Below are 229495 nucleotides of genomic sequence, written 5' to 3'. Positions count from 1 at the left end.
AGTACTTCTTTTTGCAACCATGCGGCCATGTCTGCGAACTTCTCGCTCGTCTGGCGCTTGATCTCAGGTTGGGCCGTCATGAATTCAATGTAGTCATGAATCGGCTGCGGATAGCGCGATACAAGGATGTCCTTGAGCAACTCATTGGTATCGAGGGTCTGACTGGTTGCGTGGCGAAACAACGCAGCCCGGCGCGAATTCAGCTCCCTGAAAAACAGGTTGATGCCGCTGCGCTCTGCGGGCAGCAGCAGGGCGCGGCCCTGACGGATCGGGCAATACAGCTCCATCAAGAAGTTGTTAAATGCGCGCTCGACCTGGGCTGCGCTGGTCCAGTCTCCCTCTAGGCTGATCCCGACACGTTGACCGTCCTCTGAGAGCTTGCAAGACAGATCCAACAAACCCTTTTGCGGCGTGTTAGACCGCTCCCAGTGCTGGAACTCAAAGTTGGCCAGATGCGCCTCGATCTCAGGCAAAGACAGGGTGATGTCGATCACAGTTTCTGCGGTCAAATCGCCGTCGGCTACAAAGAACCGAGGCAATCCGTCCTTAAGGTCGCGCGCGATGCTGTGCTGCGCGTGTCTGATGGCTTCCGGCCCAAGCAACGATGACCGATCCACCATCAGCCGCCGTGTCTCCAGCAAAGCCTTGGCCTGTTGCCTTGCCCAATCGAAAGACGCGACGAATCGCGAATCCATCAGTGCGTTGAGCACATACAGACCGTAAGTCTTACCCGTGTTGTTGCTGCCGCAAAAAATGGTCAGCGCCCTGGGTTCGATTTCGATGCGCTTTTTGATCGCGCCGAAGTTCTCAATGGCAATTTTCATGGTGCACCTCGTGTGGTGTGGCTGTCCGCGCCGCTGTTCACAGAACTCAGCCCCGCAGCCGCAGCTTGTCTTCCGACAGGCCCAGCGACTCCAGCAGCGTCTTGGTGCCCAGCAGGAAGTTGTTGTCGTCTACCCAGGGCGCATACACGCTCAGGTGTTGGATGGGGGCGCCTTCGGCCTTGCATAGTGCCAGCAGCGAACGCAGGTCCTCGGTGTCCACGGCCTCGAGGATGAACAGCACGTCAGCCGCGCGGTACAGCGCCTGCTCGCGCAGCAGCTCGATGCGGGTGGACAGGGGCAGCCCTTCGGCCAGCAGCAGGTTGTAGAGGATGCGGGGCAACTGGCTGGGTTGCGGCGTGGCAATGGTGGCTTGCAGGGCGGCAATGTCGTCCTGCGTGGCATCGACCAGGGGTTTTTGCAGGATCAGCGCATCGGGGTCGTTGGCCAGCTCGAACACGCGAAAGCCGGTGTCCAGCGTGGGGTGTTGCGCCTTGAGGCTGGCCCCGGCGCGGCGGATGCGTTCGGCGGTGATCTCGAAGATCGTGGCCTCGGGCTTGCCCAGGGTTTCGGTCACGAAGGCGTGGGCTTCCTTTTGTTTTTTGGCGTCGATGGGCTGGGGAATCTGCACCAGGATGAACTTGCGGTTGCCGCCGTCTTCGGCGTTCTTCGTAAGAACCGCGTGCCCAGTCGTGCCAGAGCCTGCAAAAAAATCAAGTACGATTGACTGATCGTTTGGTCGGGTCGAGACAGTGAGCAAACGGTTGATCAGTCGCAAGGGTTTGGGCGTATCAAAAACATCAGCCCGTTCCATGAGATTGTTAACTTCCTTTTTTGCTTCATCATTGCTACCGCACTCTGTCATGTCCCAAAATGTTGGAACCACTTGACCAGTGGATTCGTTAAGAAATTTTTTGATTCGAGGTATGTTGTTGCCCGACTGCCCGAACCAGATTCTGTTATCTGTTTTGAGGTTTAGAAAAGTCTGTTCAATGACTCCCCAGCTTCGGCCCGCTGGCGGTTTTATCTTTCTGCCGCTTGGCAAAGTAATCGTGAAGAACTGATCCTTCGTTGCGCGGCCTGTCATTCCTGTCATGTCAACCGATGCCCAGGGGCCACGAGGATCATTGTCTGGGTTGTTAAATGAGTCAATCCGATCTGTACTAAGGGGTATCTTCCCAATGGCCATTTTGATCGCTGCCGGTTCTTTGATGTAGCAAAGTAGCCAATCGTGTACCGATCCGATTGTGTCCCTCGCATCTGGTGAAGATCTCTTTTTCCAAGCGATGGAGCTTACGAAACTGTCCTGCCCAAACACCTCGTCGCACAACAGCTTCAACTGCGCCTGCTCGTGGTCGTCGATGGAGATGAAGATCACGCCGTCGTCGCGCAGCAGGTCTTTGGCCAGCAGCAGGCGCGGGTACATGAAGCTCAGCCAGCCGCTGTGCGTGCGCGCGCCGTAGATGTTCTTGATGTAGTCGATGTTTTCGGCGCTGTAGCCCAGTTGCGCCAGCACTTGGCTTTGCTTGGCGCTGAAGTCGTCGCGGTAGATGAAGGCGTCGCTCTGGGTGTTGTAGGGCGGGTCGATGTAGATCAGCTTGACCTGGCCAAAGTAGCTGTGGCGCAGCAGGCGCAGCGCGTCCAGGTTGTCGCCCTTGATGAGCAGGTGGCCGGTGTGCTCCCAGTCCACGCTGTCGGCGGGGCAGGGCTGCACGATTTTTTGCGCTGGCACGAAGGCGCTGTGGTAGGCCTCGCGCTTGCCGACCCAGCGCAGTTCGTAACCGTCTTCTTCCACGCGGATGCCGGCCGGGTTGGCCGGGTCGAGTGCTTGCTGCATGGCGGCGGCGTTGACGCGCACGCTGCCGTCGGGGTTGACCTCGATGGCTTGGGGGAACAGCTCACGCAGCAGTTCCAGCTTTTGGGCGGCTGGGCTGGGCATGTGGAGAATGGGTTTTTGAGGCATGAGGTCAATGGCCGCGTGAGGCGGTGGGTGACATTTTCGGTGAATAGGCCAGATGGAATTCGGTGGCCAGGGCCTGCAGGCGCTTGTCGAGCGTCCAAAGTTGGGTGGCAGGGCGCATCAGGGTGCTGGCCAGCAGGCCCAGCTCCATCAGGCCGCAGCCCTTGCCATACAGTTGGTGGGCTGCGAGCAGGTGCAGCATTTCCTCGGTGCTGGCGGTGGGGGCTGGTTCCAGTTCGCGCAGCAGGTCAATGACCTCGGTGCGGTCTGGCGGTGTGGCACAGGCCACCTCCAGTATCACATAGGGATGGCAGACGACCCGGCCTTGCAGCAGCAGGTCAACCAGTGCGGCGTTGCGCTGCTTGAAGTGGGCCACCCAGACCGAGGTGTCAACCAGAATTTTCACGGCTGCTTGGACCCGGCGGGTTCACGGCGGCGCGGCGTTTGCTGGATGTTGGGCAGCGTGCCGCCCAGCGCGGCCAGGCGTTGCGCGCTTTGTTCGCGAATGAAGGCTTTGACGCACTCGCGGATAAGGTCGGCCTTGTCCATGCCGGCGGGCGCCAGTGCCATGGCTTTGTTGAACAGGTCGTCGCTGATGGTCAGGGTGGTCCGCATGGTGGCCTCCTGTATGGGTAGGAGGTCATCATTTTGCATCAACTCGGATGCTTTTCGAGGGTGTGAGTGATGGGTTGATCAGACAAACACAATGGTGTCGCTGTATCGGGCCACGTGGGTGTCGTGGGTGAGCAGGCGCATGGGCTCGGTGAGAGCCTGTGCCACCAGCAGACGGTCGAAAGGGTCTTGGTGGTGAGGCGGGAGTGTGTCCAGCGCAACGGTGTGTTCGGGCTCTATGGGCAACAAGCGGTAGCCAGAACGTTGAAAGTAGTCCAGCGCTTCACGGGCTGAAACCGGCATGTCGCCCCGGCCCAGACTGTATTTGATGGCAATTTCCCACAGGCTGGCGGTGCTGACCCACACGGTGTTGCGTGGATGGCTGATCCATTCGCGTGCCAAGCTGGGAAGTTTTGGGTCGTCTGTAATGGCCCACAGGGCGATGTGGGTGTCGAGCAGCAGATTCATGCTTGGCCCAGGAACAGGCGGGCCACTTCTGGGTTGTGCGTGTCGATGCTGTCAGGCACTTGAAAGGCGCCTTTGGCAACACCCAAACGTTGAGCGACCGCTGCCGTGTCTATGGGCACCAGTTTGGCCGCAGGGCGGCCATTGCGGGCGATGATGATTTCGCGCTCGGTGCCCAACTCAAGAGACTCCACCAGACGCGACAGGTTGGACTTGGCTTCTAACATGTTGACAGTGTGCATGGCTAACTCCTTGGTTTGGCTAAGTCTAGCTAATTTATTGTGAGTTGTCCAGCTTTCGACTGAGGAACATTTGCTTCGCATCGGGTGTGCCGCTATGCGGTGGCTGCAGCGACAGGTTGCCCCAGCGAGCGCAGCACGTCGCGCACCATCTGCGCCCGGTCCTTGGCTTCGGGCAGGGCACGCTCGATGCGCAGCTTGTCGTTGCCGGCCAGCTTGATGTGCTTGTGCTTCTGCACCAGCTCGATGATGCGCATCGGGTCCAGCGGCGGGTTGGGCCGGAAGGTGATGAGGATGACGCCGGGTGTGGCGTCCACCTTCAGCACGCCGTAGGGCGCGCACAGCACGCGCAGGCGGTGCACGTCGATCAGCGTTTGCGCCTGCGGCGGCAGCTTGCCAAAGCGATCGACGATCTCTTCGAGCAAGGTGTCGATCTGCGCGCTGTGGTGGGCGCTGGCGAGCTTTTTGTACAGGCTCAGGCGCAGGTGCACGTCGCCGCAGTAGTCGCTGGGCAGCAGGGCCGGGGCGTGCAGGTTGATGTCGGTGGTCACGCCCAAGGGGCTGAGCAGATCGGGTTCGCGCCCGGCCTTGAGGGCATCGACCGCTTCGGCCAGCATCTCGTGGTAGAGCTGAAAACCGACCTCGAGCATGTTGCCGCTCTGGTTTTCGCCCAGCACCTCGCCCGCGCCCCGGATTTCGAGGTCGTGCATGGCGAGGTAGAAGCCGCTGCCCAGGGCCTCCATCTGCCCGATGGCTTCGAGACGCTGCTGCGCCGTCTTGCTCAGGCCGTCGATCTCGGGCACCATCAGGTAGGCGTAGGCCTGGTGGTGGCTGCGCCCGACGCGGCCGCGCAACTGGTGCAGCTGCGCCAGCCCAAACTTGTCAGCGCGGCTGATGAGGATGGTGTTGGCGCTGGGCACGTCGATGCCGGTTTCGATGATGGTCGAGCACAGCAGCAGGTTGTGGCGCTGGGCCACGAAGTCGCGCATCACGCGCTCGAGCTCGCGCTCGGGCATCTGGCCGTGGGCGACGGCGATGCGCGCCTCGGGCAGCAACTGTTCGAGCTTTTGCTTGCGGTTCTCGATGGTATCCACCTCGTTGTGCAGGAAGTACACCTGCCCGCCGCGCTTGAGTTCGCGCAGCACGGCCTCGCGGATCACGCCGTTGCCTTCGTTGCGCACGAAGGTCTTGATGGCCAGGCGGCGCTGCGGCGCGGTGGCGATCACGCTCAGGTCGCGCAGCCCTTCGAGCGCCAGCCCGAGGGTGCGCGGAATGGGGGTGGCGGTGAGGGTGAGCACGTCGACTTCGGCGCGCAGCGCCTTCATGGCCTCTTTGTGGCGCACGCCGAAGCGGTGCTCTTCATCGATGATGAGCAGCCCGAGGTTTTTGAATTTCGTCTTTTCGCTCAGCAGCTTGTGGGTGCCCACCACGATGTCCACGGTGCCGGCGGCGGTGCCTTGCAGGGCGGCGGTGATTTCGCGCGCGCTGCGAAAGCGGCTCATCTCGGCGATCTTCACCGGCCAGTTGGCAAAGCGGTCCTGCAGGGTCTGGTAGTGCTGCTCGGCGAGCAAGGTGGTGGGGGCCAGAAAGGCCACTTGCTTGCCGCCGCTGACCGCCACGAAGGCGGCGCGCAGCGCCACTTCGGTCTTGCCAAAGCCGACGTCGCCGCACACCAGCCGGTCCATCGGGCGCGGGCTGATGAGGTCCTGGATCACGGCGTGGATGGCGGCTTTCTGGTCGGGCGTTTCTTCAAAGCCAAAGTCGTTGGCGAAGGCTTCGTAGTCTTTGGCCGGGAAGCGAAAGGCGTGGCCCTCGCGCGCGGCGCGGCGGGCGTAGAGGTTGAGCAGTTCGGCGGCGGCGTCGCGCACCTGTTCGGCGGCCTTGCGCCGCGCTTTGTCCCACTGGCCCGAGCCCAGCCGGTGCAGCGGCGCTTCGTCGGCGCTCACGCCGGTGTAGCGGCTGATCAGGTGCAGCTGGCTCACGGGCACGTAGAGCACGGCGGCCTGGGCGTACTCCAGGTGCAAGAACTCTTGCAGCACGGGGCTGCCGTCGGCATTTTTTTCACCCAGATCGAGGTTGAGCAAGCCCCGGTAGCGGCCGATGCCGTGCTGGCTGTGCACCACCGGGTCGCCCAGCTGCAGCTCGCTCAGGTCTTTGATCAGCGCTTCGACGTCGCTGACCTGCTCTTGCTTTTTGCGCCGCCGGGTGCCGGGCTGGCTGGCAAAGAGCTCGGTTTCGGTGACGAAGTCGATGCCGCTGGGGGCGCTGTCGTGCGGCACCCAGGCAAAGCCGCTGGCCAGGGCCGCCGTGGCCAGGCCGACGGGGGCCGGGCTGGCCTGGAAGTCGGCCAGGGATTCGAACAGCGGCGGGTTGAGGCCGCTGGCGCGCAAAAAGTCGAGCAAGGTGGCGCGGCGGCCCTCGCTCTCGGCCAGCAGCAGCGCGCGCCGGGGGCTGCGCGCCAGGTGCGCTTTCAGGCGCTCGAGCGGGTCGTCGGCGGCGCGCTGGGCGGCCAGGTCGGGCAGCGGCGCGAAGGCGCCCAATCCGCTCGGGCTGGTGCCGGCGGTGGGGCTGGCGGGGGCTGGCGCCGGGTGGGGGGCGGGCGAGCCGGCCGGTTCCTTGGGCGCGCGCAGCGCCACCTGGGGCAGCGCCTTGGCGGCGAGGTAGAAGCCTTCGGCATCCAGAAACAGGGTCTCGGGCGGCAGCGGCGGGCGCTCGGGGTCGCCTTGGGCCAGGCGGTGGCGTTCGGCGGTGTCCAGCGCAAAGCGCTGGAAGGACGGTTCGAGCTCGCCGTGCAGCACCAGCGTGGTGGCGCTGCCGAGGTAGTCGAACACGGTCGCGGTCTGGTCAAAGAACAGCGGCAGGTAGTACTCGATGCCGGCGCTGGCCACGCCCGCGCCCATGTCTTTGTACAGGCGGCTGCGGCTCGGGTCGCCTTCGAGCAGTTCGCGCCAGCGGGCGCGGAACTTGGCGCGGCCGCTTTCGTCGAGCGGAAACTCGCGCCCAGGCAGCAGCCGCACCTCGGGCACCGGGTACAGGCTGCGCTGGGTGTCGGGGTCGAAGGTGCGGATCGAGTCGATCTCGTCGTCGTACAGGTCGATGCGGTAGGGCACCGCAGAGCCCATGGGGTAGAGGTCGATCAGGCTGCCGCGCACCGCGTATTCGCCCGGGCCCACCACTTGGCTCACGTGCTGGTAGCCGGCGAGCGTGAGCTGGGCCTTGAGGCGGGCCGCATCGAGCCGTTGCTGCTGTTTGAACTCGAAGCTGTAGGCGGCCAGAAAGGCCGGCGGCGCCAGCCGGTAGAGCGCGGTGGTGGCGGGCACCAGCACCAGGTCGGCGCCCTGGGCGCGGTCGCGCTGCACGATGCGCCAGAGCGTGGCCAGGCGCTCCGAGATCAGGTCCTGGTGCGGCGAAAAGCTGTCGTAAGGCAGCGTTTCCCAGTCTGGGAACAGGGCGCAGCGCAGCGCGGGCGCGAAAAACGGGATTTCTTCCAGCAGGCGCTGGGCGTCGGCGGCGTCGGCGCAGACCACGGCGGTGAGCCGGCCGGTGCCGCGTTCGCGTTCGGCCAGTTGCGCCAGCCACAAGGCGTCGGCGCTGCTGGGGGGGCGGGGCAGGTGCAAGCGCTTGCCGGGGCTGAGTGGGGGCAGGGTCATCGGGGGGTCTGGCGGGGGGCAGTGGCGCAGCCGCTGATTCTAAAATGAGGCACCGTGACCGACCACCCCGCGCCCACCCTGCCCGCTTGCCCGCCGCCCGCCGAAGCCGGGGCCGGTGACGGCCCGCCGCGCTGCTACGCCCTGATCACCAGCGCCGGCAACGGCAGCCGGGCCGTGCGCGCGGATCAAGCCACCCCCAAGCAATACCAGTTGCTCGCTGGCCAGCGCGTGATCGACCACACGCTGGCGGCTTTTCTGGCGCTGCCGCACTGGGCCGGGGTGGCGGTGGTGGTGGCGCCCGGAGACACCGCCTACCAGGCGCCGGATGCGCGGGTGCGCGTCTGGCCCGTGGGTGGCGCGGTGCGCGCCCAGACCGTGCTCAACGGCTTGCAGCAACTGGCAGCCGCCGGGGCGTGCGACGCCGACTGGGTGCTGGTACACGACGCCGCGCGCTGCCTGATCGAGCCGGCGCAGATCGAGCGCCTGATTGCGGCCTGCTGGCCCGATCCGGTGGGCGGCCTGCTGGCGCTGCCGCTGCCCGATACGCTCAAGGCGGCCGCGCCAGCAGCCCCGGTTGCGCCATCGGCCGCCCCCGCGCCCTTGCCCCGCGTGGCGGCCACGCTGGAGCGCGCCGACAAGTGGCTGGCACAAACGCCGCAGATGTTCAGGCTGGGCGCTTTGCGCGCGGCGCTGGCGGCGCACCAAGGCAGCGGCTTTGCCGGCATCACCGACGAGGCCAGCGCCATCGAGCGCAGCGGCGCCCAGCCGCTGCTGGTGCCGGGCAGCGCGAGCAACTTCAAGATCACCTACCCGGCCGATTTCGCCTTGGCCGAGGCGCTGCTGGCGCAGCGGCAGGCGCAGCACCCAGCGCAGCGCAGCGCGTCGCCATGCGGCCCGGCCGCCCCATCCACGCCCCAGGCCCCCGCCGCCATGAACCCAGTCCACCCGGTGCCAACCCCCGCCCCCACCCCCCCCTTGGGCCTGCGCATCGGCGAAGGCTGGGACATCCACGCGCTGGTGCCGGGGCGGCCGCTGATCTTGGGCGGCATCCACATTCCGCACCCCAGTGGCCTGCTCGGGCATTCCGATGCCGATGCGCTGCTGCACGCCATCACCGACGCGCTGCTGGGTGCGGCGGCGCTGGGCGACATCGGCACCCTGTACCCCGACACCGACGCGCGCTTTGCCGGCGCCGATTCGGCCCAGTTGCTGGCGCAGGCGATGCAGCGCGTGACGGCGCAGGGCTATCTGCTGCTCAACCTCGACACCACCGTGATCGCCCAGGCCCCCAAGCTGGCCCCCTACAAGGCGGCGATGCAGGCGCGCATCGAGGCCGTGCTGGGGCTGCAACCGGGCCAAGTCAATGTCAAGGCCAAGACCGCCGAAAAAATGGGGCCGGTCGGGCAGGGCTTGGCGATCGAATGCCGGGCCGTGGCGCTGTTGCAGCGCGTGGGTTGAGGCGCTGGCGGGCGCGTTCGTGCTCTGCACAGCGCCGCAACCGCCCAGGGCCGCAGCCGCCCCTTGTCAAAGCGGCGCAACCCTGGGTGCAGCCGCCGCAGCCGCCGGCAAACGCAGCCGCGCCAGCAGGCCGCCGGCGACGCCGTTGCGCAGCTCGAGTGCGCCGCCCATGAGCTGCAGCGTCTTGTCGGCGATCGCCAGCCCCAGGCCGCTGCCGTTGGCGGCGGTGCGGGCGCTGTCGGCGCGAAAGAAGGGCTCGGTCAGGCGCGCCAGCAGTTGCGGCGGCACGCCCGGGCCTTGGTCGGCCAGTTGCAGCGTCACGGCGTGGTCTGGCCCCGCGGCCGCGCTGATCTGCAGCCGCAGCAGGCCGTCGGGGCTGCGGCCGTAGCGCGAGGCGTTTTGCAGCAGGTTGTCGAGCACGCGGCGCAGCTCCACCGGCTCGGCCAGCACCCGCAGGCCGGGGGGCAAATCGAGCGCCACCGCGCAGTCTGGCGCGCCCTGGTAGGGCAGCAAGGCGGTGGCGACCAGCTCGGCCAAGGCCACCGGCTGCAGCTGCGGCGTGTGCTCGACGCGGGCGTAATCTAGGAACTTGTCGATGATGGCGTTGGCCTGCTCGATGTCGGCGGCCATCAGCTGCCGGGTGGCGTCGTCGGGCACGCTGAGCTCGATTTCCAGCCGCAGCCGCGCCAGCGGCGTGCGCAGATCGTGCGAAATGCCGGCCAGCATCAGCGTGCGGTCGGCCTCGGCCTTGGCCAGTTGCTCGGCCATGCGGTTGAAGCCGATGTTGACGGCGCGAATCTCGTGCGTGGCCTCGGTTTCATCCAGCCGCGGCCCCGTGAAGTCGCCCGCGCGCACGCGCGCCGTGGCGGCGCTGAGCTGCAGCAGCGGCCGATTGATCAGGCGCGCAAACAGCGCCGCTCCAAGCAAGGACAAGGCCGCCGCAATGCCGAGCCAGACCAGCCACGTGGCGCCGCCGACTTGGCCCACCCGCGCCGGATCGGCCAGCAGCCAGAAATTGTCGCCCCCGATTTCAAAGCCGATCCACAGGCCGTCAAAGCCGTTGACTTGGCGCGCCACCAGCGTCTGCGGCCCGAGCATGTGGGCCAATTCGGCGCTGATGCGCCGGCTCAGGCGGTCTTGGTCGTAGGGCAGGTGGGTGTCGGCGCGCTCGCGCACCGCGATGCGCAGGTTTTCCTGCTGCAACAAGGTGGTGACGAGCGAGATGCGCGCGATCGGGTCGGCGTGCGCGAGCGCGGCGCGCGTCAGGTTGACGAGCGAGGCCAGCTGCTGCGCACTTTGCACCGCGCGCGGCTCTTCCTCGAGCGTGCGCAGGGTTTGAAACCAGGCCAGCACCGAACCCAGCAACAAGACGCCGAGCAGCAAAAAAGTGCGGCCAAACAGGCTCAGGCCCACGCCACTGGGTGGGCGGCTGGCCTCGGGTGCGGGGGGCAGCGGATCAGCCGTGGCCATCGGGGATAAAAACATAGCCCACCCCCCAGACGGTTTGCAGGTAGCGCGGCGCGCCGGGGTCGGTTTCGATGAGTTTGCGCAGGCGCGAGACTTGCACATCGAGGCTGCGGTCAAAGGGCTCGAACTCGCGCCCGCGCGCCAGTTGCGCCAGCTTGTCGCGCGACAGCGGCTGGCGCGGATGCCGCACCAAGGCTTTGAGCATGGCGAATTCGCCGCTGGTCAGGCTGATGTCGGTGCCGTTTTTTTGCAGCGTGCGCTGCCCAAGGTCGAGCACGAAGGGGCCGAAGCGCACCACTTCGTGCGCGCTCGATGGGGCGCTGGGCACTTCCGGCGGGGGGCGACGGCGCAGCACGGCGTGAATGCGCGCCAGCAGTTCGCGCGGGTTGAAGGGCTTGCCCAGGTAATCGTCGGCCCCGATCTCCAGCCCGACGATGCGGTCCACGTCCTCGCCCTTGGCGGTGAGCATGATGATGGGCGTGCGTAGCCGGCCCGCGCGCAGGCGCCGGCAGATGCTCAAGCCGTCTTCGCCGGGCAGCATGAGGTCGAGCACGATCAGGTCGAAGGTCTCGCGTTGCAGCAGCCTGTCGAGCGCGCGCGCATCGGCCGCCAGCAAGACCTCGAAGCCCTGCTGGCTCAGGTAGCGGTTGAGCAGCTCGCGGATGCGGGCGTCGTCGTCCACCACCACGATGCGGTCGGCACGGGCGGGGGGCGGTTCTGGGGTGGCGTATTGCATGGCAGGCTTGGGTGCGTGAGCTTGGGCGGCAAAGGCAATTGTGACACCGGGCAGCCCAGGTTGGGTGCGTGATCGGCTTGGGGGATACGCGCCGTTACAGTTGTTGCGCTTGTGTGCTGCCTCGAGGGGGGCGGCCGTGAGCGCTTGGTGGCACACTGGGGGGTGTGCCGGGGCTGGCAGATGAGCCTGTGCTCGGTCTGCAGCCGGATTTCCAGGAGCCTATCGATGATTCTGAACGACGTTTCACAACCTCGCCGCCTCAAGCACGCCGTGGCGGTTGCGGCATTGGGGCTGAGCCTGGGCTTGGGTTTGCTGGGCGCGGGCACGGCCCTGGCGCAAGCCCAGCCCGGCCAAGCGGGCATGCAGCCGCTGCCCCACAACGTGGTGCAACTGAGCGCCACGGCGCGGCAGCAAGCGCGCCAAGACTGGCTCACCCTGACACTGGCCCAGCGCGTGCAGGGCACCGACCCGGTGGCCTTGCAGCGCCAGCTCAGCCGCAGCGTCGAGGCGGCGCTGCAACAGCTGCGGCCCCAGGTACGCAGCGGCGAATTCGAGCTCAGCTCGGGCGGCTTCACCTTGCAGCCGCGCCACAACGCCGAGGGCCAGATCGTGGGCTGGCTGGGTGCCGCCGAGGTGCTGGTGCAGGGGCGCGATCTGGCGGCGCTGGCGGCGGTGCCGGCACAGGTGCGTGGCCTGAGCGTGTCGCAGCTGCAGTTCACGCTCAGCCCGCAAGCGCGCCAGCAGCTCGAGGCCGGGGTGCGCAGCGCCGCCATCGAGCGCTTTCGCGCCAGTGCCCAGCTGGTGGCGCGCGACTTCGGTTTCAGCGGTTACACCTTGCGCGAAGTCGTCATCAGCGCGGCGGAGCCCGAGTGGGTCGGGCGTCCGCGCCTACTGATGGCGGCGCCGGCCCGCCTGGATACGGCCGAGGTGGCGCTGCCCGCCGAGCCCGGCTCGGAATGGGTGCACATCACGGTGTCCGGGGCGGTGCAGTTGCACTGAGCCGGCCTTGCGCTCGAGGCGCGGGCGCTGTCATCGTGGTGTCCCAAAACGCTGCCAGCATGGCGCTTGGGGCTTGGTCCGAGTGGGCCGCGCTCATCTTCAAATTTTTGCACCCTTCGCATGAAACGCACTTTCACATTGCTGGCGCTGGCAAGCGTCGGCCTTTTCTCGGCTTTTTTCGCAGCTCTCACATGGGCGCCATGGGTTGTGGCGGCGCCGCTTGTTCCAGGCCAGCCGACCGTGACCGTGCGCGTGCTCAGCATCAGCGACTTTCACGGCGCTCTCATCGGGCCGACCGGCAGCATCGATGGCCGCCCAGTGGGGGGCGCAGAGCTTGTGGCCGGGCATGTGCAGCAGTTGCGTGCCGCGAACCCGAACACGATCTTCATCTCGACCGGCGACTTGGTCGGGGCCTCGCAACTGGTGTCGTCGCTGTTCCACGACGAGCCAACCGTGGAGGTGATGAACGCCATTGGGCTGGACATCAACGCCATTGGCAACCACGAGCTCAACCGCGGCCAGCACGAGGCCATGCGCCTGCAGCGCGGCGGCTGCCACCCGGTGCGCGGCTGCACCGAGGGCCGGCCCTTCACCGGCGCGCGCTACACCAGCCTGGCCGCCAACATGATCCAAAGCGCCACCGGCCAGCCCTTCTTCCCGGCCCAGCGCGTGTTCGAGTTTCAGGGCCAGCGTGTGGGCGTGATCGGCACCATCCTCGAAACCACGCCCAGCGCGGTGTCGGCGGCGGGCATTGCCGGGCTTGAGTTTCGCAACGAAGCCGCCAGCACCAACGCCCTGGTGCCCGAGCTGCGGCGCCAAGGGGTGCGCACCCTGATTGCCGCCATCCACGCTGGCGGGCGCGAAACCCCGCCCACCCCGGCCTTCAACGACTGCAACAACCTGCAGGGGCGCATCGTGGAGCTGGTGTCGCGCCTGGACGACGAGATCGATCTGGTCCTGACCGCCGACACCCACGTGCCCTACATCTGCCACCTGCCCAATGCCGCTGGGCGCCGCGTGCCGGTGACCAACGCCGGCTTCAACGGCCGCTTCGTCACCGTGGCCGACCTGACGTTGGACGCGCGCACCGGGGCCATGCTGCAGACCTCGGTTTTCAAGGTGCCCACGCACCACGACGCTGCGCCCGCCCACGCCGGCGTGCGCGCGATCGTGGAGCGCTACGCGGCCTTGTCGGCCCCGTTGCGCGACCGGGTCATCGGCCAGCACAGCGCCGACCTCACGCGCAGCGCCAGCGCAGCGGGCGAGTCGTTCCTGGGCAACCTGATCGCCGACGCGCAGTACCATGCCACCCGCGCCCCCGAGCACGGCGCCGCCGTGGCGGCGTTCATGAACCCGGGCGGTATCCGCGCCGACCTGGCCCACGCCGCCAGCGGCAACGAGGGGGCAGGGCGCATCACCTTTGGCGAGATGTTCACGGTGCAGCCCTTCTCCAACGACCTGGTGACCCTGACCCTGACCGGACGCCAGATCGAAATTCTGCTCGAGCAGCAGTTCACCGGCTGCACGGCGGCGCTGGCCCCCGCCGACTTCGACTTGCCCGCGGGCTTTGCCGGCCAACCCATGAACCGCGTCCTGCAAGTCTCGCAGGGCGTGAGCTACACCTGGCGCGCCAGCGGCGCGGCCTGCGACCGGGTGGACCCGGCAAGCATCCGCATTGGCGGCCAGCCAGTCAGCCCAGAGGCGCGTTTTCGCGTCACGGTAAACAGCTTTTTGGCCGACGGCGGCGACCACTTCACCATTCTGCGCCGGGGTACCGAGCGCGTGGTCGGGGCGGTGGACCTGGCGGCGACCGAGGCGCATTTGCAGCGCGTAGGCCTGATCGACCCGGCCACCTACCCGCGCGCCCAGGGTCGCATCCTGCACCAGCCCTGAGCAAGGGTAGAGCGGCCGGGTAGCGCTGACGGGCTTACTGCGCCGCCCAGCCGCCGTCCATGTTCCAGGCCGCACCGCGCACGTTGTCGGCGGCGCTGGAGCAGAAAAACACCGCCAGCGCGCCCAGCTCTGCGGGCGTGGTGAACTGCAGCGAAGGCTCCTTCTCGCACAGCAGGTGTTTGGTCGCTTCCTCGTTGCTCAGGCCCAGCGCGGCGGCGCGCTCATCCACTTGCTTTTGCACCAGCGGCGTCAGCACCCAGCCGGGGCAGATGGCGTTGCAGGTCACGCCCGTGGTGGCGGTCTCGAGCGCCACCACCTTGGTCAGGCCCACCAGCCCGTGCTTGGCCGCCACATAGGCCGACTTATTGGCCGAGGCCACCAGCCCATGCACCGAAGCCACGTTGATGATGCGGCCCCAGTTGGCCGCCTTCATGGCCGGCAACGCCAGCCGGGTGGTGTGAAAGGCGCTGCTGAGGTTGATCGCCAGCACCGCGTCCCAGCGCTCGGGCGGGAAGTCTTCGGTCGCGGCCACGTGCTGGATGCCGGCGTTGTTGACCAGAATGTCGACGCGGCCAAACTCGGCTGCGGCGGCGCGCAGCATGGCCTCGATCTGCTGCGGCTGGCTCATGTCGGCCCCTTGGTAGCTCACCCGGGCCCCCGGTGCGGCCACCGCCGCCACTTCGGCGCAGGCCGCTTGCGCGTCGCCAAAGCCGTTGAGCACCAGGTGCGCGCCCTGTTGCGCCAGCGCCTTGGCGATCCCGAGGCCAATGCCACTGGTGGAACCCGTGACCAAAGCCGTCTTGTTTGCGAGCATGAACCGTCTCCATTTGATTTACGATAGGTGCCATTATCCAATGGCGCTGGGCGGTCGCCGGTGCCCTGCGCCGCTCGCCTGGGGAGACAAGGCTACGACATGGAACCTGTATTGCATCATCTGGCCGTACCCGGCCCGCTGGCCACGCACGGCGAACCGCGCCGCATCGCCTGGTGGGAGTGGGGCAGCGAGGCTGCGGCAGCCAAAGGCCCGGCGCAGGTGGTGCTGTGCGTGCATGGCCTGACGCGCCAGGGGCGCGACTTCGACGTGCTGGCGCAAGCGTTGCTGGCGCAGGCGCAGCGGCCGCTGCGCGTGCTGTGCGTCGACGTGGCCGGGCGCGGCCACAGCGACTGGCTGGCCGACCCGGCCGCCTATGGCGTGCCCACCTACGCCGCCGATCTGGCGCTGCTGCTGGCGCACCTGCGCGCCAGCCACGCCGCAGCCACCGGCAGTGCCGAGCCCGCCGAGCTGGCCATCGACTGGGTGGGCACCAGCATGGGCGGCCTGATCGGCATGGCGCTGGCGGCCCAGCCTGGGTTGGGCTTGCGCCGGCTGGTGCTCAACGACGTCGGGCCGGTGATCGAGGCCGCCGCGCTGCGCCGCATCGCCACCTATGTGGGCACGCAAGCGGTCTATGCCAGCGAGCAAGACGCGGTGCAGGCGCTGGCGCAGCTGCATCGGGGCTTTGGCCCGCACAGCCCCGAGCAGTGGCTGGCCCTGTCGCGCCCGATGCTGCGGCCGGTGCAAGGCGGCTGGGCGCTGCACTACGACCCGGCGATCGCGCAACCGCTGCGTGCCTTGGTGGCGGCGGGTGAGTTCGTGGGCGGCGCTCCAGACCCCAGCGCGGGCGCCGCCATCCACGCCGGCGAGGCGCTGCTGTGGCAGATGTACGAGGCCATCACGGCCCCGGTGCTGCTGTTGCGTGGCGCCGATTCCGACCTGCTCAGCCATGCCACGGCGCTGGCCATGACGCAGCGCGGCCCGCGCGCGCGCCTGCTCGAGTTTGCGGGCGTGGGCCACGCGCCCACGCTGGTGGCCCCCGAACAGGTGGCGCCGGTGTGCGAATTTCTGTTGGCGCCATGAGATCGGCTCCTCCCGCGCCCGATCCGCCTGTCGCCACCGCCGCCCCCGCCGACGACGCTGCGGCGGCGCAGTGGCAGGCCCGCGCCGCCGACGAGCAGGCCGCCGTGCTGCGCGCGCGTGCCTTTGCCGAGCCGCTGCTGGCCAGCGAAACCCTCGACAGCGGCGAGAACACGCTGGCCCATGCCGACGGCGTGGCTGCGGTGCTCGACCTCATCGGCGGCGGGGCCGAGCTCAAGGTCTGCACCTACTTGGTCTATGCCTGTGAGCACCTGAACCGCCCGCGCGAGCTCATCACCAAAGCCTTCGGCAGCGATCTGGCGGCGGTGGCGCTGGAAACCACCAAGCTGGTGCAGTTGCAGCGCCAGACGCGAATCAAGGCGGCGCAGGTGCGGCTGGAACGCGCCAGCGCGGCCGACCCCGGCAGCGCCCAGCGTGCCGTCCCCAGCGAGCTCGAAGCCAGCCAGCACGAAAACATCCGCAAAATGCTGCTGGCGTTTTCGCGCGATCTGCGCGTGGTGCTGCTGCGCCTGGCCTCGCGCCTGCAAACGCTGCGCTACATCGCCGCCGCCAAAATCTCCCCCGACCCCGCCCTGGCCAGCGAATCGCTGCACGTGTTTGCGCCCTTGGCCAACCGCTTGGGCATCTGGCCGATCAAGTGGGAGATCGAAGACCTGGCCTTTCGCTTTCTCGAGCCACAGACCTACAAAGAGATCGCGCGCCGGATCGACGAAAAACGGATCGAGCGCGAGAGCCACGTCGAACAGGTGCGCCAGCACCTGCAACGGGCGCTGCGCGCCCAGGGCATCGACGCCGAGGTGCAGGGGCGGCCCAAGCACATCTACAGCATCGTCAAGAAAATGCACGGCAAGGCGCTCGATTTCGAGCAGGTGTTCGACCTGCGCGCGCTGCGCGTGGTGGTGCCGCAGATCGAGGACTGCTACCGCGTGCTGGCCTACGCGCACGCCCACTACAGCCCGTTGCCCGAGGAGTTTGACGACTACATCGGCAAGCCCAAGCCCAACGGCTACCAGTCGCTGCACACCGTGATCCGCGACGCGCAAGGCCGCGCCTTCGAGTTGCAGATTCGCACGCAAGCCATGCACGACCACGCCGAGCACGGGGTGGCGGCGCACTGGGCCTACAAAGAGGCCGGCAGCAAAGGCTACGCGGGCGTGCACGCCGATTCCGACTACGACGCCAAGATCGCCGTGCTGCGCCAGCTGCTGGCCTGGCAGAGCGACGTCGAGAGCGAGCGCCGCAAGCAAGCCACGCAGCCGCTGTTTGACGACGCCATCTACGTGCTCACGCCGCACGCGGCCATCGTCGAGCTGCCCAAGGGGGCCACGGCGCTCGATTTTGCCTACACCGTGCACACCGATCTGGGGCACCGCTGCCGTGGCGCGCGCGTCGATGGCGCCATGCTCGCCCTCAACACACCGCTGCAAACGGGTCAGACGGTGGAGATCATCGTCAGCAAAGACGGTGGCCCTTCACGCGACTGGCTCAACCCAGAGCAGGGCTACCTGGTGAGCCACCGCGCCAAAAGCAAGGTGCGGGCCTGGTTCAATGCCCAAGCGGTGCACAGCACCATCCAACGCGGCCGCGAGCTGCTCGACAAGTGGTTGCAGCGCGAGGGCAAGACCGCGCTCAACCTCGACGAACTGGCCAACCGCATCGGCTACGACCACGCCGCCGGCCTGTGCGAGGCGCTGGGCAAAGAGGAAATCACGCTGCGCACGGTCGAGCAGCTGCTCAACCCCGCCCCGGCGCTGCAAGCCCCGGACGAGGTGCAACTGCGCAAGGCACGCCACAGCCCGGCCCGCGCCCCGCAGGGCAGCGTGTTGGTGGTGGGGTTGGACTCGGTGCTGACGCAGCTGGCGCGCTGCTGCAAACCGGCGCCGCCCGACGACATCCGGGGCTACATCACGCGCGGCAAGGGCGTGGGCGTGCACCGGGCCGACTGCCCCGACTACGCCACGCTGGCGCAGCGCCACCCGGGCCGGGTGATCGAAGTGCAGTGGAATGGTGTCGCCGCCAAAGGCGATGTCGCCACCCACTACGCTGTCGACGTGGCGATCGAGGCGCAAGACCGCCAAGGCCTGCTGCGCGACATTTCTGACGCCTTTGCCAGCCAGAAAATCAACGTCATCGGCGTGCAGACGCAAAGCGTGAAAGGGGTGGCCTGGATGACCTTCACGATCGAGGTCAGCGACGCCAGCCGGGTGCAGCGCGTCATGGCGGCGCTGCAAGACGTGGCCGGGGTGCGCAGCGTGCGCCGGCGCTAGAAAGCTGTGCTAGAATCGCAGGCTTGCAACCGACCTCAGGCGCGTAGCTCAGCTGGTTAGAGCACCACCTTGACATGGTGGGGGTCGTTGGTTCGAGTCCAATCGCGCCTACCAACCGTGGTATTTCAAGCACCCCAGCAGCCTTGGGCTCCTGGGGTTTTTGTGGTGCGCCCAGCATGGGCGCCCACCTGCGGGTGCAAGTTTTCCCTGCCCCATCCAAGCGGCCTTCCAGTGTCTATCTCCCCGACCTGGGCTCGAACCCAGGACCTACGGATTGACGCCGCAGCCGGTTCAGTCGCGCCGCCCCATGCCTTTGCGGTCCAGCACGGCGCGCTGTTGCGGCGTCAGGGTCTGGTACAGGTTGAGCAGGGCTTGCTGCACCTGTTGCTGGCCTTGCGTGCGCGCTGCAGCCAGGCGCTGGCCTTGTTCGATGCGCTCGGGCAGGGTGGCGGCGGGTGCGCCAAGCTGCTGACGCGCTTGCTGCATGGCCTGGGTTTGCGCTTGCGCGGCGCTGGCAAAGGCGCTCCAGGCCGCTTCTTGCGCCGGTTGGAGCTGCAATTCGGTGCGCATGCGGTTGAGCTTGCGCTCGACGCGCGCCTGCGGGTTGCGTTTGCCGGCCATGGGGCCTGCGCCGTGTTCCCAACCCAGGGCGTGGCCCCAGGGCGACAGGCCGCCGTGGCTTTCGCCGCCCCAGTGCGGGCCAGCGTGCAGCGCGGGGGCGGCCAGCAGCGCCGCTCCCAGGGTGGCGGCCAGCAGCAGGCCGCGGGCGCTTTGGGTGGAGGTGAGGATGGGTTTCATGGGCTTTACTCCGGTAGCTGGTGACGCCAAATGGCAGGGCGATCTTCGCCCGGCGCTGGGCGGCGCGTGTTGCGCCAGTGTGGGCAAAAGGTAAACCGGGCTTGCAGGCCTGGGCTTTGCAATCTTGCGTTACAAATAAGCCTGCGGCCAGGGCAGCGGCCAGGCCTTACCATGGCGCCATGTCTGCAAGCCCCGAACATGTGCTGATCGTCGACGACGACCGCGAAATCCGCAGCCTGCTGAGCCAGTACCTGGAACAGGCCGGCTACCGCGTCACGACCGTGGCCGATGGCCGCGCCATGCTGCAGGCGCTGGAGCACTTGCGCATCGACCTGGTGGTGCTGGACTTGATGCTGCCCGGCAGCGACGGCCTGACGCTGTGCCGCAACCTGCGCGCGCGCTCGCAGCGCCTGCCGATTCTGATCCTGACCGCGCGCGGCGACGCGGTGGACCGCATCCTGGGGCTGGAGATGGGGGCCGACGACTACCTGCCCAAGCCCTTCAACCCGCGCGAGCTGCTGGCGCGCATCAAGACCATTCTGCGTCGCTCCCAGGCCCTGCCGCCGAACCTGGAGCCGCAGCCGGTGCAAAGTTACACCTTTGGCCCGGGTTGGCGCCTGAGCACCGCGACCCTGGCCCTGACCGCCCCCGACGGGCAGATCGTGCCGCTGTCGGGGGCCGAGTTCCGGCTGCTGCGCGCTTTTCTGCAGCATCCGCAGCGCGTGCTCAGCCGCGACCAACTGCTGGAGTGGGTGAGCAAGCGCGAGGCGCTGGCCTACGACCGCAGCATCGACGTGCAAGTGGCGCGCTTGCGCAAGCGCCTGCGCGACGACGGCAGCGAACCAGCGCTGATCCGCACCCTGCGCGGCCAGGGCTATCTGCTCGCCTGCGAGGTGCAATGCGACACCTGAGCCTGTGGCCGCAGACGCTGTTCGGGCGCTTGCTGCTGCTGCTGGTGGCGGCCTTGCTGCTGTTGCAGTTGCTGGCGGTGGCGCTGTTCTTGAGCGAGCGCCAGGCGGCGCTGCGCGAGCACGTCGGGCGCCAGTTCGTGCAGCGCATCGCCTCGGTGCATCGGGCGCTGGACAACCAAACCGACGCTGGCGCGCGCCAGCGCCTGGCGCAGGACTTGAGCACGCCACGGCACCGGCTCGCCGTGCTGGCCACGGCACCGCTGCCCGAGGCGGGCCAGGGCGCGCCGTTCATGCGCCGCTTGCAAGCGGCGGTCGGGCCCGAGCGCGCCATCGTGGCGCGCCGCCTGCCCGGGCCGCGCGGATTCGACTTCGAGCTTTATCTGCAACTGCACGACGGTCACTGGCTGCAGGTGCAGGCCAATGCGCCCGAAGACCGCATCGCCTGGCCCGAGCGCCTGTTGCTGCACCTGGGCCTGTTGCTGGCGCTGGTGCTGGCGCTGACCTGGTTCATGGCGCGCATGACGGTGCGCCCGCTGAGCCGTCTGGCGCAAGCCGCAGCCGCCCTGGGGCAGGACTTGCGCCAGCCGCCCCTGCCCGAAAACGGCCCGAGCGAAGTGCGCAGCGCCGCGCGCGCCTTCAACGCCATGCAGCAGCGCATCCGCGCGCAGATCGAGGAGCGCGAGCGCTTTTTGGCCGCCGTGTCGCACGACTTGCACACCCCGGTCACCCGGCTGCGCTTGCGCGCCGAACTGCTGCGCGACGCCGATTTGCGCCAGCGCATGCTGCGCGACCTCGACGAGATGCAGGACATGCTCGGCGGCGCGCTCGACTTCCTGCACGGCCAGGCCAACCCCGAGCCGCGCGCCAGCATCGACATGGTGGCCCTGCTCGAAAGCCTGGTGGAAGACCTGCGCGAGCAGGGGGCCGAGCTGGAACTGAGCACACCGACGCAGCTGGCCTGCGTGGGCCAAGCGCAGGCGCTGCGCCGCGCCTTGGGCAACCTGATCGACAACGCGCTCAAGTACGGCCAGCGCGCCCAAGTGCGCCTGTTCGAGCGCGCCGACCGGTCGCTGTGCGTGCAGATCGACGACTTCGGCCCCGGTTTGCCCGCGGCCGAGCTGGAGCGCGTGTTCGAGCCCTTTTACCGCGTCGAAGGCTCGCGCAGCCGCGAAACCGGCGGCGTCGGCCTAGGGCTGGCGATCGTGCGCCAGATCGTGCGCCAGCACGGCGGCAGCGTCAGCTTGAGCAACCGCCACGGCGGCGGCCTGCGCGCCGAGTTGGTCTTGCCCGCAGGCGGCGCTGCACTGGCCGCATGAGCCCCGTCTGGATCGAGACCCAGATCTCGCGCGTGCTGCTGCACGGCGCGCGCGCGTACAAGGTCAAGAAGCCGCTGCGGCTGCTGCAGCGGGCCGGTGTCCTGCGCTGTGCAGCCCTGGCGCTGGCTGGGTCTGGGCACACTGGCGGCAGATGCAGGCGGCCTGCTGCTGCTGCGGCGCCACCTGCGCCAGCAGTTCAGCGCTGAAGCTGACGCCGGTGCACCAGCACGGGCCGTCAAAGCTGCCGCTGGCCGAGGCCGCGCATTCGTTGGCTTGGCCACACAGCGGGCACAGTGGGGCGTGCAGAGGAGCCGGTGGCGGGGCCTCTGGGGCGGGGTTTGGTGCCGGGTTTCGGGTTGTGGGCGACACGGTGTAGGCTGCGCGGGTTGGTGCATGGGGGGTCAGCCTGGGCGCCATGCCCAAGCCGAGGTTGTGCTCTACTGTAGCCGAGCCTGGGCGTGCCGCAAAGGCTGCTACCATGCCCACTTCTTCAGTTCATCCTACCTGCCTTGAGCCTGCAAGCGACCGAGTCTTCGGCCTCCGGAAACCCTCTCGAGCTCAGCCCGGCCGCGCCCCCAGCCGCTGGCCCATGCCTGCGCTTCCCCGACTCGCCCTTCGAGCTGTTCCAGCCCTTTGAGCCGGCGGGCGATCAGCCGGCGGCGATCGAGCAGCTGGTGCAGGGCGTGCGCGCCGGCGAGGTCTATCAGACCCTGCTGGGCGTGACCGGCTCGGGCAAGACCTACACCATGGCCCACGTGATCGCGCGGCTGGGGCGCCCGGCGATCGTCTTTGCGCCCAACAAAACGCTGGCGGCGCAGCTCTACAGCGAGTTTCGCGAGTTCTTTCCCCACAACGCGGTCGAGTACTTCGTCAGCTACTACGACTACTACCAGCCCGAGGCCTACGTGCCGCAGCGCGACCTGTTCATCGAAAAGGACAGCGCCATCAACGAGCACATCGAGCAGATGCGCCTGTCGTGCACCAAAAGCCTGCTCGAGCGCCGCGACGTGGTGATCGTGGCCAGCGTGTCGGCCATTTACGGCATCGGCCAGCCCGAGAGCTACCACCGCATGATCATGACGCTGCGCGTGGGTGACCGCCTGGGCCAGCGCGAGGCCATCGCGCAGCTGGTGCGCATGCAGTACGAGCGCAACGAGCAAGATTTTGCGCGCGGCCTGTTTCGGGTGCGCGGCGACACCATCGACGTCTTTCCGGCCGAGCACTCGGAGCTGGCGCTGCGCATCGAGCTGTTTGACGACGAAGTCGAATCGTTGCACCTGTTCGACCCGCTCACCGGGCGCATCCGCCAGCGCATCCCGCGTTTCACCGTCTATCCCAGCAGCCACTACGTGACGCCGCGCGAGCAGGTGCTCGACGCCGTGGAAGGCATCAAGCTCGAGCTGGCGCAGCGCCTGCAAGAGCTGCTGGCAGCGGGCAAGCTGGTCGAGGCGCAGCGGCTGGAGCAGCGCACGCGCTTCGACCTCGAGATGCTGGTCGAGGTCGGGCACTGCAAGGGCATCGAGAACTACTCGCGCCACCTCTCGGGCACGGCGCCGGGCGAGCCGCCCGCGACCCTGCTCGACTACCTGCCGCCGGATGCGCTCATGTTCCTCGACGAGAGCCACGTGATGATCGGCCAGCTCGGCGGCATGTACCACGGCGACCGCTCGCGCAAGCAGACGCTGGTGGAGTACGGCTTCAGGCTGCCCAGCGCGCTCGACAACCGGCCGCTCAAGTTTGACGAGTTCCAGGCCCGCATGCGCCAGTGCGTGTTCGTTTCGGCCACCCCGGCCGACTTTGAGCGCCAGCACGCCAGCAGCGTGGTCGAGCAGGTGGTGCGCCCCACCGGCCTGGTGGACCCCGTGCTCGAGGTGCGCCCAGCCACGCATCAGGTCGATGACGTGCTGCAGGAAATCCGCCTGCGCGTGCAGCGCAGCGAGCGCGTGCTGATCACCGTGCTGACCAAGCGCATGGCCGAGCAGCTCACCGAATACCTGGGCGAAAACGGCGTGCGCGTGCGCTACCTGCATTCCGACGTGGATACGGTGGAGCGGGTCGAGATCATCCGCGACCTGCGCCTGGGGGTGTTCGACGTGCTGGTGGGCATCAACCTGCTGCGCGAGGGGCTGGACATCCCGGAAGTGAGCCTGGTGGCGATACTCGACGCCGACAAGGAGGGCTTTCTGCGCTCCGAGCGCAGCCTGATCCAGACCATAGGGCGCGCCGCGCGCCACCTCCATGGCACGGCGATCCTGTATGCCGACCGCGTCACCGATTCGATGCGCCGCGCCCTCGATGAAACCGAGCGCCGCCGCCACAAGCAGCTGGCCTTCAACGCCGCGCACGGCATTACGCCGGCCGGGGTGGTCAAGCGCATCAAGGACTTGATCGACGGGGTGCAGAGCGACAAGGCGAGCGAGCAGGCGCAGCGCACCGAGCTGGCCCGGGTGCAACAGGTCGAAATCGAGGAGATGAGCGCCAAAGACCTGGCGCGCGAGCTCAAGCGACTGGAAAAGCTGATGCTCGAGCACGCGCGCAAGCTCGAATTCGAGCAAGCGGCGCAAGCGCGCGACCGGCTGGCGCAGCTCAAGGACCGGGTGCTGGGCGCGCACGGCCTGCAGTAGCGGCTCCCCTGTTTGGGGGAGGGGAGTGGTTCCAGCTTGGCCCACAATCGCGGCATGCCCAGCTGCACGCGCATCTACCTGATCGAAGACGACCGCACCGTGTTGCAGTTCGTGCAGCACGCCTTGGCGCTGCGGCCCGACTGGCGCCTGGTGGGGCATTCCGCGACCTACTCGCACGCCCGCGTCATGGCCCCCAACAGCTTGGCCGATGTCTATCTGGTCGATCTGGGCCTGCCCGATGGCCGCGGCGAAGACATGCTGCGCCTGCTCACGCTCACCAAGCCCGAGGCCGAGCTGCTGGTGTTCACCGTGTTTGGCGACGAATCGCGCCTCGTGCATGCCTTGCAATCGGGGGCCACCGGCTACGTGCTCAAGGGCTGCAACGACGCCGAACTGATCGAGGCGATCGAACAGATCTGCGCCGGCGGCGCCCCCATTTCGCCGCTGCTGGCACGCCTGTTGCTCAAGCAGTTGCGCAACCACGCCCCGGCGCAGGCGGCCGACAGCGACACCGCAGACCCGGCGCTGTCGGAGCGCGAAACCGCGGTGCTCAAGCTGGTGGCGCAAGGCTACGTGAACAAGGAGATCGCCAGCCGGCTCGGCATCGGCACCGCCACCGTGAGCACGCACATCAAGAACCTGTACCGCAAGCTGGCGGTGCACACCCGCGTGCAGGTGGTGCGTGCGGCACAGGACCGGGGCCTGTTGTGAGGGCTGGTTTGCCTCCTGCGCCACCACCACCCCCAGGGCAGAGCGCCAGGCGGGTGCCGCATTACCTCTGGGTCGGGCTGCTGCTGCTGGGTCTGTTGTGGGCGCTGCACAGCGTGTCGCGACCCGCGGGGCTCGAAGGCGCCGTGACCCTGCGCGAGGCGCAAGCGAGCCTGCCGCAGCACCCGCAGGAGCCGCCGCAGCGGGTGAGCCTGCCCCACATTCTGGACGATCAGCCCGCCGCTTGGTCGGGCTGGGTGGACTACCGGCTCGATTGGCCGGCAGCGCTGCACTACGACGACCCGGCCCAAACCCGGCTGGCGCTGCTGTTGCCGCGCGTCGGCACCCGCTTTCGGGTGCTGCTCAACGGCCACGAGATCTACCAGGTCGGCTGGTATGCCGCACCCGAGCGCAACATACTGAGCGCCTGGTTCCCCTATCTGGTGAACCTGCCCCCGCAGCTGCTGCAGCCACAACCGCAGCAAAACCGGATACACATCCAGGTGCAGGGCCAGTTGCTCGAGCGCAGCGGTTTGTGGCCGTTGCAGATCGGCTACTACGGCAGCCTGTTCGAGCGCCACCAGGTGCTCGAAGTCTGGCAGGTCAAGGGCACCTGGATGATGCTCATCAGCTCGCTGCTGATGGGCTTGCTCTCGCTGCACCTGTGGCGCACCTTGAATGAGCGCCTGTTTTTGCTCATGGCGCTGGCGGCGCTGGCGCATTCGGTGCGGTTGGTCCTGTCGGTTTCGCTCGAGCCGCCCTTGAGCTTTGGCTGGTACTTTTATCTGCACCGCCTGGCCTTCACCTGGTACGTGGGGTTTTTTCTGTTGTTCGTGGCCGAGTTGTTGGGGTTTCGTGATCGCCTGGTGCACGGGTTGGCCTGGTTTTTGATCGCCGTGGGTCCGTTCTGGCTGGCTTGGACGCTGCATGCGCAAGACTATGATCTGTATCGAATCTGGGCTGGCGCCATGGCTGTCTTCGGGGCGCTGTCGCTGCTCAGGCTGCTGCTGTTCAAAGCGCGCCAGCGCGACACACCGGACGGCGACCAGATTCTGGTGCTGGTGGTGGCGGCCTTCACCCTGGCTACGGGCGTGCGCGATTTTTTGGTGGTGCAGCTCAACTTCCCCGGCGACGCCGACCTGCGCTGGACTTCGCTGGGCAGCCTGGCCTTGCTCTTTACCCTCAGCTGGGTGCTGGCGCAGCGCGCCACCGCGTCCACGCGCGAGGTGCACCGGCTCAACCAGTCTTTGGCCGGGATTCTGGCCAGGCGCGAGGCCGAACTGCGCCGGGCCTTTGACCAGTTGCGCGCCTCCGAGCAGCAACGTGCCATCGAGGGCGAGCGCCGGCGCCTGATGCGCGACATGCACGACGGCCTGGGCAGCCAACTGGTGCAGACGCTCAACATGGTGCGCAGCCAGAAGGACACGCTGGACGCGGGTTCGGTCGAATCCATGATCCACCACGCGCTCGAAGAGCTGCGTCTGATGCTCGATTCGCTCGAACCCATGGAGGGCGATCTGGCCACCATTTTGGGCACCTTCAGGCAACGCGTCGAGCCGGCGCTGGTGGCCGCCGGGATCGAGCTCGACTGGCAGGTGCAAGACGTGCCGGCCTTGCCCAGCCTGGACGCGCAGGGCGTGATGCACCTGTTTCGCTGCATGCAGGAGATTTTTGCCAACGTCGTCAAGCACGCCCAGGCGCGACGCGTGTGCGTGCGCACGCGCAGCGACGCAGCCCACGTGTACCTGACGGTGACCGATGACGGCGTGGGCATGCAGCGCCCCCACACCAAGCCCCAGGCCCAAAGGGGTTTGGGCAATTTGCGCGCCCGCGCGGGCAAGCTCGGGGCCCAGGTGCGTTTTTTCGATGCCCGCCCAGGAACCGGGGTCGAATTTGCCTTTCCAATCCAACGCACCTTCACGCCGGAGGCAGGCGACACCGTGCCCTCGGTCGATTGAACAGCCCAAATCCCCTGCGCAACGCAAGACCAAGCAAAAAGCTCGGATATTGGGTATACTTCGGTTCAACGAACGGTTGTCGATGCGTGCTGGGCGCACCGGTTCTCACACCCCGCCAAGGGTGGCGAACACCGAGCCTGCAGGCCCGACCGCCGGCCACGAGAGGGTGTACTCAATCAAAAAACGCCAAGGAAAGCACCATGCGCCTCACCACCAAAGGGCGGTTCGCCGTCACCGCCATGATCGACTTGGCCTTGCGTCAGGCTGGCGGCCCCGTCACGCTGGCGGCCATCAGCCAGCGCCAGCAGATTTCGCTTTCGTACCTGGAGCAGTTGTTTGGCAAGCTGCGCCGGCACGATCTGGTCGAATCCACCCGCGGCCCTGGCGGCGGTTACATGCTCGGACGCAAGGCCAGCGACATCACGGTGGCCGACATCATCGTCTCGGTCGATGAACCGATCGACGCCACCCAATGCGCCGGCAAGGAAAACTGCCACGGCGAGGGCGAGCGCTGCATGACGCACGAGCTGTGGACGGCGCTGAATGCGAAAATGGTGGACTTTCTGGATTCGGTTACCTTGCAAAAATTGGTCGATGACCAGCTCGCCAAGGGCGTGGTGATCGAGGCCACGCCCTCGGTCAAGCGCGCCATTTCGAGCGCGCCGGTGCTCAAGCCCATCCGCGTCAACGCACCCAACTCGGTTTTTGCACTGGGTACGGCAGCAGGAAAATGAACATGACCCCGCACTTCCCCATCTACCTCGACTACAGCGCCACCAACCCTTGCGACCCGCGGGTCGTGGACCTGATGGTGCCGTGGCTTTACGAGCACTTTGGCAACCCGGCCTCGCGCAGCCACGCCTGGGGCTGGGAGGCCGAGCGCGCAGTGGAGCAGGCGCGCGAGCAAGTCGCTGCCCTGATCGGTGCCGACCCGCGTGAAATCGTCTGGACCAGCGGCGCCACCGAATCCAACAACCTCGCGCTCAAGGGCGCGGCCCATTTTTACCGCGACAAGGGTCGGCACCTGGTGACCGTCAAGACCGAGCACAAGGCCGTGCTCGACACCTGCCGCCAGCTCGAGCGCGAGGGCTTTGAAGTCAGCTACCTCGACGTGCAGCCCGACGGCCTGCTCGACCTCGATGCCTTCGCCGCCGCCCTGCGCCCCGACACCGTGCTGGCCTCGGTGATGTACGTCAACAACGAGATCGGCGTGGTGCAAGACATTGCCGCCATCGGCGCCCTGTGCCGCGAGCGCGGCGTGCTGCTGCACGTGGACGCGGCGCAGGCCACCGGCCGCATCGAGGTCAACCTGCAGCAGCTGCCGGTCGATCTGATGAGCCTGACGGCGCACAAGACCTATGGCCCCAAAGGCGTGGGCGCGCTCTACGTGCGGCGCAAACCGCGCGTGCGGCTGGAAGCGCAGATGCACGGCGGCGGGCACGAGCGCGGCATGCGCTCGGGCACCTTGCCCACGCACCAGATCGTCGGCATGGGCGCGGCCTATGCCTTGGCGCAAGCCGAAATGGCGACCGAGCTGCCGCGCATCCGCGCCTTGCACCAGCGCCTGCTCGCTGGCCTGTCGGGCATCGAACAGGTCTTCCTCAACGGCCACCCGACCCAGCGCGTGCCGCACAATCTGAACATGAGCTTCAATTACGTCGAGGGCGAATCGCTGATCATGGGCGTCAAGGGGCTGGCGGTGTCCAGCGGCTCGGCCTGCACCTCGGCCAGCCTCGAGCCCAGCTACGTGCTGCGCGCCCTCGGCCGCTCCGACGAACTGGCCCACAGCAGCCTGCGCATGACCATCGGGCGCTGGACCACCGAGGCCGAGATCGACTACGCCGTGCAGAGCATCCGCGACAACGTGGCCAAGCTGCGCGAGCTCTCGCCGCTGTGGGAGATGTACCAGGACGGCGTCGATCTGTCCACCATCCAGTGGGCCGCGCACTGACGGCATCCGGCGGCAAATCGTCTCATCTGACAGGAGTACACCATGGCATACAGCGACAAGGTCATCGACCACTACGAACACCCGCGCAACGTCGGCGGTTTTGACAAGGGCGACGACACGGTCGGCACCGGCATGGTCGGGGCGCCGGCCTGCGGCGACGTGATGAAGCTGCAGATCAAGGTCAACCCGGCCACCGGCCTGATCGAGGACGCGCGCTTCAAGACCTACGGCTGCGGCTCGGCCATCGCCTCGAGCTCGCTCATCACCGAATGGGTCAAGGGCAAATCGCTCGAGCAGGCGACGCAGATCAAGAACAGCCAGATCGCCGAAGAACTGGCGCTGCCGCCGGTGAAAATCCACTGCTCCATCCTGGCCGAAGACGCCATCAAGGCCGCAGTCGAAGATTACCGGCAAAAGCACGCCGCTGCAGCCCCGGCTGCTGCGGCGGCCCAGCCAGCGTCCCTGGCCCACTGACACCACCATTTTTTAGGGTTTGAGTCCATGTCCGTCACGGTAACCGAAGCCGCTGCCAAACACGTGCGCAAATACCTGGCCCGGCGCGGCAAGGGGGTGGGGGTGCGGCTGGGCGTCAAGACCACCGGTTGCTCGGGCTTGGCCTACAAGCTTGAGTACGCCGATGCGCCGGCCCCCGACGACGTGGTGTTCGAGAGCGCCGGCGTGCAGGTGCTGATCGACCCCAAAAGCCTGCCCTACCTCGACGGCACCGTGCTCGATTTCGTGCGCGAGGGCCTCAACGAGGGCTTCAGGTTCAGCAACCCCAACGAACGCGACCGCTGCGGCTGTGGTGAATCGTTCCGGGTCTGAGGTGCAGGCGGGCGCGCTGCCCGGGGCCGGGGCGGTGCCGGCCGATGCCGACGCAGCCTCGGGTGCGGTGGCGCTGGGCGACGAGATCAACCTGCGCGCCGACGACTACACCCTGTTTGCCTTGCAGCCCGGTTTTGCACTCGACCGCGCCGCGCTCGAGCAGCGCTGGAAGCAGTTGCAGCGCCTCGCCCACCCAGACCGCCACGCCACCCAAGGCACGGCAGCGCAGCGGCTGGCGTTGCAGTGGTCGGTGCGCATCAACGAAGCCTACCAGCGCCTCAAAGACCCGCTCAGGCGCGGCGCCTACTGGTGCGAGCTGCAGGGGCAGAGCGTGGGGGCGCACGACAACACCGCCATGCCGACCGATTTTTTGCTGCAGCAGATGCAATGGCGCGAGGCCATGGCCGAAGCCCGCAGCGCCGCCGATCTGGGCCCGCTGCAAGCTGAACTCGAGGCCGAGCGGGCGCAGCGGCTGGCGGCCCTGCAGGCCGCCATCGACGTGCAGCGCGACCCCCGCGCCGCCGCGCAGCAGGTGCGCGCGCTGCTGTTCCTCGAGCGCTTCGAGCAACAATTGCACGAGCGCCTAGACCGTTACTGATCCCCATTCATGGCTTTGTTGCAAATCTCCGAGCCCGGTCAAGCGCCGGACCCGCACCAGCGGCGCATCGCCGTCGGCATCGACCTGGGCACCACCCACTCGCTGGTGGCGGCGCTGCGCCACGGCCAAAGCGTCTGCCTGCCCGATGCCCAGGGCCGGGTGCTGCTGCCCAGCGTGCTGCGCTACCTGCCCGCCGCTGCACCCAACCAAAGCCCGGGCCGCCAGATCGGCTGGGAGGCGCTGCAGGCGCAAACGCAAGATCCGGCCAACACCATCAGCTCGGTCAAGCGGCTGATGGGCCGCACCCGCGCCGACCTGCAAGCCAGCGGCGTGCTCGAGCGCCTGCCCTATACCGTGGTGGATGGCGTGGGCATGGCGGCGGTGCGCACCGTGGCCGGCGACAAGAGCCCGGTGGAGGTGAGCGCCGAGATTTTGGCCGCCTTGCGCCAGCGCGCCGAAGACAGTTTCGACGCCGATCTGTACGGCGCCGTGATCACCGTGCCGGCCTATTTTGACGACGCCCAGCGCCAGGCCACCAAAGACGCGGCGCAACTGGCCGGGCTCCAGGTGCTGCGCCTGCTCAACGAACCCACCGCTGCGGCGCTGGCCTACGGACTCGACCAGGCGGCCGAAGGGCTGTACGCGGTGTTCGACCTGGGCGGCGGCACCTTCGATGTGTCGCTGTTGCGCCTCAGCCGCGGCGTGTTCGAGGTGCTGGCCACCGGCGGCGACTCGGCCCTGGGCGGCGACGACTACGACCGCGCCTTTGCCGACGCCTTGCTGCAGCGCTGCGGCCACCGCGGCCACGCCAGCGACCTGCCGCTGGCCGAGCGCGCGGCGCTGCTGGCCGAGGCGCGGCGCCTCAAAGAGGCGCTGTGCAACCTGGGCGATGCGGCACAGACCTTGCCTTTTGCCGCCACCCTGCACGGGCAGGCGCTGCAGTGCCCGGTGAGCCGCGCCGAGTTCGATGCCGCCACCGCCGCGCTCACCGAGCGCACCGTGGCCGCGCTGCGGCGCGTGCTGCGTGACGCGCGCGTCACGCCCGAGCAGGTGCAAGGGGTGGTGCTGGTGGGAGGGGCCACGCGCATGCCGGCGCTGCGCCAGGCGGTGGCCACGTACTTCGGCCGCGCCCCACTCACCGACCTCGATCCCGACGAGGTGGTGGCCCTGGGTGCGGCGCTGCAAGCGCAGCAACTGGCCGGCAACCCAGACAGCGGCGAGGGCTGGTTGCTGCTCGACGTGACGCCGCTCTCGCTCGGCCTCGAGACCATGGGTGGACTGGTCGAGCGCATCGTGCCGCGCAACACGCCGCTGCCGGCGGCGCTGGCGCAGGACTTCACCACCTACCAAGACGGCCAGACCGCGCTGGCCTTGCATGTGTTGCAAGGCGAGCGCGACCTGGTGCCGGACTGCCGCAGCCTGGCGCGATTCGAGCTGCGCGGCATCCCGCCCATGGTGGCCGGGGCGGCGCGCATCCGCGTCACCTTCCACCTCGACGCCGACGGGCTGCTGAGCGTGAGCGCGCGCGAGCAAAGCAGCGGCGTCGAGGCGCACATCGAGGTCAAGCCCTCGTATGGTTTGAGCGACGAACAGATTGCCACCATGCTGCAGGAAGGCAACGCCAGCGCCGCGCAAGACATGCGCGCGCGCGCCCTGCGTCAGGCGCAGGTGGAGGCCGATCGCATGGCCGCCGCCACCCGCAGCGCACTGGCCGCCGACGGCGAGCTGCTGCAGCCCGAGGAGCGCGCCGCCATCGAGGCCTTGCTGCAGACGCTGGCGCAAACCCGGCTGCTGGACGATGCCGCGGCGATCGACGCCGCCACCGAGGCACTGGCCCAGGGCTGCGAAGAATTTGCTGCCCGGCGCATGAACCGCAGCATCGCCACCGCTCTGGCCGGGCAAAATATCGACCAGTTCTGAACTTCGACCCGTTTCAAGGCCACCCTGCTCGCCATGCCGACCCTTACCGTTTTGCCACACCCCGAACTCTGCCCCGAAGGGCGCCGGATCGAGGGCCTGAGCGGCAGCACCCTGTGCGAAGCCTTGCTCGACCACGGCGTGGCCATCGAGCACGCCTGCGACATGAGCTGCGCCTGCACCACCTGCCACGTGATCGTGCGCCAGGGCTTTGCCACCCTCGAGCCCGCCAGCGAAGAAGAAGAAGACCTGCTCGATAAAGCCTGGGGGCTGCAACCGCAGTCGCGTCTGAGCTGCCAGGTGCGGCTCGGGCGTCAGGACTTGACGGTGGAAATCCCGCGCTACACCATCAACCACGCGCGCGAAAACCACTGAACCCGCCATGCGCCAAATCGTCCTCGACACCGAGACCACCGGGCTGTCGCCGGCCAACGGCGACCGCATCATCGAAATCGGCTGCATCGAGTTGCTGGGGCGCAAGCCCAGCGGCAACAACCGCCACTACTACCTCAACCCCGAGTGCGAGATCCACGCCGAGGCGCAGCGCGTGCACGGCCTGACGCTCGACTTCCTGGCCGACAAGCCCAAGTTTGCCGAGGTCGCCGCCGAGCTGCTCGACTACCTCGCCGGGGCCGAGCTGATCATCCACAACGCCCCCTTCGACCTCGGTTTTCTCGACGCCGAATGGCAGCGCCTGGGCCACGGCCCCACGCGCCAGCTGGCCGGCGGCGTGATCGACACCCTGCTCATGGCCAAGGAGATCTATCCCGGCAAGCGCAACGGGCTCGATGCCCTGTGCGAGCGGCTCGGCGTCGACAACTCGGGCCGCAAACTGCACGGCGCGCTGCTCGACGCCGAGCTGCTGGCCGAGGTCTACATCTGCCTCACGCGCGGTCAGGATTCGCTGCTGATGGAGCTCGACCTGGGCGCAGCGGCTGCGGGCATGAATGGTGGCCCGAACGGCAGCGCGCACGGCAACCCGAGCGCTCAACCGAACGGCGGCGGCCACGCGGCAGGCGCAGTTGCACCCAGCGCGCAGGCCGACGCCGCAGCGGCCCACGATTGGGCGGCGCATCTGGAGCTGCCGTTGCTGCGCGCCAACGCGCTCGAACTGCAAGCCCACGAGGCCTTGCTGCTCGAGCTGGACCGGGCCAGCAAAGGCAAAACCGTGTGGCGCCGCAGCCTGGCGCCGCAGGCCGCGTAGCGCCAGGGCGGGGACGTGCCCTCGATTCCTCAGAGGTCCAACTCCGAGTGCGAGCCAAGCCGCGCCAACAGGAGCAGGTCGGGATTCGCCTCGGTGCCGTCGCCGTCGATGAGGCGGTAAATCAGCACCAGGTCAGGCCGCACATGGCAATCCCGGTAGTGCTTCCAGTCGCCAGTCAGCGCATGGTCGCGGTGCTTTGCTGCAAGCGGCTCATCGTTCGCCAAAGACGCGATGATCTGCTTCAGATCGGTGTCCAGCACTGCGCGGTGCGGCCCCTTGCCTTCGCGTTTGAAGTCCCGCTTGAACGCAGTTGTCCGCTCAATCTTGCGCATGAAGATCGGCGAACAAGTCATCGACCGAATCAAACCGCTTGAGCCCACCGCGCTCAATCTCGGCGAAGGCCGCCAGCGTTTCGGCGTTGGGCTGGAACAGGCCGGGCGGGATGGCCTTGTCGCGCGCAATGCGGGTCATGAGCACGCGCACCACATCGCTCACCGTCAGGCCGGCGGCCTCGATGACTTCCTTTGCCATGTCCTGAATGTCGCCCGGAACGCGGGCTTGAACCATGCGGCTAGCGGCCATGATGGATCTCCTTTGTATTTCACTGTAACACAAAGTCCAGGGCTGGTCATCAGTCCCTAAAATAGGGGATGGTCGGAGCGGCGGGATTCGAACTCGCGACCCTCTGCTCCCAAAGCAGATGCGCTACCAGGCTGCGCTACGCTCCGACTGAGCCTCTGATTGTAAGGCCCGTCAGTGCCGTTGCTGGCAGGGCACGCGAAAATATTTGCTTTTTCCAGCCTCGGGTGCTACAATGCGAGGCTTCACGACCGATTGGGCGGGTTTTTACCGGCCCTTTTTTTTTGGCTCGGTCGTAGGCCGCAAGGCAGCGCAAGCAACCCCACGATTTTTGGCAACCTCGCTCATCAGCCGCCCTGTGGCGGCTGGGGCACACCCGACACGCATGAACTGGCAGCACACCGTAGAGCAAACCGTCACCGGGATGGGTTTCGATCTGGTGGATCTGGAACGATCCGCCGGCGGGCTGCTGCGCGTCACCATCGACTGGCCGTGGGCGGCGGCCGGCGCACAGGCGGCCGCCGGGGCTGAAGGGGTGGGCGGCAGCCTGGAGCGCGCCATCACCGTGGAAGACTGCGAGCGCGTGACGCGCCAGTTGCAGCTGCTGCTCGAAGTCGAGGCGGTGGACTACAAGCGGCTCGAGGTGGGCTCGCCCGGCATCGACCGGCCGCTGCGCCACGCCGCCGATTTTGAGCGCTTTGTGGGTTCGGTGATCGATGTCACGCTCAAACAGCCCATAGGCGCGGCGGTGGCCGCAGGTGGGGTGGCCGTGGCCGCCAACCGCAAGAAATTCCGTGGCACGCTCGAGCGCGCGACGGCGCCCGAGGCGGCGCCCGAATCCGCCCCTGGGTCCGGTGCCGCGCCCGCCAGCCGCTGGCAGATCGTTTGGCGCGAGGAGCCGGTGCGCAAACCGGGCCAGCGCCCGAGCAAAAAATCCCAGCCCCTGCCGTTGCAGGTGCTGGGTTTCGAATTGTCCGAGCTGCGCGAGGCGCGGCTGGCACCGATCGTCAACTTCAAGGGCCGCAGCGCAACCGCGCCGGCCGCACCCACCGCCGCAGCCGGTGGCAGCCATACTGGAAAGGCAGACCCCAAATGAACCGCGAAATGTTGATGCTCATCGACGCCATTTCACGCGAAAAGAACGTCGAACGCAGCGTGGTCCTGAGCGCAGTCGAGTTTGCGCTGGCCTCGGCCACCAAGAAGCTCTACAAGGGCGAGGTCGATATACGCGTCAGCGTCAACCCCGACACCGGCGCCTACGACACCTACCGCCGCTGGCTGGTGGTGCCCGACGAGGCCGGGCTGCAAAACCCGGACGCCGAAGAGATGTACTCCGACGTGGCCGACGAACACCCCGGCATCGAGGTGGGCGAGTACATCGAGGTGCCGATCGAATCGGTGCCGATCGGGCGCATCGGCGCCATGGCCGCCAAGCAGGTGATTCTGCAGCGCATCCGCGACGCCGAGCGCGAAATGCTGCTCAACGACTTCATGAGCCGCGGCGACAAGATCTTTGTCGGCTCCGTCAAGCGGCTCGACAAGGGCGACCTGATCGTGGAGAGCGGGCGCGTCGAGGGGCGGCTCAAGCGCTCCGAAATGATCCCCAAGGAAAACCTGCGCAGCGCCGACCGCGTGCGCGCCATGATCATGGAAGTGGACCTGAGCCTGCGCGGCGCCCCGATCCTGTTGTCGCGCGCCGCACCCGAGTTCATGATCGAACTCTTTCGCCAAGAGGTGCCCGAGATCGAGCAGGGGCTGCTGGAGATCAAATCCTGCGCCCGCGACCCCGGCTCGCGCGCCAAGATCGCCGTCAAATCCTACGACAAGCGCATCGACCCGATCGGCACCTGCGTCGGCATGCGTGGCTCGCGCGTCAACGCCGTGACCAACGAACTGGCCGGTGAGCGTGTCGATATCGTGCTCTGGAGCGAAGACCCGGCGCAGTTTGTGATCGGCGCGCTGGCGCCGGCCAACGTGCAATCGATCGTCGTCGATGAAGAGCGGCACGCCATGGACGTGGTGGTCGATGAGGAAAACCTGGCGATCGCCATCGGCCGTGGCGGCCAGAACGTGCGCCTGGCCGCCGACCTGACGGGCTGGAAGATCAACATCATGACCGCCGACGAATCGTCGGCCAAGCAGGCACAAGAGACCGACGCCATCCGCACGCTGTTCATGAGCAAGCTCGACGTCGATCAAGAGATGGCCGACATCCTGATCGGCGAAGGCTTTACCAGCCTCGAAGAAGTGGCCTACGTGCCGCTGCAGGAGATGCTGGAGATCGAAGCCTTCGACGAAGACACCGTGACCGAACTGCGCGCCCGCGCCAAGGCGGCCTTGCTCACGCTGGCCATCGCCAAGGAAGAGAGCGTGGAAGACGCAGCGCGCGAACTGCGCGACCTCGAGGGCCTCAATGCCGAGTTGCTGGCCCAACTGGCCGCGGCCGGCGTCCACACCCTCGACGAACTGGCCGATCTGGCCAGCGACGAATTGATCGAAATCACCGGGCTCAGTGCCGACGAAGCGACGGCGCTGATCCTGCGCGCGCGCCAACACTGGTTTGCCGCCGAGCAGGCCCCCGAGCAATCCTCGCCACCCTCGCAGTCCTGAACCGAGCGGCGACACGGAGAACCGTACACATGTCAAGCAACACCGTCGCAGAATTTGCCGCTGAATTGAACCGGCCCACCCACGTCGTGCTGGAGCAGTTGGCTGCGGCCGGGGTGCGCAAGCTGTCCGGCAGCGATGCGTTGGCAGAGTCCGACAAGCAACGGCTGCTGAGCTTTTTGCAGGCCAGCCATGGCACGGCCAGCGCCGAACGCAACAAAATCACCTTGACCAAAAAATCGACCAGCGAGATCAAGCAGGCCGATTCATCCGGGCGCGCGCGCACGATCCAGGTCGAGGTGCGCAAGAAACGCACCTTCGTGCGCCGCGACGACGAGCCACTCGCCGTCCCCGGCGCCGCCGAGAGCGCGCTCGCCGAGGCCGCGGCGGTGGCAGCGGCCGCCGAAGCCGAGGCCGCCGAGGCCCGCGCGCAGCAGGCGCAGCAGGCCGAGCTCGAGCGGCGCGAAGAGCAAGCGCGCCAGCAGGCCGAGCAGATTCGGCTCCAGGAAGAAGAGCTGGCGCAGCAGCGCCAGGCGCGCCAACAAAGCGAGGAGCGCGAGGCGCGCGAGGCGCAAGAGCGCGCCGCCACCCTCGACCAGGAGCGCCAGCAGCAGTTGCTGCAGCAGCGCGCCCGCGCCGATCTGGAGGTGCAGCAAAGCCGCCAGCGCGCGGTCAAGCCGCCCAGGCCCGTGCCGACCGAAGCGGCGGCCGCTGCGGCCAGCCCACCTGGCGTGGCGGCGGCCGAGCAGGCCGCCCAAGCGCCGCAGGCCGCCGAGCAGGCCACGCACAAGGCCGCGCAACAGGCCGCGCAACAAGCCGCCGAGTTGGCGCAGCGCCAGGCGGCGCAGCGGCTGGCCGACGAGCAGCGCGCGAGCGACCTCGATGAACGCCGGCGCAAGGCGCTGGCCGAGGCGCAGGCGATCCGCGACATGATGGCCGCCCCCAAAAAGGTGTTGCTGGCCAAAAAACCCGAAGAACCCAAGCCGGCCCCGGTGGCCGAGGCCAAGCCCGGAATCAAGGGCACCTTGCACAAACCGGCCGGCACGCCTGCACCTGCCAAGGCCGGTGCCGCCAAACCGGCCGCGCCGGGAGCTGCGGCTGCCGGGGCGGGCAAGAAAGAAGTCAAATCCGAAGCCTTGTCGTCCACCTGGAAAGACGAGGCAGCCAAGAAAGTCAAAGGCCGTGGTGGCAACACCAGCGCCGTGCGTTCCAGCGGCACTGCGTGGCGCTCCAACGCCAAAGGGGGCCGCGGGGGCCGCGGGGGCCGCGACGAGCGCGCGCACGGCTACGAACCGGCGCAGCAGCCTGAGGCCAAGGTGCTCGAGGTGCACGTGCCCGAGACCATCACCGTGGCCGAGCTGGCGCACAAGATGGCGCTCAAATCGAGCGAGGTCATCAAGCAGCTCATGAAGCTGGGGCAGATGGTGACCATCAACCAGTCGCTGGACCAGGACACGGCGATGATCGTGGTCGAAGAACTCGGGCACCAGGCGGTGGCGGCAGCGCTCGACGACCCGGAAGCCTTCACCGAAGAAGAAACCGCGCTGCAAAGCGCCGAATCGCTGCCGCGTGCGCCGGTGGTCACGGTCATGGGCCACGTCGATCACGGCAAGACCTCGCTGCTCGACTACATCCGCCGCACCAAGGTGGCGGCGGGCGAGGCCGGCGGCATCACGCAGCACATCGGCGCCTACCACGTCGAGACGCCACGCGGCATGGTCACCTTCCTCGACACGCCCGGCCACGAAGCCTTTACCGCCATGCGCGCCCGCGGCGCCCAGGCCACCGACGTGGTGATTCTGGTCTGCGCCGCCGACGACGGCGTGATGCCGCAGACCAAGGAAGCCATCAAGCACGCCAAGGCGGCCAATGTGCCGATCGTGGTTGCCCTGACCAAGGCCGACAAGCCCGACGCCAACTTCGAGCGCGTGCGCTCCGAGCTGATCGCCGAGCAGGTGGTGCCCGAAGAGTTCGGCGGCGAATCGCCCTTCGTGGCGGTGTCGTCGAAAACCGGCCTGGGCATCGACAGCCTGCTGGAAAACGTGTTGCTGCAAGCCGAGGTGCTCGAGCTCAAGGCCCCGGTGCAGGCCAACGCCAAGGGGCTGGTGATCGAAGCCCGGCTCGACAAAGGGCGCGGTGCCGTGGCCACGGTGCTGGTGCAATCGGGCACGCTCAAGGTCGGCGACGTGGTGCTGGCGGGCCAGACCTCGGGTCGGGTACGTGCCATGCTGGATGAAAACGGCCGCGCGGCCAAAGAGGCCGGGCCGTCGATCCCGGTCGAAATCCAGGGCTTGTCCGAAGTGCCACGGGCGGGCGACGATTTCATGGTGCTGGCCGACGAGCGCCGGGCGCGCGAAATCGCCACCTACCGCGCCGGCAAGTTCCGCTCCACCAAGCTGGCCAAGCAGCAAGCCGCCAAGCTCGAAAACATGTTTGCCGACATGCAGGCCGGCGAGGTGCAGACGCTGCCGATCATCGTCAAGTCCGACGTGCAGGGCTCGCAGGAAGCGCTCACTGCCTCGCTGCTCAAGCTCTCGACCGACGAGATTCGGGTGCAGCTGGTCTATGCCGGTGTGGGTGGCATCAGCGAGAGCGACGTCAACCTGGCGATCGCCTCCAAGGCGATCGTGATCGGCTTCAACGTGCGCGCCGACGTCGGGGCGCGCAAGCTGGCCGAGTCCAACGACGTCGAACTGCACTACTACAACATCATCTACGATGCCGTCGATGAGATCAAGGCGGCGATGTCGGGCATGCTGGCGCCCGAAAAGCGCGAAGAGGTGATCGGCGCGGCGCAGATCCGCACCGTGTTCGTGGCCTCCAAGATCGGCACCGTGGCCGGTTGCATGGTCACCGAAGGCCACGTTACGCGCAACGCGCACTTCCGCCTGCTGCGCGACAACGTGGTGATCTACACCGGCGAGCTCGAGTCGCTCAAGCGCATGAAGGACGACGTGCGCGAGGTCAAGGAAGGCTTCGAGTGCGGCATCAAGCTCAAGAACTACAACGACATCAAGGAAGGCGACATCCTGGAGTTGTTTGAGATCAAGGAAGTGGCCCGTACACTCTGATCGGCGCACCCTGACCAGCACGCCGCCCCACCATGACGAGCAAAAAAGCCCCCTCCAACCGCAGCTTCAAGGTCGCCGATCAGATTCAGCGCGACCTCAGCGAGCTCATCGCGCGCGAGCTCAAAGACCCGCGCGTGGGGCTGGTGACGCTGCAAGCGGTCGAGCTCACGCCCGACTACGCGCACGCCAAGGTCTATTTCAGCGTGCTCACGGGCGACGCCCAGCTCGCGTCCGAGGCGCTGAACCAAGCCGCCGGCTTTTTGCGCAACGGTTTGTTCAAGCGCCTGCACATCCACACCGTGCCGACGCTGCACTTCGTGTTCGACCGCACCCCCGAGCGCGCCGCCGACATGAACGCCCTGATCGCGCAGGCGGTGGCTTCGCGTTCCAAAGAAAGCGACTGAATTGAGCGCCGTCGGGTTCACCTTGGGTGCCGACGCCGCCCAGGGGGGCGGTGCCGTGCCAGACCGCGCGCTTGCAGCAGCGGCACCGCGGCAGCGCCTTCAGCGCCGGCCGGTGCACGGCCTGCTGCTGCTCGACAAGGCGCTGGGCGTCAGCAGCAACCAGGCGCTGCAGCGCGCCAAGTGGCTGCTGCGCGCCGACAAGGCCGGCCACACCGGCACCCTGGACCCGCTGGCCACCGGGCTGCTGCCGCTGTGCTTTGGCGCGGCGACCAAGTTCAGCCAGTTGCAGCTCGACGCCGACAAGGTCTATGAAGCCACGCTGCGCCTGGGCGTGCGCACCCATGGCGGCGACGCCGAAGGCGAGGTGCTCGAGCGCCGCCCGGTGGCTTGCAGCCCCGAGCAGGTGCAGCAGGTGCTGGCGCGCTTCAGGGGCGCCATCGAGCAGCTGCCGCCCATGCACAGCGCGCTCAAGCACCAGGGCCGGGCCCTGTACGAATACGCCCGCGCCGGGCTGGAGGTGGAGCGCGCGCCGCGCCGCGTCAGCATTCACGCGCTGGAGCTGCTCGCCCTCGAGCTCGAGGGCCCCGAACCGGCGCTGCGCGTGCGCGTGCACTGCAGCAAGGGCACCTACATCCGCAGCCTGGCCGAGGACATCGGCGCCGCGTTGGGCTGTGGGGCCCATCTGAGCGCCTTGCGCCGCCTGCGCAGCGGCGGTCTGGGGGTGGAGCGCAGCCTGACGCTCGAACAGCTCGAGGCGCTGCCTGAGGGCGAGCGTCTGCACGCCTTGCTGCCCGTGGATGTGCTGCTGGCCGGACACGAGCGCGTCACGCTCGACGACGACAATGCAGCCCGCTTCCTCACCGGCTTGCGCCGCCGCGGCCCCTGGCCCGATTGCGAGCGCGTGGCCGTGTATGCCGCTGCTGCCGCGGCTGGCCCACACGCCTTGCTGGGCAGCGCCCACATCGTGGGCGGCGAACTCATTCCCGGGCGGCTGTTGAGCCCGATCGAAATCCAACACATCACCCTGCAAACCCAGTCATGAGCACTCCGATACGCAACATCGCCATCATCGCCCACGTTGACCACGGCAAAACCACCATGGTCGATCAGTTGCTGCGCCAAAGCGGCACCTTTGCCGAGCACGAAAAGGTCGTGGACACGGTGATGGACAGCAACGCCATCGAGCGCGAGCGCGGCATCACCATCCTGGCCAAGAACTGCGCCGTGAGCTGGAAGGGCACGCACATCAACATCGTCGACACCCCTGGCCACGCCGACTTTGGCGGCGAGGTCGAGCGCGCGCTGTCGATGGTCGACGGCGTGCTGCTGCTCATCGACGCCCAGGAAGGCCCGATGCCGCAGACGCGCTTCGTCACCAAGAAGGCGCTGGCGCTGGGCCTGCGTCCGATCGTGGTGGTCAACAAGGTGGACAAACCCGGCGCCAATTGCGACAAGGTGGTCAACGCCGCCTTCGACCTGTTCGACAAGCTTGGCGCCAACGACGAGCAGCTCGATTTCCCCGTGGTCTATGCCAGCGGCATCAACGGCTGGTCGTCGCTGACCGAAGGCGAGTCGGGCACGCAGTGGGGGCCCGACATGTCGGCGCTGTTCGACACCGTGCTGCAGCACGTGCCGGCGCACCAGGGCGACCCTGGGGCGCCGCTGCAGTTGCAGATTTCGGCGCTCGACTACTCCAGCTTTGTGGGGCGCATCGGCGTCGGGCGCATCAGCGCCGGCCGCATCCGCCCCGGCATGGACGTGCTGGTGTGCGAAGGCCCCGAGGGCAAGCGCGCCAAGGGCCGCGTCAACCAGGTACTCACCTTTCAGGGGCTGGACCGGGTGCAAACCGCCGAGGCCGGGCCGGGCCACATCGTGCTCATCAACGGCCTGGAGAGCATCGGCATCGGCGTCACCGTGACCGACCCGGCCGACCCGCGCCCGCTGCCCATGCTCAGGGTCGATGAGCCCACGCTGACCATGAACTTTTGCGTCAACACCAGCCCGCTGGCCGGGCGCGAGGGCAAGTTTGTCACCAGCCGCCAGATCTGGGACCGGCTGCAAAAGGAGCTGCAAAGCAACGTCGCGCTGCGCGTGCGCGAAACCTCGGAAGACGGCATCTTTGAGGTCTCGGGGCGCGGCGAGCTGCACCTGACCATTCTGCTCGAGAACATGCGGCGCGAGGGCTACGAGCTGGCGGTGAGCAAGCCGCGCGTGGTGTTTCGCGAGGTCAACGGCGAGCGCCACGAGCCGATCGAGCTGGTCACCGCCGACATCGAGGAGCAGCACCAGGGCGGCGTGATGCAGGCACTGGGCGAGCGCAAGGGCGATCTGGTGAACATGGAGCCCGACGGCCGTGGGCGCGTGCGGCTCGAATACCGGATTCCGGCGCGCGGGTTGATCGGTTTTTCCAACGAGTTCCTCAACCTCACGCGCGGTTCGGGCCTGATCAGCAACATCTTCGACGGCTACGAAGCGCACAAGGGCGAGATTGCCAGCCGCAAGAACGGCGTGCTGATCAGCATGGACGACGGCGAGATTTTTACCTACGCGCTGGGCAAGCTCGACGACCGCGGGCGCATGTTCGTCAAGGCCAACGACCCGGTCTACGAGGGCATGATCGTGGGCATCCACAGCCGCGACAACGACCTCGTGGTCAACGCCACGCGCACCAAGCAGCTTACCAACTTCCGCGTCAGCGGCAAGGAGGACGCGATCAAGATCACGCCGCCGATCGAGCTCACGCTCGAGTACGGAGTCGAGTTCATCGAGGACGACGAACTGGTCGAGATCACGCCCAAGAGCATTCGGCTGCGCAAGCGCCACCTGAAAGAGCACGAGCGCAAACGCGCCAGCCGCGAGGCTTGAAGCGCTGGCGGGGCGGGTTTAGCAGCCGCAGCCGGTTGGCAGCGCGCGTCATGGCCTGCCCGCTGCTGAGCCGGCGGGCGCGTTTGCCGGGGGCAGGGGGCTTAAGCCGGCGGCGCTGCCAGCCAGCGCGCTTCGAGTTCCAGCAAGCGCTGTTTGCGCTCCAGCCCGCCGGTGTAGCCGGTCAGGCCCCCAGCGTGCCCGAGCACGCGGTGGCAGGGCAGCACGATGCCCAGCGGGTTGCGCCCGAGCGCGCCGCCCACGGCCCGCGCCGCTGAGGGCCTGCCGATGGCGGCGGCGAGCGCGCCGTAGCTGCAGCACTGGCCGGGCTCGAGGCGCGCCAACGCCGCCCACACCTGCTGCTGGAACGGCGTGCCGCAGCTCCAGTCCAAAGGTAGGTCGAAGCGCTGGCGCTGCCCGGCAAAGTACTGGTCGAGTTGCGTGCGCGCCTGCGCCAGCACGGCTTGCGCGCTGGCGGCAGCGGCAGCGCTGGGGCTGCCAGAACCAGGCGCAGCGCCAGCCACACCCGTTGCATCCGCCGCCTGCCGGGCCCAAGCCGGCAGGGCCTGCTCGTCGGCAAACCACAGGCCGCACAAGTGGCTGGCGCTGGCCAGCAGCAGCAAGTCGCCCAAGGGGCTGGTGTGCAGGGCGCGCAGCAGGGTGGGGGCGGAGGTGACCATGGCGGCATCATACGCCGTGCCTACAATCGGGTGCGCTGGCTCTGCGTGGGTCAGTCCGATAAACATACACCTGTTGCGTCCGATCACCGCATGACCGCCTACGCTCCCACTTGCCCTGCACCCGTCTGCCCCGCCCCCGCCTTTGCGGCCAGCGCCTTCAAGGCTTACGACATCCGTGGCCTGGTGCCGGATGCGCTGAACCCGGCGTTCGCGCACGCGCTCGGGCGCGCCTTTGGTGCGCGCGCGCTGGCGCTGGGTGAGCGCACGGTGGCCGTGGGGCGCGACGGGCGCCTGAGCAGCCCGGCCTTGGCGGCGGCCCTGATCGCGGGTTTGCGCCGCAGCGGTGTCGAGGCGCTCGACTTGGGGCTGGTGACCACGCCCATGCTCTACTTTGCTGCCAGCACGCAGTGCCGCAGCGGCATCCAGATCACCGGCAGCCACAACCCCAAGGACTACAACGGCTTCAAGATGGTGCTGGGCGGGCGCGCCATTTACGGTGACGAAATCCAGTCGCTGCGCACGGCGATGGCGGCGCTGGATGGGGCGGGGGGCGAGCTGCCACCAGGGCTGGACAGCGCTGAAAGCGGGGCCGCAAACGGGGCCGACAGAGCGCAAGCCGAAGCCCCAGGCGCGCTGCGCACGCTGCGCATCGACGACGAATACATCGCGCGCATCGTGGCCGACGTGCGCCTGGCGCGCCCGCTCAAGATCGTGATCGACTGCGGCAACGGCGTGGCCGGCGCGAGTGCGCCGCGCCTGTTTCGCGCGCTCGGCTGCGAGGTGCTGGATCTGTACAGCGAAGTCGACGGCAACTTTCCGAACCATCACCCAGACCCGTCCAAGCCCGAGAACCTGCGCGAGCTGATCGCCAGCGTGCAGGCGCACGGGGCCGAACTCGGGCTGGCCTTCGACGGCGACGGCGACCGCCTGGGCATCGTCACGCGCAGCGGCCAGAACATCTTCCCGGACCGGCAGTTGCACCTGTTCGCGCACGACGTGCTGGCGCGCGTGCCGGGCGCTACCATTGTCTACGACGTGAAATGCAGCCAGCGCCTGGCCGCGTCCATCCGCGCGGCGGGCGGCGTGCCGCTGATGTACAAGACCGGGCACTCGCTCATCAAGGCCAAGATGCGCGAAATCGGCGCGCCGCTGGGCGGCGAGATGAGCGGGCACATCTTCTTTCAGGAGCGCTGGTACGGCTTCGACGACGGCAGCTACGCCGGCGCGCGCCTGCTCGAAATCCTCAGCCGCCACCCGGACCCGAGCGCCGTGCTCGAGGCGCTGCCGGGCAGCTTTGCCACACCCGAGCTCAACGTCGCCTGCGCCGAGGGCGAGCCGCACCGCCTGGTGGCCGAACTGCAGGCGCTGGCCGACTTTGCCGCCCCGGCCGAAGTCAACACCATCGACGGCTTGCGCGTCGACTGGCCCGACGGCTTTGGCCTGATCCGCGCCTCCAACACCACGCCGGTGCTGGTGCTGCGCTTCGAAGGCCAGACCGCAGCCGCCGCACAGCGGATTGAGGCCGAGATGTTGGCGCTGCTGCGCCGCGTCAAGCCCGACGCCGCCATTGGTGCGGCGGCGCATTGAGGGGATCGTGCCTGCGGTGTGTGCGCCGGGGTCGTGTGCGCGGGCCCATGCGCGACGGCAAGCTCGAGGCCACAAGGGGAAAGGCCGAGCCACGTTTGCAGGTGGGTGCTGCTCACGGACCCCACAAGCGAGCGCTGGGGTGGGTTGCGTCTGCAGCAGCAGACGGCCCCATTACATGTCCAGGCTGCGACAGCATTTGACCAACCCAAACCCGATGCAGGGTTTGCAGCGCCGATGCGCCATAATGGGCCGCAGCTTTAGGCACCGAACCGATGAAAAACTTCAACACCGCTGGCCCCTCGGTGGTGGGTGATCACTACCTGATCGACCCGCTGGCGCGCGTCGATTTGGCCGATGTCGAGGCGCTCATCGCCGCCAAGCGCTACTTCGTCCTGCACGCGCCGCGCCAGACCGGCAAGACCACGGCCCTGCTGGCGCTCATGGCGCACCTGAACGCGCAGGGGCGCTACCGTGCGCTGTACGTGAACATCGAAACCGCGCAGACCGCGCGCTCCGACGTCGAACGCGGCCTGACCTCCATCACCCAATCGGTGGCCGAAGCGGCGGCCCTGTACCTGCACGATACGCGCCTGCGCCAATGGCGCGAAGAACTGCGCCGCGACGGTGCCCACGACTGGCTGCGCGGCTTGCTCGCACGCTGGAGCGAAGCCGAGCCCGACCGCCCCTGCGTCCTCCTGCTCGACGAAGTCGACGCCCTGGTCGGCGACACGCTGATCTCGCTGCTGCGCCAGATCCGTGCCGGCTACGCGCAGCGCCCGGGGGCCTTTCCGCAGTCGGTAATCCTGTGCGGCGTGCGCGACGTGCGCGACTACCGCATCCACACCGCGCACCACGAGATCATCACGGGGGGGAGTGCCTTCAACATCAAGGCCACCTCCATCCGCCTGGGCAACTTCAGCCAGAGCGAAACCATCGCCCTGTGGCAGCAGCACCAAGCCGAGACCGGGCAACCCATCGATGCCGCCATCTACCCCGAACTCTGGGAAGACACACGCGGCCAGCCTTGGCTGGTCAACGCCCTGGGTTACGAATGCGTCTACAACGACCGCGAACTGCGCCACAACCGTGGCCTGCCCGTGACGCTGGAGCGCTACAAAGCCGCGCGCGAGCGCCTGATCCAGAGCCGCGCCACGCACCTGGACCAACTCACCGACAAGCTGCAAGAAGCGCGCGTGCGCGGCGTGGTCAGCGCCCTGCTGGCCGGGGAAGATGCGCTGCTGCTCAACGTCTCGCCCGACGACAAACAGTACGTCGAAGACCTCGGGCTGGTGCTGGGTAGGCCGCAGTTGGCGATCGCCAACCGCATCTACCAGGAAGTGATTCCGCGCGAACTCACCTGGGTGGTGCAGTCCAGCATCGCGCACCAGCAAGAGTGGTACCTCACACCCGAGCGCAAGCTCGACCTCCCGAAGCTGCTCGCCGCCTTCCAGCAGTTCTTCCGCGAGCATTCGGAAGCGTGGTTGAACAGCGTCCACTACCCCGAAGCCGGGCCGCAGTTGCTGCTGCAAGCCTTCCTGCAGCGCATTGTCAACGGCGGCGGGCGCATCAGCCGCGAATACGGGCTGGCGCGCAAGCGCACCGATCTGTTCCTGGAGTGGCCCACCAGCGAAGCCCAAGGCTTTCTCGGCCCGGTGCAGCGCGTGGTGCTGGAGCTTAAACTGGTGCGCCAAGCGCCGGAAACTGCATTGCAACAAGGCCTGCAGCAAACCGACGACTACGCGCAGCGCGTCGGTGCCGACGAAGCGCACCTGCTGCTGTTCGACCGCCGCACCGACCAGAGCTGGGAGGCGCGCATCTGGCAGCGGCAGGAAAGTGCGCCCAGCGGCAGGGTGGTGGGGGTGTGGGGATTGTGAGGCCTGCACCCATGCCCGCCGCCGCTGCCGCCGGATCTGACTCGGCCCAGCCCAGCCAGCCCAGCCGCGACCCCGAGGTGATCGTCTTCAACCTCAAGCAGCGCTACACCGGTGTGTCGGCGACGGTGAACGCGCTCGTGCCGCTGCAGTTGCGCCAGTGGCCGCTGGCCTATTGCGGCACGCCGCTGTCCAACGGGGTGCCGGGCATGAGCCTGCGCCAGGCGATTGCGCTCTCGCGTCGGCCGGCGCCGGGGCGGTGCTTTCGCATCTGGCACGTGCGCCGCGACCCGGAAATGATGGCCGGCCTGTGGGCGCGCGACGTGCTGCGCTTGCCGATCAAGCTCGTGTTCACTTCGGCGGCGCAGCACCGGCACGGCCCGATTCCGCGCTGGCTCATCAGCCGCATGGACGCGGTCATCAGCACCACGCCGCTGGCGGCGAGCTTTGTGCCCAACACCACGGCGGTGGTGCCGCACGGCATCGATCTGGCGCGCTTTAGCCCGCCACCCAACAAGCTCAGCGCCTGGGCCGAAAGCGGCCTGCCGGGGCGCTACGGCGTGGGCGTGTTTGGCCGCGTGCGCCCAGACAAAGGCAGCGACATCTTTGTCGACGCCATGATCGCCGCGCTGCCGCATCTGCCCGAGGTCACGGCGGTGATCGCCGGGCTGGCGCTGCCCCAACACCAGGCTTACCAGCAGGATTTGCAGCGCCGTATTGCAGCCGCCGGCCTGAGCACGCGCATCGTCTTTTTGGGCGAGGTGCCTGCCGGCGAGGTACACCGCTGGTACCAGCGCTGCCTGCTGTGCGTGGCCTGCCCGCGCTACGAGCCCTTTGGCCTGACGCCCTTTGAAGCCGCTGCCACCGGCTGCGCGCTGGTGTGCTCGCGCACCGGTGCTTTCGAGCAACTGGTGCAGCCGGGCCAGAGCGGTTACTTGGTCGACACCGGCGACGCGCCCGGCCTGGCGCAAGCGGTGCGCGCCGTGTTGCAAGACCCGCAGCAGGCGCTGCGCATGGGGCAGGCGGCGCGTGCGCGCGTGCTGGAGCAGTTCACGCTCGAGCGCGAGGCCGCTGGCATAGGGCGCGTCTATCAGGCCCTGTTCGATGGCGCCTGAGGCAGCACCCCAGCCCGCGCCCCAGCCCGCCCCGGCAGCGGTGCAATCTGCGGCGGGTTCTGCCTCTGCGGCTGCTGCGCCCCCACCCCTGAGCCGCTGGGAGCGTTTGGCGCTCGCTCTCTACGGCCGGCTGCAGCGGTTGCTGTGGCCTTTGGTGCGGCTCAAGCTGCACTGGCGCGGCCGGGCCGAGCCTGGCTATTTGGAGCAGGTCGAGCAGCGCCTGGGCCACTACCCCGGTCTGGCGCCCTCGAGCGGCTGGCTCTGGGTGCACGCGGTGTCGCTGGGCGAAACCCACGCCGCCGCGCTGCTGCTGGCCGCGCTGCGTGCGCAAAGGCCGGGGCTGCGCCTGCTGCTCACCCACGGCACCGCCACCGGGCGCGCCCAAGGGGCGCAGCTGCTGCGCCCCGGCGACCTGCAAGTCTGGCAGCCGTGGGACACACCGGCCGCAGTGGCGCGTTTTCTGGCGCACTTCAGGCCCGCCGTGGGGCTGTTGATCGAGACCGAGGTCTGGCCGCACTGGGTGCAGGGCTGCCGCGCCCAGGGCGTGCCGCTGTGGCTGGTCAATGCGCGCCTGAGCGCACGCTCGGCTCGTGGCGCCCAGCGCCTGCGCCTGCTGCTGCGCCCCGCCTACGCGGGCTTGAGCGCGGTGCTGGCGCAAACCGAGGCCGATGCGCAGCGCCTGCGCCAAGCCGGGGCGGCTGCGGTGCAGGTCATGGGCAACCTCAAGTTCGACCTGCAAACCGACGCCGCGCTGATCGAGCGCGGCCGCCACTGGAAGCAGGCCCTGGGCGGGCGGCGCGTGCTCATGCTCGCCAGCAGCCGCGCCGGCGAAGAGGCGCTGTGGCTGCAGACCGTGCGCGAGGCACAGCGGCACGGGCAGGAGCCGGGCCGGGCGCTTACCCCCCCAGCCGCCCCCCAGGCCCCTGTGCCCGCTGCTCCCCCAGCCTTGCCGCCCGATGCGCTCTGGCTGCTGGTGCCGCGCCATCCGCAGCGTTTCGACGCCGTGGCCGCGCTGCTGCACGAAGCCGGCCTGCGCGTCTGGCGCCGCAGCCAGTGGCAGGGCACCGAGCTGCCGCCCGAGGCGCGCGCGGCCCAGGTCTGGCTCGGCGACAGCTTGGGCGAGATGCAGGCTTACTACACGCTGGCCGATCTGGCCTGGCTGGGGGGCAGTTTTTTGCCGCTGGGCGGGCAAAACCTGATCGAAGCTGCGGCCTGCGGCTGCCCCATCGTCATGGGCCCGCACACCTACAACTTTCATGATGCCGCCACCCAGGCCGAACAGCTCGGCGCCGCTCAGCGCGTGCCCGACATGGGCGCCGCCCTGCAAGCCAGCGCCCAGCTGCTGCACGACGCCAGTGCCCACCGCGCCGCACAAAGCGGCTGCGCCGCCTTGTGGCAGCAGGGCCAAGGCGCCGCCCGGCGCTGCGCCGCCGCCGTGCTGGGTGTGTGGGCGCGCCCAGGCCCATGATGTTGCCATAGGCCGCCGGCAAGAAAACAGGCATGCAACCGAACCCTGCGGCTCACGAACAGGGCGCACGGATTCGGGGCTAAGATAGCGCCAGTGCCCTGAGCGCCCCAGCCCGCCCCGGCGCCCGCCGGCTTGTATGCTTGCCCCCACGAGACGCACGCCATGAACCCCTCCTTGCTCGCGCAGCGCTTGCTGGCCCTGTTTGTGGCCGCTGCGCTGGTGTTCAACTTTCCGCTCATCGCCTTGTGGGACAGCAGCGTCAAGTGGTGGGGCATTCCGCTGTTTGCGCTTGCCATGTTCACGCTCTGGGCGCTGCTGATCGCGTTGCTGGCCTGGCTGGTCGAGCGCAGCCCCGACTAGGCGGCTGGCCCGCAGCCACACGCCAGCCCCAGCGCCAGCCGCTCCACCCAGCCCCAGCGCCCAGGCCCCGCCTACCTCCTCAGAACTGGCCCAAGCCCCATGTCGCCCCTGCTGGTCATCGCGGTTGCCACGGCGTATATGTTGCTGCTGTTTGCGCTGGCGTTTTACGGCGACCGGCGCGCCGCGCAGGGGCGTTCGCTGGTGGGCAGCGCCTGGGTCTATGCGCTGTCGCTGGCGGTGTACTGCACCGCCTGGACTTACTTTGGCAGCATCGGCCGCGCCGCCACCGACGGGCTGTGGTTTTTGCCGATCTACCTTGGGCCGACGCTGGCCATGATTCTGGGCTGGGTGGTGGTGCGCAAGATGATCCGCATCGCCAAGACCTACCGCATCACCTCGATTGCCGACTTCATTTCCAGCCGCTACGGCAAGAGCCCGGGGCTGGCGACGGTGGTGACGCTGATCATGGTGGTCGGCATCGTGCCCTACATCGCCTTGCAGCTCAAGGGCATTTCGGTCGCCTACGCGGTGCTGACGACGCCGCTGGGCCAGCCGCTGGAGCAGGCGCAGACCTGGTGGCAGGACGGCACCTTCTACCTCGCGCTGGCGCTGGCGGGGTTTACCATCGTCTTTGGCGTGCGCCAGATCGACGCCAGCGAGCGCCACGAGGGCATGGTGGCAGCGATTGCGCTCGAGTCGCTGGTCAAGCTGCTGGCCTTCGTGGCCGTGGGCCTGTTCGTCAGCTTCGTGCTGTTCAACGGCGTGGGCGACATCTTTGCCCGCGCTGCCGCCGTGCCCGAAATGGTCGGCTTGCTCGAGCTGGGCGACGTGGGCGACTTTGCCTACGCGCAGTGGTTCACACTCACGCTGCTGGCGCTGCTGTCGGTGCTGCTGCTGCCGCGCCAGTTTCAGGTCATGGTGGTGGAAAACGTGGATGAGCGGCACCTCAAGCGCGCGGTCTGGGTGTTTCCGCTCTACCTGCTGCTGATCAACCTGTTTGTGCTGCCCATCGCCCTGGGCGGGATGCTGTACTTTGGCACCCAACCCGGCATGGCGGTCAACCCGGAGACCTTCGTGCTCGCGCTGCCGCTGGCCGAGGGCTGGCTGTGGCTGGTGCTGCTGGCCTTCATCGGCGGCTTTTCGGCCGCCACCGGCATGGTGATTGTGGACGGCATTGCGGTCTCGACCATGATCAGCAACAACCTGGCTGCGCCGCTGCTGCTGCGGCTGCAGGCGCGCCTGGGGTTGGCGCTGGACTTCAAGCGCTGGCTGCTCAACATCCGGCGCGGCGCGATCGTGCTGATTTTGCTGCTCGGTTACCTCTACTTCTACCTCGCCGGCGACGCCTACGCGCTGATGGGCATAGGGCTGATCAGCTTTGCCGCCGTGGCCCAGTTTGCGCCGGCGCTGTTTGGCGGCATGTACTGGAAGGGCGGCACGCGGCACGGCGCGCTGGCCGGGCTGCTGCTGGGGTTTGCGCTCTGGTGCTACACGCTGATGCTGCCTTCGCTGGCCAAATCGGGCTGGCTCGACGACGGCTTTTTGCTCCACGGCCCCTGGGGGCTGGCCTGGCTCAAGCCCGAAGCGCTGTTTGGCCTCAGCGGGCTGGACCACCTCACGCACGCGGTGTTCTGGAGCCTGCTGGCGAATGTAGGGGCTTATGTGCTGGTCTCGCTCTGGCGCAGCCCGTCGGCGCAAGAGACCAGCCAGGCGCTGCTGTTTGTCGATGTGTTCGAGCGCAGCAACAGCGCGGCGCAGCCGGTGTTCTGGCGCGGGCAGGCGCGGCTGGCCGATCTGTTGGCGCTGCTGGAGCGCATCCTGGGCCCCGAGCGCGCCCGCAGCGGCTTGGCCGAATACGCGCAGCAGCGCGGCGTGGCCCGCATTGAGCAGTTGCCGGCCGATGCGCTGCTGGTGCAGCAGGTGGAAACCCTGCTCGCCGGTGCCATCGGCAGCGCCTCGGCGCACGCCATGGTGGCCTCGGTGGTGCAGGCCGAAGCGCTCGAGGTCGCCGACGTGCTCGACATTCTGGAGGAATCCAACCGGCTGCGCCTGCACTCGCAGGAGCTGGAGCAAAAGTCGCTCTCGCTCGAGCGCGCCACGGCCGAGCTGCGCGCCGCCAACGAGCAGCTGCAGGGGCTGGACCGGATGAAGGACGAGTTCATGTCGGCCGTCACGCACGAGCTGCGCACGCCCCTGACCGCCATCCGCACCCTGTCGGAGCTGATGCGCGACGACCCGGACCTGGCGCCCGAGCAGCGCCAGCAGTTCATCGGAATCATCGTGGCCGAGACCGAGCGCCTGAGCCGCTTGGTCAACCAGGTACTCGACATGGCCAAGATCGAAGCCGGCCACGCCGACTGGCGGCACTGCGCCGTGGAGCTGGCGCCACTGCTGCGCCAGTCGTGCCAGACCACGGCCGAGCTGCTGCGCGACAAGGGCACCGAACTGTTGCTGGAGCTGCCCGCAGCGGGCACGCCGCCGCTGTGGGTGCAGGCCGACCCCGACCGGCTGACGCAAGTCATGCTCAACCTGATCAGCAACGCGGCCAAGTTTGTGCCCACACCCGGCGGGCGCATCGTGGTGCGGCTGGAGCAGCGCGGCAGCACGGCGGTGGTCACGGTGCAGGACAACGGCCCCGGCGTGCCGCTGGCCGACCAGCAGCGCGTGTTCGAGCGCTTCCGCCAGGGCAGCGACGGCCAGGGGCGGCTGCGCGGCACCGGGCTGGGGCTGCCCATCAGCCGCCAGATCATCGAACACTGCGGCGGCCGCCTGTGGCTGCGCAGCACGCCCGGGCAAGGGGCGTGTTTTGGCTTCGATTTGCCGCTGCGCCCGAGCTGAAGCTGCAGCGCGCCCGGCGGCCAGCAGCCAGCGCGGCGCAACGGTGCGCGTGCAAAGCAGCTGCAAAACCGGCCAATTCGGCGGCACAATGGCGTCGAGGAGACTACCACCATGGCGCACACCCTGCTGCTCGTCGATGACGAGCCCAACATTCTGATTTCACTCGAGTTCCTCATGAAGCGCGAGGGCTACCAGGTGCTGCTGGCGCGCGACGGCGTCGAGGCGCTGGAGCTGCTGGCGCAGCATCGGCCCGACCTGATTGTGCTCGACGTGATGATGCCGCGCAAAAACGGCTTCGAAGTCTGCCAGGAGCTGCGCGCCAACGACGCCTTCAAATCCATCCGCATCCTCATGCTCACTGCCAAGGGCCGCGACACCGACGTCGCCAAAGGGCTGGCGCTGGGGGCCGACGCCTACATGACCAAACCCTTTTCCACCCGCGAGCTGGTGGAAAAAGTGCGCTCCCTGCTGCCGGCGGGCTGAACATGGCCAGCCCCAAACCGACCGACAAGCGCTTGTGGTGGCTGCTGGGCGTGGCGGCGGCCGTTTCGGTGCTCTGGTTGCTGTTTACGCTCTGGCTCATCGGTGCCAGCCTCGGGGCCGCCGAGCGCGCCACGGTCTGGGCGCTGGTGGGCGAGCGCCTGCTGCTGGTCTGCCTGACCTGGGGCGCCGGCATGGGTGTGATCGCCTGGGGCCTCAAGCGCTGGTTCGAGCACTGGATCACGCCCTCGGTGCAACTGGCCGAAGAAGCGCAGGTGCTGCTGCGCACCGACGTGGTGCGCGAGCTGCGCCCCAAGGGCAACATCGAGACCAAGGAACTGGCCAAGCTGTTCAACCAGTTGGTGGCGCAGCGCGAGGACTTGCGCCACCAGATGCAGGCCAAGGTGCAGGCCGCCGCGCGCGACATCGAACAGGAAAAATCGCGTCTGGCCGCGCTCATGTCCGAACTCACCCAAAGCGTGGTGGTGTGCAACCTCGACGGCCGCATCCTGCTCTACAACCAGCGCGCCCGGATGCAGTTTCGCGCCCTCTCGCCCACACCGCAACTTGCAGGCGGCGCCGAGCTGATCGGTCTGGGGCGCTCGATCTACGCCGTGTTCGACCGCAAGCTGGTGGCGCACGCGCTCGAGAGCGTGCAGCAGCGCCTGCAGCGCGGGGCCGCGCAGCCCACGGCGCAGTTCGTCACCAGCACCCGCGCCGGGCAGCTGTTGCGCGTGCAGATGACGCCGGTGCGCAGCGTGGCCGATGCCGCAGCCCCGGTCGGGGGCGAGCCCGGTGCCGCGGCCGTGCCTGGGCCCCAGTCTGCCACCAGGTCGGCGCCACACGAGGCGCCCGCCCTGCAACTGGCCGGTTTCGTGCTCATGCTCGACAACATCACGCGCGAGTTCGAGGCCGAGGACGTGCGCGAGCGCCTGGTGCTGGGTCTGACCGAAGGCAGCCGCGCGGCGCTGGCCAATATGCGCGCGGCGGTCGAAATGCTCGACTACCCCGACCTCGAACCCGCGCTGCGCGAGCGCTTTCTGGCCGTGGTGCGCGACGAGGTGCAAAACCTGAGCGCGCGCGTGCAGCGCAGCAGCAGCGAGGCGGCCGCGGTTTTCCAGAGCCGCTGGCCGCTCGAAGACATGCTCGGCAGCGACCTGATCAGCGCCGCCGGGCGGCGCATCGAAGAAACGCTGGGCATCGCGCTCAACCAGAGCGAGGCCGACCCGAACCTGTGGCTGCGCATCGAGAGCTTCTCGATCATGCAGGCGCTGCTGTTTTTGGCCGCGCGCCTGCGCGACGAATTCGCCATCCGCCACTTCAGCCTGCGCCTGCGCCCCTCGAGCCAAGGGGCCGACAAGGCCGAGCTCGACCTGATCTGGAGCGGCGCCACGCTGAGCACCGAGACCGTGATGAGCTGGGAGATCGACCCGATGCGCATCGGCGCCGAGGCCAGTGCGCTATCGGTGCGCGAGGTGGTCGATCGCCACGGCGGCGCCTTCTGGCTGGAGCGCGACCGGGCCCGCAACCAGGCCTGGTTTCGCTTCTTGCTGCCCACTGCGGTGGCTCAGGAGCAACTCGACGGCGCCCACTACGTGCGCAGCGACAGCCGGCCCGAGTTCTACGATTTCGACCTCTTTCGCGTCAGCCCGCGCAGCCAGGCGCTCGACGACGTGGCGCTGGCCGATCTGTCCTTTACCGTGTTCGACACCGAAACCACCGGCCTCAACCCGGCCGAGGGCGACGAGATCATCCAGGTCGGTGCGGTGCGCGTGCTCAACGGCAAGTTGCTCCGGCACGAATGCATCGACCAGTTGGTGGATCCGCGGCGCGAGATACCGCCGGCCTCGATCCCCATCCACGGCATCACCCCGGACATGGTGGCGGGTCAGCCCGACATTTTTGCCGTGCTGCCGGCCTTTCACGCCTTTGCCCACGACACCGTGCTGGTGGCGCACAACGCCGCCTTCGACATGCGCTTCCTGCAGCTCAAGGAGCAGCCAACCGGGCTGGTGTTCGACCACCCGGTGCTCGATACGCTGCTGCTTTCGGCCGTGGTGCACCCAGGGCAGGACACGCACCGGCTCGAGGCCATCGCCGAGCGCTTTGGCGTGCACGTCATTGGCCGCCACACGGCGCTGGGCGACGCCATCGTAACGGCCGAAATCTTTGTGCGCCTGATCCCGCTGCTGGCCGAAAAAGGCATTCACACCCTGGGCCAGGCGCGCGCGGCGGCGCAGCGCACCTACTATGCGCGCATCAGGTACTGAAACGCTGGCGTCCGATGTGCGGCCCCAGGGCTGGCAGGCGGCCGATGCGCCGTGGCCGCCCGGCGTGGTGGCCGGCATCAGCGAGCGCGCGGGCGGCGTGTCGGCCGCGCCTTGGGACAGCTTCAACCTCGGCGACCACGTGGGCGACGCACGCGCCCACGTGCAAGCCAACCGCCAGCGCTTGGCCGCTGCCATCGGTTTGCGCCCGGTGTTCATGCGCCAGGTACACGGCAGCGCGGTGTTGCAGCTGCACCGCGACACCCCGGATGGCCTCACGGCCGACGCCTGCTGGACCGAGCAGCCGGGCTTGGCCTGCACCGTGCTGGTGGCCGATTGCCTGCCGCTGCTGCTGGCCGCGCCCGATGGCACCAGCGTGGCGGCGGTGCATGCCGGTTGGCGCGGCTTGGCCGGCGGGGCGGCGCATGGGACGCATGGGATGGGCGTGCTGGAGGCCCTGTGTGAGGCGTGGCCGGCGGCGCAGCAGCCCAGGCAGCGTGCTGCGATTCAGGTCTGGCTGGGGCCGTGCATCGGGCCGCAGCGCTTCGAGGTCGGGCCCGAGGTGCGGCAGGCTTTTGTGGCGCACGACCCGGCCGCCGCCGCCTGCTTCACGCCCTTGCCGCCTGCCACGGGCGCAGCGGTGGCGGCAGTGGAGGCTGAAGCTGAGCAGGCACAGGCACCCAAATACCTGGCCGACTTGCCCGCCTTGGCGCACCAGCGCCTGGTCGCGCTGGGTTTCGAGCGCGTCGCGGGCAACGACGGCAGCGCCCAGTGGTGCACCGCCAGCCAGCGCTCACGGTTCTTTTCGCACCGGCGCGATGGGGCTGTGCTCGGCGCCAGCGGGCGCATGGCGGCCTGCATCGGTCGCCGGGTCTGAATCGGGGCTGGATGCCAGGCCCAGCGACGGACTGCCGTGCGCGGGCGGCGGGCCCGCGCCAGGCTCGGTCGGGCCCGAGTCGGAGGTGGCGCTTGCGCAGGCTTGAGCCGCCAGGCGCGCTTTGCGCCGCAGCTTGCCCGTCATCAGGTAAACCATGAGGGCCATTGGCAGCAATCCGTAAAAAAACAGCGTCATAATGGCTGCAAGCACCGAACCCGTGGGGCTGGTGGCCACCGAAGCCGCCATCAGCACCACCACATAGAGCCAAGCGATGACGATCAGGTACAGAAACAACATATCGATTCCGAAGGGTTGGGGGTTCGAGGCAGACCTTGCCACGCCAACTGTAGCGCCTAGCGGCCTGGTGCCAGCGCTCGGGGCGCAGCGGATCGAAACCAGGAGCGTTACATGAACACCCCCCAAAACCCTTGGCTGCAAACCGCGCAGCAACTCCAGCAGTCGGCGCTGCAATACTGGGCTCAGATGCTGCAGCCCAGCCCCACCGCCGCCGCTCCAGTGCCCGGAGCGGCCCCGAATGCCGCTCCCTTTGCGCCTGCGGGCGGGGTCGATCTGAGCGAAATGCTCGCCAAAGTGGCGGGGCACCCGGTGCAGATCGAACCCACGCGGTTGCTGCAAATTCAGAGCGCATACCTCCAAGACTTGGCGCAGCTCTGGAGCCAAGGCTTGCAGGTCAAGCCGCCCCAGGACAAACGCTTTGCCGCCCCAGCCTGGAGCAGCAACCCGCTGTCGGCCTACGCCGCCGCGGCCTACCAGCTCAACGCCCGCACCCTGATGGCGCTGGCCGATGCCGTGCAGGCCGACGCCAAAACGCGTGCGCGCATCCAGTTTGCGGTGTTGCAGTGGATCGAAGCCAGCGCGCCCAGCAACTTTCTGGCCTTCAACGCCGAGGCGCAGCAAAAAGCCCTCGAAACCCAAGGCGAGAGCCTGAGCAAGGGCATACAGAACCTGCTGCACGACCTCGAGCAGGGCCACGTTTCGATGACCGACGAGAGCGCTTTCGAGGTCGGCAAAAACGTCGCCACCACCGAGGGCCAGGTGGTGTTCGAGAACGAGCTGTTCCAGCTCATCCAGTACAAGCCCCTGACCGCCAAGGTGCACCGGCGCCCCTTCCTGCTGGTACCCCCGTGCATCAACAAGTACTACATCCTCGACTTGCAACCCAGCAATTCGCTGGTGCGCTACGCCGTCGAGCAGGGCATGAGCACCTTCGTCTTGAGCTGGTGCAACCCCGACGCGGCGCTGGCCCACAAGACCTGGGACGACTACATCGAGGACGCGATCATCAAGGCCATCGCCGTGGTGCGCGAGATCACGCGCGCCGAACAGATCAACGCGCTCGGTTTTTGCGTCGGCGGCACCATGCTGGGCACGGCGCTGGCGGTGTTGGCGGCGCGCGGTGAGCAGCCGGTGGCCAGCGCCACTTTCCTGACCGCCTTCCTCGACTTCACCGACACCGGCGTGCTCGATGTGTTCATCGACGAAAACTTTGTCAGCCTGCGCGAGCAGCAGTTTGCCCAGGGTGGCCTGCTGCCGGGGCGCGATCTGGCCACCACCTTCAGCTTTCTGCGCCCCACCGATCTGGTCTGGAACTACGTCGTGGGCAACTACCTCAAGGGCGAAACCCCGCCGCCCTTTGACCTGCTGTACTGGAACTCCGACAGCACCAACCTGCCCGGCCCCTACTACGCCTGGTACCTGCGCCACACTTACCTGGAAAACCGCCTCTGCAAGCCGGGCTCGGTCACGGTCTGTGGCCAGCCCATCGACCTGGGGCGCATCGACATCCCGGTCTATATCTACGGCTCGCGCGAAGACCACATCGTGCCCATCGGCGGCGCCTACGCCAGCACCCAGCACCTGCCCGGCCCCAAGCGCTTCGTGATGGGGGCCTCGGGCCACATCGCTGGCGTCATCAACCCGGCCAGCAAGGGCAAGCGCAGCCACTGGGTGGGCTCATCCGAGCACTTTCCGCCCCGGCTCGATGACTGGCTGGCCAGCGCCACCGAGCGCCCCGGCAGCTGGTGGACGGACTGGGCCGAGTGGCTCAAGGGCCATGCCGGCGAACTGGTGGCCGCGCCCAAGGGCTACGGCAGCCGCAAATACAAAGCCATCGAGCCGGCGCCGGGCCGTTACGTCAAGGTCAAGGCCTGAAGCCACAGATTTTTCACTTCAACCGCAACAGGAGAGCAAACATGCAAGACATCGTCATCGTTGCCGCCGCCCGCACCGCCGTGGGCAAGTTTGGCGGCAGCCTGGCCAAGGTGAGCGCGCCCGAGCTCGGCGCTGCTGTGATCAAGGGGCTGTTGCAGCGCACCGGGCTGGCACCCGAGCAGGTCGGGGAAGTGATTCTGGGCCAGGTGCTGGCCGCTGGCGTGGGCCAAAACCCGGCGCGCCAGGCCATGCTCAAGGCCGGTCTGGCCAAAGAGACCCCGGCCATGACCATCAACGCCGTTTGCGGCTCGGGCCTGAAGGCGGTGATGCTGGCGGCGCAAGCCGTCGCCACCGGCGACAGCGAGATCGTGATCGCTGGTGGCCAGGAAAACATGAGCGCCAGCCCCCACCTGCTGCCCGCCAGCCGCGATGGCCAGCGCATGGGCGACTGGAAGCTGGTCGATTCGATGATCGTCGATGGCCTGTGGGACGTGTATAACCAATACCACATGGGCATCACGGCCGAAAACGTGGCCAAGGCGCACGGCATCACACGCGAGATGCAGGACGCGCTGGCCTTGGGCAGCCAGCAAAAGGCCGCTGCCGCCCAAGACGCCGGCAAGTTCAAGGACGAGATCGTGCCGGTGCTGATCCCACAGAAAAAAGGCGATCCGCTGGTCTTTGACAGCGACGAATACCTGAACCGCAAGAGCAACCAGGAGGCGCTGGCCGGCCTGCGCCCGGCCTTTGACAAGGCCGGCACCGTCACGGCAGGCAACGCCTCGGGCATCAACGACGGCGCTGCCGCAGTGCTGGTGATGTCGGCGGCCAAGGCGGCGGCGCTGGGGCTGACGCCGCTGGCCACCCTGCGCAGCTACGCCACCACCGGGCTGGACCCGAGCGTGATGGGCATGGGGCCGGTGTCGGCTTCGCAAAAAGCGCTGGCGCGCGCCGGCTGGGGCGTGGGCGACGTCGATCTGTTCGAACTAAACGAAGCCTTTGCGGCGCAAGCCTGTGCGGTCAACCTCGGGCTCGGGGTCGATCCGGCCAAGGTCAACGTCAACGGCGGCGCCATCGCCATCGGCCACCCGATCGGAGCCTCGGGCTGCCGCGTGCTGGTCACGCTGCTGCACGAAATGCAGCGCCGTGGCGCCAAAAAAGGCCTGGCCGCGCTGTGCATCGGCGGCGGCATGGGCGTGGCGCTCACCGTCGAGCGCTGAAACGCGTTTTTTCACCAATCAAACAGAGGAGCCTGAAATGAATCAAAGAGTCGCATACGTCACCGGCGGCATGGGCGGCATCGGCACCGCGATCTGCCAGCGCCTGGCCAAGGCGGGCTTCAAGGTCATCGCCGGCTGCGGCCCAACGCGCGACCACCAGAAGTGGATCGACGAACAGGCTGCGCTGGGCTACACCTTCCACGCCAGCGTGGGCAATGTGGGCGAGTGGGACTCCACCGTCGAGGCCTTCACCAAGGCCAAGGCCGAGCACGGCCCCATCGACGTGCTGGTCAACAACGCCGGCATCACGCGCGACCGCATGTTCCTGAAAATGAGCAAAGAAGACTGGGACGCGGTGATCACCACCAACCTCACTTCCATGTTCAACGTCACCAAGCAGGTGCTGCCCGATATGGTCGAGCGCGGCTGGGGCCGCATCATCCAGATTTCGTCGGTCAACGGCGAGAAGGGCCAGGCCGGGCAGACCAACTATTCGGCCGCCAAGGCCGGGATGCACGGCTTCACCATGGCGCTGGCGCAGGAAGTGGCGGCCAAGGGCGTGACGGTGAACACCGTCAGCCCAGGCTACATCGGCACCGACATGGTGCGCGCCATCCGCCCCGACGTGCTGGAAAAGATCGTTGCCACGATTCCGGTCAAGCGCCTGGGCACGCCGGAGGAAATCGGCTCCATCGTCACCTGGCTGGCGGGCGAAGACTCGGGCTTCACCACTGGCGCCGACTTCAGCTGCAACGGCGGCCTGCACATGGGCTGAAGCGCCCGCGTCCGCGGGCCGCTGCGGGTGCGGCGGCGCTCGCGGGTTCGGGTCAGTCGCTGGCTGGGTGCGCCTGCGCTGCCCGCACGCTGGCGGCCTGTTGCGCGGCCCCTTCCGCCGCCTGCTCGCCGCTGCGCACCGCGCCTTCGAGGGTGGCCGGGTAGGGGCCGCTCACATAGTCGCCCGCTGCCCACAGCCCGGGCCCGAGGGCGGCGGCGGGGCGCGTCAGGCCAGGCGTGCTGGCAAAGGTGGCGCGGCGCTCGATCACGCACTGGCGCACCTGCGCCTGCTCTAGGCCGAGCGCGTGCTGCGCTTGCTGCAGCAGCACGGTTTGCAGTTCGCTCTGGCTGCCGTCACAGGCGCTGGCGACCAGCGCCAGTTCAACCCAACCCTGGGGGCAGCCGCTGGCGCTGCCGGGCGCGCCCAGCAGCCGGTCGCGCCGAAACGCGTACTGCGCCGGAGCCTGCGCGCTGCTGCGCAAGGCCAGCATGGGGTGGGCGCTGGGCCAGGGGCGGCTCAGCACGCCGCCCACGTACAGGGTGGCAATGGCCTGGTGCTGCAGCGCTTGTGCAGTCTGTCGCCAGGCGTGCAGCTGGGCGCTTGCTTGGTCGGGCGGCAGCGTGCCGAGCAGGCGCGTGGCGGCGCTGGCCGGGGTGGCCAGGATCACGTGTTCGGCCTCGAAAACCTGGCCGCTGCTGCACGTCAGCCGCCAACCGCCAGCCGCAACACTTGGGGTGGCGGCTGCTGTTGCGCCATTCACGCCCCCAACCATGCCCGCAGCCACGCGCTCCAGGCTGAGCACGCGCTGGCCCGCCAAGGCCACCGCGCCGCGCTGTTGCAACCAGCGCACGGCGGGGCCGGGCAGCAGCGCGCCCAGGTCGCTGCGCGGCAGCAGCAGTTGCGCCGCGCGCCAAGGCGGGTGGCCGCGGCCGAGCAGGGCGTCGCGCAGCACGATCAGGAACACCTGGGCGCTGGCGGTTTGCGCCGGGGTGTTGAGCGCGGCCACGCACAAGGGTTCGATCAGCTCGTGCCAGACGCGCTCGGGCAACTCGGCGCACAAGTCGGCGACGCTGAGCTGCGGCGCGCACACAAATCCGGCGCGCTGCCAGTGCGCTGCCCAGCGCAGCAGGGCCAGACGCTCGGCCCAACTCCAGCCGCGCACGCTCAGCAGCGCGGCCAGGGTGTCGAACGGGGCCGGCCAGCGCAGCGCCCAGTCGGGTGTGGCCAGCCCGCCGCCTTCGGCAAAGCGCAGATCGAGCGGCATGGCGTGCAGGTGCGCGCCCAGGTCCAGCCCCAGGCGCTGCATCAGCCCCAGGGTGGCGGTGTAGGCCCCGATCAGGATGTGCTGGCCGTTGTCGAGCCGCGCGCCGTTCGGGCTTGCGCAAGCGCCATCGGTGTCCGGCTCAGCGCCAGGGCCAGATGGCGCACTCGAGGCGTTGGCGGCGTCGCCATGGCGCGCCAGCGTGCGCGCGCGCCCACCCCAGGTGCGCGTGGCTTCCAGCAGCGTGACGGCAAAACCCAATTCGCAGCCGCGCACCGCCGCTGCCAAGCCGGCCCAGCCGCCGCCGACGATCAGCATGCGCGCCCTCATGGCCGCTGGCCCAAGGGGGTGCGGTTGCGGCCTGGCCTCACAGCCGCCCCAGTGCCTGCACCTTCCAGGCAAGCCAAAACTTGGTCAGTGGCGTCAGGCGCACGCGCTGCGTGAGCACGCGCAGCGGATCGGTGGCGATCTGCTGCAGCAGCCGGCGGTAGATGCTGGCCATCATCAGCCCGGGTTTTTGGGCGCGCCGGTCGGCAGCGGGCAGCAGCGCCAGCGCTTCGTCATAAACGCCGAGCGCGCGCGCTATCTGGAATTGCAGCAGCGCCGTGCAGCGTGCCTCAAAACCGGGTTCGGCCCCTTGGCCGCGCTTGAGCAGCTCGTGCGCCTTCACCTCGAAACGCTGCAACTCGTTGACCGGCAAGTAGATGCGCCCGCGCAGCGCGTCTTCGCCGACGTCGCGGATGATGTTGGTCAGCTGCAGCGCCAGCCCCAGGCGGTGCGCGTAGGCCGTGGTCTGGGCCGCGCTCTGGCCAAAGATGCGCGCCGCCACCTCGCCCACCACGCCCGCCACCAGGTGGCAGTAGCGCTGCAGGCCGGGGTAGTCGAGGTAGCGCGACTGCTCCAGATCCATCTGGCAGCCGTCGATGATCTGCAGCAGGTGCTCGGCCTCGATGCCGTAGGTCGCCAAGTGCGGTTGCAGCGCCTGCAGCGCCGGGTGTTCGGGCACGCCGTGGCCGGTGTCGAAGCAGCGCGCCACCTGCAGCCGCCACCAGTGCAGCTTGAGCTGCGCCACCGCCGGGTCGTGGACCTTGTCCACCACGTCGTCGATTTCTCGGCAGCAGGCGTAAAAGGCGGTGATGGCGGCGCGCTGGGACGGCGGCAAGAACAAAAAGGCGTAGTAAAAACTGCTGCCCGAGGCGGCGGCTTTCTGCTGAGCGTAGGCTTGCGGCGTCATGGTCGGGGGCGGCTGGCTGGCGGGGGCTGGCGACGTGGGGCTGCTAGGCCTGAGCAGGGTCAGCCGCGCCTGCCCGGCTCAGGTGCGAGTGGCGCATGAAGGCGTGGTAGAGCAAGGGCACCACGAACAGCGTGAGCACGGTCGAAAATGCCAACCCATAGACGATGCTGGCCGCCACCGGCCCCCACAGCAGGCTCTCGCCGCCCAAGCCCAAAGCCAACGAGGCCAGCCCGCCGATGGTCGTGCTGCTGGTGATGAGCACCGGCACCACGCGCCGCCGCGCCGCGTACAGGGTGGCGTGCAACACGCTCATGCCGGCGCGCAGTCGCTCGTTGGCGGCATCGATCAGCACGATGGCCGAATTGACCGCGATGCCGCCCAGCGCAATCACGCCGTACAGGGTGTAGAGCGAGAGCGGATTGCCTGAGAGCGCCAGCCCAAAAGCCACCCCGGCAAAGGCCAGCGGCACCGCCACCAGCACCATCAGCGGCTGGAAGTAGCTGCGAAACTGCGCTGCCAGAATCAGGTAGATCAGGCCGATGCCGAACAGGAACAGCACCCCCATCGCGTCCAGGCTTTCTTCGATGTCTTCGAGCTCGCCGGTGAAGTCGAGGTCGATGCCCGGGTGCTGGGCGCGGATGCGTTCCCAACCCGCCTTCACCTGCAGGTTGGCCTCACGGGTGTCGGTCAGTTCGCGGTCCAGGTTGGCCTGCACGGTGATGGTGCGACGCAGGTTGTAGTGCCGGATGGCCCCGCGTCCCGGCAGCACCTGCACCTCGACCAGGGTTCCCAGGCGCGCGATCTGGCCGTTGGGCAGCGCCACCGGTTCGTTGAGCAGCGCGTCCGGGTCGGGCCGCAGCCCCAGCGCCGAGCTGCTGCGCACCTTGAGCTCGATGCGGTCGCCCTGCAGCCGGGTAAAGGCCACCGTTTCGCCATCCACCGCCAGCCGCACCAGCCGCGTCACCTGCTGTGCGTTGAGGCCGAGCTCGCGCATGGCCTCGTGGTTCAGGCGCAGTTGCAGCAGCGGCCGGCCGGGCAGGTTGTCGTCTTGCACGTCTTGGGTGCCGGGGATGGCGCGCACCAGTTCCTTGATGGCTTCGGCGGCGCGTTGAATCTCGTCGAAATCGTCGCCGCGCACCCGGATGTTGATCGGCATGCCCGTAGGCGGGCCGCCGGTGAAGATGAAGAAGCTCTGCTCGCCCGGCGTGTCCAGGCCCTCGATGTCGGCGCGCATGGCCTCGACCACCTCCTGCACCTCGCGCGCGTCGCCCGTGCGCGGGTTGAGCGAGACAAAAATCTGGCCGAAGTTGTCGCCATACACCGGCTCGGTGTCGGTGAACATCAGCCCCGCCGTGCTCGAGACCGAGCGCGCCTCGTGCCCTTGTGCGGCCGGCCCCACGCCTTGCAGGCGCGCACGCACCGCCTGCTCCACCTGTTCGGTCACGGCCATGGTCTGCTCCAGCGTGGCGTCGGCGGGCATGTCCACGTTGACGTAGAAAGCGCGGATCGGGTCGAAGGCAAAGAACTGCACCCGCACCACCCCGACGGCGTACAACAGCCCCGCCAGCCCGATCACCGCCAGGGCCAGCGCCGAAAAGCGCTTGGGGCGGCGCAGCACGAAGGCCAGCCACTGCGTGTAGCGCAGCCGCAGGCCGCGGTTGAAGGCGTTGCGCCAGCGCTGCACGCGCGAGGGCGGCCGCTCGAAGCGCCCGCCCACCAGTTGCACGTGCACCGGCAGCATCCAGAACGCTTCGATGAGCGAGATCGCCAGCGCCAGCGTGACCACGAACGGGATGATGAACATGAAGTCGCCCACGATGCCGGGCAGCAGCATCAGCGGCATGAAAGCGGCCATGGTGGTGGCCACCGAGGCCAGCACCGGCTTCCAGACTTCGGTGATGCCATCGAGGCTGGCCTGCAAGGCCTTGTGCCCGCGCTCCATGCGGTAGTAGATCGATTCGGCCACCACCACCGCGTCATCGACCAGCATGCCAAGCGCGATCACCACCCCCAGCAGCACCGAGATGTTGACCGTATGGCCCAGCGGCGCCAGCAGGGCAAAGGTGCCCATGAGCGAAAACGGAATGCCCAGCGCCACCAGCGCGCCGATGCGCGAGCCCAGAAACAGCCAGCACACCGCCAGCACCATCAACATGCCGTAGAGCGCGTTGGTCTGCATGATGCCGATGGCCTCGCGCGTGGGCACAGTCTGGTCGTCGCTCAGTTCAAGCCGCAGGCCGTAGAGCGCCAGCGTCGGGTTTTGTGCCGCGATGTAGGCGTGCACCCGATCCACCAGTTCCAGGGTATTGGTGCCGGCGGTTTTGGTGAAGGGCATCGAAATCGACGGCTGGCCGTTGACCGAGGCCAGTTGCGCGGCCAGGGCGCGGTCGCGTTCGATGCGCGCCACGTCGCCCAGGCGCACCGACACGCCAGGGCGGCCGGCAGCGGCCACCGGCAAGCTGGCGAGCTCGGAGGGGTCGAGCACCACCCCGCGCACGCTCACCGACCAGGCGCCGCCTTCGGTCTTGAGGGTGCCGGCGGCGCTGTCGCGCCACCAGAGGCGCAGCGCGTCGGCCACGTCGGTGGCGGTGAGTTGGTGTGCGGCCAGCGCCATCGGGTCGGGGCTGACGCGGATCACCGGGTCGCGCAACCCCGAGGCAAAGACCTGGTCGATGCCGGTGATGCGTTCCATGTCGGACCGGATGCGGCGGGCGTTGAGGCGCAGCGTTTCGTCGTTGGCCAAGCCGATGAGTTGCACGGTGGCGGTGGGGAAGCCGCTCGAGGAGGTGATCTCCATCACGCGCGGGTCGTTGGCTTCGGGGGGCAGTTCGGCGGTGGCGGCGTTTTGAATCTCGCGCCGCAAATCGTTCATGCGCTGGCTGAACACGCGCGGGCTGATCTCGTGAAAACGCACCAAGATGCTGGATACGGTCTCGCGCGAGGTCGAGGTGACGAAGCGCACGTCCGGGACGCCGGCGATGGCGTCCTCGAGCGGGTTGGTGACCAGCTGCTCGATGTCTTCGGCGCTGGCGCCGGGCAGCGTGGTGGTGATGGTGACCCAGTTGAAGTTGATTTCCGGGTCTTGCTCGCGCGGCATGCTCAGGTAGCTGAGCAGGCCGAGCAGAATCACCACCACGAAGGCGATGTTGGCCAGCGGGTGGTTGGTGAGCAGGGAGCGCAAGAAGTTCATGGGCTGCAGGCGGGGGTGCGCTTCAGTTCAGGGCCTGGCCGTCGGTGAGCGCTGCCTGCCCGCGCACCACCACTTGGGTGTCGGGGGGCAAGGTGGTGGCCGCAGCGCGCCCTTCCTGTGCCCCGGGCAGGCTGATGAAGCGCGCCTGCTGGCCCTGGCGCACGAAGATGCCCAGCGCTTCGCCCCGGCGCACCATCAGGGCCGCCGGGATGTGGGGCTGTGGGTCGCGCCAGCGCAGCACGCCGCTGCTGCCCGGCGGCGCAGTGCCTGTGGCCGCGCCAGGGTCGGTGCCCAGGGCGTCATGGGCCCAGCCCAGGCGCACGGCCTGGGTGCGGTTGGCGGCCTGCACGGTGGCGCTCACGCGCAGCAAGCGCAGCGGGTGCACGAATGCGCTGCCCTGGGGCTGGAACTGCCACGCCCCGGCACGGCGCAAGCCCGGCACCTCGGCCGGCGGCACGTGGGCCTGCACCTCGGCGGCGCCGCTTTCGGCGAGCACGAACAGCGGCGTGCCGGGTGCCACCGTTTCGCCCACTTGCGCCGTGCGTTGCACCACGGTGCCGGCAAAAGGGGCCAGCACGCGGGTGCGCTCGAGCTGGCGCCGGGCGCTGCGCAGCTGCGCTTCGGCGCTGGCCAGATCGGCCTGCTGCAGCGCCACCTCGGTTTCGCGCTGCGTCAGCGCTTCCTTGGAGAAAAAGCCTTGCGCCACCAGGTCGCGGGCGCGTTGCAACTGCGCCAGCCCCAGCTGCAAGCGCGACACGGCGGCGTCGCGTCCAGCCTGGGCGCGTTGCAGCGCCAGTTCGTGGTCGGTGGGGTCGATTTGCAGCAGCAGATCGCCGCGCCGCACCGTGGCGCCCACATCGGCGCCCCAGCTCAGCACCCGCCCGCCCACTTCGGCGCTCAGGCGCGACTCGTTGCGCGCCAACACGGTGGCGGCGGCGCTGCGCTCGGGCTGCAGCCAGACGCTGTCGAGGCGCGCGGTTTGCACGCTGGCGGCCGCGGCGGGGGCTGTTTGGGGGCTTGGGCTGCCTGCGGTTTGGCCCAGGGCCGGGCTGGCGCTCAGAAGTGCAAACCCAAGGACCGCAGCCAGCGTGGTGGCGGCCATGGGCCAGGCAGCCCGCGTGGGCAGGGTCGCCTGCATGCGCGGGGCGATTGGGCGGCGGTTCATGGGGCGTTTTCCTGATGGGGCGCAAAAGGCGGGGGCGGGGGCAGGGCGGCGGCGGGCCGCCACAGCGCACGCCACAGCAGCAACGGGGCGTCGGGGGCGCGCAGACGCGGTCGCTGGCACCAGGTGCGGCCCCCCAAGGCTTCTATTTTGTCCAAAATCCGCAACCCCCCTTGCACCACCAGGCGCAGTTCCCAGCCGACGCGGCCGGGCAGGCGCCACGCCAGCGGGGCGCCCTGGCCCATCAGGGCGCGGGCGTGCGCGCACAGTTCCAGCACCATGGCTTGCGCCTGCGGCTGGGCAGCGGCGCCGGGGTGCAGGTTGGCCAGTGCCACCCCGTGGCGTTGCAGGGCAGCCAAGGGCAGGTAGTGGCGCTGGCGCGGCAGGTCGAGGCTCAGATCCTGCCAGAAGTTGATCAGTTGCAGCGCGCTGCAGATGGCGTCGCTCTGCTGCAGCGAGCGCTCGTCGCGCACGCCATAGAGGTGCAGCAGCAAGCGCCCGACCGGGTTGGCCGAGCGGCTGCAGTAGCCCAGCAGCTCGGGCAAGTCGGCGTACCACTGGCCGTTGGCGGTGCGGCGCACGTCTTGCTCAAAGGCATCGAGCAGGTGCAGCAGCGGTTCTTGCGGCAGCTGCCAGGCGTGCACCTGCTGCGCCAGCGCCGGCATGATGTGCGGCCAGCGCCAGCCGCCCGCAGCCGGCGTTGCAGCCGGTGCCACCGCGGCCAGCAACTCGGCGCGGTAAGCCTGCAACTCGAGCAGGCGCTGCGCTGCGCTGGCGTTGCCCTCGTCGGCAATGTCGTCGGCGCAGCGCGCAAAGGCGTAGATGGCCCGCACCGGCGCACGCAAGGCCGGCGGACACAACCACGACGCCACCGGAAAGTTTTCGTAGTGCGCCACACCATGCACAGGGTTTGCCATCGGATCGATTATGCCGCGCCCGGATGCTCGGTGCGTGTCATGCACGGTGCGTGTCTTGGGCCCAGCTGTCGCGGGCCAAGCGTGGGCGGCCTTACAATCTCGCTTTTTCCCGCGTCCACCCAAGGTCAACCTTGCCAGGGCGCGGTCGGGCGCGCGGGTGGCGAAATTGGTAGACGCACCAGGTTTAGGTCCTGACGGTGGCAACACTGTGGGGGTTCGAGTCCCCCCCCGCGCACCACGAAAAAGAATATCCTCATCCCGAACACCGGGGGCCCTGGGCTTGCAGCCCGGCCCTTCACAGGAGTAATCAGCATGGCCGTCACCGTTGAAACACTGGACAAGCTCGAACGCAAGATCACGCTCGAGCTGTCGCTGGAGCAGATCAACCAGGAGGTGCAAAACCGCCTCAAGCGCATGCAGCGCCAAGTCAAGCTCGACGGCTTCAGGCCCGGCAAGGTGCCGCTGAGCGTGGTGCAAAAGCGCTACGGGGGCTCGGTGCACTACGAGGTGATGAACGACCAGCTCGGCCAGGCCTTCCAGTCCGCAACCCAGGAAGCGCAGTTGCGCGTCGCCGGCACCCCGAGCCTCAACGCAAAAGAAGGGGCGCCAGAAGGCGCGGTGGCCTTTGAGGCGGTGTTTGAGGTCTATCCAGAAGTCAAGATCGGCGACCTGGGCGCGGCCACGATCGAAAAGTTCAGCGCCACGGTGGACGAGGCGGCCATCGAGCGCACGCTCGAGATCCTGCGCAAGCAGCGCCGCACCTTTGTGGCCCGCGCCGCCGACGAGCCGGCGCAGGAAGGCGACCAGGTTCGCATCGACTTCGAAGGCAAGATCGACGGCGAGCCCTTCGAGGGCGGCAAGGCCGAGGGCTTCCAGTTCGTGCTCGGTGAAGGCCAGATGCTCAAAGAGTTCGAAGAGGCCGTGCGCGGCATGCGCGTGGGCGAGTCCAAAACCTTCCCGCTCAACTTCCCGGCCGAGTACCACGGCAAAGACGTGGCGGGCAAGCAGGCCGATTTTCTGGTGACGCTGCAGCAGCTCGAAGCGGCGCAATTGCCCGCGGTGGACGACGAGCTGGCCAGCGCCCTCGGCGTGCCCGGGGGCAGTGTGGAGGCGCTGCGCGCCGACATCCGCAAAAACCTCGAGCGCGAAGTCAAGTTCCGCCTGCAGATGCGCAACAAGTCGGCGGTGATGGACGCGCTGCTGGCGCAGTGCGAGCTCGATGTGCCAAAATCCAGCGTCGCGGCCGAGGTCGAGCGCCTGATCGAGGGCGCGCGCGCCAACCTCAAGGAGCGTGGCGTCCAGGGTGCCGATCAGGCCCCGATCCCGGCCGAGCTGTTCCAGGCCCAGGCCGAGCGCCGCGTGCGCCTGGGGCTGGTGGTGGCCGAACTGGTCAACGCCAACCGCCTGCACGCCACGCCGGAGCAGGTCGATGCCCACATCCAGGAGCTGGCCAGCTCGTACGAGAGCCCGGCCGATGTGGTGCGCTGGTACCAGAGCGACCGCCAGCGCCTGGCCGAAGTGGAGGCCATTGTGCTGGAAAACAACGTCACCGAGTTCGTGCTGGCGCGCGCGCAGGTGAGCGACAAGGCGATTGCTTTCGACGAACTGATGGGTAAGGGCTGAAACCATGAGCGCACTTCACACACAAGCCCTGGGCATGGTGCCCATGGTGATCGAGCAGTCGGGCCGCGGCGAGCGCGCCTACGACATCTATTCGCGCCTGCTCAAGGAGCGCGTGGTGTTTCTGGTGGGTGAAGTCAACGACCACACCGCCAACCTGGTGGTGGCGCAGCTGCTGTTCCTCGAGAGCGAAAACCCGGACAAGGACATTTCGCTCTACATCAATTCACCCGGTGGCAGCGTGAGTGCGGGCATGTCGATTTTCGACACCATGAACTTCATCAAGCCCGAAGTGTCCACGCTGTGCATCGGCATGGCCGCCAGCATGGGGGCTTTTCTGCTCGCGGCCGGGGCCAAGGGCAAGCGTTTTTCGCTGCCCAACTCGCGCGTCATGATCCACCAGCCGCTGGGCGGCGCACGTGGGCAGGCGACCGACATCGAGATTCATGCGCGCGAGATCCTGCGCTTGCGCGCCGAGCTCAACCGCATCCTGTCCGAGCGCACCGGGCAGGCGCTGGAAAAAATCGAGCGCGACACCGAGCGCGACTACTTCATGTCGGCAGCCGAAGCGGCCGAATACGGTCTGATCGACAAAGTGATCGACAAGCGCGGGTCTTGACCAGCCCTGCACGGCCCATCCCTGTCTTGCAGCAGGGTGGCCGCGAAGGCGCTATGATGGCGCGCAACCCATCCCTTGATGCCACGAGAACCCAACCCAGGCGCGCCCCCATGCCCGAACGCAAAGGCCCCACCAGCCCGAAAAACCTGTTCTGCTCTTTTTGCGGCAAGAGCCAGCACGAGGTCAAGAAACTCATTTCCGGCCCTTCGGTGTTCATCTGCGACGAGTGCATCGCGCTGTGTGCCGACATCATGCGCGACGAACTGCCGCAGACTGCCATGGGCAAGGGCGGCTCTGGCGCCGACGCGCTGCCGACGCCGCTGCAAATCAAGCACCACCTCGATCAATACGTGATCGGCCAGGAGGCGGCCAAGAAAACCCTGTCGGTGGCGGTTTACAACCACTACAAGCGCCTGCGCCATCGCGATCATTCGGGCAAGGACGACGTCGAGCTGGCCAAAAGCAACATCCTGCTCATCGGCCCCACCGGTTCGGGTAAAACGCTGCTGGCCGCCACCATGGCGCGCATGCTCAACGTGCCCTTCGTCATGGCCGACGCCACCACGCTCACCGAGGCCGGCTACGTGGGCGAGGACGTGGAAAACATCATCGCCAAACTGCTGCAAACCTGCAATTACGACCCCGAAAAAGCGCAGCGCGGCATCGTTTTCATCGACGAAATCGACAAGATCACGCGCAAGTCCGAAAACCCCTCCATCACTCGCGACGTCTCGGGCGAAGGCGTGCAGCAGGCGCTGCTCAAGCTGGTCGAAGGCACGGTGGCCTCGGTGCCGCCACAAGGCGGGCGCAAGCACCCGAATCAGGACATGATTCAGGTCGACACCTCCAACATTCTGTTCATCTGCGGCGGCGCCTTTTCGGGCTTGGAAAAGGTCATCGATGCGCGCACCGAAAGCGGGGGCATCGGCTTTGGCGCCACGGTCAAAAGCAAGCAGCAGCGCAGCCTGAGCGAGGTCTTTGCCGAAGTCGAACCCGACGACCTGGTGCGCTTTGGTCTGATCCCCGAGCTGGTCGGGCGCCTGCCCGTGGTCACGGCGCTCGACGAACTGGGCGAGGAAGCCCTGATCGACATCCTGACCGAGCCCAAAAACGCCGTGGTCAAGCAGTTTGCGCAGCTGCTGCACATGGAGGGCGTGGAGCTCGAGGTGCGGCCGGCGGCGCTCAAGGCGATTGCGCGCCACGCCATGAAGCGCAAAACCGGCGCCCGTGGCCTGCGCTCCATCCTCGAACAGGCGCTGCTCCAGACCATGTTTGAACTCCCGAGCCTGAGCAACGTCGAAAAGGTGGTGGTCGATGAAACCACCATCGAAGACGGCAAACCGCCGCTGCTGGTCTACCGCGAGGCTGCGCGCCAGGCCTGAGCCTGCGCCTGGGCCGTGGTGCGCCCGCTGCGCACGATCAGGCCTGGGCAAATTTGCTGCGGCAGGCGCCTTGTTTCGCGCCTGCGCGCCCCCACATGGCAGCCATAGATTGAGGTACAAAGATGTCTGGACACCCCACCCTGCCCAACCAGCCCCTGACGCTGCCGCTGTTGCCCCTGCGCGACGTGGTGGTGTTTCCGCACATGGTGATCCCGCTTTTTGTCGGCCGGCCCAAGAGCATCAAGGCGCTGGAAGCGGCGATGGAGTTTGACCGGCGCATCGTGCTGGTGGCGCAGAAAACCGCCACCAAAGACGACCCGACGCCGCAAGACCTGTTCGAAGTCGGCTGCGTCGCCAGCATCCTGCAGATGCTCAAGCTGCCCGACGGCACCGTCAAGGTGCTGGTCGAAGGGGTGCAGCGCGCGGTCGTGCAGCGGCTGCACGAAAGCGAGTCGCACTTCGAGGCCGAGGTGCTGCCGGTCAGCACCGACGACGAGTTCGCACAGGTCGATGCCACCGAACTCGAGGCGCTGCGCCGCGCGGTGATGCAGCAGTTTGACCAATACGTCAAGCTCAACAAGAAGATCCCGTCCGAGATCCTCACCTCGATTGCCAGCATCGACCACCCCGGCCGACTGGCCGACACCATCGCCGCGCACCTGCCCTTGCAGCTCGAGGCCAAGCAAAAGGTGCTCGACCTCAACCCCATCGTGGCGCGGCTCGACAACCTGTTTGAGCAGCTCGAGCGCGAGGTCGATATCCTCAACGTCGATAAGCGCATCCGCGGCCGCGTCAAGCGCCAGATGGAGAAAAACCAGCGCGACTTCTACCTCAACGAGCAGGTCAAGGCGATCCAGAAAGAGCTCGGTGAAGGCGAGGAGGGCGCCGACATCGAAGAGATCGATCGCAAGATCAAGGCCGCCAAAATGCCGCCCGAGGCGCGCAAAAAGGCCGAAGCCGAGCTCAAGAAACTCAAGCTGATGTCGCCCATGTCGGCCGAGGCCACGGTGGTGCGCAACTACATCGACGTCCTGAGCAACCTGCCGTGGAGCAAAAAAACCAAGATCAAGCACGATCTGGGCTTTGCCGACCAGGTGCTCAACGAAGACCACTACGGCCTGGACAAGGTCAAGGACCGCATCCTCGAATACCTGGCGGTGCAGCAGCGCGTGGACAAGGTCAAGGCGCCGATCCTGTGCCTGGTCGGGCCACCGGGGGTGGGCAAGACCTCGCTCGGGCAGTCGGTGGCGCGCGCCACCGGGCGCAAGTACGTGCGCATGGCGCTGGGCGGGATGCGCGACGAGGCCGAAATCCGTGGCCACCGGCGCACCTACATCGGCGCGCTACCGGGCAAGGTGCTGCAAAACCTGAGCAAGATCGGCACCCGCAACCCACTGTTTTTGCTCGACGAGATCGATAAGCTCGGGATGGACTTCCGGGGCGACCCGTCGTCGGCGCTGCTCGAGGTGCTGGACCCAGAGCAGAACCACACCTTCAGCGACCATTACGTCGAAGTCGATTTCGATCTTTCCGACGTGATGTTCGTGGCCACCTCGAACACGCTCAACATCCCACCGGCGCTGCTGGACCGCATGGAGGTGATCCGCCTGTCGGGCTACACCGAAGACGAAAAAGCCCACATCGCGCTCAAGTACCTGCTGCCCAAGCAGCTCAAGAACAACGGCATCCGCGCGGGCGAGCTCGATCTGAGCGAGGCGGCGGTGCGCGATGTGGTGCGCTACTACACCCGCGAGGCCGGCGTGCGCGCGCTGGAGCGCGAGCTGTCCAAAATCTGCCGCAAGGTGGTCAAGGGGCTGCTGCTCAAAAAATACACCGCTCCGGTGCAGGTCACCCCCGACAACCTGGCCGATTTTCTGGGGGTGCGCAAATACACCTTCGGCCGCGCCGAACAGAACAACCAGGTCGGGCAGGTGGTCGGGCTGGCGTGGACCGAAGTCGGCGGCGATTTGCTCACCATCGAGGCCGCGCTCATGCCCGGCAAGGGCAATGTCACGCGCACCGGCCAGTTGGGTGAGGTGATGAAAGAGTCGGTCGAGGCCGCGCGCACGGTGGTGCGCAGCCGCGCGCGGGTGCTGGGCATCAAGACCGAAGCCTTCGAGAAGAACGACATCCACATCCACGTGCCCGACGGCGCCACGCCCAAAGACGGCCCCAGCGCCGGCGCCGCCATGACCACGGCCATCGTCTCGGCCCTGACCGGCATCCCGGTGCGCGCCGACGTGGCCATGACGGGCGAGATCACGCTGCGCGGCGAAGTGACCGAAATCGGCGGCCTCAAAGAAAAACTGCTGGCGGCGCTGCGTGGCGGCATCAAAACGGTGCTGATCCCACAAGCCAACCTCAAGGACCTGAGCGAAATCCCCGACAACGTCAAGGCCGGGCTGGAGATCGTGCCGGTGCAGTGGATCGACCGCGTGCTGGAGCTGGCGCTGGAGCGCCTGCCGCTGCCTTTGACGGCCGAGGAGGAGGCGGCGGCTGCGGCCCCCACCGTCACCCCGGCGGCGGTGGCGGTTGCCGATCCCGCAGGCGCCGCGTCCCTGAAGCACTGAGTGCGGCGCCGGTGCTTCCGGCCAGCGCTGCGGCCATTTTTGTGGCTGGCGTGTGTGAAGGGGCCGAATTTCGGTATACAATAGCGGTTCTGCAGTCGGGCGGCGTCAATGGTGCCGCAACAGGCTGCAAGATGCGGGAATAGCTCAGTTGGTAGAGCGCAACCTTGCCAAGGTTGAGGTCGCGAGTTCGAATCTCGTTTCCCGCTCCAGTGGTTTTGGTGGCAAACAACCTGCCGTGGCGGCTCGGGTTTGCACCGTGCGGTGCAGCGCTCAGCGCTTTTCCGGGTTTGTGAATACAAAGGCGCGGTAGCAAAGCGGTTATGCACCGGATTGCAAATCCGTGTAGGTCGGTTCGACTCCGGCCCGCGCCTCCAACAAATCCAAATAAATCAGCAGCTTACAGGGTTGCATCGACGCAGCAAGGGCCATTTCTGGCCCTTTTTTGCTTCCAGGTGCCCAGTTTTGTCCCCGTCGTGCCGGCGCGATACCAGCGCGCTGGCGCTGCTGCTCAATCCTTGACCCCCAAAAAGATCGATTAACCTCCAACCAGGACTTCCAGCTTTCGATTGGTACGGCGCAAGGGGGGCAGGTCACACGTTCAGGCTCAAGCGTCACTGGAATGACGGAGCCGGCTCCAGGCTCATACCTCGTTGGACCAGACCATGCCTTGCCAAACATTGAATTAAGGCGTATAAACACCGGTACACACAAACACCGTGCTGGAGGGTTTTATGAACACCACCGTTCGCTGGAACGTCGCTGTGTCGCCGGAGGTGGATCAGTCCGTGCGCATGTTCATGGCCGCGCAGGGCCGTGGCCGCAAGGGCGACCTGTCGCGCTTCATCGAAGAAGCGGTGCGTGCCTACCTGCTGGAGCGCGCCGTGGAGCAGGCCAAGGCTGCCGCTGCTGGTGTGAGCGAGTCGGAGCTGGATGATCTCATCGACGAGGCGGTGCAATGGGCGCGTGAACACTGATGCGCGTCATACTCGACACCAACGTGCTGCTCGGCGCGTTGATTTCGCCCCACGGGCCGCCCGATGCCATTTACCGTGCCTGGCGCGCGGCGCGGTTTGAGCTGGTGACTGCGGCCGAGCAGCTCGACGAGCTGCGGCGGGCCAGCCGTTACCCCAAGCTCAAGGCCCTATTGCCCGCGCACCGTGTCGGGGCGATGGTCAACAACCTGCAGCGCGCCATCGTTGTGCAGGCACTGCCGCCGCTGCCGGTGGGCGTGGGCACCAACGACCCCCACGACGCCTTCCTGCTGGCGCTGGCCTGGGCTGGTGCAGCCGACTTTCTGGTGACCGGCGACCGCCGCGCCGGGCTGCTTGAGCGTGGCAGCTTTGGGCGCACACGCATCGTGACGCCAGCCACCTTTTGCGCGGAGGTGCTTTGAGCCCCAAAACATGCCGATGGTGGGCATGGGGCGCGTTCGCTGGCGGGTGTGGGGTGAAGGCCAAAACCGGCGCACAAACACCGCGCTGGAGGACTGCATGTACACCGTTGGCGCTTTCTAACGCACCGCCACTTTGGATTGGTTGGCTTGGGCTTGGGCGCTGCGGACTGCCGCGGCTGCCGTTGGGCGCTGGGCGGCTTGCTGCGCCGACCTGGGGGCAGCGGCGCGGGTCGCTGGGCTGCTGCGGGCCGGGGCACTGGCGGCGCGGCTGGCGGCCGGGGCGCGCTGCTGGACGAGCAGCACCTGTCCGGTGCGCAAGGTGGCGTTGGGGCGCAGGTTGTTCCAGCTGCGCAGGTTGGCCACGCTCACGTTGTGGCGGCGCGCCAGCGCCGAGAGGGTGTCGCCGGCGCGCACGGTGACGCGGCTTTGACGCGTCGGGGGTGCCGCGCCGGATGCAGGGCGGGTGTCGCGCCCAAGCAGAATCTGGCCACCGTCGGCGATGTGTGCGGGCACGTCGGCGTTGTGGCTGCCCTGGCGCGGCACCAGCAGGGTGGTGCCGGCGCGCAACTGGCTGGCGCGGCGCGGGATGTCGTTGACCGCGCGCAGACGTGCCTCGCTCAGATCGTGGCGCTGTGCGGCCTGGGCCACACTCATGCCTTCGGGCACGCGCCAGGCAGTCCAGGTGGCCCACGGGCCCTGGTGCGCGCGCAGGCGCTGTTGAAACAGCAGCGCGTTGTCCCACGGCAGCAGGATGGTGGGGGTGCCCGCGGCCATGATCAACGGTTTGTCGTGCGCCGGGTTGAGCTGGCGAAAGTTTTCGACGCTCACATCGGCCAGCTCGGCCACCAGCGCCACGTCGATGTCGCGCTCCAGGGTGACGCTGTCGAAGAAGGGGTGGTTGCCGATCAGCGGCAATTCGATGCCCAAACGCTGCGGATCGCGGATCAGGTTTTCGATGGCCTGCAGCTTGGGCACGTAGTTGCGCGTTTCGTTGGGCATGCGCAGGTCGAGGTAGCCGGTGCCCAAGCCAGCGGCGCGGTTGGCGCGGATGGCGCGCTGCACGTTGCCGTTGCCCCAGTTGTAGGCCGCCAGCGCCAGCTGCCAGTCGCCAAACATGCGGTGCAAGCGCTCCAGGTAGTCGAGCGCGGCGTGGGTGGAGGCGAGCACGTCGCGGCGGTCGTCGCGAAAGGCGTTTTGCATCAGGTCGAAGGAGCGCCCGGTGGCGGGCATGAACTGCCACAGCCCGGCCGCCTTGACCGGCGAGACCGCCCGCGGGTTGAAGGCGCTCTCGATGAAGGGCACGAGCGCGAGTTCCATCGGCAGGCCGCGGCGCTCCACTTCTTCGACGATGTGAAACAGGTATTTGCTGCTGCGCAACACCATGCGCTCGAGGTTTTGTGGCCGTTCGGCGTGCCAGCGCTCGTGCCGCTCGACGAGGTCGGTTTCCAGGTCGGGCATGGCAAAGCTGCGCCGCATGCGCTCCCATAGGTCGCGCGGGGCTTCCAGGGGGGTCACCGCCACCGCCGTGCTGGCGGCGTCGCTGCTGCCCAGTGCGAGCAAGGGGCCGCTGGGAATGATCGGGCGCAAACCGAGGCTGCCGCCCGATTGGGCCAAGCCCAGCGGAGGGGGATGATCGGCCGCGCCTTGAAGCATGGCGGCGGTGCCGAAGGGGGCGGTGCCGAAGGGGGCCGATTGGGCGGACTGGAGGGTGTGCTGGCCACCGCCAGTGCCGCCAGTGCCGCCGGGGGTGGCGCAGGCACCCAGCACCAGGGCGGCTGCCAGGGGCAGCACCAGGCGCAGGGTGTGGCGGGCTATGTTTGGGGTAATGGTTGTCATCAGCTGGTTATCTGTCGCAAATGGTGGCGATTATCGGGCTGGTTGCAAAGCGTTGGCAAGCGCGCCACGGCCCGCTCGGGCGCGCAGGCGCTTGGGTCGGGGGCGCTGGGCTCAAGCAAAACCGTCCTTGTAGCGCCGCAGGGCGGCAAAGGCGCGCACATCGGCAAGGTGGCTGGCAAGCGGTGCGCCCAGGGCCGCATCCGCATCGAGGCCAGCCAGTGCGAGCTTGGGGGCCAGCCGTTGGAGGGCCTGGCGCAGCGCGGGTTCCCGGCTGCGCAGAAAGGGGTTGAGTGCGCGCTCGATCCCGATGCGGCTGGGCAGGGTGGGGCGGCCGGCCTGGCGCTGGCGCTCGCACCAGCGCTGGTGGTCGGCCAAGCCCGGGTGTTCGGGCTCGAGGGCGCGCGCAAAGCGCAGGTTGGCGAGGGTGTATTCGTGGCTGCAGCAGACCAGGGTGCCGTCGGGCAAGGCGGCCAACCGATCCAGGCTGGCCAACATCTGCGCCGGGCTGCCCTCGAACAGGCGGCCGCAGCCGAGGGAAAACAGGGTGTCGCCGCAAAACAGCAGGCCCTCGGAGCCGAGCGGCTGGCCGCGCGCCGAGGCGGGTGCGGGCGCGCTGGCGGGTGCGGGAGGGCTGGCGGAGTGGGGCGCGCCCTGCGCTGGGCTGGAGCGGCTGGCCAAAGCAAGGCCCGCGCAGTACCAGGCGATGTGGCCAGCGGTGTGGCCAGGCACCTCGATGACCTCAAAGGAGCGGCCGAGCAGCGCCAGGCGCTCACCGCCGCGCACGCGCTGCACGCCATCGGGCAAAGGCTCGCCGGCTGGCCCCCAGGCCGGCGCTGCCGTGGCCGCACGCAGGGCGGTCACGCCGCCGGTGTGGTCGCCGTGGTGGTGGGTGAGCAAAATGCCCGCCAGTTGCAGGCGCTGCGCCGCCAGCCAAGCCAGCACCGGTTCGGCCTGTCCGGGGTCTGCGACCCAAGCCTGGGCGCCGTCGTGCAGGGCCCAGATGTAGTTGTCGGTCAGGGCCGGGATGGGGTGCAGCAGGTGCGTCGTCATGGCCACGATTGTCGGTCAGGCGCGGCGTTGCCGCGCTGCTTGCCCCGGCGCGCTGGTGGACAATCGTGGCTCAGGCTCAACCCCACTCCCGAACTCAAAGGTGCGCGCGTGCTGGACCGTTTCTTGGATGCGCTGTGGCTGGAAGATGGGCTGGCGCCGCTGACGCTGGCCGCCTACCGCAGCGATTTGCAGCAGTTGGCCGACTGGCTGGCGCAGCGCCGCGCGCAGCCACCTGCATCGGCCGCATCGCCTGCATCGGCTGCATCGGCCGCCCCTGCGCAGTCCGGCCGCGCTGCCGACCCGCAACCGGCCCCGGCCACCACGCTCGAGCAGGCGCAAGAGGCCGATTTGCTGGCTTATCTGGCCGCTTGCCACGGCAGCAGCCGCGCCAGTACCGCCAACCGGCGCCTGAGTGTGATCAAGCGCTACTACCGCTGGGCGCTGCGCGAAGGGCTGCGGGAGGCTGACCCGACGCTCGGGCTGCTCAGCGCCCAGCGCGCGCTGCGCGTGCCCAAAACGCTGAGCGAGGCGCAGGTGGAGCGGTTGCTGCAAGCGCCGGATACGGCCGAGCCGCTGGGCTTGCGCGACCGCGCCATGCTCGAGCTGATGTACGCCAGCGGCTTGCGCGTGAGCGAATTGGTGGGCTTGCAACTGCACCAGCTCAGTCTGCCCGATCAGGTGCTGCGGGTGTTGGGCAAGGGCGCCAAGGAGCGTCTGCTGCCCTTTGGCGACGAGGCGCTGCACTGGTTGCGCCGCTACCTGAGCGAGGCCCGGCCCGCCATCCTGGCCGGGCAGGTCAGCCACGATCTGTACGTCACCGCGCGTGGCGCGGCCATGACGCGCGTCATGTTCTGGCTGCTGGTGAAAAAATACGCCCGGCTGGCGGGCATCGACACGCCCTTGTCGCCGCACACGCTGCGCCACGCCTTTGCCACCCATCTGCTCAACCACGGGGCCGATTTGCGCGCCGTGCAACTGCTGCTGGGCCATGCCGACATTTCCACCACCACCATCTACACCCACGTGGCGCGGGCGCGGCTCAAGCAACTGCACGCGCTGCATCATCCGCGGGGCTGATGGGGCCAGCCGGTGCCGGTGCCCAGGCGCAGGCGGCGCCAGCCCATTGGCGGCAGGCCAGCGCCGCAGTCCTTACAATGGCACCCCATGAGCATCTACCAACTGGACCAGTGGCGCCCCGAGGTGCATCCGAGCGCCTTCGTCGCCGATGGCGCGCAAGTGATCGGGCAAGTCAGCCTGGGGGCGCAGGCCAGCGTCTGGTTTGGCTGTGTGATTCGGGGCGACACCGAGCGCATCGCCATCGGCGCCGGCAGCAACATCCAGGACGCCAGCGTGCTGCACGCCGATCACGGCTTTCCGCTGCAGGTGGGCGAGCGCGTGACGGTGGGGCATCAGGTGATGCTGCATGGCTGCCGCATCGGCGACGAATCGCTGATCGGCATCGGGGCCGTGGTGCTCAACGGCGCGCGCATCGGCAAACACTGCCTGGTGGGTGCCGGCGCGCTGGTGACCGAGGGCAAGGAGTTCCCCGACGGCTCGCTGATCCTGGGCAGCCCGGCCAAGGTGGTGCGCATGCTCACGCCCGAACAGATCGAGGGCCTGCGCGCCAGCGCCCAGCACTACATCGAGAACGCGCGCCGCTACCGCAGCAGCCTGCAGCGGCTGGGGTGAGTGGCGGTGTCTGAGATCCAGCGCTTCATGTTCGAAGGCCTGCCGGTGCGCGGGCTGTGGGTGCGCCTGGACAGCGCCTGGCAAGAGCTGCTGCAGCGCCAGGCGCAAAGCGCCGCCTACCCACGACCGGTGCGCGAGCTGCTGGGGCAGATGTGCGCCGCCGCGCTGTTGCTGCAAGCCAGCATCAAGTTCAGCGGTGCGCTGCAGTTGCAACTGGTGGGCGAGGGACCGGTGCGGCTGGCGGTGGCCGAAACGCGGCCCGACGGCAGCTTTCGCGCCACGGCCCAGCTCGCCGGCAGCCTGCCCGAGGCGGCGGCGCCGCCGTTGCGCGCCGACGGCTCGTCGGCCTGGTCGCTGGCCGATTGGGTCAACCGCCACGGCGGTGGGCGCTGCGCCCTGACGCTCGAGCCGCAGGAGCGCAGCAGCGGCCAGCAAAGCTACCAGGGCGTGGTGCCCCTGAGCCCGGGGGACGGTGCGGCGCCGTTCGAGCACCTGAGCCAGGCGCTCGAGCACTACATGCAGCAAAGCGAGCAGATCGACACCCGGCTGGTGCTGGCGGCCAACGACCAGGTCGCCGCCGGCCTGCTGATCCAGCGCGTGCCCGCCAGCAGCGAGGCGGCCCTGAGCGGTGCCGCCGCCGCGCTGGCGCGCCGCGAGGCGCTCGAGTGCAGCGACGACTACCCGCGCATCGCCCTGCTGGCCGCAAGCCTGCAGCGCGACGAGCTGCTCACGCTCGATGCCGACACCGTGCTGCGGCGCTTGTTCTGGCAAGAGCCCTTGCAGCGCCTGCAGGCCGAGGCGGCGCCGAGCGCCCCCCGGTTTGCCTGCCGCTGCAGCCGCACCAAGGTGGCGGCCATGCTGCACGGGTTGGGGGCGGCAGAGGTCGAGTCGATTCTGGCCGAGCGTGCCCAGATCGAGGTCGGCTGCGAGTTTTGCGGCGCGCAGTACCGCTTCGATGCCGTGGATGCGGCGCAGCTGTTTGCCCAAACGCCGCCGCTGGCCGCGCCTACGGGCGTACACTGAGCGGCCCATCAGACCCTGCGACCAAGGCCCACACCATGCAACGCCGTTCCCTCATCGCTTGGGGCGCCGGCGCGGCGCTGCTGGCCGCCAGCGGCCCGTCTTGGGCGGGCAATTTCCCGACGCGACCGGTGCGCCTGATCGTGCCGTTTCCGCCCGGCGGCATGACCGACATCCTCGCGCGTCTGCTGGCGCCGGCGCTGGCCTCGGAGCTGGGCCAACCGGTGGTGCCAGACAACCGGCCCGGCGCCGCCGGCACCATCGGCACCAGCGAAGTGGCCCGCGCCACCCCAGACGGTTACACCCTGGGTCTGGTGACCGCCGGCTTGTTGTCGGCCACGCCAGCCTTCAACCCGCGCACGCCCTACCATCCGCTCACCGATTTCACGCCCATCACCAACGTGGTCGCGACCGCGCACGTGATCGCGGTGCACCCATCGTTTCCGGGGCATGATTTTGCGTCCTTTCTGAACGAGATTCGGCGCGCCCCAGGGCGTTTTTCCTATGCCACGGCAGGTGCGGGCACGATCCTGCACCTGCAGTTCGAGCTGCTCGAGTCCTTGACCCGAACGTTTGTGGTGCACATCCCGTACCGGGGTTCTGCGCCGGCGCTGGCCGATGCGGTGGCCGGGCACGTGCCGATCGTCATCGACGTCTACTCTACGGCGTTGCCGCACATCCAGGCCGGGCGGCTGATCCCCATCGTGGTCGCCGCGCCGCAGCGCATGCCACAGCTGCCGCACGTGCCGACCTTGGCCGAAGTCGGCTTCGAGCCGGTCAACCGCACCGGGTTTTTTGGTTTGCACGGCCCACGGGGCCTGGAGCGCGCAGTGGTGGAGCGCATCCACGCGGCCATGATGCGCATTTTGGCCGAACCGGCGCTGCACCGGCGCCTGGAAGAGCTCGGTGCCACCGTGGTCGGCAACACGCCCGAGCAGTTTGCCGAGCAGATCCGGCTCGAGTTCGAGCTCTACCGCCACCTAGTGCAGCGCGCCGGCTTGCGGCCGGATTGAGCCGCGCCCGAGCCCGTGCCCGCGCCTCGAGGCAAGGGTAAATCCGGGGCTGTCGGGGCCTGTGGCAAGTGGCGCGCCTGGGGCTGCGGTGCCTACAATCGTGCACGTTTCAACCTACACAGGAGACCCACACCATGCAACGCCGTTCCATCATCGGTTGGGGAGCCAGCGCCGCGCTGCTGGCCGCCAGTGGCCCGTCTTGGGCGCGCACGTACCCGACGCGACCGGTGCGCCTGATCGTGCCCTTCGCGCCCGGTGGGCCCACCGACATCGTGGCGCGCATGGTGTCCGAGCCCTTGGGCACGCTGCTGGGGCAGCCGCTGGTGGTGGAAAACCGCGCCGGTGCGGGCGGCTCGATCGGGGCGGCCGAGATCGCGCGCGCCGCCCCCGACGGCTACACGCTGGGCGTGGCCACGGTCTCCACGGTGGCCGCCAACCCGGCCTTCAACCCGCGCACGCCCTACAACCCGCTGACCGACTTCACCCCCATCACCAACATCGCTGCGGCGCCCAGCGTGTTTGCGGTACACCCCTCGTTTCCGGGGCGCGATTTCGAATCCTTCATGCGCGAGGTCCGACGCACCCCCGGCCGCTTGTCCTACGCCACTTCGGGCACGGGCAGCATCAACCACATTCTGGTCGAGCTGTTCGAGTTCGAAACCCGCACCTTCCTGGTGCACATCCCCTACCGCGGCACCGGCCCGGCGCTGGTGGATGTGGTGGCCGGCCATGTGCCGATGATTTTCAGCGACCTGCCTTCGGCGCTGCCGCACATACAGGGGGGCAGGCTGGTGCCGATCGTGGTCGGGGCGCCGCAGCGCGTGGCGCAGCTGCCCAACGTGCCGACCTTTGCCGAAGTCGGGTTGCCTCGCGTCAACCGCATGGCTTTCTTTGGTCTGCACGGCCCACGGGCTTTGCCGCGCGAGGTGGTCGAGCGCGTGCACGGCGCCACCCTGCGCGCGCTGGCCGACCCGGCGCTGCGCCGGCGCCTCGAGGACGCTGCCCTGGTGATCGTGGGCAACACGCCGGAGCAGTTTGCCGAACAAACCCGGCTCGAGTTCGAGCTCTACCAAGGCGTGGTGCAGCGCGCCGGTTTGCGGCCGGATTGAGGCAAGCGCGGTTGATGGGGGGGCGGCAGACAGGCGAAGCTTTGGAGCGCCGCCGTTCGCGCTGCCCTCTGCCCCCTACTCGGGGCGCCGGATCTGCACAAAGATCTCGTTGGGGCGCACCATGCCGAGCTGGTGCCGCGCCACTTCTTCGACCCCCTCGAGCCCATCCTGCAGGTCGCGCACCTCGCTCGCCAGTTCGGCGTTGCGCTGGCGCGACTGCTCATTGGCCGCTTCCTGCACCTGCAGGCGCTCGCGCAGCTCGCGCACCTGCGGCACACCGCCGCGCCCGAACCAAAGCTGCGCCTGCACCCCCAGCAGCAAAACCACCAGCAGCAGGGCCACGGCGCGGGCGTCGAAGCTCAGGCCAGACATGGGAGAACCCAATTCAACCGGATGGTGCGGCCGGTTATGGGCTCAACGCAGGTTGTAAAACGCCGCCCGGCCGGGGTAGCGCGCCACGTCGCCCAGGTCTTCTTCGATGCGCAGCAGCTGGTTGTACTTGGCCATGCGGTCGGAGCGGCTGAGCGAGCCGGTCTTGATCTGGCCGGCGTTGAGGCCCACGGCAATGTCGGCGATGGTCGAGTCTTCGGTCTCGCCCGAGCGGTGGCTGATGACCGCCGTGTAGCCGGCGCGCTTGGCCATCTCGATGGCTTCGAAGGTCTCGGTCAGGGTGCCGATCTGGTTGATCTTGATCAGGATCGAGTTGGCCACGCCTTGCTCGATCCCCTGTTTCAGGATCTGGGTGTTGGTGACGAACAGGTCGTCGCCCACCAGCTGCACGCTTTTGCCCAGGCGCTCGGTCAGGTGCTTCCAGCCATTCCAGTCGCCTTCGGCCATGCCGTCTTCGATGCTGATGATCGGGTATTTGTCGCACCAGGTGGCCAGTATGTGCGTCCATTCCTCGGCGCTCAGCACCAGCCCTTCGCCCTCGAGGTGGTATTTGCCGTCGCGGTAGAACTCGCTGGCGGCGCAGTCGAGCGCGAGCGCGATCTGCTCACCGGCGCTGTAGCCGGCGTCGCCGATGGCCTGCAGGATCATCTGCAGCGCCGCTTCGTGGCTGGGCACGTTGGGGGCAAAGCCGCCTTCGTCGCCCACGGCCACGCTCATGCCCTTGTCGTGCAGGATTTTCTTGAGGGCGTGAAAGACTTCGGCACCCCAGCGCAGGGCTTCGCGAAAGCTCGGTGCGCCCAAGGGCACGATCATCAGCTCTTGCAGGTCGAGGTTGTTGTTGGCGTGCGCGCCGCCGTTGACCACGTTCATCATCGGCACCGGCATCTGCATGCGGCTGCTGCCGCCAAAGTAGCGGTACAGCGGCAGGCCGGCTTCTTCGGCCGCGGCGCGCGCCACCGCCATGCTCACTGCCAGCGTGGCGTTGGCGCCCAGGCGCGCCTTGTTCGGGGTGCCGTCGAGGTCGATCAGGGCCTGATCGAGAAAGGCTTGCTCGCTGGCGTCGAGCCCGAGCACGGCTTCGCTGATTTCGGTGTTGATGTGGCCGACGGCTTTGAGCACGCCCTTGCCGAGGTAGCGCTTGGGGTCGCCGTCGCGCAGCTCGATGGCTTCGCGGCTGCCGGTGGAGGCGCCCGAGGGCACGGCGGCGCGGCCCATGACGCCGCTTTCCAGCAGCACGTCGCACTCGACGGTGGGGTTGCCGCGGCTGTCGAGGATTTCACGGCCGACGATGTCAACGATGGCGCTCATGGGGTGTACCTTTGAAGTGAGAAAAATCTGAACGGGGTCACACGCCTTCGACGGCGATCATGCGGATGGAACCGGCGCCGGCGCGCGCCTGGCGCGCCTGGGTGTAGGTGGCGCTGTCGTAGTAGGCGCGCGCGGCGGCCAGGCTGGCAAAGCGCAGCACCACGATGCGCTGCGGCTGCCAGTCGCCCTCGAGGGGTTCGATGCGGCCGCCGCGCACCAGCACCTCGGCGCCGTGCTCTTGCATGGCGCGCGTGCTCCACTCGCGATAGACTTTCATCTGCTCTTCGTTGGTGATGGTGACGTCGGCGATCAGGTAGGCGTGTGGCATGGTGGGCAGCAGAATATCAGGAGTTGAAATCGGCTTCGAGAAAGCCGTGGCGCTTGGTCACGCGGTCGAGTTCGAGCAGGCTCTCGAGCAGCGCCGGCATGTGTTTGAGCGGCACCGCGTTGGGGCCGTCGGACAGGGCTTGGGCCGGGTTCGGGTGCGTTTCCATGAACAGGCCGGCCACGCCCACGGCCACGGCGGCGCGCGCCAGCACCGGCACCATCTCGCGCTGGCCACCGCTGGACTGGCCCAGGCCGCCGGGCAACTGCACGCTGTGGGTGGCGTCGAACACCACCGGGGCCCCGGTCTGGCGCATGATGGCCAGTGCGCGCATGTCGCTCACCAGGTTGTTGTAACCAAAGCTCACGCCGCGCTCGCAGGCCAAAAAGTTGTCCGTGGGCAGACCGACCTCGCGCGCGGCGGCGCGCGCCTTGTCGATCACGTTGAGCATGTCGTGCGGGGCCAGGAACTGCCCCTTTTTGATGTTCACCGGCTTGCCCGACTGCGCCACGGCGCGGATGAAATCGGTCTGGCGACACAGGAAGGCCGGGGTTTGCAGCACATCGACCACCGCCGCGACCTCGGCGATTTCGGCCTCGGTGTGCACGTCGGTGAGCACCGGCAGGCCGAGCTCGCGCCGCACCTGGGCCAGAATCTCGAGCCCGCGCTCGCGCCCTGGGCCGCGAAAGCTGCTGCCGCTGGAGCGGTTGGCCTTGTCGTAGCTGCTCTTGAAGATCAGGGGGATGCCGAGCGCGCTGGTGATGTCCTTCAGGCGCCCAGCGACTTCGAGTTGCAGCGCTTCGCTTTCGACCACGCAGGGCCCGGCGATGAGAAAAAAGGGCCGGTGCAGACCGACTTCGAAGCCACAGAGTTGCATGGGGGATCAGCCTTTGCGCGCTTGTTGTTGCTGCAGCGCCGCGCGGATGAAGGCGCTGAACAGCGGGTGCCCGCCCCAAGGGGTGGATTTGAACTCGGGGTGAAACTGCACGCCCATGAACCAGGGGTGGACGGCGGCCGGCAGCTCGACGATTTCGGTGAGCTGCTCGCGCTGCGTGAGCGCCGAAATCAGCAGCCCGGCCTGGCGCAGGCGCTCGAGGTAATGCGTGTTGGCCTCGTAGCGGTGGCGGTGGCGCTCGCTCACCACCGGGCCGTAGATGGCATGCGCCAGCGTGCCGGGTTGCACGTCGGCGCTTTGCGTGCCCAGGCGCATGGTGCCGCCCAGGTCGCTGCTGCCGTCGCGCTGCTGGATCGAGCCGTCGGCGTCTTGCCACTCGTCGATGAGCGCGATCACGGGGTGCGGCGTGGCGGGGTCGAACTCGGTGCTGTTGGCGCCGGCAAGCCCGGCGACATGGCGCGCAAACTCGATCGTCGCCACCTGCATGCCGAGGCAGATGCCCAGATAGGGCACGCGCTGCTCGCGGGCGTAGCGGGCGGCGGCGATCTTGCCTTCGGTGCCGCGCTTGCCAAAGCCGCCCGGAACCAAAATGGCGTCGAACGGGCCCAGCACCTGCGCCACGTCCTGCTGTTCGAGCGCTTCGGAGTCGATGTAGCCGATTTCCACGTGCACCTGGTTTTTCAGGCCGGCGTGGCGCAGCGCCTCGTTGAGCGATTTGTAGCTGTCGGACAGATCGACGTATTTGCCCACCATGGCGATGCGCACCGCGCCCTGCGGGTGTTGCAGCGCGTGCACCAGATCGTCCCAACGCTGCAGCCGCGCCGGCGGGGTGTTGAGGCGCAGCTTGTCGCAGATCAGGCCATCCAGCCCCTGCTCGTGCAGCAGGCGCGGCACCTGGTAGATGCTGGGCAGGTCGGGCAGCGAGATCACGCCCCACAGCGGCACGTTGGTAAAGAGGCTGATCTTTTCGCGCTCGTCGTCGGGGATGGGCCGGTCGGCGCGGCACAGCAGGGCGTCGGGCTGGATGCCGATTTCGCGCATCTTTTGTACCGTGTGCTGGGTCGGCTTGGTCTTGAGCTCGCCGGCGGCGGCGATCCAGGGCACGTAGCTCAGGTGCACGAAGGCGCACATATTGGGCCCGAGGCGCAGGCTCATCTGGCGCACCGCTTCCAGAAAGGGCAGCGATTCGATGTCGCCCACGGTGCCGCCGATTTCGACGATCGCCACGTCCACCGCCTGCGCCGTGCCGAGGCCGGCGCCGCGTTTGACGAACTCCTGGATTTCGTTGGTCACGTGCGGGATCACCTGCACGGTTTTGCCCAGGTAGTCGCCACGGCGCTCTTTTTCGAGCACGCTCTTGTAGATCTGGCCGGTGGTGAAGTTGTTGGCGCGCCGCATGCGGGTTTCGATGAAGCGCTCGTAGTGGCCAAGGTCGAGGTCGGTTTCGGCCCCGTCCTCGGTGACGAAGACCTCGCCGTGCTGAAACGGGCTCATGGTGCCCGGATCGACGTTGAGGTAGGGGTCGAGCTTGATCAGGGTGACGTTGAGGCCGCGCGATTCGAGCAGCGCCGCCAGCGAAGCGGAGGCGATGCCCTTGCCGAGTGAGGACACCACACCGCCGGTCACGAATACGAATTTGGTCATGTCGCGGGCGAGCCGGTCAGGGCTCGCGGCTAAGGAAAGGCCGATTATAAAAGCGCGCCCTGCTCCAGCGCCTCGATCTGCTGCGCGACCTCGAGCCACTGCTCCTCGGCGGCTTCAATGGCTTGCTCCACGGCGCCCAGGCGCTGGCTGGCGGCGGCGAGCGCGGGGGCGGGCTGGTCGGGGCGCTGCAGCTGCGCCTGCAGGGCCTGTTGCTCGGCTTGCAACTGGGCCAGTTGCTGCTCCAGTGCCTCGCGCTGTTTTTTGTGCGGCTGCAGGCGCGCGGAGCGCTGCTGGCGGCGCTGCGCCTCGAGGCGGCGCTGCTCGGCGTCGGAGCGGGCCGGTTTTTGCGCCGGCGCCGGTTTGGTCAAGGCCTCGCGGCGCAGCTTGGCCTGCTCGAGCAGGTGGCGCTGGTAGTCGTCGAGGTCGCCGGCGAAGGCTTCGATGCCGCCGTGGCTGACGAGCCAGAACTCGTCGCAGACGGCGCGCAGCAGGGCGCGGTCGTGGCTGACCAGCAGCACCGTGCCCTCAAAGCCGTTGAGCGCCAGCGCCAGCGCCTCGCGCGTGCTCAGGTCGAGGTGGTTGGTGGGTTCGTCGAGCAGCAGCAGGTTGGGCCGTTGCCAGACGATCAGGCACAGCACCAGGCGCGCCTTTTCGCCGCCGCTCAGGCTGCCCACGCGCTGCTGCGCCAGCTCGGCGCCAAACTGGAAACGCCCCAGAAAGTTGCGCAAATCCTGCTCGCGCGTGGCTTGGCCGGCGAGCGCGCCGGCGGCTTCGGTCTCGCGTGCCAGCCGCACCATGTGCATCAAGGCGGTGTCGTCGGCGCGCAGCAGGTCCATCTCTTGCTGCGCAAAGTAGCCGATGCGCAGCCCCTTGCCGTCGCTGCGCTGGCCGTCGAGCAGGTCGAGCGTGCGCGCCACGGTCTTGATGAAGGTCGATTTGCCCTGCCCGTTGGCCCCCAGGATGCCGATGCGCTGCCCAGCCATGACCGAGCGCGTGACGCCGCGCACGATGGCGCTCGCACTGCCGTCGGGGCGGCGGTAGCCAAAGCTGGCTGCGCGCAGGCTGAGCATGGGGTTGGGCAGGGTGCCGGCGTCGTCGAATTCGAAGTCGAACTCGGCTTCGGCCAGCACCGGGGCCAGTTTTTCCATGCGCTGCAAGGCCTTGACGCGGCTTTGCGCCTGCCGCGCCTTGCTCGCTTTGGCCTTGAAGCGGTCGATGAAGCGTTGCAGGTGCGCGATGCGCTCTTGCTGGCGCTCGAAGCTGCTTTGCTGCAGCGTGAGCTGCTCGGCGCGCATGAGCTCGAAACGGCTGTAATGGGCGCCATAGCGCTTGAGCTGGCCGGCCTCGAGGTGCAGCGTGACGCCGGTGACGGCATCGAGGAACTCGCGGTCGTGGCTGATGACCAGCAGCGTGCCGGCGTAGCGCTTGAGCGAGCTCTCGAGCCAGACGAGGGCGTCGAGGTCGAGGTGGTTGGTGGGTTCGTCGAGCAGCAGCAGGTCGCTGGGGCAGATGAGCGCCCGCGCCAGCTGCAGCCGCATGCGCCAGCCGCCCGAAAAGCTATTGACTGGGCGCTCGAGTTGTGGCACCTCGAAGCCCAGGCCCAGCAGCAGCGCCTGGGCGCGTGCGTGCGCGTCGTGGCTGCCGGCATCGAGACAGGCGCTGTGCGCTTCGGCCAGCGCCAGGCCGTCGCCGCTGGCCTCGGCGGCGGCGAGCGCGGCGCGGGCGGCGGCGAGCCGGGTGTCGCCGTCGATGACGAAGGCGGTCGCGTCCTGCTCGGTTTCGGGCATGTCCTGGGCCACGGCGGCGCTGCGCCAGTGGCGTGGCAGTTGCAGCTCGCCGCTGTCTTCGTGCAGCTGGCCCTGCAGCAGCGCAAACAGGCTCGATTTGCCGGCGCCGTTGCGCCCCACGAGGCCGATTTTTTCGCCCGGGTTGAGCACCGCGCTGGCGCCATCGAGCACCACCTTGGGGCCGCGGCGCAGCGTGATCTGTCGCAGGGTGATCATGGTGGGGGCCCGCCGCACGCGGCCGGGGTTGCGGCTTGCCAGCCGTCCAGCGCTTCGTGCGTGAGCAGCAGCACCGGCGTCAGCGGCCAGGCCGAGGTGCGCAGCCACTGCACGCACAGGCCAGGGAAGGCGCGCTCGAAGTGGGCGCGTTCGTGCCCAATCTCCAGCACCAGCACGCCCTCGGGCTCGAGGTGTTCCAGCGCGTGCGCGAGCAGGTGGCGCACGAAGTCCATGCCGTCGGCGCTGCCCAGGTGGCCGCCGTCGAGCGCCAGCGCCGGCTCGGCCCGGTATTCTGGTGGCAGCGCCTGCATGGCGGCGCGGCTGACATAGGGCGGGTTGCACAGAATCAGGTCGTAGCGGTCGGCGATGCCGCTCCAGCCGTCGCTTTGCAGCAGGCGCACGCGCTGCTGCAGGCCGTGGCGCTCCAGGTTGCGCTGCGCCAGTTGCAGCGCCGGCGCGCTGATGTCGCTGCCATCGAGCGTCACTTCGGGCCAGGCCAGCGCCGCCAGCACCGCCAGGCTGCCGTTGCCGGTGCACATATCGAGCACGCGCTGCGTGTGCACGCCCAGCCAGTCGTCGAGGCAGTCGGCCGCAGGGTGCGCCACCAGCAGCTCGGCGATGAAGCTGCGCGGCACGATGGCGCGCGCGTCGGCATCGAAAGCCATGCCGTGCAGCCAGGCCTCGCCAGTCAGGTAAGCCGCAGGCTGGCGCGTGGCAATGCGGCGCTCGATCAGCTCCCGCACGGCGGCGGCTTCGGTGTCGGATACCGGGCGCGCGCCTTCGGCCTCGAGGTCGGTGTCGAGCGGCAAGCCCAGGCGCCAGAGCAGCAGCCAGGCGGCTTCGTCGCGCGCGTTCTGGGTGCCGTGGCCGTAGCTCAGGGCTGCGCCCTGCAGGCGCGTGTGCGCCTGCTGCAGCAGGTCGTTCAGGGTGGTGGGCATACGCAAGACGTGGCGGCAGCGGCCCATGCCGCTGGCGGCCGCCATTGTGCCACCCAGTCGGGCACGCGCTCGGCCGCCATGGGTTTGGCAATGGCGTAGCCTTGGCCATAGGCGCAGCCCAGGCGCAGCAGCAGTTCGCCGTGCGCCTCGGTCTCGACGCCTTCGGCCACCACGCGCCGCTTGAGCGCCTGCGCCAGGCTGAACACGCCTTGCAGAATTGCCAGGTCCACCGGGTCGTCGAGCAGGCCGCGCACGAAGCTCTGGTCGATTTTCAATTCCTGCGTCGGCAGGTGCTTGAGGTAGGTGAGCGACGAATAGCCGGTGCCAAAGTCGTCGAGCGAGGTCAGCACGCCCAGCTCGTGGCACTGGTGCAGCAAGTCGGTGACGGTGGCCAAGTCGCCCAGGGCGCTGGTTTCCAGCACCTCGAGCGTGAGCGACTGCGGTGGCAATTGCGGGTGGCGTTGCAAGGCAGCGCGCAGTTTGGGCGTGAAGTCGGCTTGCGCGAGTTGCAGCGCGTCGACGTTGACGCTCACCTCCAGAGCCAAGCCTTGTTGGCGCCAAGCCGCCATTTGCGCCAGCGCGGCGTCGATCACCCAGTCGCCCAGCGCCACCATCAGCGGCTGCTGCTCCAGCGCGGGCAAAAAGGCGTAGGGTGCCAGCAGGCCGCGCTGCGGGTGTTGCCAGCGCACCAGCGCTTCGAGCCCAAGCACCGCGCCATTGCACAGGTTCACCTTGGGCTGGTAGTGCAGCACGAACTCGCCCTGGTGCAGCGCCAGCGCGATGGCTTCGAGTTCGGCGTGGCGGCTGCGCAGGTCGCGGTCGCCCTCGGCATCAAAGACGTGGTAGCGGTTCTTGCCGCTTTGCTTGGCCTGGAACATGGCCTGATCCGCCTGGCGCAGCAGTTGGTCGGCGTCCACGGCATCGGGCTGCGGGTAGAAGCTCACGCCCAGGCTGGCGCTCAGGGGCAGGGCGGGGTCGGTGGCGCAACTGCGCGCAGCCGCCAGCATGGCCTGCAAGATGGGCGTGGCGGCAGCGGCGTCGGGCAGGCCCGCGAGCACGGCCACGAACTCGTCGCCGCCCAGGCGCGAGAGCGTGTCGCCCACGCGCAGCACCTGCTGCAGGCGGTGTGCCAGTGCAATCAGCAGGCGGTCGCCAGCCTCGTTGCCGAGCGCGTCGTTGAGGGCCTTGAAGCCGTCCAGGTCGCAGTAGACCAGCGCCAGCCCTTGCTGCTGCTGGCGCGCCAGGGCCATGGCCTGGCTGAGCCGGTCGGCCAGCAGGTGGCGGTTCGGTAAGCCGGTGAGGGCGTCGTACTGGCTCAGGCGCTCGACCTGGCGCTGCTGCTCGCGCAGGGCGCTCAAGTCGGTGGCGATGCCGGTGTAGCCCTGCAACTGGCCGTCGGCACCGCGTACCGGGCTGATGGTGACCAGCGCCGGGTACACCTCGCCGCACTTGCGCCGGTTCCAGAGTTCGCCGCGCCACAGGCCTTGCTCGCGCAACGCCAGCCACATCTGGCGGTAAAAATCGGCATCGTGTCGGCCCGAGGCCCAGATGCGCGGGTTTTGCCCCAGCAGTTCGGCGCGCTCGTAGCCTGTGCTGCGACACAGCGCGGCGTTGACGTCGATGATGGTGCCGCGCGCGTCGGTGATCACGATGGCGTCGTTCGAGTGCTCGAACACGCTGGCGGCGCGGCGCAAGGCCTGCTCGGCCTGTCGGCGTTCGGTCACGTCTTGCGCCGTGCCGACCGACGCGACCACCTGCCCGCTGGCATCGCGCTCGTGTTGGCACTGCTCGTAGATGTAGCGCACGGCGCCGTCGCTAGGGCGCACGATGCGGTAACTGAATTGAAACTGGGTCTGGTCGCTCAGCAGCGATGCACTGTAAGCGCTGTCCACGCCCTGTCTGTCATCCGGGTGTACGATGGCCAGAAAGGCTTCAAGGGTGCCAGCGAAACCTTCCGGGGCTATGCCAAAAATCCGGCACAGCTCGGCGCTCCAGCGCAGCCGGTTCTTGCGCGGATCCAGATACCAGCAACCGATGTGCGCAATGCGTTCCAGGTCGGCCAACTGGCGCTCGCTGGCGCGCAGGCGCTCGGCATTGCGGCTGGCCCCGATCCAGAGCCCGACGCGGTCCAGCAGCGGCTGCAGGAAGTCGATCAAGGCATGGGCGTAGCCGCCGGGCCGGTTCCCCAGCCCCACCAGCCCGACCATTTCGCTGCCCTGGTAGAGCGGTATGCCCAGAAAAGCCGTCAATTCCGGGTGCCCAGGCGGCAGGCCGCCGCGGCGCGGGTCGTGCGCCGGGTCGTTGCTCAGCACCACCTGGCCGCTGGTGATGGCGGCACCAAACAAGGTATCGAGGCGGCGGAACTCGAAACCCTGCGCCGCCTCGCGCGCGTACAGGGCGCGGCTGGCATCGTCCCAGGCAATGTCGCTGATGGCGTAAATCTTGAGGTAGGGCGCGCCCTCGTCGTGCAGCACTTCGCCGATGAAGCCAAACGCGCTGTCGCTCAAGTGCAACAGGCGTTCCAGCAAGGAGGTAAAGCCCGAGCGCCGGTCGTTCGTGTTCAGCAGCGGCAGCGTCAGGTCGGCGGCTTCGGTCAACTGGCGGCGCAAGGCCAGCAGTTCGTTTTGCGCGCAGTCGGCCAAGTCGCGCAATGATTGTCGCTGCTGCGGGCTGAGCTGGCGTGGGCGCAAGTCCTTGATGCAGAACACGCCGACGCAGTAGCCGTCGTCGCTGAACAGCGGCGCGCCAGCGTAGAAGCGGATGCGGTTGAGCGCGCCCGTGACCAGCGGGTTGTGGGCAAAACGGGCGTCCAGCGTGGCGTCGGGCACTTCGAGGATTTCGCGCCCGAGTATGGCGTGGCCGCAAAAAGAGATGTCGCGCCCGGTTTCGCACTCAACCACGCCCAGGCGTGCCTTGAACCACTGGCGTTCGGCATCGACCAGCGACACCAGCGCAACGGGGACGTCGAACAACTGCTGCGCCAGCCGCGTCAGGCGGTTGAAACGCTCCTCGGCGGCAGAGTCGAGGATGCCGAGCGCACGCAAGGCCTGAAGCCGCTCGGCTTCGTCGGCAGGCAAGGGGGCGGGTACGGGGCAGCTAAGGTTCATGGGCCAATCTTTGCCCACGATGGTAGCAGAATGCTAACGGCGCTTCAGTTGGCCGCGCTCTGGCCTGGGGCGCTGGCCCAGGCCGCTGGGGCTTGCCATTGTGCCACCCAATCCCGCACCTGGCGCGCTGGCATGGGTTTGGCAATCGCGTAGCCTTGGCCGTGTTCGCAGCCCAGGCGCAGCAGCAGCTCGCCGTGCGCCAGCGTCTCCACGCCTTCGGCGATGGCCAGGCGGCCAAAGGCGGCGGCCAAGTCGAGCACGCTGCGCAAAATCGGCACATTGTCGGCGTTGTCTAGCAGGTCGCGCACAAAGCTCTGGTCGATCTTGATCGTCTGCACCGGCAGGTGCTTGAAGTGCGTCAGCGACGAGTAGCCGGTGCCAAAGTCGTCGAGCGAGGCCTGCACGCCCAGGTCCTGGCAGGCGCGCAGCAGCGCGCACACCTGGCGCAAATCGCCCAGGGCGCTGGTTTCAAGGATTTCGATCTCCAGGTCGGACGGCGGCACGCTGGGGTGGCGATCGAGCGCGGCTTGAAGGCGCGCCACAAAGTCGCTCTGCGCCAGTTGCAGCGCGTCCACGTTGACGCTCACCGGCAGGTGCAGGCCAGCGGCGCGCCAGCATTCGATTTGCGCCAGCGCCGCGTCGATGACCCAATGCCCGAGTTCGACCATCAGGCCCTGGCCTTCGAGCGCGGGCAAGAACACGCCCGGCGGCAGCAGACCGCGCTCCGGGTGCTGCCAGCGCACCAGCGCTTCCACGCCGAGCACGGCGCCGCTGCGCAAATGCACCTTGGGCTGGTAATGGAGCACGAACTCGCCCCGCTGCAGCGCCAGCTTGAGGCGCTCCAGCGTGAGGTTGCGCTGGCGCAGCGCCTGGTCTTGCTCGGCGTCAAACATCTGGGCCCGGTTCTTGCCACCTTGTTTGGCTTCGAACAGCGCCTGCTGCGCCTGGCGCAGCAACTGGTCGGCGTCCACCGCCAGCGCTTGCGGGTAGAAGGTAACGCCGTAGCTGGCCGTCAGCGCCACTTCAGTGCCCAGCTCGGACACACTGCAGCTGCATGCGTTGAGCAAGCGCTCCAGGGGCTGGCGCACGGCGGCGCGCTCGCTGAGAGAGCCTAGCACGAGCACGAACTCGTCGCCTCCCAGGCGCGCCAGCACATTGCCCGGGCGCAAAGTGGCCTTGAGGCGTTGGGCAAAAGCCATCAACAAGCGGTCCCCCATGACAGGTCCGTGTGCTTCGTTGACGGCTTTGAAGTCGTCCAGGTCCAGGCAGACCACGGCCAGGTTGGCACCCGTGCGCGTGCTGTCGGCCATGGCCGTTTCCAACAACTGATGCAGTTGCTGCCGGTTTGGTAGGCCGGTGAGGGCGTCGAACTGGGTCAGGCGCTCAAGTTGCTTTTTCTGCGCTTGTTCCAGGCTCATGTCGATGCCGTGCGAGCAGTAGTTCAAGACATTGCCCTGGCTGTCGCGCATCGTCTGAATCACCTTCCACTCGGGGTACATCTCACCGTTCTTGCGCCGGTTCCAGATTTCGCCGCTCCAACTGCCGTGCTCGTGCAATTGCTTCCAGAGGTGACGGTAAAAAACAGCGTCGTGCAAGCCTGAGGCCAGCAGGCCTGGGTCGCGCCCGCGCACTTCGTCCAGCGTGTATCCGGTCATGGCGCTGAAGGCGGGGTTGGCTTCCAGGATGCGGCCATCGGCGTCGGTAATGAGGATGGATTCGATCGAGGTATCGAAAACATTGGCTGCGAGCCTCAAGCGCTCCTCGGCTTGCCTTTGTTCGGTAATGTCCTGGATATTGCCCACCGACAGCAGCACCGTGCCGCTGGCGTCGCGCTCGTGCTCGCATTGTTCGCGTACCCACCGCACCGCGCCGGTGTCGGCGCGGACGATGCGGTGCACGAAGTCGTAGGCCGGGCCGCCTGGGGATAGGGAGGCTTGGTAGGCCGCCTCGAGCGCAGCGCGGTCGTCGGGGTGGACGAAGCTGAGAAAGGCCGGGTAACTGGCGCCAAAGCTGCGCGGCTCGGTGCCAAAGATGCGATAGACCTCGTCCGACCATTCCAGCTCAAAGCTGTGTAAGTCCAAGCGCCAGGAGCCGATGTGCGCGATCTGCTGCGAGCGCGCCAGCAGCGTTTCGCTGGCGCGCAGCGCCGCTTCGGCTTGCTTGCGCGCCTGGATGTCGATCCAGCCGCCGCACATGAGCAGGGGCGCAGCGTTCTGGTCGCGCTGCACCACCTGGCCGTAATCCTGAATCCAGAACCAATGCCCGGCCTGGTGGCGCAGGCGCAGCTCGCAGGTGTAACGCTGGCTTTCCCCGCGCAGGTGCGCATCGAGGGCGGACTGCGCACGCGGCAAATCGTCGGGGTGCACGCGGCTGCTCCAGCTTTGAAGCGAGCAAGGTTGCGGCTCCTGCGGGTTCAGCACCAGCAGGGCCGCCCAATGTTCATTGACGCGCAAGCGCCCGGACGGAATGTGCCACTCCCAGGTGGCCAAGTGGGCGGCCTGAATGAAGGCGTTCAAGCCCTGGTTGCTGATTTGCATTCCCTATCCCCTTCCCTCTAAGAAATGGGGGATATGCTGCAATCAGTGCCCGCAGCGTGGTTGTCGCTGGTTTCAAAGCTCGCAAATACATGCAGGTTGGGGTTCATGTTGCCAGTCTAGCACGGCTAGCAATTGGAAGGCGTAGGCCATGGGCAAACTCTCCCCATAATCGTAACAGAATGTCAGTTGCGGTTCATATTGTGCGGTGCAAGGCTCGCGCTGGCCCAAGGCGCATCGGGGGCGGTCAAGCGCCGGTGCCCGATCCGGCCTGCGCCAGCTCGGCCAGCACGCGGGCGTAAATTGCCGTCAGCGGCTCCAGCTCGGCCAGGGCGATGCACTCGTTGACCTGGTGGATGGTGGCATTCGGCGGCCCCAGCTCCACGACTTGCGGGCAGACCTGGGCGATGAAGCGCCCGTCGCTGGTGCCGCCGCTGGTGGAAAGCTCCGCCTCCAGCCCGGTGACGGCGTGCACGGCGCGGCGCAGCGCCTGCAGCAGCGTGCCCTCGGGGGTGAGGAAGGGCAGGCCGCTCAGGCTCCACGCCAGCGTGTAGTCGCGCTCGGGCTGCAGGCCGTGGCGCGCCAGCACTTGCTCGAAGCGCGCTTGCAGGTGCTCGGGCGTGCTTGCGGTGCCAAAGCGCCAGTTGAAGTCCAGCACCGCCGTGCCCGGTATCACGTTGCTGGCCCCGGTGCCGGCGTGCAGGTTGCTGCACTGCCAGGTGGTGGGCGGAAAGTGCGCGTTGCCTTCGTCCCATTGCGTGGCGGCCAGTTCGGCCAAGGCCGGCGCCAGCATGTGAATGGGGTTGCGTGCCCACTGCGGGTAGGCAATGTGGCCCTGCTTGCCGTGTACGCTCAAGCGGCCGCTCAGGCTGCCGCGGCGGCCGTTCTTGATTGTGTCGCCGGTGCGCGCCTGCGCCGTGGGTTCGCCGACGATGCACCAGTCCAGGCGCTGGCCGCGCCGCTGCAGCTCGCGGCAGACGACCACGGTGCCGTCGCGCGCCGGGCCTTCTTCGTCGCTGGTGAGCAAGAAGCCGATGTTGATCGGCGCTTGCGGCTGCGCGGCCAGAAAACGCTCGCACGCCACCACCATCGCCGCCAGCGAGGCCTTCATGTCGCTGGCGCCGCGGCCGTAGAGCCGGCCGTCGCGCACGCTGGGGGCAAAGGGCGGGCTGTGCCAGCGCTCCGGCGGCCCAGGCGGCACCACGTCGGTGTGGCCGGCAAAGACCAGCACCGGCGCGTCGCCCGCCACCTGGCGCAGCGCCCACAGGTTGTGCACGCGCGCATCGGGCGGGCCGCTGTCCAGGCGCTCGCAGGCAAAACCGAGCGCGGCCAGGCGCGTGCCGATCAGCTCCAGGCAACCGGCGTCGGCCGGGGTGACGGAGGCGCGCGCGATCAGCGCCTCGGCCAAGGCTAGTGTGGGGTGGGGCGTGGCCTGGGCGCTGGAATCAGGGGCGGGCAGGGGGCTGGAAGGCAAGGGGTTGACGCGGTTCAAGGCGGGGCTTTCGGGTGGCGATCGATCGGGCCGATATTTTCGCCCAGGCGCCAGAACGCGGTGCGGGGTGCGGGTTTGCGCAGGTTTCGTGCCCCGTGCCCGAGGCGTTGCACTAGCCGTCGAGCGTGAAGTCGGCAAACGAGGGGCCGCTGGGCGAGGGCGTTTGGGGCGAGGCGGCGGGCGGGTCGCTGGGGTTTGGCGTGCGCGATTGAATCGACTGGTTTTGCAGCCGCCACATCAGGTTGGTGGGCGAGTCGGCGTATGCCAAGCCTTCCTGGCGTTCGATTTTGCCGCTCAGGATCAGGCGCGCGATGTCGGATTCGAAGGTTTGCGATTCTTCGGCCATGGATTTTTCCAGTGCCTCGCGCACGCCAAAAAAATTGCCTTTTTCGATCATTTCACTCATCAGGCGCGAGTTGATCATCACTTCCACCGCCGGCACGCGGGTGCCATCGACCGTGCGCAGCAAGCGCTGCGACACGATCGCCTTGAGCGCCGAGGCCAGGTCGTTGAGCATGGTCGGGCGCACTTCGACCGGGAAGAAGTTGAGGATGCGGTTGAGCGCCTGGTAGCTGTTGTTGGCGTGCAGCGTGGCCAGCACCAGGTGCCCGGACTGCGCGTAGGCGATGGCCAGCGACATGGTGTCGCGGTCGCGGATTTCGCCGATCAGGATCACGTCCGGGGCCTGGCGCAGGGCGTTCTTGAGCGCGACGTAGAGCGAGGCGGTGTCGGTGCCGACTTCGCGCTGGTTGACGATCGATTGCTGGTTGCGAAACAGGTACTCGACCGGGTCTTCGATGGTCAGGATGTGGCCGCTGCTGTGGGCGTTGCGGTGGTCCAGCAGGGCGGCCAGGGTGGTGCTCTTGCCCGAGCCGGTGGCGCCGACCACCAGCATCAGGCCGCGCTTGGCCATGATCATTTTTGCCAGCACCGGCGGCAGCTGCAGCGACTCGAAGGCCGGGATTTCGCTGCTGATGAAGCGCACCACCATGGCGCAGTTGCCGCGCTGCTTCATGGCGCTGAGGCGAAAACGCCCAACCCCCACCAGCGGAATGGCGATGTTGAGCTCGCCGCTGGCGTGAAATTCACGCAGTTGCTCGGCACTCACCACTTCGGCCAGTAGCTGCAGCGGCCCATCGACCGGCAGCGGCTGCGGCGTGACCGGGGCGCAGACGCCGTTGACCTTCATCAGCACCGGCGAGGCCGCCGACAAATAGACGTCGGAGGCACGCTTTTCGCTCATCAGGCGCAGGATTTTTTCCATCGGGCCCATCGGTGTGCCTCCTGTTGTGTGTTCGTTGCCCTAGTGCAGTGTCTCGCAAATGGCTTGACAGGATGAAGCCGATGGATTCTTGCGCCAGGCAAGGCGCAAGCCCGCAGCCATATTGTGCATATGGCAAGGGCTTGCAACGCGGCATGGCGCAAGAAGACGCGGTTTCATGTCGAGGTATTTGCGAGACACTGCACTATGCCTGGAGCTGCGGCGCGCGCGCTTCAGTCGCGCAGCAGCTCGTTGATGCTGGTCTTGGAGCGCGTCTGCGCATCCACCTGCTTGACGATCACCGCCGCGTACAGGCTGTAGGGGGCGCCGTTGGCGGCGGTCTTGGGCAGGTTGCCGCTCACCACCACCGAGCCCGCCGGCACCCGGCCGTAGCTGACCTCGCCCGTGGCGCGGTTGAAGATCGGCGTGCTCTGGCCGATGTAGACGCCCATGCCGAGCACGGCGTTTTCTTCCACGATCACGCCCTCGACCACCTCGGAGCGCGCGCCGATGAAGCAGTTGTCCTCGATGATGGTCGGGTTGGCCTGCAGCGGCTCGAGCACGCCGCCGATGCCCACGCCACCCGAGAGGTGCACGTGCTTGCCGATCTGGGCGCACGAGCCCACCGTGGCCCAGGTGTCCACCATGCTGCCCTCATCGACGTAGGCGCCGATGTTGACGTAGCTGGGCATGAGCACGGCGCCGCGGGCGACGAAGCTGCCGCGCCGCGCCACCGCCGGCGGCACCACGCGCACGCCCGTGGCGGCCAGTTCCTGCGGGCTCAAGTTGGCGAATTTGGTCGGTACCTTGTCGTAAAAAGCCAGCTCGCCGGCGCGGATGATGGCGTTGTCGTTGAGCCTGAAGCTCAGCAGCACGGCTTTTTTGAGCCACTGGTGCACCGTCCACTGGCCCACACCCGAGCGGGTGGCGACGCGCAGCTGGCCGCTGTTGAGCTGCTCGAGCACCTGCTCGACGGCGTCTTGCACCTCGCGCGGGGCGTTGCTGGGGTTGAGCTGGGCGCGCTGTTCCCAGGCTTGGTCGATCAGGGTTTGCAAGGATGGGCTCATGGTCGGGCGGTGGGTTGCGAAAGCGGGGGCCGGGTTGGACGGTAGGGGCCGGATGCAAGCTCGCATTGTATGTTTGGCCCCGGTTCGGTGCGCGCGCCTTAAACTAGCGCCTCCCCTCTTTCATGGCCTGGCACTGCGGCGCAGGGCCGTGCAGGGCCGTATCGGGTATCCAGCGAAGCAGCGAGCGTGCGCCTACAGACCATCAAGTTGTCGGGCTTCAAGTCCTTTGCCGAAGCCACCACCTTTGGCCTGCCGGGCCAGCTGGTGGGGGTGGTCGGCCCCAATGGTTGCGGCAAATCCAACCTCATGGACGCCGTGCGCTGGGTGCTGGGCGAGAGCAAGGCCAGCGAGCTGCGCGGCGAGTCGATGCAGGACGTGATCTTCAACGGCAGCGCGCAGCGCAAGCCCGCCAGCCGCGCCAGCGTGGAACTGGTGTTTGACAACGCCAGCCAGCGCGTGCCCGGACCGTGGGGCCGTTATGCCGAGCTGTCGGTGCGCCGGGTGCTCACGCGCGATGGCACCAGCAGCTACCACATCAACCAGCAGCCGGTGCGCCGGCGCGACGTGCACGATCTGTTTTTGGGCACCGGGCTGGGGCCGCGCGCCTACGCCATCATCGGCCAAGGCACCATCGGCCGCATCATCGAGAGCCGCCCCGAAGACTTGCGCTTGTTTCTCGAGGAAGCGGGCGGGGTGTCCAAATACAAAGAGCGCCGCCGCGAGACCGCCGCGCGGCTGCTCGATGCGCGCACCCACCTGAGCCGGGTGCAAGACATTCTGACCGAGCTCGACCAGCAGCGCAGCAAGCTGGAGCAGCAGGCCGCGCTGGCGCAGCGCTACCGCGATCTGCAAAGCCGGGTGCAGCGCGGCCAGCAGCAACTGAGCTGGCTGAAGCATTGCCAGGCCGAGGCCGACGCGGCCCAGGCGCAGACCCAGGGGCAGCAGGTGCAGCTCGAGCTCGATGAGCACACGGCGGCCTTGCGCAAGCTGGAGGCCGAACTGGAGGCGGCGCGGCAGGCGCACTACGCCGCCGGCGAGGCGCTCAACCAGGCCCAAGGGGCGCTGTACGCCGCCGCCGCCGAGGTGGCGCGGCTCGAGACCGAGATCCGCCACGTGCGCGACCAGCGCCAGCGCTTGCAGCAGCGCCTGCAGCAGCTGCAGCAGCAGCGTGCGCAGTGGGACGAGCGCGCCCGCGCCGCCGCCGACGAGCGCGAGCACCTGGGTCAGCAACAGCAAGCCGCGGCCCTGCAGGCGGCGGCGCTGGCGGCGCAGTGCCAGCAGCAAGCCGCTGCGCTGCCCGCTGCCCAGGCCCAGCTGCAGGCAGCGCAGCAGGGGCTGCAGCGCTGTCGCCGTGTGCTGGCCGAGAGCCAGCAGGCGCTGGGCGTGCTGGGGGCGCAACAGCGCGCCCTCGAGCAGCAGCGCCAGCAGTGGCAGCAGCGGGCGCAGCGCCTGCACGGCCAAGCCCAGGCGCTGGCGGCGCAGGCCAGCGACGAGGCGCGGCTGGCGGGCTTGCAGGCCGAGTTTGAACGCGCGCAGCAGCGCCACGCCCAGGCGCAGGAGGCGGTGCAGCGGTTGCAGCTCGAGCAGGCCCAGTGCGAGCAGCGCCGCAGCCGGTGCCAGCAGCAGGCGCAGGTGCAGGCCCAGGCGCTGGCCCAGTGTCAAGCCCGGCACGACGCCTTGCAGGCCTTGCAGACCCGGCAGCAGCAGGCCGGCCAGCTGCCGCAATGGCTGGAGCGGCAAGGCTTGCAGGGGCGCGCGCCGCTGTGGCAGCGGGTGCAGCCGGCGGCCGGCTGGGCCACGGCGATCGAGGCCGCCTTGCGCGAGCGGCTGCAGGCGCTGGAGCTGCCCGAGCTGGAGGCCTGGGCCGAGGCGGCGCCACCGGGGGCGCTGGTGCTGTATGCGCTCGAGGAGCGCGCTGCAGACGCAGAGCAGGGCGCTGCGGGCCCGGGGCCGGGCGCGCCCCCTTTGCCGCCGCTGGTGCAGCACCTGCGCTGCCCCGAGCCGGCCTTGCAGGCCTTGCTGGCGCGCTGGCTAAGCCCTTGTTACGCCGCCGCCAGCCTGCCCGAGGCGCTGGCGGCGCGCGCCGCGCTGGGCCGCGCCGAGCTCATCTACACGCCGCAGGGGCACTGCGTGGGCGCGCAGCACCTCGGTTTTTATGCCGCGGCGCCCGAGCAGTCGGGCTGGCTGGTGCGCGCGCAGGAGATCGAGCAGCTGCAGCAGCAGTTGCTCGAGCTGCAAGGCCAGGCCGAGCAAGCGCGGCTGGCGCAGGCGCAGGCCGAAGCCGCGTGCGCCCAAGCCAGCGCGGCCTTGCAGCAAAGCCGCGCCGTGGCCCACGGCGCCCAGACGCAAGCCCATGCGCTGCAGGTCGAGCTGCTGCGCCTGAGCCAGCAAGCCGCGCACCGCCAGCAGCGCGCCGCCCAATTGGCGCAGGAGCAAGCCGAAGCCGCGCAGCACCTGCAGCAGCTGCAGGCGCAACAGCAGCAGCTGCAAGCGCAGCAGCAGCGGCTGCAAAGCGAGCTGCAAGCGCAGCAGCAGGCGCTGCAGCAGGCCGAGCGCGAGCAGGGGCAGGCCGAGCAGGCGCTGCAGCAGGCCAGCACCCAAGCGAGGGCGCTCGAGCGCCAGGCGCAAGAGGCCGACTTTGCCCAGCGCAGCCTGCAAGCGCGCGCCGACGAACTGCAGCGCAACCAGGCCGCCGGGCAGCAGCACAGCGCCGAACTGGCCGAGCAAATGCAGCAGATACTGGCCGAACTCGAGGCCCTGTGCGACACCGCCACCCAGGCGGCCCTGCAAGCGGCGCTGGCGCTCAAGCACGAGCGCGAGCAGGAGCTCGGGGCGCAGCGCAGCGCCCACGACCATTTGAGCGCCGAGCTGCGCGCCAGCGACGCGCGCCGCCTGCGGCTCGAGCACGCGCTCGAACCCTTGCGCACGCGCCTGGGCGAGCTGCAGTTGCGCCTGCAGGCGGCGCAGCTGGTGCAGCTGCAGCAGCGCCAGAGCCTCGAGGAGGCCGGCGTGGTCGAGCCGCAGCAGCTGCAGGCGCTGGCCCGCAGCGTGGCCGCCGAGGGCGCGCAGCTGGCCACCTTGCCGGCGCAGGTGCAGCGCGGCCAGCGCGAGCTCGAAGCCTTGGGCGACGTGAACCTGGCGGCGCTGCAGGAGCTGGCCGTGGCGCAGCAGCGCGGGCAGTTCCTGAGCGAACAAAGCCGCGATTTGCAGCAGGCCATCGCCACCCTCGAGGAGGCCATCCGCACCATCGACGGCCAGACCCGCGCCCTGCTGGGCCAGACCTTCGCGTCGGTGAATCAGCAATTTGGGCGTATATTCCCCGAATTGTTTGGCGGCGGGCAAGCGCGGCTGCAGTGGAGCGAGGGCGAAATCCTCGACGCCGGGGTGCAGGTGCTGGCGCAGCCGCCGGGCAAGCGCAACCAGACCATCCACCTGCTGTCGGGCGGCGAAAAGGCGCTGACCGCAATCGCCTTGGTGTTTGCCATTTTTCAACTCAACCCGGCGCCGTTTTGCTTGCTCGACGAGGTCGATGCCCCGCTGGACGACGCCAACACCGAACGTTTTGCCCAACTGGTGACTCGTATGAGCCTCGAGACCCAGTTTCTTTTCATCAGCCACAACAAAATCACCATGGAAATGGCGCACCAACTCGTCGGCGTCACGATGCAAGAGCAAGGCGTCTCGCGCATCGTGGCCGTGGATCTGCAATCGGCCCAGCATCTGCTGGCGGAGCCGCAGCCATGACGCCGCTGCAATGGGGGCTGCTGCTGCTCGGGCTGGCGCTGCTGCTGGCGCTGCTGCTCTACAACGTCTGGAGCACCCGGCGCCAGCGCCCGCGCCGCGCCCAAGGCGCCGCTGCGGCACCCGCTGTGCCGGGGGCCGAACCCGATGCGCGCCTCGACCCGGTGCTGGGCCAGCTTGCGCAGGCACAGCCCACGGCCGCCGCCAGCCTCGAGGGTGTGCCGGAGCTGCCCAAGGCGGTGCAGGCGCAGCAGGTGCTCGACCAGCGCATCGACGCCATCGCCTTGCTGCACAGCGACCAGCTGCTGTCGGGTGATGCCGTGCTGGCGGCACTGCCCACCAGCCGGCGCATCGACGGCAAGCCGTTCTATGTCGAGGCGCAAAACCTGCAGACGCAGCAGTGGGAGCTGCCGCGTGCGGGCGAGCGCTACCAGAGCTTGCGCGCCGGCATCCAGCTGGTGAATCGGGCCGGTGCGCTCAACGAGATCGGTTTTTCGCAATTCATCCAGCGCCTCGACGAGCTGGCCGACAGCCTGCAGCTGCGCCCCGAATACCCGGACATGATGCACGAGGTGGCGCGCGCGCGTGCGCTCGACCAGTTTGCGCTGGCCCACGATGCGCAGTTGTCGTTTTATGTGCGCGCCCAGCGTGCCGCCTGGAGCACGGGCTACCTGGCGCAGCACGCGGCGCGGGCCGGTTTTGTGGCCGGAGCGCTGCCGGGCCGCATGGTGCTGCCGGCGCAAGCCAGCGGCGCGGCGGCGGTGCTGGTGTTGCAGTACGAGACCCAGGCCGCCTTGGCCGACAACCCCGAGCAAGCGGTGCTCAACCAGTTTGGCGTCACGCTCGATGTGCCACACGTGGCACGCAGCGAGCGCCCTTATGTGCGGCTGCGCCAGACGGTGCAGCAGCTGGCACAGAGCATGGAAGGCGTGGTCTGCGACGGCGCCGGCACGCCGCTGCACAGCGACGCGATGGACCAGATCGGGGCCGAACTCGAGGCGCTGTGCGAGGCCCTGCAGGCGCGCGAACTGGCGCCCGGATCGGTGCTGGCGCGGCGTTTGTTTGCCTGAGCGCGGGGTTGGGCGCGCCTGGCGGCAGAGCCCTACGCCAGAGCCCTAGCTCAGCTCGCCGTTGTGCACCTCGAACTGGCCCCGGCGCCGGTCTTCGAAGTAGTGCTCCAGCGTCACCTTGACGGTGCGAAACGCCAGCTCGTCCCAGGGGATTTCATGCTCGTGGAACAGCCGCGCTTCCACGGTTTCGTAGCCGGGCGCAAAGCGGTCGCTCAGCAGCCGGGCGCGGTAGTACAGGTGCACCTGCCCGACGCGCACCACGCTGAGCACGGTGAACAGCCCCTGCAGCTCGATCTGTGCCCCGGCCTCTTCGACCGTTTCGCGCACCGCGCCGGCCGCCGTGCTCTCGCCCAGCTCCATGAAGCCGGCCGGCAGCGTCCACTTGCCGCGCCGCGGCTCGATGTTGCGCAGACACAAAAGCACCTGCTCGCCCTGGGCGCCCCAGACCGGCACCGTGCCGACGACGTTGAGCGGGTTTTCGTAGTGCACGGTGCCGCAGGCCGGGCAGATGGCGCGCACCCGGCTGTCGCCGTCGTCGGGCAGGCGGTGCTCCACGGCGCTGCCACAGTGGCGGCAATGGTTGATTTGTGAGCGCGTCATGGCTGCCAAGTGTAGTGCGAGCCGCGCCCGCAGGCCGGACCTGGGGCGGATTCAGGGCCGATAATCGCTGCACTTACAGCCGCATCTGGAGCCGCCCATGAACCCGCAACCCCAACGCGCCCTGCTCACCATTTTGGTGCAGGCCGCCATGGCCGATGGCCAAAAGGCCGACAGCGAACGCCAGTTCATCCGCGAGTTGGCGCAGCAGCTCGACGCCGACGCCGGTGGCGCGCACCTGGCGCTGGCGTTGCAGGACGCGCTGCTCAAGCGCGTCACGCTGGCGCAGGCGGTGGCGCAGCTCGAAGACGCCGAGCAGCGCCAGCTGGCTTATGAGTGGGCGCTGGCGGTGTGCGATGCCGACGGCGTGGCCAGCACGGCCGAGCAAGCCTTCTTGTCGCAACTGCGCGCCGAGCTGGGGCTGACGGGCGGCGCCGCAGCGCAGGAGCTCGAGCAACTGGAGCGGCAAACGCATTCGGTGGCCGCGGCCGCCTATGCCGATGAGGTGCTGCAAGCCGACGAGCGTGCGCCTGCCGCTGCCCCGGCCGCCAGCCCCCCGGAGCTGGACAGGATGATCCTGAATTACGCCATCCTCAACGGCGCGCTGGAGTTGCTGCCGCAGTCGTGGGCCACGGTGGCGATCATTCCGCTGCAGATCAAGATGGTCTATCGCATCGGCAAGGCGCATGGGGTGGCGCTGGATCAGGGGCACATCCGCGAATTCATCGCCGCCGCCGGGGTCGGGCTGGGCTCGCAGTACCTGGAGCAGTTTGGCCGCCGCCTGCTCGGCGGCTTGGTGGGCAAGGCGGCAGGGCGCATGGCGGGGGGCTTGGCCGGGCGCGCCACCGGGGTGGCGTTCTCGTTTGCCACCACCTATGCGCTGGGCCAGTTGGCCAAGCGCTACTACGCCGGCGGGCGCGTCATGTCCACCGACGTGCTGCGCCAGACCTTTCAGGGCTTGCTGGGGCCGGCCAAAAACCTGCAGCAACAGCACCTGCCCGAGATGCAAGCGCGGGCGCGCACCCTGAACGCAGGCGAGGTGCTGCGCTTGGTCAAGGGCGGCATTTGACCGGCCGCCTGAGCAGGGCCAGGCTTGGCGTCCCGGTCTGCAGCCGTGGGTGCGCACATCGCCCAGGGTCGGCCCCAGTTGCAGCGCCGCCAAGGCAATCAGCCCGCCATTCAGTCAGCCACAGTTGCGCCCCATGTTGCTGCTCGCCTCTGCCCTCAAACTGATCGCCGAGTTGGCCTTGCTGGCGCTGCTCGGGCGCTGGTTGCTGGCGGCGTGGTTGCGCCGTCTGGCGCCGCAGGCGCTCGAATCCAACCTGTTTCTGTGGCTGCTCGACACCCTGTGTCGTCCGTTCGTGACCGCAGCCGGGTGGCTGGCGCCGCGCTGGGTGCTGCGCGAGCACTGGCCGCTGTTGGCTTTTTGCCTGCTGCTGGGGCTGTGGCTGGCGGCCACTTGGCTCAAGCTCCAGGTCTGTCTGGAAGTGGGGATGGAGCAATGCCGCTGAAGGGCGCACAGCCTGCGGGCCCTTGGTGGCAGGGGCTGGGGCCGGCCCTGGCCGGGGTGGCCACGTTGCTGGGCGGGCAGCGCCTGGGTGCGTGGGTGTGGTGGCGCATCTGGCGCCAGCGCCGGCACGACGCCGCCGCGCTGGCCGCGCTGGCCTACAGCCGCGCCCGCAGCGGCCAGCCCAAGGCGGCGCTGCGCTGGCAGCGGCGTTGCCTGCTCCAGCGGCCCCTGTGTGCCCAAGCCCATTTCAACCATGGCTTCTTGCTCGAGCAGGTGCGGCAAGACGAGGCGGCGCGGCAGGCGTTCGAGCGCGCCACCGAGCTGGCGCCGCAGCTCGATCTGGCTTGGTTTGGCCTGGCGCGCTGCCTCGAGCGCCTGGGGCAGCTCGAAGCGGCCGTGCAGGCCTATCAGCGCAACGCTGCGCTGCAGCCGTGGAGCCCGCATGCCCACGCGGCCATGGCGCGGCTGCAGCAGCGGCTGGGGCGGCCCGAACAGGCGCAGGCCCTGATCGCGCACCTGCGCGGCTTCGAACCCCGGGTGGCGGCCGCCTTGCAGCGCGAATTGCAGGGGGCCGCGCAGGCCCGAGCGCAGCCCAGCGGACAGCCAGCGCCCGCCGTGGCGCCGCACCCAGGCGCACGTGCCACGCAGGAGGGGGTCTGATGCGCGACCGGCCCCTGTACTGGCGCCGCATCCAGCGGCTCACGCTGCTGCTGCTGCTGCTCTGGCTGGGCGTGACCTTCGGGGCCAGTTTTTACGCGCGCGAGTTGGATTTCCATTTTTTTGGTTGGCCCTTTGGCTTTTGGGTCGCGGCGCAAGGCGCGATCGTGGTCTATGGCCTGTTGATCGCGCTTTACGCCTGGGCCACCAACCGGCTCGATGAGCGGCATGGGGTCAGCGAGCCGCCCGACCGCATCGAACCCCGGCGGCACTGACCGTGGCACCCAAACCCGCCCCCGTGCGCCGCTTCGAGCGCCAGCTGCACAAGGTTTTTCTGCTCTACACCGCGGCTTTTTTGCTGTTCGTGTTGTGTTTGGCACTGCTCGAGCAGATGGGGCTGCCGCGTCACTGGATCGGGATGAGCTTTTTGCTCGGCAACATCGTGGTCTATGCGGCCATCGGCATCATGAGCCGCACCGTCGATCCGGTCGAGTATTACGTGGCCGGGCGGCGCGTGCCGGCCATGTACAACGGCATGGCCACCAGCGCCGACTGGATGTCGGCGGCCTCGTTCATCGGCCTGGCCGGCACCCTGTACATGCACGGCTACAGCGGGCTGGCGTTCGTGCTGGGCTGGACCGGCGGCTACTGCCTGGTGGCCTTTTTCATGGCGCCCTATCTGCGCCGCTTCGGGCAGTTCACCATCCCCGATTTCCTGGCCGAGCGCTACGGCGGCCACTTGCCGCGCCTGCTGGGCATTGCTGCCGCCATTTTGTGCTCTTTTGTCTATATCGTGGCGCAAATCTACGGTGTCGGGCTGATCACGGCGCGCCTGACCGGGGTTGCCTTCGAGGTCGGCGTGTTCCTGGGGCTGGGCGGGATCCTGGTCTGTTCTTTTCTGGGCGGCATGCGCGCCGTCACCTGGACCCAGGTGGCGCAGTACATCGTGCTGATCATCGCCTACATGGTGCCGGTGGTGTGGCTGTCGGTGCAGCAGACCGGCTCGCCGCTGCCGCAGCTGGTCTATGGGCAGCAGCTGCAGCAAATCAGCGAGCGCGAGCAAGAGCTGATGCGCGACCCGGCCGAGCTGCAAGTGCGGGCCATCTACCAGCAGCGCGCCTTGTTGCTGCAAGAGCGGCTGCAAGACCCGCAAGCGGCGCTCGAGCGCCTGCGCGTGCTGGCCCGTGAACGCGTGCAGGTGCTGCGCGCGGCCAATGCATCGCCTTCGGTCATCGCCCAGGCCGAGCAGGATCTGGCGGCGCTGCCGCGAGACCCGCACAGCGCGCGCCTGCTGTGGGAGCAGCAGCTTGCCGAGGCGCAGCAAAAATCGCTGCCGCTGGGCGGCATGTTGCCGCACGCGCAGGCTTTTGCCGGCGACCCGCACGGCAGCCCGGCCGAGCAGCAGGCCTTTCACGAATCGCGGCTCAATTTTCTGGCGCTGGTGTTTTGCCTCGTGGTCGGCACCGCCGCCTTGCCGCACATCCTGATGCGCTACTACACCGTGCCCGACGCCCGGGCGGCGCGCCAATCGGTGGCCTGGTCGCTGCTGTTCATCGGGCTGCTCTACCTGAGCGCGCCGGCGCTGGCGGTGATGGTCAAGTTTGAGGTCTTTCACGTGCTGGTCGGCACCCCCTTCGACCGGCTGCCCGACTGGGTGGCGGAATGGAGCCGCATCGATGCCGAGCTGCTGCGCGTGAGCGACGTGAACCTCGACGGCCTGCTGCAGCTCAACGAAATCAGCATTGGCTCCGACATCATCGTGCTGGCTGCGCCCGAGATCGCCGGCCTGCCCTACGTGATCGCGGCGCTGGTGGCCGCTGGCGGACTGGCGGCGGCGCTGTCCACCGCCGACGGGCTGCTGCTGACCATGGCCAACGCGCTCAGCCACGACCTGTACTACAAGATGATCGACCCGCACGCCGCCACCGCGCGCCGGGTCACGGTGTCCAAGGTGGTGCTGCTGGTGGTGGCGCTGGCGGCGGCCTACGTGGCGGCGCAAAAACCGGCCGACATCCTGTTCATGGTGTCGGCGGCGTTTTCGATTGCCGGTGCCGCGTTTTTCCCGGCGCTGGTGCTGGGCATCTTCTGGAAGCGCACCACCGGCAGCGCGGCCGTGCTCGGCATGCTCAGCGGTCTGGGCATCACGCTGTACTACATGATCACCACCCAGCCGTGGCTGCGCTCGGTCTTTGGCGTCGATGCGCCAGTGGTCTTGTGGTGGGGGATCGAGCCGATTTCGGCCGGGGTGTTTGGGGTGCCGGTGGGCTTTGCGGTCATGGTCGCCGTGAGTCTGGTCACCAGGCGGCCGCCGCAGCGCGTGCAAGACCTTGTGGAGCAGGTGCGAAGCGGGTTATAATCCCGCGCTTACCTTGCCGCACCCTAGACTGACGCTTCGGGGCGGCTTCATCCTGGCAACAGGAAAACCCACAAGGAGTGTCTATGCGTCATTTTGAAATCGTCATGCTGATCCACCCGGATCAGAGTGAGCAAGTGCCGGCCATGCTGGAGCGCTACAAGGGCATGATCGCCGCTGGCGGCGGGGTGATCCACCGCATCGAAGACTGGGGCCGGCGCCAGATGGCCTACCAGATCAACAAGTTGTCCAAGGTGCATTATCTGTGCCTGAACATCGAGGCCAGCCAAGCCGTGATGGCCGAACTGGACCACGCGTTTCGCTTCAACGACGCCGTGTTGCGCCACCTCGTGGTGCAGCGCAAGCAGGCCGACACCGGCCCGTCGCCCATGATGCGCTCGGTCGAGCGCGAAGAGGCACGCAAGTCCAGCCAGCAAGAAGCGGCCTGACCGGCGGCGCCAGCATCCGCCCGTGGCCAACCCGCCGACCGAAGCCCCACAGCCCCCTGCCTGCCCGCACAACCGCCTGCACCTCACAGCCACCTTGGTCGGCGCCCAGCCGCTGCGCTACACGCCGGCAGCGGTTCCGGTCCTCGATGTGCTGCTCGAGCACCAGTCGGTGCAGACCGAGTCGGGGCAGCAGCGTCAGGTGGCGCTGCAGTTGAAGGCGGTGGGCTTTGGGCTCATGGCCGAGGCGCTGGCCAGGCTGCCGCTGGGGACGCCGCTCGACGCCCACGGCTTCATGGCCCACGCCCGCAACGGCAAGGGCTTTGTGCTGCACATTCAAGAATTCAAGCTCATTTAAGGAAGCCATACCATGCCTGCTCCGAAACGTTTCAATAAAGACAAGCGCCCCAAGCGCAACACCCAGTCGCTGTTGTTCAAGCGCAAGAAGTTCTGCCGCTTCACCGTCGCCGGTGTGGTCGAGGTGGACTACAAGGACGTGGACGTGCTGCGCGACTTCATTGCCGAAAACGGCAAGATCATTCCGGCCCGCCTCACCGGCACCCGCGCCATTTACCAGCGTCAGGTGACCACGGCGATCAAGCGCGCGCGCTTTCTTGCCCTGCTGCCGTACTCCGACCAGCACCGCGTCTAATCGCCAAGAGTTCCAAATCATGCAAATCATCCTGCTCGACAAAGTCATCAACCTCGGCAACCTGGGCGATGTGGTCAAGGTCAAAGACGGGTACGCCCGCAACTTTCTCATCCCCACCGGCCGCGCCCGCCGCGCCACCCAGGCCGCTGTGGCCGAGTTCCAGGCGCGCCGCGTCGAGCTCGAAAAAGCCGCCGAGGCCAAACTCGCTGCCGCCCAAGAGCTGGCAGCCAAGCTGGGCGGTGTGGGCCTGAAGCTGTCGCAAAAAGCCGGTGTCGATGGCCGCCTGTTTGGCTCCGTCACCCACCACGACATCTCCGACGAGCTCAACCGCCAGGGCTTCGCCGTGCACAAGGCCCAAGTGCGCATGCCCAACGGCCTGCTCAAGAACGTGGGCGACTACACGGTGCAGGTGGCCTTGCACACCGACGTGGTGGTCGATGTCAACGTCAGCGTGCTGGGCGAGACCGCTTGAGGCCGATCGGCACGGCCACGGCGTGATACAAACCGGCTGCGGCCGGTTTTTTTGTACCCGAGGCGCAGCGGCTTGCCATGCGCCACGGTGCGTTGGCCGCCGTTTGTGCCTCGACCCTTGCCTCGTCTGCCCGCTTTGGAACACCTGCTCGCCATCGACAACGGCACGCAAAGCGTGCGTGCCCTGCTCTTTGATCTGCAGGGCCGCTTGGTTGCCAAGGCGCAAGAACCCTTGCCGGCCGGGTTTTCGGCGCAGCCGGGCTGGGCAGAATATCCGGTCGACGATTATTGGCGCGCGCTGTGCAGCGCCTGCCAGCGGCTGTGGCTGCACTGCCCGGTGCCCAAAGACTCGATCAAGGGGGTGGCGGTCACCACCCAGCGCGGCACCGTCATCAACCTCGATCGGCACGGCCAGCCGCTGCGCGCCGCCATGCTCTGGCTGGACCAGCGCCGCACCGAGCAGGTGCCCAGCCTGAGCTGGTGGTGGCGCGCCGGTTTTGGCTTGCTCGGGGTCAACGACACCATCGATTATTTTCTGGGCCAGGCCGAGGCCAACTGGATCGCCGCCCACGAACCCGAGGTCTGGCAGCGCACGCACAAGTATCTGCTGCTCTCGGGCTACCTGAACTACCGCCTGTGTGGCGATTTCGTCGACTCCAGCGGCTCCCAGGTCGGCTATCTGCCCTTTGACTACAGGCGCCAGCGCTGGGCTGGGGCGCTGGACTGGAAGTGGCAGGCGCTGGCCCCGATCCGCCAGCGCATGCTGCCCAGGCTGCTGCCGCCGGGCGCGGTGCTGGGGTCGATCAGCGCCGCCGCCGCACACGACACCGGCATCCCGGTCGGCCTGCCGCTGCTGGCCGCCGCCGCCGACAAGGCCTGCGAGGTGCTCGGCGCCGGCTGTCTGGAGCCAGACATCGGCTGCCTGTCGTATGGCACCACCGCCACCATCAACGCCACCAGCCGGCGCTACGTCGAGGTCACTGCGTTCATCCCCCCGTACCCGGCGGCCTTGCCCGGCTACTACAGCACCGAGGTGCAGATCTTCCGCGGCTACTGGATGGTGAACTGGTTCAAGGAAGAGTTCGGCTTGGCCGAGCAGTTGCGCGCCGCTGAGCAGGGGGTGTTGCCCGAGGCTTTGTTTGACCAGCTGGTGGAGGCGGTGCCCCCCGGCTCCATGGGGCTGCTGCTGCAGCCCTACTGGTCGCCGGGCCTCAAGCACCCAGGGCCCGAAGCCAAGGGCGCCGTGATCGGTTTTGGCGACGTGCACAACCGCGCCCATTTTTACCGCGCCATCCTGGAGGGCCTGGCCTATGCCTTACGCCAGGGCAAGGAGCGCATCGAGCAGCGCAGCGGCGTGCCGATCACGGCCCTGCGGGTCGCGGGCGGGGGCTCGCAGAGCGACGCCGCCATGCAGCTCACCGCCGACGTGTTTGGGCTGCAGACCGCGCGCCCGCACGTCTATGAGGCCTCGGGCCTGGGCGCAGCGATCGACGCCGCCGTGGGCCTGGGGCTGCACCGCGATTTCCCCACGGCCGTGGCCAGCATGACGCGCCTTGGCCGCACCTTCGAGCCCAACGCCCAAAACCGGCAGATCTACGACGAACTCTACGCCAGCGTGTACTGCCAGATGTACGAACGCCTGCTGCCGCTGTACCGCGAGATACAGCGCATCACCCGGCCGAAGCCGGCGGGGCGGGGGTGAGCTGGTTGGGCGGCGCTGGGGCAGGGGCTGGTGGCGCGGTCGATGCACCGCAGGGCGCGTGTGCCGCCCTGTGTCTCACCAGAAGCGCCACCAGGACGCAGCGCGTGCGGGTGCCGGGCCTTGGCCCAGGAAGGCGCTCTGGGGAAAGTTGAGCGTGAGCACGCGGCGCGCGTCGGCGGCCAGGTCGGTCATGCCCAGGGCCTGGTAGGCGCGGTATTTGATGAACAGCGCCTCTTCGGCGGCGGGCACGCCCTGGAAGTCGGTCACTGCCACCTGGGCGCGGTTGATGGCTGCCACGTAGGCACCGCGGCTCAGGTAGAAGCGGGCCACGTTGACTTCGGCCTGAGCCAGCGAATTGACGATGTGCGCCAGGCGCAGCTGGGCATCGGGGGCGTAGCGCGACTGGGGGAAGCGATCGACCAGTTCGCGAAAGGCCTCGAACGACTGGCGCGCGGCGCGCTGGTCGCGCTCCGACAGGTCGACGCGGGCCAAGGCACCCAGAAAGCCAAGGTTGTCCTGGAAGTTGACCAGCCCCTTGAGGTAGAGCGCGTAGTCCAGCGCCGGGCTGGTCGGATGCAGGCGCATGAAGCGGTCCAGCGTGGCGATGGCTTGCGCCTGTTCGCCGGCGCGGTAGTGGGCAAAGGCTTTCTCGAGCTGGGCCTGTTGCGCCAGAATGGTGCCGGCAGCGCGGCCTTCGAGCCGCTCGAAGAGCGTGATCGCGCGTTCGAAGTTGCCGCGGTCGCGCTCGGCCACGGCCTCGGCGTGCAGGCGGTTGGGGCTCCAGTCGGCGGTCGGGTCGGCGGTGGGGCCGCTGGCGCAGGCGCTCAGCAGGCTGACCGCAACGGCCAGCGCCGCCAGGGATCGGCCTGCACGGGCCCGCGCCGGAGCGAAAGCGGATAATCGGCTCGAAAACATCGTGTGCATACCTTCGCGTGGCGGAACCAAAGATTGACGAAACCCATTATATCGACGCCGCCGCTCGACGACGAGGCCGACGAAGCCCCCGAGGCGCTCGCGCCCGAATGCCGCCACTGGCTGGCGCAGGCGGGCGAACACGGCCAGCGCATCGACCGGGTGCTGGCGGCGCGCCTGCCCGCGTTTTCGCGCGCGTGGCTGCAAAACCTGATCGGGCAAGGGGCGCTGCAGCTCAATGGCAGCCGGTGCGCCAAGCCGGCGCACAAGGTGCGCGTGGGCGACCGCATCGCGATCGAGCTGCGCCCCACTGCCCAAGCCAGCGCCTTTGTGCCCGAGCCCATGGCGCTGCAGCCGGTGTACGAGGACGCGCACCTGCTGGTGCTCGACAAGCCGGCGGGTTTGGTGGTGCATCCGGCGGCCGGTCACTGGAGCGGCACCTTGCTCAATGGCTTGCTGGCGCACCATGCGGGCGCGGCCACCTTGCCGCGCGCAGGCATCGTGCACCGGCTCGACAAAGACACCAGCGGCCTGATGGTGGTGGCCAAAACGCAGCCCTGCTTCGATGCCTTGGTGCGCCAGATCGCGCTGCGCCAGGTGCACCGGGTCTATCTGGCGCTGGTGCACGGGGCCTGGCGGCACGGGCCGCAACACACGATCGAACAGCCGATCGGGCGCGATCCGCGCCAGCGTCTGCGCATGGCCGTGCTCGGGCCCGAGCATTCGGGCGCCAAGCCGGCCTTGACCCATGTGCGGCCGCTGGCCTTGGGCCGCCAGTGCAGCTTGCTGGGCTGCAAGCTGCACACCGGTCGCACGCATCAGATTCGGGTGCATCTGGCGTGGGCCGGGCACGCGCTGGTGGCCGACACCCTGTATGGCGGCCCGCCGGCGCTGGGTTTGCAGCGCCAGGCTTTGCACGCGCATCAGCTGGCCTTGCGCCACCCGGCGAGCGGGCAGTGGATGTGCTGGCGCAGCGAGGCCCCGCCGGACCTGGTGCAGGCGCTGGTGGCGGCGCAGCTGCAATACAATGACGAATCCTTGTGGTCGCTCGACAGCGAGCCCGCCACCCCATGAACCCTGCCGACCTGCCGCTGTACCTGGAAGCCGTGCTGTTGTGCGCCCTAGAGCCGCTTTCAGAGCCCGAGCTCTGCGCCGCTTTTGAGGGCGAGGTGCAGCCGGCGCAGCTGCAAGCGGCGCTGGCTGATGTGCAGCAGCAGTGGGCGCCGCGTGGTCTCGAGCTGGTGCAGGTGGCCGCCGGCTGGTGTTTCCGCAGTCGCGCCCAAGTGCGGCCCTACCTCGAGCGCCTGCGCCCCGAAAAGCCCCCCAGGTACAGCCGCGCCGTGCTCGAAACGCTGGCGATCGTGGCCTACCGGCAACCGGTTACGCGCGGCGAAATGGAAGACCTGCGCGGCGTGAGCATCCACAGCGGGATCTTGAAGCAGCTCGAAGCGCGCGGCTGGATCGAGGTCGTGGGGCAGCGCCCGAGCGCCGGCCGGCCGGCCTTGTACGCCACCACGCGCCAGTTCTTGCGCGACCTCGCGCTGCCCTCGCTGGCCGCTCTGCCCACGGTGCCAGCGGCCGCCGAGCCGCCGCCCGCTGCCGCGCCCCTACACTTGACCTCACAACCCCAATGAACCCAGCACCCAAACGCCAAGCCCCCTCCGCCCGCCCAGCAGGCCCCAGGGCGCCCGCAGGGCCGCCGCGCCAGCGCGCGGCCGCCGCCGCCGCCCCCCGGCCGGCACGCTCGGGGCCGCCGCGCGCGGTGGCGCCCCTGCCTGAGGCCCAAGTGGCCACGCCAGCCGACGCCGTGGGCTTCGAAGCCGTGGTGTCGGGGGCTTTCGATGCCGACTTGTCCGCTGTGCCCGAGCAGCCCGCGGCGCAGTCCAAGCGGGTGCTCGAGCCCGAGGCCGAAGCGCCCAAGCTGCACAAGGTGCTGGCGCAGGCCGGGCTGGGTTCGCGGCTCGAGATGGAGCGCCTGATCGCCCAAGGCCAGATCTCGGTCAACGGGGAGCCGGCCCACGTCGGGCAGCGCATCCAGATCGGCGACGCGATCCGCGTCAACGGCCGCCTGATCAAGGTGCGCATCGCCCCGCTGCCGCCGCGCGTGCTGGTCTATCACAAACCGGCGGGCGAGGTGGTGACGCACGACGACCCGCAAAACCGCCCCACGGTGTTTCGCCGCCTGCCCCGGCTCTACAGCGGCAAGTGGCAGTCGGTCGGGCGGCTCGACATCAGCACCGAGGGCCTGCTGCTGCTGACCAACTCGGGCGAACTGGCGCACCTGCTGATGCACCCCAGCTTTGGCTTGCAGCGCGAATACGCGGTGCGCGTGCTGGGTGCGCTCAGCCTCGAGGAAAAGCAAAAGCTGCTCGATGGCGTGCTGCTCGACGACGGCCCAGCGCAGTTCCAGACGCTCGAAGACGGCGGCGGCGAAGGGGCCAACTGCTGGTACCGGGTGACGATAGCCGAAGGCCGCAACCGCGAGGTGCGGCGCATGTTCGAGTCGCTCGGGCACGCGGTCAGCCGCCTGATCCGCATCCGCTACGGCGCCGTGACCCTGCCGCGCGGCCTGCGCCGCGGCGTCTGGATGGAGCTCGACGCGCGCGACGTGGCGCGCCTGACCGAGGCCACGGGCATGGACCGCACACTGGAGTCGCGCGCGCGCCAGTTTCAGCCGCCTGCGCCACCCAAGCGCCAGCCGTCGCGGGGCCGCAGCCAGGGGCCGCGCCCGAGTGCGCCCAAATGGGTCGATGGCGCGCCCATGCCGCCCAACACCGGTCGCACCGGGCGCACGGGGCGCCACACCGACCGCAGCAGCGCGCGCGGTGGCCCCAGCCCCGGTGCCGGTCCAAGACCCAGCCCCGGCCTCGGCTCCTCAGGCCCCAGGCGCGGTGCCGCGCGCGGCCCCAAAGCCGGCCCAACGCGCTGAGAGCGGGTTAAAATCCCGCGCTTGCCCCATTTTCACTTCCAAGATTTCATTCAGGACACCCCATGGCCCTCGAGCGCACCCTCTCCATCATCAAACCCGACGCCGTTGCCAAAAACGTGATCGGCCAGATCACCAGCCGCTTCGAAGCCGCTGGGCTCAAGGTCGTGGCGGCCAGGCTGGTGCAGCTTTCGCGCGCCGAGGCCGAGCAGTTCTACGCCGTGCACCGCGCACGCCCGTTCTTCAAGGACCTGGTGGACTTCATGGTCTCCGGCCCGGTGATGATCCAGGTGCTCGAGGGCGAGGGCGCGATCGCCAAAAACCGCGACCTGATGGGCGCCACCGACCCCAAGAAAGCCGCTGCGGGCACCATCCGCGCCGACTTTGCCGACAGCATCGACGCCAACGCCGTGCACGGCTCCGACGGCCCCGAGACCGCCGCCGCCGAAGTGGCGTTCTTCTTCGCTGGCCTCAACGTCTATACCCGCTGACCATGCAATGACGGCCAATTTGCTCGGTTTCGACCTCGACGGGTTGGCCGCCTTTTGCGAGCGGCTGGGGGAAAAGCGCTTTCGCGCCGTGCAACTGCTGCGCTGGATCCATCAGCGCGGCGAGGCGCGCTTTGCCGAGATGAGCGACCTGGCGCGCAGCCTGCGCGACAAGCTGCCCGGGCTGTGCGAAGTGCGTGCGCTGCCGGTGCTGGCGCAGCACGAATCCGCCGACGGCACCATCAAGTGGTTGTTCGACGTCGGCGACGGCAACGCCGTCGAGACCGTTTTCATCCCCGAAGACGGGCGCGGCACGCTGTGCATCTCGAGCCAGGCCGGCTGCGCCGTCGGCTGCCGCTTTTGCAGCACTGGCGCCCAAGGCTTCAGCCGCAACCTGAGCACGGCCGAAATCGTGGCCCAGCTCTGGTTTGCCGAGCATGTTTTGCGCCGCCAATTGGGCCACCAGGGGCACGGTTCGAGCGAGCGCGTGATCAGCAACGTGGTGCTCATGGGCATGGGCGAGCCGCTGCAAAACTACGCCGCGCTGCTGCCGGCGCTGCGCCTGATGCTCGACGACCACGCCTACGGCCTGTCGCGCCGGCGCGTCACGGTCTCGACCTCGGGCGTGGTGCCGATGATCGAGCGCCTGGCCGCCGACTGCCCGGTGGCGCTGGCGGTGTCGCTGCACGCGCCCAGCGACGCACTGCGCGACGATCTGGTGCCGCTGAACCGCAAGTACCCGATCGCCGAACTGCTCGACGCCTGCCTGGCATACCTGCCCCGGGCGCCGCGCGACTTCATCACCTTTGAATACTGCCTGCTCGACGGCGTCAACGACCAGGACGCGCACGCCGAGCAGTTGCTCGCCCTGCTGCAAGGGCACCGCGGGCAAGGCGTGCCGAGCAAGGTCAACCTGATTCCCTTCAATCCCTTCCCCGGCTCTGGCCTGCGCTGCTCCAGCCGGGCCCGGGTGCAGGCGTTTGCGCAGCGGCTCAACGCCGCTGGGCTGGTGACCACGGTGCGCAAGACCCGCGGCGACGACATCGACGCCGCCTGTGGCCAACTGGCCGGCGAGGTGCAAGACCGCACCGGGGCGGCCGAGCGGCTGGCGCGTCCGCGACCAGCCGACGCAGGGCAGGCCGGGCGGGTGCAGACCGACTCGGTCCAGCCCATCGTCTGGCAGCCGCGCAGCGAGGCCCTGCCATGAGCCGCGCCCAGCCCCTGGCGCCTTTGTGGCGTGCCGCGGCCCTGCTGCTGCTGGCGTTCGGCTTGGGCTTGGGTTTGACGGCCTGCGCCAGCCCGGGCGGCACCAACCAGCCGACGGCGCTCACCGTGGGCACCACCGAGCCCACCGAGGCCCAGCGCCGGGCCCAGATCCGGCTCGAGCTGGCCGCCGCCTTTCTGGCAAACAACCAGCCCGCCGTGGCGCTCGAAGAAGCCAACCGCGCCGTGCAAGCCGACCCGAGCCTGGCAGCGGCGCACAACCTGCGCGCGCTGGCGCTGATGCAGCTCAACGAGCCGGTGCTGGCCGAGCAGAGTTTGCAGCAGGCGCTGCGGCTGGCCCCGCGCGACGGCGACAGCTGGCACAACCTGGGCTGGCTGCAGTGCCAGCAGCAGCGCTTTGCCGAGGCCGAGCAATCGTTTGCGCAAGCCCTGCGCGCGCCGGCCTATGCCTCGCCGGGGCGCACCTGGATGGTGCAGGGCATCTGCCAAGCGCGTGCGGGTCAGGCCGCTGTGGCCATCCAGAGCCTGACGCGCGCCTTTGAGCTCGACCCCGCGCAACCGGTCACGCTCTACAACCTGGCGCTGCTGCACCACCAGCGCAACGAGAGCGAGCGCGCCCGCTTCTATCTGCGTCGCTTGAACCAGACCGAGTTTGCCAATGCCGAATCGCTCTGGCTGGCGATCCGCGTCGAAAACCGCCTGCAAAACCGCGAGGCAGCGCAGCAGCTCGCGCGCCAGTTGCTGCGTCGCTTCCCCGATTCGCGGCAGGCCAATGCCTACGAGCGAGGGGCCTTCGATGAGTAGCGAGCCACGCCCGCAGCCATTGCCTGGCTCTGCAGACGCGCACCCGGGGGGTGCAGCGCCCGATCGAGCGGCGCTGACCGTGCGCCAGGTGCGCGAGCGCGCCGGCCTGCGTGTGGAGGCCTTGGCGGCCATGCTCAAGGTGCCGGTGCGCCAGCTCGAAGCGCTCGAGGCCGGGCGCTACGACGAGCTGCCCGACCCTACCTTTGCGCGCGCGCTGGCCGCGAGCGTGTGCCGGGTGCTCAAGGCCGACCCCGGCCCCATTCTGGCCTCCTTGCCTGCCTTGACCCGGGTGCGCCTGGGCGAACCCGAGAACGCCCTGCACACGCCCTTGCCCGGTGCAACGGCCAGCACGGTGCTGGCGCGTGCCGCCAGCGCTCCGATGCAGCGTGTGAGCGCACCCGTGGCGGTGGCCTTGTTCTTGCTCGTGGCAGCGCTCACCCTCTGGTTCCTGCTGCCCCAGCCGGCGCCCGGGCCGGCACGGCCCGGCGCCGAGCCGCAACTGGCTGCTCAGGCCCCTGAAGCGGCCCAGCCCGATGTGCCGGCTGCCACCCCGACGCCTGCGCCTGCGCCAGCGGCCCCACCGGTGCCGCGTCTATCGCCTGTGCCTGTGCCCACACCCACCACCACCCCTGCCCCCACACCCGTCCCCGCAGCCGTCCCCGCAGCCGTCCCCGCAGCCGTCCCCGCAGACCCCACGGCTGCCAGCGCCCCGCTGGCCGCACCGGCCGCCGCGCAGCCCGAGGTCTTGCGCCTGAGCGCCGACCAGACCACCTGGGTGCAAGTCACCGGCGCCTCGGGTCAGGTGCTGTTGCAGCGCAGCCTGCAGCCGGGCGAGTCGGTGGTTTTCAACCACGACCTGCCGCTGCAACTGGTCATCGGCCGCGCCGACGCCGTGCGCGTGAGCGTGCGCGGTGCCCCCGCCGACCTGAACACCGTCAGCCGCAACAACGTCGCGCGCCTGCAAGTGAGGTAAAGCCCTGTGAACCCGAACACCGACCGGCTCTGTGCCGACGTTCCCCCGCCGCTGCCCGAAATCCCGCGCCGCAAAACCCACCAGGGCATCGTGCGCTGGGGCGCGCACCGGGTGGCGCTGGGTGGCGACGCGCCCGTGCGCGTGCAGTCGATGACCAACACCGACACCGCCGACGCCATCGCCACCGCGATCCAGGTCAAGGAACTGGCGCAGGCCGGCTCGGAACTGGTGCGCATCACGGTCAACAACGACGAGGCCGCGCGCGCCGTGCCGCACATCCGCGAGCATCTGGACCGCATGGGCGTGGTGGTGCCGCTGATCGGCGACTTCCACTACAACGGCCACCGCCTGCTGCAAGACTACCCGGACATGGCGCAGGCGCTGTCCAAATTCCGCATCAACCCCGGCAACGTCGGCAAGGGCGACAAAAAAGACAGGCAGTTTGCGCAGATGGTCGAGGCTGCGCTGCGCTGGGACAAGCACATCCGCATCGGCGTCAACTGGGGCAGCCTGGACCAAGAGCTGCTGGCCGATCTGATGGACCAGAACGCGCGCCGTGCCCAACCCTGGTTGCCGCGTCAGGTGATGATCGAAGCGCTCATCAGCTCGGCCCTGCAGTCGGCGCAGCAGGCGCAGGCCATGGGCATGGCGCCGGGCGACATCGTGCTCTCGTGCAAGGTCAGCGGCGTGCAAGACCTGATCGCGGTCTATCAGGAGCTGCATCGGCGCTGCGACTACCCGCTGCACCTGGGCCTGACCGAGGCCGGCATGGGCGTGCGCGGCACCGTGGCCTCGACCGCGGCGCTGGCGGTGTTGCTGCAGCAGGGCATCGGCGACACCATCCGGGTTTCGCTCACGCCGCAGCCGGGCGAGTCGCGCACCCAAGAGGTGGTGGTGGCGCTCGAGATCGTGCAGGCGCTGGGCCTGCGCAACTTCGTCCCCAGCGTCACCGCCTGCCCCGGCTGCGGCCGCACCACCAGCACCGTGTTCCTCGATCTGGCCAAGCAGATCGATGATTACCTGCGCAGCTCCATGCCGCAGTGGCGCGAGCGCTACCCCGGCGTGGAAAACCTCAAGGTGGCGGTGATGGGCTGCATCGTCAACGGCCCCGGCGAGAGCAAGCACGCCGACATCGGCATCAGCCTGCCCGGCACCGGCGAAGCGCCGGCGGCGCCGGTGTACATCGACGGCGAAAAACGCCTGACGCTGCGCGGCGACGGCATCGCGGCCGAGTTTCAGCAGATCGTACAACACTACATCGAACAGCGTTTTTCCTCCCATGCCTGAACTTTTGCGTGCCGTCAAAGGCATGAACGATATTTTTGCGCCCGCTTCCGGCCACTGGGAGTGGCTCGAAGCCCGGGTGCGCGAGCTGATGGCGCGCTACGCCTACCGCAACGTGCGCACGCCGATCGTCGAACCCACGGCGCTGTTCGTGCGCGGCCTGGGCGAAGTCACCGACATCGTCGAAAAAGAGATGTACTCGTTCGAGGACCGGCTCAACGGCGAGCAGCTCACGCTGCGCCCCGAGGCCACCGCCGGCGTGGTGCGCGCGGTGCTGGAGCACAACCAGCTCTACGACGGCCCCAAGCGCCTGTACTACCTCGGGCCGATGTTCAGGCACGAGCGCCCGCAGCGCGGCCGCTACCGCCAGTTTCACCAGGTGGGGGCCGAGGCGCTGGGCTTTGCCGGCCCCGACGTCGATGCCGAGCTCATTGCCATGGCGGCCGACTTGTGGGCCGAGCTGGGCCTGAGCGACATCCGGCTCGAGCTCAACAGCCTGGGCCAGCCGCCCGAGCGCTTGGCACACCGCCAGGCGCTGATCGCCTATCTCGAGCAGCACGCGGCGCAGCTCGACGACGACGCGCGCCGGCGCCTGCACAGCAACCCGTTGCGCGTGCTCGACAGCAAAAACCCAGACCTGCAGGCGCTGATCGAGGCGGCCCCGAAGCTGATCGACTACCTGGGCGCGCAGTCGCTGGCGCACTTCGAGGCCTTGCGCGCGCTGCTCGACGCACTGGGCATCGGCTACCGCATCAACCCGCGCCTGGTGCGCGGGCTCGATTACTACAACCTGAGCGTGTTCGAGTTTGTCACCGACACCCTGGGGGCGCAGGGCACGGTGTGCGCGGGCGGGCGCTACGACGGCCTGCTGGAGCAGATCGGCGGCAAGCCGGCACCCGCCGTGGGCTGGGCGCTGGGCATGGAGCGCATCCTCGAGCTGCTCAAGCTCCAGGGCAAGCTGCCGCCGCCAGCGCGGCCCGACTGCTACGCCGTGGTGCCGCAGCCCGAGGCCATGGCGCAGGTGCTGCCCCTGCTGCGCCAACTGCGCGCGGCCGGGCTGGCGGTGCAGATGCACGCTGCCGGGCCCGAGGGCCTGAGCGGCATGAAGGCGCAGTTCAAGAAAGCCGATGCCAGCGGCGCGCGCTACGCGCTGGTGTTTGGTGCCGCCGAACTCGCCGCCGGCCAGGTGGCGGTCAAGCCGCTGCGCGCCGACGCCCCGGGTGCCCTCACCGAGCAGACCCTGCTGCCGCTGGCCGCAGCCGGGCAGTGGGCGGCGCGCTTGCGCGCCTAGCTGGCAGGCGGGGGCGGGGGCGGGGCGGCAACTGCTGCAGCCAGGTGCGCGCCTGTCGCCTTGTCTGCAGCCCATCTGGAGTGCTGTGCCCGCTGATTGGGCCAGCGCCTACAATCGGCACCCAACAGGGTCGCAAGCCGGCCCAGCCCCGCCGCACCTCAGCGTGCGGCACCGATTTTTTTGCTCGCGCAATTTTTGCAAGCTCACCGCCATGGCGAAAACCTTTGACCCGCACGAAGAAGAACAACTCGACCAGCTCAAGCGCTTCTGGGGCCGGTACGGCAGCCTGATCACCTGGCTGCTGGTGGCCGTGCTGCTGGCCTTTGCCGGCTGGAACGGCTGGAACTACTGGCAGCGCCAGCAGGCCGTGGAGGCGGCGGTGCTGTACCAAACCCTGGATGAAGCCGCCGGTGCCAACGACACCGAGCGCGTGCGCCAGGTCTGGGCCGACATCCAGCAACAGGTGCCGCGCACCGCGCAGGCCCACCACGCCGGCCTGCTGGCCGCCCGCGCCCTGCAGCAAGCCGATGCGCTCGACGACGCGCGCCTGGCGCTGCATTTCGTGCGCGACCACGCCAGCGACCCCGCAGTGGTGGCGGCAGCCCGCCTGCGCTTGGCGGCGCTGGAGCTGCAAGCCGGGCAGCACGAGGCCGCGCTGCAAGCCCTGGGCGCCGACATGCCGCCCGAGTTTGCCGCCCTGGTCGCCGACCGGCGCGGCGACGTGCTGCTGGCCCAAGGCCAAACCGACGCCGCCCGGCAGGCTTATCAGCAGGCCTGGGCAGCGATGGACGAGGCCGTGGATTATCGGCGCGTGATCGAGGCCAAGCTCAATGCCCTGGGCGTCGATCCCACCGCCCCGGCCACGCCGGCTGCCCCGGCGACGCCAGCCGCCCCCCAGTGACGGAGACACCGCAGTGAACCCAAGCACCCCGCTCAAGCCGCAAAACGTCGTGCCCAGCGCCCTCTCTCACCCCCTCGCTCGCCCTTTGGCGGCGGTTGCGCTGGCTGCCGCCCTGGCGCTGAGCCTGGCGGCCTGCTCCTCGGCCCCAGAGCGCCCGACGCCCACGCCGCTGGCCCCGCTGGTGGCGTTGCAGCCCGCCACCCAGGTCTGGAACACGGCCATCGGTGCCGTCGATCCGCTGCTCACCCCGGCCGTGCACGGCCAGACGCTGCTGCTGGCCAACGCCGCCGGCGCCGTGCTGGCGCTCGACGGCGCCAACGGCCAGCTGCGCTGGCGGGTCGAATTGGGGCAACCCCTGTCGGCCGCCGTGGGCTTCGACGGCCAGACGGCGGCGGTGGTGACGCAGGACAACGAGCTGCTGGTGCTCGACAGCCGCGGCGTGCAGTGGCGCGCGCGTCTGCCGGCGCGGGTGCTCACGGCCCCGCTGGTGGCCGGGCAGCGCGTGTTCGTGCTCGCCAACGACCGCAGCGTGCACGCCTTCGACGCCCGCAACGGCGCCCCGCTGTGGCAGCACCGCGGCCGCACCGCCGACGCGCTGGTGCTGCAACAAAGCGGCGTGCTGCTGCCGGTGGGCGACACCTTGGTCGCCGGCCTGGGCGGGCGGCTGGTCGGTTTTGATCCGCTCAATGGCCGCATCCGCTGGGACGCGGCCATCGCCACCCCGCGCGGCGTGAACGAAATCGAGCGCTTGGTCGATCTGGTCGGGCGCAGCGGCCGTGTGGGCGATCAGCTGTGCGTGCGCGCCTTCCAGGCGGCGGTGGGTTGCGTCGATGCCGCCAGCGGCCGCCTGGTCTGGACCCAGCCCGCCGACGGCGCCGTGGGCCTGAGCGCCGACGCCGAGCGTGTCTATGGCGTCGAGCGCAACGGCCGTGTGCTGGCCTGGCGCCGCGACGGCGGTGCGCGCGCCTGGAGCACCGACGCTTTGTTGCACCGCGGCCTCAGCGCCCCCCTGGCCGCAGGGCGCTCGATCGCCGTCGGCGACGCGCAGGGCTTCGTGCACCTGCTGGCGCGCGACGACGGCACCCTGCTCAACCGCCTGAGCACCGACGGTTCGGCCATCGTCGCCGGGCCGCTGCTGCTGGGCAACACCTTGGTGGCGGTGACGCGCAACGGCGGCGTCTACGCCTGGCGGCCCCAATGAAGCCGGTGCTGGCGCTGGTCGGGCGGCCCAATGTCGGCAAGTCCACCCTCTACAACCGCCTGACCAAGACGCGCGACGCCATCGTCGCCGACCTGCCCGGCCTGACGCGCGACCGCCACTACGGCAGCGCGCGGCTGGGCAAGCGCGAGTTCATCGTCATCGACACCGGCGGCTTCGAGCCCCGGGCCGAGGCCGGCATCTACCGCGAAATGGCCAAGCAGACGCGGCAGGCGGTGGCCGAAGCCGACGTGGTGCTGTTCGTGCTCGATGCCCGCGCCGGCCTGAGCGCCCAAGACCACGACATCGCCGACTACCTGCGCAAGCTCGCCAAACCCTGCCTGCTGGTGGCCAACAAGGCCGAAGGCATGCAAGGGCAGGCGCAGTGGAGCGAGTTCTACGAGCTCGGCCTGGGCGAGGTGCTGCCGGTTTCGGCGGCGCACGGGCAGGGCGTGCGCGACATGGTCGAGGCGGCGCTCGACCGGCTGGCCGCAGCCACCCCGGCCGCGCCTGGCGCCGCAGCGCAAGCCGACGCCGACGCCGACGGCGTGATCCGGCTGGCCGTGGCCGGGCGTCCCAACGTCGGCAAATCCACCCTCATCAACGCCTGGCTGGGCGAGGAGCGGCTGGTGGCCTTCGACCAGCCCGGCACCACGCGCGACGCGATCGCGGTGCCGTTCGAGCGCAACGGGCAAAAGTTCGAGCTCATCGACACCGCCGGGCTGCGCCGCAAGGGCCGGGTGTTCGAGGCCGTGGAAAAATTCTCGGTCGTCAAGACGCTGCAGGCGATCGAAGGCGCGCACGTGGTGCTGCTGCTGCTCGACGCCAGCCAGGGCGTGACCGAACAGGACGCGCACATCGCCGGTTTCGCGCTCGACTGTGGCCGTGCGGTGGTGGTGGCGCTCAACAAATGGGACGCCCTCGACAGCTACCAGCGCCAGCAGTTGCAGCGCTCGATCGAGAGCCGCCTGGCTTTCCTGAAGTTTGCCTCGATGCACACCATTTCGGCGCTCAAGCGCCAAGGGCTGGCGCCGCTGTGGCCGGCGATCGCACAGGCCCACGCATCGGCCCACAAAAAAATGCCGACGCCGCTGCTCACACGCATCTTGCAGGAATCGGTGGCCCTGCAAGCGCCCAAGCGCAGTGGCATCTACCGGCCCAAGATGCGCTACGCGCACCAAGGCGGCATGAACCCGCCGGTGGTGGTGATCCACGGCAATTCGCTCGAAGGCGTGTCCGAGAGCTACCGGCGCTTTCTGGAAGGGCGCTTTCGCAAGGCCTTCGACCTGGTCGGCACGCCGCTGCGCATCGAGTTCAAAACCGCGGCCAACCCCTATGCCGAGCAATAAAAACCCCGCGCACACCCCAAGCGCCGTCGGCTGTGGTATCTTCCACGGTTCCGAAACTCTACATTGAACACGGAACATATCGTGAGCAACAACAAAGGCCAACTCTTGCAGGACCCATTTCTGAACCAGCTCCGCCGCGAGCACGTTCCAGTGTCCATCTACCTCATCAACGGCATCAAGCTGCAGGGGCAGATCGAATCCTTTGACCAGTACGTGGTGCTGCTGCGCAACACCGTGACGCAGATGGTCTACAAGCACGCCATTTCCACCATCGTGCCGGGGCGTCCGGTGCAGTTCTCGGCCAGTGCGCCGACCGATGAGGCCTGAAGACCTGGAACCTGTTTCGTTCCTGCCTGCGCCTGCGGCGGCCCCTTCGGGGCCACCCCGCCTGCGCGCTCCTGCCGCCTCCCACCCAAACCAAACCGGCCCCGCCAGCACCCAGCCTGGGGTGATTCTGGTGGGCGTGGACATGGGGCAGCCCCACTTCGACGCCGAACTGCTCGAGCTCAGCGAACTGGCGCGCACGGCTGGCTACCGCGTGCTGGACCGGGTGGTGTGCAAACGCCGCGCCCCAGACCCGGCGCTGTACGTCGGCTCGGGCAAGGCCGACGAGATCAAGGCCTTGGCGCTGGCCCATGGGGCCCAGGAAATCCTGTTCGACCAGGCCCTGAGCCCGGCGCAGCAGCGCAACCTCGAGCGCCACCTCGAACGGGCCGTCAACGACCGCGTGCTGCTGATCCTCGAGATCTTCGCCCAACGCGCGCGCAGCCACGAAGGCAAGTTGCAGGTCGAGCTGGCGCGGCTGCAGTACCTCAGCACCCGGCTGGTGCGGCGCTGGTCGCACCTCGAGCGCCAAAGCGGCGGCATCGGGCTGCGCGGCGGCCCGGGCGAGACCCAGATCGAGCTCGATCGGCGCATGATCGGCGAGGCCATCAAGCGCACGCGCGAGCGCCTCGAGCGCGTCAAGCGCCAGCGCAACACCCAGCGCCGCCAGCGCGACCGCAGCGGCACCTTCAAGGTCTCGCTGGTGGGCTACACCAACGCCGGCAAATCGTCGCTCTTCAATGCGCTGGTCAAGGCGCGCGCCTACGCCGCCGACCAGCTCTTTGCCACCCTCGACACCACCACGCGCCAGCTCTACCTGAGCGAGGCCGGGCGCAGCCTGTCGCTGTCCGACACCGTGGGCTTCATCCGCGACCTGCCGCACGCGCTGGTCAATGCCTTTGCCGCCACCCTGCAAGAGGCCTGCGAAGCCGACCTGCTGCTGCACGTGGTGGATTGCGCCAACCCGGCCCACCTCGAGCAGATCGCCAATGTGCAACAGGTGCTGCACGAGATCGGGGCCGATGGCATCGAGCAGGTGCTGGTCTACAACAAGATCGACGCCTTGGCCCCCGAGCTTTTGCCGCAGCGCAGCGTCGATGCCATGGAACTAGACGGCGTGACCGTGGCTCGAATCTTCCTCAGTGCCCAAACCGGCCAGGGGTTGGACGCCTTGCGCAGCCTGCTGGCGCAGCGCCTGCAGGCGGTCTTGCCGGCCGCTGCGCCGGAAGTGGTTTAATGCGGTGCCCACGCGCAGCGTGTGGCCCGGTTTGGGCACAATAGCGTTTCGTTCGACTCATCAACAGCCACCATCCATGAACAGCCATCCCTTGCCCCTGCGCTCTCCCTGGTGGAGCCGCGTGCGGGGCATGTTCAACCTCAACGACCCGCGTTGGGGCCGCGACGACGACGCCAGACCCGGTGCAGCCGATGGCTCGCGTGACTCCTCCCACCGGCCCGACCCCAACCACGACGACCGCCCCGACGACCGCCGTGGCGACGAGCAGCAGCCCGATCCGCGCCCGTGGCAAGGCCGGCCCAGAGGCCCCAACCAAGGCCCGCCCGACCTGGACGAAATCTGGCGCGACTTCAACCGCAAGCTCAACGGGCTCTTTGGCGGCGGCAAACGCCCTGGCGGCGGTGGCATGGGCTCGGGTGGCGACGGCGGTGGCATGCCGGGTTTCAAGGCCCCCACCCCCAAGGGTGCAGGCGTGGTCGCCGGCATGGTGGGCGGCGTGTTGCTGGTGCTCTGGCTCGGTTCGGGTTTCTTCATCGTGCAAGAGGGCCAGCAAGCCGTGGTGACCCAGTTCGGGCGCTACCACAGCACCGTGGGCGCGGGCTTCAACTGGCGCCTGCCGGCGCCGATCCAGCGCCACGAAACCGTGTTCGTCACCACCATTCGCTCGGTCGATGTCGGGCGCGAGGACATCGTGCCGGCCACCGGCCTGCGCGATTCGGGCATGCTCACGCTCGACGAGAACATCGTCGAGATCCGCTTTGCGGTGCAGTACCGCCTCAACGACGCGCGCGCCTTCCTGTTCAACAGCCGCGACCCCGACAACGCCGTGCTGCGCGCCGCCGAAACCTCGGTGCGCGAAGTGGTCGGCAGCATGACCATGGACCAGGCCCTGGTCGAGGAGCGCGACCAGATCGCGCCGCGCGTGCGCGCCCTGATGCAAAGCCTGCTCGACCGCGCCCAGGTCGGGGTCGAGGTGGTGGCGGTCAACCTGCAACAGGGCGGGGTGCGCCCGCCCGAGCAGGTGCAGGCCGCTTTCGACGACGTGCTGGTGGCTGGCCAGGAGCGCGAACGCGCCCGCAACGAGGCCCAGGCCTACGCCAACGACGTGATCCCACGCGCCCGTGGTGCCGCCGCGCGCCTGATGGAAGAAGCCCAGGGCCACAAGGTGCGCGTGGTGGCACGCGCCAACGGTGATGCCGAACGCTTCCGCCTGGTGCAGGCCGAGCACGCGCGTGCGCCCCAGGTCACGCGCGACCGGCTCTATCTCGAGACCATGCAGGAGGTGTTCAGCAACGTCACCAAGGTGCTGATCGACTCGCGCAACAACAACAACCTGCTGCACCTGCCGCTCGATCGGCTGATCCAGCAAGCCGCTGTGGCGGCCCCGCTGGGCGGTGCGGCGGCGGCGCTGCCCGCTGCCCCGGCTCCGGCACCCGCCGCACCAGCGCCCGACCCGCGCGCCCGTGACGCCCAGCGCGCCCGCTAAAGCGACGACACACTGCCATGATGAACAAAATTGGTCTGATTCTGGTCTCCTTCCTCGTGTTGATCGGGGTGGGGAGTTCGATGCTGTTCGTGGTCGATCAGCGCCAGTTTGGCGTGGTCTATCAGCTCGGTCAAATCCAGCGCGTGGTGGTCGAGCCGGGGCTCAACTTCAAGCTGCCGCCGCCGTTTCAAAACGTGGTCTATATCGACCGGCGCCTGCTCACACTCGAGAGCATCGATACCGAACCCATGCTCACCGCCGAGCGCCAACGGGTGGTGATCGACTGGTTCGTGCGCTGGCGCATCTCCGACCCGTCGGCCTTCATCCGCAACGTCGGCCTCGACGAGCGCGCCGGCGCGGCCCAGCTCAACCGCGTGGTGCGCAACGCCTTCCAGGAGCAGGTGAACCGGCGCACGGTGCGCGAACTGCTCTCGACCCGGCGCGAAGAGGTGATGGCCGACGTCAAGCGCGACGTGCTGGAAGCGGTGCGCGGCGCCGAAAGGCCTTGGGGCATGGACGTGATCGACGTGCGCATCACGCGCGTGGACTACGCCGAGACCATCACGCGCTCGGTGTTCGACCGCATGATCGCCGAGCGCCGCCGCGTGGCCAACGAGCTGCGCGCCACCGGTTTTGCCGAGGGCGAACAGATCCGCGCCGACGCCGACCGCCAGCGCGAGGTGTTGCTGGCCGAGGCCTTCCGCGATGCGCAAAAGCTCAAGGGCCAGGGCGATGCCCAGGCCTCGCGCATCTACAGCGACGCCTTCGGCCGCGACCCGGCCTTCGCCCAGTTCTACCGCAGCCTGGAGGCCTACCGCGCCAGCTTCAGAAACCGCACCGACCTGATGGTGCTGGATCCGAGTTCGGAGTTCTTCCGCGTCATGCGCGGCAACGTGCCGGCGGCTGGGCGCTGAAGCGCGGGCCTGGGCGCAGCTCGAAACACGGGCTTTCGGGCAGCACGCTCGGGCCCTGTTGCTAGAATCCGCTCATGCGTCGCAAACTGGTGCTGTTGGTGGCTGTGTGGGCCTTGCTCTGGCAAGGCGTGGCGGGGGCTGGCTTGCCCGCGCTGGCCAAGGTGTCGGCTGACGCCGTCCACGCCGCCCTGCACTGGAAAGACGTGGGCCACCACCACCACGCCGACGGCAGCATCCACGCCGATGCCAGCCAGGCCTCCTTCGAGCACGTGGCGCTGGACGGTTCGCACGTGGTCGCCACCCCTGTGGCCGCGCCCCAGCTCGCCTTCCCCTTGCCCCTCACCGGGCTGCCGCACTACTGGGCCGATGCCCTGCCCAGCCCCTATTCCGACCCTCTGCGACGACCTCCGCGCAGCCTGAGCTGAGCCGTGCCCGCCAGCGCCTGAGGGCGCGCGGCTGCGCACGCTTCGTCTGGCGCTGTATGCCCCATTCGCCTCCAGGCCCCTTTGCGGGCGTGGGGCCTGCGTGGGCCCAGCCCAGTCCGTTTCAGGCTGTAGTACGCAGAGGTTTTTCATGTTTTGCACGTTCCGCTTGCGGGCGCTCGGTGTGGCCGTCGCCCTGGGTGTGGGTGCGCCGGGGTTGTGGGCGCAGACCGCGACCCTGCCCGCGCCCGCACCCTCTCACCATCCCTCGGGCGCGCCGCTTGCGCGCCATTCCGCCCCACTTGGTGTGGCACCCGTTGCGGCTGCCACCGCTGCGGCGCCCCGCCAGGGCGCAGCCGGTGGGGTCTCCAATCAGGGCGCAGCCGGCGCGGCGCAGGCACCCAGTTGGGCGCAGGCGCTCGAAGCGGCGTGGGCGCGCAGCGCCGAATCAGCCGCTGCTGCCGCTGCCGCGCAGGTGGCCGGGGCCGAGCAAGCGGCCGCCCAGGCGTGGCTGCCGGGCGCGCCGGTGTTCGAAGCCGGTTGGCGCAGCGAGCAGTGGCAGCGCCACGCCGGCGCGCGCGAAACCGAGCTGGGGCTGGCGCTGCCGCTGTGGTTGCCGGGCCAGCGCCAAGCCAGTGTGCAGCAAGCCGCTGCCGCTGCTGCCGTGGCCCAGGCCAGTGCCAGCGCCCAGCGCCTGCAGTTGGCGCAGACGCTGCTCGACGCCGCCGCCGCCGTGCAGCAGCAGCGCCTGGCGCTGGCGTGGCAGGCCAGCGAGGTGCAGACGCTGCGCCTGCTGGCCGCCGATGTGCAGCGGCTGCTGGCAGCGGGTGAGCGCGCGCGCACCGACAGCCTGGCGGCGCAGGCCGAGCTGCTGCAAGCGCAGGCGCTGTTGCAGCACAGCCGCAGCGAGCTGCAGCGGGCCGAGCTGCACTGGCAAAGCCTGACCGGTTTGCACGCCGTTGCGCCGATTGTCGCGCTGGGTGTTCCAGGCGAGGCCACAGACCCAGCCGCTGCCCGCATGGATCCAGCAATCGGTGTGGCAGATGCCGGGGCAGTGACAGGCTCTGGGGCCGCCTTGGCTCCCCCAGCCGCCTTGGCCCAGCACCCGCTGCTGCTCGAAGCCGATGCGCGCAGCCAGTGGGCGCTGCGCCAACTGGCGCTGATCGAGCGCAGCCGCCGCGACGCGCCCGAGCTGCAGGCGCGCTGGGTGCAGCAGACCGAGGCCCGCGGCGCCACGGCCACGCAGAGCCTGGGCCTGACGCTGCGCCTGCCTTTGCACAGCGCCGCCCAGCACCCCCCGCGCCTGCATGCGGCCCAAGGCGCCTACGCCCACGCGCAGGCGCTGCAGCAGCAGCTGGAGCGCCAACTGCAGGCCCAGTGGGCGCAGCAGCAGGCGGCGCTGACCGGCCTGCAAGCGCAGATCGTGCACCAGGCGCAGCGCGCCGAGCAACTGCGCGAGCGCGCCGCCCTGATCGAACAATCCTTTCGCAGCGGCGAAACCGCGCTCGCCGACTGGCTGCGCACCCGCGCCGGTGCTGCCCAAGCCGCAGCCGAGCTGCAAACGCTGCGCCTGCAGCAGCAGGTCGCGCAGGCGCGGCTGCAACTCACTCTAGGAATCCTGCCATGACCCCGATGCACCCACCCACCTCGAGCCGGCACCTGAAACACCGCCTGCTGGCTGCGGCCCTGTGCGCGCTGGCGCTGGGCAGCCACGCCGCCCCCGGTGCCCACGGCCCCGATGGCGAGCACCTCGACGCCCCCGCCGCCGCACTGGCCGGCGCCGCTGCGCGGCCGCGCTTCGAGGCCGCGTCGGAATGGTTTGAAATCGTCGGCCGCCTGAAGGCCGAGGGACTGAGCCTGTACCTGAACCAGTTCCAGAGCAGCGAGCCGGTGTTGCAGGCGCAGTTGCACCTGGAATCGGGGGCGCTGCAAGCCACGGCGGCTTTCAGGCCCGAGCAGGGCGACTACCTGGTGAGCGACGCGGCGCTGCTGCAACTGCTGCGCCAACCGGGCCAGCACGCGCTGGTGCTGACGGTGATCGCCGGCGCGCAGTCCGATCTGCTCGAGGGCAGCCTCAACGTGGCGGCGCCAGCTGCCGGCGGCCACGGCCACGAACACGGCTGGCTGCAAGAGCTGGAACTGCCGCTGGCGCTGGTAGGTGGGGGGCTGCTGCTGGCAAGTGGCGGGATTTGGTTTTTGCGCCGCGGCAAGGCCGTGCGTGCGCGCAAGGGAGGGTGATCATGAACGCATTTTTTCGTGCTGGGATGCACCCACGCGCAGTTGTTGCGCTGTGGCGGTGGGCGCTGGCCTTGGCCTTCCTGGCCGCGGGCAGCGCCTGGGCCGCACCGGGCGCCCATGGCCCCGACGGCGAACACCTCGACGCCCCGGGCGCGGCTGCGCGCACCGACGGCCTGCTGCGCCTGCCCGATGGCAGTGTGCAGGTGCCCATGGCGTCGCAGCGCCTGATGGGCTTGCGCACCGTGCTGGCGCAGCCGACGCAAGTGCCGCAGACCACCGAGCTGCCAGGCCGGGTGGTGCAAGACCCCAACGCCGGCGCGCGTGTGCAAAGCCCGCTGGCCGGGCAGGTCGAAGCCGGGCCGCGCGGTTTTCCGTTGCCCGGCCAGCGCGTGCGCGCCGGCGAGGTGCTGGCCTATGTGCGCCATCTGCCCGACCCGCTGGCGGGCGCCAGCCTGCAGGCGCAACTGGCCGAGCTGCGCGCGGCCCAAAGCGTGGCCGAGCAGCGCTGGCAGCGCCTGAGCCGCCTCGAAGGCTCGGTGCCGCGGCGCGAGATCGAAGCCGCGCAGGCCGAGTGGCACAGCCTGCAGGCGCGACTGCAGGCGCTGAGCGCCGGGCAGCGTGCGCGCGTGGCGTTGCGCGCCCCCGTGGGCGGCGTGATCGCGCGCGCCGAGGCGCTGGCCGGACAGGTGGTGGAGGGGCGCGAGGTGCTGTTCGAGATCGTCGATCCGAGGCGTTTGCTGGTCGAGGCCAGCACGGCCGAGGTGGCGCTGGGTCAGCGCATCGCCGCCGCCACGCTGGCCGGCGTGCCCGGTGTGCGCCTCGAGCCGCTGGGCAGTGGCGCCGCGCTGCGCGACGGCCTTCTGCCGCTGCTGTTTCGCGCCCGCCTGAGCCCGACCGGTGCCGGCACGGCGCCAGCCGCCACCACAGCCGCCGCGCACCTGCCGCTGGCGCTGGGCCAGCCGGTGACCGTGATCGTGCAGCGCACCGACACCCTGCAAGGCTTTGTGCTGCCGGCCGAGGCGATCGTGCGCAACCCGGCCAACCAGCCGGTGCTGTGGATCAAGTCGGGCGCCGAGCGCTACATCCCGCAGCCGGTGCAGTTCCGTGCGCTCGACGCCGGCACCGTGGTGGTGCACGCCGGGTTGGGCGCCGACAACCGGGTGGTGGTGCGTGGCGCGGCGCTGCTGGCGCAAATCCGCTGACGCCACGCAAAGGACTGTCATGTTCAATTGGATCGTACGCCACAGCCTGAACAACCGGCTGTTTGTGCTGGTTTTTGCAGCCATTTTGCTGGTCTATGGGGCCCTCACCGCCTGGCGCATGCCGGTCGATGTGTTCCCGGACCTGAACAAGCCGCAGGTCACGGTGCTCACCGAAGCCGGCGGCATGGCGCCGGAGGAGGTCGAGCAACTGGTCACGGTGCCGATCGAAACCGCGCTCAACGGCATGCCCGGCGTGACGCGGGTGCGCTCGGTCTCGGGCATCGGCCTGTCGATCGTCTATGCCGAGTTTGACTGGGGTACCGACGTGTTTCGCAACCGCCAGCAGGTCGCCGAGCGGCTGGCGTGGGTGCGCGCGCAACTGCCAGCCGGGATCAGCCCGACCATGGGGCCGGTGTCGTCGATCATGGGCGAGGTCATGCTGCTGGCGCTGCCCTTGCAAGCGCAGGCCGCAGGCAGCGCCGATGCCGCAGCGCTGGCGGCCATGGAGGCGCGCGCATACGCCGACACCGTGCTGCGCCCGCGCCTGCTGTCGATCGCCGGCGTGTCGCAGGTGATCCCCATCGGCGGCGAAGTGCGCCAGTTGCGCGTCGAGCCCGACCCGCAGCGCATGGCGCAGTTTGGTGTCACGCTGACGCAAATCGAGGCCGCGCTGGCCGGCTTTGCCAGCAACGCCGGCGGCGGTTTCATCGACCGCAACAGCCGCGAGTACATGATCCGCCACATCGGACGCACCAGCCGCATCCAGGATTTGCAGGGGCTGGCGGTGGCCTGGCGCGAGGGGCGCCCGATCCTGCTGCAGCAAGTGGCCAAGGTGCGCTTTGCCGCCGGCATGAAGCGCGGCGACGCCGGCTTCAACGGCGCCCCGGCGGTGGTGTTGAGCATCCAGAAACAGCCCGGCGCCGACACGCTGCGCCTGAACGCGCAGATCGAGGCCGCGCTGCACGAGCTCGAGGCCGGACGCCCGGCCGGGCTGGCCGCGCCGCAGGTGCTGTTCAGGCAGGCCGACTTCATCCAGGCGGCCACCGGCAACGTGGCCGAGGCGCTGCGCGACGGCGCCATCATGGTGGCGATCGTGCTCTTTGCCTTTTTGCTCTCGGCGCGCACGACGCTGATCTCGCTTACCGCCATACCGCTGTCGCTGGCGGCCACGGCGCTGGTGTTTCACTGGCTCGGGCAGACCATCAACGTGATGACGCTGGGCGGCATCGCCATCGCCATCGGCGAACTGGTCGATGACGCGGTGGTGGATGTGGAAAACACCTTGCGCCGCCTGAAGCAAAACCGCTTGCTGGCGCAGCCGCAGCCGGTGATCGAGGTCGTGCGCCAGGCCAGCATCGAGGTGCGCACCGGCATCGTCTATGCCACGCTGATCGTGGTGCTGGTGTTCGTGCCGCTGTTTGCGCTGCCGGGCATCGAGGGGCGGCTGTTTGCGCCGCTGGGTGTCGCGTACATCGTCTCGATTCTGGCTTCGATGGCGGTGGCCATGACCGTCACGCCGGTGCTGTGCCACTGCCTGCTGCCGCGCATGAAGCGGCTGACGCACGGCGACAGCCCGCTGGTGGCGCGCCTCAAGCGCGGGGACGAGCGCTTGCTGCGCTGGTCTTTTGGGCGCACGCGCCTGCTGCTGGGGGCGGCCTTGGTGGCGGTGGCGCTGGCGGCGGCGAGCGTGCCGTTTTTTCCGCGCGCCTTCCTGCCGGCCTTCAACGAGGGCTCGCTGACGCTGGGGCTGCTGATGCAGCCCGGCACCTCGCTCGAGGAATCGAACCGCATCGGGGCGCTGGCCGAGACCCTGATCCTGCAGGTGCCCGAGGTCACGCACGTGGGGCGGCGCACTGGCCGCGCCGAGCTCGACGAGCACGCCGAGGGGGTGCACGCGGCCGAGATCGACGTCGGGCTGGCGGCCAGCGCGCGCGACCGCGAGGCCGTGATGGCCGACCTCCGCGAGCGCCTGGCGCAGCTGCCGGTGCAGGTGGCGGTGGGGCAGCCGATCTCGCACCGGCTCGACCACCTGCTGGCCGGGGTGCGGGCGCAGATCGCGATCAAGGTCTTTGGCGACGACACCGACACCCTGCGCGGCCTGGCGGCGCAACTGCGTCAGGAGCTGGAGGCGGTGCCGGGGCTGGTGGATCTGAGCGTCGAAAAACAGGTGCTGATCCCGCAGATCACGCTGCGCATCGACCACCAGCGGCTGGCGCAGACCGGCCTGTCGCCGGGTGAGGCGGTGCGCGTGCTGCAAGCGCTCACCGACGGCGCGCACGGGGCCGTGATCGTCGATGGGCCGCGGCGCTTCGAGCTGGTGCTGCGCCTGCCCGACGGCGCGCGCAGCCCGCAAGACCTCGAGCGCCTGCTGATCGACACGCCCGCGGGCAGCGTGCCGGTGTCGGCCTTTGCCACAGTGGAGGTGGGCGACGGCCCGAACCAGATCGGGCGCGAGAACGGCCAGCGGCGCATCGTGGTCTATGCCAACACCGACGGCTCCGACATGGCGCGCATCATCGCCGACGTGCGCGGCGTGATCGCGGGCAGTGCGCTGCCGCCGGGGGCCTTCATCACGCTCGAGGGCCAGTTCCAGGCGCAGGAGCAGGCCACGCGGCTGATCGCCGGTTTGTCGCTGCTGTCGCTGCTGCTGGTTTTCATGGTGCTGTACTCGCGCTACCAATCGGCCCTGCTCACCGGCATCATCATGCTCAACATCCCGCTGGCCCTGATCGGTTCGGTGCTGGCGATGTGGATCGCGGGCGTGGCGCTCTCGGTGGCGTCGATGGTGGGCTTCATCACCCTGGCCGGCATCGCCAGCCGCAACGGCGTGCTCAAGATCAGCCACTACATCAACCTGTGCAAGTTCGAGGGCGAACGCTTTGGGCCCGAGATGGTGGTGCGCGGCTCGCTCGAGCGCCTCACGCCGGTGCTGATGACGGCGCTGGTGGCGGCCTTTGCGCTCACGCCCCTGCTGCTGGCGGCCGATGCGCCGGGCAAGGAGATCCTGCACCCGGTGGCGGTGGTGATCTTTGGCGGGCTGGTGAGTTCGACCCTGCTCGACACCCTGCTCACGCCGGTGCTGTACCTGCGCTACGGGCGCGAAGCCACCGAGCGCCTGGTCAACGAGACCGACACCAGCCGCGCCGATGCGGCGGTGCAGGAGTCGTATTGAACCCAGGCCCGGCCGCAGCCTGCCTTGATTCACAATCGCGTCGTGAGTCGGTGCTCGATGCGGCCAACCCCCCCTTTTTTTGGAGAATGAGATGCAAAAACGCCATGCGATCGCGGCCCTGCTGGGCCTGTCGATGATCGGGATCAATGCCCACGCCCATGGCGCGCCCAAGCCGCAGCACGGCGGCGTGGTGCAGGTGGCGGCCGATCTGGGCTTTGAGCTCGTCGGGCGCGGCGCGCAGGCGCAGATTTTTGTCGATGACCACGGCAAGCCGTTCAACGTCAGCCAGATGACGGGCCAGCTCACGGTGCTGCAAGGCGCCACGCGCACCCAGGCCGCCCTGAGCCCAGCCGGGCCCAACATGCTGCAAGCCAATGTGCAACTGGCAGCCGGCGCACGCGCCGTGGCGACCCTGAATCGGCCGAATCAGCCGGCGATCACGGTGCGCTTCGTGCTGCCCTGAAGCGCGCTCAGCCCTTCAGCCCGCCGCCTGGCGCCCAGGCGTGCTCCATGCGCGCTTGGGCCGTTGGCTTGGCTACTTACTTGTCGCCGTTGCCGTTCACCGCTTCGCTGTCGCGGCTCAGGCCCGCGGTCTGGTTGAAGCCGGCGTCGACGTAGGTGATTTCGGCCGTCACACCGGCGGCCAGGTCGCTGAGCAGGAAGGCGGCGACGTTGCCTACGTCGTCGATGGTGACGTTGCGGCGCAGCGGCGCGGCGCTGGCGGCAATGCCGAGCAGTTTGGAAAAGTCCTTGATGCCGCTGGCGGCCAGGGTCTTGATCGGGCCGGCGCTGATGCCGTTGACGCGCACGCTGCGCCCGTCGGGCAAGCGCCCCACGGCTTCGGCCAGGTAACGCACGCTGGCTTCCAGGCTGGCCTTGGCCAGGCCCATGGTGTTGTAGTGCGGCACGGTGCGCAGGGCACCGAGGTAGCTCAGCGTCAGCAGGGCGGAGCGGTCGTTCAGGTAGGGCAGGGCGGCCTTGGCCAGCGCCGGGAAGCTGTAGGCGCTGATGTCGTGCGCCACGCGAAAGGCCTCGCGGCTCAGGCCGTCGAGCAGGTTGCCGGCGATGGCTTCGCGCGGGGCAAAGCCGATGCTGTGCACGAAGCCGTCGAAGCGCGGCCAGTGTTGGCTCAGGTCGGCAAACAGGCGCTCGATTTGCGCGTCGTCGCCCACGTCGCAGTCGAACACCAGGCTGGAGCCGAACTCGGCCGCAAATTCGGTGATGCGCTCCTTGAAGCGCTCCCCAACGTAGCTGAACGCCAGCTCGGCCCCCTGGGCGTGGCAGGCGCGCGCAATGCCGTAGGCAATCGAGCGGTTCGACAGCAAACCCGTGATCAACAACTTTTTACCGACCAAAAAACCCATGGGTGTAAACTCCTGTAAATGTCGGGCAGAATTGTCGCATGAGCCCGTTGCCCTTGTGTCTGCCATTGCGCGCGTGCGCCGCCTGCCACCAGGGCTGGGGGCGCGCGTCTGCAGGCCGCTGGGCCTTGCGGCTGGCGCTGGCTGATCGGGCGCGGTTCGCTTTGCGCGTGTACGCCTTGCCGTCTCAAACCCTGCTGGCGCTTTTGGCCTTGCTTCTGGCCCTGACGCTGTGGCTGGCCGCCGCGCCCGCTGCGGCGGCCAACACGCGCGCCCACGGCGGGCAGGCGGCGCAGGCAGTGTTGCAGCCCCATGCAGCCAGCCATGCCTGGGCGCAGTTTGGCGACGTCGCCCTGCCGCCTGGCTTTGCCCACTTCCCCTACGTGAACCCGAACGCGCCGCGCGGCGGCTCGATCACGCTGGTCTCACCCACGCGCATCACCACCTTCGACAAGTTCAACCCTTTCACGCTCAAGGGCACGGCACCGCCGGGCATGGGGCTGCTGATGTTCGAGTCGCTGCTCACCCCGACGCTGAACGAGCCCACCACCGCTTACGGCTTGCTGGCCGAGTCGGTGCAGGTGGCGGCCGACGGGCGCTCGGCCACCTTCCGCTTGCGGCCGCAAGCGCGCTTTCACGACGGCTCCCCGGTGCTGGCCGAAGACGTGCGCCACTCCTTCGAAACCCTGACCAGCCCTCAGGCAGCGCCGCAGTTGCGCAGTTTCTTTCGCGAAATCAGCGCCGTGCGCGTGCTCGGCGAGCGCCTGGTGCGTTTCGAGTTCGCGCGCGCCAACGCCGAACTGCCGCTCATCGCCGGCTCCATCCCCATCTTCAGCCGCGCCTGGGGGCTGGAAAACGGCCAGCGCATCCCGTTCGATCAAGTCATCCTGCAGCACCCCATCGCTTCCGGGCCGTACCGCATCGCGCGTGTCAACTTCGGGCGCGACATCACCTACGAGCGCGACCCGAACTGGTGGGCGGCCGACTTGAACGTGCGCCGCGGCATGTTCAACTTCGACCGCATCACCTACACCCTTTACCGCGACCCGACGGCGCAGGTGCAGGCCTTCAAGGCCGGGGAGTTCGATTATTTGCAGTCTTTCATCTCGCGCGAGTGGGCGCGCACCCTGATCGGCCCGCCGTTCGACCGCGGCGAGCTGATCAAGCGCGAGCTCGAGCACCACAACGCCGGCGACTTTCAAGGTTTTCTGATCAACACCCGGCGAGCCCACCTGCAAGACGCGCGCGTGCGCGAAGCCCTCACGCTGGCGATGGACTTCGAGTGGATGAACCGGCAGTTGTTCTTTCGCTCCTTCGAGCGCGTGCGCGGCTTCTTTGTCGGCAGCGACTTCGAGGCCCAAGGCCTGCCGCCGCCCGACGAGCTGGCGCTGCTCGAGCCGCTGCGCGCGCAACTGCCTGCTGCGGTTTTCGCGCAGCCGGTGCCGCTGCCGCCGGTGATGCGGCTCGAACTCGACTCTGGCCAGACCCTGCGCGACCGCCTGCGCCGGGCACGCGACTTGCTGGCCGAAGCCGGCTGGCGCTACCGCAACGGTGCGCTGCGCAACGCCCAGGGCGAGCCGTTCGTGATCGAGTTCCTCGACAGCGGCGGCGGTATGGGCCGGGTGGTGACGCCGCTGCAAAACAACCTGCGCCGCCTTGGCATCCGGGCCGAGTACCGGGTGGTGGACTTTGCCCTGCTGCAGCGCCGCCTCGACGCCTTCGACTTCGACCTCACCAGCGTGCGCTGGCTCGGCAGCCAAGCCCCCGGGGCCGAGCTGCTGGACCGCTTTGGCTCGGCGGCGGCGCGCACCCCGGGCGCGGGCAACCTGATCGGCGTGCAAGACCCGGCGGTGGACGCCTTGCTCGAACACGCGCTGGCGGCGCGCACCCGGCCCGAACTGAGCGCCGCGCTGCGCGCGCTGGACCGCGTGCTGCGCCACCAGCACCTGGTGATTCCGCATTGGTACTCGAACCGGCACCGCATCGCCTGGCGCGCCGGCCGCTTCGAGCAACCCGTCACGCTGCCGCGCTACTTCCAGGCCGAAAGCTGGGTGCTGGCTACCTGGTGGGCCAGCGCCGAAAACCGGGCGCAGGCGCAGCGGGGCCGGTAGGGGGAAGTGATGCCAAGAATTTTCGACAACATAGAAAAAACATTGCTACCTGCTCTGCAGGAAACGCTCAAGGTGGCCGAAAGGGCTGACTTTTGTGTCGGCTACTTCAACCTGCGCGGCTGGCGGCACTTGGCCGGTCACGTTGACCGGTGGGCGGGCGGAGCAGGCCAATGCTGCCGCTTGTTGGTGGGTATGCATGTCACCCCCAGCGATGAACTTCGGCAAGCCCTGCGAACGCGCGACGGTGACGATGGGCTCGATAATCAGACCGCGCTGCGCGAGAAACGACGCATTGCGGAGGAATTTCGCCAGCAATTGACTTTTGGCTCACCAAGCAATGAAGACGAAGCCGCACTGCAACAACTTTCGCTGCAGATTCGTACCCAGAAGCTGGTCGTCAAAGTCTATCTGCGCCACCCGCTGCACGCCAAGTTGTACCTGCTGCACCGGCAAGATGTCAACAACCCGGTCACCGGTTTTCTGGGTAGCTCCAACCTTACGCTGGCTGGCCTTGCCAAGCAGGGGGAATTGAACGTCGACGTGCTGGAGCACGATGCCTGCAACAAGCTGGTGCTTTGGTTTGAAGATCGCTGGCGCGACCGCTGGTGCATCGACATCTCGAAAGAGCTGGCCGACATCATCGACGAAAGCTGGGCCGGCGAGCGGCTGGTGCCGCCTTACCACGTCTACCTCAAAATGGCCTTTCACTTGGCCCAGGAGGCTCGCGCCGGCTTGTCCGAGTTTCGCATCCCAGCCATTTTTGGTGCCACGCTGTTCGACTTTCAAGTTGCTGCGGTCAAGATTGCTGCGCACCATCTGAACAAGCGCGGCGGCGTCTTGATCGGCGACGTAGTGGGTTTGGGCAAGTCGATGATGGCCACCGCACTGGCCAAGGTATTCGAGGACGATTACCACACCGAAACCCTCATCATCTGCCCCAGGAACTTGGTGTCGATGTGGGAAGACTACGCCCACCGCTATCGCTTGCACGCCAAGGTGTTGCCGCTGTCCAAGGTGCTGACCGAACTGCCGGAGAAAACCCGGCGTTACCGCTTGCTGCTCATTGATGAATCACACAACCTGCGCAACAAGGAGAGCAGGCGCTGGAAAGTCATCCGCGAATACATCGAGCGCAACGAAAGCCTGACCGTGCTGCTGTCGGCCACACCCTACAACAAGACCTACCTTGACCTTTCTGCGCAACTGGCTTTGTTTTTGAATCAAGATGCAGACATCGGCATCCGCCCGGAAAAGCTGCTGGCCGAGTTGGGTGGCGAGCACGAATTTGTCCGTCGCCATCAATGCGGCGTACACTCGCTGGCTGCCTTCGAGAAAAGCGACATTCCCGACGACTGGCGCGACCTCATGCGTCTGTACATGGTGCGCCGCACGCGCGGCTTCATCATGCAGCACTACACGCGTGTTGACGCGCGCGGCAAATACCTGCGGTTCGCGGATGGCCGCAAATCCTACTTTCCCAAGCGTCTGCCCAAGAACCTGAGCTTCACGATAGACGACGCGAACCCTTCCGACCCCTACGCAAGCCTGTACAGCGAGCCGGTGCTGCAAGCGGTGAATGCGCTCATTCTGCCACGCTACGGATTGGGCAACTACATCACCCCCTTGCCGAAGACGCCACCGACGGCGCAGCAAGCGAAAATCATCGAGGGGCTTTCGCGTGCCGGTACGCGCCTGATGGGCTTTTGCCGCACCAATCTGTTCAAACGCCTGGAAAGTGCCGGCCCGGCGTTCATTTTATCCATCGAGCGCCATATTTTGCGCAACCTCATCGTGTTGCATGCCATCGAGAACGGCCTGGATATACCCCTGGGCACGCAGGGCGCAGAACTGCTGGATACACGCAACTTCGACGAAGACCCCGACAGCTTGCTGGCGCAAGACAACGAAGACGATGAGTCAACAGACCCCACAAGCAGCATTGGTTTTCGCAACGAGGCCGACTACCGCGCGCACGCCGCCCAAGCCTACCAAGCCTACAGCAGTGCGCTGAAAAGCCGCTTCAAATGGCTCCCGGCTGCGTTGTTCATCGCCGAGTTGGCGCAAGACCTGCGTTCCGATGCGCTATCCTTGCTGGCGCTGTTGCGCAGGTGCGGCGAGTGGAGGGCCGAAGCCGACACCAAACTGGCAGCGCTGGTCGACCTCATCACGCAGCGCCACCCGAAGGAAAAATTGCTCGTCTTCACCCAGTTTGCCGACAGCGCCCGCTACCTCTATGCACAATTGGCTGCGCGGGGCATTGAACAAGTGGCGCAAGCCACCGGGCAGATCACAGACCCGACTTCTTTGGTCTGGCGTTTTTCACCGCAATCGAACGGCAAGCGCGAGCAGATCAAAGAAGCTGACGAACTTCGGGTGCTGATTGCCACCGATGTCCTCTCAGAAGGCCAGAACCTGCAAGACGCGCACATCATAGTCAACTACGATCTGCCTTGGGCCATTATCCGCCTGATTCAGCGTGCCGGTCGTGTTGACCGTATTGGCCAGCAGGCCGACGCCATCCTGTGCTACTCCTTTGTGCCTGCCGACGGCGTGGAGCGGCTCATCAAACTGCGCGCTCGGGTCAAGCAAAGGTTGATCGAAAATGCCGAGGTGGTAGGCTCTGACGAAAGCTTCTTCGATGACGACACCGAAACGCAACTGATTCGCGATCTTTACACCGAAAAGAACGGCATCCTCGACGACGACGGCGACTACGAGGTTGACTTGGCTTCCTACGCCTATCAAATATGGAAAAATGCCACGGAAGCTGACCCCGCACTGGCCGCCAAGATCGAGGCCATGCCCAATGTGGTGTATGCCACCAAGGCCTACGCGCCACACCCGGCAGCGCCACGAGGCGCTCTGATTTATATGCGCAGCGCGAATGGCAACGACGCACTGGCCTGGATGGACGAGACCGGTAGGCCGGTCACGCAATCGCAGCTCACCATACTCAAGGCAGCCGCCTGCGCGGCAGATACCCCGGCTCTGCCACGCACCGAGCAGCACCACGCGCTTACCCAAAAAGGGCTGGAGCATATCGCGCAAGAAGAAAAGTCATTTGGCGGTGCCCTGGGTCGCCCCACGGGTGCGCGCTTCAAGGCCTTCGAGCGCCTCAAACGTTACCGCGCAGGGCTGGGCGAGGGCAGCGCGCAGCGGCGCGATATGTTCATCACCGACGAATACGTGCGCCGCATCGACCGGGTGCTGGAGGAAATCTACCGCTACCCTCTGTACCAGTCGGCCAGCGACACGCTGAAGCGCCAATTGAAATCCGGCATCGACGACCACCAGCTCGCCGAACTGGCCTTGGCCTTGCGTGAAGACGGGCGCTTGTGTCTTGTGGATGAGCTTGAGCAAGAACGTGAACCACGGCTCATTTGCTCGATGGGGCTGGCTTGATTATGGACAATTTACAAATCTCGCGCTTACGTGAATGTATCCAGGCTTTTGATTTCAAAAACCTGTTTATCAACGAACTGGGCTGGTCGCAGGCAAAGAGTGCAAAAACCATTGCACTGACTGCTGCCAGCGGCCAAGCGTCTACTGCCTGGCAGGCAACGCCGATTGCCGAATTGTCCGGGATTGTGGTTTTTCTGGTTGCCGCTGCTGGCAACTGCCCGGGTCTGCCTGATCGGGCAACGCGCGCAGATATTCATGCCCGCTTATCTGAAATTGCCCACGAAAACCTGATTATCTTTATCGACCAGGTGCGGGAGCCGAGACAGAGTTTGTGGTTGTGGGTCAAGCGCGATGGTACCAAGCGATACCCGCGCGAGCATATTTACGTCAAGGGGCAGCCAGGCGATTTGTTTGTATCGAAAATCTCGGGCATTGTCGTTGATATCAGCGAATTCGACGAACGCGGACAGTTCCCGCTGGCGCAGCTTGCCGCTCGAATGAAAGCGGCGCTCGATGTTGAGCGTGTAACGAAGAAATTTTTTCATGAATTCGAAACCGCGCACCTCGATTTTCTTGAACGCATTCAAGGTATACCGGCAGAGCGCGACCGGCGCTGGTATGCCTCAGTGCTGCTGCACCGCCTGATGTTCATCTGGTTTCTGCAAAGAAAGCACTTTCTCGATGGGGGAAATGTAAATTACCTGATCGACAAGCTCGCCCACACCCGGCAACAGGGCAGCAACCGCTATTACGATGACTTTCTGAAGCCGTTGTTTTTCGAGGGCTTTGCCAAGCCGAAGCACGAGCGCACAGCGCAAGCGTGCAACTTGCTCGGTGAAATCAAGTACCTCAACGGCGGCTTGTTCCTGCCGCACCGCATCGAACAAGATTACCCCGGCATACAGGTTGATGATCAGGCCTTCGAGAACCTGTACCAACTGTTTGGGCGTTATTCGTGGAACCTCGACGACAGCCCGGGCGGCAAGGACGACGAGATCAACCCGGACGTGCTGGGATACATCTTCGAGAAATACATCAACCAAAAGGCATTCGGTGCCTACTACACGCGCCCGGAAATCACCGAGTACTTGTGTGAACACACCATTTATGCCTTGATCTTGCAAAAGATCAACCAGCCCGCGCTACCTGAACTCAATCTGCCCGCGCGCCAGTTCGACAGCGTGCCCGACCTGCTGGTGAAGCTCGACGCTGAATTGTGCCGGGATTTGCTGTTCAAGGTGCTGCCCACACTGACCCTGCTTGATCCAGCCTGCGGTTCGGGTGCGTTTTTGGTGGCGGCCATGAAAACGCTCATCAACCTGTATGCTGCCATCGTTGGGCGTATCAAGTTCCTGAACGACCCGGTGCTCACGGCCTGGCTCAAGCAAACCGAAGCCGAGCATACGAGCATACACTATTACATCAAGAAGAGCATCATCACCGACAACCTGTACGGTGTTGACATCATGGAGGAAGCGACCGAGATTGCCAAGCTGCGCCTGTTTCTGACCCTGGTGGCGTCTGCCCGGTCGGTGGACGATCTGGAGCCGCTACCGAACATCGACTTCAACATACTGGTCGGCAACTCGCTGGTCGGTTTGACGCACGTGAACCCCGAGGATTATGAAAAAGGCCAGACGCAAGACTTGTTTCGGCAAAGCTACCAGCAGATATTGGAAGAGAAAAACCGCCTGATCGACCAATACCGCCACGGAGCAGAGGTTTACGGCGAAGACCTGCGCTTGTTGCGCGACAGCATCGACGAGCGCAAGCGCGAAGCGCAAGCGCGCCTGAACGATCTGCTGCTGCTGGAGTTCGTACAATGTGGCATCAAGTTCGAGCAGGCCACCTGGGATGCCGCCAAGAAAAAGCCAGGCAAAGCGGTCAAGCGCGCGCTCAAAATTGCAGACATCGAAGCCCTGCACCCATTGCACTGGGGCTATGAGTTCGACCAGATCATCCAGCAGCGCGGAGGCTTCGACGCCATCCTCACCAACCCGCCCTGGGAAGTTCTCAAGCCGCAGGCCAAGGAGTTTTTCGCCGAACACTCCGATTTGGTCACGAAAAACAAGATGTCCATCAAGGACTTTGAGAAGGAGCAAGCCAAACTGCTGCGCGCGCCAGAAGTCCGCAGCGCCTGGCTGGAGTACCTTTCCCGCTTTCCGCACCTTTCTGCATGGTTTCGCGCTGCTCCACAATTCAAGCACCAGTCAGCCATGGTGGGCGGCAAGAAGACCGGCAGCGACATCAACCTCTACAAGCTGTTTACCGAACAGTGCTTCAGGCTGCTGCGCGCGGGTGGCAAGTGCGGCATCGTCATACCCTCTGGCATCTACACCGACCTCGGCGCCAAGGGCTTGCGGGACATGCTGTTCGACCATAACCAGATTACCGGTTTGTTCTGTTTCGAGAACCGCAAGGAAATTTTTGAAGGTGTTCACCGCAGTTTTAAATTCGTCGTTTTGACCTTCGAGAAAGGCGGCAACACCCTGCGCTTTCCGGCTGCTTTCATGCGCCACGATGTGGCCGAGTTGGCGGGTTTCCCGCGCGAACTGGGCCTGCCCTTGGCGGTAGACCTCGTTCGTCGGCTGTCGCCCGACTCCGCTTCGGTGATGGAGTTCAAGTGCGAAACGGACATTCGCATTGCTGAAAAGATGCTCAAGTTCCCCTTGCTGGGTGCAGCCATTGCAGGAACCTGGAACCTGCGCCTGAGCCATGAGTTTCACATGACCAACGACAGCCACTTGTTCAAGAGCGTGCCGGGGGCAGGGCGGCTGCCCTTGTTCGAGGGCAAGATGATCTGGCAGTTCCAGGCGGATTATGATAATCCGCGCTATTGGGTGGATGAGGCGCAAGGGCGCTTGGCAGTTTTGGGGCGGCGCCAGGATGATGGGCAGGCAATGGACTACCAAACCTACCGGCTAGGGTTTCGCGACATTGCTGCAAACACGAACGAACGCACGATGGTCGCAGCCATGATTCCTCCCGCCTTTCATGGCAACAAGCTGCCGACCGTCAAGGTTTTTGATGACACTGGAAATCGAGCAATTGACAGTCCAACCCTGTTATTCATTTGCGCCATCTGGAACAGCTTCATTCTTGACTGGATGCTGCGCCAAAAAGTAAGCACCACGCTGAATTTCTTTTACATCTACCAGTTGCCTGTGCCTCGTTATGGTCCGAATCATGCCCAATTTGCTCCCATTGTTGACCGCTCAGCACGCCTTACTTGCACCTCGCCCGATTTCGAGGGTCTTGCCCAAGAGCTGGGCTTGAGCCCGCAATTTTGCGGCGTGACCGCGCCCGCAGAGCGCGCTCGTTTGCGCGCCGAACTCGATGGCCTTATCGCCCACCTCTATGGTTTGAGCGAAGCAGAGTTCGCGCATGTGCTGTCCACTTTTCCGCTGGTCGCTGAACCGGTTAAAATCGCTGCACTCAACGCCTACCGCGATGCTGCCCAAGGCATAATCTCATGACCAAGCCCGCCCAAGCGCTGCTGCACCGTTTGCGCGTGCGCAATTTCAAGGCTATCACCGACAGTCGGGTGCTCAAGCTCGGCGCGCTTACCGTATTCATCGGCCACAACGGCGCGGGCAAATCCAGCCTGATCGAAGCGCTGGAAACCTGGCAGGCCATCGTTCGCAACGGTCTGGATGTGGCCATGCAACGCTGGTTTGGCATCGAACATGCGCGCCACAAGGGCCAGCAGGCCAAGCTGCGTTTGGGCGCTCCCCTCAACCCTATCGCTTTTGAACTTGCGCTGGGCACTGCGCCGCACAAGGCTATCCGGTTAAGCCTGGTGGTGAACAGCGACCCTGCCGCCAACCAGATGTTCATCGCCGATGAGCAGATCACCTTCCCCGACAAGACCTCCATGGAGCGCGACCTGCTGGGGGCTGGGCAGACCTACGGCAAGGGCCGCTCAATACTGAGCGCGCCTGATGCTGAATTGGCAGAAGTTGCTGACCATATTCGAGATTGGCAATTCCTCAGCCTGGTGCCGGATCGCATGGGCTTGCCTGTCCCCCAGCAACGCACCGTTGGCGGTGTACGCTTGGCGCGCGACGGCTCGAATGTGGCCGACTTTCTGCTCGACCTGCGGCGGCAGAGCCAGCAAGCATTCGACGGCATCGTGGAAACCATGGCCTACGTGCTACCCTACGCCAAGGACATACAGCCCGCTCTCACATCTTCCGAAATCGAGCGCAAAGCGTGGCTGCAATTGACCGAAGCGGACTATAAAGTACCGGGCTGGATGCTCTCCAGTGGCACGCTGCGTCTGTTGGCCTTGCTGGCCCTGTTGCGCCACCCCAAGCCGCCGCCGCTGATCGTGGTGGAAGAAATTGAAAACGGCCTCGACCCGCGCAGCATTCATCTGATGGTGGAAGAAATCCGCAACGCGGTACTCAACGGTACGACCCAGGTGCTGCTGAGCACCCACTCGCCCTACCTGCTCGACCTGCTGACCCTGGAGCATCTGGTTATGGTGGAGCGCGACGCGAACGGAGAACCCGTTTTCCGCCGCCCCGCTGACGACAAGGCACTGGCGCAATGGGCTCAGGATTTTGCCCCCGGCAAGCTCTACACCATGGGCAACCTGACGAGATGCCGCCCATGAAAATCGGCTTCATCTTTGAGTGCGGCCCGGAGGGCGCTGACAAACAGGTGTGCGAATATCTTGCGCGTGCGATACGTCCTGGAATCACGCCCGTATCGCGCACGCTGGACAACAAGCCCAGGCTGTTTCAGGACTGTGGTCTGGTGGCTGCCAAACTGCTGCAAGAAGGGTGTGAGCGGGTGTTGATCGTCTGGGACTTGCGCCCGGCCTGGCCCGACAAGCAGCGCAAGCCCTGTCGCAAGCTTGAGCGCGAGGCTATTCTTGCGGCGGTTGAGCAAGCGAAAATTGCTGGTTTGCCAGTATTTCTCGTGTGCATTGAACAGGAGCTGGAAAGCTGGCTCCTTGCCGACGAGGCCAAGCTGTCTGTCTACCTCTCAACCCAGTCGCACCGTTACGCGCCCAAGCGGGTGCGCAGGCCGGATCACATAGTCAACCCGAAGGCGGTGATGATGAACCATTTCAGAACAGCGCGCGGTTGGCTGTACGAGGATCGCACGCACGCAGTCAAAATCTTGCAGTCTGGCGTTCTCGACTTGCGCAAACTGCGGCGCTCGCCTACTTTTTCGCGCTTTGAAGCCAAGCTGCTGGCGGCTATTGCTTGACGGGCTGATTTTGTCCGGCCAGCGAAACCGGTACTTCTTTATCCCTGGCGCTGGATAATGGGCTTGAGGAAGCAAAATAGTCAAAATAAATCATGGAGTTGGCGATTTTCTTATTATCCTGCAGCCCGTTCCCGCCGCCTTGCCGACTCGCTGCACCCGGCGCGTCGGCGCTGCAGTCGCCGTGCGCACGGTAGGCGCTGCTGTGCTAAGCCGCCACACGAACCGGTTCCACTAGGTTGCGGGCTGTTCCATCCAAGAAGTGCCGCTTGCTCAAAAAGTGTGTAGCTTGACCTGCTGTGCAGGGCTCTGAGGGCTGCATGACCGTGCCGCTTGTCCTTGCAGGAGAGGGCAGGATGAGGGCACGGATTCGGGGTTGAGACTGGCGCATGGTATCAGTAGATGATATAGTTCGGCATGAAGCGCGATGCCGCCATCGATACCCTGCTTGATCTGAACGGGTCCATCCTCGACCAGGGAAACGGCTATTGGATCAAGCTGGAGGCGTGGCGCGTCGAGGCATCCGACCAGATTCCGCACGGCATCCGCTATGCGCTGACGCTGCATGAACCGTATGGCAAGCGCATCCTGGGTTACGACAACGCCCATGCCGTCAAGCCGCCCAAGAAGTTCAAGTACGCCGGACGCATCTTGGCGTTCGACCACAAGCACCGGCACGCATCGGACAAGGGCGTGCCCTACGAGTTCAAGGATGCCCAGCAGTTGCTGTAAGATTTTTTCGCAGACGTAGATCGCGTCCTGTTGGAGGTAAGCAAGCCATGAAATCCATCGTCATCGGCATCATGCCCCAAGACCAGATTCGCCAGCGCGTGCTGGCCATTGCGCGCGGTGACTACAAGCCCAAGCCGAGTGAGCCAAAGATCTGGTTCACCTCGATGAAGTCCTTGGCCGAGGTGTTGAGCGACGACAACCGCGCCTTGCTGCGCATCATCGCCGCGACCGAACCCGAATCGATCTCGGCCTTGGCCCAAACCACCGGCCGCAAGCCGGGCAATCTGTCGCGCACGCTCAAGACCATGTCCAACTACGGCATCGTCGATCTCAAGCGCGAGCGCAACCTCGTGCGCCCCGTCGCCAAGGCCACCGAGTTCCGGATTGTGGCGGCGTAGTGTTTAGACTGAAATGCGCCCCCGCAGCGCCAATTTTTCCCGCAAGCGCACGAGCGGCATGGGCCACACACGAGGCCACGCGCATGGCAGGCCGCTGTGCTAAGCTGCGGCACGAAGTCGCTCCCCCAGGGCGCAGGCCACGCACCTTGTTTTGACCATGTGGAGCTACATCCTCAAGCGCTTGCTGCTCATGATCCCGACCCTGTTCGGGATTTTGCTGCTCACCTTCGTTATCATCCAGTTCGTGCCCGGCGGGCCGGTGGAGCAGATGGTGGCGCAGATGCAGGGGCGCGAGCTCGGTGGCGAGGTCGGCGCGGGTGGCGGCGCGGGGCTGGGCGGGCGCCAGGGGCTGGACGAGGCGCAACTGGCGCAAATCCGCGCCCTGTACGGCTTCGACTTGCCGGCACACGAGCGCTTCATCCAGATGGTGGGGCAGTTTCTGCGCTTCGACCTTGGGCAGAGCTTTTTTCATCACCGTTCGGTCTGGGAGCTGATCGTCGAGCGCTTGCCGGTGTCGATCAGCCTGGGGCTGTGGACCTTCCTGATCAGCTACGCGGTTTCGATTCCGCTCGGCATCGCCAAGGCGGTGCGCGCCGGCAGCCGTTTTGACACCGTCACCAGCATCGTCGTGCTGGTCGGTTTTGCCATACCCGGCTTTGTGCTGGGCGTGGCGCTGCTGGTGATTTTTGGCGGCCAGTTGCAATGGTTTCCGCTGCGCGGCCTGACCTCGGCCAATTGGCACGAGCTCAGCCTGGGGGCGCAGATCGTCGATTACCTCTGGCACATCACCCTGCCGGTGACGGCCAGCGTGGTGGGCGCCTTTGCCATCACGACCATGCTGACCAAGAACGCGCTGCTGGAGGAAATTCGCAAACAATACGTGCTCACCGCGCGCGCCAAGGGCCTGAGCGAGCGCCGTGTGCTATACAAGCACGTGTTTCGCAACGCGCTCATTCCCATCGTCACCGCCTTCCCGGCCGCCTTCGTGGGCGCCTTTTTTGCCAGCGCGCTGCTGATCGAAACCCTGTTCTCGCTCGAAGGGCTGGGGCTGCTGGGCTTCGAGAGCGTGCTGCGGCGCGATTTTCCGGTCGTCATGGGCACGTTGTACCTGTTTGCGCTGATTGCGCTGGTCACGCGCCTGATCAGCGACTTGTGCTATGTGTGGGTAGACCCGCGTGTCCGTTTTGATTGAAGCCCCCGCAGCAGCCCCTGCTGCTGCCACCGCCTTGCCGCCGGCGGTGAGCCCTGGGCGGCTGGCGTGGTGCCGCTTTCGCCGCCACAAGCTGGGCTTTTACAGCCTGATCCTGTTTTTGCTGCTGTTCGTGCTCAGCCTGGGCGCGGAGCTGATCGCCAACGACAAGCCGCTGCTGGCGCGCTACGAGGGGCGGCTGCACGCGCCCTTGCTGCACAACCCGCCCGAGACCGCCTTTGGCGGCGACTTTGAAACCCCGACCGACTTTCACGACCCCTTCATCCAGCGCCAGTTCGAGCAGCCCGGCAACTGGGCCATCTTCCCGCCGATCCGCTTTCACCACAGCTCGATCAACTACTTCGCACCCGAGCCGCACCCCTCGGCGCCGAGTGCGAGCAACTGGCTCGGCACCGACGACCGCGGGCGCGACGTGGCGGCGCGGCTGCTGTACGGCTTTCGGCTCTCGGTGCTGTTTGCGCTTGCGCTCACGGCGGTGGGCGTGCTGCTGGGTGTGCTGGCTGGTGCCATCCAGGGCTACTACGGCGGGCGCGTGGACTTGGTCGGGCAGCGTTTCATCGAGGTCTGGGGCTCGATGCCGGAGCTGTATTTGCTGATCATCTTTTCGGCCCTGTTCGAGCCCGGCTTGCTGCTGCTGCTGGTGCTGCTGAGCCTGTTTGGCTGGATGGGCCTGAGCGACTACGTGCGCGCCGAGTTCTTGCGCAATCGCCAGCTCGACTACGTGCGCGCCGCGCGCGCGCTGGGCTTGAGCGACTGGCAGATCATGCGCCGCCACATCTTGCCCAACAGCCTGACGCCGGTGGTCACGTTCCTGCCCTTTCGCATGAGCGCGGCCATTCTGGCGCTGACCGCGCTCGACTTCCTGGGCCTCGGGGTGCCGCCGGGCACGCCCTCGCTGGGCGAGTTGCTGGCGCAGGGCAAGAACAACCTCGATGCGTGGTGGATTTCGCTCTCCACCTTCGCGGTGCTGGTCATCACGCTGCTGCTGCTGACCTTCATGGGCGACGGTCTGCGCGACGCGCTCGACCCGCGCAAGGCGCAGCGCTGATCCGAGACACCCAAATGCAGCCCCAGCCCCAGCCCGCCATCCCCTTGCGCAAGCCCGAGGCGCAGCCTACCGAGCCGACCGGCCCGGACGCGTTGCTGCGCGTGCGCGACTTGCGCGTGGCCTTTGGCGGTGTCGAGGTGGTGCATGGCATGGCTTTTGCGCTGCACGCGGGCGAAAAGCTGGCGCTGGTGGGCGAGTCGGGCTCGGGCAAAACCGTCTCGGCGCTGAGCCTGCTGCGCCTGTTGCCCGAAGCGCAGGTGAGCGGCAGCGCCGTGCTGCACGGGCGCGACTTGCTCACCTTGAGCGAGCGTGAGCTGCGCGGCGTGCGCGGCGACGAGGTGGCTTGCATCTTTCAGGAGCCGATGACGGCGCTGAATCCGCTCTACACCATAGGCAACCAGATCGCCGAAATCCTGACCCTGAAAAAGGGCCTGAGCGAGCGCGCCGCGAGCGCGCGCGTGCTCGAGCTGCTCGATGCAACCGGCATGCCCGAACCCGCGCGCCGCGCCGCCGCCTACCCGCACCAGCTCAGCGGCGGGCAGCGCCAGCGCGCCATGATCGCCATGGCCATGGCGAGCGAGCCGCAGTTGCTGATTGCCGACGAACCGACCACCGCGCTCGACGCCAGCCTGCGCCTGCAGATGCTGGAGCTGCTGGGCGCGCTGCAGCAGCGCTGTGGCATGGCGCTGCTGCTGATCACGCACGACCTGCACCTGGTGCGCCAGTTCGCCGACCGCGTGCTGGTACTGGAGCGCGGCCATCTGGTAGAGCAGGCCAGCAGCAGCGCCTTGTTCGCGCAGCCGCAACACCCCTACACCCAGCGCCTGCTCAACAGCCGGGCGCAGCGCAGCGCGCAGCTCGACGCCGAGGCCCAAGAAAGTGCAGCGGTGCTGGAGGGGCCAGGGGCTGGCCCCGCACCGGTGCTGCAGGCGCGCGCGCTCAGCGTGGCCTACGAGGTGCCGCGCCCGGGGCTGGCGGGTTGGTTCAAGCGTGGCCGCTTCGAGGCCGTGCGCGCCGTCGACTGCGTGCTCGCCCCTGGGCGCACCCTGGGCGTGCTGGGCGAGTCGGGTTCGGGCAAATCGACCCTGGCGCTGGCGGCGCTGGGCCTGCAGCCGCATTCGGGCCAGTTGCAGATTCTGGGCCAGAGCTGGCCGCAAGGGCGCCGTGGCCGCAGCGCGCCGACCGTGCGTGCGCTGCGCCAGCGCGTGCAAGTGGTGTTCCAGGACCCGTTCTCCAGCCTGTCGCCGCGCCTGAACGTGGAGCAGATCGTGGGCGAGGGCCTGAGCATCCACGCGCCGCAGCTCGACGCCGCGCAGCGCCGCGCGCGCGTGCTGCAGGCGCTGCGCGAAGTGGCGCTGCTGCCCGAGGCACCGCAAGCCGAGCTGCAGCGCTGGTTGCAGCGCTACCCGCACGAGTTTTCCGGTGGCCAGCGCCAGCGCATCGCGATCGCGCGCGCGCTCATCCTGCAGCCGCGCTTGCTGGTGCTCGACGAGCCGACTTCGGCGCTGGACGTCACCGTGCAGCAGCAGGTGCTGGAGCTGCTGCTGCGCCTGCAGCGCCAGCACGGCCTGAGCTATTTGCTCATCACGCACGACCTGGACGTGATCTGGGCCCTGGCGCACGAGGTGCTGGTGCTGCAACAGGGCCGCGTGGTGGAAAGCGGGCCCGCCGCGCAGGTGCTGCGGGCGCCGCAACACCCCTACACGCAAAACCTGCTGCGCGCTTGCGCGCCCTTGCTGCCGGCCAGCGCCGCCTCATGAGGTGCGATGCCAAGCGCGGTGCCGTCAAAATCGGCCAGCGCTTGGGGCAAATTGGGGCTTTCAGGCCATTGCGGGCCGCATTCTTGGCTATCATTCGCTGTCATGCGTTACCGTTTTTTGATCAGCCCTTGACCCTTCCATGAAACCTGCCCCGCCAGACCCGGACGCGCCGCCGCGCATCGACTTGGCTGCTCCCTGGCGCTGGCTGGCGCTGGGCTGGCACGATTTGCGCACCAACCCAGTGCCAGGTTTGGTGCATGGTGCCGTGGCAGCGGCCTTTGGTTGGCTGCTGTTGCAAGTGGCGCAGGGGCAGTTCTGGTGGCTGATGGGCGCTTTTTCGGCCCTGTTTCTGCTGGCGCCGTTGTTTTTGGTCGGGCTGTTGCAAGTCAGCCGCCAGGCGCAACTGGGGCGGCGCGTGGGGCTGGCGGCGGTCTGGCAGCTCTGGCGCAGCGTCGAACCGCGCCTGGTGCTGTTTGGCGTTCTGCTGGGCTTGGCCGGCATGGCCTGGGTGCTGACCTCAGCCGGGCTGCTGCTCGTGCTGGCCTCGCAGCCCATCAGCAACCTGGACGACTTTATCCAGCACGTGGTGCTGGCCCCGAACGACTGGCTGTTTGAGCTCTGGCTGATGGCGCTGGCCTTGCTGGCGGCGCCGGTGTTTGCCTCCAGCGTGGCGACGCAGGCCTTGCTCATCGACACCGCGCAGCCCTTGCCGGTGGCGGTCGCGCACAGTTGGCGCGTCGTGGCCCTGTATCCGGCCGTGATGGCCTTGTGGGCGCTGCTGATCGCGCTGCTGGTGACGCTGGGGCTGTTCACCTACCTGCTGGGCCTGATCGTGCTGCTGCCCTGGCTCGGCCATGCCACCTGGCACGCCTATGTTGAACTCAAACGCGCCGGCAGCTTTGGTCTGCCCGGCTCCTGGGGAGGTGTGAAATGACACCCCCCGGAACCGTACTGGGCTTTACCGAAGCCCAGATCGCCCAGTTTGGCCTGACCATAGGCTTGGGCGGCTTCATTTTGCTGATGCTGGTGATCGTCTTCAAGCTGGCGCGCGAATCCAAGGCGGGCAAGTTCGGCACTTTCATCCTGCTGCTGGTGCTGTCGTTTGGCATCGTCGGTTTTCTGGCCAAAAGCGTGATCAAATGGTTCATTGACAAATAGCTCCCCTGACCTGGCAGCTGAGCCTGCACTGTGCACATGAACCGAACCCATTTCGAATTGCCCGACCTGCTTCAGGATGAAACCCTGGAAATCGGGCAAACCGGTCTGATTTGCAGCGCCGACGGCTGGGGCGAGCAAACCGTTTCGGGCCTGTTGCTCGACTTCGATCAGGCTGCCCGCCTGATCAAAATCCGGCCCACGGCACAGCCGCGCAGCCTGAGTTTGAAGTTCAACCAGGTCAAGCGCCTGAAAATCGACTCCCGTCCGGGGAGTGCGGCGCAGCAAGGCCACGCCGATGCGCACAGTCTGGATCTGCTGCCCGCCACCCATTCTTTTCTGGTGTCCTTGCGCGACGGCGCGCTGTACTCTGGCATTTGCCTGGGCTACAGAAAAACCGAGCAGGGCTTGTGGATTTTTCCCAAATCCGTGCTGGATGGCGAGCCGCAGCGTGTATTCATACCCAAAAGCGGCATTTTGCGCTTCGAGTTGCGCACCGGGCAGGAAAGTCAGATCGCCGACACCGATTTTGCCCAGACCGTGCTGCACGAGTGGGTACATACGCAGCCGCTGGCACCGGTGGCCGGCGAGGCGCCTGCGGTGGTGGAAACCTTGGCCGATTTGCAGCGCGCCTTGCAACGGCAGGCCAGGTTGCAGCCGGTGCCCGTCGGCGAGGCGCTGGTGGGGTTGGGCAAAATCACCTCGGAGCAGCTGGCGCAAGTGCTGCAATGGCAGCAAGCCGACCAAAGCCGGCAACCGCTGGGGCAGCTGTTGCTCGATAAAGGTTTGGTGTCTGCAGCCGATCTGCAAACCGCCTTTGCCCGCAAAATGGGTTACCCCTTTGTCAACTTGCACAAGTTTCCGATCGATGCCACGGCCTTGCGCCGCGTCCCCTTTGCCTTGGCACAGCGCTTGCAGGCGCTGCCGCTGGTCGAGCAGGGCGGGGCGTTGGTGGTGGCAATGCTCGACCCGCTCCAGTTTCGGGTCATCGATGATCTGGAATTCACGACCCAGCGCAAGATTTTGCCGGTGGTGAGCGTCAGCGCCGAAATCGGCGCGTGCATTCAAAAAGCCTACCGCGAGGTGGGTTTGAGCGCATTGTCCAACGCCACGGCGCACCCTTCAGGCGGCGCTGTCAGCGCCCGCCCCAGCCCGAGCCAAGGGTCACAGGATGCGGTGCAGCTGGCGGTTGAACTGGTCGGCGGAGCCAAGGACGATGCCGAAGAAAAGCCAATCGAGCAGTCCGACAACACCTTGGTGCGGCTGATCAACTCCATGATCGCCGAAGCGCACCAGCAAGGGGCCTCCGACATCCACATCGAGCCCTATCCGGGGCGCCAGAAATTGCAGATCCGCTTTCGCATCGACGGCCAGATGCGCAACTACCTCGAGCTGCCGGCCAACTACCGCAACGCCTTGGTGGCGCGCATCAAGATCATGTGCGACCTCGATATCTCCGAACGCCGCAAGCCGCAGGATGGCAAAATCGATTTTGCCAAATTCGGTGGCTTGCCGATCGAGTTGCGGGTGGCCACCGTGCCGACTGCGGGCGGGCTCGAAGACGTGGTGTTGCGGCTGTTGTCTTCGACCAAGCCATTGGCGCTCGAGCAGTTGCAGCTCAATGCCCGCAATCTGCAGCGTTTCGAGGCCTTGGTCGAGCGCCCCTACGGCTTGTTTCTGTGCGTCGGCCCGACCGGTTCCGGCAAGACCACCACCTTGCATTCGGCGTTGCAGCGCATCAACACCCCGGACCGCAAAATCTGGACCGCCGAAGACCCAGTCGAAATCACCCAGCGTGGTTTGCGCCAGATACAGGTCAATGCCAAGATCGGCTGGACTTTTGCCGCCGCCCTGCGCACCCTGTTGCGTGCCGATCCGGATGTGATCATGGTGGGCGAAATCCGCGACCAAGAAACGGCCGAAATCGCCATCGAGGCTTCGTTGACCGGGCACTTGGTGTTTTCGACCCTGCACACCAATTCGGCCGCCGAAACCGTGGTGCGCCTGATCGATCTGGGGGTCGACCCCTTTTCCTTTGCCGATTCGCTGCAAGGGGTGTTGGCGCAGCGCCTGGTGCGGCGCTTTTGCAAACATTGTGCTGTCGAGCAGCCGCTCGAGAGCGCCCAGATCGATGAGCTGCTGCGCGACTACCAAGCCATGCTGCCGGCCACGCACCCCTTGCGCCAAGGCCAGGCCCTGCTCGACGAATGGCTGCAGGCTTACGCCAAAGACGGGCATCTGCACGTGCGCACGGCCCGCGGTTGCGAGCATTGCGGCCACACCGGTTATGCGGGCCGCTTGGCCCTGCACGAGCTGTTGTGCGGCAGCCCGGGCATGCGCCGCCTGATTCAAACCCGCGCGCACCCGGCCGAGATTCAACACCTGGCGCTCGAGGAGGGCATGCGCACCCTGCGCTGCGCCAAGACGGCATCGAAAAGCTGCTGCAGGGCCTGACCAGCCTGTCCGAGGTGCGTTCCAACACCGTGGGTTAGCCTTGACTTTTTCAGCAGCCCCGGGTCACCGGGGACTCCAGCTCGGTGGCTGTGGCTGACGCCTGTAGCTGGTGGCGCGCCAGTTCCAGCTTGGCGATCGCCATGCGGTGCACTTCGTCGGGGCCGTCGGCCAGGCGTAGGGTGCGCTGGTTGGCGTAGCTTTGCGCCAACACGAAATCTTGCGACACGCCGGCGCCGCCGTGCGCCTGGATCGCCCAATCCAGCACCTTGCAGGCGACGTTGGGGGCCACGACCTTGATCATGGCGATTTCGGCCTTGGCGACCTTGTTGCCCACCGTGTCCATCATGTAGGCGGCCTTGAGGGTCAGCAGCCGCGCCTGCTCGATCAGGCAGCGCGCTTCGGCGATGCGCTCGTGCCAGACCCCCTGCGCCGCCAGCGGCTTGCCAAAGGCCACGCGCCGCGTCAGGCGCTGGCACATCAGCTCCAGCGCGCGTTCGGCGGCGCCGATGGAGCGCATGCAGTGGTGGATGCGGCCCGGCCCGAGGCGGCCTTGGGCGATCTCGAAACCGCGCCCGGGGCCGAGCAGGATGTGGTTGGTGGGCACGCGCACCTGCCTGAGCTGCACCTCCATGTGGCCGTGCGGGGCGTCGTCGTAACCAAACACCGTCAGGGCGCGCTCGATCTGCACGCCGGGCGCATCGGCTGGCACCACGACCATCGACTGCTGGGCGTGCCGGGGCGCCTGCGGGTCGGTTTTGCCCATCAGGATGAAGACAGCGCAGCGCGGGTCGCCGGCACCCGAGGACCACCATTTGCGCCCGTCGATGACCAGTTCGTCGCCGTCGCGCTCGATGCGGCATTGGACGTTGGTGGCGTCGGACGAGGCGACTTCGGGCTCGGTCATCAGGAAGGCCGAGCGGATGTCGCCGCGCAACAAGGGGTTGAGCCAGCGGTTCTTGAGCGCCTCGCTGGCGTAGCGCTCCAGCGTTTCCATGTTGCCGGTGTCGGGGGCGGAGCAGTTGAACACCTCGGGGGCAAAGCCGACACGGCCCATGATCTCGCACAGCGGGGCGTACTCGAGGTTGCTCAAGCCCTCGGGCGCGCGTGGGGAATTGGGCAAGAACAGGTTCCACAGACCGGCGGCGCGGGCCAGCGGCTTGAGCTGTTCGACCAGTGCGGTCGGCTGCCAGGGGTTGCCACGGGCGCGGTTGGCGGCCACCTCTGCCATGAAGCGCGCTTCGTTGGGGTAGATGTGGGCTTCCATGAAGGCTTGCAGGCGCGCTTGCAGGTCTTTGACCTTGGGGCTGTAATCGAAGTGCATGAAAGCTCCTCTGGGTGGGCGGGGTGGGCGGGGGCAGATCAGGCAGCGCGCGCGGCAAAAGACCAGGCCAGCTCGGCCAGCGGCCGCGCTCCGGCGCCGGACTGGCGCGCCTGGGCGCTGGACGCGGTGCCGGCCTCGACCCGTTTGGCGATTCCCTGCAGAATCGCCGCCAGCCTGAACAGGTTGTAGGCCAGAAAGAAATTCCAGTCCTGTTGCAGCGCACGGGGCTCGTAAAAACCCGTGCTGGCGCAGTAGCGCTCGATGTACTCGCGCTCGCTGGGGATCCCCAGCGCGGGCAAATCGAGCCCGGCGATGCCGCGAAACAGCCCTGGCTCGATGTGCCAGGCCATGCAGTGGTAACTGAAATCAGCCAGCGGGTGCCCGAGGGTGGAGAGCTCCCAGTCCAGTACTGCCAGCACTTGGGCCTGCTCGGGGTGGAATACCAGGTTGTCGAGCCGGAAGTCGCCATGCACCACGCACACGCGGCTGTCGTCACGCGCCAGCGCCGGGATGTGGCGCGGCAGCCAGTCGATCAGGCGCTCCATCGCGGGGATGGGCTGCGTCACTGAAGCCTGGTACTGCTTGCTCCAGCGCGCGATCTGGCGCTCGAAGTAGTTGCCGGGTTTGCCGTAGTCGGCCAGTCCCACGGCCTGCACATCGACCCGGTGCAGCGCCGCCAGCACGCGGTTCATTTCCAGGTAGTGGGCGCGCCGCTGCGCCGCGCTCAGGCCGGGCAGGGCTTGCTCCCAGAGGATGCGGCCGGGCACGTATGCCATCAGGTAAAAGGCGCGCCCGATCACCGTTTCGTCCTCGCACAGCAGTTCCATGCGCGGCACCGGCACCGCTGTGTCGGCCAGCGCGCTCATGAGGCGAAATTCGCGCTCGATGGCGTGCGCCGAAGGCAGCAGCTTGGCCGCCGGGCCCGGTTTGCTGCGCAGCACCCAGTCGCGTTGCGCCGTGCGCAGGCGGTAGGTGGGGTTGGACTGGCCGCCGGGGAATTTCTCGATCTGCAAAGGGCCGGCAAAACCGGGCAGATGCGCATGCAGCCACGGCTCCAGCGCGCTGGCATCGAAGGGCAGATCGGCAGCCGGTGCGCCGGGGGCCGAGTCCGCTGCGGCCAAGTCGTGGGAGGAGGGGTCGATCATGGCCGCTGGGTGCATGTCAAGGGCTTCAGTGTTCGGCGGCGGCGATGCGCAGCAGCGCGCTGCGGTCGCACACCACCAGGCCGCCGGGTTCGATGCGGATGGCTTGCTCGCGCTCCATCGATTTGAGTTCTTGGTTGACGCGCTGGCGCGAAGCGCCCAGCATCTGCGCCAACTCTTCCTGTGCCAACTGCAGCCCGATGCGGGTCTCGCTGGCGTTGGCCAGGCAGGGCACGCCGTAGCTGCGCGACAGGTGCAGCAACTGCTTGGCCAGCCGGGCGCGCAGGGGCAGGGTGTTGAGGTCTTCCACCAGTCCGAACAGGTTGCGGATGCGCCGCGCCTGCAGGCGCAACAGGGCCTCGTAGAGCTCCACGTGCTGCGACAGGATTTTTTGGAAATCCTTGCGCGCCACGCACAGCAGCGAGGTGGGCCCGTGGGCGTAGGCGTCGTGGGTGCGGCGCTCGCCGTCGAACATCGCAATCTCGCCAAACCAGACCCCGGGTTCGACGTAGGTGAGCGTGACCTGCTTGCCCGCCAGCGAGGTCGAGCTCACGCGCACGGCGCCCTTGCTCACCGCCGACCATTCGGTGGGCGGGTCGCCGCGGGCGGCGATCAGGTCGCCGTCCTGGAAGCGTCTGACGAAAGCGCATCGGAGGATGTCGTGCCGCAGTGAGGGTGAAAGGGTGTTGAACCAGCGACCGCTGTTGATCGCTTCGCGTTCCTGCATTGTCAGAATGGGTTCGTCCATGGGCTGTCTTGTGGGTGACTGGGGGCTGTGCGAGGTGTCGCCGGGGTGACCGCGCGGGTGGGTGCACGCAATGTTTGCGCCCATCGATAGACATGAAATGGGGGGCGGGGGTTTCATGTGCCAAAATGAGCGCCGGTGAACGAAACAAGCACGATCAAAACAAGGATTGGCAGATGATGAAGTTGGCGCTGGGCAGCGCGCTTTTGGTGGCGGTCACGCAAACGCTGGCGACAGGCTTGGGGCCGACCCAAGGCGATGTCATTATCGGTCGTCCCTTCGATATTCTGGTGCCAACCCGCGTCGAGCCCGGTCAGGGCTTGGCCGACTTGTGCCTGCAGGTGCGGCTGCAGTATGGCGAGTCGCAAGTGCCGGACGCGTCGCTGAGCACCAGCTTGCAAGCCGCAGGGGCTGGGGGTGAGGCCCTTCTGCGGGTGCGCAGCACCGAACCCATCAACGAGCCGATCGTGACCTTGGGGCTGCAGGTGGGCTGCCAAACGGTGTTCAGGCGCACCTACACGCTGCTGGCTGACTGGATTGCGGTGCCGGCTGTTGCGGCAGCCGACCCAGCCGCTGCCGCCCTGGCTGCCCCGGCGCCTGTGCCCATGCCCGTGGCCAACGGTGCGCCAGCCACCCAGGCCGCAGCCGCCGTGGTGCCGGCAGCGCCACCCCCTGAGCAAACCCCGATCCGCCTGAGCGCACCCGCAGCGCGCCCTGCGGGCCTGGAGCGCTTGCGCAGCAAAGCGCCGCCCCGCCTGGCCCCAGTGCCTGCCGCCGCGCCGGCTGCGCTCGCCACACCCGCCACCACGCCGGCCCCGCCGCCGCCGCTGGCTGCTGGCGCGCGCCTGCAGCTCGACCCGATCCCGATGCCGGCGCAGGCGCCACCGGTGGTGGCGGCTGCGCCCGAGGGCGCTGCGGCTGCTGCGCTGCCCGATGCCCCCTTGGCCGAAGCGGGTGCAACCCAAGCCGCCCTGACCGCCCAGGAGCAGGAGTTGCTGGCGCTGCGTGCCGAGCAGGAACAATTGCGCCTGGCCCTGCAAAGCACCCAAGCCCAGTTGTTGCAAATCCAGGCCCAGGCCCAGGCCGGTGTGCCTGCGGCGTGGCTGTACGGGTTGGGCGCGTTGCTGTTGTTGCTGCTCGGCGGGGCCTTGTATGCCCATCGATCGGGGCGCTTGCTGCTTGCGCGCCCGCCCACAGCCGCGCCGCCGGCACCGTGGTGGGAATCCACCTTGCCCGATCAGGCCATTCAGCCCAAGCCGGGCCTCGAGCCGTCGCCACCCATGGCTGCGCCTGCGCCAGCGCCAGTCGCGGTGCCCGAGCCCGGCGGCTCAGGCCACGACGCCGAGACCACGAACCCGGCTGCCCGTGCTCAAACCCCTGCGCTGCCTGCGGTCGGCGCGCCGGCGGCGGCTGCACCGGCCGTTGCACCCACCCCGACTCCTGCAGCGCTGTCTTCGGACTGGCTCGATGCCGATGCGGTCACCGGGCTCGAGGTGGCCGAAGGCCGGGCCTCGATGTTTGCGGAAGTGCCTGTGGCGGTGCTCGATCAGCGTGCCTTGGTCGAGGCCTGGCAGCAGGCCGAGTTTTTCGAGTCGATCGCCCAGCACACCCAAGCCATGGAAGTGCTCAAGGCGTTCGTGGCCGGGCATGCGCGAGCCAGCGAGGCCCCCTACCTGCGTTGGTTGGTGCTGGCTGCGCAAGCCGGCGACGCGTCCGAGCTGGCCGAGGCCACGCGTTTTTATGAAAACCACTTCCAGCGCATGGCGCCGCGCACCGAAGCCATCCTGGCGCAGCGCGGGCTCGAAGACAATGTGGCGCTGCTGCAAACCCTGCAGGCGCAGTGGCCGCAGTCGGCGGCAGCGGCGCTCATCGAGCGCGCCCTGGCCTCTCAACCCGGTGAGCCCGGTGGCGAGCTGACGGTGCGCACCCTCGCAGCTTTCGACGATTTGATCACCTTGGCCGACGTGCTCGATGCGGTGCTGAATCCACCCACGCCCATGCTCGATCTGGGCTTGGCCCCGGCGCCATCCGAGCCAGCGGCCCCGGCGGCCCCGGCGGCGGCCTCAAAGCCCGACTCGATGTCGATCGATTTCGACCTCGGGCAGTTGGATTGGGGTCAGGGCAAAGCCGCGGCCAAACCCGATCCGGACTCAGGCGCTCAACGCTGATAGTGCAGCGACCCGGGGTTGACGATGTGGGTCGGGGTGCCTTTGATGTAGTTGAGAATGTTGTCGAACGCGGCCGAAAAATACTGCTCGTAGCTGTTTTGCTCAACAAAGCCGATGTGCGGCGTGCAGATGCAGTTTTCCAGTCGCAGCAGGGCATGCCCCTGCAAGATCGGCTCGGACTCGAACACATCCACCGCCGCCATGCCGGGCCGGCCGCGGTTGAGTGCGGCCACCAGCGCATCGGGCTGGATCAGTTCGGCGCGCGAGGTGTTGACCAGTAGGGCCGTGGGCTTCATCAGGCTCAAATCCTCAAAGCTCAGGCAGCCCTGGGTGCTGGCCCCAAGGCGCAGGTGCAGGCTGAGCACATCCGACTGCGCCAGCAGCTCGGCTTTGGACGCGGCGGCCTCGTAGCCGTCGGCGCTGGCCTGCGCGCGCGCGGCTTCGCTGCCCCAGACCAGAACCCGCATCCCAAAGGCGCGGCCGTAGCCAGCCACCATGCGCCCAATGCGGCCGTAGCTCCACACCCCCAGCGTTTTGCCGTGCAGCACCATGCCGATGCCAAAATTGGCCGGCATGGAGGCGGTTTTGAGGCCCGACTGCTGCCAGACCCCGTGCTTGAGGTGCGCCACGTAATGCGGCAGGCGGCGCATGGCGGCCAGAACCAGCGCCCAAGTGAGCTCCGCCGGGGCCACCGGCGAGCCTTTGCCTTCGGCCACCGCCACCCCGTGTTCGGTGCAGGCATCGAGGTCGATGTGCGGCCCCACGGCCCCGGTTTGGGCGATCAGGCGCAGCTTGGGCAGCTTGTCGAGCAGCTGGCGCGTGATCTGGGTGCGCTCGCGGATCAGTACCAGCACCTGGGCGTCGCGCAGCCGCACCGAGAGCTGGCCCACGCCCTTGATGGTGTTGGTGAACACCTTGGCCGGGTAGGGTTCGAGCTTGGCGGCGCAGGGCAGCTTGCGCACGGCGTCTTGGTAGTCGTCGAGGATCACGATGTTCATGGTGGCTATTGTGCCCGGCTGGCGCGGCGGCTGCGGCTGCAATAGTGGCACACGGCGCGCGGTTGGGCATTTGGGCTTAACATGGCCGCCCATGTCCAGCCTACAACTTTCTGCAGCCGCTGCCCCAGCCCTTGCCGTGCCGTGGCGCGCCGACGCGCGCGTGATGGGCTTGGTCGGGCTGGCGCACGGCAGCTCGCATTTTGGCCATCTGCTGCTGCCGCCGCTGTTTCCGCTGCTGATGCTCGAGTTTGGCCTGTCGTTCACCGACGTCGGCCTGCTGATGACGCTGTTTTTTGCCGTCTCCGGGCTCGGGCAGGCGGCCTCGGGCTTTGTGGTCGATCGCGTGGGCGCGCGTCCGGTGCTGTTTGCCTCGCTGCTGCTGTTCATGGGGGCAGCCTTACTGGCCTCGCAGGCCGATGGCTACACGACGCTTCTGCTGGTGGCCGCACTCGCCGGCTTGGGCAACGCATCCTTTCATCCGGTCGATTTTTCTATCCTCAACCAGCGCGTGTCGGCCTCTAGGCTGGGCCATGCCTACAGCGTGCACGGCATCAGCGGCAACCTGGGGTGGGCGCTGGCGCCGGTGTTTTTGGTGGGTTGGTCGATGCTGCTGGACTGGCGCAGCGCCTACCTCGCCGCCGCTGGGTTGTACCTGTTGGTGTTCTTGCTGTTGCTCTGGCAGCGCGAGCACCTGCAATCCGAGGTGCTGCGCCGCCCGGCGGGTGCAGCGGCGGGCAGCGACCTGGCTTTCATGCGCCAGAGCGTGGTCTGGTGGTGTTTTGCCTTCTTTTTGCTCACCACCCTGACGCTGGGTGTGGTGCAAAACTACTCGGCCTCGATCCTGAAGGCGCTGCACGGCGTGAGCCTGCAGGCCGCCACGCTGACGCTGAGCGCCTACATGGTGTGCGGGGCGCTGGGCATGTTGGCGGGCGGTTTTGTGGCGGCGCAGGCGCGGCGCAGCGATTGGGTGGTGGGCGCTTCGATGGCCGCTGGTGCGCTGCTGCTGCTGCTGGCCGCCACCGGCTGGCTGGGCGGCACGGGCACCATGCTGCTGCTGGCGGCCACGGGTTTTGCGGTCGGTATTGCCGCGCCCAGCCGCGACCTGCTGATCAAGCAGGTCACGCCCAAGGGGGCCACCGGGCGCGTCTATGGCACCGTGTACTCGGGGCTGGACGTGGGCTTTGCCATCGCGCCGCTGATTTTCGGCGTGTTTATGGACCGCGGCTGGTACGCCGCCACCTTGGCCGGTGCGGGGGTGGTGCTGCTGCTGTCGATTGGCGTGGCGCTGGGGGTGGGGCGGCGCAGCCCACTGCGGCGCTAACTGCCCTGCAACGCCGCGCAGGCGGCCTCGAGCAGCCCCGTGCTTTCGCACGCCAGCACCCGGCGCTGCGGCAGGCTGCGCAGCCAAGTGAGCTGGCGTTTGGCCAGCTGGCGCGTGGCGGCTGCACCTTGTTCGGCCAAGGTGGCGAGCTCGGCCGCTGTGAACTGGCTGCGCCCGCTGGCCTCGAGCGCATCCAGCGCCTGCCAGACCTGGCGGTAGCCGACGCTGCGCAGGGCCGGCAGGCCCGGGTGCAGGTCGGGGCGCTGGCGCAGGGCACGCACCTCGTCGATCAGCCCGTGCTCGAGCATGGCGGCAAAGCGCTGCCCGATGCGCTGGTGCAGCCAGGCGCGTTCGAGCGGCTCCAGCGCCAGCAGCAGGCCCGGCTGGCCATTGATGTGCAGCGGCTGCGATCCGGCCGGGTTGGGAGCGCGCTGTGCGCGGGTGTGAAACGACGACAGCGGCCGCCCGCTGGCGCGCCAGACTTCGAGCGCGCGCCCGATGCGCTGCGCGTCGTTGGGGCTCAGCCGCGCCGCCGTGGCGGCATCCACCGCCGCCAGCTGCGCGTGCAGCGCCGGCCAGCCCAGTTGCGCCGCTTGGGCCTCCAGCGCAGCGCGCAGCGCCGGGTGCGCGGCCGGCATGTCGTCTAGGCCTTCGAACAGCGCCTTGAAGTAGAGCAGGGTGCCGCCCACCAGCAGCGGCAGGCGGCCGCGCGCGGCGATCTGCGGCAGCAGGCGTTGCACGTCGGCGACGCAGGCCGCTGCACTGTAGCTCTGGCTTGGGTCGAGGATGTCGATCAGGTGGTGCGGCACGGCGGCGCGCTCGGCGGCGCTGGGTTTGGCGCTGCCGATGTCGAGCCCACGATAGACCAGCGCCGAGTCGATGCTGATGATCTCGAGCGGGTACTGGCGCGCCAGCGCCAGCGCCAGCGCGGTCTTGCCGCTGGCGGTGGGGCCGGCGATGGCCAGCCAGGCTGGTGGCGCGCTGGTGGGGCTGGTGGGGCTGGGGCCTGAGGCGCTGGGGTTCATCGCGCTCGCTCGGGCTGGTGTGGGGCCGGTGCCGGGTCGCCAAAGCGCTGCACCAGCGTCCAGGCCACGGCGGCGATCAGCACGCTCCAGAACCACAGCCCGTCGGTGAGCGGGCGCACGCTGGCGCCTTCGGTGCCGGTGGGCATCTGCGCCGCCAGATAGGTGCCCATGGCAAAAGCCACCATCATCATCAAAAAGCCGCTCAGCGCCGAGGCCGTGCCGGCAGCGTGCGGGAACGGCCCCACGGCCCCGCTCTGGCCGCACGGTTGGTGCATGCCGTGCGCCAAAATGAACAAATAGTAAGGCAGCATGATCGCCCAGACGCTGTGCCAGCCCAGCCAGCCCAAGGCGCCGATCAGGCTGCCGCCGCACAGCGTCAGGGCGCCGGCCACGGCCACGGTGCGGCGCAGCCCCAGGCGCACGATCAGGCGTCGGCACAGCACCGTGCCCACAATGTACACCGCCGACATCGAAAACATCAGCAAGCCGTATTCGGTTTTGCTCAAGCCCAGCGCGTTGATGAACACGAACGACGAGCTGGCCAAAAACGTGAACAAACCGGCATACGAGGCGCTAAGCAGCAGCGCCCAAGCCCAAAAAGTGGGGTGGCGCAAAATCACGCCCCAGGTGCGCAGCAGCACCGCCGGGCGCAGCGCCTGTGGGTTGGGCTGGCGCAGGCTTTCCTCGAAGCGCCACAACACCAGCGCCAGCACGGCGGCCCCAAACAGGGCCAGCACGCCCAAGGCGGCGCGCCAACCCATCCAGTCCGACAACAAACCGCCCAGCGGCGCGCTGATGCAGGCCAGCACGCCCAAGCCAGTCAGGCCCTTGGACATCATGCGTGCGCCCTCGACCGGGGCGTAGAGGTCGCGCACAATGGCGCGCGCGCCCATCACGGCCGCACCCAGCGCGGCGCCTTGCACGATGCGCCACAGCACCAGCTGCTCGACGTTGGCGGCAAACACGCTGCCCACCGAGGCCAGCGCGTACAGCGCCAAGCCCGCCAGCAAGATCGGGCGCCGGCCATAGCGGTCTGACAGTGGGCCCCAAAACAGTTGCGAGAACCCAAAGGCCAGCAGCAGCGCCGACAGCGTGAGCTGCGCCTGGTGCATGGTGGCACCCAGGTCGAGCGTCAGCGCCGGCAGCGCCGGCAGGTACAGATCGGTGGTGAGCGGCTGCAGCCCCAGCAGCAGCGCCAGCAACAGCACCACCAGCCCAGCGGGCATGGGGGCTGCTGGCGGCTGCCGGGCCGGGCTCAAATCACCCCTTGGGCCAGCATGGCGTCGGCCACCTTGACAAAGCCGGCGACGTTGGCGCCGTCGCTGTAGCTCACCGAGCCGTCGGCGCGCTTGCCGTGGCGCACGCAAGCCTCGTGGATGCCGACCATGATGCCGTGCAGGCGCGCATCGACTTCGTCGCGGTCCCAGTTCAGGCGCATGGCGTTTTGGCTCATCTCGAGGCCCGAGGTGGCCACGCCGCCGGCGTTGCTGGCTTTGCCCGGCGCGTAGAGCACGCGTTCGGCTTCGAGCAGGCGGATGGCGTCCATGGTGGTGGGCATGTTAGCACCCTCGGCCACGCACTTGACGCCGTTTTTCAGCAGGGTGCGCGCGTCGTCGGCGTCGAGCTCGTTCTGCGTCGCGCAGGGCAGGGCGATGTCCACCGGAACCGCCCAGGGCTTGACGCCGGCCTCGAAGCGCGAGCCGGTGCGCTGCGCGTAGTCGCTGACGCGGCCGTAGAGGTGGTTTTTGACCTCCATCAGCTCGGCCAGCTTCTCGGTGTTGAAGCCGTCTTCGTCGATCACGGTGCCGCTGGAGTCGGATACGGTGACCACTTTGGCCCCCAACGCCATGGCTTTTTCGACCGCGTACTGGGCCACGTTGCCCGAGCCAGAGACGCTCACGCGCAGGCCGTCGAAGCTCATGCCCTGGCGCTTGAGCATTTCTTGGGCGAAATAGACCGTGCCGTAGCCGGTGGCCTCGGGGCGGATGAGCGAGCCGCCAAAGCTCAGGCCCTTGCCGGTAAAGACGCAGTCGGCGCGGTTCGAGAGCTTTTTCATCATCCCGGCCATGTAGCCGACTTCGCGCCCGCCCACGCCGATGTCGCCCGCGGGCACGTCGGTGTCAGAGCCGATGTGGCGAAACAACTCACTCATCAGCGCCTGGCAAAAGCGCATCACCTCGCCCGGGCTCTTGCCCTTGGGGTCGAAGTCCGAGCCGCCCTTGCCGCCGCCCATGGGCAGGGTGGTGAGGGCGTTTTTGAAGGTCTGCTCAAAGGCCAGAAACTTGAGGATCGACAGGTTGACCGAGGGGTGAAAGCGCATCCCGCCCTTGTAGGGGCCGATGGCCGAGCTGTGCTGGATGCGGTAGCCGCGGTTGACCTGCACGTCGCCGTGGTCGTTGACCCACGAGACGCGAAACATGAGCACGCGCTCGGGCTCGACCAGCCGATCGAGCAACCCCTGTTCGGCGTACTTGGAGTGTTGCTGGATGAAGGGCCACAGGCTCTCGACGACCTCGGTGACGGCTTGCAAAAACTCGGGCTGACCGGGGTTGCGCTGGCTAACTTGGGCAAGAAAATCGTGCGCGCTGGCGTATTTCATGACGGGATGGTGGTTGTATGGGGGTGGGATGGACTAGAAAAGCGCACCGATTTTGCACCAATTTTGCGCCTAATTTGGCCTCAATTTGCCCCATGGTGGTGCGAGCAGCCCAATTCGGCCTAGATACCGCCCTAGACTGCTTGAGAATGGTGCGCAACCCCTAGCGCCCGCGCAAAAACAGGGCGTCGAGTTCTTTGAGGCTTAGCTGGCGCCAGGTCGGGCGGCCGTGGTTGCACTGGTCGCTGCGCTCGGTGGCTTCCATCTGGCGCAGCAGGGCGTTCATCTCGGGCAGGCTCAGGCGCCGGTTGGCGCGCACGGCGCCGTGGCAGGCCAGGGTGGCGAGCAGATCGTCGCGGGCGCGTTGCAGCAGTTGGGTGCCGCCGTGTTGCTCGAGTTCGGCCAGCACGCCGCGCGCCAGCGCCACAGCGTCGCCTAGTGCCAAGGCAGCGGGCACGGCGCGCACCGCCAGCGTCAGGCGCGACAGAGGCTCGATCTGCAGCCCGAGCCGTTGCAGCGCCTCTTGCTGCACCTCGGCCGTGGCCAGCTCCAGCGCGGTGGCGGCAAAGGTGGCCGGAATCAGCAGCGGCTGGCTGGGCAAGGTGGCGGCGGCGGCGTTCCACTGGCGCTTCAGGCCTTCATAGACGATGCGCTCGTGCGCGGCGTGCATGTCCACCAGCACCAACCCGTGGCGGTTTTGCGCGAGGATGTACACCCCGTGCAACTGGGCCAGCGCGTGGCCTAGGGGCCAGTCGGTGTCGGGGGCGGGCTCGGGTTGCGGCTGGCCTAGATCGGGGGTTGTTGCTCCTGCTCCTGCTCCTTGCGTGGCTTGTGTTGCCTCGGTGCTGCCTTGGGCTGCGCTCTGCGGCCACGACCCGTAGGCCGGTGCGGATGAAGGTGTGGCTTCGGGCCTGCGCGGCCACAGCGCCGCGACATCGCTCACCTGCCGCCCAGCTAGGCCGCTTGTTGCCGCGCGCTCGGGCCACGCTTGGGCGTTGGGCCAATTGCTGGCGCTGGGCCAATTGCTGGCGCTGGGCCACGAGGCCAGCCCCAGCCCGGTTTGCGCCGCCGTCGCTAGGGCGGGTGGCGCGGCGGGGTGCAACGGGGCGCTGGCGTGCGCCGCAGGGGTTGGGGCCAGTTGCGGCGCGCGCGGGGCCGCCAGCACCTGCTCCAGCGCCTGGCGCACCGCCTGGTGCACGGCGCGGCCGTCGCGAAAGCGCACCTCGATCTTGCTCGGGTGCACGTTCACATCGACCCGCGCCGGGTCCAACTCCAGCAGCAGCACATACACCGGCTGGCGCTGGCCGTGCAGCACGTCCTCGTAGGCGCTGCGCACGGCATGGCCGATCACCTTGTCGCGCACGAAACGGCCGTTGACGTAGCTGTACTGCTGGTCGGCGCGGGCGCGTGCCACCTGCGCCAGCCCGGCGCGGCCCCAGACGCGCAAGCCGCCGCCGCGCCAGTCAAAGGGCAGGCTGTGCGCCAAAAAATCCTCGCCCAGCACGGCCGCCATGCGCGGCGCCAGTGCCTCGGTGTTGCCCGGCAGGGGGGCGCTGGGCTGGGTGGTGCTGGGCTGGGTGGTGCTGGGCTGGGTGGTGCTGGGCTCGATGGTGCCGGGTTGGTAGCCGCTAGGCTCGAGGGCGCCGGGTTGGGTGGCACCGGGTTGCTGGGCATGGTGGGCGCGCCACTGCTCGATCAGCTTGCCCTCGTGCCAGATGGCAAAGCCGACGTCGGGCCGGGCCAGCGCGTGGCGGCGCACCGCCTCGACGCAGTGCGCGAGTTCGGTGGCGTCGCTCTTGAGGAACTTGCGCCGCGCCGGGGTGGCGTAAAACAGCTCGCGCACCTCGACCGTGGTGCCCACGCTGCGCGCCGCCGGCTGCAATTCGCCCGTGCGCCCGTGCAGCAGCCAGCCGTGGGCCTCGGGGGCCTCGGCGCTGCGCGAGCACAGGCTGAGTTCGGCGATCGAGTCGATGGCGGCCAGCGCCTCGCCCCTGAAACCCATGGTGGCCACGGTTTCGAGCTCAGCCAGATCGCGCACCTTGCTGGTGGCGTGGCGCTTGAGCGCCAGCGCGAGCTCGTCGCGCGCGATGCCGCTGCCGTCGTCCTCGACCACGATCAGGCGCACGCCACCGGCTTGCAGCCGCAGCGTGAGCTGGCGCGCCCCGGCGTCGAGCGCGTTGTCGATCAGCTCGCGCAGCACCGAAGCCGGGCGCTCGATCACCTCACCGGCGGCGATCTGGCTGATAAGCGCGTCGGGCAACTCGCGGATCGGCCGCCGCGGCTGGGTGCGGGCGCTGGCAGCGGGCGCTGCGGCGGCGGGGCTGTCGAAGGGGGCGGTGCTCACGCCGGGGATTGTAGGGGCGGGCTTAATTGAAGTGGCGCGGTGCATCCATGCGGTCGTGCAGCACCCGAACGACGGCGATGCCGTAATCGGTCACACGCAAGTAGATCACGTGCCGCTCAACGAGCCAGCGGCGATGGTCTGGCCGGATGTGCGCGCAACTTGGCGCTTTTTTGGGTGATTCAGCCAGTTCGGCAAAAGCTGCCGTCATGCGCTCAATGTAGCGATGCGCCTGCTCGATTCCCCATTGTCGCGCCGTATAAGTCCAGATCGATTCCAGGTCACGCTCTGCCGCTGGGGTCAGGCGGTACTCAGCCATGGGCGGCCAGCATTCTGTGTTTGAACGCGGCCAGGTTGAAGGGGCGTGGTTCGCCGCTGGCCTCGCCCTCGTCTAGGGCGGCACGCAGCGCTTCGATCTCGGCGCTGCGCTCCTGCTCGCGCCGGATCAGGTCGCGGATGCAATCGCTGTCGTTGGAGTAGTGCCCAGCGTCGATCTGGGCTTTGACCCAGTTGTCTTGCTGATCGGTCAGGGTGATGGTTTTGCGCACAGTGCTCATGGTGGTGCCTCTAAGGGTCGAGTGTAAGCTGCGCCAGAGGGCTGATCAAGTGCAAGTTTTTAGCAATTGCACGCTGCTGTGCACAACTTTGCACTCCTGCGCCGTGTGCACTTAGCTGTTGCTCGCGCACGATGCGCCCTTCCAGCGCCAGCACCGCCGTTGCCTAGGCGCCGGCGCGCTGCTCGTTGCGACAGTTGCCGGTCTGGCTGGCCGCGCCGAAACCAAGAGCCGGGCCGGGTTGGGCGGTGGCTTGGCTTACAGCCAGCGCCTGACTGTACTCTTATAGGCCGCGTAGCGCGCGCCAAACAGCGCCGCCAGGGCGCGCTCCTCGGGTGCGATCTGAAAGCGGTTCAGATACAGCACGAACAGCGGTGCCAAAGCCAAGGCCAGCGGGTTCGACAGGTAGGCCGCCCACGCCAGCAGGCACAGCAGTTGGCACAGGTACATCGGGTTGCGCGAGAAGCGAAACACGCCCCCGGTGACCAGTGCCGTGGTGCGCATGGGGTGGCTGGGGTGGATGGTGGTGCGGGCGCGCCAGCAGGCAACCACGGCCACCAGGCCGATGGCCAGACCCAAGCCGAGCAGGGCCGCGGCCAGAGCGATGCGCCAAGCCCAAGGCAGCGGCGCCACCCACATGGGCGCGAGCCACATCAGCAGCGCCAGCAGCAGCACCAGCGCCGGGGGCGGGAGCTTGAGTTCGAGCCAGTGCATGGCGTCAAAGGGCTGCTGCGCAGCACGCCCTAGGCGTTGTTGGGCTGGATGGGCGGCGGGCTTGGCCTCTCAGCCTCTCAAGCCGCCGCAGCCACCACCACGGCGGTGCCGCTGGCCGAGACCATGAGCATGCCGTTGCCTTGGCCCATGACCTCGTAGTCCAGATCGACGCCCACCACGGCGTTGGCCCCCAGCTCGCGGGCGCGCTGTTGCAGCTCGGCCAAGGCGATGTCGCGGGCTTTTTGCAGCTCGCGCTCGTAGGTGGCGGAGCGGCCACCCACCAAATCGCGGATGCCGGCAAACAGGTCTTTGAACACATTGGCGCCCAAGATCGCTTCGCCCGTGACCACGCCGCAGTAGCGGGTGATGCGCTGGCCTTCGATGTTGGGGGTGGTGGTGACGATCATGGTGTGGAACTCCTGATGGATGGGCAGGGGCAAAGGCGCGCGGGTGTTTGATGCAAGCATGGGGCGGCAGCAGGGCCCGAGCTTATCGCACCAATTGGTTGAGCTCGATGATCGGCAGCATCACCGCCAGCACGATCAGCAGCACCACCAGCCCCATGGCGATGATCAGCAGCGGCTCGAGTATGGTGGCCAGGCGCAGGGCGCGGCGCTGCACGTCGGCGCCGATCTGCTCGGCGGCGCGTTCGAGCATGGCGGGCAACTGCCCGGTCTGCTCGCCCAGGCGCGCAAACAGCACCAGCAGCGGCGGCATGCGCGGGTGCGCGGCCAGCGCGTGCGCCAGCGGCGCGCCCTCGCGCACCAGCACCAGCGCGGCCAAAGCGTCGGCGCGCAGGGCCTGGTTGTGCAAGGTGTCGGCGGCAGTGTGCAGGGCGCGCAGCACCGGCACGCCGGCGGCGGTGAGCATGGCCAGGGTGGCGGCAAAGCGCGCCGCGTTGTAGCCGCGCGCCAGCGGCCCCAGCAGCGGCAGGCGCAGCCAGGCGGTGTCGAGCCGCAGCCGCACCGCTGGCCGCTGGCGCGCCCAGGCCAGCGCCCCGGCGCCCACAGCCAGAATCAAGGCCGCCAGCCAGCCCCAGGCGCGCAGCGCATCGCTGGCGGCCAGCATCAGCACCGTGAGCAGCGGCAGGCTGCGCTGGCCATCGACAAAGGCTTGGGCCACTTGCGGCACCACATAAGTCATCAAAAACAGCACCACCACGAGCGCAAACAGCGTCACGATGGCCGGGTAGAGCGCAGCCGCCAGCAGGCGCTGACGCAGCAACTGGCGCTGTTGCAGATCGTCGGCCAGGCGTTGCAGCACGGCGGCCAGTTGCCCGCCCTGTTCGCCGGCGGCCACCACCGAGCGCAAGCTGGCGTCAAACTGCTGCGGCTGCTGCCCCAGTGCATGGGCAAAACTGGCCCCGGCCTTGACTTCGGCGCGCAAGCTGGCCAGCAACTGCTGCTGCGCCAGCGTGGGCGCGCCATCGGCCAGCGCCGCCAGGGCGCGCTCGAGCGGTAAGCCCGCAGCCAGCAGCGCCGCCAACTGCTGCACGAACAAGCCCAAGGCATCGGTGCCAAGGGCCGGCGCGCGCCACAGGGTGGGGTTCCAGCCTGCAGATGCCGCCGCCGCAATGGGCGCGAGCGCCAGCGGCACCCAACCGCGGCCGCGCAACTGGGCGCGTGCGGCGCGCGCCGTGTCCGCCTCGATCTGGCCGCGCTGGCTGCGGCCGTCGGCGTCTAGCGCTTCAAAGGTGTAGGCGGGCATGGTGGTGGGCATTGTAGTCAGGGTGCAGCAAGGCCCGCAGAAAGGCTTGTGCTACACTTTTCGAACGTAAAACAAACGCTGCGCACAAGCCTGCAGCAAAAAGGGGGGGGGATAAGTCCGCCCACGTTTTTCGTAGTGGACGGCCCGCACTATCCCTCGGGCTTGAAGTGGAGCAAAAAGATGAAACTTAGATCCTATTTACTGGCCGCTGCGGCCGCTTTAGCCTTGGTTGGCTGTGGCGGCGGGAGCGGTGGCGGAACCGCCACCGTGCCGTTGAGCGGAACCGCCGCCGTCGGTACGCCACTGGCTGGTGCCACAGTAGAGCTGCGCGATGCGGTGGGCACCAATGTGGACTTGAGCACGACAGCCGATGCCAGTGGCCGGTTCACCTTTCCGAACGTCAGCGGCCTGACGCCTCCCTTCATGTTGCGTGCGACTGGCACCGTTGCCGGTCGTCAGCATATTCTGTACAGCTTCTCGCAAACCCTGCCTACCTCGAGCGTGCTCAATGCCACGCCCCTGACCAATGCGGTAGTTCAGGCTGCTTTGCCGTCAGGGCAAACTCTGGAAGGAGCTTTTGAGGCTCAAAGCTTGAACGACACTGCCGTTCGGTCAGCCGAGTTAGATCGTGCCATGACCCGACTCCTTGCGGCATTGCGCGATGTTTATACAGCGTTGGGAGTTAATCAAGGCGCCAACCCCTTTACCACAGACTTCGCCGCTGATCACACCGGGCTCGACAGACTGCTCGATCTGATCGAGTTTCACGCCGAAGCTGGCGAATTGCGCGTGGCTGAGAAAGGCAACCCGCAGCGTGCGATTACCGTGTCGGTTGCTGCCGATGCTCTACCGCCAACCCCACTGGCCGCGCCCGTTGCAGCTGATGTGGATTTGACGCTGCTGCCGCGTTTTGTTGAGCGCGTGAATGCTTGGCTGGGCGATGCGAATCGCACCCGTGCTGGCTTCGACGCGCTGGTACACGAAGATTTCCTTGATTATGGCAAAAACCGGGATCAGGAATTTGAATTTTTTAACACTGAGTTTGCTGAGAAGCGTGCGCGCATTGGCAGCTACACCGTTGATGGCTGCCAAGCCCGCCCAGCGCCCAATGAAAGCCAAATCGTATGTGATTTGAGCTTCGGCATCAGCATCAATATACCAGCTACCCAAAACAGTCCTGCCATTACCGATGTACTAGAAGGCCACGTGATTTTCGTCGCTGGCCCCGAGCCCGTGTGGCAGTTCTTTGGCAACCAGGCTCTTTTCGATTTCAGCTTCGAACCCGTGGCGCAACGCACTGGCACGGCATCGCCTGAACTGGGGATAAGTATTTGGATGGATCCGGCCGCTGGTGCCGGAACTTTTAGCCGGGCCGATGTGGCACTTAGCCTAAATGGCCGCGCAGGCGACTTCACTGTTGCTAACTGGGCACTCAATAATACTTGGGGCGATTCTCTGGTTCATGGCGCAAGTGGCACGTTCGTTGCCGTACCCAATAATTTTGACGTTGCTGCCTTCAACGCTGCAGTGCGTGCGGGCAATGCTTGGGTTCGGATAAGCGCAACACCTGCTGCTGGTGGTCAATCAGTGGTGGACTTATACCGTGTGGACCAAGAGCTTTATACTGCGGAAACAGCAGCTGAGGCTTTTAGATCTGCCAACTTGCAAGCAACTTGGCCGGCAAACCATTCCAGTGTTAGCTTAAGCGGCAACCGTATCAACCATGTCTGCACAAGCTTCAGCACGGTACTACAGGGTTGTTCTAGTCAAGATTTTTGGCTCAATCCCCCGAGCAACCACGTCGTTACCCCGGCCACGGCGCGCACGGCTTGCCTTCGCGATTATACGGCTCAGCAATGCAATTCATGGTATCCTGATACCGCTACAGTCACGCGTGTGCTGATGGTGGCAAGCGAAAACCGCACAGGACGTGATTTGTGGCAGTGGTTCGTACCTCCAGTGACGGGTGCAGCTGAAGGGCATTTCAGTGGCACCACTGCTGGCCCCAACCCAGCGTTTGAACTTCTGATTCTTGAAAATGGCGAATTTTGGACTTTGTACGGAACACGAACGCCTACCATGTTCGCGGTTGGAGGTTTTGTCCAAGGCACAGGATCATTTGCCAACAACCAATTTACATCGGCTGATGCCCGTGATTTTGGCTTTTTCCCGGCAGCCGCCGCCACGGTGGCGTCTGAGGTTAATGCCACCAACCGGACAATTTCTGGATCCATTGCATTCCCATCCACTGCCCCCATTGCATTTCAAGGCGGCCCCGCAACTTGGTCAACATACAACTACAACACGCCAGCCAGCTTGGCTACTGTGATTGGGGCTTGGACTGCGGAAACCATGCAAGGTGAACGGGTGGATTTCACCATTGGAGCCAATGGTACGTTCACGGCCCGGACTGCGCTCGGCTGTTCCTTCACTGGCACCGCAGATCCAAGGTCATCGGGTAAAAACGTTTTTAACTTCGCTTTAACGTTTGGCGGCTCGCCTTGCATTCTGGCCGGGCAAAGTGGCACAGGCATTGCAATCGCCTACCCTTTGCCTAATGGACGAACGCAGCTGGTTGCTGCGGTTACGAACAGTGCAAGAACAGGTGGTTTTGCCATATTCGGAGTGCGTTGATTTCCAGTTCGTTTTCTGAAGAAGAAATCCGTTTTTCGCTGGCACGTCAGGCTCCCTTCGGGGAGCCTTTTTTACGCCCAGCGCCCCAATGTCACCCTTGTGTAACCAAACGTACATGTTCAGGCAGCACAATGCATGCACCCACTTTACAGGAGCTGCATCTCATGGCGACCCATCCTTCACGCCGCACCTTTGTGCTGCGCACCGCCACGCTGTCGGCGGTGTTGTCGTCTGGGGCGTTGCTCTCGGGCTGTTTGGGCAGCGGCGATGCGCCAGCGCCCGAGTTTTTGTTTGGCGTTGCCAGTGGCGACCCGCTGGCGGATCGGGTCATCCTCTGGACCCATGCGCGCTTTGCTGGCAGCGACGAGCCGGTGTCGCTGGGTTTCGAGGTCGCCACCGACGCCACCTTTGCTACCGTGGTGGCCAGTGGCACGGTGGTGGCCAGCGCCGCCAGCGGGCACACAGCCAAGGTGGACGCCACCGGCTTGCAGGCCGACACCCGCTATTTTTACCGCTTCACCCACGGCCTGACGCGCTCGCCTGTGGGCCAGACCCGCACCCTGCCGCTCAACCCGAGCCAGGTGCAGATGGCGGTGGTGAGCTGCTCCAATTTCCCGGCCGGCTTCTTTCACGTCTATGCCGAGATCGCGCGCAGCCCGGCGCAATACCTCATCCACCTAGGCGACTACATTTACGAGTACGGCGTCGATGGCTACGCCTCGGCCAACGCCGGCGCCCTAGGGCGCTTGTCGGTTCCGGCCAACGAACTGCTCAGCCTAGACGACTACCGCCGCCGCCACGCCCAGTACAAGAGCGACCCCGACAGCAAAACCGTGCACGCCGCCATGCCCCTGATTGCGGTCTGGGACGATCACGAGGTGGCCAACAACGCCTACCTTTTGGGCGCCCAAGAGCACAACCCAGCCACCGAGGGCACCTGGGAAGCGCGTCGCGCCGCCGCTGTGCAGGCCTACCACGAGTGGATGCCGATCCGCACCGGCAGCGACCGCCTGCGCATCTTCCGTAGCTTCCAGTTTGGCAACCTGCTCAGCCTGCACATGCTCGATACGCGCTTGGTGGGGCGCGAGCGCCAGGTGGACATCGGCGATTTGGCCGGCCTGAACGGCCCTGCGGCGCGCACTGCGGCCATCACCCAATACGCCAACCCCAACCGCCAGTTGCTGGGCACCGCACAATTGCAGTGGTTGCAAGGGCAGCTCGCCGCCAGCAGCGCCACCTGGCAGGTGCTGGGTTCGCAGGTGCTGATGGCACGCATGGAAATCCCGGCAACTATTCTGAGCGCGCTCAACCCCGCCAACGTGACCCCGGCTGCTCAAGCCGCCGGCCAACAGGCGATCAACGACTACTTGACCGCTCGGGCCACGCCAGCGGCCCAGCGCACGCCGGCCCAAGTGGCCTTGCTCGACCCGGCAACCAACCCGCGCCTAGGTTACAACCTCGATGCTTGGGATGGTTACATCGCGGCGCGCGAAACCGTGCTCGGCACGGCGGCGCAGCTGGGGCGGCGCTTGGTGTCGCTGGCGGGCGACACCCACAACGCCTGGCACTCGAACCTGACCCTGATGGGGCTGGCGAACCCGGCGCAACGCGGGCTCAAGGTGGGCGAAGAGTTTGCCACGCCCTCGGTCAGCTCGCCCGGGCTCGAGGAGTATCTGCGCACCATCCCGCCGGCGCAAGTGAAAGGGATTTTTGAAAACGTGGTGGAGGATTTGCGCTGGATGGACGCCTCCAACCGTGGCTATCTGCTCATGACCTTCACCCCGGCTCAAACGCGCGCCGAGTGGTTTTTTGTTAGTTCGGTCAGCAGCCGCAGTTACACCGCTCGTTTGGCGCACAGCGCGACTTTGGCGGCTTGATCTGGCGCGGTATGGTGTGTCAAGTCAGCGCCCCTCACATGACACCAATGTGTTGATGGATCCTGTCTATCAGGGTCTCGAAGTCCGGCTGCCCTTGGTAGTACAGCGCGGCGGTCTTGCGGTATTCCTGTGCAAAGCGCTGGCGCTGCGCAGCGTCGGCCAAGGAAAAAGCAGGATTGCGGGCAATGGCCTGTTCGTCGCCGGTGCGGAACCGCTGCGCCTTGCGCGCCTGGTAAGCCGGCGTCCTCATGAAGGCCTGAACCTCCTCCAGCCCCAGCAGGCAGTAAACGTCGTGGTAGTGCCGCAGGAAGTTGGCGGGGAACGCTTGGGTTTCGTCCAGTCGGCGGTACTTGGTGGAGATCGTCTGCAGCTTCTCGACGAAGGTGTGCGTGGGGGCATAACACGGTACGGCCACTGCACGGTTGTTCTTCACGGCCACCCCACGCTCCACGGCCATATCCAGCGCCCACGACGAGATCGTGACCGGCCGATTCGGGGCGGTGTCATCGAACCCGAGCTCCAGCAGGATGCCATCCTTGATACCAGCGAGCGCGGGAACACGCGGTGCGTAGATCAGGCGAATGCCGGCACTGCGCATCTTGTCGTCGTCGAACTGCGTATCGCGCTCTACGCTGTCGATACCTGGAATCTGGATCCGTGTTGCCAGCGCGTCGTAGTACGCACGCCGTGATTCCACATGTGCAGGCTTGTCCTGGTTGCGGCCCGTCTTCACGTCCATGCCATCGGGCGGCTCGATGCGGATGTCGATGTCTTCGGAGAAGCGGTGGATGACACCAAAGCCCTTGGACAAGGATGTGCCACCCTTCAGCTCGAACTGGAAACCTTGAGCCTGCAGTCCCCATAGGCAATGCATGATCCAGTAGTCTTTCTCGACCAGAACGGGATCAAGGCCGCGCTCATCTGCGACCACGGCCAGCAGCTGGTCAAAATCCCGACGTTCGTGCAGGAAGTCAGCCACCCGCCCACTCCCGCAGGCGCTTGCGCGCGGCCACGCTGCCAAAGCTGTCAACGGCACGTTGCAGACGAGTGGGATTGAATGAAAGCAGTTTGCTGCGCGCTTGGCGCAAGACTGCATCGCGGTCCTCCGCCAGTTCGTCTAGGTTGTTCAACAGGTCCACGTACAGGAACTCCGGCGTCAGCTTCTTGGGGAAGCGCGGCTTCATCCGGAAGTCGAACTGTCGGTTGCCGAGCTTGAAGACGCCGTGGCGCTTGTGGTTGTAGACCAGCGTGCGGTTGTAAAGCTGGGTCGTACCCAGACCCACGGCGTTGTAAGCCGAGGGTGAGAACACCAGGAAATCCTTGTCGCGCAGGAAGCCGCCCACCACCTGCTCATCAGCCGGAGGCAGTGGACCGAAGTTGGACTGCTTCGGTGCGTGATACAGGCCATGGGCCAGCTTCTTCAGCTTTCCAGTAGCCACCAGTTCACGCAGATGCCGATCCACCGCTGTGGACAGGCGTGCGAGGTCCTCCCGCCGGTAAACGCACCCAGCTTGAAGCTCGCTTGCGAGGTGCGCAGCAGCGCCTCGCAAAGAGGCAGCAGGAGCTTGGGCGGCGGTAAGCATGGCTAATTTTTCATTAAAATTCCATGCATTCTAGCGCTTTTCTGTAGTTTGCCTCCTAGCGCTCCTGAACCACCCCTCCGGCGCAAGGCCTTGCCGGCGGCGCGGATCGGCCTCAATCCCGCGTCACGCGCAGCAATTCTTCGGGGCTGGTTTGGCCGCTGGCGAGCAGGCGCTGGCCGTCGTCGCGCAGCAGGCGCATACCTTGGGCTTGGGCTGCTAGGCGCAGCTCGGCTTCGGCGGCGCGTTCGTGGATCAGGCTGCGCAGGGCGTCGTCGGTCTGCAGCAGCTCAAAAATGCCGCTGCGGCCGCTGTAGCCGCTGTGCCCACATTCGGCGCAGCCCACGGGGTGCCAGTGGCCGTCGCTGCCTAGGCGGCGGCAGTGCGGGCACAGCAGGCGCAGCAGGCGCTGGGCCAGCACGCCCAGCAGCGAGCTGCTGAGCAAAAACGGCTCCACGCCCATGTCGGCTAGGCGCGTGACGGCGCTGGCGGCGTCGTTGGTGTGCAGAGTGGCCAGCACCAGGTGCCCGGTGAGCGAGGCTTGGATGGCGATCTGCGCGGTTTCAAAGTCGCGGATTTCGCCGATCATGATCACATCGGGGTCTTGGCGCAGGATGGCGCGCAGGGCTTTGGCAAAGCTGAGCTCGATTTTGGCGTTGACCTGGGTCTGGCCGATGCCGGGCAGTTCGTACTCAATCGGGTCCTCGACCGTCATGATGTTTAGGCGCTGCGCGTCCAGGGTCTGCAAGGCGGCGTAGAGGGTGGTGGTTTTGCCCGAGCCGGTGGGGCCGGTGACGAGCACGATGCCGTGCGGCTGCGCCATGAGCTGCGCAAAACGCTCCAGCGTCTGGCCCTGCATACCGAGCACCGGCAGCGTGAGCTGGCGCTGGCTTTTGTCGAGCAGGCGCAACACCGCGCGCTCGCCGTGGGCGCTGGGCAGGGTCGAGACGCGCACGTCGATGGCCCGCGTGCCCAGGCGCAGGCTGATACGGCCGTCTTGGGGCAGGCGTTTTTCGGCGATGTCGAGCTCGGCCATGATCTTTAGCCGGCTGATGAGCGCGGCGTGCAGGGCGCGGTTGGGCTGCACCACCTCGCGCAACATGCCATCGACGCGAAAGCGCACGCTCGAGTGGCGCTCGTAGGGCTCGATATGGATGTCGCTGGCGCCGTCGCGCGCGGCTTGGGTGAGCAAGGCGTTGAGCAGGCGGATGATGGGGGCGTCGTCGGCGGTTTCGAGTAGGTCTTCGATCGCCGGCAGCTCTTGCATCAGGCGTCCGAGGTCGGCGTCGCTCTCGACTTCGCTGACCACGGCCGCCGCGCTGCCGGCCTCGCCTTGGGCGTAGGCGGCGCTGATGCGCTGCGCGATTGCGCCCGCATCCACCGCCTGCCAGGCGCAGGCGCCAAAGCGGCGCTGCACTTCGGCCACGGCTTGCAATTGGGCCAAGGCGGCTTCGGGCTCGGGGCAGTGGCCGATGTGCAGCGTGCGCTGGCCCGATTCGTCGAGCAGCAGCAGCCGGTGTTGGCGCGCAAAGGCGTAGGGCAGCAGGTGGCGGCTCATGGGCGGCGCAGGCGCTTAGCGCTCGGGGGTGGTGGCGGCAGCCGGGGCCACTGCTGCCGCGGGTGCCGCCGCCCCGCCCCCCGGCTCGAGCAGGCGCAAGGGCAAGCCGCTGCGGCTCAAGTCGAGCGCCGGCAGCGCCGGGGCCTGGTTGATGGGGTGCACGGCGCTGGGGCTGGGCTGCTGGCGCTCTTGGGCGGCGCGCATGAGCTCGTAGCGGTCCAGCGCCAGGGTGTCGCTGGCGCGCTGGTCGCGCACGATCACGGGGCGCAAAAACACCATCAGGTTGGTTTTGTTGCGGCTGCGGCGTTCGCTGCGAAACAGCGCCCCGAGCAGCGGCACATTGCCCAGCCCCGGCACCTGGTCTTGGGCGCCGCCGTATTCGTCTTGCAGCAAGCCGCCCAAGACCACGATGGCGCCGTCGTCCACCAGCACGTGCGACTCGATCGAGCGCGTGTTGGTGATGATGCCGGTGGGCGAGCCGATCGAGGCCGGCACCACCGAGCTGACCTCTTGAAACACGACCATGCGCACGGTGCCGTTTTCGCTGATTTGCGGCCGCACGCGCAGCGTTAGGCCGACGTCGCGGCGTTCGATGGTCTGAAACGGGTTCACCGCGCCGCCCTGGCCGCCGGCGTTGGTGAAGCTGCCAGTGACAAAGGGCACGTTTTGCCCGACGACGATGCGCGCCTCCTCGTTGTCGAGCGTGAGCAGGTTGGGCGTCGAGAGGATGTTGGCCTGCCCGCTTTGCTCCAGAAACCGTGCCAAGGCGGTGAGCACGTGCGTGCCGCCTACGCGCTGCACCAGCCCAAGGTTGAGGCCGGCGGCAGGCATCAGGCCCGCGCCCATGTTTTGCGTCGCCAGACTGATGATGTTGCTGCCGGCGCCACCAAAATTGGTGCCCAGGATCCCAATCGTGGAATCGCCCCGGCCGCCGATGGCCTGTTGCCACTGGATGCCGAATTCGCTGGCGGCGTCGGCGCTAACTTCGGCGATCACGCTCTCGACAAACACCTGGGCGCGGCGGGTGTCGAGCTGCTCGATGATGGCACGCAGTTGCCTGAACACCGGTTCGGGCGCGCTGATGATGAGCGAGTTGGTGGCGGCATCGGCCTGAATCTGGCCCCCGGTGCTGCTGCGCACGGCGGCCGGGGTGGCGCCCGCACCGGCCGCAGCGCCCAAACCGCCTGCAGCGGCCGCCGCGAGGGTGCGCCGCGCCGCCGGGGCCGCTGGGGCTGTGCCAGCGCCGGCTGCTGCTCCCACACCGTCGCCGGCATCGGCCGCGAGGGCGGCGCGCAAGGTGGTGGCCAGTTCGACGGCGTTGGCGTTGCGCAAATGCACCACGTGGATATTGCCCAGGGCCCCGGCGTTGGCGGGACGGTCGAGTTGCGCCACCAGCGAGCGCACCAAGGCCACGCGGGCGGGGTTGGCGGCGCGCAGAATGAGGGCATTGCTGCGCGGCTCGGCCAGCAGCACGGTGCGAAAACCCTGGCCGCCGGGCTGGCCTGGCGCGGCTGCGGCTGCTGCCGGAGCGCCGTCGGCGTCGATCAGGCGCAGCACCACCGGCGCGAGCTCGCTGGCCAGCGCGTGTTGCAGCGGGATGACCTCGAGCCCAGTGGCGTTGGCCACGTCGAGCGCGGCGATGATCTGGGCGGCGCGGCGCAGGTTTTCGGCGTAGTCGGTGATGACCAGGCTGTTGTTGCCGGGGTTGACGTTGATCGGGTTGTTGGCGCTGATGAGCGGGCGCAGCAGCGGCAGCAGGTGGTTGGCGTTTTCGTGCGTGAGGGTGAAAATCTGGGTCACGATCTGCTGCCCGCGCGGCTGCTGGTCGTCGGCCAGCACCGCGCCACCGTGCAGGCGCGCATCGGCTTCGGGCACGACCTTGATCAGCCCGGCGCTGTCGATGACGGCAAAGCCGCGCAGCCGCAGCGCGGCGCCAAACAGCTGCAGCGCATTGGCCGGCGTGACGTCGCGCTCGGTCTGCAGTGTGAGGGTGCCGCTGACGCGCGGATCCACCACCACGTTGCGCCCGAGCATCGCCGCCATGGCGCGTGCCACGGCGGCGATGTCGGCATCGACGAAGTTGAGTGTGACTGGCGCACCGGCGCGCACGGCCGGCGGCGGGGTCTGGGCCAGCGCGGGCAGCGCGGCGCCGCCTAGGGCCAGAGCCAGCGCGCAGGCCACAGCCGAAGCCCAAACGCGGGGCCGGTGCAGGGGTAGGGGCAAGTTCAGCTGCGCGAGCAGGGGCAGAGGCAAAGGCAGCTCAAGCGCGGCGCGGGCGCTTTGGCGGAGGGGCAAAGGAGCAGGCATGGGGGTTATCCGAGTCGCAAATGGGAGCGCAGACCGTCGCGCTGGCCCACGATGTTGAGCAGGTTGGAGAGCGCGCCGAGGTACTGGGGTTCGGTCTGCGCGATGCCGCGAAACTGCACGCGCCCGCCACTCAAGCTGCCGGCACCGCTCAACTGCAGCGGACCAGATAGGGTGCTCAAGCTCAATTGCAGCGCGGCTGCGGGTTCTGAGGTGGCGCTGGCTTGAGCTAGGGCGGGTGCTTCGATGTGCAGCTGATAGCTGCCCAGCGGCCGCAGGGTCGAAAGTGCGGAAGCCAAGTCGAGGGCTTGCAGCCGCAGGCTGCCCTGCAGTTGCCAGCCAGCGGCGGCGCGGTGCAGGCGCAGGCCGTCGGTATGCAGCTGCAGTCGCCCGTGCAGACCGAGCGAGTTCCACGGCGCCCCTAGGCCGGCCAGCAGCGCCACGGGCAGCTCGCTGCGGTGCGCGGCCAATTGCAGTGTGGGCCCTAGGCCGCCAGCAGACTCGTCACCCGCGCCCCCGCCCGCACGCCCGATTTGCAGCACGCCGCTGAGGGGTTGTGCGCTGCAACACGGCAGCCCGATCTGCCAAGCCAGCGCCGGGCCAGCCTGCCAACTGGGGCGCAGCCGCCACCACAGGCCTTGCTCGAGCGCGCTGCGGTCGCGGCTGCCGGGCCCGGCGCTGAGCAGCACGTCGGCGCGCCCGCTCCAGACCGTGCCGCTGGCGTTGGGCAGCTGCAGGCGGCCCTCGGTGGCATGGCTCAGGCCAGCGGCAAGCCAGCGCGCTGGGGCATAGGCCAGCAGCCCCAGGCCCAGGCCCAGCAGCAGCGCCAGCGCCAGCGGCCACCAGCGGCCCAAATGAACGCCGCGGCCAGCCACAGCGGGCGGGGCCGCGCCGGGGCGCGCCAAGGCGGGGCGGCGGTGCAGCAGCTTCATGGCTGCGCAAGCCCTGGGCCGCTCAGGCGCACGCTGCCGCTCCAGAGCGCCGGCGCCTCGGGCGCTGGGCTGCTGCGGCGCAGATCGGCCTCGGTCGGCAGCAGGCGGGCGTTGAGGCGCAGCGCTTGCAGCCACTGAGCCAGCGCGTCGGCGCTGGCGTGCTCGAAGCGCACCGCCACTGCGTCGGCGCCAGGCTGGAGGGTGGCTTGCGCGCCCAGGTGCAAGCGCGTGGCCGCCTCCAGGCTTTGCAAGGTGGCGCTGCGGCTCATGGGCGCGGCTTGCGCCGCCGCTTGCAGTGCTTGCGCTTGCGCGGCCAAGGCTTGCATCTGCTGCCACTGCGCCAGCGCCTGCGCCTGCTGGGCCGGGGCTTGCTGCAGGCTCTGCCACGCCGGGCTGATGCCCCACTGCCAAAGCGCAAAGGCCGCCAGCAGCGCCAGCCCGACGCGGGCGCTGCGGCGATCGCGCGGCGACAAAGCGCTCCAGCGCTGTTGCAACTGCGCTTTCATGGCCGGCGCCCCCCGGGGCTGAGCAGGCTGCGTTCGGGGCTTTGGGCCTGCCACTGCCAGCGTGCTGCCGCCAAGCTCTGCTCCAGGGCGGCTTGGGCGGCGGGGCTCAAGGGAGCGTGCCCAAGCTCGACGGAATCGGCTGCAAAGCGCAGTTGGCGCAGTTCAAACGGTGCTTGCTGCTGGCTGCGCCCGAGTTGCTCGAGCAAGGGTTCGAGGTCGGCGGGCCCGAGTTCGCCGTGGGCCTGCCGCAAGCGCTCGACTTCGCGCTGCATTTGCAGCGGGGCGTCGAGCACCAGTTGCACGCGGGGGAAGTGCGTGCGCAAGGTCTGCTCACTGAGCTGGCGCAATTGGGCAATATTGTGCTGCGCTTGCCAGGCGCTCTGGTTCAGACCCAGCAATTGCACTGCCGCTAGGCCCACCAGGCCCCAGCGCAGCGGCCGCCAAGCCGGGCTGGACCAGCCTTGGCGCAGCAGATCCAGCCCGACGCGCCAGCGCGCCGCGCTGCCTTGCAGGCTCAAATCGAACTGCGCCAAATCCCAGCCGCTGGCGTGCGCCTGCAGCCACGGGTGCTGCTCGCGGTTGGCGCTCCAGGAGCGCTCGGGCAGCCAGCGTTCGGCCAGCGCCACCGCCGCCGGGCTGGCTAGGGCTGGCGTGTGGGCGGGCAGTCCGAGTGCCGCCAGCCAGCGACCCAGTTGCTCGCGCTCGGCGGCGCCGGGCTCGTGCTGTGGCTCGATCGGCCAGTGCAGGCAGCCGTGTTCCGACTGTGCCAACAAGGCGGCGTGGTCTGCGCTGCCATGCAGCCAAAGGGGGGGCGCAGCCGCAGCCGCAGCCGCAGCCGGGGCCAGGGCCGGGACGATGCGCCCAATCCGGTGCCCGCAGGCCTCGAGCTGCGCCAGCGCCTGCTGCAGAGGCTCGCGCAGGCAGCAGGCCACCCAGACCTCGGCGCTGCGGTTGCTGGCGTAGCCGGGGGCCAGGGCGTAGTGCATCTGGGCGCCGTCGTCGAGCAAACGGTCTTCCAGCAAGCCGTCGAGCGCGGCGCGCAATTTGCTTCCTTTGAGCTTGGGCAGGCGCACGCGCTGCCAGCTTAAGGCGGCAGCGGGCCAAACCAGCACCGTGGCCGGTTGGCGCTCGATCGCGTCGGCGCGCGCGCTGCCTTGGGCGCTGATGTGGCCTTGCGCATCCAAGCGCAGCCAGTCCCACGGCGCGCTGGGCGCAGCACTGGGGTTGGGGGGGCTAGGGGAGAGCAGCAGCACAGTGGAGGGTGGGTGAGGGTGGGGGCGGCCGCAAATATATCATCCGGCTTTGCTCATTGGCTGGCAACGCTGCCAGGCTCGGTGAGCACCACGCTGCCGCTCTGGCGCCAAACAGTGCGCACGTTGATGCCTTCGCGCACCACCAGGGCGGTCTCAGACAAGGCCAAGTCATCGAGCCGCAGTTGACCATGCAACAAAAAATAACGGCTGCTGATGGCAAAGCGCTCGGCCCCGATGTGCTGCCCCGCCGGCCCAAGCTGCTGCGCCGCTTGCTCGATGCGCTCGAAATGGCTGCGCTGGCGCAGTTGCACCAAACGCTGCGCTTGCGCCAAATCCAGCCCCGGCACGCTGGCGTGGATGACGAGCGCGCTGGCGGTGTTGAGGTTGAGCGGCGTGGGTTCGGGCAACCAGGTGGCGTGTGCGGCCAGTTGCTGCAGGGTGGGGCCCGACAGGCCCAACCACTCGAGCTGCTCCCAGCGCTGCGGCAGCAAGGCGGCGGCACTGCGCGCAGGGGCTGCTGTGGCTGTGGCCGCGAGGGTGCGCTCGGCGCCTTCGGCGGGCAGGCTGCGCAGCGTGCGCAACAACTGCTCGGCAAAGCGCTCGAGTTCGGCCTCGGGCAGCCCCAGAGCGGAAAACAGGCGCGCAGCGGCGGCTTGGTCGGGCAGTGAGGCCCGGGCCTGCTCGGAGCGGCCACGCACCAGGTTGCGCAGATTCAGCCGCGCTTGCATGTCGGTGATGTGGCCCGACAAAAAAGCCTCGGTCAGCAAGCGGTCGGCCTGCTGGGCCTCGGCGGCGGCCAAAAAGGTGTTTAGGCGCGCTTCTTGCAGCGGCACCGCCCAGGAGGGCTCAGCCAGATGGTCAGTCTGGCCGGCACGGGCGTCTTCGCGCAGGATCAGGCGCGTCCAGTCCAGCGCCCCGCTGAGCAGCCAGGCGGCTTGCGCGTGCTGCTGCTGCGCGCGCTCCACAGCCCATGCCTGCCACTGCTGCCAGTAGGCGCTGGCGCTCAGGGTGGCGACCAAGGCCACGGTCAGCATGGCCAGCAGCACCGCCGCGCCGCGTTGGCGCGCGCGCGCGCTGGGCTGGCGGGGCCCAGTGGGCTTGGCTGGCGCAGCGATGCTCGAGCGGCGCATCATGGGGTTTTGCCTCCGCCCACGCTGGGGTGCACCCAGTCAAGGTTTAGGCTGCCGCCCACGATCTGGCCCTCGGGAAGAACGACGCGCAGCCGGATGCCGTCGGGGCGTTGCGCCGGCGCCGTGCCGGCTTCGAGTGCCGGGCCCCAGCGGCCAGCGCGGTGGTAGAACAGCTGCCAGTCTTGCACTTTGGCCAGCGTTAGCGCCTGCTGTTGCAGTGCCGGAGTGGGGGAGAGGCCCCACTGTTGGGCGCTCATCCATGCGCTGTGCAAATCCTGCTGCTGCGTCACCGGGGCCGAAACCCAGCGCGACCACTGGCGCGGCGTGCCCGCTGTGGCCGTGGCCGGCTGCAACGCCCAGGCCACCACCACCAGGGCTGGAGGCTGGCCGGGTGGTGGATTGGCTTGGAGGCGCACGATGCGCAGCACCTGGCCGTCAAAGGCCACCGGCGGCAACACGCCGCTGGGGTGCATCTGGTCGAGGTCGGTCTGCCATTGCGACAAAATACTCTGCCATTGCAACCAGGCGTGGGCGTGGCTGCGGCTGTGGTCTTCGGTGCGCACCATGGCGTCGAGCGCGCGCCAGCTCATCAAGGCCAGCACCGCCATGAGCGCCAGCGCCACCAGCAGCTCGACCAGGGTCAGGCCGCCGGCCGAGCGCATGCGCCGGCGCTGCACCGGGGCGCAAGGCTGGGGCAAAAATGGGCGCGAAAGGGGGGGCAACATGGTCAGTGGCGCCCGATCACGGTCGAGAGCGTGAGCAGGATAGGCGGCGCGGTGGCGGGTGCGGCCGCGGGCGCGGGCGCGGGCTCGCTCAGGCTGACGCTGACATCGACACGGCGAAAACTCGGGTTCGGCGTGGGGCTGACTTGCAGCTCGAGCGCAAAGCTGTGCGGGCCTTGGGGGCAGCTTTGTTGGCTGTGGCCCAACGGCACAAACTCGGGCTGCAAGCGCAGTTGCACCAGCGCGTTGTGGGCGCACAGCTGCGCCAGCCATTGGTTCGACTGGCGCTGCGCCAGGTTGCTCAGGGCGGCGCTGGCCTGTATGCCCGCGGCCAGTGTGATGGCGACGATGGCCAGCGCCACCAGCACCTCCACCAGCGTCAGGCCCGCGCTGCGGCTGGCTTTCATGGCTGGCGCGTACCCGCTGGCGCGGGCACGGTGGGGTCTAGAACCGCAAACGGCGCCAAGCCAGAGCTGCCGATGCGCAGGCTGTGCTCGCCTAGGCGCAGCTCCAGCGTTTGCGCCGGCAAAATGGCTTCTGGGCCCAGTTGCAGGGTTTGGGCTTGGGGCGGGGCCACGATCCGAGCCTGCACGCCGGGTTGCAGCCAAGTCTGGGGGCGCAGCAAGGTGTAGCGTTGGTTGGGGCGCAGGCCCGCGCCCACGAACTCGAAGCCATCTGCGCGGCTGCGCCAGTGGATGGCGCTGGCGCTGGCGCGCGCTTGGGCGCGCCCGGCCTCCAACCATGCCACGAGGCGCTGCGCTTCGCGTTCGAGTTGCTGCGCTTGGCTGTCGCGCAGCGCCAAGGTCACGCCGCCACTGGCCAGGGCCACGATCAGCAGCACCACCAGCAGCTCGACCAAGGTAAAGCCGGCCTGCCGCAGCGGCCGCTTCGCCGGCTGTGGGTGCGTGTTGCTAGTGCTGGGCTTACTGCCAGCTACCGATGTCGGCATTGATGCCCTCGCCCCCCGGTTGGCCGTCGGCCCCCAGCGAGAGCACATCGACTGGCCCGTGCAGGCCGGGGTTTAGATACTGGTAGGGGCGGCCCCAGGGGTCGGCAGGCAGGCGATCGAGGTAGGGGCGCCAGCGCGGTGGCACCGGGGCGGTGGTGGGGCGCTGCACCAGCGCTTGCAAGCCCTGTTCGCTGGTTGGGAAGGCTTGGTTGTCGAGCCTATACAGACGCAGCGCCTGCATCAGGTTGTTGACGTCGGTGCGGGCGGCGGTGACGCGCGCGTCGTCGGCACGGTCCAGTACATTGGGCACGATCAGGGCCGCGAGCACGCCGATGACGACCAAGATCACCATCAGTTCGATCAAGGTGAAGCCGCGCGCCAATGCGGCGCGTCGGGTGCCCGAGGCGGTCGGGCGATGCAAAATGAGCAAGCGCGATACTCCCAATTGACTGCAGGTGCGGTCTGAAACAGGCCTGCATCATAATCGCTTCATGTGTAGCTTCATGCGTTCTGCACCCCAGCCGGCTTGCCCCCGGCGCATCCATGGCCGTCTGCTGGGCTGGCCCGTGCTGGCGGCGGTGCTGGTCTGGGCTTTGCTGGGCTGGTCGCTGGCGTACTGGGCAGCGCTGTGGTGGGGCCGCGCCGAGCCGCCCACCGCGCTGCCGACTGCGGCTGCCAGCGCTCTGGCACCCGATGTCGAACGGGTGGCCTTGGGACTGGGTGGCGGCGCACCAGCGGTAGAAACCGTGGCCGTGGCGCCAGCACCGGCGCCCGACGGGCTGCGCCTGCTGGGCGTGGCCGCCGACCCGCGCGGTGGCGCTGGGGTGGCGCTGCTGGGTGCGAGCGCAGCGCCGGTGCAGATGCTGCGCGTCGGGCAGGCGCTGGCCGATGGCTGGGTGCTGCAGTCGGTGTCGGCCACCGAGGCGGTGTTGGTAGCCCCGCTTGGCCAAAGCGGGGAGCGGCGCCTGAGGCTGGCAGCGCCAGGAGCCGGGTCCGGTTTGGCGGCGACTGGTGTTCCGGCGGGGACACAGGGGCGGTGAGCAGCACCCTGGTCTGATCCGGGTTGCAGCCAGCGCCAGAACGCGCTCCTATAAACCGCGTAGCGCGCCCTAGGTGTCGCTAGGTGCCGGCGCAAACCCGCCTTGCCGGTAAAATTCCGATCTTTGACTGTCCGAATTCCACCCATGTCCGCTTGGCTGCTGCCGGATCACATTGCCGACGTTTTGCCCTCCGAGGCCCGGCACATCGAAGAGCTGCGGCGCGCCCTGCTCGATGCGGCGCGCGCGCACGGCTACGAGCTGGTGATGCCGCCGCTGCTCGAACACCTCGACTCGCTGCTCACCGGCACCGGCGAGGCGCTCGATTTGCAGACCTTCAAGCTGGTCGATCAGCTCTCGGGGCGCACGCTGGGCCTGCGCGCCGACACCACGGCGCAGGTGGCGCGCATCGACGCACACCTGCTCAACCGCAGCGGCCTGACGCGGCTGTGCTACTGCGGCCCGGTGCTGCACACGCGTTCCGAGCGGCCGCTGGCCAGTCGCGAGCCCTTGCAGTTTGGCGCTGAGCTCTACGGGCACGCCGGGCCCGAGGCCGACCTCGAGGTGATCGAGTTGGCGCTGGCCTGCTTGCGGGCCGCGGGCATGCGGCGCATGGTGCTCGACTGCGGCGACGTGCGCATCGTCGATGCCCTGCTCGATGGGCTGCAACTGCCCGCTGCGCTGGTGCAGCGCCTGCACGCCGCGCTGGCGGCCAAAGACGTGGCCACACTGCGCGAGGCCGGGGCCGCTCTGCCCGCTGCCACGCTGCGCGCCTTGTTGGCCCTGACCGAGCTGCATGGCGACGCCAGCGTGCTGGAGCAGGCCGAGCGCGTGCTGCCGCCGTCGGCGGCGCTGCAGCGTGCGCTGGCCGATTTGCGCCGCTTGGCGCAGTCGGTGCTGTTCGCAACCCAAGACGGCGCCCAGGACGGCGCTCAGGTTCACCCAGACATCGAAATCGGCTTCGACCTGGCCGACCTGCGCGGCTACGCCTACTACACCGGCTTGCGCTTCTCGATTTTTGCCGCCGCCCACCCCGGGCAGGTGCCGCAGGAACTGGTGCGCGGCGGCCGCTACGACGAGGTGGGGGCCGTGTTTGGCCGCTGCCGCCCGGCGGCGGGTTTCAGCCTCGACTTGAAAGAGCTGGTCGCGGTGCTGCCGCGCCCGGCGCCACAAAAAGCCATTTGCGCCCCTTGGGGCCACGATGCCGCGCTGCGCCGCGCCATCGCGGCCTTGCGTGCCCAAGGCGAGGTGGTGTTGTGCGCCTTGCCCGGCCACGGGCACGAAGTCGAAGAATTCGAGTGCGATCGCGCCCTCGTGCCCCAGGATGGGGCCTGGGTGCTGCAAGCGCTGCCTCCCTCCCCATGAACCCGTCCCCTTCCCCCTCCACCTGCCAGGCTTGGAACCAAACCCTATGAGCGCATCCCCCTTTCAGGCCCGCCCCGGCCGCAACGTGGTCGTCGTCGGCACCCAGTGGGGCGACGAAGGCAAGGGCAAACTGGTCGATTGGCTCACCGAAACCGCGCGCGGCGTGGTTCGCTTTCAGGGCGGGCACAACGCCGGCCACACGCTGGTCATCAACGGCGTAAAAACCGCGCTGCACCTGATTCCCAGCGGCATCATGCGCGCCGGCGTGGTCTGCTACGTGGGCAACGGCGTGGTGCTGTCGGCGGGCAAGCTGCTCGAAGAAATCGCCGGCCTCGAGCGCGCCGGGGTCGAGGTGCGCTCGCGCCTGCGCGTGAGCGAGATCTGCCCGCTGATTTTGCCCTTTCACGCCGCGCTCGACGTGGCGCGCGAGTTGGCCAAGGAGCGCGCCGGCACGGCCAAGATCGGCACCACCGGGCGCGGCATCGGCCCGGCCTACGAAGACAAGGTGGGGCGGCGCGCGCTGCGTGTGCAAGACCTGCGCCACCCCGAGCGCTTTGCCGCCAAACTGCGCGAGCTGTTGGCCTACTACAACCAGCAACTGGCGGTGCTGGGCAGCGCCGAGGTCGATTGGTCGGCCCACGCTTGGCTGCAAGGCCAGCCGCTGGCCGCCTTCATGCAGGGCGGGCAGATGCAGTTCGAACCGCTGCTGGCCCAGGCGCAACAACACGCGGCGCTGCTGGCGCCCATGGTGGCCGACGTGTCGCGCGAGCTCAACGAGGCGCACCGGCGCGGCGTGAACCTGCTGTTCGAGGGCGCCCAAGGCACCTTGCTCGACGTCGACCACGGCACCTATCCGTTCGTGACCTCGAGCAACTGCGTGGCCGGCAACGCGGCCGCGGGCGCCGGCGTGGGGCCGGGGATGCTGCATTACGTGCTCGGCATCACCAAAGCCTATTGCACGCGCGTGGGCGGCGGCCCGTTCCCGACCGAGCTCGACTGGGAGACCGAAGGCACCCCGGGCTGGCACATGGCCACCGTGGGCGCCGAAAAAGGCACCACCACCGGGCGCGCGCGCCGCTGCGGCTGGTTCGACGCCGCGCTGCTCAAGCGCTCGGCGCAGGTCAATGGCCTCAGCGGCCTGTGCATCACCAAGCTCGACGTGCTCGACGGCCTGAGCGAGCTGCAGCTGTGCGTCGGCTACCGGCTCGACGGCGAACTGATCGACCTGCTGCCCTTGGGTGCCGACGAAATCGCGCGCTGCGAGCCGATCTACGAGACCCTGCCCGGCTGGAGCCAGCCTTCGGCCGGCGTGACGCGCTACGCAGATCTGCCACCCAACGCGCAGCACTACCTGAACCGCATCGAGGCCGTGACCGGGGTGCCGATCCACGTCGTATCGACCAGCCCAGACCGCGACCACACCATCTTGCTGCACCATCCCTACCACGGCGCGGCGGCGTGAAAGCAGGGCAGATTCCGGGGGCGGTGGTGGGGCAGATGGGCACGCCCGAACCGGAGCCCGAGCCGACTGCGGCGCCGCACCAAAGCGCTGTGGGTTTGCAGGCGGCGACCGCGCTCATCCACCACCCCTACCAGCCGCCAGCGGGTTTCGATGCCCTGCCACCGGGTGTGTTCAAGGCCTCGACGGTGTTTTTTCCCAACGTGGCGGCGCTGCGCGCGCGCCAGTGGAAGGACAAATCGGGCTACACCTATGGCCTGCACGGCACCCCCACCACCTTCACGCTCGAGGAACGCCTCGCGAGCCTCGAGGGCGGCCAGCACTGCCTGCTCTGCCCCAGCGGGCTGGCGGCGCTGGCGCTGGTCAATTTGGCCTTCCTGCAGGCCGGCGACGAGGTGCTGCTGCCCGACAACGCCTACGGCCCCAGCAAGGAGCTGGCGCTGGCCGAACTGCGCGCCTATGGCATCAGCCACCGCGTCTATGACCCGCTGCAGCCGGCCGATCTGGCGGCGCAGATCGGCCCGGCCACGCGCCTGGTCTGGCTCGAGGCGCCGGGATCGGTGACGCTCGAATACCCCGACCTGCCGGCGCTGATGCGGGTGCTGCAAGCCGCCAACGACGTGCGCGCCGGGCAGGGCAGCGGGGGCAGCAGCGGGCAGGCCGCAGCAGGGCAGGGCAGCGATCGGGCCGCAGCAGCCACCCAAGCCAACCCTGCCGCCACCCGGCCGCGCCAGATCCTGAGCGCGCTCGACAACACGTGGGGCGCGGGCATCGCCTTTTGCGGTTTCGACTTTGGCGTCGATGTGGTGCTGCAGGCCCTGACCAAATACCCCAGCGGCGGCGCCGACGTGCTCATGGGCTCGGTGGTCACGCGCGCGGCCGCGCTGCACCGCCAACTGCTGCACACCCACATGCGCCTGGGGCTGGGGGTGGGCGCCAACGACGCCGAACTGGTGCTGCGCGGCTTGCCCACCCTGCATCTGCGCTATCGGGCCCAGGACGCCAGCACGCGCACGCTGGCGCACTGGTTGCAGGGCCAGCGCGGTGTGGCGCAGGTGCTGCACCCGGCGCTGCCCGCATCGCCCGGCCACACGCACTGGCAGCGCGACGCCCGTGGCGCTGCCTGCTTGCTCAGCCTGCTCTGGCAGCCGCACATTCGGCCCGAGCAGATCGACGCCTTTTGCGACCGGCTGCGCCTGTTTCGCATCGGCTACAGCTGGGGCGGCCCCGTCAGCCTGTGCGTGCCCTACGACCTGCCCGCCCTGCGCAGCCGCCCCTCGCCGCTGCGGCCCAGCAGCCCAGCCCAGCCGCAGCCGCCAGCACACGGCCCGCGCCTGGTGCGCCTGGCCATCGGGCTCGAAGGCGTGGCCGACCTGCAGGCCGACTTGGCGCAGGCGCTGGCGGCGCTGGATTAGAACCAGCGGTGCCGCTCAACCCCGCGCGGGCAGCAAGGGCCGCAAGTGCGGCCAGACCTGCTCCAGGATGATCGGCTGCGCGGCTTCATTGGGGTGGATGCCGTCGCTCTGGAACAGCGCCAGCGGATCGGCGCCATCGGCCACGCCGGCGAGCATGAAGGGCATGAGCGCCGCCTGTTCGGCCCGTGCCACATCGACATAAATCTGACGCAACTCCTGCCTGAAGCGGGCACCAAAATTGGGCGGCATGTCCATGCCCAGCAGCAGCACGCGCGCCCGCGCCGCGCGGCTGGCGCGGGCCATGGCGCGCAGGTTGTCGCGGGTTTGCGCCAGGGGCAGGCCGCGCAGGGCGTCGTTGGCGCCCAGGGCGATCACGACCAGCACCGGCTGCTGCGCGCCCAGCAGCGCCGGCAGGCGGGCACGCCCACCGGCGGTGGTCTCGCCGCTGATGCTGGCGTTGAACACCTGCACCCCGGCTGGCCCCTGGCGCTCGAGCCGCTGTTGCAGCAGCGCCACCCAGCCGCTGCCCCGGCGCAGGCCGTATTCGGCGCTGAGCGAGTCGCCCAACACCAGCACGCGCCGGCCGCCGCCAGGGCGGGCGGGCCGTGCAGGAGTGGCCGGAGTGGCTGGGCTGGCCGGGGAGGCTGGAGTCGCCGGGGTGGCCGGCCTTGAAGGGCTGGCCGGGGTGGCCGGGGTGGCCGGGGTGGCCGGGGTGGCCGGGTTCGCGCGCGCCCAGCCGGCGGCCCCGCAAAGCCCCAGCAGCGCGGTGGCAGCGGCATAGGCGTTAAAGTGGCGGCGTGTGGTTCCCAAGGCTAAAGGCGGTTTCATGGCAGAGGTGGTGATAGCGGTGCGCAAGCTGTGCAAGTCGGTGGCGGATGCCGCAGGCGAGTTGGAGATTTTGCGCGACATCGAGTTCGAGCTGTTGCGCGGCCAGAGTGTGGCCATCGTGGGCGCATCGGGTTCAGGCAAAAGCACCTTGCTGGCCCTGATCGCCGGCCTGGATACCCCCAGCAGCGGCACGGTGGTGCTCGATGGGCAGGATCTGTTTGCCCTCGACGAAGACCAGCGTGCCGCCTTGCGCGCGCTCAAGGTGGGTTTTGTGTTTCAGAGCTTTCAGTTGCTCGCCAACCTCACGGCGCTGGAAAACGTCATGCTGCCGCTCGAATTGGCCGGGCGCCGCGACGCGCGCGCGGCGGCCACGCACATGATGCAGCGCGTGGGCCTGGGCCAGCGCCTGGGCCACTACCCCAAGCTGCTCTCGGGCGGCGAGCAGCAGCGCGTGGCGCTGGCGCGCGCCTTCGTGGTGCGGCCGGCGGTGCTGTTGGCCGACGAACCCACCGGCAGCCTCGACTTTGCCACCGGCGAGCGCGTGATGGAGCTGATGTTCGAGCTCAACCGCGAGCACGGCACCACGCTGGTGCTGGTGACGCACGACCGCGCCATCGCGCAGCGCTGCCAGCGCCTGATCACCGTTGAGGCTGGGCGCTCGCTCGAGGTCGCCGACGCACCGGCTTGAGCGGCTGGCTCAGCGCGCAGGGCCGACAGGGCTGGCGGATAATCGGCCCCCTATGTCTGCAAACAAAGTGCTGTTCGGTTTCCATGCCGTCGGGGTGCGCCTGAAAACCGCGCCGGCCTCGGTGATCGAGGTTGTATACGACCCCACGCGCCGCGATGCGCGCATGAAGGCCTTTCTCGAGCGCGCGCGCGAGGCCCATGTGCGCCTGATCGAGGCCGATGCTTTGCGCATCGCCAAACTGGCCGGCAGCCACGGCCACCAGGGCGTGGCGGCGCGGGTGCTGGCGGTGCCCAGCGCACGTTCGCTCGACGAGCTGCTCGAGCGCCTGGAGGCGGCGGCTGGCCCGAGCAGCCCCACCCCCCCCAGTGCTGCGTCCGCTCCCGGTGTTTCGGACCCGGCCGCGCCCCCGGGCGCAGCCCCCGAAGGCCGCAGCGCCCACGCACAGCCGCTGCTGCTGGTGCTCGACGGTGTGACCGACCCGCACAACCTCGGGGCCTGCCTGCGCGTGGCCGACGGGGCCGGGGTGCACGCCGTGATTGCGCCCAAAGACCACGCCGCCGGCATCAACGCCACCGTGGCCAAGGTGGCCAGCGGCGCCGCCGACACCGTGCCCTATTTCATGGTCACCAACCTCGCACGCACCCTGGGCGAGCTCAAGGAGCGCCACATCTGGGTGGTGGGTGCCAGCGATCAGGCCAGCAAGACGCTCTATCAGACCGATCTGCGCGGCCCGCTGGCCCTGGTTCTGGGGGCCGAGGGGCACGGGCTGCGCCAGCTCACGAGCAAGAGCTGCGACGCGCTGGTGCGCATCCCCATGCACGGCGCGGTCGAGAGCCTCAACGTCTCGGTGGCCAGCGCGATCTGCCTCTACGAGGCGCTGCGCCAGCGCGCACCACCACACTAGGGCGCAGTCGCTGGCAGGCCAGGGTGCGTGCCTGAGTGGGCGCCCATGAGCGCTGCCGGCAAGGCGCAACGCACACAGCCGCAGCCCATGCTTTGGCGCGCATTTGCAACGCCGCCGGCGGTGCGTTGGGGCGGCAAGGCGGGCTTGACCGATTGCCTGCCAGCCGGTCAGGGCCGGCGGCTGCGCTGCAGCGCCTGGGCCACCTCGAGCACCAGCGCCGGCCCGCGGTAGATCAGGCCGCTGTAGAGCTGCACCAGGTCGGCGCCGGCTTCGATCTTGCTGATCGCGTCGGCGCCGCTCAGAATGCCACCCACGCCGATGATCGGAAAGTGCGGCCCCAAGCGCTGGCGCAGCGCGCGCACGACCGCGTTGCTGGCCTGCAGCAGCGGCGCACCCGAGAGGCCACCGGCCTCGTCGGCGTGCGCCTGGCCCTGCACGGCGCTGCGGCTCAGGGTGGTGTTGGTGGCGATGACACCGTCCATGCCGTGGCGCAGCAGGGCGGCGGCGATGGCCTCGATCTGCTCGGCCTCCAGGTCCGGCGCGATCTTGATGAACAACGGCCGGTGCACGCCACTGGCGGCGCCCAGCTCGGCACGGCGCTGGGCCAGGGCGGCCAGCAGCGACTCCAGCGCAGCGTCGCTTTGCAGGGCGCGCAGGTTTTGCGTGTTGGGGCTGGAGATGTTCACCGCCACGTAGTCGGCATGGGGGTAAACGGCCTCCAGCGCGGTGAGGTAGTCGTCGCTGGCGCGCGCGATCGGGGTGGCGGCGTTTTTGCCGATGTTCAGCCCCAGCACCAGGGCCGGCACGGCGCCATCGGTGCCAAGCGCTCCACTCGCACTGGGTGTGCCGTCGGCGCCGCCGGGTCGTCGGGCACGCAGATGGCTGCGGCGCACATTGGCGACGAAGGCCGCCAGCCCGTCGTTGTTGAAGCCGAGCCGGTTGATCAGCGCCTGGCTCTGGGGCAGGCGAAAGATGCGCGGTTTGGGGTTGCCGGCTTGCGCCAGCGGCGTCACGGTGCCGACTTCGACCAGGCCAAAGCCCAGCGCCCCCCAGGCGTCGATGCAGCGCGCGTTCTTGTCCAGCCCGGCGGCCAGGCCGACGCGGTTGGGGAAACGCAGCCCGGCGAGCGTGATCGGGTCGGCCACGCGCGGCTGCTGGAGCAGGGCGCGCAGCGGGCTGTGTTGCAGGCGCTCGAGCTGCGCCAGTGCGAGGTCGTGCGCTTTCTCGGCGTCGAGACGGAATAAAAAAGGGCGCAGGAGCGGGTAGGGCAGCAGTGACATGGCGATAATGCGGTTTTTGTAAAAGTGTGCGGGGCCGTCGGGCCGGCGCCATTGTCCCAGATGCAGTCCCAAATGGCCGGTCAGATCCAGGTCCGGCCAGCTTCCCAGAGCCCATGCAACCCGCGACCGAGCAAACACAGACACCATGAACCAAGACCAACTCAAAACCCTCGTCGGCCAAGCCGCCCTGCAGTACGTGTTGCCGGGCGAGTATGTGGGCGTGGGCACCGGTTCGACCGTGAACAAGTTCATCGACGCCCTCGCCAGCCTCAAGGGCCAGATCCGCGGGGCAGTCTCCAGCTCCGAGGCCTCGTCCGAGCGCCTGCGCGCGCACGGCATCGAGGTGATCGACGCCAACGCGGTCGACGCCCTGGCGCTCTATGTCGATGGCGCCGACGAGATCGACCCCAGCGGCTGCATGATCAAGGGCGGCGGCGCGGCGCTGACGCGCGAGAAGATCGTGGCTGCGCTGGCCCAGCGCTTTGTGTGCATCGCCGACCAGAGCAAGTACGTGCCGGTGCTGGGGCGCTTTGCGCTGCCGGTCGAGGTGATCCCGATGGCGGCGCAGCAGATCGTGCGCCGCTTTGCCGCTCTGGGCGGTGTGGCCAGGCTGCGGCTGCAAGGGGGCGAACCCTTGCGCACCGACAACGGCCAGCACATCCTCGACGTGACCGGGCTGTGCATCAAGGACCCGCTGGCCTTCGAGAGCGAAGTCAACAACTGGCCGGGCGTGGTCTGCGTGGGCGTGTTCGCGCACCAGAAGGCCAGCGTGTGCCTGCTGGGCACGCCCGAGGGCGTGCAGACGCTGACGTTCTGAACGCTCAGGCGGTTGCCGGTTCCAAGGCGTCCGCAGCCCAGTCCGCAGCCGCCATGCCCTGATGGCGCAGCAGCGCGTCGATGCGCGGCTCGCGGCCCCTGAAGGCCTTGAACGATTCCAGCGCCGGGCGGCTGCCACCCACTTCGAGGATGGTCTGGCGCAGGTGGCGGCCGGTGGCTGGGTCGAGCACGTTGCCGCCATTGAGAGCGGCGGCTTCCTCGAAGGCGGCGTAGGCGTCGGCGCTCAGCACCTCGGCCCATTTGTAGCTGTAGTAACCGGCCGCGTAGCCACCGGCAAACACGTGGCTGAAGCTGTGCGGCATGCGCTGCCACGGCGGCGCCTCGAGCACCGCCACTTCGGCGCGCACCTGCGCCAGCAGCGCCATGTAGTCGGCGCTGCCGTCGGCGGCCAGCGGCGCGCTGCCGCTGTGCAGCAGCAGGTCGAACAGGGCGAACTCGACCTGGCGCAGCGTTTGCAGCCCGCTCTGGAAGTTTTTCGCGGCCAGCATCTTGTCGTAGAGCGCGCGCGGCAGCGCGGCGCCGCTGTCCACGTGCGCGCTCAGGTGGCGCAGCACCTCCCACTCCCAGCAGAAGTTTTCCATGAACTGGCTCGGCAGCTCGACGGCGTCCCACTCGACGCCGCTGATGCCGGCGACGTCGCGCTCTTGCACCTGCGTCAGCAGGTGGTGCAGGCCGTGGCCGAACTCGTGGAACAGGGTGATCAGGTCTTCGTGCGTGAGCAGGGCCGGGCGGCCGTCCAGGCCCTCGGCAAAGTTGCACACCAGGTGCGCCACCGGGGTTTGCAGGCCGGCGCCGTCGGGGCGCAGCCAGCGGCAGCGGGCGCCGTCCATCCACGCGCCGCTGCGTTTGCCGTTGCGCGCGCCGGGGTCGAGATAAAAGTGCGCGATCGGGGTGGGGGCGGCGGCGCTGCCAGCAGCCCCAGGGTGTTCGATGCAAAAAAACTGCACGCCGGGGTGCCAGGTGGGGGCGTGGTCGGGCCGGATGCGGACCTCAAACAGGGTTTCGATGAGGCCAAACAGCCCTTCGAGCACCTTGGGCGCGGTGAAATAGGGTTTCACTTCCTGCTCGCTGTAGGCGTAGCGCGCCAGCCGCAGTTGCTCGCCGATGTAGGTCCAGTCCCAGGCTTGGGGCTCGGGCAAGCCGAGCTGCTCGGCGGCAAAGGCGCGCATATCGGCCAGGTCGCGCAGCGCCCAAGGGCGCGCACGTGCCGCCAGTTGGCGCAAAAAGGCGCTCACCTGTTCGGCGCTGTCGGCCATTTTGGGCGCCAGCGAAACCGCCGCGTAGTGCGGGTAGCCCAGCAGCTGCGCCTCTTCGTGGCGCAAGGCCAGTATCTGGCTGATGAGGGCGCTGTTGTCGTGTTGCGGCGTGCTGCCCAGCTCGCTGGCGCGGGTGGCGTAGGCGCGGTAGAGGCGCTGGCGCAGCTCGCGCTGGCGGGCAAACTGCATCAAGGGCAGGTAGCAGGGCAGCTTGAGCGTGAGCAGGTGGCCGGCGGCGTGGCCGGCGGCCTGTGCTGCGGCGCGGGTGGCGGCCAGCACGTCGGGCGGCACGCCGTCGAGCTCGTCGGTGCCGGCCAGGTATTGCCAGGCGTCGGTGGCGTCGAGCAGGTTTTCGCTGAACTTTTGCTGCAGCTCGGCCAGTTGCTCCTGGATGGCGGCAAAGCGCTCTTTGGCCGCGCCCTGCAGCTCGGCGCCGCCGAGCACGAAGCCGCGCAGCGCCAGCGTGCGCGCGCGCGCCTGTTCGGGTGTCAGGCGCGCCGGGTCCAGGGCCTTGTAGCGCGCGTACAAACGCTCGTCGCAGCCTAGGCCGGTCCAAAAGGCGGTCACTGGGGCCAGCATGGCGTTGTAGGCGGCGCGCAGCTCGGGCGTGTCGGCCACGGCGTTGAGGTGGCTGACGGCGCTCCAGGCGCGCTCCAGGCGCTCGGTGGCCACGTCGAGCACCGCCGACATGCGCTGCCAGTCGGGCGGGAAGTCGGGGGCCGTGACCTGTGCCAGTGCGGCCTGGGCCCGTTGCAGCAGCTGCTCGATGGCCGGTTGCACGTGCTCGGGCCGGATGGCGTCGAAGCGCGGCAGACCGGCGCCGTCGAGCAGCGGGTTGGGGGCGGCCGTGGCGGCCGTGGGCGGGGTGGGTGGCGAGCCGGTGGACATGAGCACCCTTCAGCGCGCCTGGCTGGCCTTTTTCACGCTCACCGGCCCGGAGGGGCGTGCGCGCTTGACCAGGCCGCCGGGCGTGAGGCGCTGGTTGCCCAGCACGCGCACGGTTTTCACTTCCGGGCGCTGGCCGCCCTTTTTGCTGTATTTGAGCACCTTGTATTCGCGCGGGCCGGGTTTGCGCTCCTCGTCTGGGGCGGGGTTGGCCTTGTCCTTGGGTGGCAGTGGGCGCCACAGCACCAGCAGCTTGCCGATGTGCTGGATCGGGGCGGCGTTGAGCTCGGCCGCCAGCGTGTGCAGGTAGGCGTCGCGCTGGTTGCGGTCGTCGTTGAACACGCGCACCTTGATCAGGCCGTGGGCTTGCAGGGCGGCCTCGACGGCTTGTGTCACGGCAGCGGTCAGGCCCTCGTTGCCGATCAGCACCACCGGTTCGAGGTGGTGCGCGTTGGCGCGGTGAATTTTTCGGGCGGCAGGAGTGAGTTCGATTTGGGGCATGGGACAATTATCCCCGCATGAAGGTCAAAACACAAAGCAAGAAGGTCAATAAGGCCTGGCTGCATCAACACACCAACGATCCGTGGGTCAAGCGGGCCCAAAAGGAGGGCTACCGCGCGCGCGCCGCCTTCAAGCTGCAAGAAATCGACCAAACCCTGCAGCTGGTGCGCCCCGGCCAGTGCATCGTCGATCTGGGTTGCGCGCCGGGGGCCTGGTGCCAGTACCTGCGCCGGCGCCTGGCGCCGGGCGGGGCCGCAGTGGGCTCGCTCAAGGGTCGCCTCATCGGCATCGACCTGCTGCCCATGGAGCCGATCGAGGGCGTGCAGTTCATCCAGGGCGATTTGGGCGACGCGCAGGTGCTGGCGCAGCTGCACCAGGCGCTGGGTTTGCTAGATGCGGCTGCGCTGGCGGCCGCCCCAGCGGTCGGCGCTGCGCCGCGCGTGGTCGATCTGGTGCTCTCGGACATGGCGCCCAATCTGTCGGGCATCGAGGGCGTGGATGCCGCGCGCAGCGTGCATCTGGTCGAGCTGGCGCTGGATTTTGCCCAGGCCCAGCTCAAGCCCGAGGGCGCGCTGGTGGCCAAGGTCTTTCATGGCAGCGGTTACGAGGGCCTGGTGCAGGCCTTCAGGGCGGCGTTCAGGCAGGTCAAGGTGATCAAACCCAAGGCCTCGCGCGACAAATCGTCTGAAACCTTTTTGATCGGGCTTGGTCTTAAAGCCACAGCATAACGTGGCGCTATCCGCGTCATGCAGATGGATTTCATGCAGCGCCGTGCGCGGGGGCTTGAAAGCCCTAAAATGATGCCCATGTGCAGCGCAGTGTCAGAGTCGGAATTAAGCAGGAGTTTGCCTTGAACAACCAGTGGTTTGCCAAAGTCGCGGTGTGGATGGTGGTGGCCATGGTGCTGTTCACCGTCTTCAACCAATTCCAGGGGGCGCCCACGGCCGGGGCCGCGCCCATCGCCTACTCCGACTTTCTGGAGCAGGTGCGCGCCAACCGCATCCAGAGCGCGACCATCCAGGAGGGCGCCAACGGCACCGAGATCACCGCCGTGACCACCGACGGCCAGCGCATCCGCACCCAGGCCACCTTCCTCGACCGGGGTCTGATCGGCGACCTGATCGCCCACAACGTGCGCTTCGACGTGCAGCCGCGCCAGGAAGCCTCGCTGCTCATGACCATTCTGGTCAGCTGGGGCCCGATGCTGCTGCTCATCGGCGTCTGGATTTATTTCATGCGCCAGATGCAGGGCGGCGGCCGCGGCGGCGCCTTCAGCTTTGGCAAGAGCAAGGCGCGCATGCTCGACGACAGCGCCAACACCGTCACCTTTGCCGACGTGGCCGGCTGCGACGAGGCCAAGGAAGAAGTCAAGGAAGTGGTCGATTTCCTCAAGGACCCGGCGCGCTTCCAGAAACTGGGCGGGCGCATTCCGCGTGGGCTGCTGCTGGTCGGGCCGCCGGGCACCGGCAAGACGCTGCTGGCCAAGTCCATCGCCGGCGAGGCCAAGGTGCCGTTCTTCAGCATCAGCGGCTCCGACTTCGTCGAGATGTTCGTCGGCGTGGGCGCGGCGCGGGTGCGCGACATGTTCGAGCAGGCCAAGAAAAACTCGCCTTGCATCATCTTCATCGACGAGATCGACGCCGTCGGGCGCCAGCGCGGTGCCGGCCTGGGCGGCGGCAACGACGAGCGCGAACAAACGCTGAACCAGATGCTGGTCGAGATGGACGGCTTCGAGACCAACCTGGGCGTGATCGTCATCGCCGCCACCAACCGGCCCGACATTCTGGATGCCGCGCTGCTGCGCCCAGGGCGTTTTGACCGCCAGGTGTATGTCACGCTGCCCGACATCCGCGGCCGCGAGCAGATCCTCAATGTGCACATGCGCAAAGTGCCCTTGGGCACCGACGTGAGCGCGGCCATCATCGCCCGCGGCACCCCCGGCATGAGCGGCGCCGACCTGGCCAACCTGTGCAACGAGGCCGCGCTGATGGCGGCGCGGCGCAACGCGCGCCTGGTCGAAATGCAGGATTTCGAAAAGGCCAAGGACAAGATCCTCATGGGCCCGGAGCGCAAGAGCATGGTCATGCCCGAAGAGGAGCGGCGCAACACCGCCTACCACGAGTCCGGCCACGCCCTGATCGGCAAGCTGCTGCCCAAGTGCGACCCGGTGCACAAGGTCACCATCATCCCGCGCGGCCGCGCCCTGGGCGTGACCATGAGCCTGCCGGAAAAAGACCGCTACAGCTACGACAAGCACTACATGCTGAACCAGATCAGCATGCTGTTCGGTGGCCGCATCGCCGAAGAGGTGTTCATGAACCAGATGACCACCGGCGCCAGCAACGACTTCGAGCGCGCCACCCACATCGCGCGCGACATGGTGATGCGCTACGGCATGAGCGACTCGCTCGGCCCCATGGTCTATGCCGAAAACGAGGGCGAGGTGTTCCTGGGCCGCTCGATCACCAAGACCACGCACATCAGCGAAGAGACCATGCGCAAGGTCGATGTCGAGGTGCGCCGCATCATCGACGAGCAGTACGCGCTGGCGCGCAAGCTGATCGAGGACCACGCCGACAAGATGCACGCCATGGCCAAGGCGCTGCTGGAGTGGGAAACCATCGACAGCGAGCAGATCGACGACATCATGGCCGGCAAACCGCCGCGCGCGCCCAAAGACTGGACGCCGCGCAACCCCAGCGTGGGCGGTGGCGGTGGCGGCGGCTCGACTGCGGTCAAACCCGAGGCGGCTCCTACTGCGGCGTGAGTTCCCCGTCCAGCCGGGGCTGGGCCGCAAGCGTGGCGGGCAACGGCGCCACCGGCACGGCGGCAGAGGCGGGTGGCTGCGTCTGGCAGACCAGCCGCTTTGCGCTCGACCTGGCGCAGCCGCGCGTGATGGGCATCCTCAACCTCACGCCCGACTCGTTTTCTGACGGCGGCCTGTACCTGACCCCCAGCGCCGCCTTGCGCCATGCCGAGCGCCTGCTGGCCGAGGGCGCCGATGTGCTCGACCTCGGGGCCGAATCGACCCGGCCCGGCGCCACGCCGCTGCCGCTCGAGGCTGAGCTGCAGCGCCTGCTGCCACTGCTGCGCGAGCTGCGCGGCTGGCAGGTGCCGCTTTCGATCGACACCTACAAACCCGAAGCCATGCAAGCCTGCCTCGACGAGGGGGCCGACATCATCAACGACGTTCTGGGCGCTGCGCCGCACGGCCGGCCCCGGCCCGGATGGCCTTCCGGTCGGCCCCAGCGCCGAGGAGGTGCTGGCCCGGCACCCCAGCTGCGGCGTCTGCCTGATGCACATGCATCTGGAGCCGCAGACCATGCAAAGCGTGCCCATGAGCGGCGACGTGCTGCCCCAGGTGCACGATTTCTTGCGTCAGCGCGCCCGCGCGCTGCAGGCGCGTGGGGTGGCGCGTGCGCGCATCGTGCTCGACCCCGGCATCGGCTTTGGCAAAACGGTGGCGCAAAACTTTGCCCTGCTGGCGCGCCAGAGCGAGCTGCTGGCGCTGGGCTACCCGCTGCTGCTGGGGTGGTCGCGCAAATCGTCGCTGGGCGCCGTCACGGGCTGCGCGCAAGCGGCCGAGCGCGTGCACGCCAGCGTGGCTGCGGCGCTGCTGGCGCTCGAGCGTGGGGCGCGCGTCGTGCGCGTGCACGACGTGGCGCCGACGGTGCAGGCCCTCAAGGTCTGGCAGGCGATGCGAGAGCAGGCGCGATAATTCGGATCTTTTGGGGCAGGACGGCACCGGCATGAGCAGCAGACAGTACTTTGGCACCGATGGCATTCGCGGCACCGTGGGCCAGCCGCCCATCACCCCCGATTTTGTGTTGCGGCTGGCCCATGCCGTGGGGCGCGTGCTCAGGCGCCAGCAGTCGCACCCCAAGGTGCTGATCGGCAAAGACACGCGCATCTCGGGCTACATGCTGGAGTCGGCGCTCGAGTCCGGGTTCAACTCGGCCGGGGTCGATGTGGTGTTGCTCGGGCCCTTGCCCACGCCGGCGGTGGCCTACCTGACGCGGGCCCAGCGCGCCAGCCTCGGGGTGGTGATTTCGGCCAGCCACAACCCCTTTGCCGACAACGGCATCAAGTTTTTCAGCGCCCAGGGCAGCAAGCTCAGCGACGAGTGGGAGCTCGAGGTCGAGGCCGCGCTCAGCCAGCCGCCGCAGTGGGCCGCTTCGGCGCAGTTGGGCCGCACGCAGCGCCTCAACGACGCCGCCGGGCGCTACATCGAGTTTTGCAAGAGCACCTTTGGCACCGAGCTGACGCTGCGCGGGCTCAAGATCGTCGTCGATGCCGCGCACGGCGCCGCCTACCACATCGCCCCCAAGGTCTTTCACGAGCTCGGGGCCGAGGTGATCGAGATCGGCTGCCAGCCCGACGGCTTCAATATCAACCACGAGGTCGGGGCCACGCACCCGCAGGCGCTGGTGGCGGCGGTGGCCCAGCACCGCGCCGACCTCGGCATTGCCCTCGATGGCGACGCCGACCGTTTGTTGCTGGTCGATGCCCAAGGCCGGTTCTACAACGGCGACGAACTGCTGTATCTGCTGGCCGACGACCGCCTTGGGCGCGACGAGGTGGTGCCGGGTGTGGTGGGCACGCTCATGACCAACATGGCGGTGGAGCTGGCGCTGCAAGCCAAGGGCGTGCCGCTGCGGCGCGCCGCGGTGGGCGACCGCTACGTGCTCGAGGAACTGCAACGCCAGCGCTGGCAGCTCGGCGGCGAGGGCTCGGGTCACCTGCTGATTCTGGATCGGCAGACCACGGGCGATGGCATCGTGGCCGCCTTGCAGGTGTTGCAGGTGTGCGTGCGCAGCGGCCAGTCGCTGGCGCAGCTGCTGCAGGGCCTCGAGCTGTTTCCGCAAACCCTGCTCAACGTGCGCCTGCAGCCTGGGCAAGACTGGAAAACCGACGCCGCGCTGGCGCGCACGCTGGCGCAGGCCGAAGCGGCGCTGCAGGGGCAGGGGCGGGTGCTGATACGCGCCAGCGGCACCGAGCCGCTGCTGCGCGTGATGGTCGAGGCGCGCGAAGCCGCGCTGGCGCAAGGTTGGGCCGAGCGCCTGGTGGCCAGCCTGAGCGAGCGCAGCGCCGCCTGAACGCCGACGAGCGCGGCCCTGGGTATGCGGGTTTACGCGGGGTTGTCATATTTCGGGGCACGGGCCGTTCCATAATTGAACGTTATGGCCCTTCAGGGAATCGTAAACCAGACGCATGAGCACCACACCGCCCCCCAAGCACGGTTTTTTGGACCGCGACCAAAGCATACTTGCCTTCAACGAACGCGTGCTCGACCTGGCCCGTCGCCCGGCCGTGCCCATGCTGGAGCGGTTGCGCTACCTGACCATCGTTTCATCCAACCTCGACGAGTTTTTCGAGGTCCGTTTTGCGCCGCAGCTGGCGGCTTTCATGGCCAACGAACAGCGCGGCGCCATCACGGCGCAGAGCTTTCGCGAAGTGGCGGCCAAGGTCCATTCCCTGGTCGATCTGCAATACCTGATTCTCAACGAGGAATTGCACCCGATCCTGGAAAAGCGCGGCGTGAAAATCGTACCGCACAGCGAGCGCACGCCGGTGCAGCGGCGCTGGGTGAGGGAATACTTCGCCACCGAGGTGCAGCCACTGCTGCTGCCGGTGGGGCTCGACCCCTCGCACCCCTTCCCTCAGGTGGCCAACAAGTCGCTCAATTTCATCGTGCGCCTGGCCGGGCGCGACGCCTTTGGGCGCGAAAACGAAGTGGCGATCGTCAAGGTGCCGCGTTCGCTGCCGCGCTATCTGCGCATCCCCGGCACGCGCATGAGCAAAACCGCCTGCTTCATCTCGATTTCGAGCCTGATCCGCTCGCATCTGGGCGACTTGTTTCCGGGCCGCACGGTGACCGAGTTCTCGCAGTTTCGCGTCACGCGCCACTCCGATCTGGCGGTCGATGAAGAGGAGGTGAAAAACCTGCGCACGGCCATGCGCCTGGGGCTGCAGCACCGCCACTACGGTCAGGCGCTGCGGCTCGAAGTCTCGGCCGGTTGCTCCGAATTCTTATCCGATTTTCTGCTGCAGCAGTTCAACTTGCCGCCCGAGTGCCTGTTTCGCGTCAGCGGGCCGGTGAACTTGGTGCGCATGACGCAGCTGATCGACCTGCTCGAGTTGCCCGCCCTGCGCTTCGAGCCCTACTTGCCCGGCTGGCCCTCGCAACTGGTGCCGGGGCAGTCGTTTTTTGAGCGCCTCAAAAAGGGCGACGTGCTCATCCACCAGCCCTACGAGAGTTTCGATGCCGTGCTGGCGTTTTTGCGCGAGGCGGTCGAAGACCCGCAGGTGCTGGCGATCAAACAGACCATCTACCGCACCGGCAACAAGGGCGAGATGGCCGAACTGCTGCGCGAAGCCGTGCGCCGCGGCAAAGAGGTCACGGCGGTGGTCGAGCTCAAGGCGCGCTTCGACGAAGAGGCCAACATCAACCAGGCCGAGCGGCTGGAGTCGGTCGGGGCGCAGGTGGTGTATGGCATCGTGGGGCTCAAGACGCACGCCAAGATGCTGCTCATCACGCGGCGCGAAGAGGGGCGGCTGGTGCGCTACGCGCATCTGTCCACCGGCAACTACAACCCCGGCACGGCGCGGCTGTACACCGATTTCAGCTACCTCACGGCCGACGAGGCCCTCACCAGCGACCTCGACCACGTGTTCTTGCACCTGGCCAGCCAGAGCCGCCTGCCCAGGCTGCACAAGGTGCTGGCGGCGCCGTTTTACCTGCACAAAGGCATGCTCGAGCGCATCGAGGCCTGCGTGGCGGCCGCCAGACAGGGGCAAGAGGCGCGCATCATCCTCAAAACCAACGCCCTCACCGACGAGCCGCTGGCCCGCGCGCTGGCGCACGCCTCGCAGGCCGGGGTGCAGATCGACGCCATCGTGCGCGGGGCCTGCATTTTGCCGGCCGGGGTGCCGGGCTACACCGACAACGTGCGCATCCGCTCCGTCATCGGGCGCTTGCTCGAGCACTCGCGGGTGTTTTACTTCCGCCATGGCGAACAAGAGGAGCTGTGGCTGTCCAGCGCCGACTGGATGAACCGCAACATGCTGCGCCGCGTCGAGCTGGCCTGGCCGGTGACCGACCCGGCGCTGCGCCAGCGCGTGATGGAAGAAGGCATCCACCAGTACCTGCACGACAGCCGCGACGCCTGGCTGCTGCAACCCGATGGCAGCTACGCGCGCGCTGGGGTGCACCAAGGGCGCGGGCGCAACCCGCTGCACTCGGCCCAAACCAACCTCATGACCCGTCACGGGGGCAAAGGATGAACATGGACTTGATCCTCTGGCGCCACGCCGAAGCCGAAGACCTGGAAGAAACCGAAGACGGCTGCGGCGCCGACCTGTCGCGGCGCCTCACCCCCAAGGGCGAGCGCCAGGCGCTGCGCATGGCGGCTTGGCTCGACCGTCAGCTGCCCGAAGGGGTGCGCGTCTATTGCAGCCCCGCAGTGCGCACCGAACAGACCGTGATCGCGCTCGGGCGCAAATACAAGGCGCGCGACGAACTGCGCCCCAATGGCACGGTCGAAGAGCTGCTGCAACTGGTGCAGTGGCCCGACGCGCGCCAGCCCGCCTTGGTCGTCGGGCACCAGCCGACGCTGGGCCGCACCGTGGCCCGGCTGCTCGATTGGCGCGAGGAAGACTGCTCGATCCGCAAGGGTTCGGTCTGGTGGCTGCGCCAGCGCGAGCGCGACGGCCGCGCGCAAACCGTGATCGTGACCGTGCAAATGCCAGAGCTGCTCTGAACCGATCGGCCAAGCGCAATCAGCGCAGATCCAGGTCCAGCGCCCAGTGCGTTTTTTGCCAGGCCAGCGCTTCTTCTTCCAGCAGCCAGGCCGATTGCGGATAGCGCTTGGACCAGCCCGGCACCGAGCTGAACTTGAAGCGGTTGGCCTTGTATCCCAGCCGCAGGGCGGCGCTGTCGGGGTCTTTGCGGGCATGGCACAGCAGCACCGCCAGCCGCAGGCACAGCAGCTGCTTGGCAAACAGCTCTTCTTGCAGCTCGGCTTCGACCTTGCGCAGCTTGCCGCGCTGGCCCAGTACCAGGCGGCTCATGCGGTGCAGCTCGGGCAGCGAAAAGCCTGGTGCGTCCACGTGGTCGAGGATGTAGGCCCCGTGGCGGTAGGATTGCTCGTGCGAGATGTGGGTGCCGATCTCGTGCAGGCGCGCCGCCCAGTCGAGCTTGCGCGAGTAGCGGCCGTTGAGCGGGTCTTCGTCGGCCACTTGCGCAAACAGCCGCACCGCCAAGGCGGCCACGCGACCGGCCTGGGCCTGGTCCACGGCGTAGCGCGCACCCAGCCAGCGCACCGTGCGCTCGCGGACGTCGGTCTGGTCGCTGCCGCGGTCGATCAGGTCAAACAGCGCGCCCTGGCGCAACGCCCCATAGGAGCGGTGCAGCGCCTGCAGATCAAAGAGCTCGAACAGCGTGTGCAGCACGCTCAAGCCGCCGCACAGCACCGGGCGCCGGTCGTCGCGCAGGCCATCGAGGCGCAGTTCGCTCACGTTGCCGGCGCGCAACAGGCGCTCGGTGAGCCAGTCCAACCCAGGGCGGGTGATCACGTCGGGCTCAAAACCGTTGAGGGCCAGTATTTCGCACACCGCGCCGGCGCTGCCCGATGAGCCATAAGCCAGCTTCCATTCGGCAGCGGGAAAGGTGTCCAGGGCTTCGTCGAGCACCGCCTTGGCCGCGATCACGGCGGTGCGCAGCATGGGGGTGGTGAACTGGCCACGGGCAAAATAGCGCTGCGTCCACGACACCGAACCCAAGCGGTACGATTCCAGCCGCAGCGGCTCGTAGCCCAGGCCCAGGATGATTTCGGTCGAGCGCCCACCGATGTCGATCACCAGGCGCCGCTCGTCCGACTGCGGCAGCAGGTGCGAGGCGCCCTGATAGATCAGCCGCGCCTCCTCATGGCCAGAAATCACGTCGATGGCAAAACCCAGCACCGCCTGCGCCTTGCGCAAAAAATCGTCGCGGTTGCGGGCCTCGCGCAGGGTCTGGGTGGCCACGGCGCGCACCTGGGTTTTCTTGAAGCCTTGCAGGCGCTCGCCAAAACGCGCCAGGCACTCCCAGCCGCGCTCCATCGCCGCCAGGCTCAGGTTTTTGTACTCGTCGAGCCCGGCCCCCAGGCGCACCGGTTCCTTGATGTAATCGACCCGGGCCACATGCCCCGAGTCGTAGCGGCCAACCTCGAGTCTGAAGCTGTTCGAGCCCAAATCCACTGCCGCCAAAAGCGTTCCGTCGTCCATAATGGTATGTACCTAATCGGGCCAAGCATACCACTGGCAGGGCAGGCCCCTGAAGCTCAGGCCCCACGGCGCCGCCCAACCTGAGCGGCGGCATGCCGCAAGCGGCGTCAATCCCATGCTGCTGCCAGCTAAAATGGCGCGATCACCTCGGTGACACACCTCGGTCTCCGCGCACCAAACACCAAGCACCAGGCACCCAGCCAACCGAGCCCATGCCCGCCCTCCAGGCCCATCCAGCCCTTCCAGCCCAGGCCGCCCAGTCCGGTCCTGGCGGCGCTTGCAGCCCTTGGCGCGTGTGCGTGGCCCCGATGCTGGACTGGAGCGACCGCCACTGCCGCACCCTGCACCGCCTGCTCACGCGCCACACCAGGCTCTACACCGAGATGGTGACCACCGGTGCCTTGCTGCATGGCGATGTGGGGCGGCACTTGCGTTTTGACGCCGCCGAGCACCCGCTGGCCTTGCAGCTCGGGGGCAGCGAGCCCGACGATCTGGCCCGGTGTGCGCGCTTGGGGCAAGCGTGGGGCTACGACGAGATCAACCTCAACTGCGGCTGTCCGAGCCTGCGGGTGCAGCGCGGCGCCTTTGGCGCCTGTCTGATGAGCGAGCCGCAGCGCGTGGCCGACTGCGTGCGCGCCATGCGTGCGGTGGTCGATGTGCCGGTGACCGTCAAGCACCGCATCGGCATCGACGCGGAGCAAGGCTACGGCTTTGTGCGCGATTTCGTGGGCACGGTGGCCGAAGCGGGCTGCACGGTGTTCATCGTGCATGCGCGCAACGCCTGGCTGCAGGGCCTGAGCCCCAAGGAAAACCGCGAGCTGCCGCCGCTGCGCTACGAACGGGTGCACCAACTCAAGCGCGATTTTCCGCAGCTCACGCTGGTGCTCAATGGCGGCTTGCAGAGCGCGGCGCAGATGGCCGAGCAGTTGCAACTCGTGGATGGTGTGATGGTGGGGCGCAGCGCCTACCACCAGCCGTGGCTGTTGCACGATTGGGACGCGCAGTTCTTTGGCGCCAGCCACCCGGCCCCCAGCCGCGACGCGGTCGAGGCCGCCATTCTCGACCACATGGAGCGCCAGGCCGCCGCAGAGGGCACGCCCTGGTACGCGATTGCGCGCCACCTGCTGGGCCTGCGCCACGGCCAGCCGGGGGCGCGGCGCTGGCGCCAGGTCTGGAGCGACCATCGGCTCAAACAGCAGCCCGCACGCCACGTCTGGCAACTGGCGCAGCGCGCCTTGCACGCGGGCGCGGACGAGCAGGAGGGCGAGGGCCATGAGCCAGCCATGGCCGGGTGCGCGCCCAGTTCTGCCCCCGCCGCCGCTTGCGCCTACAGCACTGCCGCGTAGCGGGGCATCGCCGCAGCGGCGCGCACGCCGGCGCGCCTGCGCCTATGATCGCGCACTCAAATCATGAGCACATCGAGCCCCTACGCCCCGGCCCAGGCGCCCAAGCCCCTGAGCAGTTACAAGCCCCATTGGGCCAAGCGCTTTGGGGTTGCGCCTTTTTTGCCCACCAGCCGCGCCGAGATGGAGCGCTTGGGTTGGGACCGCTGCGACGTGGTCTTGGTCACCGGCGACGCCTATGTCGATCACCCCAGCTTTGGCATGGCCGTGATCGGGCGCGTGCTCGAGGCCCAAGGCTTCAGGGTGGGCATCATCGCCCAGCCCGATTGGCACAGCGCCGAGCCCTTCAAGGCGCTGGGCCAGCCCAATCTGTTCTGGGGCGTGACGGCGGGCAACATGGATTCGATGATCAACCGCTACACGGCCGAGCGCAAAATCCGCTCCGACGACGCCTACACCCCCGGCAACGTGGGCGGCAAGCGCCCAGACCGCGCCGCCATCGTCTATAGCCAGCGCTGCCGCGAGGCCTACAAAGAGGTGCCGATCGTGCTGGGCGGCATCGAGGCCAGCCTGCGCCGCATCGCCCACTACGATTACTGGAGCGACCAGGTGCGGCGCTCGATCGTGGTCGATGCCAAGTGCGATTTGCTGCTCTACGGCAACGCCGAGCGCGCGCTGGTCGAGATCGCGCACCGGCTGGCGCGGCGCGAGCCGGTGGCGCAGATCACCGATGTGCGCGGCACCGCCTTCGTGCGCCGCAGCGGCGCGCCGGGCTGGGTCGAGATCGATTCGACCGAGGTCGATCGGCCCGGCCGCGTCGAGGCCCACCTGAGCCCCTACCTGAGCCCGAGCGAGCAGGCGCAGGCGCGCGGCGGCTCGTGCAGCCAAGCCGACACCGGCCCCGAGCAGCCCGATGCAGCCGCAGCGCCCCAAGCGGCCACGGTTGCCCCCACCGCTGCCCCAACTGCCACCAGCGCCGTGATCGCCTTTCACCCGCCGCTGGTCCAGCGCGCCAAGACCCAAGCCCCCGAGCGCGCGCGCAGCGTCATCCGCCTGCCCAGCTTCGAGCAGGTGCGCGCCGACCCGGTGCTCTACGCCCACGCCAGCCGCGTGCTGCACCTCGAGACCAACCCCGGCAACGCGCGCGCGCTGGTGCAGGCGCACGGCAGCGGGCCGGGCCAACGCGACGTCTGGATCAACCCGCCGCCATTTCCCCTGAGCAGCGCCGAAATGGACTGGGTCTTTGACCTGCCCTATGCGCGCAGCCCGCACCCGAGCTACGCCGACGCGCAGGGCCGCCACGACGGGACTACCAAAATCCCGGCCTGGGAGATGATCCGCTTTTCCGTCAACATCATGCGCGGCTGCTTTGGCGGTTGCAGCTTTTGCTCCATCACCGAGCACGAGGGCCGCATCATCCAGAGCCGCTCCGAGGACTCGATCGTGCGCGAGGTCGAGCAGATCCGCGATCAGGTGGCCGGCTTCACCGGCGTGATCTCCGACCTCGGCGGCCCCACCGCCAACATGTACCGGCTCGGCTGCAAAAGCCCCGCCATCGAGGCCGCCTGCCGCAAACCCAGCTGCGTCTATCCCGGCATCTGCCCCAACCTGCACACCGACCACCGGCCGCTGATCTCGATCTACCGGCGCACGCGCGCGCTGCCGGGCATCAAAAAAGTGCTGATCGGCTCCGGTCTGCGCTACGACCTGGCCGTGCTCAGCCCCGAATACGTGCAGGAACTGGTGCAGCACCACGTGGGCGGCTACCTGAAAATCGCGCCCGAGCACACCGAAGGCGGCCCGCTGTCGAAGATGATGAAGCCCGGCATCGGCAGCTATGAGCGCTTCCGAAAGATGTTCGAGCACTACAGCGCCGAGGCGGGCAAAAAGCAGTACCTGATTCCGTACTTCATCGCCGCCCACCCCGGCACCAGCGACGCCGACATGATGCAGCTGGCGCTGTGGCTGAAGAAAAACGGCTTTCGCGCCGACCAGGTGCAGACCTTCTACCCCAGCCCCATGGCCAGCGCCACCGCCATGTACCACAGCGGCCTGAACCCACTCAAGGGCATCCACCGCGACGCGCGCGCCGAACGCGTCGATGTGGTCAAGGGCGACAAGCGGCGGCGCCTGCACAAGGCCTTTTTGCGCTACCACGACCCGGCCAACTGGCCGCTGCTGCGCGAGGCGCTCAAAGCCCTGGGCCGCGCCGACCTGATCGGCAATGGCCGCCAGCACCTGATCCCAAGCTTCCAGCCCGCCGGCGCCAGCACCTACCAGAGCCCGCGGCGCAGCAATTCGACCCCGCCCGCCGCCGCCAAGCCAGTCGCCAAGGGCCGCCTGCTGACGCAGCACACCGGCTTGCCGCCCAAGGCGCAAGCGCCAGCGGGGGCACAGGCGCCAGTGCGCCGCCGGGCCAAGGTTTAGACCTGGCTCTACCCACCAAGGCCGCCATGGAGCGCGGCTTACAACAATCAGGCTGCCGGGGGTGTTGTGCCCACACCGCCCGGTGGCGCAGTTTGCAAACGCGCCAGCAATTCGTGCATGGCGGCGACGAAGGATGCGGACTGATGCACGATCATGCGCGCCTTGTCGAGCGGGATGGGGTCGCCCTTGTAATCTGCCTCCAGACGGATTTCCTCAGCCCGGTTGAAAGCCTTGCCGAGTTCGACCGGAACCAGACCGGTTTTGACCAGATGCAAGCCGAAAGCCGTGATCAGACCGCTATGGGTTTTGGCGCAGTCGCTTGACATGCCAATTGCCATCAGCACAGCACGAGCCGCGTCGAACATCGCGTAGTACGCACGGTTGCAAGCGCCGTCAGGGTCCTCGAGGCTCAACAATGCGTGGGCCGATGTGCATGCCCGGCTGGCCTTGTTCATCAACCCCGCCGGATTCAAAGGCGCGCTCACAGGCGCACCCCTTCACGGGCGATGTTGTGCAGCAGGGCCGGGTTCGAGTAGGCGTCCGGATGCTCCCACTCCTCGGTCCAGACAGGGAGCGGTGAGATTCGGATTCCGGTTTCCAGCATGACGTCGTAAGCCAGATCGGCCAATGCCAGCTTGGTGTCCAGGTAGGGTTCGGGGCGGCCTTTGAGCAAGACCGCCACATCGGCATCGCTGCCCGGCGCGTGCGTGCCACGCGCCCGACTTCCGTACAGTATGGCTGCGCTCAAGTCGTAGCGGCGCGCGACCAAGCCCACAAAAGCACGCGTGGCGCATACCGTGGCATGGTCGACTTGAGCGAGGGATTGCATGATGACCAGATAGGACGTTTCATTTTAGCTGGTCTGCGCTTCCAGCTTGACGCATCCCCGCCACCTGCACCGGCGCGGCCGTGCGCCGCAGCAGCTTGAGCGCGAGCTTGCGCAGCTCTTCCAGCACCAGCACGCTGGCGGCCACGGCGGCCGAGAGCAGCCAGTCGTGCAGGCTCAGGTCGGTGGTGTTGAAAAAGGCTTGCAGCGGGCCCCAGTGCACCACCAGCACTTGCAGCCCCACCACGGCCACCAGCGACATCCAGAGCCAGCGGTTGCGAAACAGCTGCCGGTTGAAGGCGCTGCCGTGTTCGTTGCGGGCGTTGAACAGGTTGAAGAACTGGAACAGCACAAAGGTGGTGAAAGCCAGCGTGAGCGCGTAGGTCTCGCCCTTGGGCTGGGCGTACCAGAACAGCCCCAGCGTGCCGACCGTCATGCAAAAGCCAAAGAAAAACAGCTGCGCGATGCGGCTGCCGCTCAAGATGCGGGCATCGGAGCGGCGCGGCGGCTCGTCCATGACGCCGGTGCGCGGCGGCTCCACCCCCAGGCTCAGGGCCGGCGGGCCGTCCATGATGATGTTGACCCACAAAATCTGCACTGCGGTAAAGGGCGTGGGCAGCCCGATCAGGCTGGCGCCGAGCACGGTCTGCATGGCGCCGATGTTGGTCGAGACCTGAAAGCGCACGAACTTGACGATGTTGTCGTAAATCGCGCGGCCCTCGCGCACGGCGCGCACGATGGTGGCAAAGTTGTCGTCGGTGAGCACCATCACCGCCGCTTCCTTGGTGACTTCGGTGCCGGTGATGCCCATGGCCACGCCGATGTCGGCGTGCTTGAGCGCTGGGGCGTCGTTGACGCCGTCGCCGGTCATGGCGGTGACGTGGCCGTCGGCCTTGAGCGCCTGCACGATGCGCACCTTGTGCTCCGGCGCGACGCGGGCAAACACCGCCACCCGGTCGATGCGCGCCGCCAGCGCCTCGACGCTGAGCGCATCGAGCTCGCGGCCCTCGATCACTTCGCCGTGCAGCCCGAGCTCGCGCGCGATCGCCGCCGCCGTGATGCGGTGGTCGCCGGTGATCATCTTGACCTGGATGCCGGCGTGCTGGCACAGGGCGATGGCCGCGCGCGCCTCGGGGCGCGGCGGGTCGATCAGGCCCACCAGACCCACGAAAGTAAGGTCTTGCGCGTGCTGCATGAGCTCGCCGGCGGGGTCGAAGTCGCGCGCCGGGATGGATTTGCTGGCCACCGCCAGCACGCGCATGGCCTGGCTGGCCAGGCGCTCGTTCTCGCTCTGCCAGTAGGCGGGGTCGAGCGCGGTCTCGCCGACGTCCTCGGCATCGAGCTGGCGGCTGGCGCGGGTGAGCAGCACGTCGGGCGCGCCCTTGACGCACAGGCGCACCCACTCGCCGTCGTGGTGGAAGGTGGCCTGAAACTTGTGTGCCGAATCAAAGGGGATTTCGGCGATGCGCGGGTTGTGCTCGGCCAGCGCCTCGGCATCGATGCCGCCCTTGGCCGCCAGCGCCAGCAGCGCGCCCTCGGTTGGGTCGCCGATCAGGCGGCCATTGCGGATGCGGCTGTCGTTGGCCAGCGCCGCCGGGTGCAGCAAGGGCCTGAAGTCGGGCAGGGCGGCGGCGTCGGCGGCATCGGCGGCCCCGATCTGGCCCGCCGCGCCGTAGCCCTCGCCCGACACCGTGTAGCGGCGGCAGCGGTAAACCAGGCTGCGCGCGCTCATCTGGTTCATGGTCAGGGTGCCGGTCTTGTCGGAGCAGATCACGGTGGTGCAGCCCAGCGTTTCGACCGCCGTCATGCGCTTGACGATGGCGCGGTGCTGCGCCATGGCGTACATGCCCAGCGCCAGCGTGACCGTGAGCACGGCCGGCAGGCCGTCGGGGGTGGCGGCCACCGCCAGCGCCAGCGAGGTGAGCAGCATCTGCGCCCACGGGTCGCCGCGCCACAGGCCCAGCGCAAAGATGATCGTGACCACGATGGCAGCGATCAGCACCAGCTTGTGCGCCAGCCCGTCGATCTGCTTTTGCAGCGGGGTGGCGCCGCTTTCGGCTTGCGCCAGCATGGTGGCCAGCCGCCCCATTTCGGTATCCATGCCGGTGCCGGTGACCAGCAGCTCGGCACGCCCGCGCGTGACGCCGGTGTTCATGAACGCCATGTTGATGCGGTCGCCCAGCGCCGCCGCCGGCGGCGCCACGAAGGCCGCATCCTTGCCCACGGCGTGCGACTCGCCGGTGAGCGCCGATTCGTCGATCTCCACATTGTGCGCCACCAGCAGGCGGCCGTCGGCCGGCACGCGGTCGCCGGCTTCGAGCAGCACCACGTCGCCGGGCACGATCTGGCTGGCGTCGATCTCTTCCACGCGCCCAGCGCGGCGCACACGCGCCTGGGGGGCTAGCATGTTCTTGAGCGCGGCCAGGGTTTTTTCGGCCCGGTACTCTTGCCAAAAACCAAGCACGGCGTTGAAGCACACCACCACCAGGATCACGGTCACGCTTTTGATGTCGCCGATGAAGGCCGCAATCACCGCCGCCACCAGCAGGATGATGATCAGCATGCTCTTGAACTGATCGAGCAGCCCGCGCCACAGCGGCCGTGGCGGCGGCTCGGCCAGCCGGTTGGGGCCGTGGCGCTGCAGGCGTGCGTTGGCCTCGGACGCGCTCAGGCCCTGCGCCGGCTCCACCTCGAGCGTGCGCGCGCAGTCGGCGCTGCTGCGGGTGTGCCAGTGCGGCTCGTTCGCCTCGGGTGCGGGGTGGGTGGGTGCGGCGGCGCTGCCGACCAGGTCGGGTGACGCAGGCGGTGAGGGAGGCGTGGGGCTGGCGCTTGGGGTGGGCATGGGTCTGGTCACAAGTCGGGCGGCCGCTGCCGCCATGGCGTGCGACCATGATAGGCGACAAATCAGCGCCCCATATGACCAACCCCGCAGCGCGCTCGGATGCCCGCACGCCCGGGCTCGGGTCAGATCGTCAGGCCGCCGCAGACCTCGAGCACCGCGCCGTTGACGTAGCTGGCCTCGTCGCTGGCCAAAAAGGCATAGACGTTGGCGATTTCTTCGGGTTGCGCCAGGCGGCGCAGGGGCACGCGCTGTTCCATGTCCTTGAGCACCTTGTCGGGAATGGTGTGCAGGATCGGCGTGGCCACAAAGCCCGGTGCCACGGCGTTCACGCGCACGCCCTTGGGGCCGAGCTCGCGGCTCCAGGTCTTGGTGAAGCCGATCACGCCCGCCTTGGTGGCGGCGTAGTTGGTCTGGCCAAAGTTGCCGTACAGCCCGACCACGCTCGAGGCGTTCAGAATCACGCCCGCGCCCTGTGCCACCATGGCATCGGCCACCGCTTGGCTGCAATGAAACACACCGCGCAGGTTCACGTCGATGACACGGTCAAACTGCTCCAGGCTCATCTTTTGCAGCCGCGCGTCCTGGGTGATGCCGGCGTTGTTGACCAGCACGTCGATGCGGCCAAAATGCTGCAATACCTCGGCCACCAATGCATCGACCTGGGCACGCTGCGTCACGTCGAGCACGCGCCCCAGCCCCTCGGCGCCCAAGGCCTGGCACTGCGCCAGCACCTCATCGACGGCGCTTTGGCGCAGGTCGCAGACCACCACGCGCGCGCCTTCGGCGGCGAACCTGAGCGCGGTGGCGGCCCCGATGCCTTGGGCGGCACCGGTGATGAGGCAGACTTTGTTTTGCAGGCGTTTCATGGGCGTACACAAGAGGGGGAAGTGAAACAAGGGCGCCAAAATAGCACACCGGGCTTGCGCCGGGCTGATGCGCTGCCCCCGCCGCACGCCATCGACGGTGCGCCCGCTTCGCCTTCAGGCGTGGTCCTCCCCGACCAGCGCGGCCCTGCCTCTACAATGGAGCACGGCTGGAGCAAGTCACAAGCCTTCCTGCCCCGTGTCAGGCCTTCGTCACCCTTCCCACTGCCCAGAAAGCCCGCAACGTGCAAGACCCCCAGGCTTCAGAAGCGAGCGCGCCCGGCCAGTCGCCGCGCGTGATCAAGAAGTACCCCAACCGCCGCCTCTACGACACCGAGGCCTCGGCCTACATCACGCTGGCCGAAGTCAAAGAGCTGGTGATGCGCGTGCAGCCCTTCGTGGTGCGCGACGCCAAGAGCGGTGCCGACCTGACGCGCAGCATCCTGCTGCAGATCATCCTGGAGGAGGAAAGCGCCGGCGTGCCGCTGTTTTCCGAAAAGCTGCTGGCCAACCTGATCCGCTTTTACGGCCACTCGATGCAGGCCAACATGGGCCATTACCTCGAAAAAAACCTGCAGATCTTCATGGACGTGCAGCAAAAAATGGCCGATCAGGCCAAAGACCTCACGCCCGAGCTGTGGCAGCAGTTCGTCAAGGCGCAGGCGCCGCTGATGCTGGGCAACTACTTCAACCAGTCGCAGCATGCGCTGGCGCAGATGCAAGAGCAGATGCTGGCGGCGTTTGGGCTCAAGCGCTGAGGGGCTCATGGGCGCACAGGCACAAAGGCCGATTGCGCCCCGTCGCCTGCACGGCTGCTGCGGTGCGCCCGAAGCTGAGACAATCCGGGGATGACTGCAACCCCAGATGTCTCGACCCCACCAGCCGCCCGGCCTGCGCCCAAGGTCGGCTTTGTCAGCCTCGGCTGCCCCAAGGCCTTGACCGATTCCGAGCTGATCCTGACGCGCTTGCACGCCGAGGGCTACCAGACCAGCAAGAGCTACCAAGGGGCCGATCTGGTGATCGTCAACACCTGCGGCTTCATCGACGAAGCGGTGCAAGAGAGCCTGGACGCCATCGGCGAGGCGCTGGCCGCCAACGGCCGGGTGCTGGTCACCGGCTGCCTGGGCGCACGCCAAGGCGAGGGCGGCGCCAATCTGGTGCGCCAGATGCACCCCGCAGTGCTGGCCGTGACCGGGCCACACGCCACCGACGAGGTGATGCAAGCCGTGCATCAGCACCTGCCGCCGCCGCCCCACGACCCGATTCTGGATTTGCTGCCGGCGCGGCCCGCTGCGGCGCTGGTCGAGGGCGTGGGCGTCAAGCTCACGCCGCGCCACTACGCCTACCTGAAAATCAGCGAAGGCTGCAACCACCGCTGCACCTTCTGCATCATCCCCTCGCTGCGCGGCGATCTGCAAAGCCGCCCGGTGGGCGAGGTGCTGGGCGAGGCACGCAAGCTGTTTGAGGCCGGGGTCAAGGAGCTGCTGGTGGTGAGCCAAGACACCTCCGCCTACGGCGTCGATGTGCAGTACCGCACCGGCTTTTGGGACGGTCGGCCGATCAAGACCAAGCTGTTTGACTTGGCGCGCGCCCTGGGCGAGCTGGCGCGGCCGCACGGGGCCTGGGTGCGCCTGCACTACGTGTACCCGTATCCGCACGTGGACGAGATTTTGCCGCTGATGGCCGATGGGCTGGTGCTGCCCTACCTCGACGTGCCGCTGCAACACAGCCACCCGGACGTGCTCAAGCGCATGAAGCGCCCGGCCAGTGGCGAGCGCAACCTCGAGCGCATCCAGCGCTGGCGCGAGCGCTGCCCCGAGCTGGTGCTGCGCAGCACCTTCATCGCCGGTTTTCCGGGCGAGAGCGAGGCCGAGTTCGAGCACCTGCTCAGCTTTTTGGCTCAGGCCCAGATCGACCGCGCCGGTTGCTTTGCTTACTCGCCGGTGCAAGGGGCAGCGGCAAACGCACTGCCCGGTGCGCTGCCCGATGCCGTGCGCCACGAGCGCCGGGCGCGCTTCATGGCGGTGGCCGAAGGCGTGTCGGCGGCGCGGCTGCAGCGTCGCGTCGGCGCCACCATGCAGGTGCTGGTGGACCAGGCGCTGAGCCTGGGCAAAAAAGGCGGTGTCGGGCGCTCTTATGCCGACGCGCCCGAGATCGACGGCGTGGTGCGCCTGCTGCCGACGCAAAAAGCCAGCCAGAGCTACCGGGCAGGGGAGTGGGTGCGCGCGCGCATCGTGGCCGCCGAGGGGCACGATCTGGTGGGGCAACTGCTTTGAAGCCTGTGCTGGCGCTGGCACACGGCGAGCAGGCACAAAAAAACCTGCACTTGAAAAGGATTCAAAGTGCAGGTTTTGTGCAATGCTTGGTGCCCAGGAGAGGACTCGAACCTCCACGCCTCTCAGCGCTAGTACCTGAAACTAGTGCGTCTACCAATTCCGCCACCTGGGCTTTCAGATAAGCCGTTAGTATAGCATGACCCAAACGAGTGTAAAAACCGCGTGAAAGAAAAAATCCAAAACCCGCTCCTGACCGAATTCGACGGCGTGGTGCATGGCCACCGCGACGGCCACGGCTTCGTGCAGCGCGACGACGGCCAGCCCGACCTCTACCTCTCGCCCAACGAGATGCGCGCCGTGCTGCACCGCGACCGCGTGAAGGTGCGCATCATAGGCTACGACCGGCGCGGCCGCCCCGAGGGGCGCGTGACCGAAATCATCGAACGCTCCAGCGCGCCCCTGATCGGCCGCCTGCTGCACGAGAACGGGGTCTGGCTGCTGGCGCCAGAAGACAAACGCTACGGCCAAGACGTGCTCATCCCCAAGGCCGCGACCGGGGCGGCGCAGCCGGGGCAGGTGGTGGTGGTCGAGCTCACCGAGCCGCCGGCGCTGTTTGGGCAACCGGTGGGGCGCGTCAAGGAAGTGCTGGGCGAGATCGACGACCCGGGCATGGAGATCGAGATCGCGGTGCGCAAATACGGCGTGCCGCACCAGTTCAGCGAGGCCGCGCTGGCGCAGGCGCGCGCCTTGCCCGAGCAGGTGCGCGCCGCCGACCGCAAGGGCCGCATCGACCTGACCGACGTGGCGCTGGTGACGATCGACGGCGAGGACGCGCGCGACTTCGACGACGCGGTGTATTGCGAACCCGCCCGCGTCGGGCGCGGCAAGGGCTGGCGGCTGCTGGTGGCGATTGCCGACGTCAGCCACTACGTGGAAAACGGCAACGCGCTCGATGCCGACGCCTACGACCGCGCCACCTCGGTCTATTTCCCGCGCCGCGTGATCCCGATGCTGCCGGAAAAGCTCTCCAATGGCCTGTGCTCGCTCAACCCGCAGGTCGAGCGCCTGTGCCTGGTGTGCGACATGCTCATCACCGCCCAAGGCGAGGTGCACGCCTACCAGTTCTACCCGGCCGTGATGTACAGCCATGCCCGGCTCACCTACACCGAAGTGGCGGCGATCCTGCAAAACACCCGCGGCCCGCAGGCGCAGCAGCGCGCCGCCCTGGTGCCGCACCTGCTGCACCTGCACGAGGTCTATCGGGCGCTGCTGAGCGCGCGCCAGCGCCGCGGCGCGGTGGATTTCGAGACCGTCGAGACGCAGATCGTCTGTGACGAAAGCGGGCGCATCGAGAAAATCGTGCCCCGCACGCGCAACGAGGCCCACAAGCTGATCGAGGAGAGCATGCTGGTGGCCAACGTGTGCGCCGCCGAGTTCATCGCCCAAGGCAAGCAGTGGGGGCTGTACCGGGTACACGAGGGCCCCACGCCCGAGAAGCTCGAAACCCTGCGCCAGTACCTCAAGGCCCTGGGGGTGGCGCAAACGCTGTCCGACGAGCCGCAGCCCAAGGATTTTCAGCAACTGGCCGCCGCCACCCAGGAGCGCCCGGACGCGGCGCAAATCCACCAGATGCTGCTGCGCTCGATGCAGCAGGCCATCTACACCCCGCACAACAGCGGCCACTTCGGGCTGGCTTTTGAGGCCTACACCCACTTCACCAGCCCGATCAGGCGCTACCCCGACTTGCTGGTGCACCGCCTCATCAAAGCCATTTTGGCCGAGCGCAGATACCGCCTGCCGACGCTGCCCACACCGGGCGAGGCGCAGGCCAAGCTGGCCAAGCGGTTGTCGGCGCGCGAGACCGCCGTCAGCGCCGCCACCGCCGAAGCCGCCAAGGCGCGCAGCGCCGAGGCCTTGGGCTGGCAGGCGGCCGGGCTGCACTGCAGCGCCAACGAGCGCCGCGCCGACGAAGCCAGCCGCGACGTCGAGGCCTGGCTGAAGTGCAAATACATGCGCGAACACCTGGGCGAAGTGTTTGGCGGCGTGATCAGCGCCGTCACCAGCTTTGGCCTGTTCGTGACGCTCGAAAACCTCTACGTCGAAGGGCTGGTGCACATCACCGAGCTGGGCGGCGACTACTTTCGCCACGACGAAACGCGCCAGGAGCTGCGTGGCGAGCGCACCGGCATCCGCTACGCCCTGGGGTCGCGCCTGAATGTGCAGGTCAGCCGCGTCGATCTGGACGGGCGCCGGATCGATTTCAGGCTCGTCAACCCGGACGCCGACAGCCCCCGTGTGCAGCGCGACAAGGCCGCCGAGGCGGGCGCGACGCGCAAGGGCAAACAGGCACGCGACGCCGCATCGGCTGAGGCACAATACGCCCCCAAGCGCACGCGCAGCAAGGCGGTGCGCGAGGTGTCCCGAGCGGCGGCTGCGCCAGCAGCCCCGGCCACCCGGGGCACGGGCAAAACGAAAAAGGGCAAACGATGAAAATCAGCCCCTTGGGCCTGTACACAGGACTGCGCTAACCATGTCCGCGCTGCTTTTCTTGCTCGACACGCTGTTTTTTTTCCTGGTCGCGGCGGCCTTGCTGCGGGCCTGGATGAACACCCGGCGCATGCGCATGACGCAGCAGCCGGGCCCGTTCGTGATGGCGCTCACCAACTGGATCGTGCAGCCGCTGCGCAGGTCTTTGCCGCAGGTCTGGGTGCAGTCGCGCTTCGATGTGGCCAGTTTCATCGCCGCGGTGTTGCTGGCGCTGGTCTATTCGGCGGCATGGCACTCCCTGCTCGGTGCCGGCTTGCTCGGGCCGCAGGGCATGGGGCAGGCCGCGCAACTGTTCAGCATCCCGTGGGTGGCGCTCCACTTCATGCTGCGCACCGTGTTGCAGGGCCTGATGGTGGTGGCGCTGGTGTACGTGGTGCTGTCGTGGGTGCAGCCGCAGGCGCCGATTCAGTACACGCTGGGGCACCTGCTGCAACCCTTGCTGGCGCCCATCCGGCGCGTCGTGCCCACGGTCGGCGGGGTCGATTTGTCGGTGCTGCTGCTGATCGTGCTGCTGCAGGTGGTGCTGATTTTGATCGCCTGAGCCGGTGCGGCAGGCCCGCCTGGGCATGACGCAAAGGATAAGAACACGATGGCTCAGAACAACAGCGCCAGGAACGGCACGGCCAAGAACGGCAACGGCGGCCAGCTCGGCTTCGAAGCCGAACTCTTCAAGGCCGCCGACAAGCTGTGCTGGGCTACGCCGTAAGCAACCGAGGAGAACGCGCGTGTCATTGCATGTCGAACACTTGCGCCGCACGGCGGACACCTTGGAAGAAGCCATTGCTCGGCTGGCCGCCGTGCAATCGGAGCAAGACACGCTCTACGACCTGTTTCGCAACGCTGTGGTCAAGAGCTTCGAACTGTCGCTGGAAACTACCGGCAAGCTGTTGCGCAAGGCGCTGAAACTCTACGGCGGCATTCCCCGCGAAGTGGACAAACTGGTTTTCAAGGACTTGTTTCGCCATGCTGGTAAACACGGTCTGCTGGACGAAGCCGCCATCGAACGCTGGTTTGCCTACCGCGCCAACCGCAACACCACCGCGCACGACTACGGTGTCGGCTTTGCCAACGAAACCCTGAAGCTTTTGCCCGCCTATTTGCAGGACGTGCGCACGCTTGCCGATGCCTTGCAGGAGTTGTTCGATGCCCAGACGTAACATCAGCGGGTTGCAGATGAAGGCCCGGCATCTGGGCATGTTGCGCGCGCTGCTGGCGCAACAAGTGCCGCAAGCGGAGGTCTGCGCCAACGGCAGCACGGTGAATATGCTCAATCCTGACGGCTTGAAAATCCCGCGCTTTGCTTTGCCGCCGCACGAACTCTGCGAAACATTCGATGTCGTCGCCGCGCCGTTACGATTGAAAGCGCAAGCCAATGTTGAGCAGATGGAAACCCTCGCCGCCCTGCGTGACACGCTACTGCCGCGCCTTATCTCCGGCCAATTGCGCATCCCCGATGCCCAACGGATCGAGGAGAAAGCGGCATGACGCCGGAGCAACTGCGCAGCCTCACCGCGCAGGGCGAATCCGCCACCCTCGAATTCAAGAAATCCACGGCTGAGAAGGAGCGCGCCTGCCGCACCCTGTGCGCCTTCGCCAATGGCCAGGGCGGACAGGTGCTGTTTGGCGTGACACCAGCGGGCCAGGCGGTGGGGCAGACGGTGAGCGACCGCACGCTGGAGGAACTGGCGCAGGAGTTCCAGCACTTCGAGCCGCCGCTGTTCCCGACCGTGGAGCGGCTGTCGGTGGGGCCGGGGCGCGTGGTGCTGGTGGTCAGCGTGGAGCGCAGCACTCGGGTGACGAGTTTTCGCGGCGTGCCCTACGAACGGGTGCTGAACACCACGCGGGTGATGTCGCGGGAGGCGCAGCAGCGGCTGCTGCTGGAGGAATTGCACGCTGTGCGGCGCTGGGAAAACCAGTCGGCCGAGGGATGGGATGCATCGCAGTTGGATGGGCGCGAACTGGCGCTCACGCTGGAGGAATCCATCCGTCGCGGTCGCAGCGCAGACCCGGGCACGCGGGAGCCGCTGGAGGTCTTGCGTGGACTGGGCTTGCTGGTGGACGGTGGCAAGCTGGCACGCGCGGCGGTGGTGCTGTTCTGCAAGGACGAGGTGCCCTTGCCGGACTTTCCGCAACTGCGGCTGAAGGTGGCGCGCTTCAAGGGCGTGACGCGCGACGAGTTTCTGGACAATCGGCAGTTTTACGGTAACGCATTTGCGCTGATGCGCAAGGCGGAACGCTTCCTGATGGATTCCTTGCCGGTGGCCGGGCGCATCGTGCCGGGCCGGTTGGAGCGCGAGGATACCCCGCTTTTGCCCGTGGAAGCGCTTCGCGAGGCGCTTGCCAATGCCTTCGTGCACCGCGACTACGCCATCGGCAGCGGTTCGGTGAACGTGGCGCTGTACGACGACCGGCTGGAGATCATTTCCATCGGTGAGCTGCACTTCGGCCTGACACCGGAGGCGTTGCAGCGCGAGCATGAGTCGCGACCGTGGAACCCGATGATCGCCGAAGCCTTCTACCGGCGCGGCATCATCGAAACCTGGGGCCGCGGCACGCTGAAGATGGCACGGCTGATGCGCGAAGCGGGGCTGGCACCGCCCGTGACGGCGGTTCGGAGCGGCGCGGTGGTGCTGACCTTCGATGTAGCGAGCGCCTTGGCGGCGCGCGGGAGGCAAGTTACCCCGCAAGTTACCCCGCAAGTTACCCCGCAAGTTACCCCGCAAGTCGCGGCCCTGCTGATGCGGATTCAGGGGGAAATGACCCGGCATGCCATGCAGGCAGCGCTGGCGCTCGCCGATAGGGAGCACTTCCGCAAAGCCTATCTCTTGCCAGCGCTGGAACTCGGCCTGGTCGAAATGAGCCAGCCTGACAAACCGCAAAGCCGGAGCCAGCGTTACCGCCTGACCGAATCCGGTCGACTGGCCCAACAAGCATTGCACGCCATAGAGGAGCCGCGCTGATGGCCTTCCTTTCCGAAGCCCGGCTAGATGCCGCGCTGCTCGACCAGTTGGCCGCACTGGGCTACGCCGTCGAACGCGAAGAACGCATCGGCCCCGATGCCAATGCTGAAAAAGGCGGGCACCCCGAGCGCGAAAGCCACGACGAGCTTGTGCTCAAGCAGCGCTTCGAGCGCGCCGTTGCACGCCTGAACCCTGGCTTGCCATTGGGGGCGTGCCAGGATGCCGTGCGCAAGGTATGCAGTCCGAACTGCCCGCGCTGCTCGAAGAAAACCGCCGCCTGCACCCGTTGCTGACGCAAGGCGTGGACGTCGAATACTACGCCTGCGACGGCACGCTGACGGCGGGCAAGGCCATGCTGACTTTGAAACCTCAGCTACGACGGCAAGGGCACGACGACGCTCGCTGCTGATTTGTCTACTTCGTTACCTTGGTGTTCAAACGTCCGCAACTCCAACAAGGCTCGCAGACTATGTGTCCCATCCCAGACGATTGTATAGACTTGCGGCGCCAAGGATTGTTCATGGCACGCGCCGTGTTGCGTGAGCTTGTGCATGATCTTGCACTTGCGCACCGTCCCCGTCCTGGAGTGTCCTCATGATGATTGCCTTGCACAAGCGTGCCCGCACCACCCACGCGGTACGCGACGAGATTGCCGCCAGCAAGCTGAGC

191 protein-coding genes, 6 tRNA genes and 3 pseudogenes (2 of these 200 cut by a window edge) are annotated in these 229495 nt (G+C 67.9%); 126 read left to right on the top strand and 74 right to left on the bottom strand.

Features of this window, described 5'->3' with window-relative positions:
- The 7 genes from AAAZ40_RS10480 to mfd all read right to left on the bottom strand — a co-directional run.
- A protein-coding gene (locus AAAZ40_RS10480) for an AAA family ATPase (RefSeq protein WP_476660312.1) crosses the window boundary here: on the bottom strand, positions 1-824 show its 5' portion. 586 nt of this gene lie to the left of the window's left edge; only the first 824 of its 1410 coding nucleotides appear in the window; the start codon lies at positions 822-824; the stop codon falls past the left edge of the window.
- Positions 825-870: 46 nt separating this feature from the next.
- Complete coding sequence (locus AAAZ40_RS10475; RefSeq protein ID WP_476660311.1) at positions 871-2679, bottom strand: site-specific DNA-methyltransferase; 1809 nt, start codon at positions 2677-2679, stop codon at positions 871-873.
- Positions 2680-2788: 109 nt separating this feature from the next.
- A complete protein-coding gene (locus AAAZ40_RS10470; RefSeq protein ID WP_476660310.1) occupies positions 2789-3187 on the bottom strand; it encodes a type II toxin-antitoxin system VapC family toxin in 399 nt (132 codons plus the stop codon).
- Entirely contained in the window at positions 3184-3396 is a 213-nt protein-coding gene (locus AAAZ40_RS10465; protein WP_476660309.1) for a type II toxin-antitoxin system VapB family antitoxin, read from the bottom strand. The genes AAAZ40_RS10470 and AAAZ40_RS10465 overlap by 4 nt, the downstream gene beginning before the upstream one ends.
- A gap of 78 nt (positions 3397-3474) precedes the next feature.
- Positions 3475-3861, bottom strand: a complete 387-nt coding sequence (locus AAAZ40_RS10460) for a type II toxin-antitoxin system VapC family toxin (protein WP_476660308.1) — start codon at positions 3859-3861, stop codon at positions 3475-3477.
- Entirely contained in the window at positions 3858-4100 is a 243-nt protein-coding gene (locus AAAZ40_RS10455; protein ID WP_476660307.1) for a type II toxin-antitoxin system Phd/YefM family antitoxin, read from the bottom strand. Before AAAZ40_RS10455 ends, AAAZ40_RS10460 begins: the two co-directional genes overlap by 4 nt.
- A 92-nt stretch (positions 4101-4192) precedes the next feature.
- Complete coding sequence (gene mfd / locus AAAZ40_RS10450; RefSeq protein WP_476660306.1) at positions 4193-7747, bottom strand: transcription-repair coupling factor; 3555 nt, start codon at positions 7745-7747, stop codon at positions 4193-4195.
- A 54-nt stretch (positions 7748-7801) separates the two neighbouring features.
- Between mfd and ispF the strand changes: the two genes are divergently transcribed.
- Positions 7802-9205 carry a 2-C-methyl-D-erythritol 2,4-cyclodiphosphate synthase gene (gene ispF / locus AAAZ40_RS10445; protein WP_476660305.1) on the top strand — a complete coding sequence of 468 codons (1404 nt, stop codon included), beginning with the start codon at positions 7802-7804 and terminating at the stop codon, positions 9203-9205.
- 66 nt (positions 9206-9271) lie between these two features.
- Here the strand turns inward: ispF and AAAZ40_RS10440 are convergent, their stop codons facing one another.
- Positions 9272-10675 carry an ATP-binding protein gene (locus tag AAAZ40_RS10440; protein ID WP_476660304.1) on the bottom strand — a complete coding sequence of 468 codons (1404 nt, stop codon included), beginning with the start codon at positions 10673-10675 and terminating at the stop codon, positions 9272-9274.
- Positions 10662-11408, bottom strand: coding sequence for an osmolarity response regulator transcription factor OmpR (gene ompR / locus AAAZ40_RS10435; protein ID WP_476660303.1), 747 nt, complete (start codon positions 11406-11408; stop codon positions 10662-10664). Before ompR ends, AAAZ40_RS10440 begins: the two co-directional genes overlap by 14 nt.
- Before the next feature lie 225 nt (positions 11409-11633).
- Between ompR and AAAZ40_RS10430 the strand changes: the two genes are divergently transcribed.
- Complete coding sequence (locus tag AAAZ40_RS10430) at positions 11634-12407, top strand: SIMPL domain-containing protein (protein ID WP_476660302.1); 774 nt, start codon at positions 11634-11636, stop codon at positions 12405-12407.
- A gap of 240 nt (positions 12408-12647) precedes the next feature.
- Positions 12648-14300, top strand: coding sequence for a bifunctional metallophosphatase/5'-nucleotidase (locus AAAZ40_RS10425; RefSeq protein ID WP_476660301.1), 1653 nt, complete (start codon positions 12648-12650; stop codon positions 14298-14300).
- Between the two features lie 34 nt (positions 14301-14334).
- On the opposite strand, the gene AAAZ40_RS10420 is transcribed toward AAAZ40_RS10425, so the two are convergent.
- Positions 14335-15114 (bottom strand): 3-hydroxybutyrate dehydrogenase, encoded by a 780-nt coding sequence (locus AAAZ40_RS10420; protein WP_476660300.1) that lies wholly within the window; start codon positions 15112-15114, stop codon positions 14335-14337.
- A 99-nt stretch (positions 15115-15213) separates the two neighbouring features.
- Here AAAZ40_RS10420 and AAAZ40_RS10415 point away from each other — a divergent pair, with 99 nt between their 5' ends.
- The 3 genes from AAAZ40_RS10415 (at position 15214) to AAAZ40_RS10405 (ending at position 18596) form a co-directional block, all read left to right on the top strand.
- A complete protein-coding gene (locus tag AAAZ40_RS10415; RefSeq protein WP_476660299.1) occupies positions 15214-16197 on the top strand; it encodes an alpha/beta fold hydrolase in 984 nt (327 codons plus the stop codon).
- Positions 16194-18482, top strand: coding sequence for a RelA/SpoT family protein (locus AAAZ40_RS10410; RefSeq protein ID WP_476660298.1), 2289 nt, complete (start codon positions 16194-16196; stop codon positions 18480-18482). The genes AAAZ40_RS10415 and AAAZ40_RS10410 overlap by 4 nt, the downstream gene beginning before the upstream one ends.
- A gap of 37 nt (positions 18483-18519) precedes the next feature.
- A tRNA-Val gene (locus AAAZ40_RS10405) sits at positions 18520-18596 on the top strand.
- A 177-nt stretch (positions 18597-18773) separates the two neighbouring features.
- On the opposite strand, the gene AAAZ40_RS10400 is transcribed toward AAAZ40_RS10405, so the two are convergent.
- The gene (locus AAAZ40_RS10400) at positions 18774-19280 is read right to left on the bottom strand and encodes a Spy/CpxP family protein refolding chaperone (protein WP_476660297.1); all 507 of its coding nucleotides are present in this window, start codon (positions 19278-19280) and stop codon (positions 18774-18776) included.
- 179 nt (positions 19281-19459) lie between these two features.
- Between AAAZ40_RS10400 and AAAZ40_RS10395 the strand changes: the two genes are divergently transcribed.
- On the top strand, positions 19460-20191 hold the full coding sequence (locus tag AAAZ40_RS10395) for a response regulator (protein WP_476660296.1): 732 nt from the start codon (positions 19460-19462) through the stop codon (positions 20189-20191).
- The gene (locus AAAZ40_RS10390; RefSeq protein ID WP_476660295.1) at positions 20179-21507 is read left to right on the top strand and encodes an ATP-binding protein; all 1329 of its coding nucleotides are present in this window, start codon (positions 20179-20181) and stop codon (positions 21505-21507) included. The genes AAAZ40_RS10395 and AAAZ40_RS10390 overlap by 13 nt, the downstream gene beginning before the upstream one ends.
- Before the next feature lie 63 nt (positions 21508-21570).
- Here AAAZ40_RS10390 and AAAZ40_RS10385 read toward each other — a convergent pair whose 3' ends face one another.
- Positions 21571-21924: a cysteine-rich CWC family protein gene (locus AAAZ40_RS10385; protein WP_476661731.1), complete on the bottom strand. Its 354-nt coding sequence runs from the start codon at positions 21922-21924 to the stop codon at positions 21571-21573.
- A 176-nt stretch (positions 21925-22100) separates the two neighbouring features.
- On the opposite strand from AAAZ40_RS10385, the gene uvrB reads away from it, so the two are divergent.
- The 11 genes from uvrB (at position 22101) to dnaQ (ending at position 33292) form a co-directional block, all read left to right on the top strand.
- On the top strand, positions 22101-24131 hold the full coding sequence (gene uvrB, locus AAAZ40_RS10380) for an excinuclease ABC subunit UvrB (RefSeq protein ID WP_476661730.1): 2031 nt from the start codon (positions 22101-22103) through the stop codon (positions 24129-24131).
- 54 nt (positions 24132-24185) lie between these two features.
- Positions 24186-24842 (top strand): LuxR C-terminal-related transcriptional regulator, encoded by a 657-nt coding sequence (locus AAAZ40_RS10375; RefSeq protein WP_476660294.1) that lies wholly within the window; start codon positions 24186-24188, stop codon positions 24840-24842.
- A gap of 53 nt (positions 24843-24895) precedes the next feature.
- Positions 24896-26797 carry a sensor histidine kinase gene (locus AAAZ40_RS10370; protein WP_476660293.1) on the top strand — a complete coding sequence of 634 codons (1902 nt, stop codon included), beginning with the start codon at positions 24896-24898 and terminating at the stop codon, positions 26795-26797.
- Positions 26798-26997: 200 nt separating this feature from the next.
- Positions 26998-27531, top strand: coding sequence for a Fe-S cluster assembly transcriptional regulator IscR (iscR, locus tag AAAZ40_RS10365; RefSeq protein WP_476660292.1), 534 nt, complete (start codon positions 26998-27000; stop codon positions 27529-27531).
- Complete coding sequence (locus tag AAAZ40_RS10360; RefSeq protein ID WP_476660291.1) at positions 27528-28748, top strand: IscS subfamily cysteine desulfurase; 1221 nt, start codon at positions 27528-27530, stop codon at positions 28746-28748. The genes iscR and AAAZ40_RS10360 overlap by 4 nt, the downstream gene beginning before the upstream one ends.
- A 42-nt stretch (positions 28749-28790) precedes the next feature.
- A complete protein-coding gene (iscU, locus tag AAAZ40_RS10355) occupies positions 28791-29222 on the top strand; it encodes a Fe-S cluster assembly scaffold IscU (RefSeq protein WP_476660290.1) in 432 nt (143 codons plus the stop codon).
- Between the two features lie 27 nt (positions 29223-29249).
- Positions 29250-29573 carry an iron-sulfur cluster assembly protein IscA gene (gene iscA / locus AAAZ40_RS10350; protein WP_476660289.1) on the top strand — a complete coding sequence of 108 codons (324 nt, stop codon included), beginning with the start codon at positions 29250-29252 and terminating at the stop codon, positions 29571-29573.
- Between the two features lie 85 nt (positions 29574-29658).
- Positions 29659-30171 carry a Fe-S protein assembly co-chaperone HscB gene (gene hscB, locus AAAZ40_RS10345; protein ID WP_476661729.1) on the top strand — a complete coding sequence of 171 codons (513 nt, stop codon included), beginning with the start codon at positions 29659-29661 and terminating at the stop codon, positions 30169-30171.
- 9 nt (positions 30172-30180) lie between these two features.
- Positions 30181-32091, top strand: a complete 1911-nt coding sequence (gene hscA / locus AAAZ40_RS10340) for a Fe-S protein assembly chaperone HscA (RefSeq protein ID WP_476660288.1) — start codon at positions 30181-30183, stop codon at positions 32089-32091.
- 33 nt (positions 32092-32124) lie between these two features.
- Positions 32125-32463, top strand: a complete 339-nt coding sequence (fdx, locus tag AAAZ40_RS10335; protein ID WP_476660287.1) for an ISC system 2Fe-2S type ferredoxin — start codon at positions 32125-32127, stop codon at positions 32461-32463.
- A 7-nt stretch (positions 32464-32470) separates the two neighbouring features.
- The gene (gene dnaQ, locus AAAZ40_RS10330) at positions 32471-33292 is read left to right on the top strand and encodes a DNA polymerase III subunit epsilon (protein WP_476660286.1); all 822 of its coding nucleotides are present in this window, start codon (positions 32471-32473) and stop codon (positions 33290-33292) included.
- A 29-nt stretch (positions 33293-33321) separates the two neighbouring features.
- Here dnaQ and AAAZ40_RS10325 read toward each other — a convergent pair whose 3' ends face one another.
- The 3 genes from AAAZ40_RS10325 to AAAZ40_RS10315 all read right to left on the bottom strand — a co-directional run bounded on the left by AAAZ40_RS10325 (position 33322) and on the right by AAAZ40_RS10315 (position 34020).
- Positions 33322-33624: a type II toxin-antitoxin system YafQ family toxin gene (locus AAAZ40_RS10325; protein WP_476660285.1), complete on the bottom strand. Its 303-nt coding sequence runs from the start codon at positions 33622-33624 to the stop codon at positions 33322-33324.
- Positions 33611-33874, bottom strand: coding sequence for a type II toxin-antitoxin system RelB/DinJ family antitoxin (locus tag AAAZ40_RS10320; RefSeq protein WP_476660284.1), 264 nt, complete (start codon positions 33872-33874; stop codon positions 33611-33613). Before AAAZ40_RS10320 ends, AAAZ40_RS10325 begins: the two co-directional genes overlap by 14 nt.
- A gap of 69 nt (positions 33875-33943) precedes the next feature.
- Positions 33944-34020, bottom strand: a tRNA-Pro gene (locus AAAZ40_RS10315).
- A 236-nt stretch (positions 34021-34256) separates the two neighbouring features.
- Here AAAZ40_RS10315 and AAAZ40_RS10310 point away from each other — a divergent pair.
- The 6 genes from AAAZ40_RS10310 to typA are packed head-to-tail and all read left to right on the top strand — an operon-like array spanning position 34257 to position 42818.
- A complete protein-coding gene (locus AAAZ40_RS10310) occupies positions 34257-34967 on the top strand; it encodes an LSm family protein (protein ID WP_476660283.1) in 711 nt (236 codons plus the stop codon).
- Complete coding sequence (gene nusA, locus AAAZ40_RS10305; protein ID WP_476660282.1) at positions 34964-36481, top strand: transcription termination factor NusA; 1518 nt, start codon at positions 34964-34966, stop codon at positions 36479-36481. Before AAAZ40_RS10310 ends, nusA begins: the two co-directional genes overlap by 4 nt.
- A 29-nt stretch (positions 36482-36510) precedes the next feature.
- On the top strand, positions 36511-39549 hold the full coding sequence (gene infB, locus AAAZ40_RS10300; RefSeq protein WP_476660281.1) for a translation initiation factor IF-2: 3039 nt from the start codon (positions 36511-36513) through the stop codon (positions 39547-39549).
- 32 nt (positions 39550-39581) lie between these two features.
- On the top strand, positions 39582-39953 hold the full coding sequence (gene rbfA, locus AAAZ40_RS10295; protein WP_476660280.1) for a 30S ribosome-binding factor RbfA: 372 nt from the start codon (positions 39582-39584) through the stop codon (positions 39951-39953).
- Positions 39954-40008: 55 nt separating this feature from the next.
- Positions 40009-40995 carry a tRNA pseudouridine(55) synthase TruB gene (gene truB / locus AAAZ40_RS10290; RefSeq protein ID WP_476661728.1) on the top strand — a complete coding sequence of 329 codons (987 nt, stop codon included), beginning with the start codon at positions 40009-40011 and terminating at the stop codon, positions 40993-40995.
- Entirely contained in the window at positions 40992-42818 is a 1827-nt protein-coding gene (gene typA / locus AAAZ40_RS10285; RefSeq protein WP_476660279.1) for a translational GTPase TypA, read from the top strand. Before truB ends, typA begins: the two co-directional genes overlap by 4 nt.
- 101 nt (positions 42819-42919) lie before the next feature.
- Here typA and AAAZ40_RS10280 read toward each other — a convergent pair whose 3' ends face one another.
- Positions 42920-43495, bottom strand: coding sequence for a methylated-DNA--[protein]-cysteine S-methyltransferase (locus AAAZ40_RS10280; protein WP_476660278.1), 576 nt, complete (start codon positions 43493-43495; stop codon positions 42920-42922).
- A gap of 90 nt (positions 43496-43585) precedes the next feature.
- Here AAAZ40_RS10280 and AAAZ40_RS10275 point away from each other — a divergent pair, with 90 nt between their 5' ends.
- The 9 genes from AAAZ40_RS10275 to pgeF all read left to right on the top strand — a co-directional run bounded on the left by AAAZ40_RS10275 (position 43586) and on the right by pgeF (position 56358).
- Entirely contained in the window at positions 43586-45082 is a 1497-nt protein-coding gene (locus AAAZ40_RS10275; RefSeq protein ID WP_476660277.1) for a phosphomannomutase/phosphoglucomutase, read from the top strand.
- A gap of 272 nt (positions 45083-45354) precedes the next feature.
- Complete coding sequence (locus tag AAAZ40_RS10270) at positions 45355-46956, top strand: AAA family ATPase (RefSeq protein WP_476660276.1); 1602 nt, start codon at positions 45355-45357, stop codon at positions 46954-46956.
- Positions 46957-46967: 11 nt separating this feature from the next.
- Positions 46968-48068 carry a glycosyltransferase family 4 protein gene (locus tag AAAZ40_RS10265; RefSeq protein WP_476660275.1) on the top strand — a complete coding sequence of 367 codons (1101 nt, stop codon included), beginning with the start codon at positions 46968-46970 and terminating at the stop codon, positions 48066-48068.
- Positions 48058-49536, top strand: coding sequence for a 3-deoxy-D-manno-octulosonic acid transferase (locus tag AAAZ40_RS10260; RefSeq protein WP_476660274.1), 1479 nt, complete (start codon positions 48058-48060; stop codon positions 49534-49536). The genes AAAZ40_RS10265 and AAAZ40_RS10260 overlap by 11 nt, the downstream gene beginning before the upstream one ends.
- Before the next feature lie 162 nt (positions 49537-49698).
- Complete coding sequence (locus AAAZ40_RS10255) at positions 49699-49896, top strand: hypothetical protein (protein WP_476660273.1); 198 nt, start codon at positions 49699-49701, stop codon at positions 49894-49896.
- Positions 49897-49995: 99 nt separating this feature from the next.
- Entirely contained in the window at positions 49996-52734 is a 2739-nt protein-coding gene (locus AAAZ40_RS10250) for an ATP-binding protein (protein ID WP_476660272.1), read from the top strand.
- A 111-nt stretch (positions 52735-52845) separates the two neighbouring features.
- Positions 52846-53217 carry a response regulator transcription factor gene (locus tag AAAZ40_RS10245; protein ID WP_476660271.1) on the top strand — a complete coding sequence of 124 codons (372 nt, stop codon included), beginning with the start codon at positions 52846-52848 and terminating at the stop codon, positions 53215-53217.
- A 2-nt stretch (positions 53218-53219) separates the two neighbouring features.
- The gene (locus tag AAAZ40_RS10240; RefSeq protein WP_476660270.1) at positions 53220-55484 is read left to right on the top strand and encodes a 3'-5' exonuclease; all 2265 of its coding nucleotides are present in this window, start codon (positions 53220-53222) and stop codon (positions 55482-55484) included.
- Complete coding sequence (pgeF, locus tag AAAZ40_RS10235; RefSeq protein ID WP_476660269.1) at positions 55465-56358, top strand: peptidoglycan editing factor PgeF; 894 nt, start codon at positions 55465-55467, stop codon at positions 56356-56358. Before AAAZ40_RS10240 ends, pgeF begins: the two co-directional genes overlap by 20 nt.
- Here pgeF and AAAZ40_RS10230 read toward each other — a convergent pair.
- On the bottom strand, positions 56275-56655 hold the full coding sequence (locus tag AAAZ40_RS10230; protein ID WP_476660268.1) for a hypothetical protein: 381 nt from the start codon (positions 56653-56655) through the stop codon (positions 56275-56277). The two genes, pgeF and AAAZ40_RS10230, sit on opposite strands and share 84 nt — an antisense overlap.
- Positions 56656-56766: 111 nt before the next feature.
- On the opposite strand from AAAZ40_RS10230, the gene AAAZ40_RS10225 reads away from it, so the two are divergent.
- The 3 genes from AAAZ40_RS10225 to phbB are packed head-to-tail and all read left to right on the top strand — an operon-like array spanning position 56767 to position 60525.
- On the top strand, positions 56767-58530 hold the full coding sequence (locus AAAZ40_RS10225; RefSeq protein WP_476660267.1) for a PHA/PHB synthase family protein: 1764 nt from the start codon (positions 56767-56769) through the stop codon (positions 58528-58530).
- A gap of 41 nt (positions 58531-58571) precedes the next feature.
- On the top strand, positions 58572-59750 hold the full coding sequence (locus AAAZ40_RS10220; protein WP_476660266.1) for an acetyl-CoA C-acetyltransferase: 1179 nt from the start codon (positions 58572-58574) through the stop codon (positions 59748-59750).
- 37 nt (positions 59751-59787) lie between these two features.
- The gene (gene phbB, locus AAAZ40_RS10215; RefSeq protein WP_476660265.1) at positions 59788-60525 is read left to right on the top strand and encodes an acetoacetyl-CoA reductase; all 738 of its coding nucleotides are present in this window, start codon (positions 59788-59790) and stop codon (positions 60523-60525) included.
- Positions 60526-60577: 52 nt separating this feature from the next.
- Here the strand turns inward: phbB and AAAZ40_RS10210 are convergent, their stop codons facing one another.
- The 5 genes from AAAZ40_RS10210 to hpnC are packed head-to-tail and all read right to left on the bottom strand — an operon-like array spanning position 60578 to position 68289.
- Positions 60578-62104 (bottom strand): hydroxysqualene dehydroxylase, encoded by a 1527-nt coding sequence (locus tag AAAZ40_RS10210; RefSeq protein ID WP_476660264.1) that lies wholly within the window; start codon positions 62102-62104, stop codon positions 60578-60580.
- 49 nt (positions 62105-62153) lie between these two features.
- Positions 62154-63020, bottom strand: coding sequence for a presqualene diphosphate synthase HpnD (gene hpnD / locus AAAZ40_RS10205; RefSeq protein WP_476660263.1), 867 nt, complete (start codon positions 63018-63020; stop codon positions 62154-62156).
- Between the two features lie 43 nt (positions 63021-63063).
- Positions 63064-66210 carry an efflux RND transporter permease subunit gene (locus AAAZ40_RS10200; RefSeq protein ID WP_476660262.1) on the bottom strand — a complete coding sequence of 1049 codons (3147 nt, stop codon included), beginning with the start codon at positions 66208-66210 and terminating at the stop codon, positions 63064-63066.
- Between the two features lie 22 nt (positions 66211-66232).
- Entirely contained in the window at positions 66233-67375 is a 1143-nt protein-coding gene (locus tag AAAZ40_RS10195) for an efflux RND transporter periplasmic adaptor subunit (RefSeq protein ID WP_476660261.1), read from the bottom strand.
- Complete coding sequence (hpnC, locus tag AAAZ40_RS10190; RefSeq protein ID WP_476660260.1) at positions 67372-68289, bottom strand: squalene synthase HpnC; 918 nt, start codon at positions 68287-68289, stop codon at positions 67372-67374. The genes AAAZ40_RS10195 and hpnC overlap by 4 nt, the downstream gene beginning before the upstream one ends.
- A gap of 151 nt (positions 68290-68440) precedes the next feature.
- On the opposite strand from hpnC, the gene AAAZ40_RS10185 reads away from it, so the two are divergent.
- From AAAZ40_RS10185 to AAAZ40_RS10145, 9 genes are all read left to right on the top strand, one after another.
- Positions 68441-68527, top strand: a tRNA-Leu gene (locus AAAZ40_RS10185).
- Positions 68528-68601: 74 nt separating this feature from the next.
- A complete protein-coding gene (gene tig, locus AAAZ40_RS10180; RefSeq protein ID WP_476660259.1) occupies positions 68602-69912 on the top strand; it encodes a trigger factor in 1311 nt (436 codons plus the stop codon).
- A 4-nt stretch (positions 69913-69916) separates the two neighbouring features.
- Complete coding sequence (gene clpP / locus AAAZ40_RS10175) at positions 69917-70528, top strand: ATP-dependent Clp endopeptidase proteolytic subunit ClpP (protein WP_476660258.1); 612 nt, start codon at positions 69917-69919, stop codon at positions 70526-70528.
- Between the two features lie 110 nt (positions 70529-70638).
- Positions 70639-71910, top strand: coding sequence for an ATP-dependent Clp protease ATP-binding subunit ClpX (gene clpX / locus AAAZ40_RS10170; protein WP_476660257.1), 1272 nt, complete (start codon positions 70639-70641; stop codon positions 71908-71910).
- Positions 71911-72032: 122 nt separating this feature from the next.
- The gene (lon, locus tag AAAZ40_RS10165) at positions 72033-74480 is read left to right on the top strand and encodes an endopeptidase La (protein ID WP_476660256.1); all 2448 of its coding nucleotides are present in this window, start codon (positions 72033-72035) and stop codon (positions 74478-74480) included.
- A gap of 133 nt (positions 74481-74613) precedes the next feature.
- Positions 74614-74689: transfer RNA gene (locus AAAZ40_RS10160), tRNA-Gly, on the top strand.
- A gap of 91 nt (positions 74690-74780) precedes the next feature.
- Positions 74781-74854, top strand: a tRNA-Cys gene (locus AAAZ40_RS10155).
- Positions 74855-75211: 357 nt separating this feature from the next.
- Positions 75212-75454, top strand: coding sequence for a ribbon-helix-helix domain-containing protein (locus tag AAAZ40_RS10150; RefSeq protein WP_476660255.1), 243 nt, complete (start codon positions 75212-75214; stop codon positions 75452-75454).
- Complete coding sequence (locus AAAZ40_RS10145; protein WP_476660254.1) at positions 75454-75873, top strand: putative toxin-antitoxin system toxin component, PIN family; 420 nt, start codon at positions 75454-75456, stop codon at positions 75871-75873. The genes AAAZ40_RS10150 and AAAZ40_RS10145 overlap by 1 nt, the downstream gene beginning before the upstream one ends.
- A 117-nt stretch (positions 75874-75990) precedes the next feature.
- Here the strand turns inward: AAAZ40_RS10145 and AAAZ40_RS10140 are convergent, their stop codons facing one another.
- Together AAAZ40_RS10140 and AAAZ40_RS10135 are read right to left on the bottom strand one after the other, a co-directional pair.
- Positions 75991-77709 carry a transglycosylase SLT domain-containing protein gene (locus AAAZ40_RS10140; RefSeq protein ID WP_476660253.1) on the bottom strand — a complete coding sequence of 573 codons (1719 nt, stop codon included), beginning with the start codon at positions 77707-77709 and terminating at the stop codon, positions 75991-75993.
- A 111-nt stretch (positions 77710-77820) separates the two neighbouring features.
- Positions 77821-78759, bottom strand: a complete 939-nt coding sequence (locus AAAZ40_RS10135; RefSeq protein WP_476660252.1) for a hydroxyacylglutathione hydrolase — start codon at positions 78757-78759, stop codon at positions 77821-77823.
- Between the two features lie 108 nt (positions 78760-78867).
- On the opposite strand from AAAZ40_RS10135, the gene AAAZ40_RS10130 reads away from it, so the two are divergent.
- The 5 genes from AAAZ40_RS10130 (at position 78868) to AAAZ40_RS10110 (ending at position 83590) form a co-directional block, all read left to right on the top strand.
- Positions 78868-79836, top strand: a complete 969-nt coding sequence (locus AAAZ40_RS10130; RefSeq protein WP_476660251.1) for a site-specific tyrosine recombinase XerD — start codon at positions 78868-78870, stop codon at positions 79834-79836.
- An 87-nt stretch (positions 79837-79923) separates the two neighbouring features.
- A complete protein-coding gene (locus AAAZ40_RS10125) occupies positions 79924-80448 on the top strand; it encodes a gamma carbonic anhydrase family protein (protein ID WP_476660250.1) in 525 nt (174 codons plus the stop codon).
- Positions 80449-80454: 6 nt separating this feature from the next.
- On the top strand, positions 80455-81471 hold the full coding sequence (hslO, locus tag AAAZ40_RS10120) for an Hsp33 family molecular chaperone HslO (RefSeq protein WP_476660249.1): 1017 nt from the start codon (positions 80455-80457) through the stop codon (positions 81469-81471).
- Between the two features lie 35 nt (positions 81472-81506).
- Entirely contained in the window at positions 81507-82481 is a 975-nt protein-coding gene (locus AAAZ40_RS10115; protein WP_476660248.1) for a Bug family tripartite tricarboxylate transporter substrate binding protein, read from the top strand.
- Between the two features lie 134 nt (positions 82482-82615).
- Entirely contained in the window at positions 82616-83590 is a 975-nt protein-coding gene (locus AAAZ40_RS10110) for a tripartite tricarboxylate transporter substrate-binding protein (RefSeq protein ID WP_476660247.1), read from the top strand.
- Between the two features lie 75 nt (positions 83591-83665).
- On the opposite strand, the gene ftsB is transcribed toward AAAZ40_RS10110, so the two are convergent.
- The 12 genes from ftsB to dapD all read right to left on the bottom strand — a co-directional run bounded on the left by ftsB (position 83666) and on the right by dapD (position 100554).
- Positions 83666-83962 (bottom strand): cell division protein FtsB, encoded by a 297-nt coding sequence (ftsB, locus tag AAAZ40_RS10105; protein WP_476660246.1) that lies wholly within the window; start codon positions 83960-83962, stop codon positions 83666-83668.
- A gap of 42 nt (positions 83963-84004) precedes the next feature.
- On the bottom strand, positions 84005-85288 hold the full coding sequence (gene eno, locus AAAZ40_RS10100) for a phosphopyruvate hydratase (RefSeq protein ID WP_476660245.1): 1284 nt from the start codon (positions 85286-85288) through the stop codon (positions 84005-84007).
- A 37-nt stretch (positions 85289-85325) separates the two neighbouring features.
- Complete coding sequence (locus tag AAAZ40_RS10095; protein ID WP_476660244.1) at positions 85326-85616, bottom strand: DUF1330 domain-containing protein; 291 nt, start codon at positions 85614-85616, stop codon at positions 85326-85328.
- A 16-nt stretch (positions 85617-85632) separates the two neighbouring features.
- Positions 85633-86490 (bottom strand): 3-deoxy-8-phosphooctulonate synthase, encoded by an 858-nt coding sequence (kdsA, locus tag AAAZ40_RS10090; RefSeq protein ID WP_476660243.1) that lies wholly within the window; start codon positions 86488-86490, stop codon positions 85633-85635.
- Between the two features lie 6 nt (positions 86491-86496).
- Positions 86497-88152, bottom strand: a complete 1656-nt coding sequence (locus AAAZ40_RS10085; protein WP_476660242.1) for a CTP synthase — start codon at positions 88150-88152, stop codon at positions 86497-86499.
- Positions 88153-88196: 44 nt separating this feature from the next.
- Positions 88197-90155, bottom strand: coding sequence for an ABC-F family ATP-binding cassette domain-containing protein (locus AAAZ40_RS10080; protein WP_476660241.1), 1959 nt, complete (start codon positions 90153-90155; stop codon positions 88197-88199).
- Positions 90152-91093 (bottom strand): 50S ribosomal protein L3 N(5)-glutamine methyltransferase, encoded by a 942-nt coding sequence (prmB, locus tag AAAZ40_RS10075; protein ID WP_476660240.1) that lies wholly within the window; start codon positions 91091-91093, stop codon positions 90152-90154. The genes AAAZ40_RS10080 and prmB overlap by 4 nt, the downstream gene beginning before the upstream one ends.
- Positions 91078-94200, bottom strand: coding sequence for a bifunctional diguanylate cyclase/phosphodiesterase (locus AAAZ40_RS10070; protein ID WP_476660239.1), 3123 nt, complete (start codon positions 94198-94200; stop codon positions 91078-91080). The genes prmB and AAAZ40_RS10070 overlap by 16 nt, the downstream gene beginning before the upstream one ends.
- A 44-nt stretch (positions 94201-94244) precedes the next feature.
- Positions 94245-96737, bottom strand: a complete 2493-nt coding sequence (locus AAAZ40_RS10065) for a sensor domain-containing protein (protein ID WP_476660238.1) — start codon at positions 96735-96737, stop codon at positions 94245-94247.
- 244 nt (positions 96738-96981) lie between these two features.
- Positions 96982-98193 carry a succinyl-diaminopimelate desuccinylase gene (gene dapE / locus AAAZ40_RS10060; RefSeq protein WP_476661727.1) on the bottom strand — a complete coding sequence of 404 codons (1212 nt, stop codon included), beginning with the start codon at positions 98191-98193 and terminating at the stop codon, positions 96982-96984.
- 145 nt (positions 98194-98338) lie between these two features.
- Positions 98339-99499, bottom strand: a complete 1161-nt coding sequence (locus AAAZ40_RS10055) for a PilT/PilU family type 4a pilus ATPase (RefSeq protein WP_476660237.1) — start codon at positions 99497-99499, stop codon at positions 98339-98341.
- A gap of 221 nt (positions 99500-99720) precedes the next feature.
- The gene (dapD, locus tag AAAZ40_RS10050) at positions 99721-100554 is read right to left on the bottom strand and encodes a 2,3,4,5-tetrahydropyridine-2,6-dicarboxylate N-succinyltransferase (protein WP_476660236.1); all 834 of its coding nucleotides are present in this window, start codon (positions 100552-100554) and stop codon (positions 99721-99723) included.
- Between the two features lie 186 nt (positions 100555-100740).
- On the opposite strand from dapD, the gene smc reads away from it, so the two are divergent.
- Both smc and AAAZ40_RS10040 read left to right on the top strand, forming a co-directional pair.
- Entirely contained in the window at positions 100741-104298 is a 3558-nt protein-coding gene (gene smc / locus AAAZ40_RS10045) for a chromosome segregation protein SMC (protein WP_476660235.1), read from the top strand.
- A complete protein-coding gene (locus tag AAAZ40_RS10040) occupies positions 104295-105365 on the top strand; it encodes a cell division protein FtsZ (RefSeq protein WP_476660234.1) in 1071 nt (356 codons plus the stop codon). Before smc ends, AAAZ40_RS10040 begins: the two co-directional genes overlap by 4 nt.
- A 45-nt stretch (positions 105366-105410) precedes the next feature.
- On the opposite strand, the gene AAAZ40_RS10035 is transcribed toward AAAZ40_RS10040, so the two are convergent.
- A complete protein-coding gene (locus AAAZ40_RS10035; RefSeq protein WP_476660233.1) occupies positions 105411-105965 on the bottom strand; it encodes an NUDIX hydrolase in 555 nt (184 codons plus the stop codon).
- Between the two features lie 97 nt (positions 105966-106062).
- Here AAAZ40_RS10035 and AAAZ40_RS10030 point away from each other — a divergent pair, with 97 nt between their 5' ends.
- The 10 genes from AAAZ40_RS10030 to AAAZ40_RS09985 all read left to right on the top strand — a co-directional run bounded on the left by AAAZ40_RS10030 (position 106063) and on the right by AAAZ40_RS09985 (position 113753).
- Positions 106063-107031, top strand: a complete 969-nt coding sequence (locus AAAZ40_RS10030; protein WP_476660232.1) for a YcjF family protein — start codon at positions 106063-106065, stop codon at positions 107029-107031.
- 133 nt (positions 107032-107164) lie between these two features.
- Positions 107165-107473, top strand: a complete 309-nt coding sequence (locus AAAZ40_RS10025) for a hypothetical protein (RefSeq protein WP_476660231.1) — start codon at positions 107165-107167, stop codon at positions 107471-107473.
- Positions 107464-108132: a tetratricopeptide repeat protein gene (locus AAAZ40_RS10020; RefSeq protein WP_476660230.1), complete on the top strand. Its 669-nt coding sequence runs from the start codon at positions 107464-107466 to the stop codon at positions 108130-108132. The genes AAAZ40_RS10025 and AAAZ40_RS10020 overlap by 10 nt, the downstream gene beginning before the upstream one ends.
- Positions 108132-108404, top strand: coding sequence for a DUF4212 domain-containing protein (locus tag AAAZ40_RS10015; RefSeq protein WP_476660229.1), 273 nt, complete (start codon positions 108132-108134; stop codon positions 108402-108404). The genes AAAZ40_RS10020 and AAAZ40_RS10015 overlap by 1 nt, the downstream gene beginning before the upstream one ends.
- Before the next feature lie 2 nt (positions 108405-108406).
- Entirely contained in the window at positions 108407-110485 is a 2079-nt protein-coding gene (locus AAAZ40_RS10010; RefSeq protein ID WP_476660228.1) for a VC_2705 family sodium/solute symporter, read from the top strand.
- An 83-nt stretch (positions 110486-110568) separates the two neighbouring features.
- Positions 110569-110931 (top strand): 30S ribosomal protein S6, encoded by a 363-nt coding sequence (gene rpsF, locus AAAZ40_RS10005; protein ID WP_476660227.1) that lies wholly within the window; start codon positions 110569-110571, stop codon positions 110929-110931.
- Positions 110932-110953: 22 nt separating this feature from the next.
- On the top strand, positions 110954-111286 hold the full coding sequence (priB, locus tag AAAZ40_RS10000; protein WP_476660226.1) for a primosomal replication protein N: 333 nt from the start codon (positions 110954-110956) through the stop codon (positions 111284-111286).
- A 12-nt stretch (positions 111287-111298) separates the two neighbouring features.
- The gene (gene rpsR / locus AAAZ40_RS09995) at positions 111299-111580 is read left to right on the top strand and encodes a 30S ribosomal protein S18 (RefSeq protein WP_045535920.1); all 282 of its coding nucleotides are present in this window, start codon (positions 111299-111301) and stop codon (positions 111578-111580) included.
- Between the two features lie 19 nt (positions 111581-111599).
- Positions 111600-112052: a 50S ribosomal protein L9 gene (gene rplI, locus AAAZ40_RS09990; RefSeq protein WP_476660225.1), complete on the top strand. Its 453-nt coding sequence runs from the start codon at positions 111600-111602 to the stop codon at positions 112050-112052.
- A 117-nt stretch (positions 112053-112169) separates the two neighbouring features.
- A complete protein-coding gene (locus AAAZ40_RS09985) occupies positions 112170-113753 on the top strand; it encodes an FGGY-family carbohydrate kinase (RefSeq protein WP_476660224.1) in 1584 nt (527 codons plus the stop codon).
- A 75-nt stretch (positions 113754-113828) separates the two neighbouring features.
- Here the strand turns inward: AAAZ40_RS09985 and AAAZ40_RS09980 are convergent, their stop codons facing one another.
- Positions 113829-114668, bottom strand: a complete 840-nt coding sequence (locus AAAZ40_RS09980) for an outer membrane protein assembly factor BamD (protein ID WP_476661726.1) — start codon at positions 114666-114668, stop codon at positions 113829-113831.
- Between the two features lie 33 nt (positions 114669-114701).
- On the opposite strand from AAAZ40_RS09980, the gene AAAZ40_RS09975 reads away from it, so the two are divergent.
- The 22 genes from AAAZ40_RS09975 (at position 114702) to AAAZ40_RS09870 (ending at position 138561) form a co-directional block, all read left to right on the top strand.
- Positions 114702-115739 carry an RluA family pseudouridine synthase gene (locus AAAZ40_RS09975; RefSeq protein ID WP_476660223.1) on the top strand — a complete coding sequence of 346 codons (1038 nt, stop codon included), beginning with the start codon at positions 114702-114704 and terminating at the stop codon, positions 115737-115739.
- On the top strand, positions 115736-116299 hold the full coding sequence (scpB, locus tag AAAZ40_RS09970; protein WP_476660222.1) for an SMC-Scp complex subunit ScpB: 564 nt from the start codon (positions 115736-115738) through the stop codon (positions 116297-116299). Before AAAZ40_RS09975 ends, scpB begins: the two co-directional genes overlap by 4 nt.
- Positions 116296-117594 carry a pseudouridine synthase gene (locus tag AAAZ40_RS09965; protein ID WP_476660221.1) on the top strand — a complete coding sequence of 433 codons (1299 nt, stop codon included), beginning with the start codon at positions 116296-116298 and terminating at the stop codon, positions 117592-117594. The genes scpB and AAAZ40_RS09965 overlap by 4 nt, the downstream gene beginning before the upstream one ends.
- 62 nt (positions 117595-117656) lie before the next feature.
- Positions 117657-118082 (top strand): nucleoside-diphosphate kinase, encoded by a 426-nt coding sequence (gene ndk, locus AAAZ40_RS09960; protein ID WP_476660220.1) that lies wholly within the window; start codon positions 117657-117659, stop codon positions 118080-118082.
- A gap of 7 nt (positions 118083-118089) precedes the next feature.
- On the top strand, positions 118090-119286 hold the full coding sequence (gene rlmN / locus AAAZ40_RS09955) for a dual-specificity RNA methyltransferase RlmN (protein ID WP_476660219.1): 1197 nt from the start codon (positions 118090-118092) through the stop codon (positions 119284-119286).
- Positions 119283-120107: a type IV pilus biogenesis/stability protein PilW gene (gene pilW / locus AAAZ40_RS09950; protein WP_476660218.1), complete on the top strand. Its 825-nt coding sequence runs from the start codon at positions 119283-119285 to the stop codon at positions 120105-120107. Before rlmN ends, pilW begins: the two co-directional genes overlap by 4 nt.
- Entirely contained in the window at positions 120100-121080 is a 981-nt protein-coding gene (locus AAAZ40_RS09945; RefSeq protein WP_476660217.1) for a helix-turn-helix domain-containing protein, read from the top strand. Before pilW ends, AAAZ40_RS09945 begins: the two co-directional genes overlap by 8 nt.
- Before the next feature lie 51 nt (positions 121081-121131).
- The gene (gene ispG, locus AAAZ40_RS09940; RefSeq protein WP_476661725.1) at positions 121132-122367 is read left to right on the top strand and encodes a flavodoxin-dependent (E)-4-hydroxy-3-methylbut-2-enyl-diphosphate synthase; all 1236 of its coding nucleotides are present in this window, start codon (positions 121132-121134) and stop codon (positions 122365-122367) included.
- Positions 122360-123655, top strand: a complete 1296-nt coding sequence (hisS, locus tag AAAZ40_RS09935; protein WP_476660216.1) for a histidine--tRNA ligase — start codon at positions 122360-122362, stop codon at positions 123653-123655. The genes ispG and hisS overlap by 8 nt, the downstream gene beginning before the upstream one ends.
- Before the next feature lie 211 nt (positions 123656-123866).
- Complete coding sequence (locus tag AAAZ40_RS09930) at positions 123867-124556, top strand: YfgM family protein (RefSeq protein ID WP_476660215.1); 690 nt, start codon at positions 123867-123869, stop codon at positions 124554-124556.
- 13 nt (positions 124557-124569) lie between these two features.
- A complete protein-coding gene (gene bamB, locus AAAZ40_RS09925; RefSeq protein ID WP_476660214.1) occupies positions 124570-125757 on the top strand; it encodes an outer membrane protein assembly factor BamB in 1188 nt (395 codons plus the stop codon).
- Positions 125754-127103 carry a ribosome biogenesis GTPase Der gene (der, locus tag AAAZ40_RS09920; RefSeq protein WP_476660213.1) on the top strand — a complete coding sequence of 450 codons (1350 nt, stop codon included), beginning with the start codon at positions 125754-125756 and terminating at the stop codon, positions 127101-127103. The genes bamB and der overlap by 4 nt, the downstream gene beginning before the upstream one ends.
- Positions 127104-127184: 81 nt before the next feature.
- Positions 127185-127430, top strand: a complete 246-nt coding sequence (hfq, locus tag AAAZ40_RS09915; protein ID WP_045535909.1) for an RNA chaperone Hfq — start codon at positions 127185-127187, stop codon at positions 127428-127430.
- 121 nt (positions 127431-127551) lie between these two features.
- Positions 127552-128664 (top strand): GTPase HflX, encoded by a 1113-nt coding sequence (hflX, locus tag AAAZ40_RS09910; protein WP_476661724.1) that lies wholly within the window; start codon positions 127552-127554, stop codon positions 128662-128664.
- 76 nt (positions 128665-128740) lie between these two features.
- Positions 128741-130150, top strand: a complete 1410-nt coding sequence (hflK, locus tag AAAZ40_RS09905; protein ID WP_476660212.1) for an FtsH protease activity modulator HflK — start codon at positions 128741-128743, stop codon at positions 130148-130150.
- Positions 130151-130170: 20 nt separating this feature from the next.
- Positions 130171-131064, top strand: a complete 894-nt coding sequence (gene hflC, locus AAAZ40_RS09900) for a protease modulator HflC (RefSeq protein ID WP_476661723.1) — start codon at positions 130171-130173, stop codon at positions 131062-131064.
- Between the two features lie 74 nt (positions 131065-131138).
- The gene (locus AAAZ40_RS09895; RefSeq protein ID WP_476660211.1) at positions 131139-131489 is read left to right on the top strand and encodes a hypothetical protein; all 351 of its coding nucleotides are present in this window, start codon (positions 131139-131141) and stop codon (positions 131487-131489) included.
- 148 nt (positions 131490-131637) lie between these two features.
- Positions 131638-133113 carry a TolC family protein gene (locus AAAZ40_RS09890; protein ID WP_476660210.1) on the top strand — a complete coding sequence of 492 codons (1476 nt, stop codon included), beginning with the start codon at positions 131638-131640 and terminating at the stop codon, positions 133111-133113.
- A complete protein-coding gene (locus tag AAAZ40_RS09885) occupies positions 133110-133724 on the top strand; it encodes a hypothetical protein (protein WP_476660209.1) in 615 nt (204 codons plus the stop codon). Before AAAZ40_RS09890 ends, AAAZ40_RS09885 begins: the two co-directional genes overlap by 4 nt.
- A gap of 2 nt (positions 133725-133726) precedes the next feature.
- Positions 133727-134926, top strand: coding sequence for an efflux RND transporter periplasmic adaptor subunit (locus AAAZ40_RS09880; RefSeq protein WP_476660208.1), 1200 nt, complete (start codon positions 133727-133729; stop codon positions 134924-134926).
- Positions 134927-134945: 19 nt separating this feature from the next.
- The gene (locus AAAZ40_RS09875) at positions 134946-138098 is read left to right on the top strand and encodes an efflux RND transporter permease subunit (protein ID WP_476660207.1); all 3153 of its coding nucleotides are present in this window, start codon (positions 134946-134948) and stop codon (positions 138096-138098) included.
- A gap of 91 nt (positions 138099-138189) precedes the next feature.
- A complete protein-coding gene (locus AAAZ40_RS09870; protein ID WP_476660206.1) occupies positions 138190-138561 on the top strand; it encodes a hypothetical protein in 372 nt (123 codons plus the stop codon).
- A gap of 76 nt (positions 138562-138637) precedes the next feature.
- Here the strand turns inward: AAAZ40_RS09870 and fabI are convergent, their stop codons facing one another.
- The gene (fabI, locus tag AAAZ40_RS09865) at positions 138638-139462 is read right to left on the bottom strand and encodes an enoyl-ACP reductase FabI (protein ID WP_476660205.1); all 825 of its coding nucleotides are present in this window, start codon (positions 139460-139462) and stop codon (positions 138638-138640) included.
- 38 nt (positions 139463-139500) lie between these two features.
- On the opposite strand from fabI, the gene AAAZ40_RS09860 reads away from it, so the two are divergent.
- From AAAZ40_RS09860 to AAAZ40_RS09800, 13 genes are all read left to right on the top strand, one after another.
- Complete coding sequence (locus AAAZ40_RS09860; RefSeq protein ID WP_476660204.1) at positions 139501-141570, top strand: extracellular solute-binding protein; 2070 nt, start codon at positions 139501-139503, stop codon at positions 141568-141570.
- A 9-nt stretch (positions 141571-141579) separates the two neighbouring features.
- Positions 141580-144972 (top strand): helicase-related protein, encoded by a 3393-nt coding sequence (locus AAAZ40_RS09855; RefSeq protein WP_476660203.1) that lies wholly within the window; start codon positions 141580-141582, stop codon positions 144970-144972.
- Positions 144973-144974: 2 nt separating this feature from the next.
- Positions 144975-148448: an Eco57I restriction-modification methylase domain-containing protein gene (locus AAAZ40_RS09850; protein ID WP_476660202.1), complete on the top strand. Its 3474-nt coding sequence runs from the start codon at positions 144975-144977 to the stop codon at positions 148446-148448.
- Positions 148445-149590, top strand: a complete 1146-nt coding sequence (locus AAAZ40_RS09845; protein ID WP_476660201.1) for an AAA family ATPase — start codon at positions 148445-148447, stop codon at positions 149588-149590. The genes AAAZ40_RS09850 and AAAZ40_RS09845 overlap by 4 nt, the downstream gene beginning before the upstream one ends.
- Positions 149587-150192, top strand: coding sequence for a DUF4276 family protein (locus AAAZ40_RS09840; protein ID WP_476660200.1), 606 nt, complete (start codon positions 149587-149589; stop codon positions 150190-150192). The genes AAAZ40_RS09845 and AAAZ40_RS09840 overlap by 4 nt, the downstream gene beginning before the upstream one ends.
- A gap of 414 nt (positions 150193-150606) precedes the next feature.
- Entirely contained in the window at positions 150607-150921 is a 315-nt protein-coding gene (locus AAAZ40_RS09835; RefSeq protein ID WP_476660199.1) for a toxin-antitoxin system TumE family protein, read from the top strand.
- 47 nt (positions 150922-150968) lie between these two features.
- Positions 150969-151319, top strand: a complete 351-nt coding sequence (locus AAAZ40_RS09830) for an HVO_A0114 family putative DNA-binding protein (protein WP_476660198.1) — start codon at positions 150969-150971, stop codon at positions 151317-151319.
- A 157-nt stretch (positions 151320-151476) separates the two neighbouring features.
- Entirely contained in the window at positions 151477-152511 is a 1035-nt protein-coding gene (locus tag AAAZ40_RS09825; protein WP_476660197.1) for a microcin C ABC transporter permease YejB, read from the top strand.
- Complete coding sequence (locus tag AAAZ40_RS09820) at positions 152495-153577, top strand: ABC transporter permease (RefSeq protein ID WP_476660196.1); 1083 nt, start codon at positions 152495-152497, stop codon at positions 153575-153577. The genes AAAZ40_RS09825 and AAAZ40_RS09820 overlap by 17 nt, the downstream gene beginning before the upstream one ends.
- Positions 153578-153591: 14 nt before the next feature.
- Complete coding sequence (locus tag AAAZ40_RS09815) at positions 153592-155337, top strand: ABC transporter ATP-binding protein (protein ID WP_476660195.1); 1746 nt, start codon at positions 153592-153594, stop codon at positions 155335-155337.
- Between the two features lie 139 nt (positions 155338-155476).
- The gene (locus tag AAAZ40_RS09810) at positions 155477-156271 is read left to right on the top strand and encodes a DUF2189 domain-containing protein (RefSeq protein ID WP_476660194.1); all 795 of its coding nucleotides are present in this window, start codon (positions 155477-155479) and stop codon (positions 156269-156271) included.
- Positions 156268-156495, top strand: a complete 228-nt coding sequence (locus tag AAAZ40_RS09805) for a DUF2788 domain-containing protein (RefSeq protein WP_476660193.1) — start codon at positions 156268-156270, stop codon at positions 156493-156495. Before AAAZ40_RS09810 ends, AAAZ40_RS09805 begins: the two co-directional genes overlap by 4 nt.
- A 36-nt stretch (positions 156496-156531) precedes the next feature.
- The gene (locus tag AAAZ40_RS09800) at positions 156532-158946 is read left to right on the top strand and encodes a GspE/PulE family protein (RefSeq protein ID WP_476660192.1); all 2415 of its coding nucleotides are present in this window, start codon (positions 156532-156534) and stop codon (positions 158944-158946) included.
- Between the two features lie 49 nt (positions 158947-158995).
- Here the strand turns inward: AAAZ40_RS09800 and AAAZ40_RS09795 are convergent, their stop codons facing one another.
- Genes AAAZ40_RS09795 through AAAZ40_RS09785 form a run of 3 tightly spaced genes read right to left on the bottom strand, consistent with a single transcriptional unit; the run spans position 158996 to position 162157 of the window.
- Complete coding sequence (locus AAAZ40_RS09795) at positions 158996-160267, bottom strand: acyl-CoA dehydrogenase family protein (RefSeq protein ID WP_476660191.1); 1272 nt, start codon at positions 160265-160267, stop codon at positions 158996-158998.
- Between the two features lie 38 nt (positions 160268-160305).
- On the bottom strand, positions 160306-161427 hold the full coding sequence (locus tag AAAZ40_RS09790; protein ID WP_476660190.1) for a phosphotransferase: 1122 nt from the start codon (positions 161425-161427) through the stop codon (positions 160306-160308).
- 10 nt (positions 161428-161437) lie between these two features.
- On the bottom strand, positions 161438-162157 hold the full coding sequence (locus AAAZ40_RS09785) for a Crp/Fnr family transcriptional regulator (RefSeq protein ID WP_476660189.1): 720 nt from the start codon (positions 162155-162157) through the stop codon (positions 161438-161440).
- A gap of 173 nt (positions 162158-162330) precedes the next feature.
- Here AAAZ40_RS09785 and AAAZ40_RS09780 point away from each other — a divergent pair, with 173 nt between their 5' ends.
- Entirely contained in the window at positions 162331-164322 is a 1992-nt protein-coding gene (locus AAAZ40_RS09780; protein ID WP_476660188.1) for a hypothetical protein, read from the top strand.
- Here AAAZ40_RS09780 and AAAZ40_RS09775 read toward each other — a convergent pair.
- On the bottom strand, positions 164313-165320 hold the full coding sequence (locus AAAZ40_RS09775) for a D-2-hydroxyacid dehydrogenase family protein (protein WP_476660187.1): 1008 nt from the start codon (positions 165318-165320) through the stop codon (positions 164313-164315). The two genes, AAAZ40_RS09780 and AAAZ40_RS09775, sit on opposite strands and share 10 nt — an antisense overlap.
- 91 nt (positions 165321-165411) lie before the next feature.
- Between AAAZ40_RS09775 and AAAZ40_RS09770 the strand changes: the two genes are divergently transcribed.
- The gene (locus AAAZ40_RS09770) at positions 165412-166641 is read left to right on the top strand and encodes an MFS transporter (protein WP_250960192.1); all 1230 of its coding nucleotides are present in this window, start codon (positions 165412-165414) and stop codon (positions 166639-166641) included.
- Here AAAZ40_RS09770 and miaA read toward each other — a convergent pair.
- The 9 genes from miaA to AAAZ40_RS09725 all read right to left on the bottom strand — a co-directional run bounded on the left by miaA (position 166638) and on the right by AAAZ40_RS09725 (position 175578).
- Positions 166638-167666 carry a tRNA (adenosine(37)-N6)-dimethylallyltransferase MiaA gene (gene miaA / locus AAAZ40_RS09765; RefSeq protein WP_476660186.1) on the bottom strand — a complete coding sequence of 343 codons (1029 nt, stop codon included), beginning with the start codon at positions 167664-167666 and terminating at the stop codon, positions 166638-166640. The two genes, AAAZ40_RS09770 and miaA, sit on opposite strands and share 4 nt — an antisense overlap.
- Entirely contained in the window at positions 167663-168892 is a 1230-nt protein-coding gene (locus tag AAAZ40_RS09760) for a multidrug effflux MFS transporter (RefSeq protein ID WP_476660185.1), read from the bottom strand. The genes miaA and AAAZ40_RS09760 overlap by 4 nt, the downstream gene beginning before the upstream one ends.
- A gap of 29 nt (positions 168893-168921) precedes the next feature.
- Entirely contained in the window at positions 168922-170265 is a 1344-nt protein-coding gene (gene gdhA, locus AAAZ40_RS09755; protein WP_476660184.1) for an NADP-specific glutamate dehydrogenase, read from the bottom strand.
- 160 nt (positions 170266-170425) lie between these two features.
- Positions 170426-172606, bottom strand: coding sequence for a DNA mismatch repair endonuclease MutL (mutL, locus tag AAAZ40_RS09750; RefSeq protein ID WP_476660183.1), 2181 nt, complete (start codon positions 172604-172606; stop codon positions 170426-170428).
- Between the two features lie 22 nt (positions 172607-172628).
- Positions 172629-172922, bottom strand: coding sequence for a type II toxin-antitoxin system RelE/ParE family toxin (locus tag AAAZ40_RS09745; protein WP_250960197.1), 294 nt, complete (start codon positions 172920-172922; stop codon positions 172629-172631).
- Positions 172915-173160 (bottom strand): type II toxin-antitoxin system ParD family antitoxin, encoded by a 246-nt coding sequence (locus AAAZ40_RS09740; protein ID WP_045535885.1) that lies wholly within the window; start codon positions 173158-173160, stop codon positions 172915-172917. Before AAAZ40_RS09740 ends, AAAZ40_RS09745 begins: the two co-directional genes overlap by 8 nt.
- 255 nt (positions 173161-173415) lie before the next feature.
- The gene (locus AAAZ40_RS09735) at positions 173416-173871 is read right to left on the bottom strand and encodes a methyltransferase family protein (RefSeq protein WP_250960198.1); all 456 of its coding nucleotides are present in this window, start codon (positions 173869-173871) and stop codon (positions 173416-173418) included.
- 77 nt (positions 173872-173948) lie between these two features.
- Complete coding sequence (locus AAAZ40_RS09730; protein ID WP_476660182.1) at positions 173949-174278, bottom strand: heavy metal-binding domain-containing protein; 330 nt, start codon at positions 174276-174278, stop codon at positions 173949-173951.
- A gap of 82 nt (positions 174279-174360) precedes the next feature.
- On the bottom strand, positions 174361-175578 hold the full coding sequence (locus AAAZ40_RS09725; RefSeq protein WP_476660181.1) for a type II secretion system F family protein: 1218 nt from the start codon (positions 175576-175578) through the stop codon (positions 174361-174363).
- A 273-nt stretch (positions 175579-175851) separates the two neighbouring features.
- Here AAAZ40_RS09725 and AAAZ40_RS09720 point away from each other — a divergent pair, with 273 nt between their 5' ends.
- Positions 175852-178212, top strand: coding sequence for a carboxypeptidase-like regulatory domain-containing protein (locus AAAZ40_RS09720; RefSeq protein ID WP_476660180.1), 2361 nt, complete (start codon positions 175852-175854; stop codon positions 178210-178212).
- A 164-nt stretch (positions 178213-178376) separates the two neighbouring features.
- On the top strand, positions 178377-180089 hold the full coding sequence (locus AAAZ40_RS09715) for an alkaline phosphatase D family protein (RefSeq protein WP_476660179.1): 1713 nt from the start codon (positions 178377-178379) through the stop codon (positions 180087-180089).
- Positions 180090-180123: 34 nt separating this feature from the next.
- Here AAAZ40_RS09715 and AAAZ40_RS09710 read toward each other — a convergent pair whose 3' ends face one another.
- The 12 genes from AAAZ40_RS09710 to gspG form a co-directional block, all read right to left on the bottom strand.
- Complete coding sequence (locus AAAZ40_RS09710; RefSeq protein ID WP_476660178.1) at positions 180124-181068, bottom strand: nucleotidyl transferase AbiEii/AbiGii toxin family protein; 945 nt, start codon at positions 181066-181068, stop codon at positions 180124-180126.
- Positions 181061-181672, bottom strand: a complete 612-nt coding sequence (locus tag AAAZ40_RS09705) for a hypothetical protein (protein ID WP_476660177.1) — start codon at positions 181670-181672, stop codon at positions 181061-181063. The genes AAAZ40_RS09710 and AAAZ40_RS09705 overlap by 8 nt, the downstream gene beginning before the upstream one ends.
- A 112-nt stretch (positions 181673-181784) precedes the next feature.
- Complete coding sequence (gspE, locus tag AAAZ40_RS09700) at positions 181785-183227, bottom strand: type II secretion system ATPase GspE (RefSeq protein WP_476660176.1); 1443 nt, start codon at positions 183225-183227, stop codon at positions 181785-181787.
- 15 nt (positions 183228-183242) lie between these two features.
- Complete coding sequence (gspD, locus tag AAAZ40_RS09695; protein WP_476660175.1) at positions 183243-185534, bottom strand: type II secretion system secretin GspD; 2292 nt, start codon at positions 185532-185534, stop codon at positions 183243-183245.
- Between the two features lie 5 nt (positions 185535-185539).
- Positions 185540-186463 carry a type II secretion system protein N gene (gene gspN / locus AAAZ40_RS09690; RefSeq protein ID WP_476660174.1) on the bottom strand — a complete coding sequence of 308 codons (924 nt, stop codon included), beginning with the start codon at positions 186461-186463 and terminating at the stop codon, positions 185540-185542.
- Positions 186460-186969 (bottom strand): type II secretion system protein GspM, encoded by a 510-nt coding sequence (gene gspM, locus AAAZ40_RS09685; protein ID WP_476660173.1) that lies wholly within the window; start codon positions 186967-186969, stop codon positions 186460-186462. The genes gspN and gspM overlap by 4 nt, the downstream gene beginning before the upstream one ends.
- Positions 186966-188222, bottom strand: coding sequence for a type II secretion system protein GspL (gspL, locus tag AAAZ40_RS09680; protein WP_476660172.1), 1257 nt, complete (start codon positions 188220-188222; stop codon positions 186966-186968). Before gspL ends, gspM begins: the two co-directional genes overlap by 4 nt.
- Positions 188223-188275: 53 nt before the next feature.
- On the bottom strand, positions 188276-189355 hold the full coding sequence (gene gspK, locus AAAZ40_RS09675) for a type II secretion system minor pseudopilin GspK (RefSeq protein ID WP_476660171.1): 1080 nt from the start codon (positions 189353-189355) through the stop codon (positions 188276-188278).
- On the bottom strand, positions 189352-190077 hold the full coding sequence (locus AAAZ40_RS09670; RefSeq protein WP_476660170.1) for a prepilin-type N-terminal cleavage/methylation domain-containing protein: 726 nt from the start codon (positions 190075-190077) through the stop codon (positions 189352-189354). Before AAAZ40_RS09670 ends, gspK begins: the two co-directional genes overlap by 4 nt.
- A gap of 2 nt (positions 190078-190079) precedes the next feature.
- Positions 190080-190481, bottom strand: coding sequence for a type II secretion system minor pseudopilin GspI (gene gspI / locus AAAZ40_RS09665; RefSeq protein ID WP_476660169.1), 402 nt, complete (start codon positions 190479-190481; stop codon positions 190080-190082).
- On the bottom strand, positions 190478-190954 hold the full coding sequence (locus AAAZ40_RS09660; RefSeq protein ID WP_476661722.1) for a prepilin-type N-terminal cleavage/methylation domain-containing protein: 477 nt from the start codon (positions 190952-190954) through the stop codon (positions 190478-190480). The genes gspI and AAAZ40_RS09660 overlap by 4 nt, the downstream gene beginning before the upstream one ends.
- 43 nt (positions 190955-190997) lie before the next feature.
- Positions 190998-191453: a type II secretion system major pseudopilin GspG gene (gspG, locus tag AAAZ40_RS09655; RefSeq protein WP_476660168.1), complete on the bottom strand. Its 456-nt coding sequence runs from the start codon at positions 191451-191453 to the stop codon at positions 190998-191000.
- 73 nt (positions 191454-191526) lie between these two features.
- Here gspG and AAAZ40_RS09650 point away from each other — a divergent pair, with 73 nt between their 5' ends.
- The 4 genes from AAAZ40_RS09650 to AAAZ40_RS09635 all read left to right on the top strand — a co-directional run bounded on the left by AAAZ40_RS09650 (position 191527) and on the right by AAAZ40_RS09635 (position 196299).
- Entirely contained in the window at positions 191527-192063 is a 537-nt protein-coding gene (locus AAAZ40_RS09650; RefSeq protein ID WP_476660167.1) for a hypothetical protein, read from the top strand.
- Positions 192064-192207: 144 nt separating this feature from the next.
- The gene (locus AAAZ40_RS09645; RefSeq protein ID WP_476660166.1) at positions 192208-193425 is read left to right on the top strand and encodes an ATP phosphoribosyltransferase regulatory subunit; all 1218 of its coding nucleotides are present in this window, start codon (positions 192208-192210) and stop codon (positions 193423-193425) included.
- 46 nt (positions 193426-193471) lie between these two features.
- Positions 193472-194887 (top strand): adenylosuccinate synthase, encoded by a 1416-nt coding sequence (locus AAAZ40_RS09640; protein ID WP_476660165.1) that lies wholly within the window; start codon positions 193472-193474, stop codon positions 194885-194887.
- Positions 194884-196299 carry a PLP-dependent transferase gene (locus tag AAAZ40_RS09635; protein WP_476660164.1) on the top strand — a complete coding sequence of 472 codons (1416 nt, stop codon included), beginning with the start codon at positions 194884-194886 and terminating at the stop codon, positions 196297-196299. The genes AAAZ40_RS09640 and AAAZ40_RS09635 overlap by 4 nt, the downstream gene beginning before the upstream one ends.
- A 15-nt stretch (positions 196300-196314) precedes the next feature.
- Here AAAZ40_RS09635 and AAAZ40_RS09630 read toward each other — a convergent pair whose 3' ends face one another.
- Positions 196315-197127 carry an arylesterase gene (locus AAAZ40_RS09630; protein ID WP_476660163.1) on the bottom strand — a complete coding sequence of 271 codons (813 nt, stop codon included), beginning with the start codon at positions 197125-197127 and terminating at the stop codon, positions 196315-196317.
- Here AAAZ40_RS09630 and AAAZ40_RS09625 point away from each other — a divergent pair.
- Both AAAZ40_RS09625 and rlmB read left to right on the top strand, forming a co-directional pair.
- Positions 197126-197815, top strand: coding sequence for an ABC transporter ATP-binding protein (locus AAAZ40_RS09625; RefSeq protein WP_476660162.1), 690 nt, complete (start codon positions 197126-197128; stop codon positions 197813-197815). The genes AAAZ40_RS09630 and AAAZ40_RS09625 overlap by 2 nt on opposite strands.
- A 52-nt stretch (positions 197816-197867) precedes the next feature.
- Positions 197868-198719: a 23S rRNA (guanosine(2251)-2'-O)-methyltransferase RlmB gene (rlmB, locus tag AAAZ40_RS09620; RefSeq protein ID WP_476660161.1), complete on the top strand. Its 852-nt coding sequence runs from the start codon at positions 197868-197870 to the stop codon at positions 198717-198719.
- Positions 198720-198886: 167 nt separating this feature from the next.
- On the opposite strand, the gene AAAZ40_RS09615 is transcribed toward rlmB, so the two are convergent.
- Positions 198887-199999: a quinone-dependent dihydroorotate dehydrogenase gene (locus tag AAAZ40_RS09615; RefSeq protein WP_476660160.1), complete on the bottom strand. Its 1113-nt coding sequence runs from the start codon at positions 199997-199999 to the stop codon at positions 198887-198889.
- 145 nt (positions 200000-200144) lie between these two features.
- Here AAAZ40_RS09615 and rpiA point away from each other — a divergent pair, with 145 nt between their 5' ends.
- Positions 200145-200816, top strand: a complete 672-nt coding sequence (gene rpiA / locus AAAZ40_RS09610; RefSeq protein WP_476660159.1) for a ribose-5-phosphate isomerase RpiA — start codon at positions 200145-200147, stop codon at positions 200814-200816.
- A gap of 4 nt (positions 200817-200820) precedes the next feature.
- Here rpiA and AAAZ40_RS09605 read toward each other — a convergent pair whose 3' ends face one another.
- Together AAAZ40_RS09605 and AAAZ40_RS09600 are read right to left on the bottom strand one after the other, a co-directional pair.
- On the bottom strand, positions 200821-202980 hold the full coding sequence (locus AAAZ40_RS09605) for a M3 family metallopeptidase (protein ID WP_476660158.1): 2160 nt from the start codon (positions 202978-202980) through the stop codon (positions 200821-200823).
- Positions 202981-202989: 9 nt separating this feature from the next.
- Positions 202990-203478, bottom strand: coding sequence for a YhbY family RNA-binding protein (locus tag AAAZ40_RS09600; RefSeq protein ID WP_476660157.1), 489 nt, complete (start codon positions 203476-203478; stop codon positions 202990-202992).
- 17 nt (positions 203479-203495) lie between these two features.
- On the opposite strand from AAAZ40_RS09600, the gene AAAZ40_RS09595 reads away from it, so the two are divergent.
- The 6 genes and pseudogenes from AAAZ40_RS09595 (at position 203496) to AAAZ40_RS09570 (ending at position 211238) form a co-directional block, all read left to right on the top strand.
- On the top strand, positions 203496-204206 hold the full coding sequence (locus tag AAAZ40_RS09595) for an RlmE family RNA methyltransferase (protein ID WP_476660156.1): 711 nt from the start codon (positions 203496-203498) through the stop codon (positions 204204-204206).
- A 122-nt stretch (positions 204207-204328) separates the two neighbouring features.
- Positions 204329-206245, top strand: a complete 1917-nt coding sequence (ftsH, locus tag AAAZ40_RS09590) for an ATP-dependent zinc metalloprotease FtsH (RefSeq protein ID WP_476660155.1) — start codon at positions 204329-204331, stop codon at positions 206243-206245.
- A 128-nt stretch (positions 206246-206373) separates the two neighbouring features.
- Positions 206374-207196 (top strand): annotated as a pseudogene (folP, locus tag AAAZ40_RS09585) (dihydropteroate synthase).
- A gap of 31 nt (positions 207197-207227) precedes the next feature.
- Positions 207228-208574: a phosphoglucosamine mutase gene (gene glmM, locus AAAZ40_RS09580; RefSeq protein WP_476660154.1), complete on the top strand. Its 1347-nt coding sequence runs from the start codon at positions 207228-207230 to the stop codon at positions 208572-208574.
- 115 nt (positions 208575-208689) lie between these two features.
- Positions 208690-210762 carry a polyphosphate kinase 1 gene (gene ppk1 / locus AAAZ40_RS09575; protein ID WP_476660153.1) on the top strand — a complete coding sequence of 691 codons (2073 nt, stop codon included), beginning with the start codon at positions 208690-208692 and terminating at the stop codon, positions 210760-210762.
- A 2-nt stretch (positions 210763-210764) separates the two neighbouring features.
- Complete coding sequence (locus AAAZ40_RS09570; RefSeq protein ID WP_476660152.1) at positions 210765-211238, top strand: SixA phosphatase family protein; 474 nt, start codon at positions 210765-210767, stop codon at positions 211236-211238.
- A 19-nt stretch (positions 211239-211257) separates the two neighbouring features.
- Here AAAZ40_RS09570 and AAAZ40_RS09565 read toward each other — a convergent pair whose 3' ends face one another.
- Complete coding sequence (locus tag AAAZ40_RS09565) at positions 211258-212742, bottom strand: Ppx/GppA phosphatase family protein (RefSeq protein WP_476660151.1); 1485 nt, start codon at positions 212740-212742, stop codon at positions 211258-211260.
- A gap of 212 nt (positions 212743-212954) precedes the next feature.
- Between AAAZ40_RS09565 and dusA the strand changes: the two genes are divergently transcribed.
- Both dusA and AAAZ40_RS09555 read left to right on the top strand, forming a co-directional pair.
- A complete protein-coding gene (dusA, locus tag AAAZ40_RS09560) occupies positions 212955-214088 on the top strand; it encodes a tRNA dihydrouridine(20/20a) synthase DusA (RefSeq protein ID WP_476660150.1) in 1134 nt (377 codons plus the stop codon).
- Between the two features lie 63 nt (positions 214089-214151).
- Entirely contained in the window at positions 214152-216512 is a 2361-nt protein-coding gene (locus AAAZ40_RS09555; protein ID WP_476660149.1) for a YgiQ family radical SAM protein, read from the top strand.
- 47 nt (positions 216513-216559) lie between these two features.
- Here AAAZ40_RS09555 and AAAZ40_RS09550 read toward each other — a convergent pair whose 3' ends face one another.
- From AAAZ40_RS09550 to fabG, 4 genes are all read right to left on the bottom strand, one after another.
- Positions 216560-216997, bottom strand: a complete 438-nt coding sequence (locus AAAZ40_RS09550) for a HEPN domain-containing protein (RefSeq protein WP_476660148.1) — start codon at positions 216995-216997, stop codon at positions 216560-216562.
- Complete coding sequence (locus AAAZ40_RS09545) at positions 216994-217341, bottom strand: nucleotidyltransferase domain-containing protein (protein ID WP_476660147.1); 348 nt, start codon at positions 217339-217341, stop codon at positions 216994-216996. Before AAAZ40_RS09545 ends, AAAZ40_RS09550 begins: the two co-directional genes overlap by 4 nt.
- A 19-nt stretch (positions 217342-217360) precedes the next feature.
- The gene (locus AAAZ40_RS09540; protein ID WP_476660146.1) at positions 217361-220180 is read right to left on the bottom strand and encodes a cation-translocating P-type ATPase; all 2820 of its coding nucleotides are present in this window, start codon (positions 220178-220180) and stop codon (positions 217361-217363) included.
- Positions 220181-220302: 122 nt separating this feature from the next.
- Positions 220303-221046, bottom strand: coding sequence for a 3-oxoacyl-ACP reductase FabG (gene fabG, locus AAAZ40_RS09535; RefSeq protein WP_476660145.1), 744 nt, complete (start codon positions 221044-221046; stop codon positions 220303-220305).
- Positions 221047-221288: 242 nt separating this feature from the next.
- On the opposite strand from fabG, the gene phaR reads away from it, so the two are divergent.
- Complete coding sequence (phaR, locus tag AAAZ40_RS09530; RefSeq protein ID WP_476660144.1) at positions 221289-221801, top strand: polyhydroxyalkanoate synthesis repressor PhaR; 513 nt, start codon at positions 221289-221291, stop codon at positions 221799-221801.
- Between the two features lie 90 nt (positions 221802-221891).
- Positions 221892-223319, top strand: a complete 1428-nt coding sequence (gene rimO, locus AAAZ40_RS09525; protein WP_476660143.1) for a 30S ribosomal protein S12 methylthiotransferase RimO — start codon at positions 221892-221894, stop codon at positions 223317-223319.
- 87 nt (positions 223320-223406) lie between these two features.
- Here rimO and AAAZ40_RS09520 read toward each other — a convergent pair.
- Positions 223407-223491: transfer RNA gene (locus tag AAAZ40_RS09520), tRNA-Leu, on the bottom strand.
- Positions 223492-223541: 50 nt separating this feature from the next.
- Between AAAZ40_RS09520 and rnr the strand changes: the two genes are divergently transcribed.
- From rnr to AAAZ40_RS09485, 7 genes and pseudogenes are all read left to right on the top strand, one after another.
- Positions 223542-225809 (top strand): ribonuclease R, encoded by a 2268-nt coding sequence (rnr, locus tag AAAZ40_RS09515; protein WP_476660142.1) that lies wholly within the window; start codon positions 223542-223544, stop codon positions 225807-225809.
- Positions 225810-225849: 40 nt separating this feature from the next.
- On the top strand, positions 225850-226407 hold the full coding sequence (locus AAAZ40_RS09510; protein ID WP_476660141.1) for a YggT family protein: 558 nt from the start codon (positions 225850-225852) through the stop codon (positions 226405-226407).
- Between the two features lie 184 nt (positions 226408-226591).
- On the top strand, positions 226592-227023 hold the full coding sequence (locus AAAZ40_RS09505) for a nucleotidyltransferase substrate binding protein (RefSeq protein WP_476660140.1): 432 nt from the start codon (positions 226592-226594) through the stop codon (positions 227021-227023).
- Entirely contained in the window at positions 227010-227351 is a 342-nt protein-coding gene (locus AAAZ40_RS09500; RefSeq protein ID WP_476660139.1) for a restriction endonuclease subunit S, read from the top strand. Before AAAZ40_RS09505 ends, AAAZ40_RS09500 begins: the two co-directional genes overlap by 14 nt.
- Complete coding sequence (locus AAAZ40_RS09495; protein WP_476660138.1) at positions 227348-228826, top strand: Fic family protein; 1479 nt, start codon at positions 227348-227350, stop codon at positions 228824-228826. Before AAAZ40_RS09500 ends, AAAZ40_RS09495 begins: the two co-directional genes overlap by 4 nt.
- Positions 228826-229184: pseudogene (locus AAAZ40_RS09490) on the top strand (type I restriction endonuclease); the annotation flags it as partial. The gene AAAZ40_RS09495 and the pseudogene AAAZ40_RS09490, both read left to right, overlap by 1 nt.
- A 236-nt stretch (positions 229185-229420) precedes the next feature.
- A pseudogene (locus AAAZ40_RS09485) lies at positions 229421-229495 on the top strand (IS481 family transposase); its annotated part runs 24 nt beyond the window's last position; the annotation flags it as partial.

The organism is Serpentinimonas sp. SMBJO2 (assembly GCF_056341105.1).
Note: the sequence above shows the minus strand (reverse complement) of the source record. Positions and strands in the feature narration are given on the sequence as shown.

Excerpts from the sequence above, each read along its gene's own strand:
- AAAZ40_RS10465 (WP_476660309.1), bottom strand. The coding sequence starts at position 3,396 with ATGCGGACCACCCTGACCATCAGCGACGACCTGTTCAACAAAGCCATG.
- AAAZ40_RS10460 (WP_476660308.1), bottom strand. The coding sequence starts at position 3,861 with ATGAATCTGCTGCTCGACACCCACATCGCCCTGTGGGCCATTACAGAC.
- AAAZ40_RS10455 (WP_476660307.1), bottom strand. The coding sequence starts at position 4,100 with ATGCACACTGTCAACATGTTAGAAGCCAAGTCCAACCTGTCGCGTCTG.
- mfd (WP_476660306.1), bottom strand. The coding sequence starts at position 7,747 with ATGACCCTGCCCCCACTCAGCCCCGGCAAGCGCTTGCACCTGCCCCGC.
- AAAZ40_RS10440 (WP_476660304.1), bottom strand. The coding sequence starts at position 10,675 with ATGGCCACGGCTGATCCGCTGCCCCCCGCACCCGAGGCCAGCCGCCCA.
- ompR (WP_476660303.1), bottom strand. The coding sequence starts at position 11,408 with ATGCAATACGCCACCCCAGAACCGCCCCCCGCCCGTGCCGACCGCATC.
- AAAZ40_RS10430 (WP_476660302.1), top strand. The coding sequence starts at position 11,634 with ATGATTCTGAACGACGTTTCACAACCTCGCCGCCTCAAGCACGCCGTG.
- AAAZ40_RS10420 (WP_476660300.1), bottom strand. The coding sequence starts at position 15,114 with ATGCTCGCAAACAAGACGGCTTTGGTCACGGGTTCCACCAGTGGCATT.
- AAAZ40_RS10415 (WP_476660299.1), top strand. The coding sequence starts at position 15,214 with ATGGAACCTGTATTGCATCATCTGGCCGTACCCGGCCCGCTGGCCACG.
- AAAZ40_RS10410 (WP_476660298.1), top strand. The coding sequence starts at position 16,194 with ATGAGATCGGCTCCTCCCGCGCCCGATCCGCCTGTCGCCACCGCCGCC.
- AAAZ40_RS10400 (WP_476660297.1), bottom strand. The coding sequence starts at position 19,280 with ATGAAACCCATCCTCACCTCCACCCAAAGCGCCCGCGGCCTGCTGCTG.
- AAAZ40_RS10395 (WP_476660296.1), top strand. The coding sequence starts at position 19,460 with ATGTCTGCAAGCCCCGAACATGTGCTGATCGTCGACGACGACCGCGAA.
- AAAZ40_RS10390 (WP_476660295.1), top strand. The coding sequence starts at position 20,179 with ATGCGACACCTGAGCCTGTGGCCGCAGACGCTGTTCGGGCGCTTGCTG.
- AAAZ40_RS10385 (WP_476661731.1), bottom strand. The coding sequence starts at position 21,924 with ATGGCGCCCAGGCTGACCCCCCATGCACCAACCCGCGCAGCCTACACC.
- AAAZ40_RS10375 (WP_476660294.1), top strand. The coding sequence starts at position 24,186 with ATGCCCAGCTGCACGCGCATCTACCTGATCGAAGACGACCGCACCGTG.
- iscR (WP_476660292.1), top strand. The coding sequence starts at position 26,998 with ATGCGCCTCACCACCAAAGGGCGGTTCGCCGTCACCGCCATGATCGAC.
- AAAZ40_RS10360 (WP_476660291.1), top strand. The coding sequence starts at position 27,528 with ATGAACATGACCCCGCACTTCCCCATCTACCTCGACTACAGCGCCACC.
- iscU (WP_476660290.1), top strand. The coding sequence starts at position 28,791 with ATGGCATACAGCGACAAGGTCATCGACCACTACGAACACCCGCGCAAC.
- iscA (WP_476660289.1), top strand. The coding sequence starts at position 29,250 with ATGTCCGTCACGGTAACCGAAGCCGCTGCCAAACACGTGCGCAAATAC.
- hscA (WP_476660288.1), top strand. The coding sequence starts at position 30,181 with ATGGCTTTGTTGCAAATCTCCGAGCCCGGTCAAGCGCCGGACCCGCAC.
- fdx (WP_476660287.1), top strand. The coding sequence starts at position 32,125 with ATGCCGACCCTTACCGTTTTGCCACACCCCGAACTCTGCCCCGAAGGG.
- dnaQ (WP_476660286.1), top strand. The coding sequence starts at position 32,471 with ATGCGCCAAATCGTCCTCGACACCGAGACCACCGGGCTGTCGCCGGCC.
- AAAZ40_RS10325 (WP_476660285.1), bottom strand. The coding sequence starts at position 33,624 with ATGCGCAAGATTGAGCGGACAACTGCGTTCAAGCGGGACTTCAAACGC.
- AAAZ40_RS10320 (WP_476660284.1), bottom strand. The coding sequence starts at position 33,874 with ATGGCCGCTAGCCGCATGGTTCAAGCCCGCGTTCCGGGCGACATTCAG.
- AAAZ40_RS10310 (WP_476660283.1), top strand. The coding sequence starts at position 34,257 with ATGAACTGGCAGCACACCGTAGAGCAAACCGTCACCGGGATGGGTTTC.
- nusA (WP_476660282.1), top strand. The coding sequence starts at position 34,964 with ATGAACCGCGAAATGTTGATGCTCATCGACGCCATTTCACGCGAAAAG.
- infB (WP_476660281.1), top strand. The coding sequence starts at position 36,511 with ATGTCAAGCAACACCGTCGCAGAATTTGCCGCTGAATTGAACCGGCCC.
- rbfA (WP_476660280.1), top strand. The coding sequence starts at position 39,582 with ATGACGAGCAAAAAAGCCCCCTCCAACCGCAGCTTCAAGGTCGCCGAT.
- typA (WP_476660279.1), top strand. The coding sequence starts at position 40,992 with ATGAGCACTCCGATACGCAACATCGCCATCATCGCCCACGTTGACCAC.
- AAAZ40_RS10280 (WP_476660278.1), bottom strand. The coding sequence starts at position 43,495 with ATGGTCACCTCCGCCCCCACCCTGCTGCGCGCCCTGCACACCAGCCCC.
- AAAZ40_RS10275 (WP_476660277.1), top strand. The coding sequence starts at position 43,586 with ATGACCGCCTACGCTCCCACTTGCCCTGCACCCGTCTGCCCCGCCCCC.
- AAAZ40_RS10270 (WP_476660276.1), top strand. The coding sequence starts at position 45,355 with ATGAAAAACTTCAACACCGCTGGCCCCTCGGTGGTGGGTGATCACTAC.
- AAAZ40_RS10265 (WP_476660275.1), top strand. The coding sequence starts at position 46,968 with ATGCCCGCCGCCGCTGCCGCCGGATCTGACTCGGCCCAGCCCAGCCAG.
- AAAZ40_RS10260 (WP_476660274.1), top strand. The coding sequence starts at position 48,058 with ATGGCGCCTGAGGCAGCACCCCAGCCCGCGCCCCAGCCCGCCCCGGCA.
- AAAZ40_RS10255 (WP_476660273.1), top strand. The coding sequence starts at position 49,699 with ATGAACCCCTCCTTGCTCGCGCAGCGCTTGCTGGCCCTGTTTGTGGCC.
- AAAZ40_RS10250 (WP_476660272.1), top strand. The coding sequence starts at position 49,996 with ATGTCGCCCCTGCTGGTCATCGCGGTTGCCACGGCGTATATGTTGCTG.
- AAAZ40_RS10245 (WP_476660271.1), top strand. The coding sequence starts at position 52,846 with ATGGCGCACACCCTGCTGCTCGTCGATGACGAGCCCAACATTCTGATT.
- AAAZ40_RS10240 (WP_476660270.1), top strand. The coding sequence starts at position 53,220 with ATGGCCAGCCCCAAACCGACCGACAAGCGCTTGTGGTGGCTGCTGGGC.
- pgeF (WP_476660269.1), top strand. The coding sequence starts at position 55,465 with ATGCGCGCATCAGGTACTGAAACGCTGGCGTCCGATGTGCGGCCCCAG.
- AAAZ40_RS10230 (WP_476660268.1), bottom strand. The coding sequence starts at position 56,655 with ATGTTGTTTCTGTACCTGATCGTCATCGCTTGGCTCTATGTGGTGGTG.
- AAAZ40_RS10225 (WP_476660267.1), top strand. The coding sequence starts at position 56,767 with ATGAACACCCCCCAAAACCCTTGGCTGCAAACCGCGCAGCAACTCCAG.
- AAAZ40_RS10220 (WP_476660266.1), top strand. The coding sequence starts at position 58,572 with ATGCAAGACATCGTCATCGTTGCCGCCGCCCGCACCGCCGTGGGCAAG.
- phbB (WP_476660265.1), top strand. The coding sequence starts at position 59,788 with ATGAATCAAAGAGTCGCATACGTCACCGGCGGCATGGGCGGCATCGGC.
- AAAZ40_RS10210 (WP_476660264.1), bottom strand. The coding sequence starts at position 62,104 with ATGCTGATCGTCGGCGGCGGCTGGGCCGGCTTGGCAGCGGCGGTGCGC.
- hpnD (WP_476660263.1), bottom strand. The coding sequence starts at position 63,020 with ATGACGCCGCAAGCCTACGCTCAGCAGAAAGCCGCCGCCTCGGGCAGC.
- AAAZ40_RS10200 (WP_476660262.1), bottom strand. The coding sequence starts at position 66,210 with ATGAACTTCTTGCGCTCCCTGCTCACCAACCACCCGCTGGCCAACATC.
- AAAZ40_RS10195 (WP_476660261.1), bottom strand. The coding sequence starts at position 67,375 with ATGAACCGCCGCCCAATCGCCCCGCGCATGCAGGCGACCCTGCCCACG.
- hpnC (WP_476660260.1), bottom strand. The coding sequence starts at position 68,289 with ATGGCAAACCCTGTGCATGGTGTGGCGCACTACGAAAACTTTCCGGTG.
- tig (WP_476660259.1), top strand. The coding sequence starts at position 68,602 with ATGGCCGTCACCGTTGAAACACTGGACAAGCTCGAACGCAAGATCACG.
- clpP (WP_476660258.1), top strand. The coding sequence starts at position 69,917 with ATGAGCGCACTTCACACACAAGCCCTGGGCATGGTGCCCATGGTGATC.
- clpX (WP_476660257.1), top strand. The coding sequence starts at position 70,639 with ATGCCCGAACGCAAAGGCCCCACCAGCCCGAAAAACCTGTTCTGCTCT.
- lon (WP_476660256.1), top strand. The coding sequence starts at position 72,033 with ATGTCTGGACACCCCACCCTGCCCAACCAGCCCCTGACGCTGCCGCTG.
- AAAZ40_RS10150 (WP_476660255.1), top strand. The coding sequence starts at position 75,212 with ATGAACACCACCGTTCGCTGGAACGTCGCTGTGTCGCCGGAGGTGGAT.
- AAAZ40_RS10145 (WP_476660254.1), top strand. The coding sequence starts at position 75,454 with ATGCGCGTCATACTCGACACCAACGTGCTGCTCGGCGCGTTGATTTCG.
- AAAZ40_RS10140 (WP_476660253.1), bottom strand. The coding sequence starts at position 77,709 with ATGACAACCATTACCCCAAACATAGCCCGCCACACCCTGCGCCTGGTG.
- AAAZ40_RS10135 (WP_476660252.1), bottom strand. The coding sequence starts at position 78,759 with ATGACGACGCACCTGCTGCACCCCATCCCGGCCCTGACCGACAACTAC.
- AAAZ40_RS10125 (WP_476660250.1), top strand. The coding sequence starts at position 79,924 with ATGAGCATCTACCAACTGGACCAGTGGCGCCCCGAGGTGCATCCGAGC.
- AAAZ40_RS10115 (WP_476660248.1), top strand. The coding sequence starts at position 81,507 with ATGCAACGCCGTTCCCTCATCGCTTGGGGCGCCGGCGCGGCGCTGCTG.
- AAAZ40_RS10110 (WP_476660247.1), top strand. The coding sequence starts at position 82,616 with ATGCAACGCCGTTCCATCATCGGTTGGGGAGCCAGCGCCGCGCTGCTG.
- ftsB (WP_476660246.1), bottom strand. The coding sequence starts at position 83,962 with ATGTCTGGCCTGAGCTTCGACGCCCGCGCCGTGGCCCTGCTGCTGGTG.
- eno (WP_476660245.1), bottom strand. The coding sequence starts at position 85,288 with ATGAGCGCCATCGTTGACATCGTCGGCCGTGAAATCCTCGACAGCCGC.
- AAAZ40_RS10095 (WP_476660244.1), bottom strand. The coding sequence starts at position 85,616 with ATGCCACACGCCTACCTGATCGCCGACGTCACCATCACCAACGAAGAG.
- kdsA (WP_476660243.1), bottom strand. The coding sequence starts at position 86,490 with ATGCAACTCTGTGGCTTCGAAGTCGGTCTGCACCGGCCCTTTTTTCTC.
- AAAZ40_RS10085 (WP_476660242.1), bottom strand. The coding sequence starts at position 88,152 with ATGACCAAATTCGTATTCGTGACCGGCGGTGTGGTGTCCTCACTCGGC.
- AAAZ40_RS10080 (WP_476660241.1), bottom strand. The coding sequence starts at position 90,155 with ATGATCACCCTGCGACAGATCACGCTGCGCCGCGGCCCCAAGGTGGTG.
- prmB (WP_476660240.1), bottom strand. The coding sequence starts at position 91,093 with ATGCCCACCACCCTGAACGACCTGCTGCAGCAGGCGCACACGCGCCTG.
- AAAZ40_RS10070 (WP_476660239.1), bottom strand. The coding sequence starts at position 94,200 with ATGAACCTTAGCTGCCCCGTACCCGCCCCCTTGCCTGCCGACGAAGCC.
- AAAZ40_RS10065 (WP_476660238.1), bottom strand. The coding sequence starts at position 96,737 with ATGCAAATCAGCAACCAGGGCTTGAACGCCTTCATTCAGGCCGCCCAC.
- AAAZ40_RS10055 (WP_476660237.1), bottom strand. The coding sequence starts at position 99,499 with ATGGGCCCGATGGAAAAAATCCTGCGCCTGATGAGCGAAAAGCGTGCC.
- dapD (WP_476660236.1), bottom strand. The coding sequence starts at position 100,554 with ATGAGCCCATCCTTGCAAACCCTGATCGACCAAGCCTGGGAACAGCGC.
- AAAZ40_RS10040 (WP_476660234.1), top strand. The coding sequence starts at position 104,295 with ATGACGCCGCTGCAATGGGGGCTGCTGCTGCTCGGGCTGGCGCTGCTG.
- AAAZ40_RS10035 (WP_476660233.1), bottom strand. The coding sequence starts at position 105,965 with ATGACGCGCTCACAAATCAACCATTGCCGCCACTGTGGCAGCGCCGTG.
- AAAZ40_RS10030 (WP_476660232.1), top strand. The coding sequence starts at position 106,063 with ATGAACCCGCAACCCCAACGCGCCCTGCTCACCATTTTGGTGCAGGCC.
- AAAZ40_RS10025 (WP_476660231.1), top strand. The coding sequence starts at position 107,165 with ATGTTGCTGCTCGCCTCTGCCCTCAAACTGATCGCCGAGTTGGCCTTG.
- AAAZ40_RS10020 (WP_476660230.1), top strand. The coding sequence starts at position 107,464 with ATGCCGCTGAAGGGCGCACAGCCTGCGGGCCCTTGGTGGCAGGGGCTG.
- AAAZ40_RS10015 (WP_476660229.1), top strand. The coding sequence starts at position 108,132 with ATGCGCGACCGGCCCCTGTACTGGCGCCGCATCCAGCGGCTCACGCTG.
- rpsF (WP_476660227.1), top strand. The coding sequence starts at position 110,569 with ATGCGTCATTTTGAAATCGTCATGCTGATCCACCCGGATCAGAGTGAG.
- rpsR (WP_045535920.1), top strand. The coding sequence starts at position 111,299 with ATGCCTGCTCCGAAACGTTTCAATAAAGACAAGCGCCCCAAGCGCAAC.
- rplI (WP_476660225.1), top strand. The coding sequence starts at position 111,600 with ATGCAAATCATCCTGCTCGACAAAGTCATCAACCTCGGCAACCTGGGC.
- AAAZ40_RS09980 (WP_476661726.1), bottom strand. The coding sequence starts at position 114,668 with ATGTTTTCGAGCCGATTATCCGCTTTCGCTCCGGCGCGGGCCCGTGCA.
- scpB (WP_476660222.1), top strand. The coding sequence starts at position 115,736 with ATGAACCCTGCCGACCTGCCGCTGTACCTGGAAGCCGTGCTGTTGTGC.
- AAAZ40_RS09965 (WP_476660221.1), top strand. The coding sequence starts at position 116,296 with ATGAACCCAGCACCCAAACGCCAAGCCCCCTCCGCCCGCCCAGCAGGC.
- ndk (WP_476660220.1), top strand. The coding sequence starts at position 117,657 with ATGGCCCTCGAGCGCACCCTCTCCATCATCAAACCCGACGCCGTTGCC.
- rlmN (WP_476660219.1), top strand. The coding sequence starts at position 118,090 with ATGACGGCCAATTTGCTCGGTTTCGACCTCGACGGGTTGGCCGCCTTT.
- pilW (WP_476660218.1), top strand. The coding sequence starts at position 119,283 with ATGAGCCGCGCCCAGCCCCTGGCGCCTTTGTGGCGTGCCGCGGCCCTG.
- AAAZ40_RS09945 (WP_476660217.1), top strand. The coding sequence starts at position 120,100 with ATGAGTAGCGAGCCACGCCCGCAGCCATTGCCTGGCTCTGCAGACGCG.
- hisS (WP_476660216.1), top strand. The coding sequence starts at position 122,360 with ATGCCTGAACTTTTGCGTGCCGTCAAAGGCATGAACGATATTTTTGCG.
- AAAZ40_RS09930 (WP_476660215.1), top strand. The coding sequence starts at position 123,867 with ATGGCGAAAACCTTTGACCCGCACGAAGAAGAACAACTCGACCAGCTC.
- der (WP_476660213.1), top strand. The coding sequence starts at position 125,754 with ATGAAGCCGGTGCTGGCGCTGGTCGGGCGGCCCAATGTCGGCAAGTCC.
- hflK (WP_476660212.1), top strand. The coding sequence starts at position 128,741 with ATGAACAGCCATCCCTTGCCCCTGCGCTCTCCCTGGTGGAGCCGCGTG.
- hflC (WP_476661723.1), top strand. The coding sequence starts at position 130,171 with ATGAACAAAATTGGTCTGATTCTGGTCTCCTTCCTCGTGTTGATCGGG.
- AAAZ40_RS09895 (WP_476660211.1), top strand. The coding sequence starts at position 131,139 with ATGCGTCGCAAACTGGTGCTGTTGGTGGCTGTGTGGGCCTTGCTCTGG.
- AAAZ40_RS09890 (WP_476660210.1), top strand. The coding sequence starts at position 131,638 with ATGTTTTGCACGTTCCGCTTGCGGGCGCTCGGTGTGGCCGTCGCCCTG.
- AAAZ40_RS09885 (WP_476660209.1), top strand. The coding sequence starts at position 133,110 with ATGACCCCGATGCACCCACCCACCTCGAGCCGGCACCTGAAACACCGC.
- AAAZ40_RS09880 (WP_476660208.1), top strand. The coding sequence starts at position 133,727 with ATGAACGCATTTTTTCGTGCTGGGATGCACCCACGCGCAGTTGTTGCG.
- AAAZ40_RS09875 (WP_476660207.1), top strand. The coding sequence starts at position 134,946 with ATGTTCAATTGGATCGTACGCCACAGCCTGAACAACCGGCTGTTTGTG.
- AAAZ40_RS09870 (WP_476660206.1), top strand. The coding sequence starts at position 138,190 with ATGCAAAAACGCCATGCGATCGCGGCCCTGCTGGGCCTGTCGATGATC.
- fabI (WP_476660205.1), bottom strand. The coding sequence starts at position 139,462 with ATGGGTTTTTTGGTCGGTAAAAAGTTGTTGATCACGGGTTTGCTGTCG.
- AAAZ40_RS09860 (WP_476660204.1), top strand. The coding sequence starts at position 139,501 with ATGAGCCCGTTGCCCTTGTGTCTGCCATTGCGCGCGTGCGCCGCCTGC.
- AAAZ40_RS09855 (WP_476660203.1), top strand. The coding sequence starts at position 141,580 with ATGCCAAGAATTTTCGACAACATAGAAAAAACATTGCTACCTGCTCTG.
- AAAZ40_RS09850 (WP_476660202.1), top strand. The coding sequence starts at position 144,975 with ATGGACAATTTACAAATCTCGCGCTTACGTGAATGTATCCAGGCTTTT.
- AAAZ40_RS09845 (WP_476660201.1), top strand. The coding sequence starts at position 148,445 with ATGACCAAGCCCGCCCAAGCGCTGCTGCACCGTTTGCGCGTGCGCAAT.
- AAAZ40_RS09840 (WP_476660200.1), top strand. The coding sequence starts at position 149,587 with ATGAAAATCGGCTTCATCTTTGAGTGCGGCCCGGAGGGCGCTGACAAA.
- AAAZ40_RS09835 (WP_476660199.1), top strand. The coding sequence starts at position 150,607 with ATGAAGCGCGATGCCGCCATCGATACCCTGCTTGATCTGAACGGGTCC.
- AAAZ40_RS09830 (WP_476660198.1), top strand. The coding sequence starts at position 150,969 with ATGAAATCCATCGTCATCGGCATCATGCCCCAAGACCAGATTCGCCAG.
- AAAZ40_RS09825 (WP_476660197.1), top strand. The coding sequence starts at position 151,477 with ATGTGGAGCTACATCCTCAAGCGCTTGCTGCTCATGATCCCGACCCTG.
- AAAZ40_RS09815 (WP_476660195.1), top strand. The coding sequence starts at position 153,592 with ATGCAGCCCCAGCCCCAGCCCGCCATCCCCTTGCGCAAGCCCGAGGCG.
- AAAZ40_RS09810 (WP_476660194.1), top strand. The coding sequence starts at position 155,477 with ATGAAACCTGCCCCGCCAGACCCGGACGCGCCGCCGCGCATCGACTTG.
- AAAZ40_RS09805 (WP_476660193.1), top strand. The coding sequence starts at position 156,268 with ATGACACCCCCCGGAACCGTACTGGGCTTTACCGAAGCCCAGATCGCC.
- AAAZ40_RS09800 (WP_476660192.1), top strand. The coding sequence starts at position 156,532 with ATGAACCGAACCCATTTCGAATTGCCCGACCTGCTTCAGGATGAAACC.
- AAAZ40_RS09795 (WP_476660191.1), bottom strand. The coding sequence starts at position 160,267 with ATGCACTTCGATTACAGCCCCAAGGTCAAAGACCTGCAAGCGCGCCTG.
- AAAZ40_RS09790 (WP_476660190.1), bottom strand. The coding sequence starts at position 161,427 with ATGCACCCAGCGGCCATGATCGACCCCTCCTCCCACGACTTGGCCGCA.
- AAAZ40_RS09785 (WP_476660189.1), bottom strand. The coding sequence starts at position 162,157 with ATGGACGAACCCATTCTGACAATGCAGGAACGCGAAGCGATCAACAGC.
- AAAZ40_RS09780 (WP_476660188.1), top strand. The coding sequence starts at position 162,331 with ATGATGAAGTTGGCGCTGGGCAGCGCGCTTTTGGTGGCGGTCACGCAA.
- AAAZ40_RS09775 (WP_476660187.1), bottom strand. The coding sequence starts at position 165,320 with ATGAACATCGTGATCCTCGACGACTACCAAGACGCCGTGCGCAAGCTG.
- AAAZ40_RS09770 (WP_250960192.1), top strand. The coding sequence starts at position 165,412 with ATGTCCAGCCTACAACTTTCTGCAGCCGCTGCCCCAGCCCTTGCCGTG.
- miaA (WP_476660186.1), bottom strand. The coding sequence starts at position 167,666 with ATGAACCCCAGCGCCTCAGGCCCCAGCCCCACCAGCCCCACCAGCGCG.
- AAAZ40_RS09760 (WP_476660185.1), bottom strand. The coding sequence starts at position 168,892 with ATGCCCGCTGGGCTGGTGGTGCTGTTGCTGGCGCTGCTGCTGGGGCTG.
- gdhA (WP_476660184.1), bottom strand. The coding sequence starts at position 170,265 with ATGAAATACGCCAGCGCGCACGATTTTCTTGCCCAAGTTAGCCAGCGC.
- AAAZ40_RS09745 (WP_250960197.1), bottom strand. The coding sequence starts at position 172,922 with ATGGCTGAGTACCGCCTGACCCCAGCGGCAGAGCGTGACCTGGAATCG.
- AAAZ40_RS09740 (WP_045535885.1), bottom strand. The coding sequence starts at position 173,160 with ATGAGCACTGTGCGCAAAACCATCACCCTGACCGATCAGCAAGACAAC.
- AAAZ40_RS09735 (WP_250960198.1), bottom strand. The coding sequence starts at position 173,871 with ATGCACTGGCTCGAACTCAAGCTCCCGCCCCCGGCGCTGGTGCTGCTG.
- AAAZ40_RS09730 (WP_476660182.1), bottom strand. The coding sequence starts at position 174,278 with ATGATCGTCACCACCACCCCCAACATCGAAGGCCAGCGCATCACCCGC.
- AAAZ40_RS09725 (WP_476660181.1), bottom strand. The coding sequence starts at position 175,578 with ATGCCCGCCTACACCTTTGAAGCGCTAGACGCCGACGGCCGCAGCCAG.
- AAAZ40_RS09715 (WP_476660179.1), top strand. The coding sequence starts at position 178,377 with ATGGCGACCCATCCTTCACGCCGCACCTTTGTGCTGCGCACCGCCACG.
- AAAZ40_RS09705 (WP_476660177.1), bottom strand. The coding sequence starts at position 181,672 with ATGCTTACCGCCGCCCAAGCTCCTGCTGCCTCTTTGCGAGGCGCTGCT.
- gspE (WP_476660176.1), bottom strand. The coding sequence starts at position 183,227 with ATGAGCCGCCACCTGCTGCCCTACGCCTTTGCGCGCCAACACCGGCTG.
- gspD (WP_476660175.1), bottom strand. The coding sequence starts at position 185,534 with ATGCCTGCTCCTTTGCCCCTCCGCCAAAGCGCCCGCGCCGCGCTTGAG.
- gspN (WP_476660174.1), bottom strand. The coding sequence starts at position 186,463 with ATGAAGCTGCTGCACCGCCGCCCCGCCTTGGCGCGCCCCGGCGCGGCC.
- gspM (WP_476660173.1), bottom strand. The coding sequence starts at position 186,969 with ATGAAAGCGCAGTTGCAACAGCGCTGGAGCGCTTTGTCGCCGCGCGAT.
- gspK (WP_476660171.1), bottom strand. The coding sequence starts at position 189,355 with ATGATGCGCCGCTCGAGCATCGCTGCGCCAGCCAAGCCCACTGGGCCC.
- AAAZ40_RS09670 (WP_476660170.1), bottom strand. The coding sequence starts at position 190,077 with ATGTTGCCCCCCCTTTCGCGCCCATTTTTGCCCCAGCCTTGCGCCCCG.
- gspI (WP_476660169.1), bottom strand. The coding sequence starts at position 190,481 with ATGAAAGCCAGCCGCAGCGCGGGCCTGACGCTGGTGGAGGTGCTGGTG.
- AAAZ40_RS09650 (WP_476660167.1), top strand. The coding sequence starts at position 191,527 with ATGCGTTCTGCACCCCAGCCGGCTTGCCCCCGGCGCATCCATGGCCGT.
- AAAZ40_RS09645 (WP_476660166.1), top strand. The coding sequence starts at position 192,208 with ATGTCCGCTTGGCTGCTGCCGGATCACATTGCCGACGTTTTGCCCTCC.
- AAAZ40_RS09640 (WP_476660165.1), top strand. The coding sequence starts at position 193,472 with ATGAGCGCATCCCCCTTTCAGGCCCGCCCCGGCCGCAACGTGGTCGTC.
- AAAZ40_RS09625 (WP_476660162.1), top strand. The coding sequence starts at position 197,126 with ATGGCAGAGGTGGTGATAGCGGTGCGCAAGCTGTGCAAGTCGGTGGCG.
- AAAZ40_RS09630 (WP_476660163.1), bottom strand. The coding sequence starts at position 197,127 with ATGAAACCGCCTTTAGCCTTGGGAACCACACGCCGCCACTTTAACGCC.
- rlmB (WP_476660161.1), top strand. The coding sequence starts at position 197,868 with ATGTCTGCAAACAAAGTGCTGTTCGGTTTCCATGCCGTCGGGGTGCGC.
- AAAZ40_RS09615 (WP_476660160.1), bottom strand. The coding sequence starts at position 199,999 with ATGTCACTGCTGCCCTACCCGCTCCTGCGCCCTTTTTTATTCCGTCTC.
- rpiA (WP_476660159.1), top strand. The coding sequence starts at position 200,145 with ATGAACCAAGACCAACTCAAAACCCTCGTCGGCCAAGCCGCCCTGCAG.
- AAAZ40_RS09605 (WP_476660158.1), bottom strand. The coding sequence starts at position 202,980 with ATGTCCACCGGCTCGCCACCCACCCCGCCCACGGCCGCCACGGCCGCC.
- AAAZ40_RS09600 (WP_476660157.1), bottom strand. The coding sequence starts at position 203,478 with ATGCCCCAAATCGAACTCACTCCTGCCGCCCGAAAAATTCACCGCGCC.
- AAAZ40_RS09595 (WP_476660156.1), top strand. The coding sequence starts at position 203,496 with ATGAAGGTCAAAACACAAAGCAAGAAGGTCAATAAGGCCTGGCTGCAT.
- glmM (WP_476660154.1), top strand. The coding sequence starts at position 207,228 with ATGAGCAGCAGACAGTACTTTGGCACCGATGGCATTCGCGGCACCGTG.
- ppk1 (WP_476660153.1), top strand. The coding sequence starts at position 208,690 with ATGAGCACCACACCGCCCCCCAAGCACGGTTTTTTGGACCGCGACCAA.
- AAAZ40_RS09570 (WP_476660152.1), top strand. The coding sequence starts at position 210,765 with ATGGACTTGATCCTCTGGCGCCACGCCGAAGCCGAAGACCTGGAAGAA.
- AAAZ40_RS09565 (WP_476660151.1), bottom strand. The coding sequence starts at position 212,742 with ATGGACGACGGAACGCTTTTGGCGGCAGTGGATTTGGGCTCGAACAGC.
- dusA (WP_476660150.1), top strand. The coding sequence starts at position 212,955 with ATGCCCGCCCTCCAGGCCCATCCAGCCCTTCCAGCCCAGGCCGCCCAG.
- AAAZ40_RS09555 (WP_476660149.1), top strand. The coding sequence starts at position 214,152 with ATGAGCACATCGAGCCCCTACGCCCCGGCCCAGGCGCCCAAGCCCCTG.
- AAAZ40_RS09545 (WP_476660147.1), bottom strand. The coding sequence starts at position 217,341 with ATGCAATCCCTCGCTCAAGTCGACCATGCCACGGTATGCGCCACGCGT.
- AAAZ40_RS09540 (WP_476660146.1), bottom strand. The coding sequence starts at position 220,180 with ATGCCCACCCCAAGCGCCAGCCCCACGCCTCCCTCACCGCCTGCGTCA.
- fabG (WP_476660145.1), bottom strand. The coding sequence starts at position 221,046 with ATGAAACGCCTGCAAAACAAAGTCTGCCTCATCACCGGTGCCGCCCAA.
- rimO (WP_476660143.1), top strand. The coding sequence starts at position 221,892 with ATGACTGCAACCCCAGATGTCTCGACCCCACCAGCCGCCCGGCCTGCG.
- AAAZ40_RS09510 (WP_476660141.1), top strand. The coding sequence starts at position 225,850 with ATGTCCGCGCTGCTTTTCTTGCTCGACACGCTGTTTTTTTTCCTGGTC.
- AAAZ40_RS09500 (WP_476660139.1), top strand. The coding sequence starts at position 227,010 with ATGCCCAGACGTAACATCAGCGGGTTGCAGATGAAGGCCCGGCATCTG.
- AAAZ40_RS09495 (WP_476660138.1), top strand. The coding sequence starts at position 227,348 with ATGACGCCGGAGCAACTGCGCAGCCTCACCGCGCAGGGCGAATCCGCC.